The 230,686-nt window shown below is 69.5% G+C and carries 204 protein-coding genes, 4 tRNA genes, 11 pseudogenes and 1 riboswitch (1 of these 220 only partly in view); of the genes and pseudogenes, 62 read left to right on the top strand and 157 right to left on the bottom strand.

Annotation, left to right across the window (positions count from 1 at the left end; all coding sequences use genetic code 11):
* A protein-coding gene (locus E0500_RS13645; RefSeq protein ID WP_131568035.1) for a LamG-like jellyroll fold domain-containing protein crosses the window boundary here: on the bottom strand, positions 1-1,195 show its 5' portion. 2,477 nt of this gene lie to the left of the window's left edge; only the first 1,195 of its 3,672 coding nucleotides appear in the window; it begins with the start codon at positions 1,193-1,195; the stop codon falls past the left edge of the window.
* Positions 1,196-1,227: 32 nt separating this feature from the next.
* The gene (locus tag E0500_RS13640) at positions 1,228-2,697 is read right to left on the bottom strand and encodes a VCBS repeat-containing protein (RefSeq protein ID WP_309505049.1); all 1,470 of its coding nucleotides are present in this window, start codon (positions 2,695-2,697) and stop codon (positions 1,228-1,230) included.
* A gap of 468 nt (positions 2,698-3,165) precedes the next feature.
* Here E0500_RS13640 and E0500_RS13635 point away from each other — a divergent pair, with 468 nt between their 5' ends.
* Positions 3,166-4,020, top strand: a complete 855-nt coding sequence (locus E0500_RS13635) for an alpha/beta hydrolase (RefSeq protein WP_131568033.1) — start codon at positions 3,166-3,168, stop codon at positions 4,018-4,020.
* Positions 4,021-4,040: 20 nt separating this feature from the next.
* Positions 4,041-6,146 (top strand): glycosyltransferase family 4 protein, encoded by a 2,106-nt coding sequence (locus E0500_RS13630; protein ID WP_131568031.1) that lies wholly within the window; start codon positions 4,041-4,043, stop codon positions 6,144-6,146.
* A gap of 49 nt (positions 6,147-6,195) precedes the next feature.
* Here the strand turns inward: E0500_RS13630 and E0500_RS13625 are convergent, their stop codons facing one another.
* From E0500_RS13625 to E0500_RS13600, 6 genes and pseudogenes are all read right to left on the bottom strand, one after another.
* Positions 6,196-8,055 carry a serine/threonine-protein kinase gene (locus E0500_RS13625; protein ID WP_165935128.1) on the bottom strand — a complete coding sequence of 620 codons (1,860 nt, stop codon included), beginning with the start codon at positions 8,053-8,055 and terminating at the stop codon, positions 6,196-6,198.
* A gap of 94 nt (positions 8,056-8,149) precedes the next feature.
* Positions 8,150-9,601 (bottom strand): annotated as a pseudogene (locus E0500_RS13620) (serine/threonine-protein kinase); the annotation flags it as partial.
* A gap of 137 nt (positions 9,602-9,738) precedes the next feature.
* Positions 9,739-11,595, bottom strand: coding sequence for a serine/threonine-protein kinase (locus E0500_RS13615; RefSeq protein WP_131568027.1), 1,857 nt, complete (start codon positions 11,593-11,595; stop codon positions 9,739-9,741).
* A gap of 153 nt (positions 11,596-11,748) precedes the next feature.
* Complete coding sequence (locus E0500_RS13610; protein WP_131568025.1) at positions 11,749-14,529, bottom strand: protein kinase; 2,781 nt, start codon at positions 14,527-14,529, stop codon at positions 11,749-11,751.
* 274 nt (positions 14,530-14,803) lie between these two features.
* The gene (locus E0500_RS13605) at positions 14,804-17,071 is read right to left on the bottom strand and encodes a serine/threonine-protein kinase (RefSeq protein ID WP_131568037.1); all 2,268 of its coding nucleotides are present in this window, start codon (positions 17,069-17,071) and stop codon (positions 14,804-14,806) included.
* Positions 17,072-17,451: 380 nt separating this feature from the next.
* Positions 17,452-19,158, bottom strand: coding sequence for a glycerol-3-phosphate dehydrogenase/oxidase (locus E0500_RS13600; protein WP_131567109.1), 1,707 nt, complete (start codon positions 19,156-19,158; stop codon positions 17,452-17,454).
* 272 nt (positions 19,159-19,430) lie between these two features.
* Between E0500_RS13600 and E0500_RS13595 the strand changes: the two genes are divergently transcribed.
* A complete protein-coding gene (locus E0500_RS13595) occupies positions 19,431-20,651 on the top strand; it encodes a nucleotide sugar dehydrogenase (protein ID WP_131567112.1) in 1,221 nt (406 codons plus the stop codon).
* Positions 20,652-21,360: 709 nt separating this feature from the next.
* On the opposite strand, the gene E0500_RS13590 is transcribed toward E0500_RS13595, so the two are convergent.
* The 4 genes from E0500_RS13590 to E0500_RS13575 all read right to left on the bottom strand — a co-directional run bounded on the left by E0500_RS13590 (position 21,361) and on the right by E0500_RS13575 (position 25,877).
* Complete coding sequence (locus tag E0500_RS13590; RefSeq protein WP_131567115.1) at positions 21,361-22,485, bottom strand: GuaB3 family IMP dehydrogenase-related protein; 1,125 nt, start codon at positions 22,483-22,485, stop codon at positions 21,361-21,363.
* Between the two features lie 170 nt (positions 22,486-22,655).
* Complete coding sequence (guaB, locus tag E0500_RS13585; RefSeq protein ID WP_131567119.1) at positions 22,656-24,161, bottom strand: IMP dehydrogenase; 1,506 nt, start codon at positions 24,159-24,161, stop codon at positions 22,656-22,658.
* Between the two features lie 198 nt (positions 24,162-24,359).
* Positions 24,360-24,935, bottom strand: a complete 576-nt coding sequence (locus E0500_RS13580) for a sigma-70 family RNA polymerase sigma factor (protein ID WP_131567123.1) — start codon at positions 24,933-24,935, stop codon at positions 24,360-24,362.
* Positions 24,936-25,265: 330 nt separating this feature from the next.
* On the bottom strand, positions 25,266-25,877 hold the full coding sequence (locus E0500_RS13575; protein ID WP_003948568.1) for a response regulator transcription factor: 612 nt from the start codon (positions 25,875-25,877) through the stop codon (positions 25,266-25,268).
* Positions 25,878-26,279: 402 nt separating this feature from the next.
* Between E0500_RS13575 and E0500_RS13570 the strand changes: the two genes are divergently transcribed.
* Entirely contained in the window at positions 26,280-26,609 is a 330-nt protein-coding gene (locus E0500_RS13570) for a WhiB family transcriptional regulator (protein WP_131567125.1), read from the top strand.
* Between the two features lie 68 nt (positions 26,610-26,677).
* Here the strand turns inward: E0500_RS13570 and E0500_RS13565 are convergent, their stop codons facing one another.
* Complete coding sequence (locus E0500_RS13565) at positions 26,678-27,574, bottom strand: LysR family transcriptional regulator (RefSeq protein ID WP_131567129.1); 897 nt, start codon at positions 27,572-27,574, stop codon at positions 26,678-26,680.
* A 79-nt stretch (positions 27,575-27,653) separates the two neighbouring features.
* On the opposite strand from E0500_RS13565, the gene E0500_RS13560 reads away from it, so the two are divergent.
* The 3 genes from E0500_RS13560 (at position 27,654) to E0500_RS13550 (ending at position 29,991) form a co-directional block, all read left to right on the top strand.
* Positions 27,654-28,328, top strand: a complete 675-nt coding sequence (locus E0500_RS13560) for an MOSC domain-containing protein (RefSeq protein ID WP_131567132.1) — start codon at positions 27,654-27,656, stop codon at positions 28,326-28,328.
* Positions 28,329-28,437: 109 nt separating this feature from the next.
* Positions 28,438-29,208 (top strand): SDR family oxidoreductase, encoded by a 771-nt coding sequence (locus E0500_RS13555; protein ID WP_131567136.1) that lies wholly within the window; start codon positions 28,438-28,440, stop codon positions 29,206-29,208.
* 75 nt (positions 29,209-29,283) lie between these two features.
* Entirely contained in the window at positions 29,284-29,991 is a 708-nt protein-coding gene (locus E0500_RS13550; RefSeq protein WP_131567139.1) for an ester cyclase, read from the top strand.
* A 134-nt stretch (positions 29,992-30,125) separates the two neighbouring features.
* Here the strand turns inward: E0500_RS13550 and groL are convergent, their stop codons facing one another.
* From groL to E0500_RS13535, 3 genes are all read right to left on the bottom strand, one after another.
* Complete coding sequence (gene groL, locus E0500_RS13545; RefSeq protein WP_131567144.1) at positions 30,126-31,751, bottom strand: chaperonin GroEL; 1,626 nt, start codon at positions 31,749-31,751, stop codon at positions 30,126-30,128.
* Positions 31,752-31,888: 137 nt separating this feature from the next.
* The gene (gene groES, locus E0500_RS13540; protein ID WP_131567147.1) at positions 31,889-32,197 is read right to left on the bottom strand and encodes a co-chaperone GroES; all 309 of its coding nucleotides are present in this window, start codon (positions 32,195-32,197) and stop codon (positions 31,889-31,891) included.
* A gap of 347 nt (positions 32,198-32,544) precedes the next feature.
* Complete coding sequence (locus E0500_RS13535; RefSeq protein ID WP_131567150.1) at positions 32,545-33,537, bottom strand: polysaccharide deacetylase family protein; 993 nt, start codon at positions 33,535-33,537, stop codon at positions 32,545-32,547.
* Between the two features lie 90 nt (positions 33,538-33,627).
* Between E0500_RS13535 and E0500_RS13530 the strand changes: the two genes are divergently transcribed.
* Entirely contained in the window at positions 33,628-34,833 is a 1,206-nt protein-coding gene (locus E0500_RS13530; protein ID WP_309505048.1) for a class I SAM-dependent methyltransferase, read from the top strand.
* A gap of 119 nt (positions 34,834-34,952) precedes the next feature.
* On the top strand, positions 34,953-35,381 hold the full coding sequence (locus tag E0500_RS13525; RefSeq protein WP_131567156.1) for an MscL family protein: 429 nt from the start codon (positions 34,953-34,955) through the stop codon (positions 35,379-35,381).
* Here the strand turns inward: E0500_RS13525 and E0500_RS13520 are convergent.
* From E0500_RS13520 to E0500_RS13500, 5 genes and pseudogenes are all read right to left on the bottom strand, one after another.
* Positions 35,378-36,697 carry a DUF6596 domain-containing protein gene (locus tag E0500_RS13520; RefSeq protein WP_131567159.1) on the bottom strand — a complete coding sequence of 440 codons (1,320 nt, stop codon included), beginning with the start codon at positions 36,695-36,697 and terminating at the stop codon, positions 35,378-35,380. The genes E0500_RS13525 and E0500_RS13520 overlap by 4 nt on opposite strands.
* A gap of 51 nt (positions 36,698-36,748) precedes the next feature.
* Positions 36,749-37,105, bottom strand: a complete 357-nt coding sequence (locus E0500_RS13515) for a YciI family protein (protein ID WP_131567162.1) — start codon at positions 37,103-37,105, stop codon at positions 36,749-36,751.
* 116 nt (positions 37,106-37,221) lie between these two features.
* Complete coding sequence (locus E0500_RS13510) at positions 37,222-38,298, bottom strand: LCP family protein (protein ID WP_131567165.1); 1,077 nt, start codon at positions 38,296-38,298, stop codon at positions 37,222-37,224.
* Between the two features lie 93 nt (positions 38,299-38,391).
* A complete protein-coding gene (locus E0500_RS13505; protein ID WP_131567169.1) occupies positions 38,392-39,759 on the bottom strand; it encodes an endo-1,4-beta-xylanase in 1,368 nt (455 codons plus the stop codon).
* Between the two features lie 738 nt (positions 39,760-40,497).
* Positions 40,498-41,541, bottom strand: a pseudogene (locus E0500_RS13500) (LacI family DNA-binding transcriptional regulator); the annotation flags it as partial.
* 119 nt (positions 41,542-41,660) lie between these two features.
* Here E0500_RS13500 and E0500_RS13495 point away from each other — a divergent pair.
* From E0500_RS13495 to E0500_RS13480, 4 genes are read left to right on the top strand one after another with little or no spacing between them, the layout of a single operon-like run.
* On the top strand, positions 41,661-43,019 hold the full coding sequence (locus E0500_RS13495; protein WP_131562687.1) for an ABC transporter substrate-binding protein: 1,359 nt from the start codon (positions 41,661-41,663) through the stop codon (positions 43,017-43,019).
* Complete coding sequence (locus E0500_RS13490) at positions 43,016-43,921, top strand: carbohydrate ABC transporter permease (RefSeq protein ID WP_131562689.1); 906 nt, start codon at positions 43,016-43,018, stop codon at positions 43,919-43,921. The genes E0500_RS13495 and E0500_RS13490 overlap by 4 nt, the downstream gene beginning before the upstream one ends.
* A gap of 13 nt (positions 43,922-43,934) precedes the next feature.
* The gene (locus E0500_RS13485; RefSeq protein WP_399119108.1) at positions 43,935-44,837 is read left to right on the top strand and encodes a carbohydrate ABC transporter permease; all 903 of its coding nucleotides are present in this window, start codon (positions 43,935-43,937) and stop codon (positions 44,835-44,837) included.
* A 59-nt stretch (positions 44,838-44,896) separates the two neighbouring features.
* Complete coding sequence (locus tag E0500_RS13480) at positions 44,897-47,272, top strand: glycoside hydrolase family 3 N-terminal domain-containing protein (RefSeq protein WP_131562694.1); 2,376 nt, start codon at positions 44,897-44,899, stop codon at positions 47,270-47,272.
* A gap of 18 nt (positions 47,273-47,290) precedes the next feature.
* On the opposite strand, the gene E0500_RS13475 is transcribed toward E0500_RS13480, so the two are convergent.
* The 5 genes from E0500_RS13475 to tsaB form a co-directional block, all read right to left on the bottom strand.
* The gene (locus E0500_RS13475; RefSeq protein WP_131562696.1) at positions 47,291-49,111 is read right to left on the bottom strand and encodes a glycoside hydrolase family 15 protein; all 1,821 of its coding nucleotides are present in this window, start codon (positions 49,109-49,111) and stop codon (positions 47,291-47,293) included.
* A 189-nt stretch (positions 49,112-49,300) separates the two neighbouring features.
* Positions 49,301-49,552, bottom strand: coding sequence for a hypothetical protein (locus E0500_RS13470; RefSeq protein WP_131562698.1), 252 nt, complete (start codon positions 49,550-49,552; stop codon positions 49,301-49,303).
* Complete coding sequence (gene tsaD / locus E0500_RS13465; protein ID WP_399119105.1) at positions 49,549-50,673, bottom strand: tRNA (adenosine(37)-N6)-threonylcarbamoyltransferase complex transferase subunit TsaD; 1,125 nt, start codon at positions 50,671-50,673, stop codon at positions 49,549-49,551. Before tsaD ends, E0500_RS13470 begins: the two co-directional genes overlap by 4 nt.
* On the bottom strand, positions 50,666-51,232 hold the full coding sequence (locus tag E0500_RS13460; protein WP_131562764.1) for a GNAT family N-acetyltransferase: 567 nt from the start codon (positions 51,230-51,232) through the stop codon (positions 50,666-50,668). Before E0500_RS13460 ends, tsaD begins: the two co-directional genes overlap by 8 nt.
* Positions 51,233-51,258: 26 nt before the next feature.
* A complete protein-coding gene (gene tsaB, locus E0500_RS13455; protein WP_131562701.1) occupies positions 51,259-51,912 on the bottom strand; it encodes a tRNA (adenosine(37)-N6)-threonylcarbamoyltransferase complex dimerization subunit type 1 TsaB in 654 nt (217 codons plus the stop codon).
* 157 nt (positions 51,913-52,069) lie between these two features.
* On the opposite strand from tsaB, the gene E0500_RS13450 reads away from it, so the two are divergent.
* Positions 52,070-52,624 carry a hypothetical protein gene (locus E0500_RS13450; RefSeq protein ID WP_165934966.1) on the top strand — a complete coding sequence of 185 codons (555 nt, stop codon included), beginning with the start codon at positions 52,070-52,072 and terminating at the stop codon, positions 52,622-52,624.
* Between the two features lie 388 nt (positions 52,625-53,012).
* Here E0500_RS13450 and tsaE read toward each other — a convergent pair whose 3' ends face one another.
* From tsaE to E0500_RS13430, 4 genes are all read right to left on the bottom strand, one after another.
* The gene (gene tsaE, locus E0500_RS13445) at positions 53,013-53,558 is read right to left on the bottom strand and encodes a tRNA (adenosine(37)-N6)-threonylcarbamoyltransferase complex ATPase subunit type 1 TsaE (RefSeq protein ID WP_131562705.1); all 546 of its coding nucleotides are present in this window, start codon (positions 53,556-53,558) and stop codon (positions 53,013-53,015) included.
* Positions 53,524-54,765, bottom strand: coding sequence for an alpha/beta fold hydrolase (locus E0500_RS13440; protein ID WP_131562707.1), 1,242 nt, complete (start codon positions 54,763-54,765; stop codon positions 53,524-53,526). Before E0500_RS13440 ends, tsaE begins: the two co-directional genes overlap by 35 nt.
* A gap of 204 nt (positions 54,766-54,969) precedes the next feature.
* Positions 54,970-56,133, bottom strand: a complete 1,164-nt coding sequence (gene alr / locus E0500_RS13435; RefSeq protein WP_131562709.1) for an alanine racemase — start codon at positions 56,131-56,133, stop codon at positions 54,970-54,972.
* Positions 56,134-56,414: 281 nt separating this feature from the next.
* On the bottom strand, positions 56,415-56,813 hold the full coding sequence (locus E0500_RS13430; protein WP_131562711.1) for a hypothetical protein: 399 nt from the start codon (positions 56,811-56,813) through the stop codon (positions 56,415-56,417).
* A 149-nt stretch (positions 56,814-56,962) separates the two neighbouring features.
* Here E0500_RS13430 and glmS point away from each other — a divergent pair, with 149 nt between their 5' ends.
* Positions 56,963-58,810: a glutamine--fructose-6-phosphate transaminase (isomerizing) gene (gene glmS / locus E0500_RS13425; RefSeq protein WP_131562713.1), complete on the top strand. Its 1,848-nt coding sequence runs from the start codon at positions 56,963-56,965 to the stop codon at positions 58,808-58,810.
* Between the two features lie 117 nt (positions 58,811-58,927).
* On the opposite strand, the gene E0500_RS13420 is transcribed toward glmS, so the two are convergent.
* Positions 58,928-59,767, bottom strand: coding sequence for an oxidoreductase (locus tag E0500_RS13420; protein WP_131562715.1), 840 nt, complete (start codon positions 59,765-59,767; stop codon positions 58,928-58,930).
* Positions 59,768-59,857: 90 nt separating this feature from the next.
* Here E0500_RS13420 and E0500_RS13415 point away from each other — a divergent pair, with 90 nt between their 5' ends.
* Positions 59,858-60,433, top strand: coding sequence for a TetR/AcrR family transcriptional regulator (locus E0500_RS13415; RefSeq protein WP_131562717.1), 576 nt, complete (start codon positions 59,858-59,860; stop codon positions 60,431-60,433).
* Positions 60,434-60,636: 203 nt separating this feature from the next.
* Entirely contained in the window at positions 60,637-61,485 is an 849-nt protein-coding gene (locus tag E0500_RS13410) for a MerR family transcriptional regulator (protein ID WP_131562719.1), read from the top strand.
* Positions 61,486-61,509: 24 nt separating this feature from the next.
* Here the strand turns inward: E0500_RS13410 and E0500_RS13405 are convergent, their stop codons facing one another.
* Genes E0500_RS13405 through E0500_RS13395 form a run of 3 tightly spaced genes read right to left on the bottom strand, consistent with a single transcriptional unit; the run spans position 61,510 to position 62,901 of the window.
* Positions 61,510-61,806 (bottom strand): hypothetical protein, encoded by a 297-nt coding sequence (locus E0500_RS13405; RefSeq protein ID WP_131562721.1) that lies wholly within the window; start codon positions 61,804-61,806, stop codon positions 61,510-61,512.
* A gap of 37 nt (positions 61,807-61,843) precedes the next feature.
* Positions 61,844-62,056 (bottom strand): DUF397 domain-containing protein, encoded by a 213-nt coding sequence (locus tag E0500_RS13400; RefSeq protein ID WP_131562723.1) that lies wholly within the window; start codon positions 62,054-62,056, stop codon positions 61,844-61,846.
* A gap of 8 nt (positions 62,057-62,064) precedes the next feature.
* Positions 62,065-62,901 (bottom strand): helix-turn-helix transcriptional regulator, encoded by an 837-nt coding sequence (locus E0500_RS13395; protein ID WP_131562725.1) that lies wholly within the window; start codon positions 62,899-62,901, stop codon positions 62,065-62,067.
* Positions 62,902-63,137: 236 nt separating this feature from the next.
* Here E0500_RS13395 and E0500_RS13390 point away from each other — a divergent pair, with 236 nt between their 5' ends.
* Positions 63,138-63,611 (top strand): ATP-binding protein, encoded by a 474-nt coding sequence (locus E0500_RS13390; protein ID WP_258572764.1) that lies wholly within the window; start codon positions 63,138-63,140, stop codon positions 63,609-63,611.
* Between the two features lie 155 nt (positions 63,612-63,766).
* Complete coding sequence (gene wecB / locus E0500_RS13385; protein WP_309505047.1) at positions 63,767-65,095, top strand: non-hydrolyzing UDP-N-acetylglucosamine 2-epimerase; 1,329 nt, start codon at positions 63,767-63,769, stop codon at positions 65,093-65,095.
* Here the strand turns inward: wecB and wecC are convergent.
* Positions 64,997-66,175 (bottom strand): annotated as a pseudogene (gene wecC, locus E0500_RS13380) (UDP-N-acetyl-D-mannosamine dehydrogenase); the annotation flags it as partial. The gene wecB and the pseudogene wecC sit on opposite strands and share 99 nt — an antisense overlap.
* Before the next feature lie 337 nt (positions 66,176-66,512).
* Here wecC and E0500_RS45400 point away from each other — a divergent pair.
* From E0500_RS45400 to E0500_RS13365, 3 genes and pseudogenes are all read left to right on the top strand, one after another.
* Positions 66,513-66,602, top strand: a pseudogene (locus E0500_RS45400) (IS5/IS1182 family transposase); the annotation flags it as partial.
* 53 nt (positions 66,603-66,655) lie between these two features.
* Positions 66,656-67,129: a nuclear transport factor 2 family protein gene (locus E0500_RS13370; RefSeq protein WP_131562731.1), complete on the top strand. Its 474-nt coding sequence runs from the start codon at positions 66,656-66,658 to the stop codon at positions 67,127-67,129.
* 25 nt (positions 67,130-67,154) lie between these two features.
* The gene (locus E0500_RS13365) at positions 67,155-67,703 is read left to right on the top strand and encodes a TetR/AcrR family transcriptional regulator (protein WP_131562734.1); all 549 of its coding nucleotides are present in this window, start codon (positions 67,155-67,157) and stop codon (positions 67,701-67,703) included.
* Between the two features lie 301 nt (positions 67,704-68,004).
* Here the strand turns inward: E0500_RS13365 and E0500_RS13360 are convergent, their stop codons facing one another.
* Positions 68,005-69,693: a fibronectin type III domain-containing protein gene (locus E0500_RS13360; protein WP_131562736.1), complete on the bottom strand. Its 1,689-nt coding sequence runs from the start codon at positions 69,691-69,693 to the stop codon at positions 68,005-68,007.
* A 314-nt stretch (positions 69,694-70,007) separates the two neighbouring features.
* On the opposite strand from E0500_RS13360, the gene E0500_RS13355 reads away from it, so the two are divergent.
* Positions 70,008-71,084, top strand: a complete 1,077-nt coding sequence (locus tag E0500_RS13355; protein ID WP_131562738.1) for a glycerophosphodiester phosphodiesterase family protein — start codon at positions 70,008-70,010, stop codon at positions 71,082-71,084.
* A 184-nt stretch (positions 71,085-71,268) separates the two neighbouring features.
* Here the strand turns inward: E0500_RS13355 and E0500_RS13350 are convergent, their stop codons facing one another.
* Together E0500_RS13350 and E0500_RS44960 are read right to left on the bottom strand one after the other, a co-directional pair.
* The gene (locus tag E0500_RS13350; protein ID WP_309505046.1) at positions 71,269-71,709 is read right to left on the bottom strand and encodes a recombinase family protein; all 441 of its coding nucleotides are present in this window, start codon (positions 71,707-71,709) and stop codon (positions 71,269-71,271) included.
* Positions 71,637-71,876 carry a hypothetical protein gene (locus E0500_RS44960; protein ID WP_309505045.1) on the bottom strand — a complete coding sequence of 80 codons (240 nt, stop codon included), beginning with the start codon at positions 71,874-71,876 and terminating at the stop codon, positions 71,637-71,639. Before E0500_RS44960 ends, E0500_RS13350 begins: the two co-directional genes overlap by 73 nt.
* A 219-nt stretch (positions 71,877-72,095) precedes the next feature.
* On the opposite strand from E0500_RS44960, the gene E0500_RS44955 reads away from it, so the two are divergent.
* From E0500_RS44955 to E0500_RS13325, 5 genes are all read left to right on the top strand, one after another.
* Positions 72,096-72,638: a PadR family transcriptional regulator gene (locus tag E0500_RS44955; protein ID WP_131562740.1), complete on the top strand. Its 543-nt coding sequence runs from the start codon at positions 72,096-72,098 to the stop codon at positions 72,636-72,638.
* A complete protein-coding gene (locus E0500_RS13340) occupies positions 72,635-73,432 on the top strand; it encodes an ABC transporter ATP-binding protein (RefSeq protein ID WP_131562742.1) in 798 nt (265 codons plus the stop codon). The genes E0500_RS44955 and E0500_RS13340 overlap by 4 nt, the downstream gene beginning before the upstream one ends.
* 2 nt (positions 73,433-73,434) lie before the next feature.
* On the top strand, positions 73,435-75,213 hold the full coding sequence (locus E0500_RS13335; RefSeq protein WP_131562744.1) for an FtsX-like permease family protein: 1,779 nt from the start codon (positions 73,435-73,437) through the stop codon (positions 75,211-75,213).
* A 264-nt stretch (positions 75,214-75,477) separates the two neighbouring features.
* Positions 75,478-75,849 carry a holo-ACP synthase gene (locus tag E0500_RS13330; RefSeq protein ID WP_131562746.1) on the top strand — a complete coding sequence of 124 codons (372 nt, stop codon included), beginning with the start codon at positions 75,478-75,480 and terminating at the stop codon, positions 75,847-75,849.
* 157 nt (positions 75,850-76,006) lie between these two features.
* Entirely contained in the window at positions 76,007-77,437 is a 1,431-nt protein-coding gene (locus tag E0500_RS13325; protein WP_131562748.1) for an NAD(P)H-hydrate dehydratase, read from the top strand.
* Between the two features lie 37 nt (positions 77,438-77,474).
* Here E0500_RS13325 and E0500_RS13320 read toward each other — a convergent pair whose 3' ends face one another.
* Positions 77,475-77,753 (bottom strand): hypothetical protein, encoded by a 279-nt coding sequence (locus E0500_RS13320; RefSeq protein ID WP_131562750.1) that lies wholly within the window; start codon positions 77,751-77,753, stop codon positions 77,475-77,477.
* Positions 77,754-77,979: 226 nt separating this feature from the next.
* On the opposite strand from E0500_RS13320, the gene coaA reads away from it, so the two are divergent.
* Both coaA and E0500_RS13310 read left to right on the top strand, forming a co-directional pair.
* Positions 77,980-78,969 (top strand): type I pantothenate kinase, encoded by a 990-nt coding sequence (gene coaA / locus E0500_RS13315; protein WP_131562752.1) that lies wholly within the window; start codon positions 77,980-77,982, stop codon positions 78,967-78,969.
* A gap of 28 nt (positions 78,970-78,997) precedes the next feature.
* Positions 78,998-79,945, top strand: coding sequence for a DUF389 domain-containing protein (locus E0500_RS13310; RefSeq protein ID WP_131562754.1), 948 nt, complete (start codon positions 78,998-79,000; stop codon positions 79,943-79,945).
* Between the two features lie 126 nt (positions 79,946-80,071).
* Here E0500_RS13310 and glmM read toward each other — a convergent pair whose 3' ends face one another.
* The 4 genes from glmM to E0500_RS13290 form a co-directional block, all read right to left on the bottom strand.
* Positions 80,072-81,430, bottom strand: a complete 1,359-nt coding sequence (gene glmM / locus E0500_RS13305; protein ID WP_131562756.1) for a phosphoglucosamine mutase — start codon at positions 81,428-81,430, stop codon at positions 80,072-80,074.
* A gap of 313 nt (positions 81,431-81,743) precedes the next feature.
* Positions 81,744-82,265, bottom strand: a complete 522-nt coding sequence (rpsI, locus tag E0500_RS13300) for a 30S ribosomal protein S9 (protein WP_131562758.1) — start codon at positions 82,263-82,265, stop codon at positions 81,744-81,746.
* Positions 82,266-82,307: 42 nt separating this feature from the next.
* On the bottom strand, positions 82,308-82,751 hold the full coding sequence (gene rplM / locus E0500_RS13295; protein ID WP_131562760.1) for a 50S ribosomal protein L13: 444 nt from the start codon (positions 82,749-82,751) through the stop codon (positions 82,308-82,310).
* Between the two features lie 351 nt (positions 82,752-83,102).
* Positions 83,103-84,350: a glycosyltransferase 87 family protein gene (locus E0500_RS13290; protein ID WP_258573283.1), complete on the bottom strand. Its 1,248-nt coding sequence runs from the start codon at positions 84,348-84,350 to the stop codon at positions 83,103-83,105.
* Between the two features lie 161 nt (positions 84,351-84,511).
* Here E0500_RS13290 and E0500_RS13285 point away from each other — a divergent pair, with 161 nt between their 5' ends.
* Positions 84,512-85,390: a hypothetical protein gene (locus E0500_RS13285; RefSeq protein WP_131572299.1), complete on the top strand. Its 879-nt coding sequence runs from the start codon at positions 84,512-84,514 to the stop codon at positions 85,388-85,390.
* Positions 85,391-85,752: 362 nt separating this feature from the next.
* On the opposite strand, the pseudogene E0500_RS45395 reads toward E0500_RS13285, so the two are convergent.
* From E0500_RS45395 to E0500_RS13260, 6 genes and pseudogenes are all read right to left on the bottom strand, one after another.
* Positions 85,753-85,934: pseudogene (locus E0500_RS45395) on the bottom strand (hypothetical protein); the annotation flags it as partial.
* Positions 85,906-86,982, bottom strand: coding sequence for a C40 family peptidase (locus tag E0500_RS13280; protein WP_181586981.1), 1,077 nt, complete (start codon positions 86,980-86,982; stop codon positions 85,906-85,908). The gene E0500_RS13280 and the pseudogene E0500_RS45395, both read right to left, overlap by 29 nt.
* A gap of 19 nt (positions 86,983-87,001) precedes the next feature.
* On the bottom strand, positions 87,002-87,484 hold the full coding sequence (locus tag E0500_RS13275; protein WP_131564547.1) for a poly-gamma-glutamate biosynthesis protein PgsC/CapC: 483 nt from the start codon (positions 87,482-87,484) through the stop codon (positions 87,002-87,004).
* A gap of 84 nt (positions 87,485-87,568) precedes the next feature.
* Positions 87,569-89,110, bottom strand: a complete 1,542-nt coding sequence (gene pgsB, locus E0500_RS13270) for a poly-gamma-glutamate synthase PgsB (protein WP_309505044.1) — start codon at positions 89,108-89,110, stop codon at positions 87,569-87,571.
* A 7-nt stretch (positions 89,111-89,117) separates the two neighbouring features.
* Entirely contained in the window at positions 89,118-91,364 is a 2,247-nt protein-coding gene (locus E0500_RS13265) for a HAMP domain-containing protein (RefSeq protein ID WP_131564549.1), read from the bottom strand.
* A 234-nt stretch (positions 91,365-91,598) separates the two neighbouring features.
* Entirely contained in the window at positions 91,599-92,741 is a 1,143-nt protein-coding gene (locus E0500_RS13260) for a CapA family protein (RefSeq protein WP_309505043.1), read from the bottom strand.
* A gap of 227 nt (positions 92,742-92,968) precedes the next feature.
* On the opposite strand from E0500_RS13260, the gene E0500_RS13255 reads away from it, so the two are divergent.
* A complete protein-coding gene (locus E0500_RS13255; RefSeq protein WP_131564601.1) occupies positions 92,969-93,781 on the top strand; it encodes a hypothetical protein in 813 nt (270 codons plus the stop codon).
* A gap of 67 nt (positions 93,782-93,848) precedes the next feature.
* On the opposite strand, the gene truA is transcribed toward E0500_RS13255, so the two are convergent.
* The 31 genes from truA to rpsJ form a co-directional block, all read right to left on the bottom strand.
* A complete protein-coding gene (gene truA / locus E0500_RS13250) occupies positions 93,849-94,709 on the bottom strand; it encodes a tRNA pseudouridine(38-40) synthase TruA (RefSeq protein ID WP_131564552.1) in 861 nt (286 codons plus the stop codon).
* Between the two features lie 79 nt (positions 94,710-94,788).
* Positions 94,789-95,295 carry a 50S ribosomal protein L17 gene (gene rplQ, locus E0500_RS13245; protein ID WP_131564554.1) on the bottom strand — a complete coding sequence of 169 codons (507 nt, stop codon included), beginning with the start codon at positions 95,293-95,295 and terminating at the stop codon, positions 94,789-94,791.
* A gap of 180 nt (positions 95,296-95,475) precedes the next feature.
* Positions 95,476-96,498: a DNA-directed RNA polymerase subunit alpha gene (locus E0500_RS13240; protein WP_003966937.1), complete on the bottom strand. Its 1,023-nt coding sequence runs from the start codon at positions 96,496-96,498 to the stop codon at positions 95,476-95,478.
* A gap of 145 nt (positions 96,499-96,643) precedes the next feature.
* A complete protein-coding gene (gene rpsK / locus E0500_RS13235) occupies positions 96,644-97,048 on the bottom strand; it encodes a 30S ribosomal protein S11 (RefSeq protein ID WP_003956432.1) in 405 nt (134 codons plus the stop codon).
* Positions 97,049-97,114: 66 nt separating this feature from the next.
* Positions 97,115-97,495: a 30S ribosomal protein S13 gene (gene rpsM / locus E0500_RS13230; protein WP_131564556.1), complete on the bottom strand. Its 381-nt coding sequence runs from the start codon at positions 97,493-97,495 to the stop codon at positions 97,115-97,117.
* Positions 97,496-97,726: 231 nt separating this feature from the next.
* Complete coding sequence (rpmJ, locus tag E0500_RS13225; RefSeq protein ID WP_003998809.1) at positions 97,727-97,840, bottom strand: 50S ribosomal protein L36; 114 nt, start codon at positions 97,838-97,840, stop codon at positions 97,727-97,729.
* Between the two features lie 65 nt (positions 97,841-97,905).
* Positions 97,906-98,127, bottom strand: a complete 222-nt coding sequence (infA, locus tag E0500_RS13220; protein WP_003948620.1) for a translation initiation factor IF-1 — start codon at positions 98,125-98,127, stop codon at positions 97,906-97,908.
* Between the two features lie 194 nt (positions 98,128-98,321).
* Positions 98,322-99,158, bottom strand: a complete 837-nt coding sequence (gene map, locus E0500_RS13215; protein WP_131564558.1) for a type I methionyl aminopeptidase — start codon at positions 99,156-99,158, stop codon at positions 98,322-98,324.
* Positions 99,159-99,410: 252 nt separating this feature from the next.
* Positions 99,411-100,073, bottom strand: a complete 663-nt coding sequence (locus tag E0500_RS13210; protein ID WP_131564560.1) for an adenylate kinase — start codon at positions 100,071-100,073, stop codon at positions 99,411-99,413.
* Positions 100,073-101,386 carry a preprotein translocase subunit SecY gene (secY, locus tag E0500_RS13205; RefSeq protein WP_131564562.1) on the bottom strand — a complete coding sequence of 438 codons (1,314 nt, stop codon included), beginning with the start codon at positions 101,384-101,386 and terminating at the stop codon, positions 100,073-100,075. The genes E0500_RS13210 and secY overlap by 1 nt, the downstream gene beginning before the upstream one ends.
* Positions 101,387-101,620: 234 nt before the next feature.
* A complete protein-coding gene (gene rplO, locus E0500_RS13200; protein WP_131564564.1) occupies positions 101,621-102,076 on the bottom strand; it encodes a 50S ribosomal protein L15 in 456 nt (151 codons plus the stop codon).
* A 2-nt stretch (positions 102,077-102,078) separates the two neighbouring features.
* On the bottom strand, positions 102,079-102,261 hold the full coding sequence (rpmD, locus tag E0500_RS13195; protein ID WP_055553514.1) for a 50S ribosomal protein L30: 183 nt from the start codon (positions 102,259-102,261) through the stop codon (positions 102,079-102,081).
* Complete coding sequence (gene rpsE, locus E0500_RS13190; RefSeq protein WP_030860989.1) at positions 102,261-102,866, bottom strand: 30S ribosomal protein S5; 606 nt, start codon at positions 102,864-102,866, stop codon at positions 102,261-102,263. The genes rpmD and rpsE overlap by 1 nt, the downstream gene beginning before the upstream one ends.
* Before the next feature lie 35 nt (positions 102,867-102,901).
* Entirely contained in the window at positions 102,902-103,285 is a 384-nt protein-coding gene (gene rplR / locus E0500_RS13185; protein ID WP_131564566.1) for a 50S ribosomal protein L18, read from the bottom strand.
* A gap of 3 nt (positions 103,286-103,288) precedes the next feature.
* Positions 103,289-103,828 (bottom strand): 50S ribosomal protein L6, encoded by a 540-nt coding sequence (gene rplF, locus E0500_RS13180; protein ID WP_131564568.1) that lies wholly within the window; start codon positions 103,826-103,828, stop codon positions 103,289-103,291.
* Between the two features lie 24 nt (positions 103,829-103,852).
* The gene (gene rpsH / locus E0500_RS13175; RefSeq protein ID WP_131564570.1) at positions 103,853-104,251 is read right to left on the bottom strand and encodes a 30S ribosomal protein S8; all 399 of its coding nucleotides are present in this window, start codon (positions 104,249-104,251) and stop codon (positions 103,853-103,855) included.
* 211 nt (positions 104,252-104,462) lie between these two features.
* Complete coding sequence (locus E0500_RS13170) at positions 104,463-104,648, bottom strand: type Z 30S ribosomal protein S14 (RefSeq protein ID WP_003948630.1); 186 nt, start codon at positions 104,646-104,648, stop codon at positions 104,463-104,465.
* A gap of 5 nt (positions 104,649-104,653) precedes the next feature.
* Positions 104,654-105,211, bottom strand: coding sequence for a 50S ribosomal protein L5 (gene rplE / locus E0500_RS13165; protein ID WP_053661885.1), 558 nt, complete (start codon positions 105,209-105,211; stop codon positions 104,654-104,656).
* On the bottom strand, positions 105,211-105,534 hold the full coding sequence (rplX, locus tag E0500_RS13160) for a 50S ribosomal protein L24 (protein ID WP_131564574.1): 324 nt from the start codon (positions 105,532-105,534) through the stop codon (positions 105,211-105,213). Before rplX ends, rplE begins: the two co-directional genes overlap by 1 nt.
* A gap of 2 nt (positions 105,535-105,536) precedes the next feature.
* On the bottom strand, positions 105,537-105,905 hold the full coding sequence (gene rplN / locus E0500_RS13155; protein ID WP_003998823.1) for a 50S ribosomal protein L14: 369 nt from the start codon (positions 105,903-105,905) through the stop codon (positions 105,537-105,539).
* 268 nt (positions 105,906-106,173) lie between these two features.
* Positions 106,174-106,461, bottom strand: a complete 288-nt coding sequence (gene rpsQ / locus E0500_RS13150) for a 30S ribosomal protein S17 (protein WP_131564577.1) — start codon at positions 106,459-106,461, stop codon at positions 106,174-106,176.
* On the bottom strand, positions 106,461-106,685 hold the full coding sequence (gene rpmC / locus E0500_RS13145; protein ID WP_030174543.1) for a 50S ribosomal protein L29: 225 nt from the start codon (positions 106,683-106,685) through the stop codon (positions 106,461-106,463). Before rpmC ends, rpsQ begins: the two co-directional genes overlap by 1 nt.
* Positions 106,685-107,104, bottom strand: coding sequence for a 50S ribosomal protein L16 (rplP, locus tag E0500_RS13140; protein ID WP_131564579.1), 420 nt, complete (start codon positions 107,102-107,104; stop codon positions 106,685-106,687). The genes rpmC and rplP overlap by 1 nt, the downstream gene beginning before the upstream one ends.
* Positions 107,105-107,109: 5 nt before the next feature.
* Positions 107,110-107,949 carry a 30S ribosomal protein S3 gene (rpsC, locus tag E0500_RS13135; protein ID WP_131564581.1) on the bottom strand — a complete coding sequence of 280 codons (840 nt, stop codon included), beginning with the start codon at positions 107,947-107,949 and terminating at the stop codon, positions 107,110-107,112.
* Positions 107,949-108,296 carry a 50S ribosomal protein L22 gene (gene rplV / locus E0500_RS13130; protein WP_131564583.1) on the bottom strand — a complete coding sequence of 116 codons (348 nt, stop codon included), beginning with the start codon at positions 108,294-108,296 and terminating at the stop codon, positions 107,949-107,951. Before rplV ends, rpsC begins: the two co-directional genes overlap by 1 nt.
* A 43-nt stretch (positions 108,297-108,339) precedes the next feature.
* The gene (rpsS, locus tag E0500_RS13125; RefSeq protein WP_003992359.1) at positions 108,340-108,621 is read right to left on the bottom strand and encodes a 30S ribosomal protein S19; all 282 of its coding nucleotides are present in this window, start codon (positions 108,619-108,621) and stop codon (positions 108,340-108,342) included.
* A 12-nt stretch (positions 108,622-108,633) separates the two neighbouring features.
* On the bottom strand, positions 108,634-109,470 hold the full coding sequence (gene rplB / locus E0500_RS13120) for a 50S ribosomal protein L2 (protein WP_131564585.1): 837 nt from the start codon (positions 109,468-109,470) through the stop codon (positions 108,634-108,636).
* A 40-nt stretch (positions 109,471-109,510) separates the two neighbouring features.
* On the bottom strand, positions 109,511-109,930 hold the full coding sequence (gene rplW, locus E0500_RS13115; protein ID WP_131564587.1) for a 50S ribosomal protein L23: 420 nt from the start codon (positions 109,928-109,930) through the stop codon (positions 109,511-109,513).
* Entirely contained in the window at positions 109,930-110,589 is a 660-nt protein-coding gene (gene rplD, locus E0500_RS13110) for a 50S ribosomal protein L4 (protein WP_131564590.1), read from the bottom strand. Before rplD ends, rplW begins: the two co-directional genes overlap by 1 nt.
* A gap of 8 nt (positions 110,590-110,597) precedes the next feature.
* Positions 110,598-111,242: a 50S ribosomal protein L3 gene (rplC, locus tag E0500_RS13105; protein WP_046732368.1), complete on the bottom strand. Its 645-nt coding sequence runs from the start codon at positions 111,240-111,242 to the stop codon at positions 110,598-110,600.
* 16 nt (positions 111,243-111,258) lie between these two features.
* Positions 111,259-111,567: a 30S ribosomal protein S10 gene (rpsJ, locus tag E0500_RS13100; RefSeq protein WP_003948644.1), complete on the bottom strand. Its 309-nt coding sequence runs from the start codon at positions 111,565-111,567 to the stop codon at positions 111,259-111,261.
* Positions 111,568-112,181: 614 nt separating this feature from the next.
* On the opposite strand from rpsJ, the gene E0500_RS13095 reads away from it, so the two are divergent.
* On the top strand, positions 112,182-114,164 hold the full coding sequence (locus tag E0500_RS13095) for an ATP-binding protein (RefSeq protein ID WP_131564592.1): 1,983 nt from the start codon (positions 112,182-112,184) through the stop codon (positions 114,162-114,164).
* On the opposite strand, the gene E0500_RS13090 is transcribed toward E0500_RS13095, so the two are convergent.
* Positions 114,161-114,349, bottom strand: a complete 189-nt coding sequence (locus E0500_RS13090; RefSeq protein ID WP_131564594.1) for a DUF397 domain-containing protein — start codon at positions 114,347-114,349, stop codon at positions 114,161-114,163. The two genes, E0500_RS13095 and E0500_RS13090, sit on opposite strands and share 4 nt — an antisense overlap.
* Complete coding sequence (locus E0500_RS13085; protein ID WP_131564596.1) at positions 114,346-115,194, bottom strand: helix-turn-helix transcriptional regulator; 849 nt, start codon at positions 115,192-115,194, stop codon at positions 114,346-114,348. The genes E0500_RS13090 and E0500_RS13085 overlap by 4 nt, the downstream gene beginning before the upstream one ends.
* A 139-nt stretch (positions 115,195-115,333) precedes the next feature.
* On the opposite strand from E0500_RS13085, the gene E0500_RS13080 reads away from it, so the two are divergent.
* The 4 genes and pseudogenes from E0500_RS13080 to E0500_RS45390 all read left to right on the top strand — a co-directional run bounded on the left by E0500_RS13080 (position 115,334) and on the right by E0500_RS45390 (position 118,354).
* Complete coding sequence (locus E0500_RS13080; protein ID WP_131564598.1) at positions 115,334-115,825, top strand: ATP-binding protein; 492 nt, start codon at positions 115,334-115,336, stop codon at positions 115,823-115,825.
* 212 nt (positions 115,826-116,037) lie between these two features.
* Positions 116,038-116,933: pseudogene (locus E0500_RS13075) on the top strand (helix-turn-helix domain-containing protein).
* A 118-nt stretch (positions 116,934-117,051) separates the two neighbouring features.
* Positions 117,052-117,936, top strand: coding sequence for a hypothetical protein (locus tag E0500_RS13070; RefSeq protein ID WP_181586980.1), 885 nt, complete (start codon positions 117,052-117,054; stop codon positions 117,934-117,936).
* 7 nt (positions 117,937-117,943) lie between these two features.
* The gene (locus tag E0500_RS45390; RefSeq protein ID WP_399119080.1) at positions 117,944-118,354 is read left to right on the top strand and encodes a hypothetical protein; all 411 of its coding nucleotides are present in this window, start codon (positions 117,944-117,946) and stop codon (positions 118,352-118,354) included.
* Positions 118,355-118,441: 87 nt separating this feature from the next.
* Here the strand turns inward: E0500_RS45390 and E0500_RS13060 are convergent, their stop codons facing one another.
* The 15 genes from E0500_RS13060 to E0500_RS12990 all read right to left on the bottom strand — a co-directional run bounded on the left by E0500_RS13060 (position 118,442) and on the right by E0500_RS12990 (position 140,291).
* Positions 118,442-121,567, bottom strand: a complete 3,126-nt coding sequence (locus tag E0500_RS13060; RefSeq protein ID WP_131561450.1) for a glycosyl hydrolase 115 family protein — start codon at positions 121,565-121,567, stop codon at positions 118,442-118,444.
* A 193-nt stretch (positions 121,568-121,760) separates the two neighbouring features.
* Positions 121,761-122,954 carry an elongation factor Tu gene (tuf, locus tag E0500_RS13055; protein WP_093905285.1) on the bottom strand — a complete coding sequence of 398 codons (1,194 nt, stop codon included), beginning with the start codon at positions 122,952-122,954 and terminating at the stop codon, positions 121,761-121,763.
* A 155-nt stretch (positions 122,955-123,109) separates the two neighbouring features.
* Positions 123,110-125,236 carry an elongation factor G gene (gene fusA, locus E0500_RS13050; RefSeq protein ID WP_131561448.1) on the bottom strand — a complete coding sequence of 709 codons (2,127 nt, stop codon included), beginning with the start codon at positions 125,234-125,236 and terminating at the stop codon, positions 123,110-123,112.
* 39 nt (positions 125,237-125,275) lie between these two features.
* Positions 125,276-125,746 (bottom strand): 30S ribosomal protein S7, encoded by a 471-nt coding sequence (rpsG, locus tag E0500_RS13045; protein WP_131561446.1) that lies wholly within the window; start codon positions 125,744-125,746, stop codon positions 125,276-125,278.
* A gap of 2 nt (positions 125,747-125,748) precedes the next feature.
* Positions 125,749-126,120, bottom strand: a complete 372-nt coding sequence (gene rpsL, locus E0500_RS13040) for a 30S ribosomal protein S12 (protein ID WP_003948652.1) — start codon at positions 126,118-126,120, stop codon at positions 125,749-125,751.
* A 770-nt stretch (positions 126,121-126,890) separates the two neighbouring features.
* Positions 126,891-130,790 carry a DNA-directed RNA polymerase subunit beta' gene (locus E0500_RS13035; RefSeq protein WP_131561444.1) on the bottom strand — a complete coding sequence of 1,300 codons (3,900 nt, stop codon included), beginning with the start codon at positions 130,788-130,790 and terminating at the stop codon, positions 126,891-126,893.
* Positions 130,791-130,887: 97 nt separating this feature from the next.
* Positions 130,888-134,373 carry a DNA-directed RNA polymerase subunit beta gene (rpoB, locus tag E0500_RS13030; protein WP_131561442.1) on the bottom strand — a complete coding sequence of 1,162 codons (3,486 nt, stop codon included), beginning with the start codon at positions 134,371-134,373 and terminating at the stop codon, positions 130,888-130,890.
* A 598-nt stretch (positions 134,374-134,971) separates the two neighbouring features.
* Positions 134,972-135,355 (bottom strand): 50S ribosomal protein L7/L12, encoded by a 384-nt coding sequence (gene rplL / locus E0500_RS13025; protein ID WP_093499670.1) that lies wholly within the window; start codon positions 135,353-135,355, stop codon positions 134,972-134,974.
* A gap of 121 nt (positions 135,356-135,476) precedes the next feature.
* Positions 135,477-136,007, bottom strand: a complete 531-nt coding sequence (gene rplJ, locus E0500_RS13020; protein ID WP_131561440.1) for a 50S ribosomal protein L10 — start codon at positions 136,005-136,007, stop codon at positions 135,477-135,479.
* Between the two features lie 320 nt (positions 136,008-136,327).
* Positions 136,328-137,182 carry a DUF1396 domain-containing protein gene (locus E0500_RS13015; protein WP_165934917.1) on the bottom strand — a complete coding sequence of 285 codons (855 nt, stop codon included), beginning with the start codon at positions 137,180-137,182 and terminating at the stop codon, positions 136,328-136,330.
* A 274-nt stretch (positions 137,183-137,456) separates the two neighbouring features.
* The gene (rplA, locus tag E0500_RS13010; protein WP_131561436.1) at positions 137,457-138,182 is read right to left on the bottom strand and encodes a 50S ribosomal protein L1; all 726 of its coding nucleotides are present in this window, start codon (positions 138,180-138,182) and stop codon (positions 137,457-137,459) included.
* A gap of 103 nt (positions 138,183-138,285) precedes the next feature.
* Positions 138,286-138,720, bottom strand: a complete 435-nt coding sequence (rplK, locus tag E0500_RS13005; protein WP_019756559.1) for a 50S ribosomal protein L11 — start codon at positions 138,718-138,720, stop codon at positions 138,286-138,288.
* Between the two features lie 202 nt (positions 138,721-138,922).
* Complete coding sequence (nusG, locus tag E0500_RS13000; protein WP_131561434.1) at positions 138,923-139,747, bottom strand: transcription termination/antitermination protein NusG; 825 nt, start codon at positions 139,745-139,747, stop codon at positions 138,923-138,925.
* A gap of 77 nt (positions 139,748-139,824) precedes the next feature.
* Positions 139,825-140,109 (bottom strand): preprotein translocase subunit SecE, encoded by a 285-nt coding sequence (gene secE / locus E0500_RS12995; protein WP_131561432.1) that lies wholly within the window; start codon positions 140,107-140,109, stop codon positions 139,825-139,827.
* Positions 140,110-140,218: 109 nt separating this feature from the next.
* Positions 140,219-140,291, bottom strand: a tRNA-Trp gene (locus E0500_RS12990).
* A 348-nt stretch (positions 140,292-140,639) separates the two neighbouring features.
* On the opposite strand from E0500_RS12990, the gene E0500_RS12985 reads away from it, so the two are divergent.
* Together E0500_RS12985 and E0500_RS12980 are read left to right on the top strand one after the other, a co-directional pair.
* Complete coding sequence (locus E0500_RS12985; RefSeq protein WP_131561431.1) at positions 140,640-141,866, top strand: pyridoxal phosphate-dependent aminotransferase; 1,227 nt, start codon at positions 140,640-140,642, stop codon at positions 141,864-141,866.
* A 185-nt stretch (positions 141,867-142,051) separates the two neighbouring features.
* Entirely contained in the window at positions 142,052-143,083 is a 1,032-nt protein-coding gene (locus E0500_RS12980) for an adenosine deaminase (protein ID WP_131561429.1), read from the top strand.
* A gap of 7 nt (positions 143,084-143,090) precedes the next feature.
* Here E0500_RS12980 and E0500_RS12975 read toward each other — a convergent pair whose 3' ends face one another.
* Positions 143,091-143,702: a TetR/AcrR family transcriptional regulator gene (locus E0500_RS12975; RefSeq protein ID WP_131561427.1), complete on the bottom strand. Its 612-nt coding sequence runs from the start codon at positions 143,700-143,702 to the stop codon at positions 143,091-143,093.
* A 100-nt stretch (positions 143,703-143,802) separates the two neighbouring features.
* Here E0500_RS12975 and E0500_RS12970 point away from each other — a divergent pair, with 100 nt between their 5' ends.
* Positions 143,803-144,435 (top strand): NAD(P)-dependent oxidoreductase, encoded by a 633-nt coding sequence (locus E0500_RS12970; protein WP_131561425.1) that lies wholly within the window; start codon positions 143,803-143,805, stop codon positions 144,433-144,435.
* 82 nt (positions 144,436-144,517) lie between these two features.
* On the opposite strand, the gene E0500_RS12965 is transcribed toward E0500_RS12970, so the two are convergent.
* The 6 genes from E0500_RS12965 to E0500_RS12940 all read right to left on the bottom strand — a co-directional run bounded on the left by E0500_RS12965 (position 144,518) and on the right by E0500_RS12940 (position 147,230).
* Positions 144,518-145,573 carry a UDP-N-acetylmuramate dehydrogenase gene (locus E0500_RS12965; protein ID WP_131561423.1) on the bottom strand — a complete coding sequence of 352 codons (1,056 nt, stop codon included), beginning with the start codon at positions 145,571-145,573 and terminating at the stop codon, positions 144,518-144,520.
* A gap of 157 nt (positions 145,574-145,730) precedes the next feature.
* Positions 145,731-146,159, bottom strand: a complete 429-nt coding sequence (locus E0500_RS12960) for a MaoC family dehydratase (protein WP_131561421.1) — start codon at positions 146,157-146,159, stop codon at positions 145,731-145,733.
* Positions 146,160-146,163: 4 nt separating this feature from the next.
* Positions 146,164-146,637 (bottom strand): MaoC family dehydratase N-terminal domain-containing protein, encoded by a 474-nt coding sequence (locus E0500_RS12955; protein WP_131561420.1) that lies wholly within the window; start codon positions 146,635-146,637, stop codon positions 146,164-146,166.
* A gap of 147 nt (positions 146,638-146,784) precedes the next feature.
* A complete protein-coding gene (gene rpmG / locus E0500_RS12950) occupies positions 146,785-146,949 on the bottom strand; it encodes a 50S ribosomal protein L33 (RefSeq protein WP_003948671.1) in 165 nt (54 codons plus the stop codon).
* An 88-nt stretch (positions 146,950-147,037) separates the two neighbouring features.
* Positions 147,038-147,110: transfer RNA gene (locus tag E0500_RS12945), tRNA-Met, on the bottom strand.
* Between the two features lie 47 nt (positions 147,111-147,157).
* A tRNA-Thr gene (locus E0500_RS12940) sits at positions 147,158-147,230 on the bottom strand.
* 398 nt (positions 147,231-147,628) lie between these two features.
* Here E0500_RS12940 and E0500_RS12935 point away from each other — a divergent pair.
* Positions 147,629-148,948, top strand: coding sequence for an amidohydrolase family protein (locus E0500_RS12935; RefSeq protein ID WP_131561418.1), 1,320 nt, complete (start codon positions 147,629-147,631; stop codon positions 148,946-148,948).
* 100 nt (positions 148,949-149,048) lie between these two features.
* The gene (locus tag E0500_RS12930; RefSeq protein ID WP_131561416.1) at positions 149,049-149,705 is read left to right on the top strand and encodes an SDR family oxidoreductase; all 657 of its coding nucleotides are present in this window, start codon (positions 149,049-149,051) and stop codon (positions 149,703-149,705) included.
* A gap of 97 nt (positions 149,706-149,802) precedes the next feature.
* Here the strand turns inward: E0500_RS12930 and E0500_RS43800 are convergent, their stop codons facing one another.
* Both E0500_RS43800 and E0500_RS12925 read right to left on the bottom strand, forming a co-directional pair.
* On the bottom strand, positions 149,803-150,009 hold the full coding sequence (locus E0500_RS43800; RefSeq protein WP_131561414.1) for a hypothetical protein: 207 nt from the start codon (positions 150,007-150,009) through the stop codon (positions 149,803-149,805).
* Positions 150,010-150,199: 190 nt separating this feature from the next.
* Positions 150,200-150,281, bottom strand: a tRNA-Tyr gene (locus tag E0500_RS12925).
* 224 nt (positions 150,282-150,505) lie between these two features.
* Here E0500_RS12925 and E0500_RS12920 point away from each other — a divergent pair.
* Entirely contained in the window at positions 150,506-150,994 is a 489-nt protein-coding gene (locus tag E0500_RS12920; RefSeq protein WP_131561412.1) for a YajQ family cyclic di-GMP-binding protein, read from the top strand.
* A gap of 174 nt (positions 150,995-151,168) precedes the next feature.
* On the opposite strand, the gene E0500_RS12915 is transcribed toward E0500_RS12920, so the two are convergent.
* A complete protein-coding gene (locus tag E0500_RS12915) occupies positions 151,169-151,435 on the bottom strand; it encodes a GlsB/YeaQ/YmgE family stress response membrane protein (protein ID WP_131561411.1) in 267 nt (88 codons plus the stop codon).
* 228 nt (positions 151,436-151,663) lie between these two features.
* Here E0500_RS12915 and E0500_RS12910 point away from each other — a divergent pair, with 228 nt between their 5' ends.
* Positions 151,664-152,980 carry an APC family permease gene (locus E0500_RS12910; RefSeq protein WP_258572762.1) on the top strand — a complete coding sequence of 439 codons (1,317 nt, stop codon included), beginning with the start codon at positions 151,664-151,666 and terminating at the stop codon, positions 152,978-152,980.
* An 81-nt stretch (positions 152,981-153,061) separates the two neighbouring features.
* On the opposite strand, the gene E0500_RS12905 is transcribed toward E0500_RS12910, so the two are convergent.
* The gene (locus tag E0500_RS12905; RefSeq protein ID WP_131561409.1) at positions 153,062-153,628 is read right to left on the bottom strand and encodes an SMI1/KNR4 family protein; all 567 of its coding nucleotides are present in this window, start codon (positions 153,626-153,628) and stop codon (positions 153,062-153,064) included.
* A gap of 61 nt (positions 153,629-153,689) precedes the next feature.
* Positions 153,690-154,910 carry a barstar family protein gene (locus E0500_RS12900; RefSeq protein WP_309505042.1) on the bottom strand — a complete coding sequence of 407 codons (1,221 nt, stop codon included), beginning with the start codon at positions 154,908-154,910 and terminating at the stop codon, positions 153,690-153,692.
* 243 nt (positions 154,911-155,153) lie between these two features.
* Between E0500_RS12900 and E0500_RS12895 the strand changes: the two genes are divergently transcribed.
* Positions 155,154-155,555 (top strand): YccF domain-containing protein, encoded by a 402-nt coding sequence (locus E0500_RS12895; RefSeq protein WP_131561407.1) that lies wholly within the window; start codon positions 155,154-155,156, stop codon positions 155,553-155,555.
* A gap of 347 nt (positions 155,556-155,902) precedes the next feature.
* Here the strand turns inward: E0500_RS12895 and htpX are convergent, their stop codons facing one another.
* The 11 genes and pseudogenes from htpX to E0500_RS12840 all read right to left on the bottom strand — a co-directional run bounded on the left by htpX (position 155,903) and on the right by E0500_RS12840 (position 167,363).
* Positions 155,903-156,766 (bottom strand): zinc metalloprotease HtpX, encoded by an 864-nt coding sequence (gene htpX / locus E0500_RS12890; RefSeq protein WP_131561405.1) that lies wholly within the window; start codon positions 156,764-156,766, stop codon positions 155,903-155,905.
* A gap of 222 nt (positions 156,767-156,988) precedes the next feature.
* Entirely contained in the window at positions 156,989-158,500 is a 1,512-nt protein-coding gene (locus E0500_RS12885) for an NADH-quinone oxidoreductase subunit N (RefSeq protein ID WP_131561403.1), read from the bottom strand.
* On the bottom strand, positions 158,497-160,071 hold the full coding sequence (locus E0500_RS12880) for a NuoM family protein (RefSeq protein WP_131561401.1): 1,575 nt from the start codon (positions 160,069-160,071) through the stop codon (positions 158,497-158,499). The genes E0500_RS12885 and E0500_RS12880 overlap by 4 nt, the downstream gene beginning before the upstream one ends.
* 6 nt (positions 160,072-160,077) lie before the next feature.
* A complete protein-coding gene (locus E0500_RS12875) occupies positions 160,078-162,069 on the bottom strand; it encodes an NADH-quinone oxidoreductase subunit L (RefSeq protein WP_131561399.1) in 1,992 nt (663 codons plus the stop codon).
* Complete coding sequence (gene nuoK / locus E0500_RS12870; RefSeq protein ID WP_131561397.1) at positions 162,066-162,461, bottom strand: NADH-quinone oxidoreductase subunit NuoK; 396 nt, start codon at positions 162,459-162,461, stop codon at positions 162,066-162,068. The genes E0500_RS12875 and nuoK (E0500_RS12870) overlap by 4 nt, the downstream gene beginning before the upstream one ends.
* Positions 162,461-163,204, bottom strand: a complete 744-nt coding sequence (locus E0500_RS12865; RefSeq protein WP_131561452.1) for an NADH-quinone oxidoreductase subunit J — start codon at positions 163,202-163,204, stop codon at positions 162,461-162,463. The genes nuoK (E0500_RS12870) and E0500_RS12865 overlap by 1 nt, the downstream gene beginning before the upstream one ends.
* Before the next feature lie 68 nt (positions 163,205-163,272).
* Complete coding sequence (locus E0500_RS12860; protein ID WP_309505041.1) at positions 163,273-163,983, bottom strand: 4Fe-4S binding protein; 711 nt, start codon at positions 163,981-163,983, stop codon at positions 163,273-163,275.
* Position 163,984: 1 nt separating this feature from the next.
* On the bottom strand, positions 163,985-164,953 hold the full coding sequence (locus tag E0500_RS12855) for a complex I subunit 1 family protein (protein ID WP_131561395.1): 969 nt from the start codon (positions 164,951-164,953) through the stop codon (positions 163,985-163,987).
* Positions 164,950-166,207 (bottom strand): annotated as a pseudogene (locus E0500_RS12850) (NADH-quinone oxidoreductase subunit C). Before E0500_RS12850 ends, E0500_RS12855 begins: the two are co-directional and overlap by 4 nt.
* Positions 166,204-166,929, bottom strand: a complete 726-nt coding sequence (locus tag E0500_RS12845; RefSeq protein WP_258572761.1) for an NADH-quinone oxidoreductase subunit B — start codon at positions 166,927-166,929, stop codon at positions 166,204-166,206. Before E0500_RS12845 ends, E0500_RS12850 begins: the two are co-directional and overlap by 4 nt.
* Complete coding sequence (locus E0500_RS12840; RefSeq protein ID WP_399119067.1) at positions 166,920-167,363, bottom strand: NADH-quinone oxidoreductase subunit A; 444 nt, start codon at positions 167,361-167,363, stop codon at positions 166,920-166,922. The genes E0500_RS12845 and E0500_RS12840 overlap by 10 nt, the downstream gene beginning before the upstream one ends.
* Before the next feature lie 394 nt (positions 167,364-167,757).
* On the opposite strand from E0500_RS12840, the gene E0500_RS12835 reads away from it, so the two are divergent.
* The 5 genes from E0500_RS12835 to E0500_RS12815 all read left to right on the top strand — a co-directional run bounded on the left by E0500_RS12835 (position 167,758) and on the right by E0500_RS12815 (position 175,170).
* A complete protein-coding gene (locus E0500_RS12835; protein WP_399120193.1) occupies positions 167,758-169,050 on the top strand; it encodes a sensor histidine kinase in 1,293 nt (430 codons plus the stop codon).
* 232 nt (positions 169,051-169,282) lie between these two features.
* Positions 169,283-170,632 carry a sensor histidine kinase gene (locus tag E0500_RS12830; protein ID WP_131571906.1) on the top strand — a complete coding sequence of 450 codons (1,350 nt, stop codon included), beginning with the start codon at positions 169,283-169,285 and terminating at the stop codon, positions 170,630-170,632.
* Positions 170,633-171,233: 601 nt separating this feature from the next.
* Entirely contained in the window at positions 171,234-171,893 is a 660-nt protein-coding gene (locus E0500_RS12825; protein WP_309505219.1) for a response regulator transcription factor, read from the top strand.
* 276 nt (positions 171,894-172,169) lie between these two features.
* The gene (locus tag E0500_RS12820; protein WP_181586979.1) at positions 172,170-174,098 is read left to right on the top strand and encodes a 2-oxoacid:acceptor oxidoreductase subunit alpha; all 1,929 of its coding nucleotides are present in this window, start codon (positions 172,170-172,172) and stop codon (positions 174,096-174,098) included.
* A complete protein-coding gene (locus E0500_RS12815; protein ID WP_181586978.1) occupies positions 174,091-175,170 on the top strand; it encodes a 2-oxoacid:ferredoxin oxidoreductase subunit beta in 1,080 nt (359 codons plus the stop codon). Before E0500_RS12820 ends, E0500_RS12815 begins: the two co-directional genes overlap by 8 nt.
* Positions 175,171-175,228: 58 nt before the next feature.
* On the opposite strand, the gene E0500_RS12810 is transcribed toward E0500_RS12815, so the two are convergent.
* The 3 genes from E0500_RS12810 to E0500_RS12800 all read right to left on the bottom strand — a co-directional run bounded on the left by E0500_RS12810 (position 175,229) and on the right by E0500_RS12800 (position 177,033).
* Complete coding sequence (locus E0500_RS12810; RefSeq protein ID WP_131572262.1) at positions 175,229-175,486, bottom strand: hypothetical protein; 258 nt, start codon at positions 175,484-175,486, stop codon at positions 175,229-175,231.
* Positions 175,487-175,672: 186 nt separating this feature from the next.
* Complete coding sequence (locus E0500_RS12805) at positions 175,673-176,308, bottom strand: DUF6082 family protein (RefSeq protein WP_220140500.1); 636 nt, start codon at positions 176,306-176,308, stop codon at positions 175,673-175,675.
* Positions 176,309-176,631: 323 nt separating this feature from the next.
* Entirely contained in the window at positions 176,632-177,033 is a 402-nt protein-coding gene (locus tag E0500_RS12800) for a helix-turn-helix domain-containing protein (protein ID WP_131572263.1), read from the bottom strand.
* Between the two features lie 93 nt (positions 177,034-177,126).
* Here E0500_RS12800 and E0500_RS12795 point away from each other — a divergent pair, with 93 nt between their 5' ends.
* Both E0500_RS12795 and rarD read left to right on the top strand, forming a co-directional pair.
* A complete protein-coding gene (locus tag E0500_RS12795) occupies positions 177,127-177,981 on the top strand; it encodes an SDR family oxidoreductase (RefSeq protein WP_131572264.1) in 855 nt (284 codons plus the stop codon).
* Positions 177,982-178,175: 194 nt separating this feature from the next.
* Positions 178,176-179,249 carry an EamA family transporter RarD gene (gene rarD / locus E0500_RS12790; protein WP_309505040.1) on the top strand — a complete coding sequence of 358 codons (1,074 nt, stop codon included), beginning with the start codon at positions 178,176-178,178 and terminating at the stop codon, positions 179,247-179,249.
* A gap of 32 nt (positions 179,250-179,281) precedes the next feature.
* Here rarD and E0500_RS12785 read toward each other — a convergent pair.
* A pseudogene (locus E0500_RS12785) lies at positions 179,282-180,493 on the bottom strand (MFS transporter); the annotation flags it as partial.
* A 155-nt stretch (positions 180,494-180,648) separates the two neighbouring features.
* Between E0500_RS12785 and E0500_RS12780 the strand changes: the two are divergent.
* Together E0500_RS12780 and E0500_RS12775 are read left to right on the top strand one after the other, a co-directional pair.
* Positions 180,649-181,077, top strand: a pseudogene (locus E0500_RS12780) (winged helix-turn-helix transcriptional regulator); the annotation flags it as partial.
* 331 nt (positions 181,078-181,408) lie between these two features.
* Positions 181,409-182,356: a M28 family metallopeptidase gene (locus E0500_RS12775; protein ID WP_131570784.1), complete on the top strand. Its 948-nt coding sequence runs from the start codon at positions 181,409-181,411 to the stop codon at positions 182,354-182,356.
* Positions 182,357-182,607: 251 nt separating this feature from the next.
* Here E0500_RS12775 and E0500_RS43795 read toward each other — a convergent pair whose 3' ends face one another.
* Together E0500_RS43795 and E0500_RS43790 are read right to left on the bottom strand one after the other, a co-directional pair.
* Positions 182,608-183,123 carry a hypothetical protein gene (locus E0500_RS43795; RefSeq protein WP_258572760.1) on the bottom strand — a complete coding sequence of 172 codons (516 nt, stop codon included), beginning with the start codon at positions 183,121-183,123 and terminating at the stop codon, positions 182,608-182,610.
* A 26-nt stretch (positions 183,124-183,149) separates the two neighbouring features.
* Positions 183,150-183,635: a hypothetical protein gene (locus E0500_RS43790; RefSeq protein ID WP_258572759.1), complete on the bottom strand. Its 486-nt coding sequence runs from the start codon at positions 183,633-183,635 to the stop codon at positions 183,150-183,152.
* Between the two features lie 285 nt (positions 183,636-183,920).
* Here E0500_RS43790 and E0500_RS12765 point away from each other — a divergent pair, with 285 nt between their 5' ends.
* Positions 183,921-184,538, top strand: a complete 618-nt coding sequence (locus E0500_RS12765) for a DUF6668 family protein (protein ID WP_131570780.1) — start codon at positions 183,921-183,923, stop codon at positions 184,536-184,538.
* Positions 184,539-184,557: 19 nt separating this feature from the next.
* Here the strand turns inward: E0500_RS12765 and E0500_RS12760 are convergent, their stop codons facing one another.
* The 4 genes from E0500_RS12760 to E0500_RS12745 form a co-directional block, all read right to left on the bottom strand.
* The gene (locus E0500_RS12760) at positions 184,558-185,538 is read right to left on the bottom strand and encodes an ABC transporter permease (protein ID WP_399119062.1); all 981 of its coding nucleotides are present in this window, start codon (positions 185,536-185,538) and stop codon (positions 184,558-184,560) included.
* A gap of 64 nt (positions 185,539-185,602) precedes the next feature.
* The gene (locus E0500_RS12755) at positions 185,603-186,541 is read right to left on the bottom strand and encodes an ABC transporter ATP-binding protein (RefSeq protein WP_131570776.1); all 939 of its coding nucleotides are present in this window, start codon (positions 186,539-186,541) and stop codon (positions 185,603-185,605) included.
* Between the two features lie 68 nt (positions 186,542-186,609).
* Entirely contained in the window at positions 186,610-187,890 is a 1,281-nt protein-coding gene (locus E0500_RS12750) for a sigma-E factor regulatory protein RseB domain-containing protein (RefSeq protein WP_131570774.1), read from the bottom strand.
* Positions 187,891-188,506: 616 nt separating this feature from the next.
* Complete coding sequence (locus E0500_RS12745) at positions 188,507-189,517, bottom strand: polyprenyl synthetase family protein (protein WP_131571589.1); 1,011 nt, start codon at positions 189,515-189,517, stop codon at positions 188,507-188,509.
* A 931-nt stretch (positions 189,518-190,448) separates the two neighbouring features.
* Positions 190,449-190,645, top strand: a riboswitch (cyclic di-AMP (ydaO/yuaA leader).
* Positions 190,646-190,650: 5 nt separating this feature from the next.
* On the opposite strand from E0500_RS12745, the gene E0500_RS12740 reads away from it, so the two are divergent.
* Complete coding sequence (locus E0500_RS12740; RefSeq protein WP_131571592.1) at positions 190,651-191,508, top strand: LysM peptidoglycan-binding domain-containing protein; 858 nt, start codon at positions 190,651-190,653, stop codon at positions 191,506-191,508.
* Between the two features lie 12 nt (positions 191,509-191,520).
* Here the strand turns inward: E0500_RS12740 and E0500_RS12735 are convergent, their stop codons facing one another.
* The 3 genes from E0500_RS12735 to E0500_RS12725 form a co-directional block, all read right to left on the bottom strand.
* Positions 191,521-192,438 (bottom strand): HAD family hydrolase, encoded by a 918-nt coding sequence (locus tag E0500_RS12735; RefSeq protein WP_228023388.1) that lies wholly within the window; start codon positions 192,436-192,438, stop codon positions 191,521-191,523.
* 317 nt (positions 192,439-192,755) lie between these two features.
* Entirely contained in the window at positions 192,756-193,961 is a 1,206-nt protein-coding gene (locus tag E0500_RS12730; protein WP_131571595.1) for an FAD-dependent oxidoreductase, read from the bottom strand.
* A gap of 116 nt (positions 193,962-194,077) precedes the next feature.
* Positions 194,078-195,343, bottom strand: a complete 1,266-nt coding sequence (locus E0500_RS12725; RefSeq protein ID WP_131571598.1) for an ATP-grasp domain-containing protein — start codon at positions 195,341-195,343, stop codon at positions 194,078-194,080.
* Between the two features lie 261 nt (positions 195,344-195,604).
* On the opposite strand from E0500_RS12725, the pseudogene fahA reads away from it, so the two are divergent.
* A pseudogene (fahA, locus tag E0500_RS12720) lies at positions 195,605-196,818 on the top strand (fumarylacetoacetase).
* A 67-nt stretch (positions 196,819-196,885) separates the two neighbouring features.
* Here the strand turns inward: fahA and E0500_RS12715 are convergent.
* From E0500_RS12715 to E0500_RS12640, 16 genes are all read right to left on the bottom strand, one after another.
* Positions 196,886-197,362 (bottom strand): NUDIX domain-containing protein, encoded by a 477-nt coding sequence (locus E0500_RS12715; protein WP_131564979.1) that lies wholly within the window; start codon positions 197,360-197,362, stop codon positions 196,886-196,888.
* 10 nt (positions 197,363-197,372) lie between these two features.
* Complete coding sequence (gene recQ, locus E0500_RS12710; protein ID WP_131564981.1) at positions 197,373-199,421, bottom strand: DNA helicase RecQ; 2,049 nt, start codon at positions 199,419-199,421, stop codon at positions 197,373-197,375.
* 202 nt (positions 199,422-199,623) lie between these two features.
* Entirely contained in the window at positions 199,624-201,273 is a 1,650-nt protein-coding gene (gene nuoN, locus E0500_RS12705) for an NADH-quinone oxidoreductase subunit NuoN (RefSeq protein WP_131564984.1), read from the bottom strand.
* The gene (locus tag E0500_RS12700) at positions 201,270-202,841 is read right to left on the bottom strand and encodes an NADH-quinone oxidoreductase subunit M (protein ID WP_131564986.1); all 1,572 of its coding nucleotides are present in this window, start codon (positions 202,839-202,841) and stop codon (positions 201,270-201,272) included. The genes nuoN and E0500_RS12700 overlap by 4 nt, the downstream gene beginning before the upstream one ends.
* Before the next feature lie 5 nt (positions 202,842-202,846).
* The gene (nuoL, locus tag E0500_RS12695) at positions 202,847-204,742 is read right to left on the bottom strand and encodes an NADH-quinone oxidoreductase subunit L (protein ID WP_131564988.1); all 1,896 of its coding nucleotides are present in this window, start codon (positions 204,740-204,742) and stop codon (positions 202,847-202,849) included.
* Positions 204,743-204,757: 15 nt separating this feature from the next.
* The gene (gene nuoK / locus E0500_RS12690) at positions 204,758-205,057 is read right to left on the bottom strand and encodes an NADH-quinone oxidoreductase subunit NuoK (RefSeq protein WP_131564991.1); all 300 of its coding nucleotides are present in this window, start codon (positions 205,055-205,057) and stop codon (positions 204,758-204,760) included.
* Positions 205,054-205,887 carry an NADH-quinone oxidoreductase subunit J gene (locus tag E0500_RS12685; protein ID WP_131564994.1) on the bottom strand — a complete coding sequence of 278 codons (834 nt, stop codon included), beginning with the start codon at positions 205,885-205,887 and terminating at the stop codon, positions 205,054-205,056. Before E0500_RS12685 ends, nuoK (E0500_RS12690) begins: the two co-directional genes overlap by 4 nt.
* Complete coding sequence (gene nuoI, locus E0500_RS12680; protein ID WP_131564996.1) at positions 205,884-206,513, bottom strand: NADH-quinone oxidoreductase subunit NuoI; 630 nt, start codon at positions 206,511-206,513, stop codon at positions 205,884-205,886. The genes E0500_RS12685 and nuoI overlap by 4 nt, the downstream gene beginning before the upstream one ends.
* Entirely contained in the window at positions 206,506-207,867 is a 1,362-nt protein-coding gene (gene nuoH / locus E0500_RS12675; protein ID WP_131564998.1) for an NADH-quinone oxidoreductase subunit NuoH, read from the bottom strand. The genes nuoI and nuoH overlap by 8 nt, the downstream gene beginning before the upstream one ends.
* Complete coding sequence (locus E0500_RS12670) at positions 207,864-210,368, bottom strand: NADH-quinone oxidoreductase subunit G (protein ID WP_131565000.1); 2,505 nt, start codon at positions 210,366-210,368, stop codon at positions 207,864-207,866. The genes nuoH and E0500_RS12670 overlap by 4 nt, the downstream gene beginning before the upstream one ends.
* Entirely contained in the window at positions 210,365-211,717 is a 1,353-nt protein-coding gene (gene nuoF, locus E0500_RS12665; protein ID WP_181586977.1) for an NADH-quinone oxidoreductase subunit NuoF, read from the bottom strand. Before nuoF ends, E0500_RS12670 begins: the two co-directional genes overlap by 4 nt.
* Entirely contained in the window at positions 211,714-212,484 is a 771-nt protein-coding gene (gene nuoE, locus E0500_RS12660; RefSeq protein ID WP_131565025.1) for an NADH-quinone oxidoreductase subunit NuoE, read from the bottom strand. Before nuoE ends, nuoF begins: the two co-directional genes overlap by 4 nt.
* Positions 212,485-212,513: 29 nt before the next feature.
* Positions 212,514-213,845 carry an NADH-quinone oxidoreductase subunit D gene (locus E0500_RS12655; protein ID WP_131565004.1) on the bottom strand — a complete coding sequence of 444 codons (1,332 nt, stop codon included), beginning with the start codon at positions 213,843-213,845 and terminating at the stop codon, positions 212,514-212,516.
* Positions 213,842-214,591, bottom strand: a complete 750-nt coding sequence (locus tag E0500_RS12650; protein ID WP_131565006.1) for an NADH-quinone oxidoreductase subunit C — start codon at positions 214,589-214,591, stop codon at positions 213,842-213,844. The genes E0500_RS12655 and E0500_RS12650 overlap by 4 nt, the downstream gene beginning before the upstream one ends.
* Positions 214,588-215,142, bottom strand: a complete 555-nt coding sequence (locus tag E0500_RS12645) for an NADH-quinone oxidoreductase subunit B family protein (RefSeq protein WP_003998928.1) — start codon at positions 215,140-215,142, stop codon at positions 214,588-214,590. The genes E0500_RS12650 and E0500_RS12645 overlap by 4 nt, the downstream gene beginning before the upstream one ends.
* Positions 215,143-215,156: 14 nt before the next feature.
* On the bottom strand, positions 215,157-215,516 hold the full coding sequence (locus E0500_RS12640) for an NADH-quinone oxidoreductase subunit A (protein ID WP_007383963.1): 360 nt from the start codon (positions 215,514-215,516) through the stop codon (positions 215,157-215,159).
* 715 nt (positions 215,517-216,231) lie between these two features.
* Here E0500_RS12640 and E0500_RS12635 point away from each other — a divergent pair.
* Positions 216,232-217,068, top strand: a complete 837-nt coding sequence (locus E0500_RS12635) for a C40 family peptidase (RefSeq protein ID WP_131565009.1) — start codon at positions 216,232-216,234, stop codon at positions 217,066-217,068.
* 145 nt (positions 217,069-217,213) lie between these two features.
* Here the strand turns inward: E0500_RS12635 and E0500_RS12630 are convergent, their stop codons facing one another.
* A complete protein-coding gene (locus E0500_RS12630; protein ID WP_131565012.1) occupies positions 217,214-219,088 on the bottom strand; it encodes an FAD-dependent oxidoreductase in 1,875 nt (624 codons plus the stop codon).
* A 173-nt stretch (positions 219,089-219,261) separates the two neighbouring features.
* Positions 219,262-220,572 carry a geranylgeranyl reductase family protein gene (locus tag E0500_RS12625; RefSeq protein ID WP_131565014.1) on the bottom strand — a complete coding sequence of 437 codons (1,311 nt, stop codon included), beginning with the start codon at positions 220,570-220,572 and terminating at the stop codon, positions 219,262-219,264.
* Between the two features lie 168 nt (positions 220,573-220,740).
* On the opposite strand from E0500_RS12625, the gene E0500_RS12620 reads away from it, so the two are divergent.
* Positions 220,741-221,250 carry a GNAT family N-acetyltransferase gene (locus E0500_RS12620; RefSeq protein ID WP_131565016.1) on the top strand — a complete coding sequence of 170 codons (510 nt, stop codon included), beginning with the start codon at positions 220,741-220,743 and terminating at the stop codon, positions 221,248-221,250.
* A gap of 104 nt (positions 221,251-221,354) precedes the next feature.
* The gene (locus E0500_RS12615) at positions 221,355-221,687 is read left to right on the top strand and encodes a PASTA domain-containing protein (RefSeq protein ID WP_131565019.1); all 333 of its coding nucleotides are present in this window, start codon (positions 221,355-221,357) and stop codon (positions 221,685-221,687) included.
* A gap of 67 nt (positions 221,688-221,754) precedes the next feature.
* Here the strand turns inward: E0500_RS12615 and E0500_RS12610 are convergent, their stop codons facing one another.
* On the bottom strand, positions 221,755-222,450 hold the full coding sequence (locus E0500_RS12610) for a demethylmenaquinone methyltransferase (protein ID WP_131565021.1): 696 nt from the start codon (positions 222,448-222,450) through the stop codon (positions 221,755-221,757).
* Positions 222,451-222,855: 405 nt separating this feature from the next.
* On the opposite strand from E0500_RS12610, the gene E0500_RS12605 reads away from it, so the two are divergent.
* Entirely contained in the window at positions 222,856-223,905 is a 1,050-nt protein-coding gene (locus tag E0500_RS12605) for a chitinase (RefSeq protein ID WP_131565023.1), read from the top strand.
* A gap of 357 nt (positions 223,906-224,262) precedes the next feature.
* Here the strand turns inward: E0500_RS12605 and E0500_RS12600 are convergent, their stop codons facing one another.
* The 5 genes and pseudogenes from E0500_RS12600 to E0500_RS12580 all read right to left on the bottom strand — a co-directional run bounded on the left by E0500_RS12600 (position 224,263) and on the right by E0500_RS12580 (position 229,935).
* On the bottom strand, positions 224,263-224,712 hold the full coding sequence (locus E0500_RS12600) for an imidazolonepropionase-like domain-containing protein (protein ID WP_131572217.1): 450 nt from the start codon (positions 224,710-224,712) through the stop codon (positions 224,263-224,265).
* A 7-nt stretch (positions 224,713-224,719) separates the two neighbouring features.
* Entirely contained in the window at positions 224,720-225,934 is a 1,215-nt protein-coding gene (gene mqnC, locus E0500_RS12595) for a cyclic dehypoxanthinyl futalosine synthase (protein ID WP_131572218.1), read from the bottom strand.
* A gap of 174 nt (positions 225,935-226,108) precedes the next feature.
* Entirely contained in the window at positions 226,109-226,969 is an 861-nt protein-coding gene (locus E0500_RS12590) for an A24 family peptidase (RefSeq protein WP_131572219.1), read from the bottom strand.
* A gap of 36 nt (positions 226,970-227,005) precedes the next feature.
* Positions 227,006-228,834 (bottom strand): annotated as a pseudogene (locus E0500_RS12585) (serine/threonine-protein kinase).
* 252 nt (positions 228,835-229,086) lie between these two features.
* Positions 229,087-229,935, bottom strand: coding sequence for a menaquinone biosynthetic enzyme MqnA/MqnD family protein (locus tag E0500_RS12580; protein WP_131564358.1), 849 nt, complete (start codon positions 229,933-229,935; stop codon positions 229,087-229,089).
* 361 nt (positions 229,936-230,296) lie between these two features.
* On the opposite strand from E0500_RS12580, the gene E0500_RS12575 reads away from it, so the two are divergent.
* A complete protein-coding gene (locus E0500_RS12575) occupies positions 230,297-230,500 on the top strand; it encodes a cold-shock protein (protein ID WP_028805073.1) in 204 nt (67 codons plus the stop codon).
* Positions 230,501-230,686: the final 186 nt, after the last annotated feature.

Raw genomic sequence — 230,686 nt, 5'->3', positions numbered from 1 at the left:
CCATCGTGACGGCGAACTCGGCCTTCACGATCTTCTTGTCCTGGAAGGTGCCCGTCGGGATGGCGAAGAACTGCCGCTTCACGTCGTTGAGGGACGCGCACTGGTAGGACACATCCGCGGGACAGCGGCCGACGCCCTCGTGGTCGGAGAACTTCCAGAACTCGGCGGAGGGGTAGTACGAGGACACCATGGTCCAGGCGGAACGGTTCGCCGTCTTGGTCACCGGATCGATGTAGACCGGGTAGACGGTGTCCTTGCCCTTGAGCAGGCTGGCATCCGGCTTCAGCAACAACGTCCCGGCCGCTACGTCCACCCCGACATCCGCGACGCGGGCGCCGTCGGGCGGGGTCACCACCTCATCGGCAGATGTTGTCACTTCAGTGGTGTCCGGGGTTGCGGCAGCGGTCGGTGCGCTCGCGGCCCCCTCGGGAGTGGAAATCGCACCGCTGGAGTCCCACATCATGGGCTGGGCCGCCTCGAAGACCGCACCGCCCGTGGCCGCGTCGGCCGCGGTCAGTCCACCGTTCTCGGTCTTCTTGACCTTGATTCCCTGTGACTTGACCGGGAGGTCGAGCTGGGCGAGCTCGGGCTGTGCCGCAGCCTTGGCATCCTTGACGACCAGGACGTGTGCGAACCCGTCCGCGCTCGCCGTGACCTTGAGGTCCACCCCGCGCAGGACGTTGTTGTACAGCGCGGTCGAGCCCTCGATCTCGGGCTTGGGCAGCTTGTCCAGCCAGTCCAGGGACAGCGAGCGGCCGTCCTTCTCGATCTCGGCGAAGGTGGTGCTGCCGCCGTTGGAGAACGACATGGCGGCAAGGGCCGCCTTCGGCGCCCAACTGCCGTTCTTCTGCCTCACCAGCGTGGTGTCGATATCGGTCCACTCGCCATTCTTGCGGACTCGCACCGGCTGTACGTACTGCCTGGTGGTGAAGGTGCCGTCGGGGTTGGCGTGGGTGGTGGAACGCTCGTCGCGCAGGGAGAGGACCTCGACCTTCCTCCCGGACTCGACCGCCTTGGCCTGTGCGGCCTCCGTTCCGGCAGCGGTGGGGCGGTCGTCCGTCGCCGCGGCGGCCCGCTGGGGCGTGCCGTCGAGCGCGGGAGCGCCGCCGAGTACCGTCGCCAGCAGGGCCGTGAGGCCGGTGGCGACAGCGAGCGAGCGGCCCGAGCGGCGGCCTCTGGACGTACGAAGCTTCATCGCGGTGTGCTTCTTTCTTCCCGTGCCGCCGGTCACCCGACCACGCCGAACGAGACGCCGTCGCCGGGCAGTCCGCCCGCCCCCGGCTGGTACGTGGTGGCGCCCGTGCTGGTCGCCCCGTCGGCTTCCGTCCACGGCAGGACGTAGAGCACGCCCTTGGTGGTCCCGGACGCCTTGCTGTAGGGCACGCCAAGGTAGAGATTGCTGGCGCCCGAGGTCAGGGCAATGCCGGTGTAGTCGCGCGCGGTGGCGGTGCCCGGCAGGCCTGAGCCGCGGGTCAGGAGCCTGTCGTTCGCGCCGAGGGCGGCCATTGGCCGGAAGATCTGGACGGCGCCCGCGTCGGCGGCCGTGCCCACCTCCCTGCCGGGGATGCCGACGGCGAGACGTACGGTTTCGGCGGTAGTGACGACGCTGGTGTCGGTGTTGGCGATGGTCACCCGCTGTCCGAAGAAGTCACCGGCTGTCGCTTCTCCCTCCACGTCGACGACGTCGGCGTGTGCCACGGCCGTCTGCGTGTACGCACCTGAGGGCTGCATCAGCGCCACCGTGACGCTACCCGCGTCAACCGTGTCGCCGACGTCCCCTCCGGGAGTGCCGATGGCCAGCAGTGCGTCCGAGTTGTAGGTCTGGTCCGAGGGCCTGAAGTTCGTCATGGAGATGGACGTTCCGAAGCCGTCGTCCCTCTCCGCGGCTCCGGAGAGGATCCCGTCTCCCTGGTTCATGCCGGCCAGGGCCGTCGGCACGCCGCTGGTGATCGTGTGGTTGAAGACCGTGACCGCACCGGCGAACGTCTCCTCCTCGATCGCCTCGCCGGGCGCGCCGACGGCGAAGTACCGGTTCGTGCCCGCGAGGGAGTAGCCGAAGCGGTCGTGGGCCTCCACGACGCCCGGCACACCGGGATCGTCCTGGTTGACCGTGTACTTGGACGAACCCTGCATGTAATGGATGCAACCGGCGTCCGCGTAGTCCGTGCCGTCGACCGTGACGTTCTCGCCCGGCACACCGATCACGAGGTACGGCTCGCCACCGGCAGTGGCGCCGGCCTTGAGGGCGAAACCGAACCGGTCGTACGCCTCGGTCACCGTCGAGGAGTCGAACTGTGCCTGGGTGTAGCTCTCGATCGTCGAGCCCGCACCGATCCCGGTGGGTGTGCCGTGGATGACGTAGATCGCTCCGGCGTCGTGCAGGTCCTCGCCGTCCTTGGTGACGTCCTCGTACGGGGCGCCGACGACCAGGTCCGTGCAACCGTCCCCGTCCACGTCGAACGTGGCACGGGAGAATCCGAACTGATCGCCCCGCTCCGGCTGGGCGTTCATCCCACTGGTTGCCTGCGAGATCTCGAAGACGCCCTTGTCGCCACCGAGCACCACACGCACCAGGCCCGCGTTCTTGGCTCCGTTGACCGTGGCGTTCGGGTCGGCGATGACCGTGTCGACAATGCCGTCACCGTTGAAGTCCGTCGACGTTCCACCGGTGCAGGTGGCGGCGGCCACCTCGGTCACGCTGGAGGGCAACAGCCCTGATGACAGAACGACTGCCGCCAGTAAAGCAGCCCCCGCAGTGCTTGTGCGTATTCGCACAACCCACCCCTCATGTTCCGTTGTGTGACCACATCCACACCCCAGGTCACATGAGCAGCAACTTAAAGGCACTCTTTACTCTTACGTCAACCCTGCTTTTCCCATGGTTGGCGCACGGGATGGACGAAATTTACACAAGCCGCCCGCAGCCGCCGCCAATGTGACGGAAGCCAGATTCCACGCCAACTGCAAAACTGCGCTTGACTGGCGGTTACTCCGGGCAGTTACATTCCACCCTGCTCGCGCAAGCAGGCCGGGCGAGCCACAATTCACCTCGTGCGTGCTCTGTCCGAAAACCGGTGCACGCCACGCCAGTCGCCTGCCATCACTCCACTCGAAGGGCAGGTAGCCGTGCGTCGGCTCTGGGGTTGTCTTGTTCTGTGCGCGGCGATGGTCATCGCGTTCGTCACCGTTGACGCGCGTAGCAGCCGGGCTGCCGACCGCAGTGAGGCCACGTACTCCTACGGCTCCCACGAGCGACAGAAGCTCGACGCCTACTGGAACGCGTCCGGCACCGAGCAGCCCGGCATCGTCGTGCTGCACGGCGGCTACTGGTACGAGGACACGGGCTGGGCCACTTGGTCGCGTACGTTCGCGGAGTCGGGCTACGCGGTGTTCTCCGTCGACTACCGGCTGAACTTCGACGCGGCTTGGCCTGCCCAACGGACCGACGCGCTGTCAGCGCTGGACTGGATCAAGGAACATGCCGCCGACTTCGACCTCGATCCCGAGCGGATCGTGATCCTGGGCTCCTCTGCCGGTGGCCAGATCGCGACGGCCGTCGCGACATACGGCTCCGGCGCCGACCGCGTCAGGGGCGTCGTGGGACTGTCGCCCGTCGCCTCCCCATACCGCGCCTGGAACGACGGCAACCCCGCAGCCGCGAGCACCCAGCAGCGCAAGCTGCGTGACAACGCCTCCATCCTCGCCCGCTGCTATCCCGACCCAGCGGACACGGACACCTCCATGCACGCCAGTTGCTGGGACACCTGGAAGGACATGGTGGTCAAGAACCGCGCCTCGGGATCCAACGACGCCCCCATGTACCTGATCCACTCCGAGGGCGACTTCGTCCCGGTACAGCACTCGCTCGACCTCGAAGCCGACGAGGAGGTCGAGCACGACATGCCCTTGGACGGCGTAACCGTCGAGACGGTACCCGGATCAGCCCACGGGGGAGGGCTGTTGGACGAGACGGTCATGGCCGACAAGGTCATGGCCTGGATCGCCGGCAAGACGTCCTGAGCGGAGAGTCGACTCACTTCATGAAAATCAGCTTCCTGCTGCACAACGCCTACGCGATCGGCGGCACGGTCCGCTCCACCCTCAACCTGGCCGGGGCGCTGGCCGCCCGCCACGAGGTCGAGATCGTGTCGGTCTTCCGTACCGAGGAGAGACCGCTGCTCGGGGTGAGCGGCAAGGTCCGGGTGGTCCCGCTCGTCGACGAGCGCCCCGAAGCGCCGTCGTACGACGGTGAACACGAGCTCATGGCGCGCCCCTCCGTCGCTGTGCCGCCCACCGAGGTCCTCGCCCACCGCTACACGGCACTCACCGACCAACGCCTCCACGCCTTCCTCGACGGCACCGACGCCGACGTCGTCATCGCGACCCGCCCCGCACTCGTCGTCTTCCTCGCAGAACACGGAGCGCGCCGCTATGTGCGTATCGGGCAGGAGCATCTGTCGTACGACAACCACGTGCCCGGCGTCAGGACTGCGCAGAACGAGGCCATCCGCCACCTGGACGCGTTCGTCACCGTTTCCGCGCAGGACGCGGACGACCATCGCCGGCACCTGTCCGGGCTGAGGACACGGATCACCGACATCGCGAACGCGGCGCCCCGGCCGAAGGCCGAACCCTCCGACCTACAGGCTCCGTTGGTGATCGCCGCCGGGCGGCTGATGCCAGTCAAGCGCTACGACCTGCTCGTCGAGGCCTTCGCCAAGGTCGTGGCCGCACACCCCGAGTGGCGGCTGCGGATCTACGGTCAGGGACCCGAGCGCGCGAACCTGCGTGCCGCCATCGACAGGCTCGGCCTGAACGACCACGCGTTCCTCATGGGCCCGCACGCGACCATGGAGACCGAGTGGGCGAAGGCGTCCGTCGCCGCGGTCAGTTCCGAGTGGGAGTCCTTCGGCATGACGATCCTGGAGGCCATGCACGCCGGCGTCCCCGTGGTCGCCACCGACTGCCCACACGGTCCCGGCGAGATCATCACCGACGGCTCCGACGGACTGCTCGTGCCCTCAGGGGACCCGGACGCACTCGCCGCCGGGCTGCTGAAGCTGATCGAGGACCCGGACCAGATGCGGAGACTGGGTGCCGCCGCCCGGTCGAGCGTCCAGCGGTTCGCCCCGAGCGCCATCGCGTTGCAGTACGAGCAGCTGATCGGCGAGCTTCTGGAGGCTCGCACTCCTGTGACGCTGAAGATCACCCGACGGGCAAGGCGTGCCCTCGGCGCTCTGTTGCCACGCGCCTCCCGGGTTCCCCGTACCAACGAGACACCGGGTCCGGGTCCGAAAAATGCCACCTCCTCGTCGACCGGAGAACTCGCCAGGGACGCCAAGCCGCGTCCGCTGCGGCCGATGAGCGACTGCCGGGTGGACACCGAGGGAAGCGTACGGATCTCAGTGAGGGCGTCGGGCGTTTCCGGGGAAGGCCTCGCGCTCGTGCTGCGTCGCCGACACAACGACGACGAACTCAGGATTCCCCTGGAGCCGCCCAGCGACACGAAAGATACACGGACCGTCACTCTGACCCGTGATCGGCTCTCCTTGGCCGAAGGCCGCTGGGACCTGCACATCGAGCGGTCCCAAGACGGGATACGGCGCCGTCTCAAGGCCGGCCTCGTCGAGCAACGCGGTCTGTTGAGTGCGACACCCACAGCTGGGGAACCTGTCACGTGGTCGATTCCGTACACGACCAAGGACGGCTACCTCGCCCTGCGGACGTTTCACCGCGCAGCACATGGTGAGGTCACGGCCCTGCCCGCCGACGACGGTTCGCTGACAGTGGAGGCATTCGTTCACGGAGTCGTGCTCGGTGAGGGAGCGGCGCTGGTGGGCGTTTCACGCGGTGAGGGCACGGAGGGCTTCGAGACACCTGTGGCGGCCGTCGACGGGCCGCTGTTCCGCGCCCGGCTCATGTCCCTGCCCAGTCCCGCCGGTCCCGACAAGGCGTTGTGGGACCTGTTCCTCAGACCCGTCCAAGGCGCCGAACCCGTCCGCCTCGGACGGTTGCTCGGCGACATAGTGGACCGCAAGGAAACCGACAAGTACCCGGCCGTCACGATGACCACGTCAACCGGCGGATCAGTGGCAGCCCGCTTCTTCTTCACCGTCACGAACGACCTGGCCATCAGCGCTTCCTGATGGTCCATCGGTGGCCCACCGCACTCGGCCGAGGGCACCGATGTCCGCATCACGGCGTGGTGATGTCCAGGTTCGCGATCGCCGTCCTCGCCACCTCGCGGCCGCGGTCCGTGAAGTCGCCCTTGCCGGGGTAGCTGATGGTGAGCTTGTACATGTCCCCGTCCGTGGTGCGGTAGTAGAAGATCTTCAGCTCTCGGGGGCGGGGGTTCTGGGTGTCGGTGGTCGTGTACGCGATCGTGTTCTCGGCGGCCTGCTTGCCCTGGTACGTGACCTTGTCGTCCGTGGTTGTCTCCACACCCTCGGGCATGGACAGGTCGTAGCTGCCGTCGTCCTTGAACTTCTCGTCGTCGGCGTACATCTGGGCCGGCGCGGAGTTCTTGATCTGGTTCAGGGAGTCCTCGGACTTCCGGGCCACGTTCAGGCCGATCCAGATGCTGCCGCTGAAGTCGGAGTAGGTCAACCAGTTCTTGTCCCGGTCGTCGGCGTCGGGCCTGGTGACCTGGTAGTCCGCGGGCACCCCCAGCGTCACACCGAGCTTCGTGTGCGCCCGGGTCTTCCAGCCGTCCGGGAGCGGTCCCGCGAACGGGTCGGCGATCACCAGGTAGGCCGCCACCGCCACCGCGACGACCGCGGCGCCCAGGCCGAACAGGGCCTTGGGGCCGACGCGGACGCCCTTGCCGCTGGAGCCGGAGCCGGGTGCGGCTGCGGGGCCGGTGAGCTGTACGACCTGGGTGGGCTCCGGGGCCGGGGGCTTGACGGCCTCCTCCAGGAGGGCCCGGACCCGGTCGGCGGTCGGGCGGCGAGCCGAGTCCTTGTTGAGCAGGCCGTTGATGACCTCGGCCAGCGGACCCTGCGCCGAAGCGGGCGCGGCGGGCGTGGAGTTGAGGACGGACTGGAGGGTCGCGGGGGTGTTGGTGCGGCGGAAGGGCGAGACTCCCTCGGTGGCCGCGTAGAGGACGACACCGAGCGACCACAGGTCCGACGCCGGGCCCGGGCGCTGGCCCAGCACCCGCTCCGGCGCGATGTACTCGGGCGAGCCGACGAAGCCGCCGGTGTCGGTCAGGTTCGTCTCGCCCTCGATCTGGGCGATGCCGAAGTCGGTGAGGACGACACGGTCGTGACGGCCCAGGAGGACGTTGTCGGGCTTGACGTCGCGGTGCAGGATGCCCGCCGCGTGAGCTGCCTCCAGGGCGCCCAGCACCTCAAGGCCGATCTTCGCCGCGTCGCGCACCCCGAGGGTGCCCTCCTGGAGCGCGGCGCCCAGCGAACGCCCCTGGACCAGCTCCATCACGATCCACGGCCGGCCGTCCACGACCGCCACGTCGTGCACGTTGACGACCGCCGGATGGTCGAGCCGGGCCGCGGCGCGCGCCTCGCGGCGCATGCGCTCGAAAGCCTTGGAACGTTCGCGGTCGGGAAGATGGTCGGGGACGCGGGGCTCCTTGACAGCGACCTCGCGGTCCACCGTCTCGTCCTTGGCCCGCCAGACGGTGCCCATGCCGCCGTGGCCGAGCTTGGCGAGCAGCCGGTAGCGGCCGGCTATCAGACGTCCGGCGCCCGGGTCCTGCTGAGGCGGCAGGGGCGGCCGGGACTCCACCTGAGCGGGAGCGGTGGGCGGGGGTGTTGCGTGTGAGGGTGCCGCGCGCGGAGGCGTCGCGTGCGGGGGCGTCGCGTCTGGAGGCGTCGCGTGTGGGGCTGGTACGGGTGCATGCGGCGACGCGTGGGCGGGCGAACCGTCGGCGGGCGACGCGTGGGCGGGCGAACCGTCGGCGGGTGACGCGTGGGCGGGTGCGGCCCCCGTCGGCTGCGCGTACGGATTCCCCGGGTACGGCACTCCCGGCCGCGGCGGTTGCAGTCCGAAACTCGTCGACTCGTCGGACCCGTAAGGGGCTCCCCCGTTGCTGCTCATGGGTTCATCTCTATCGCGGCAGGCGCCCGGCATCCACCCTCGCCGCTTTCTGGTCACAGACCCGTGACGCGGGTTGCCGCTTATCTCCCTTTTATGGCACGGCGAGCGCGAACCCCCGCGGGTCCTCGGCGAGCCGGTAGCCCGAGGGTTCCGTGGGCGCGGTGGGCGCGGTGGGCGCCGTGGGCCCAGTGGCCGCGACGGCCGCGGTGGCCGCATGGGAGCGCGTCCCGGCGGAAGTGGACCCCGACGACGGCGGCGTGGCCCTGGCCGAGTGCGAAGGCGAGGGCGAGTCGGTGTCCGAGGGGGTCGCCTTGTCCGGGGGCGAGTCCGTGTCTGAAGGTGTAGCCGAGGGCGAGTCCGTGGCCGAGGGCGACGGCGGGCTCGACGACGGGTTCCCCGGCGTCCTGGGCGCCGAACTCGTCGGTGTGACGCCCCCGTCGCCGCCGTCCCGCATGAGCAGGGCCGCCGCCGACACTCCGGCACCCGCCATCGCTGCCACCAGCGCGGCCGCGATCAGCACGCCCCGGGTGGGCTGCCGTAGGGGACGCTCGGCCGCCCCACCGGGTACGCCGGGCTCGCCGGGCACGAGGTTGCGTAAGTGCGCGGGGGCGTCCTGCGGGGTGGCCCCCGAAGCATCCTGCGGGTCCGGGCGAGCGGAGCCCCGCCTCGCGTCCGGTCGTGCCGGCGTGCGCCCCACCCGTGCCGGGGGCGTACGGCCCGTCTCCAGATAGGCCCGCAGCAGCCGCTCGGCCTCCGTCGCGTCCAGCCGCCGGTCGGGGTCCCGTTCCAGCAGTCCGCGGACGACGGGCAGGAGCGGCCCGGCCTGCACGGGCGGACGTATCTCGTCGGTGACGACCGCGTGCAGAATCCCGCCCAACGAGTCGCGCCGGAACGGCGATTCACCGCTCAGCACGGCGCACAGCAACGCGCCCAGCGACCACAGGTCCGACTCCGGCCCGGTCCTGACCCCGGCCATCCGCTCGGGCGCGGTGTACTCGGGCGAGCCGACGAACGACCCGGTCTCGGTGAGCGTCGTCGCGCCCGCGATCTGGGCGGTGCCGAAGTCGGTGAGGACGACGCGGTCGGTGCCCGCCTCCATCAGGACGTTCGCGGGCTTGAGATCGCGGTGCAGCACCCCGGCGTCGTGGGCACGCCGCAGCGCGCCGAGCAGGTCGACGCCGATCCGGGCGGCCTCGCGCGCGTCCACCGGACCGTCGGCCGCGACGCGCTCGGCGAGCGAGCCGCCCTCGATCAGCTCCATGACGAGGTAGGGGCGTTCGTCGTGCTCGACGACATCGTGGACGACGATGATGTGCGGATGACTGAGCTGGGCCACCGCGCGGGCCTCGCGCAGGGTGCGCTCACGCTGCCGCCGTGACTCCTCGTCGTCGAGGGAGGGGTCGAGGACGAGTTCCTTGACCGCCACTCTGCGGCCGAGGAGTTGGTCGGTCGCCCGCCAGACGACACCCATGCCGCCCCGGCCGATCCTCGCCTCCAGGCGGTAACGGTCCGCTATGACACGGAAGTTGTCCCCCTCGGTCCCCATGCGCCCCATCATGCACCACACGGACGGAGCCCTTCCGGGACCGTGCGCCGGGGTGGCCGACAAGCGACGTACACACGGCGCGCGGGCAGCGGGTGACGGGCGGCGAGCGGCGAGTGACGCCAGGCCCTGTGAGCGGGCTACTGTCCCGGGGGCCGCCAACCGCGCAATATCGTGTCGAACTGCTTGCGCGCGGTGTCCCAGTCCTCCGCCGGCGCGGACACGTAGATGACGTACTCGACGCCGTCACGGGCGATGTACATCTCCTCGATGGCGCGGCGCGGCCCCGGCCATGGGGTGTCCTTCGCCAGCGCCGTCCACGTGTACTCCCACAGGGAACCCCTGCGGTCACGGTAGGTGTTGACCTCCAGCGTCAGCCGCTCGTAGTCGACCAGCCGCTGCGCGAGCTGCTGGTCCAGGTCGACCTGGTGCATGTACGGGTCGTCGAAGTCCGGTGAGTCGTCAACGGCGATGCGGATGAAGTGCTTGCCGCCGTCGGGGGTGTAGTCGGTCTGGTTGGCGTCGAAGACCTTGCGCTCCCACTTCTCGCTGGGCAGGGGAAGGCTGAATCCCACAGGGTCGGTGCGGCGCACCCAGCCGTCGGGGAGGTTGTCGGCCGTGCCGTCATCGGGACTCTGTGTCGCACCGTCGCTGTCGCTGGGGCCGGCGCTGGGGCCCGGGCTGGGCGTGTCGGACACCTCGTTCCGCGCAGTCCCCTCGTCCCACTGCTGCAGGACAACCGCGGTGCCCCCGCCGATGAGGGCGGCCAGAGCCACGACGAGGACGAAGGTACGGCCGCGCCTGCGCTTCGCGGGCCGGGCGACAGCCTGGTCCTGGGTGTGGGTCGGGTAGGCGCCTGCCACGGGGGTGTGGGACGCGGTGTAGTGGCTCGGCCCATGGGCCTCGGCACCATACGGGCCCGTTCCGGGGTGTGCCCCAGTGACCGGCGGCTGCGAGGCCGTGTGCCCCGGGACTGCGTGCCCTGAGGCTATGTGCCCCGGGGTGCTGTGCCCTGAGGCCGTGTGCCCATGCAGCTCATGGTGGTTCGGCTCATGGTGGTTCGGCTCATGGCGGTTTGCCTCATGGCCCTTCGTCCCGTGGCCATTCGTCTCACCCTCGTTCGTCCCATGGTGCGTGGCCACATGACTGGTGGTCGGCACGTACGCCTGCGCCCCACGCGGCCAACGCCCCTCCGCCGCCTCGGCGAGCATGTGCTCCGCATCCGCCAGGCCGGGCCGCTCGGCGGGATCCTTGCGCAGCAGCGCCGTGATCACGGGCCCGAGCGGACCCGCGTGGGCCGGCTCGGAGGGGTTCTCGTCGACCACGGCCTGCATGGTGGTGAGCGGAGTGGTGCGCCGGAACGGCGACTTCCCCTCCACCGCCGTGTACAGCGTGGCGCCCAGCGCCCACAGGTCCGAGGCGCGTCCGGGGTCCTGACCGCGGACCCGCTCGGGGGCGATGTAGTCGACGGAGCCGACGATCTCCCCGGTCTTCGTGAGGGTCGTGTCGCCCTCGACCTGAGCGATCCCGAAGTCGGTGAGCAGCACCCGCCCGTCCTCGGCGAGCAGCACGTTCCCGGGCTTCACATCGCGGTGCAGCACTCCGGCGTCATGTGCGGCGCTGAGGGCGCGCAGCACCCACAGCCCGATCCGGGCCGCCTCCTGCGGCTCTACACGGCCGCGTTCCTTGACCGCGTCGGCGAGGGAGACGCCCTCGACCAGCTCCATCACGATCCACGGCCGGTTGTCGTGGTCGAGCACGTCGTGCACGGTGACGACGGCCGAGTGGTTGATCCGGGCGGCCGCCCGTGCCTCGGCGTCGGTTCGGGCTAAGAGTCTGGCCCGGTCGCTGTCCGTGACGTACAGCGCCGCCGTCAACTCCTTGACCGCGACCTCCCGGTGCAGCAGTTCGTCCCGCGCGCGCCACACGCGGCCCATGCCGCCGCTGCCGATCGTGTCGACGAGCCGGTAGCGGCCCGCGAGGAGCAGGCCCTGCATCTGATTCACGTTGCCCCGCAATGGTCTTGACAACATCAGAGTAGAGATCGGCTCCCGCACAGGGAACGGACGGGGGGACACAGAGACAGCACTGTGACGGTTCTCGCTTGCCGTGACGTACGGGAACCGTTCCGGCGGACGGTTCCCTCACGCTCAGTCAGCCACCCGGTACGTCGACGATGCCTGCTCGAACAGGCGTGTGACCTCGTCGCGTTCGGCCTCCGGGCCACGCAACTGCACCACGTGGTACCGGCCGTTGATGAGGATCGCGAGGTTCCGTACGAAGATCTCGCTCCCGGTGGAGTCCTGCCAGGTGAACTGTCCCTCGGCCATGCGCCGCCCGCCGACCTCGATGAGCCGCATACCGCTGGAGGTCGCCCAGGTCGAGTCGCGGAACGGCTGGAGCTCGCGCTCGTCCTCCCGCTGATACGCCAGCGGATCGCTGCCGAACGTGCCGGCGCTGTCGCGGCCGGGGACGACGATGAGCTGGAAGCCGCCCTGTGCGTAGACGATCTGGCCGCGCCCGTTCTTGGGCGTGCGGTCCCAGCCGCGGGCGACGGCGACCTGGAAGCCCTCGGAGTCCTTGCGCAGGGTGAAGCCCTGCGCAACCTGCTGGCCGTTGCCCTGCTCCTCGGCCGAACCCGACGATCCGGAGGGGCTCTTGTCGTCGTCGGCGGGCGAGGTCTGGTCGGGCCGCGGCTCGCTGCTGGCCTCGGGAGCGGGGCTGACGTCCTCGGCCGCACCGGTCCGGCCGGTGTCGGGACCGCTGCCCGTGCCAACGGCGTCGCTGGAACCGGCCTTCGGCATGAACACCATGGCGTACGCGATCGCCGCGGCCAGCGCGAGCAGTATCACCAGGAGAAGGTTCCGCCCGAGACTGCGCGGCCTGGGCGACCTGGGCGGCCGGTCCTGCTTGGCACGCCGGTGGCGGGCGTGCGGGCCGGCCGCGGGCAGCCCGGCGCGGCGCCTGGGGACGAGCCAGCCCCGGCGCCGTACGATCGGCAGCCGGTTCGGTTCCGCGGGGGGTGCCGCTATCACGTGCGCACCGGCCTCGGGCTCCGGAGCCGACCGCACGAGCGAGCGCAGCCAGCCGCGCAGTTCCTCGAAGTCCAGCCGCTCGGTGGGGTCCTGGCGCAGCAGCGACTCGACGACCGGCCGCAGCGGCCCGCACTCCTCCGCGAACGCGGGCGGCTCCGAGCACACCAGCTGCACCAGTTCGGCGGTGTTCTCCTCCGGGTACGGCGCGTGCCCCTGCACGGCTCGGAACAGCAGCGCCCCGAGCGCCCACAGGTCGGTCGAGGGCCCGATCGGCGCCGCCAACTGCCAGTTCTCGTGCACCGGCCCGGCCTGTTCGGGCGCCCACCTCTCGGTGACGGGGCCCACGACCGCCATCCTCGCCTGCCGGGCCCGCTCGGCGGCCAGCGCGGTGGCGGGCCCACGCCGGGGAGCACCGGTGGGGACCGTCTGGCCCCACGGGCTGGGCACGCTGTCACCGTATGGGGCGGGTGCGGACGCGCTGTTGCCGTACGAGGGGCTCGCGGGCGCGCCCTTGCTGAGGGGGTCCGCGCCGTACGCGCCGCTGCCGGGCACGCCGTGCCCCTGGGTGCCGGCACCGAGGGCGCCACCGCCATAGGTGCCCGTACCGGGTCCACCGGGTCCACCGGGTCCGCCGTGCTCTGGTGCGCCGTTCCGCGTGCCGTGCGCCTCGCTCTCGCCGCCCCGGGCGCCGGTGTCGCCGCCGGGGAGGGCCGGCCGTCCCCGGCCATTGCCGTCGGCTGTGGGAGCGCCGGCGCGGGGCAGCGCTCCGTGCCAGGGGTTCGGCCGTGCCACGCCGTACGGGTCGGCGATCTGCCCGGGCGGTGTGTACGGCGCGCCCTGACCCGAGGCGGGCGTCACCTCGCCGTGAGCGGGCGCCGGTCGCTGCGCGGGCAACTCCACGCTCTGGCCGCCCTGCTGTTCCTCGTGCACGCGTGCCGCGGCCCGCGCACCGGCGCGGTAGGCCGCGATGGCCCCGGCCCGGGCCGCCCGGACGTCACCGCCCGCGTCGAGCACGCGCTGTCCGCCCGACGGGTCCGGGTCCGTGACCGGCCCGGCGCCTCCGGCCGCCCGCGCCTCGATGGCGGCACGCCGCGCGAGCTCGGGATCGGCGCCACCCGCCAGGGGCGCCCCGCCCTGGGGCCCCCTCAGCTCAACGGCACGCGATCCGCCGCCGTCCGGGCCACCGCGCCCACCGTCGGCAGAAGCAGCCGCGGAACCGGAGGCACCCGAAGGGCCCGATGCCCCCCGCGGTTCCCCGGGCGGGCTCTCGCCCCCGAACTCGCGCACCGGCACGGGGTCGTACCCGCACAGCGCCTCCTCGGCCGCTCCGGCCGCCAGCCCGGAGAGCACCACGCGCCCGTCGTCGCAGACGAGGACGGTTCGCGCGGTGATGTTCCGGTGCACCCAGCCATGGGCGTGCAGCGCGCGCAGGGCGGTGAGGACGTCGGCGGCGACCTCGGCCGCCCGGTACGGCGTCAGCGGCTGCTCGGCGAGCAGCGCGGCCAGCGGCCGTGCGCCCACCAGCTCACTCACTATCCACAGCGACCCGCTCTCGGCGAACACGTCGAAGACCTGGTCGAGCCGTGGGTGGTCGGGGATCTGCGCGGCGGCCTGCGCGGCCTCGATCGCCCGGCGCACGGCCGGGTCGGTGGGCCGACGCGTGGTCCGCGCGGCGGTCCGGCCTGCCCTGCCGTCGCGGGCGACGTACCCGTCGGGCAACCCGTCCGCGTCGAGCACCTCCGCCTCGACGATCTCGGGCAACGGCACCTGCCGTAGGAGGACTTCCTGCCCGCTGTATGTGTCGAACGCCCGGGTCTCGGCCAGTTCGTACTCGTCCGACGGCGGCAGCGGCAGGCGGTAACGGTCGGCGAGTACCCGTCCCGCATAGTCGTCCACGATGCCTCCCCCGGCCACATGGTCGGTCAAATCCGTTCGCCTCGCGCCCCGTTCCGTACTGGATGCGTACGGTCCGCAGCCATTCACGATACGTGCCGGAGGCAACCCGCATTGAGGGGATTCGAGATCTCACCCCTCCCAAGCCTTTCAAGAGGTCTCAGTACCCCCTCAGGGCCTCGCCTGATCCTCTCAGAGGACGCCGAGGGAACCTCTCAGGGCTTCGCCTGATCCCCCGGGAGGATCCCATCCGGTCGTCCGGGCCTCCGGCCGGACTTCAGGACTTCGGCTGGAACGTTTCCGTGAACGTCCGCCACGTGTCCTTGCGCAGCTCGCTGTCCCAGTCGGAAGCCTTGGCGGTGTACATCAGCGCGTACCCCTGCTGTGAGTTCACCACGAACCCCCGGTCGATCGACCGGTACTTCGTGCCGCTCTCCGTGTAGGTGAACTCCCAGTCGGCCGTCTTCCAGCCGCGGTAGTCCACCTCCTGTATTCCGACGCGGTCGTACTGCGAGCGCGTCATGTAGCGCTCCTGGTTCTCCCAGTCCGCCACCGGGTCGTCCTTGGGTGTGGTCGTCCAGGCGACCAGCAGCTTCTGCCCGTCGGGCCCGGCGAAACGGGCACCTGCGGCATCCGTCGACCGGTACTTCCACTCCTTCGGCAGCCCGATCGAGAACCCTTGCGAACCCTTGTACGTCGACTCCGCGATGCCGTCCGAACCCGACGCGTCCCCGCCGCTCCCGGAACCGCTCTCCGTGCTCGCCTCGCTGCTCGCCGACGCACCCGCTCCCGGGGCCGCCTCGGACTTCTCGGTCTTCTCCGTCTTCTCGGTCTCCGTACGGGCGCCCGAGTCGTCGTCCTTGCTGCTGCTCGCGCTCACGCCGCTGGACGCGGCCGCCTTGGTGTCACCGCCCTTGGAGTCCGACCCGCCGTCGTCGCCGAGGGTCAGCGCGAGCACGGTGCCGAGTACGGCCAGCACCACGACCACCGCGACGATGACCAGCGTCCGCCGGGGTACGACGTCGGTGATCGGCGCGCGGGGCACGGGCCGCGGCGGCAGGTCGGGCGGCGGCATCTCCGGCCACCCCGAAGTCCGGCCCCCGGCCACCGCGTTGACCGACTTGGTGGCGGCGACGTCCTCTGCTCCGGCCGGCCCGGCCGAGGCCTTGCCCCCGGACGCGGTGCCCCCGGAGCCACCGGCCTGCCCGGACAGCGCCCCGGACTTGTCTGAGGTCTTGTCGGAGGACTTGTCCGATACGCCCGTACCGGCGGCCGTCCCCTGCCCCGACCCAGCCCCGGCACCAACTCCGGAGCTCGCCCCGGGACCTGCGGTGGAGCCGGGTGCAGAGCTGCTCCCCGAGCCGGATTTGGATGGGGAAGCGGAAGCGGATGCGGATGCGGAAGCCGATGCGGAAGCGGAAGCGGATTCCGTCCCGGACGAAGCCGTCCCGGAGGCGCTCTCCTCACCTGCCTTGCCCCGCGTGCCTGCCGCCGCCGTGGCCGCCACGGCCCCCGACGCCGCCTTCCGCACGGAACGCAACGCCCCGCGCCAGCGCTCCGCCGGCTCCCCCTGCTTGGCATCCGCCCCGGAGCCGGCCGAACTCCCCTTCCCCGAGAGCTCCTCCGGCACCGGCGGCAAGGCCACGACCCGCGTCGCGTCCAACGGCTCCGGCTCGGCCTGCTTGGGGTCGGGCGCATGGATGACGTCGCTGAGCAGGGCCCGCGCCCCCGCGTCGTCGAGCCGCTGCTGGGGGTCCTTGGCGAGCAGTCCGAAGATCACGTCCTTCAGCGGTCCCGCGCACTTCGGCTCCGGGACCGGCTCGGTCATCACGGCGGTCAGCGTCGCGATGGCGGAGCCCTTGTCGTACGGTGGCACGCCCTCGACCGAGGCGTACAGCAGGCCGCCGAGGGACCACAGGTCCGCCGCGGGGCCGGGCTTGTGACCGCGCGCCCGCTCCGGCGAGATGTACGAGGGGGCGCCGACGAGCATGCCGGTCGAGGTGATGGACGGGTCGCCCTCGACCTGTGCGATGCCGAAGTCGGTGAGGACGACCCTGCCGTCCTCCTTGGAGATCAGCACGTTCGACGGCTTCACGTCACGGTGCAGGATTCCCTCTCGGTGGGCGGCGCGCAGCACATCGAGGACGGCGAGGCCCACCTCGGCGGCGCGCTTCGGCTCCAGGAGCCCGTCCTCGCGGATGACCTCGGCGAGCGACTTGCCCTCGATGAGCTCCATCACGATCCACGGCCGGTCGTCCTCGTCGACCACGTCGTAGACCGTCACCGCCCCGTTGTTGCGGATCCTGGCGATCGCCTTGGCCTCGCGCAACGTGCGCGTGATGAGGCGCCGCTTCTCGTCCTCGTCGATGCTCGACGGGAACCGCAACTCCTTCACGGCGACCGTACGGCCCAGCGTCTCGTCCTTGGCCCGCCACACCGTGCCCATGCCACCGCGGCCGAGGACCCCTCCCAGCCGGTAACGCCCGGCGAGGAGACGTCCGCTCTCGTCCCGACGGGATGCCCCGCCCCGCTCCGCCTCCGACATGCGTCCCCTCATGCAACCCGCCCTGACAGAGCCTCCATTGTCCCTCACCCGACAACCGCTCCACGCCCAGGGTGTCCCTTGCACGCCCGAAGACACGCCCTCGGCCGACCCCGGCCCGGGGAGCGCGCTACGGCACCGCACACCACCACAGCCGGGACAAGGACTTCACCACGGCGCCGCCTCGCGTCCACCGCAGCGACACCGACGGCCGTCGCACCGAACCCACCCCCCTCACCGCCGAGTTCTGCCCCGCATCTCGTAGAACGACCGGGTTCCGAACAGAGATCCCAGCTCACGACACCCGTTCGAGTGATACCAACGGATCCCCCGTCCCCCGTCCCCTACCCCCCGCCCCGTATCCCCTCATCCCCATCCCCTCACTACAGCGGCACGATGTCCGGCGCCCCCAGCCGTGCCGCGTCGGCGGTCAGGTCGTCCGGCTGGCGCTGCGACTCCCGCTCGGCCTCCACCCGCTTCCGGTAGTGCTCGATCTCACGCTCGACCTGGTCCTTGTCCCAGCCGAGCACGGGAGCCATCAGCTCCGCGGCCTCCCGCGCACTGCGCGTGCCGCGGTCGAACGTCTCGATCGAGATCCGCGTCCGCCGCGTGAGCACGTCGTCCAGGTGCCGTGCCCCCTCGTGCGAGGCCGCGTACACGACCTCGGCCCGCAGATAGTCCTCGGCCGCGTGCAGGGGCTCCCCCAGCGACGGATCGGTCCCGATCAGGTCGAGCAGTTCCTCCGCCATCGCCCCGTAGCGGTTCAACAGGTGCTCGACGCGTGCCACATGGAGTCCGGTGCGCGCCGCTGTCCGAGCCCGCGCGTTCCACAGCGCCCGATACCCCTCGGCCCCGAGCAGCGGTACGTCCTCGGTCACGCACTCGGCGACCCGCTGGTCGAGACCGTGCACCGCCGCGTCCACGGCGTCCTTGGCCATCACCCGGTAGGTCGTGTACTTTCCGCCCGCCACGACCACGAGCCCCGGCACCGGATGCGCCACGGTGTGCTCGCGCGACAGCTTGCTGGTGGCATCCGACTCGCCTGCGAGCAGTGGCCGCAGGCCCGCGTACACGCCCTGCACGTCGTCCCGGGTGAGGGGCACCGCCAGCACCGAGTTCACGTGCTCCAGGAGATAGTCGATGTCCGCGCTGGACGCGGCCGGGTGGGCCTTGTCGAGGTCCCAGTCGGTGTCCGTGGTGCCGACGATCCAGTGCCGCCCCCAGGGGATGACGAACAGCACGGACTTCTCGGTCCGCAGGATGAGCCCGGTCGTGGAGTGGATCCGGTCCTTCGGCACGACCAGGTGGATGCCCTTGGACGCCCGCACATGGAACTGGCCCCGCTCGCCCACCATCGCCTGGGTGTCGTCGGTCCACACACCGGTGGCGTTCACGACCTGCTTGGCGCGGACCTCGTACTCCCCGCCCGCTTCCACGTCCTGCACCCGGGCCCCGACGACGCGCTCGCCCTCGCGCAGGAAGCCGGTCACTCGCGCGCGGTTGGCGACCTTCGCGCCGTACGACGCCGCCGTGCGCACCAGAGTGGCCACGTAGCGGGCGTCGTCCATCTGGGCGTCGTAGTACTGGAGGGCCCCGACCAGGGCGTCCTTCTTCAAGCAGGGCGCGACGCGCAGGGCGTTGCGGCGCGTCAGGTGACGGTGCACGGGCAGGCCCCGGCTATGGCCGCGCGCCATCGACATGCCGTCGTAGAGTGCGACGCCCGATCCCGCGTACAGCCGCTCCCAGCCCTTGTGCTGCAGCGGGTAGAGGAACGGCACCGGCTTCACCAGGTGAGGTGCCAGCCGCTCCAGCAGCAGCCCGCGCTCCTTCAACGCCTCCCGTACGAGCGCGAAGTCGAGCATCTCCAGATAGCGCAGCCCGCCGTGGATCAGCTTGCTGGACCTGCTGGAGGTGCCCGACGCCCAGTCACGCGCTTCGACCAGTCCCGTGGACAGGCCGCGCGTCGCCGCGTCGAGCGCGGTGCCCGCACCGACCACGCCCGCGCCGACGACCAGCACGTCCAGCTCGCGCTCGGCCATTCCCGCCAGGGACTCGGCGCGCTGCGCCGGCCCCAGTGTCGCTGTCCTCACCGCTGCCTCCCGCTGTCTGTCGCGCTGGTCCCGCCTTCCCGGCAAGACCCGGCTCACATCCCCCATGCCCAGAATTCTGACCGCGTCGTCCGACTTCGGCCACCACCCGCCGTCCGCCTGTGGACAACTCTCGGGGACGCGCGGAGAAAGAGAGTCAGCCAATACCGCATAACGGTCATATTTACTCCTAGTCTGACATTGCGCTCGCCCATCCTGTCCACAGGGCTTGCGCGACTGTTCCGCTTCGGCTATCGCGAAGGACGGCCCACGCCATGCCCGCAGATCTCGCCGTCATCGGACTCGGTCAGCTCGGCCTGCCGCTGGCCCAGGCCGCCGTCGCCGCCGGCATCCCCACGCTCGGGTACAGGACCGCCCCCGATGCCGACTCCCAGAACGGCTCCCTCACCCCCGCCGAACTCCGCCGCATGCGCGCCCAGGGCTTCCGGCCCACCACCAGTCCCGCCGAACTCGGCCGCGTCCGTACGGCGGTCATCTGCGCCCCGACCCCGCACGGCGCCGACGGCACCCTCGACCTCACCCATGTCGCCGACGCCGCCCGCACCCTCGCCGAACGGCTGCGCCCGCACACCACGGTGATCCTGGAGTCCCCCGTGCACCCCGGCACCACGGAGCAGTTCCTGCGCCCGCTCCTCGAAGAGGGCTCCGGCCTGCGCGCGGGCCGCGACTTCCACCTCGCGTACTCACCGGGCCGCGCCGACCCCGGAAACCGCGACTTCGGCCCCGCCAACACCCCCAAGGTGATCGGCGGCCTCACCCCCGCCTGCACCGAGTCGGCCGCCGCCTTCTACGGGCGCCTCACCGACAAGGTGGTACGCGCGCGTGGACCCCGCGAAGCAGAGACCGTGCAGCTCCTGGAGACCAACTACCGGCACGTCAACATCGCCCTCGTCAACGAGATGGCCGTCCTCTGCCACGACCTGGGCGTCGACCTGTGGGACGTCATCCGGTGCGCCGAGACCAAGCCGTTCGGCTTCCAGGCCTTCCGTCCGGGCCCCGGCGTCGGCGGCCACGGCGTCCCCCAGGACCTGGCCGGCCACGCGCCCCGCTCCCTGCGCATGGTCGAACTGGCCCAGCGGGTCAACGACCGCATGCCCCAGTACGTCGTCCAGCGCGCCGCCACACTCCTCAACGAGCACGGCAAGTCCGCCCGCGGCGCCCGCGTGCTCCTCCTCGGCGTCACCTACAAGCCCGACGTGGCCGACCAACAGAGCACCCCCGCACGCGAGATCGCCCTGCGTCTGATGGAACTCGGCGCCGCCGTCAGCTACCACGACCCGTACGTCCCGTCCTGGAACGTCCTCGACCGCCCGGTCCCCCGCGCCGACTCCCTCTACGAGGCCGCCGCCGACGCCGACCTGACGATCCTGCTCCAGCAGCACCGGACGTACGACCTGCAGGGGTTGTCGGTGAAGGCGCAGTTGCTACTGGATACGCGGGGGGCTGCGCCTATGGGGGCGGCGCATCGGTTGTGACGGGGGGCGCGTGGGTGGCTGAGCCGCCGGGACTGATGGTGTGCGAGGCGGGTCCGCCGCTAGCGTACGGACAGGTGGAGCCCACCGCAGTCGGCTACTGCGGCAGGCTCTAGGACGGGTTCCGGGTATCCGCCCCTAGGTCTCGTAGGGACGGCTACTCGCCGTCCACGGATCCGCAAGATCCGCCCTGCAGTACGGTGCCGCCCGACGGCGGATCCGGTACCGTACAACAGGTGGAGCCCACCGCAGGGGGCACTGCGGCAGGCTCCCGGGCGATTCACAGAGTGTCCACCCCTAGTTTTCGTAGGGGTGGCCGCTCATCGCCCAAAAATTCGCAAGATCCACCTCCTACGGAACTTCACCAGCCGAAGCCTGAATCGGTCCCCGCAGGTGGGCTTGCGGTGGCGTCCCATGAGCGCCCCCTTCCACGATGCCGCCCATAGGCCCGGTAGGCGGTCCGTTGGAGTTCGGGCCGGGCCCCGAGGGCCGGGGTCCGGAACCGTGTTCCTTGGAAGGGGGCGCTCAGAAAACCGAGGCGCCGGACACGGACGTTACCGCTTCAGCACTGCCCTCCAGCGCGTATTCGCACCGAAGGCAACCGTGCGCCCCCGTACCGCAAAACACGCCCCACCAGCCCCACTTGGGCACACAAAAAGACCCGGTCACCCCCACGAGCAACCGGGCCCTTCGATGCCTACGGCCTGACGGCCTACCGCTTGTGCTGCGAGTCCGCCACCGTCACCTCGACCCGCTGGAACTCCTTCAGCTCGCTGTACCCGGTGGTGGCCATGGCCCGCCGCAGCGCCCCGAAGAAGTTCATCGAGCCGTCCGGAGTGTGGGACGGGCCCGTCAGGACCTCCTCTATGGTGCCGACCGTCCCCAGGTCGACCTTCTTGCCGCGCGGCAGCTCCTCGTTGACGGCCTCCATGCCCCAGTGGTGGCCCTTGCCCGGCGCGTCCGTGGCACGGGCCAGCGGCGAGCCCATCATCACCGCGTCGGCACCGCAGGCGATGGCCTTGGGCAGGTCGCCGGACCAGCCCACGCCGCCGTCGGCGATGACGTGCACGTACCGCCCGCCGGACTCGTCCATGTAGTCGCGCCGGGCGGCGGCCACATCCGCCACCGCCGTCGCCATGGGCACCTGGATGCCCAGCACGTTGCGCGTGGTGTGCGCGGCGCCGCCGCCGAAGCCGACGAGGACACCGGCCGCGCCCGTACGCATCAGGTGCAGGGCCGCGGTGTACGTGGCGCAGCCGCCCACGATCACCGGGACGTCCAGCTCGTAGATGAACTGCTTCAGGTTCAGCGGCTCGGCGGCGCCGGAGACGTGCTCCGCCGACACCGTCGTACCGCGGATGACGAAGATGTCGACGCCCGCGTCCACGACCGCCTTGGAGAACTGGGCGGTGCGCTGCGGAGAGAGCGCGGCGGCGGTGACCACACCGGAGTCGCGCACCTCCTTCAGGCGCTGCCCGATCAGCTCCTCCTTGATCGGAGCCGCGTAGATCTCCTGGAGGCGGCGGGTCGCGGTCTCCGCGTCCAGCCCGGCGATCTCGTCGAGCAGCGGCTGCGGGTCCTCGTACCGCGTCCAGAGGCCTTCGAGGTTCAGGACGCCGAGGCCGCCCAGCTCGCCGATGCGGATGGCGGTGGCCGGCGAGACGACCGAGTCCATGGGGGCGGCCAGGAAGGGCAGCTCGAAACGGTAGGCATCGATCTGCCAGGCGATCGAGACCTCCTTCGGGTCCCGGGTACGGCGGCTCGGGACGACGGCGATGTCGTCGAAGGCGTACGCCCGGCGGCCGCGCTTGCCGCGCCCGATCTCGATCTCAGTCACGTGAGTGGCCTTTCCCTTTGCGTTCCAGCGCCTCCAGTATCCCCGACACCCGTGACAAGGGCGGTCCCGGAGGTTCCGGGACCGCCCTCATCGAACCGTGGACGTGGGGCACGCGTACGCGTGGAGGCTGTTCTCCAGCTCCGGCCGTTCAGCCCGGCAGCTCCGGCTGTTCAGCCTCGGCTGGTGTAGTTCGGTGCCTCGACCGTCATCTGGATGTCGTGCGGGTGGCTCTCCTTGAGGCCCGCCGAGGTGATGCGCACGAAGCGGCCCTTGGACTCCATCTCGTCGATGGTGGCGGCGCCCACGTAGCCCATGGTCTGGCGCAGACCGCCCACGAGCTGGTGCAGAACGTTGGCCAGCGGGCCGCGGTAGGGCACCTGTCCCTCGATGCCCTCGGGCACCAGCTTGTCGTCGGTGGCCACCTCCGCCTGGAAGTAGCGGTCCTTCGAGTAGGACCTGCCCTGGCCCCGGGACTGCATGGCGCCGAGGGAGCCCATGCCGCGGTACGACTTGAACTGCTTGCCGTTGATGAAGAGCAGCTCACCGGGCGACTCCTCGCAGCCCGCTAGGAGGCTGCCGAGCATCACCGTGTCGGCGCCGGCGGCCAGCGCCTTGCCGATGTCGCCGGAGTACTGCAGGCCACCGTCACCGATCACCGGGACACCGGCGGCGCGGGCCGCGAGGGCCGCCTCGTAGATGGCCGTGACCTGCGGGACACCGATACCGGCGACGACTCGGGTGGTACAGATCGAACCGGGGCCCACGCCCACCTTGATGCCGTCCACACCGGCGTCGATCAGCGCCTGGGCTCCGTCGCGCGTGGCGACGTTGCCGCCGATCACGTCCACGCCCACGCTCGACTTGATCTTCGACATCCAGCTGAGCGCGTTGCTGTTGTGGCCGTGCGAGGTGTCGACGACCAGGAAGTCCACGCCGGCCGCGGCCAGTGCCTGGGCCCGCTCCAGTGCCTCGGGGCTGGCGCCGACGGCGGCACCCACGAGCAGACGGCCCTCGGAGTCCTTCGCGGCGTTCGGGTACTGCTCGGCCTTCACGAAGTCCTTGACGGTGATGAGGCCCTTCAGGACGCCCGCATCGTCGACCAGGGGAAGCTTCTCGATCTTGTGGCGGCGCAGCAGGTCCATGGCGTCGTTGCCGGAGATGCCGACCTTGCCGGTGACCAGCGGCATCGGCGTCATGACCTCGCGGACCTGGCGCGAACGGTCCGACTCGAAGGCCATGTCGCGGTTGGTGACGATGCCGAGCAGCTTGCCGCTGCCGTCGGTGACCGGGACACCGCTGATGCGGAACTTGGCACACAGGGCGTCGGCGTCGGCCAGCGTCGCGTCCGGGTTCACCGTGATCGGGTCGGTGACCATGCCGGACTCGGAGCGCTTCACCAGATCGACCTGGTTGACCTGGTCCTCGACGGAGAGGTTGCGGTGCAGCACACCGACGCCGCCCTGCCTGGCCATCGCGATCGCCATGCGGGACTCGGTCACCTTGTCCATCGCCGCCGAGAGGAGCGGGATGTTCACACGCACATTGCGCGACACACGGGACGAGGTGTCGACCGCGTTCGGGAGCACTTCGGATGCGCCCGGCAGCAGCAGCACGTCGTCGTAGGTCAGCCCGAGTGTCGCGAATTTCTCGGGCACTCCGTCGACGTTTGCAGTCATGACACCTTCCCCAAATGGCCTTGCTCGGTGCGGATGTCCATGCTAACGGGAAGCGGAGGTGCCTCATTCCATGGCGTAGCGCACCCTTTGGCTTCGTATGTTCGTACGGTTCGGGCATCACTCCCGTTCATCAGCGCACCGGATGCGGCCGGAAATGCACCTCCCGGAGGTCCGGGGCAGGCCCCCGGGGGAGCCCGCCTACTGCTCCGCCAGCGCCCGCAACCTGCTCAGTGCGCGGTGCTGTGCCACGCGTACGGCCCCTGGAGACATCCCCAGCATCTGGCCCGTCTCCTCAGCCGTGAGCCCCACCGCGATGCGCAGCAGGAGCAGCTCCCGCTGGTTCTCCGGAAGGTTGGCCAGGAGTTTCTTGGCCCACTCGGCGTCGCTGCTCAGCAGCGCACGCTCCTCCGGGCCCAGCGAGTCGTCCGGCCGCTCGGGCATCTCGTCCGAGGGAACCGCCGTGGAGCCCGGGTGGCGCATCGCGGCCCGCTGCAGATCGGCGACCTTGTGGGCGGCGATGGCGAAGACGAACGCCTCGAAGGGCCTTCCTGTGTCCTTGTAGCGCGGCAGCGCCAGGAGCACGGCGACGCAGACCTCCTGTGCCAGGTCCTCCACGAAGTGGCGAGCGTCACCCGGAAGCCGGGACAGCCGCGTACGGCAATAGCGCAGGGCGAGCGGGTGGACGTGGGCGAGCAGGTCGTGCGTGGCCTGCTGGTCTCCGTCGACAGCGCGATGAACGAGCGCGCCGATCACCGTCGTCTCGTCATCGCGCATCGGTCCATGGTGCCCTGAGGCCGTCCGCCCCGTGACACCGTGCGCCATGTTGTGCACCGAAGCGTTATGAGCAGGTGCGCCGGAACTCATCTCCTGCGCCCTCCCCTTCCGCTCGTCCGACTCGTCCCCGAGGAACTCCACACCTCAAGGATGCGGCATCCGCGGCGAAACAAGCAGCAGGCACCCGGCGGGCCGCTTTGCCACCCCCGGCCACCTCGCGATACGCACCCCCGTTGACCTGCCGGAAAGCGCTCCCGCCGACTTTTCGGGAACCGGCCCCGCCCACCCTGCGGCAGGCGGGGATTCCCGAGCCCCCGCTTCGGTTCACCTTTAACGGACCAGGCCCCACCGGAAGCCCAGTGCCACGGCGTGCGCCCGGTCGGAGGCGCCGAGCTTCTTGAACAGCCGCCGGGCATGTGTCTTGACGGTGTCCTCGGAGAGGAAGAGCTCCCGGCCGATCTCCGCGTTCGACCGGCCGTGGCTCATGCCCTCCAGGACCTGGATCTCGCGCGCGGTGAGCGTGGGGGCGGCCCCCATCTCGGCCGAACGCAGCCTGCGCGGGGCGAGCCGCCACGTCGGGTCGGCGAGCGCCTGCGTCACCGTGGCCCGCAACTCGGCGCGCGAGGCGTCCTTGTGCAGATAGCCCCGCGCCCCGGCGGCCACCGCGAGCGCCACTCCGTCGAGGTCCTCGGCGACGGTGAGCATGATGATGCGCGCACCGGGGTCGGCGGACAGCAGCCGCCGTACGGTCTCGACGCCGCCCAGACCGGGCATGCGTACGTCCATGAGAATCAGGTCCGAGCGGTCGGCGCCCCAGCGGCGGAGGACTTCCTCGCCGTTGGCCGCCGTCGTCACGCGCTCGACGCCGGGCACGGTCGCGACCGCGCGGCGGAGCGCCTCTCGGGCAAGCGGGGAGTCGTCGCAGACGAGGACGGATGTCATGGCCGCCCTCCGCAGCTGATGCGCGTCACCTTGAGCCTCCAGGCTGGTACGAATCGTCACCTGTGCGGTCGACACTCGCGAGCGGACTTGAGACGCCTGCCCGAGCGCTTGTTCCTTCAACCGCCTCCGCACTCTCAACGACGGTCACTCGAAAGAGTTACGGGGCACTGAGCCACCTTCGGCACTCTACGTGAGGGGACGGACACAGCGCAGACATGCGCAACGGACCCTCAACGTTTCATCACAACCATGCCCCATTTAGCCCCATTTCTTCCCTTTTTGCGGTGTTTGAGGCTAGATTCGCAATGGGTCATATTTTCATCTCCTTAGATCGCGGATGTACGGTCGAGTCACATCGTCGAGTCACATCTCAGCCCAGAACGGCAACAAGGGGACAACGCAATGGCAGATTTCTCCCGCCTTCCCGGGCCCAACGCGGATCTGTGGGACTGGCAGCTCCTTGCGGCGTGCCGCGGAGTCGACAGCTCGCTCTTCTTCCACCCGGAGGGTGAGCGTGGCGCGGCACGGAGCGCTCGCGAGAACTCGGCCAAAGAGGTCTGCATGAGGTGCCCGGTCCGCGCGGAGTGCGCGGCGCACGCGCTGCGGGTGCGCGAGCCGTACGGCGTGTGGGGCGGACTGACAGAGGACGAGCGCGAAGAGCTCATGGGCCGGGCGCGCAACCGGCTGGTGTCGGCATCGGCGACCGGAAGCGATGCCGCCTCGCACAACTGAAAGAACGTTTCCTCGATACCCAACACCGCACTGCACGCCGGGCACGCTTACGTGTGCCCGGTTTTTCGCTATCGGGCGGCCGCCTTGGCCAGCTGCTCCAGCGTCGCCGCGACCGCGGGCACCTTGGCCAGGTCCGGCAACGTGAGCGCCACGATCTCCCGGCGCACGGCGGGTTCCACCGAGACCGTCCGCACCCCCTTGGGCCGTACCGACTCGATGGCCAGCTCCGGCAGTACCGCGACGCCGAGCCCCGCCCCGACCAGGCCGACGACGGCCGGGTAGTCGTCGGTCGCGAAGTCGATCCGCGGTGTGAAGCCCGCTCCCTCACAGATCTCGACCAGGTGGCCGCGGCAACGCGGACAGCCCGCGATCCAGGGCTCCGCGGAGAGTGCCCCGATCTCCACGGATTCCGTACGGGCCAGCCGGTGCCCCTCCGGTACGAGCCCGACGAGCCGGTCGCTGAGCAGCGGGCGCACGACCAGGTCGTCCCACTCCTCGGGCCCGGCCGCGCCCTCGTACCGGAAGGCGAGCGCGATGTCGCAGTCCCCCTGGCGCAGCATCTCGACGGACGCCGGCGGCTCGGCTTCCTCCAGAAAGACGCGGGTCCCGGGGTGCGCGGCGCGCAGCGCGGCGAGCGCCGTGGGCACGAGGGTGGAACTGCCGCTGGGGAAGGACACGAGACGGACGCGTCCGGCCCTGAGGCCGGCGATGGCGGCCACCTCCTCCTCGGCGGCCGTGAGCCCCGCGAGGATCCCGGCGGCGTGCCGGACCAGCGCCTCGCCCGCCTGCGTCAGCCTCATCTCGCGACCGCTGCGGATGAGCAGCGGCGTACCCACCGAGGTCTCCAGGGCCTTCATCTGCTGGCTGACGGCGGGCTGGGTGCAGCCGAGCTCACGTCCCGCCGCCGAGAAGGAGCCGGTGGTGGCGACGGCACGCAGGACGCGGAGATGACGGGCCTCAATCACGCTTCGAGCATAAGTCAAGCTTGGACAGGGAGCCGGATATTGCGTCGACGCTTTGGCCGTGATCGCCTAGCGTGCCGCCATGAAGGTTCTTTCGCTGAACGTGGGGCGCCCCAGGACCGTGGATCACGCGGACCTTCGAGGGCACGTGACCGGCATCGACAAGCGACCGGTGGAGGGGCCGTTGCGGATCTCCGCGCCCGGTCCCAAGGGAGTGGGCGCCAGTGGGGTGGCCGGGGACGCCGTCTGCAACACGGAGCATCACGGCGGCGAGGACCAGGCGGTGTACGCGGTCGCGCGTGAGGACCTCGACGGCTGGGAGCAGGAGCTGGGCCGAGCCCTGCCCAACGGCGTGTTCGGCGAGAACCTCACCACCGAGGGCATCGACGTGTCCGGCGCCCGGATCGGGGAGCGCTGGCGGATCGGCGCCGACGTGATCCTGGAGGTCACCTCGGGCCGTATCCCCTGCCTCAACTTCCAGGTGCACCTCGGTGAGCAGGGCTGGGTCAAGCGCTTCACGCGGAAGGGCGCGCCCGGTGCGTACCTGCGGGTCGTCGAGACGGGCGAGATCCGGGCCGGCGACCCCGTCGAGATCGTCCACCGCCCGGACCACGAGGTGACGGTGGCCCTCCAGTTCCGGGCCGTGACGACCGAGCCGGCGCTGCTGCCACAGCTGCTGGCGGCGGGGGACGCGCTGCATCCGGAGGCACGGAAGCGGGCGGAGACGTACGTGGCGAAGCACAGCGGGGGCGTGTAGACGGCAGGGCACCCAGGGCGGGACCGTGTTCGGTGCTGGGCGCGGGAAGGACAGGTGAAGGCCTTTACGGGCGGCGGACTCGCACAGTCCGGTTCACTAACCTTGCGTCATGACAACGGCTCTGATTACGGGTTCGACCGCGGGTATCGGCGCCGCCTTCGCTCGGCGGCTGGCGGCTGACGGTCACAACCTCGTCCTGGTGGCGCGCGACACGAAGCGGCTGCGCGAGCAGGCGACCGAGTTGCACGACCGGCACGGCATCGAGGCGGAGGTGCTGACCGCCGACCTGTCGACGGACGACGGCATCGAGTCGGTGGAGCGGCGGCTGGCCGACCGCAGGAACCCTGTCGACCTGCTGATCAACAACGCGGGGTTCGGCACCAAGGGCCACTATCTCGACGTGCCGATGGCCGACGAGCTGACGATGCTCAAGGTGCACTGCGAGGCGGTTCTCCGGCTGACCTCCGCGGCGGCCGAGGGGATGCGGGAACGGGGCCGGGGCGGAGTCGTCAACGTGGCGTCGGTGGCCGCGTTCGTGCCGCGGGGCACGTACAGCGCGTCCAAGGCGTGGGTCGTGCAGTTCACGCAGGGCGCGGCGCGGGATCTGGCGGGCAGCGGGGTGCGGCTGATGGCGCTGGCCCCGGGCTTCGTGCGGACCGAGTTCCATGAGCGGGCCGGCCTGGGCACGGACAGCATCCCGGGCTGGATGTGGCTGGACGCCGACAAGCTGGTCACGGCGGCGCTGGCCGACCTGGCCCGCGGCAAGTCGCTGTCCATCCCGGACCCGCGGTACAAGGCGCTGATGGGCGTGGCGAAGGTACTGCCCCGGGGCCTGCTCGGTGGGATCACTGCGAAGGGGAACAAGTTCGGGCCCCAGTAGGGAATCCCGGCAGGCCGAACCCCGGTGGGAAAATGGGGGTGTCAGCCGGACCCAGGGGGGCTGGGAGGCGGTGTCATGACGTTCGTGCAGCTCATCGACTGCAAGACAACCCGGTTCGACGAGATGAACCGGCTGATGGACACATGGGTCGAGCAGACCAAAGGCAGGCGGACCGCCACGCACAACATCATCGGCAAGGACCGGTCCGACACGTCGCACCTGATCGAGATCGTGGAGTTCGGATCGTACGAGGAGGCGATGCGGAACTCGAAGCTCCCGGAGACCGGACGTATCTTCCGGGACATGGTCGCGCTCTGCGACGAGAGCCCCACGTTCACCGATCTGGACGTGGTGCGGGACGAGCAGCTGTACGCGGCCAACGTCCGCAGGCTCTTCGAGCTGGCGGCCACCGAGGGCGATCTGCCTCCGCTCAACGACGTGTACGCGGAGAGCTACCACGACCACGACCCGGCCAATGAGCAGGACAGCATCGGGCTGGACGCCATACGCAGGGACATACGGATGTGGCGCGGCGGCTTCGACTTCGCGTTCACGATCGAGGACCAGATCTCCCAGGGCGACCGGGTGTCGACGCGGTGGACCTGGAACGGGACCCACAAGGGTGAGTTCCTGGGGATCGCGGCCACGGGCAGGAAGGTCGGCATGACCGGGACCACGATCTTCCGCTTCCAGGAGGACGGGAAGATCGTCGAGGGCTGGTGGCAGTACGACCGGCTGGGGCTGATGGCTCAGCTCGGGGCGCTCGACGCGCTGGAGAGGTGAGGAGGCAGGCCGGTCCGGACGACGCCGGAAGCAGACACCGGACGGCGCCGTAAGCGGAACGGAAGCAGACCGGACAGGCGAAGGCCCGGCACCCCCGAAGGGGCGCCGGGCCTCACGGCGATATGCCGGGTGCGTCAGTGGGCGTGGCCGTGGCCGTGACCCGCGGCGGCCGGCTCCTCCTCTTCCTTCTTCTCGACGACCAGGGTCTCGGTCGTGAGGAGGAGGGAGGCGATGGAGGCGGCGTTCTCCAGGGCGGAGCGGGTGACCTTGACCGGGTCGATGACGCCGGCCTTGACCAGGTCGCCGTACTCGCCGGTGGCGGCGTTGTAGCCGTTGCCCTTTTCGAGCTCGGCGACCTTGGAGACGATGACGTAGCCCTCCAGGCCGGCGTTCTCGGCGATCCAGCGCAGCGGCTCGACGGCGGCCTTGCGGACGACGGCGACACCGGTGGCCTCGTCGCCGGTCTTGTCGAGGTTGCCCTCCAGGACCTTCACCGCGTGGACGAGCGCAGAGCCACCACCGGAGACGATGCCCTCCTCGACCGCGGCGCGGGTCGCGGAGATGGCGTCCTCCAGACGGTGCTTCTTCTCCTTCAGCTCCACCTCGGTGGCGGCGCCGACCTTGATCACGCACACGCCGCCGGCCAGCTTCGCGAGGCGCTCCTGGAGCTTCTCGCGGTCCCAGTCGGAGTCCGTGGTCTCGATCTCGGCCTTGATCTGGGCGACGCGGCCGGCGACGTCCCCGGCCTGGCCACCGCCGTCGACGATGGTGGTGTCGTCCTTGGTGATGGTCACACGGCGGGCGGTGCCGAGCACGTCCAGGCCGACCTGGTCGAGCTTGAGGCCGACCTCCTCGGCGATGACGGTGCCGCCGGTGAGGGTGGCCATGTCGCCGAGCATCGCCTTGCGGCGGTCACCGAAGCCGGGGGCCTTGACCGCGACCGCGTTGAAGGTGCCGCGGATCTTGTTGACGACGAGGGTGGAGAGGGCCTCGCCCTCGACGTCCTCGGCGATGATCAGCAGCGGCTTGGAGGAGCCCGCCTGGATGACCTTCTCCAGCAGCGGCAGCAGGTCCGCGATCGAGGAGATCTTGCCCTGGTGGATGAGGATGTACGGGTCCTCCAGGACGGCCTCCATGCGCTCCTGGTCCGTCACGAAGTACGGCGACAGGTAGCCCTTGTCGAAGGCCATGCCCTCGGTGAAGTCCAGCTCCAGACCGAAGGTGTTGGACTCCTCGACGGTGATGACACCGTCCTTGCCGACCTTGTCCATCGCCTCGGCGATGAGCTCGCCGACCTGCTGGTCCTGGGCGGACAGCGCGGCGACGGCGGCGATGTCGGACTTCTCTTCGATCGGGCGGGCCGAGGCGAGCAGGTCCTCGGAGACCGCGGCGACGGCGGCGTCGATGCCCTTCTTCAGGGCGGCCGGGGAGGCACCGGCGGCGACGTTCTTCAGGCCCTCGCGCACGAGCGCCTGGGCGAGCACGGTGGCGGTGGTCGTACCGTCACCCGCGATGTCGTTGGTCTTGGTCGCCACCTCCTTCACCAGCTGGGCGCCGAGGTTCTCGTACGGGTCCTCGACCTCGACCTCGCGGGCGATGGTCACACCGTCGTTGGTGATGGTGGGGGCGCCGAACTTCTTGTCGATGACGACATTGCGGCCCTTGGGGCCGATCGTCACCTTCACCGTGTCGGCGAGCTTGTTGACGCCGCGCTCAAGGGCGCGACGGGCGTCCTCGTCGAACTTCAGGATCTTCGCCATGGGAGCGTTGGCCCTCTCGGAAATCTAGAGGTGTGCTAGGTGTGCTAGCGGTGAATGAGCTGCGCCCCTGGCACCCGGCTGATCAACGGCGGGGCCAGGGGCGCAGCTGTAAAGCAGAACCGGTGGTTCCGGGTGAACTACTTCTCGATGATCGCGAGCACGTCGCGAGCCGAGAGGACGAGGTACTCCTCGCCGTTGTACTTCACCTCGGTGCCGCCGTACTTGCTGTAGAGCACCACGTCACCGACCTTGACGTCGAGCTCGACGCGCTTGGCGTCCTCGATGCGGCCCGGGCCCACGGCGAGGACGACGCCCTCCTGGGGCTTCTCCTTCGCGGTGTCCGGGATGACCAGGCCAGAGGCCGTGGTCTGCTCGGCGTCCAGCGGCTGGACCACAATGCGGTCCTCGAGCGGCTTGATGGCAACCTTGGAGCTGGCGGTCGTCACGATCCGACCTCCCCCTTCGGAGATCTCACGGGGTTAACTGTCTGAGGTGGCGACCAGGTCGATCCGTCGTCGCGGGTGCCGGACCTGCCCGTCGCGTTGTTGGCACTCTCCAGGGGGGAGTGCCAGACCTGAGACTATGACCGCGATTAGCACTCGGTCAAGCGGAGTGCCAATTGCCTGCGGCGCGGCGGGGTTTCCGTAGGCGCGCGCGTGGTCTCCGGCGCACCGGAGATGGGGGTGCCGACCCTGAGGGCTCCGCCTCCAGACCCCCGTTTCGGCCTGAACGGCCTCGCCCTCAAACGCCGGACGGGCCGGCTGGGCTTGGCGCCGGCCGCATGAACCGGCCCTCAGAGATAGTCCTCCAGGCGGGCCACGGCGTACCCCTGCTCGGTCACCCGCTTCATGAAGTCGCGGATCATGTCGGGCATCGTGCCCTTCCACTGCCCCTTCCCCCGGAAGTGACTGAGGACGATGTCGCCGGGGTGGAGGTTCCGGCCCGCCTCGCGGTAGGCCCAGCGGCCCGGGAAGACCTCCTCGTTCCACAGGAGGACGGCCTTGATGCCGCAGGCCTTGGCGGCGCGCAGGGTGTCGCGGTCGTAGCTGCCGTACGGCGGGCGGAAGAGGGCGGGCCGCTTCCCGAACTGCTTCTCCATGACGTCCTGCATTCCGCAGATCTCGCGCTTCTGCTCCGCGTAGGGGAGGCGCCGCAGATAGCGGTGGCGGAGGGTGTGGTTGTTCAGGCCGACGCCACGGTCCCGCACTTGCCGGAAGTAGCCGTAGTCGCTCCTCACCACATTGTCGGTGAGGAAGGCGGTGTACGGGATCTTCAGGTCGCTCGTCATCCGCAGGAACGCCGGGTCCTTCTCGGCGCCGTCGTCGATGGTGAGGAACACGACCTTCTCCCGGGTGGGGATGCCGGTGACGACGGGCGGCAGACCGTCTCGTTGGTGCCCGGCGACCTCGAACCCCTTGCGGGTCCGCAGGACCGGCTTCTTCGCCGGGGGCAGCGGCGGCGCCATGGGCACCCTGCCGAGCCCCCAGCGGTTCGTGGCGGCGACCTGGACGGTGTACGACCGGAGCAGCTTCGAGGCGTACGCATCGAGGGCGCGCGCGGGGGGCGCCTGGAGGGGGTCCTGTCTGCCGTGGTCCCGCTGCGCCCCCGCGCCCCGCTCGACCTCCGAGGACGTGTCACCCCGATCGGCCTCCGAAGACGTGTCGTGCCGATCGGCTGCGCCCCCGCACGCGGAGGACGCCAGGGCGGAGACGGCCAGGACGACCACGACCCCCCGGACCCCCGTCCACTTCGCACGCTTTTGATCATTTTGTCGTACGAGTCGCATGTTGCTGCATCCTCGCAGTCCATCCCCCACCGCCCGGCCCGACACCGCCACCGGCCGCGCACCATCCACCGACTGGCCGACAATGATCGGGTGAACGACCTCGCGCCCCTGGACTCCTTCGCCGCCCTCCTCACCCCCGAGGGCCTGGCCCTCCTCGACGAGGTGCGTGGCACCGACCCGGCGGCGGAGCTGGCCGTCGCGACCCGGCTGCGCCGCGACCACCCGGCCGGCCTCGTCTCGGCCGCCCTCACCCAGGCTCGGCTGCGGCAGCGGGCGGTGGCCAAGTTCGGGACGGCGGACGCGGAGCGGATGTTCTTCACGCCGAACGGCGTCGAACAGTCCACGCGCACGTCGGTGGCGACATACCGGGCGAACCGGTTCACGGCGCTGGGAGTGCGGTCCGTCGCCGACCTGTGCTGCGGCATCGGCGGCGACGCGATCGCGCTGGCCCGTGCCGGAATCCGCGTCCTGGCCGTCGACCGGGACCCACTGACGGCCGCCGCGGCCCGCGCGAACGCCGAGGCCCTCGGACTCGCCGACCTGATCGAGGTACGGGAGGCAGATGTGACGGAGGTGGACACGTCCCCCTACGACGCCGTGTTCGTCGACCCTGCGCGACGCGGAGGCCGTGGCCGGATCTTCGATCCCGAGGCCTACTCGCCTCCTCTCTCCTGGGCCGTGGACAACGCCCTCAAGGCACCGCACGCCGCACTGAAGATCGCCCCCGGTGTGCCGCACGAGGCCGTGCCGCCGCAGGCCGAGGCCGAGTGGATCTCCGACGTCGGGGACGTGAAGGAGGCGGTGCTGTGGTTCGGCACCGAGCCGGGCCTGGTGCGGGCCACCCTCCTCCCCGGCCCGCACACCCTGCTCGGCCGGGGCCTGCCCAATCCCCAGGTCCGTTCACTGGGCCGCTACCTGTACGAACCCGACGGCGCCGTCATCCGCGCCCACCTGGTCGCCGAGGCCGCCACGGACCTGGACGGCGGCCTGATCGACGAGACCATCGCCTACGTCACCGCCGACGAGCTGCGCCCCACCCCGTACGCCACCGCCTACGAGATCACCGGCCAACTCCCGTTCAATGTCAAGAAGCTGAAGGCCCTGCTCCGCGAGCGCGAGGTCGGCGTCCTGACCGTGAAGAAGCGCGGCTCGGCGGTCGATCCGGAGGAACTGCGCAGGAAGGTGCTGCCGAAGCCGCACGGGCGTAACGCGGCGACCGTCTTCCTCACCCGGGTCGCGGGAGCCCCGACGATGCTGCTCGGACACCCCGCACGGCCCGGCGAACCGGCCGCCTGACACGCCTTCCCCCACGAACGGCGGTGGCCGGAGTGCGATCCGCGTGGAGCACCACAAGACTGAACGCGACACCACAGACGCCACCGACGCCCAAGGCAGGACAGGAGGCGAGGACTCTCGTGTTTCGCGGCTTCAAGAACTTCCTCATGCGCGGCGATGTCATCGTCGTGGCCGTGGGTCTGGTCGTGGCGCTGGCGTTCAGCACGCTGATCAAGGCATTCACCGACTTCGTGATCAACCCCCTCGTCGCCAGGGCTCAGGGCGGCAAGTCACCCGGCCTGGGCTGGCAGCTCGGACAGCCGGGCAACACCGCCACCTATCTGAACCTCGGCTCGTTCATCGCCGCGCTGATCTACTTCATCATCTTCATGGCGGTCATCTACTTCCTGATCGTCGTTCCCTACAAGCACTACCAGGCCAAGCGCGGCGTGACGGTGTTCGGCGAACCCACACCCAGCAGGACGTGTCCGGCCTGTCTGCAGGACGACCTGCCCAAGGCGGCGACCAAGTGCCGCTACTGCGGCACCGACCTCACTCCCGCGCCCTAGCCGGGCCCGGTCGCCTCCGCCGCCCGCCGCAGCAGGAGTTCCCGCTCCCGCTCGTTGCGCGTCAGCTCCGCCGCCCGCTCGAACTCCGCCCGGGCCTCCTCCGTACGGCCGAGGCGGGCGAGGAGGTCACCGCGGACGCTGGGGAGCAGGTGATAGTCCCGTAGGGCCGGTTCGGCGGCGAGGTGGTCGACGATCTCCAGGGCCGGGCGCGGACCGTCGGCCATCGAGACGGCGACCGCCCGGTTCAGCTCGACGACCGGGGACGGGGTCCGGGCGGCCAGCAAGCCGTACAAAGCAGCGATGCGCGTCCAGTCGGTTTCCTCGTACGTGTAGGCCTGGGCGTGGCACGCCGCGATGGCGGCCTGGAGCGCGTACGGGCCGGAGGCACCCCCGGCGGCGGCACTGGCGCGGCCGAGCGCGGCGAAACCGCGGGCGATCAGCATCCTGTTCCAGCGGCGGCGGTCCTGGTCCTTCAGCAGCACCGGCTCACCGGACGGACCCGTACGCGCGGCCGCCCGCGCCTCCTGGAGCTCCAGCAGCGCCATCAGCCCGTGCACCTCGGGCTCCTTGGGCATCAGCTGGGCGAGCACCCGGGCGAGCCGGAGGGCGTCCTCGCACAGGGCGGGCCGCAGCCAGTCGTCGCCGGCGGTGGCCGCGTACCCCTCGTTGAAGATCAGGTAGATGACCTCCAGGACGGACCCGAGCCGGGCCTCCCGCTCGGGCCCGTACGGCACCTCGAAGGCGACCCCCTTGGCGGCCAGCGTCCGCTTGGCGCGCACGATGCGCTGGGCCATGGTCGCCTCGGGAACCAGGAACGCACGGGCGGTCTCGACCGTGGTCAGCCCTCCGAGGAGGCGGAGCGTGAGCGCGATCCGCGCCTCGGCGGACAGGACGGGGTGACAGGCGGTGAAGACGAGCCGGAGCAGATCGTCGTCGATGTCGTCGGGATCGGAGGGCTCGTCGAAGTGGTGCGCGCCGGTCAGGGACAGGTCCCGTCCGACCTCCTCCAGCTTCTGTGCGTACCGTTCCCGCCGCCGTACGAGATCGATGGCCCGGCGCTTGGCCGTCGTCGTCAGCCAGGCGCCCGGGTTGTCCGGCACCCCGTCCCTCGGCCACTGCTCCAGCGCCGCGACCAGCGCGTCCTGCGCCAGTTCCTCCGCGATGCCGACGTCCCCCACGATCCGGGCGACACGGGCGATGACGCGGGGCGACTCGATCCGGAAGACGGCCTCGATGGTGCGGGTGGCGGGCTCCGTCGGCTCCGGGGAGCCGACGGGCCCGGCGGGCCGCTGGGGCGGGGTGGGCTGCGGTGTCACAACCCACCATCAGACACCCGTACGGGCCGCCGGGCCAATGAACGGCCCCCGTCAGCCTCCCTGGATCTCCCGGACCTCGCAGGTCACCGTCCACTCGGGCCCGTGCACCCGCACGAACCGCTTGGTCCACTCAAGTGCCTCGGCCATGTCCTTGCACTGCATGACGGCGTACCCGCCGACGACCTCCTTGGTCTCGGTGAACGGCCCGTCGGTGACCGACACGTTCCCGCCCTCCCAGTGCACCCTCTTGCCCTGGACGGTCGGCATCAGCCCGGCGGTGTCGAGCATGACCCCGGCCTTCGTGATCGCGTCCAGCAGCTTCCCCATCCGCTCCATCATCTCGGGGCTGGGGCCCTCGGCGGGAGCGGTCGCCTCGTCGATCTTCACCAGCGACAGGTAGCGCGGCATCGTGACTCCTCAGGTGTGACGGCGGGACCTTTTCCCCGCCTCTCACCCTGAGCGTCGAACGACAGAAACCCGGATCGACACGCCCGCCAGAAAACTTCTCACGCACCGCGGAGGCCTCACCGCAGCGACGCCCACACCTCGCTCGCCTCCGGCTCGTCCGCCACCACGCGGTTGCGGTCCGACGGCGCCGGTACCACCGGCATCATCACCGTCGTGACATCGGCCGAGGTCAGGCCCCTCAGGCTCTGGCCAAGGCTCATCAGCCCGCCGAGGGAATCCAGCCCGGTGTCCGTCGTCAGACCGCCGGTGACCGCGTCGGCGACCTGGTAGAGCCTGGCAGGGCTGGTCAGCAGATTCGTCGAGGAGACCTGATCCAGCAGGGCCTTCACCAGCGTCTGCTGGAGGCCTATGCGGCCCAGGTCGCTGCCGTCGCCTATGCCGTGGCGGGTACGCGCGAGAGCGAGGGCCTGTTCGCCGTCCAGATGGTGGGTGCCGGCCTCCAGTTTCAGACGGCTGTCCTCGTCGTCGATGTCCTCGTCCGTCGTGACGGTCACCCCGCCCAGCGCGTCCACCAGCTTCGCGAAACCCGAGAAGTCGATCTCGACGTAGTGATCCATACGGACGCCGGTCAGCGACTCGACGGTCTTCACCGCACACACCGGACCGCCCACCGAGTACGCGCTGTTGAACATCGTGTTGTACGCGACCGAGGTGGAGCCGCCCGAGGGCAGGGGGCAGGACGGGCGCGTGACCAGTGTGTCGCGCGGGATGCTCACCACCGTCGCCTCACTGCGCCCCTCGTCGAGGTGGACGACCATCGCCGTGTCGGACCGGGCACCGCCACTGTCCCCGCCTCCGAGCTCGGCGTTCTCCTCGCCGCTACGGGAGTCGGAGCCGAGGACCAGGATGTTCAACGCCGTGCTGGGCAACGGTGAGGCGGCGGACGAGGGCGACGGGCTTGGCACCATCGCGGGCGGGCGGTCGTCGCCGAGCGCGCTCTCGATGTCGACGCTCTTGATGTTGTCGTTCAGATGCCAGTACGCCCAGCCCGCCGTGCCCACGCCCAGCGCGAACACCCCGGCGAGGGTGAGGCCGGCGGCCTTCAGCAGCCTCGGCCGCCGGCCCACTTGTCTGTCCGCCGCTCCGCCGTCATCCCCGCGTTCACCGCTTCGCACAGTCACACGCAGGAACATAAGTCCGAATTATTACGAGCGGAGACGTCCGACCGGCATTCTTCGGAAATTCTCAGACTCTTCGGCCGATGGTCAGCCGTGCGTGAGCGCACCTCACGCCAACGTCACCGTCGGCAGCGGGTTGCTCCCGTTCCAGTTCGCGTTGAAACCGAAGGTCACCGAACCGCCGCTCGGCACGCTCCCGTTCCACGAGACGTTCGTGCAACTCACCGCCGAGCCCGTCTGTGTGCACGTGGCGTTCCAGGCCTGGGTGATCTGCTGGCCCGCGCCGAACGTCCAGTTGGCCCTCCAGGACGAGAGGGACGCCCCCGAGCAGGCGATCGTCACCTGGCCCGTGAACCCGGTGTTCCACTGGCTGGTGACGCCGTACGTCGCCGTGCACGCGCCCGTCGGAGGCGGTGTCGTCGTGCCGCCGAGGGCCCTCACGATGCCTGAGTACGCCGGTTTCGGGGCGTAGTTCTCGTCGTACGGGGTCGCCGCGCCCTGGCCGGGGAAGGTGTCCGGGATCCACGAGTCGGAGTCCGTGAAGCCCCAGACGGTGACCCCGGTGCACCGGCTCACCGCGACACACGCCTTCACCACGGCCTCGTACTCGGTCCCCTGCTGCGCCAGCTTGGCCTCGGTGGCCGGGAGTTGCATACGGATGTCCAGCTCCGTGATGGCCACGTCCACGCCCAGGTCGGCGAAGCGCTGGATGTTCTGCTGGAGAGTCGAGGGGACCTGGCCGAGGATCAGATGGGCCTGGAGGCCGACGCCGTCGATCGGGACACCGCGCTCCTTCAACGACTTGACCAGGTTGTACAGCGCCGTGCTCTTCGCGTTGACGCCCTCGACGTTGTAGTCGTTGATGTAGAGCTTGGCGCTGGGGTCGGCCGCGCGGGCGGCGGTCAGGGCCTGGGCGATGTAGTCGGCGCCGAGGCCGTTGTACCAGAGGGTCTGACGGTAGGTGCCGTCCTCGTTGAACGGCTCGTTCACCACGTCCCAGGCGGCCAGCCGGCCCTTGTAGCGGCCGACCTCGGTGGCGATGTGGTCGTTCATCAGCTGGCTCAACTGGGCGGAGGTCCAGCTGCCGTTCGTCAGCCAGCTCGGGTTCTGGCTGTGCCAGACGAGGGTGTGGCCGCGCACCTGCTGCCCGTTGGCCTCCGCGAAGTTGACGATCTGGTCGGCCTCGGTCCAGTTGAAGTTGCCTCGGGTGGGCTCGACGGAGCCCCATTTCATGGCGTTGCCGGGGGTGAGGAAGTTGAACTCCTCCCCGGCGATCCGGCCGTAGGTGCCCGTGAGCTTGGAGCCGGTGACCGCCGTTCCGATGACCTTGCCCTTGGCGTCGGCGAGGTCGCGCAGCGGGGGGTCGGCGGCGTGGGCGGGGGCCGCGCCCAGCAGCGCGGTCAGCGCGGTCAGCGCTGCCGCGCCGGTGAGCAGGGTGGTGAGGCGGGAGCGTAACGGGGATCTGGAGGTTCTCATGACGGGTGCCTCCGAAAGTTTCGGCCGTTCAACCGATTGACTTCGGAGGAGTGTGGGGGTGGATGCCACACCCGTCAATAGGTTCACTTCGGGTGCGTTTCGTCTGCCGGGTTTGTGTTGGTGGGCGGCTGCGGGTCGTGTGTGGCTGGTCGCGCAGTTCCCCGCGCCCCTTAAAAGCACGGGCGCACCCGAGCCCGAGCCCGAGCCCTTGGCGCACCTCGACCGCACCGCCCACGCACCGTCAGCCACGCCCGCGCGCCGCCCGCACTCCGACCCCACGCACCACCTGCGCCCCACCCGCACCCGCAGCCACGCCCGCACCCGTCCCCGCACCGCCAGCCGTGCCCGTACCCCCGACGCGCCCGCCAGCCGTAACCGCACCCCCGACACCCTCGGCAGCCGCGTACGCGCGGCAGGGGGTGTGCCGGGAGGTGTCCGCCCGCAGCGGCCGGCGTCCGCCGCCGAGCACATACGACACCCCACAGACCCGCCGGACCGAGGACGGAGACCTCCCGGCGCGCCCCCGACCCACGACGAAACCACGGGCGCCCAGGCCACGACGACGGGAAGGCCGCCCATGAGCCTCAGGAACGCTCCCCGTAATGCGCACTGCCCGCTGCAGAGGCGCACCCGACCCGCGAACGAACAAGTAGGCGACGCAAACCCCCACGGCAGCGGAGCACTCCACGAAACCTCAGGCACCCTCCCCGGACGCACCCCTCCCCCGCCCCGGAGGGGCCCCGTGCTGCTCCGGACCACCAGGCTCGTCGCCAGCTCCACCCGTGTCGCCGCCGGCGACCCCTCCTCGCGCCCCAGGTCGAGCACCAGCCGCGTCGCCGCCTCGGCCATCTCCATCAGCGGCTGCCGTACGGTCGTCAGCGGCGGCCCCACCCAGCGGGCCACCGGCAGGTCGTCGAAGCCGACCACGCTCAGGTCCTCGGGAATCCGCAGCCCCAGCTCGCGCGCCGCCTCGTACAGGCCGAGCGCCTGGAGGTCGTTGCCCGCGAAGACGGCGGTGGGGCGGTCCGGCAGCCGGAGCAGTTCGAGCCCCAGTCGGTAGCCGGTCTCGTGGTGGAAGTCGCCGGCCTTGATCAGCTCCGGGTCCACCGGCAGCCCGGCCGTCTCCAGCGCCGCCCGGTAGCCGTCCACCCGCGCCCGGCTGCACATCATCCGCGAGGGCCCGCTGATCGCACCGATGCGTTCGTGCCCCAGCTCGACCAGATGCCGGGTCGCGGCCAGCCCGCCCTGCCAGTTCGTCGCACCGATCGAGGGCACGTCGTCGCCCGGGTCGCCCGCCGGGTCCATCACCACGAACGGGATGGACCGGCTGGTCAGCAGCGCGCGCTGAGACGCGTCGAGCCCGGAGAGAACCAGCACCACCCCGTGCGGGCGGCGAGCCGCGACCTGGTCGGCCCAGGTCCGGCCGGGCGTCAGCCGGCCCGCGCTCTCGGAGAGGACCACGCTCAGCCCGGCCTCCCGCGCCACCGTCTCGACACCCCGGATGACCTCCATCGCCCAGGCGCTCTCCAGCTCGTGGAAGACCACGTCGACGAGCGGCGAGCGGGTCGCCTCGGCTCGGCGCCGCCGGTAGCCGTACTCGCGCAGCAGCTCCTCGACGCGCGTGCGCGTCGCCGGGGCGACGTCGGCCCGGCCGTTGAGCACCTTCGAAACAGTCGGAGCCGAGACCCCCGCCTCACGGGCGATCTCGGCGAGCGTTGCCGTCTGCGTGGACTGCGTCCCCTGCGGTCTCGTCGGGGTTTCCTCGGGCTTCGGAGGTTTCATGGGCCGGATCGTATCCCTGCGCGACCCCTTGACGGACCCCTTCGGGCGCCCTACGTTCCCGGAACATTCGAAGTGCCATCCGAAACATTCGCGAAGGGTGAGCAAGGGTGAGTGCTGCAATGGAGTCGCACAGAGGTCGGTCCGGCGGCGGGAGCCCGGGCAGCCGTACGTTCAGCAGGCGCTGGGTGCTGGGGGCCGGTGCCACCACGTTGCTCACCACCGGGACCACCGGACTCACGGCCTGCGGCTCCGGCAGCGGCTCGGGCGGCGACAGCGGCACGATCACCGCCTTCGTGTACGGCGACGACGCGGTGAAGGTCCAGGAGGCGGGCGTGGCCCGCTTCAACAAGTCGGCCGCCGCGAAGAAGGCGGGAGGCAGGGTCAAGCTGGAGAAGGTCCCCGGCTCCGACTACTCCCCCAAGCTCCGCACGGCCATGGGCTCGCCGAGCGCCCCGGACGTCTTCTTCAACTGGGGCGGCGGCTCCATCAAGGCGTACGAGGAGGCGGGCAAGCTCGTCGACCTCACCGACATCATCAGCGACGACCCGGTCCTCAAGGACGGCTTCCTGCCCGCGGTGCTCACCGCCGGCGACCTCAAGGGCCGCCACTACGGCATACCGATGCGCGGCATGCAGCCCGTGATCCTCTTCTACAACAAGTCGGTCTTCGCCGAGCACAAGCTCCAGCCGCCCACCACCTGGGACCAGTTGCTCGACATCAACGCCAAGCTGAGAAAAGCAAAAATCACCCCCTTCGCACTCGGCGGCGCCGACATCTGGCCCGAGCTGATGTGGCTGGAGTACCTCGTCGACCGCATCGGCGGCCCCGAGGTCTTCAAGCGCATCCAGGACGGCGACGCCGAGGGCTGGGGCGACCCGGCGGTCCTCAAGGCCGCCGAGATGGTGAAGGAACTCGTCGACGACGGCGCCTTCGGCTCCAAGTTCACCTCGGTGTCGTACGTCAACGGCGGCGCCCCCGCGGTCTTCGCCAAGGGCAAGGCCGCCATGCACCTGATGGGCTCGTGGGAGTACTCGACGCAGCTCGGCAAGTTCCCGGACTTCGCCAGGAGCAACCTGGGCTGGGCCGCGTTCCCCAAGGTCGAGGACGGCACGGGCGACGTCCGCAACGTCGTCGGCAACCCCACCAACTACTGGTCCGTCAACGCCCGTACACGGAACAAGGACCTGGCCGTCGCGTTCCTCAAGGACTGCGCGTCCCAGGCGTACGCGAAGGACCTGATCGACCTCGGTGACGTCCCGACCACGTCGAACGCGGCCGAACTGCTCTCCTCCGCGCCCAACCCGGAGTACGCGAGGTTCCAGTACGACATGGTGGAGCAGGCCCCGGCCTTCACGCTCTCCTGGGACCAGGCGCTGGGCGACGCACTGGGCACGAAGATGCACACGGAGATCGGCAAGCTGTTCGCGGGGAAGTCGTCACCGAGCCAGTTCGTGACGGCCTGCAAGAGGCTGAAGTGAGCGCGACGCTCGACAAACGGCCGCCCGCCCCGGTAACCACCCAGACGAAGAGAACCAGTGCCGGCCGCCCCCACGCGGCCTGGGCGCTGCCCGCCGTAGCCTTCTTCACCTTCTTCGCGGTCGTCCCGATGGCCCTGGCCTTCTACCTCTCCTTCACCAGGTGGGACGGCCTCGGCGACCCACAGCCCGTCGGCCTGGACAACTGGCGGAAGCTGCTCGACGACCCACGGCTGACCCAGTCGCTGCGGCTGACCGTGCTGCTGACGTTCGCGAGCTGGGCGTTCCAGACGGTGGTGGCCCTGCTGCTGGGCGTCTGGGCGGCGGGCCGCCAGCGCAACCGGGCGGTCCTGTCCGCGATCTTCTTCGTGCCGTTCCTGCTGTCCTCCACCGCCATCGCGGTGCTCTTCTACGCCCTGCTCGACCCGAACTTCGGCATCATCCAGAGGGACGTCCTCGGCTCGTCCAGCGGGGCGTTCCTCGCGGTCGTGTTCGTCGGCGGCTGGCAGTTCATCCCGTTCCACACGCTGATCTACCAGGGCGGCGCCCGGCAGATCCCGCAGGTCCTGTACCAGGCGGCGGCCATCGACGGCGCGGGCCGCTACCGCCAGTTCTTCTCCATCACGCTGCCCCAGCTGCGGCACACCATCACGACGTCGACCGTGCTGATCGTCGTCGGCTCGCTCACGTACTTCGAGACGGTGCTGATCCTGACCAAGGGCGGCCCGGGCACGGACACGGCGATCCTGCCGTACCTGATGTACGAGGCGGGCTTCAAGTCGTACGACTTCGGCTACGCGAGCGCCATCGCGTCGTTCCTGGTGCTGGCCGCCACCGGCCTGTCGCTGCTGCTGGTCCGGATGACCGGCTTCGGCACCATGCGCAGCACACGCGAAGGGATGTGACGGGGTGTCACGGGTGTCACACGATACGTTGCCGCGTCCCGTGAGGACCCGCGAGCCCGGCCGGGAGCCACCCGCATCGGGCCGCCGCCGCAGGCACTGGACGAGGCGCGCGAACCCGGTCGCGGGCCTCGGCTCGGTCGTCTGGCTCGCGATCGTCGTCATCCCGGTCTACGCCATGCTGTCGGCCTCCCTCACCGGCCAGGACAAGGCCCTCACCGGCAACCCCCTGAAACCGCCGACGAGTCCGACCCTCGACAACTACAACACCGTCCTCCACACCGGGTTCGGGCATCTGCTCGGCAACACGGTGATCGTGGCCGTGGCGGTCGTGGGCATCGTCCTCGTGCTCTGTGTCCCCCTCGCCTACGTGGCCGTCCGCACCCGCGACCGCTGGTCGACCACGGCCTTCCGCCTGTTCCTGCTGGGCGTGGCGATCCCGGCCCAGGCGGTCGTGGTCCCCCTGTACCTCCTGATCGCCCAGCTCGACCTGTACGACACCCTCCTGGCGGTCATCCTGCCGACGGCGGCCTTCGCGATGCCGGTCTCGGTGCTGGTGCTGGTCGGCACGCTCCGGGACGTGTCGGAGGACCTGTACGAGGCGATGGCCCTGGACGGCGCGTCCCCGCTGCGGATGCTGTTCCAGCTGACGATCCCGCTCGCCAAGGGCGGTATCAGCACCGTGGTGATCTACGCGGCGCTCCAGGCCTGGAACGGCTTCCTCTTCCCGCTGATCTTCACCCAGTCGGACGGCCCACGCGTCCTCACCCTCGGGCTCTTCAACTACGTCAGCCAGTTCGGTGTCAACATCCCGGCGCTGCTGGCCTCTGTCGTGCTGTCCGGCATTCCGATCTTCACCGTCTATCTGGTGGCCCGCCGTGCTCTCGTGGGCGGCCTGATGGGCGTGGGCGGCAAGTGAACCCGCATCTCTCCGACAGCCTGGGACCTCTCCGACAGACCGACTCTGACAGGAGTTTCATGACCACCGCCTCATGGCGTGACCGCGCCCTCCCCGCCGCGGTCCGCGTCGACGACCTGCTCTCCCGTATGACCCTGGAGGAGAAGACCGCCCAGCTGTACGGCGTGTGGGTGGGCGCCGCCACGGACGGCGAGGGAGTCGCCCCCCACCAGGACGAGATGGCCGAGACCGTCGACTTCGACGAGGTGATCACCCGGGGCCTCGGCCAGCTCACCCGCTCCTTCGGCACGGCTCCCGTGGACCCGGCGCTGGGTGCGCAGGCGCTGGCCCGCGCCCAGCGCCGCATCGTCGCCGCGAACCGTTTCGGCGTCCCGGCCGTCGCCCACGAGGAGTGCCTGGCCGGCTTCACGACCTGGGGCGCCACCGCGTACCCGGTCCCGCTGGCCTGGGGCGCGACCTTCGACCCGGCGCTGGTCGAGGAGATGGCCCGGCGCATCGGCCGCGACCTGGCGTCGGTGGGCGTGCACCAGGGCCTCGCCCCGGTCCTGGACGTCGTACGGGACCTGCGCTGGGGCCGGGTCGAGGAGACCATCGGCGAGGACCCGTACCTGGTCGGCACGATCGGCACGGCGTACGTACGAGGTCTGGAGTCCGCGGGGATCGTCGCCACACTGAAGCACTTCGCGGGCTACTCGGCCTCCCTGGGCGCGCGCAACCAGGCGCCGGTACGGGCAGGGGTGCGGGAGTTCGCCGACGTGACGCTGCCCCCGTTCGAGATGGCGCTGCGGGAGGGCGGGGCGCGCTCGGTGATGGCCGCGTACAACGAGACGGACGGCGTCCCGGCGTCCGCGGACCCGTTCCTGCTGACCGAACTCCTGCGGGAGACCTGGGGCTTCACCGGAACGGTCGTCTCCGACTACTTCGGCATCGCTCTCCTCCAGACGCACCACCGGATCGCCGGAACCCGCGCGGAGGCGGCCCACGCCGCCCTGGCCGCGGGCCTCGACGTCGAACTCCCCACCCTGCGCTGCTACGGCGACCCGCTGGCGGAGGCCGTACGGGAGGGCACGGTCCCCGAGACCCTGGTGGACCGGGCGGCGCACCGGGTGCTGCTCCAGAAGTGCGAGCTGGGTCTGCTGGACGAGGACTGGGCCCCGGAGCCCACGACGCCCGTGGACCTGGACTCTCCGCGGAACCGTGACCTGGCCCGCCGTCTGGCCGAGGAGTCGGTGGTCCTCCTGGCCAACCCGGAGGGCCTGCTCCCTCTGGCCCCCGACACCCGGATCGCGCTGGTGGGCCCGCGGGCCGACGACCCCCTCGCCATGCTGGGCTGCTACTCCTTCCCGTCCCACGTGGGCACGCTGCATCCCGAGACCCCCTTGGGCATCGAGATCCCGACGCTCGTCGACGCCCTGCGCACGGAACTCCCCGACGCGAAGATCACGTACACACCCGGCTGCGACGTCTCCGGTGACGACACGGCCGGCTTCCCGGAGGCGGTGGCGCGAGCGGCGGAGGCGGACGTCTGCGTGGCGGTCCTCGGCGACATGGCGGGCCTCTTCGGGCGGGGCACGTCGGGCGAGGGCTGCGACGCGGAGGACCTGCGGCTTCCCGGCGTCCAGGGCGCGCTGCTGGACGCCCTGGCCGCGACGGGCACGCCGGTGGTGCTGGTCCTGCTCACGGGCCGCCCGTACGCCCTGGGCCGCTGGGAGGGCCGGCTGGCGGCCGCGGTCCAGGCGTTCTTCCCGGGGGAGGAGGGCGGCCCGGCGGTGGCAGCAGCACTGTCGGGCCGCGTCGACCCGTCGGGCCGCCTCCCCGTGAGCGTGCCGCGCCGCCCCGGAGGCCAGCCGTGGACGTATCTGCAGCCCCCGCTCGGCCTGGCGAGCGACGCCAGCAGCCTGGATCCGACACCGCTGTACCCCTTCGGGCACGGCTGCTCGTACACGTCGTTCGCGTGGGAGAGCCCCGAAGACGCCGAAGAGGCCGAGAACCCCGAGGACACTGCGGACACCGCCGCGGACACCGAGGACACCGCGGGCGGCCCGCAGCCGGAGATCGACACGGACGGCACGTACGACGTGTCGGTCACCGTCCGCAACACGGGCGACCGTGCGGGCGCCGAGGTCGTCCAGCTCTATCTGCACGACCCGGTGGCCCGCGTGACCCGCCCGGACGTCCGCCTGATCGGCTACCAGCGCGTGGAGCTGGCACCGGGCGAGGCGCGTCGGGTGACGTTCCGCTTCCACGCCGACCTGTCCTCGTTCACCGACCGCTCCGGCCGCCGCGTGGTCGAGCCCGGCGCCCTGGAACTGCGGTTGGCGGCGTCGAGCGCCGACGTGCGCCACACGGCACGCCTGACCCTGACGGGACCGGAGCGCGTCCTGGGCCCGGACCGGCGGCTGCTCTGCGAGACGACGGTGTCCGTGCCGGAGTGAGGGCTCAGCCCAGGGCGCTCAGCCGAGGGCGCGGTCGAGGTTGAAGGCCGCGCTGATCAGCGCCAGGTGGGTGAAGGCCTGCGGGAAGTTGCCCTGCTGTTCGCCGGTGCGGCTGATCTCCTCGGCGTACAGACCGAGGTGGTTGGCGTAGGTGAGCATCTTCTCGAAGGCGAGCCGGGCCTCGTCGATCCGTCCGGCCCTGGTCATTGCCTCGACGTACCAGAAGGAGCAGATGGAGAACGTGCCCTCCTCGCCGTAGAGGCCGTCGGGGCTGGCCTCCGGGTCGTAGCGGTAGACGAGGGAGTCGGACACCAGTTCCCGGGTGAGCGCGTCGAGCGTGGAGAGCCACTTGGGGTCGGTGGGCGAGATGAGCTTGGCCAGGGGCATCATCAGGACGGCGGCGTCGAGGACGTCGCCGTCCTCGTACTGCACGAACGCGCCGCGGTCGGCGGACCAGCCGTGGGTCATGATCCGGCGGTAGATCGTGTCGCGGGCCTGGCGCCAGCGGATGATGTCGGCGGGCAGACCCCGCCGGTTGGCCATGCGGATGGCGCGTTCGACGGCCACCCAGCACATCAGCCGGGAGTACAGGAACTGCTTGCGCCCGCCGCGGGTCTCCCAGATGCCCTCGTCGGGCTGGTCCCAGTGCTCGCACACCCAGTCGACGAGGTCGCAGACGTCGTCCCACTGGTCGCTGGAGATGGGCTGGGCCCACTTGTCGTAGAGGTAGATCGAGTCGATCAGGGCACCGTAGATGTCCAGCTGGAGCTGGCCGGCGGCGGCGTTGCCGACCCGGACCGGTGCCGAGCCCCGGTGGCCGTCCAGGTGGTCCAGCACGCGCTCGGGCACGTCCGTGCGGCCGTCGATGCCGTACAGGATCTGCAACGGGCCGGACGGGCCGCCGTCCCCCGAGCTGATGTGCCGGACCAGGAACCCCATGAACGCCTCGGCCTCGTCGGAGAAGCCCAGCCGCAGCAGGGCGTACACGCAGAAGGCGGCGTCGCGGACCCACACGTACCGGTAGTCCCAGTTCCGCTCGCCGCCGAGCTGCTCGGGCACGCTGGTGGTCGGCGCGGCCACGATGGCGCCGGTCGGGGCGTAGGTGAGGAGCTTCAGCGTGAGCGCGGAGCGGTGCACCATCTCCCGCCAGCGGCCGCGGTAGCGGGAGGAGGACAGCCAGCGCCGCCAGTACGCCACCGTCTCCCCGAACTCGCGCTCGGCCTCGAAGCGGGCACACCCGCGCGGCGCCACGGCACCGCCGACCTGGTCGAGCGCGAACACGGCGACCTCGCCCTCGGCGAGCTTGAACGTGGCGCGGGCGTCGGAGCCGTCGTGTTCCAGGGGCACGGTGGAGGTCAGGGCGAGCGCCAGCCCGGCGGACTCGAAGACCGCCACGTCGCCGAGGTTCCGCAGCGTGTGCGGGTCGGCCCCGTAGTTGAACCGCGGCGCCACGAGCACCCGGAACGGGACGGTGCCGCGCACGCACAGCACCCGCCGGATCAGCCGGTGCCGTCCGGCCTCGCCTCCAGTGCCCGTCTCCTCGCCCCGTATCGGCATGAAGTCCTGGACCTCCCCCACACCCTCCTCGGTGAAGAAGCGGGTGATCAGCACATTGGTGTCGGGGAAGTAGAACTGCTTGGTCCGCGCGGGCACGCTCGCCGCCAGCTCGAAGCAGCCGCCCCGCTCCGCGTCCAGGAGGGAGGCGAACACGCTCGGCGCGTCGAAGCGGGGGCAGCAGTACCAGTCGATCGTGCCGTTGCTGCCCACGAGGGCCACGGTCCGCAGATCGCCGATCAGCCCGTGCTCTGCGATGGGCAGGTATCCGCTGGTCTCCGCCATGACACACCTCACCGGGACGCGGCCCGCGTCGGCAGGCCGACGCTTCCCAGGCTACGACCACGCCGCCCGACCGGCCCGTCCATGTCGACGACAGGACGCCGAGCAAACGCCGAGCAGACGCCGATCAGACGCCGATCAGACGCCGACGACGGGACTCCGGCGACAGAGCCCAGGGCCCAGGGGATGGCCCTAGCCCAGCGACTCGAACCGCCACCGGTGCACTGCCCGCATCACCAACTCCCCGCCCGGCTCCGGCAGCTCGGGCAGTTCGGCGTCGTACGCAGCGTCCCACCAGGTGATGACGAGCACCCGGTCCTCAGGTGCGCGGAACGTCTCGCGGCGCAGGGGGGAGGACGGCAGTTCCTGCGCGCGGGCCCAGGCGAGAAGCTCATCGCCTCGGCCCGCCACCGCCCGGGCCTCCCACATCAGGGCGACGGTCACGAGTAGAGGTTCTCCTTGCTCACCTCGTGGACGTGGTCGTGGTCGTGGGCATGCGTGTGCGCGATGCCCGGCACATGCGGGTCCGTCACGGGGAGCGACGAGTCCGCCGACAGGTCCCAGTCCGAGGCGGCGCGCCCCCGGGCCACCATCTCGGCGCCCAGTGACGCCACCATCGCCCCGTTGTCCGTGCACAACTTGGGCCGGGGAACCCTCAGTCGGATACCGGCCGCTTCGCAGCGTTCCTGGGCGAGGGCGCGCAGGCGGGAGTTCGCCGCGACGCCGCCGCCGATCATGAGGTGGTCGACGCCCTCGTCACGGCAGGCCCGTACGGCCTTGCGGGTCAGGACGTCCACCACGGCCTCCTGGAAGGACGCCGCCACGTCGCGCACCGGGACCTCCTCCCCCGCCGCGCGCTTGGCCTCGATCCAGCGGGCCACGGCCGTCTTCAGCCCGGAGAAGGAGAAGTCGTACACCGGGTCGCGGGGCCCGGTCAGCCCGCGCGGGAACGCGATGGCGCCCGGGTCGCCCTCGCGTGCGTACCGGTCGATGACCGGCCCGCCCGGGAAGCCCAGGTCGAGTACGCGGGCGATCTTGTCGAAGGCCTCGCCCGCCGCGTCGTCGATGGTCGAGCCCATGGGCCGTACGTCGGAGGTGATGTCGGTGGACAGCAGCAGGGAGGAGTGCCCGCCGCTCACCAGCAGCGCCATCGTCGGCTCGGGCAGCGCGCCGTGCTCCAGCTGGTCCACGCAGATGTGGGACGCCAGGTGGTTGACGCCGTACAGCGGCTTGCCCAGCGCGTACGCGTACGCCTTCGCCGCCGAGACGCCCACCAGGAGGGCACCGGCCAGGCCCGGACCGGCGGTGACCGCGATGCCGTCCAGGTCGCGCGCGCTGACCCCCGCCTCCTTCAGCGCACGGTCGATGGTCGGCACCATCGCCTCCAGGTGCGCGCGGGAGGCGACCTCGGGCACCACACCGCCGAAGCGGGCGTGCTCGTCGACGCTGGACGCGATCGCGTCCGCGAGCAGGGTGGTGCCGCGGACGATGCCGACACCGGTCTCGTCGCAGGAGGTCTCGATGCCGAGGACGAGTGGTTCGTCGGCCATTGATCCGTCAGCCATTGATCTCGGTTCCTTGTACGCCGTTCACGGATGGTGCACCCGCGGCCGGGCCGCTCTCGGGTGCGGTGCTGAGCCTCATCACCAGGGCGTCCACGTTGCCCGGCTGGTAGTAGCCGCGCCGGAACCCGATGGTCTGGAAGCCGAAGCGCTCATACAGTTTCTGGGCGCGGACGTTGTCGACGCGGCATTCGAGCATGACCTCGGCGCAGTCGAACGACGTGGCGGCCCGCAGCAGCTCGGCCATCAGCCGCGCACCGAGCCCGGTGCCCCACTGGTCACGGGCGACGGCGATGGTCTGCACATCGGCCACCGCGCCGGAGTCGCTGTCCGAGCGGCTGTCCGAGCCGCTGTCAGAGCCGCTCTCGGACGCGGTCCCGGCGGCCGCGAGACCCGCGTACCCCACGAGGCGGTCCCCCTGGACGGCCACGACATACCGCCGGGTCGCCTGCGGCCCTCTGGCGTGGGCCAGCTCGGACCAGAACATGCCCCGCGACCAGGCGTCCTCGGGAAACAGGGCCTTCTCCAGCTCCAGTACGGGATCTATGTCCCACCAGCGCATCTCGCGCAGCACCGAGGTCTCCTGGGTCACTTGGGGGTGACGACCTTGTAGTTCTTGGGCACCTGCGCGTCGGGCCGGCGCAGGTAGAGGGGCCGGGGCGGAGGCAGTTCCTCGCCCGCGGCCAGCTTCCCGGCGGCCAGCGAGGCCAGCGCGGCGGCCGACACGTGCTCGGGCTCGTGCGCCTTGGGGAAGGTGTCCGGGTAGAGCAGCGCACCGGCGCCCACCGCCGGGAGTCCGGCCACGGCGTCGGTGATCTCGGCGGGCCGGTCGACGGCCGGATCGGTCACCCGCGTACGGGAGTCCGCGTACCGCGCCCAGTACACCTCCTTGCGGCGGGCGTCCGTGGCGACGACGAACGGCACGTCGAGGTCGGACGCGTACGCGAGCCCGTCGAGCGTGCACAGTCCGTGGACGGGGACGCCGAGGGCGAGCCCGAAGGTGTCGGCGGTCATGAGGCCGACGCGCAGCCCGGTGTACGGGCCGGGGCCGATGCCGACGACGATGCCGGTGACGGCGTCGAGGCGCGTGCCCGCCTCGGCGAGGACCCGGTCGACGGCGGGCAGCAGCAGCTCCCCGTGCCGGCGCGCGTCCACCTGACTCGACGAGGCGACGACGTCCGTCCCGTCGTGCAGCGCGACGGTCACGGCGGGGGTGGCGGTATCCAGAGCGAGCAAGAGCACGCAAACAGCCTACGGCGCCCGAGCCGCGCTGACGGCCGCCCCGGACAGCCGCCCCTCTCCTGCTACCGTCACAACGAAGAATTGCTCGAACGACGTACAAGACATCAGCGGTAACTGAACATCAGCCGTACTGAGGTACGAGAGGTGGGCGCAGAAGGTGGCCAGTAGCAGCTCGGGATTCGTGGCCGGGCTCACCGTGGCGGCCCTCGCCGCAGTCGGTTTCCTCGCCTACCAGGCGTCGGCGAACGTGCCGGACGACCTGGGCAAGCCGTCCGCCACCGAGTCCCCGGCGGCCGTGAAGTCGAAGACACCTTCGGACAAGAAGGCCCCGACACCCGTGCCCGACGACTCGGGCTCCGGCCAACGTGTCGTGTACTCGCTCTCCGACGACCGCGTCTGGCTGGTCGGCGCGAACGACAAGGTGACCCGCACCTTCAAGGTCACCCCCAGCACGGTGGACCCGGACCCCGACTCCTACCGGGTCACCTCGCGCACGAACTCCACCACCGGCTCCGACGGCACCGCCATCGAGCACGTCGTCCGCTTCACCACCGCCGAAGGCGTCGTCATCGGCTTCAGCGCCGCGGTCGACGGCTCCACCCCCGAGCCCGACCCCGCCACCAAGACGGGCGGCATCCGCGAGTCCCGAGCGGACGGCAACGCGATGTGGCAGTTCGCAACGATCGGCCGAACGGTCGTGGTGGTCGAGTAGGGCGCGGGGAACTGCGCGACAAGCCACAACGCACCGTCAGCGGACAACGACCAGCAGACCCCCCCACGCGATTCCCGCGAAACGCCTACGCGGCCTCGGGGCGCCGTACGTCCTCACCCTCCGCCGGAGGCACAGGCTCGGGCGCCGACGGAGTCGACACCACCCGAGCCGCCGCACAGGAATCCAACAGCTCCCGCATGGAAACCCCGGGCACCCCGGCCACCCGCTCAGCCCGCGGCAGCGTCTCGTCTCGTTCTGAAGCCTGCATGGGACGCCTCCTGGAACCTGGGGGCGAAGAAAGTTAGGTACACCTAACTACGGACCATTACCATGTGACCACGCAAGAGGCACCCCACGCAACATCTTGCCGACGCGTTGTCGGAAACGTTCACGCCGAGAGCACACTCAGATCCACGGCCGCCCACCGCTCCCCGACCCCGCGGAGCGTGACGTGACGGACCTCGTCCGCCGTGTCCCCCACGGCCCGGTGGATGAGGACGTGCAGCCGATCCTCCGTCAGCTCCTCGACCTTGCCCTCGCCCCACTCCACGACGACCACCGAGTCGGACAGCGACACGTCGAGATCGAGGTCCTCCATCTCGTCGAGCCCGCCGCCCAGGCGGTACGCGTCGACGTGCACGAGCGGCGGCCCGTCCCCCAGCGAGGGGTGCACGCGCGCGATGACGAAGGTCGGGGACGTGACCGCGCCCCGCACGCCCAGCCCCTCGCCGAGCCCCCGGGTCAGGGTCGTCTTGCCCGCGCCGAGTTCCCCGGTGAGCATCACGAGGTCGCCGGCGCGCAGCAGCTTGGCGAGGTGGCGGCCCAGCTCCCGCATCTGCTCGGGCGCGCTGACGGTGAGCTCTACGGACACGGACACGGACGCGGGGGAAGCCCGGTGCTCACCCGGGCTGTGCGGTGCTGCTGGTGCTTCCATAACGGCCAACGGTAGCCCCTGCCGGGACGGCACCCGCGCGCGTGAGGAGGTCGGCGAGGCGGTCCATGACCACCTCGGGGTGCTCCAGCATCACCAGGTGACCGGCGTCCGGCACGAGCACGAGTTCCGCGTCCGGCAGGAGGTCCGCGATGGCCTCGCTGTGCTCGCTCGGCGTGACGAGGTCCTTGATGCCGGCCAGTACGAGCACGGGCAGCTCGGCGAAGTGCACCAGCGCCTCGGTCTTGTCGTGCTCGGTGAAGGCGGGGTAGAACTCGGCGACCACGTCGATGGGTGTGCCCTCGATCATGCGCTCGGCGAACCGCGCGACCGCCGGGTCGATGTCCCGGGTCGCGAACGAGTACCGCTTGATGATCCCGGCGAACAGGTCGGCGGTGGCCCGCCGTCCCCTCTCCACCAGCTCGGCCTGCTGCCCGAGCGCCCGCAGCACACTGGGCAGGACACGGCGTATGGCGTTGACGCCCGCGACGGGCAGCCCGAAGTTGACCTCGCCCAGCCGCCCCGACGACGTGCCGATGAGGGCCGCGCCGACGACGCGGTCGCGGATCAGTTCGGGGTAGTGGGCGGCCAGCGCCATCATCGTCATGCCGCCCATGGAGTGCCCGACGAGCACGATCGGCCCCTTGGGCGCGGCCGCGTCGATGACCGCCTTGAGGTCGCGGCCGAGCTGGTCGATGGTGACCGGCACCCGGCCCTCCACCTGTGCCGGGTTCCGCCCGGAGCGTCCATGGCTGCGCTGGTCCCAGTGCACGGTCCGTACGACACCGCGCAGCGCGGCCCGCTGGAAGTGCCAGGAGTCCTGGTTGAGGCAGTAGCCGTGGCAGAACACGACGGTGACCGGGGCCGGGGCCCTGCGTCCGAAGAGGCGGCGCTTGCGCGGACCGAGACCGGCTTCGGGCTCGATGTCGTCCACCTCGTAGTACAGCTCGGTGCCGTCGTCCGCGTACGCCTTGCCGGGCGTGCCGCGCAGCGATCCGTACGGTCCCGTCGAGTCGAGGGCGAGCCGGGCCTTCTTGCGCATGCCGCGGCCCACGGTGAGCCGCTCTATGGCGACACCGGCGGCGGCGCCCGCGGCGACCACGCCTATCGCCGCGCCCGCGATGCCGGCCTTGCGCCAGTTCCCGGCGGAGGCGGCGGCCGAGGCCGCGTTCGCGACGGCCTCCATGGCCTTCGCGCTGCTCTCGCTCACGTCCCGCTCCTCCTCGCCGGGGTCCGCGGCCTTGGCCTGGCCTGACGGACGCGTGCTCGTTCTGTCCTGTAGTCGGGTGGTACCGGCACAGGTCTGCCGTGCCGCACGCCTCTTCGCGTCTGCGCGGCTACCCGCCTTGTGCGTCGTTCACCAGAAACGGTCACCGTTCACCGAAAACGGTCGCCGATCTCCGGAAACGGTCGCCTAAGACGCGTCGTCGTTCACATAGACGCGCGGAACGCGCGTTCCGATCCGGGTGACGATTTCATACGCGATGGTTCCGGCCGCCTGCGCCCAGTCCTCGGCGGTCGGCTCGCCCCGGTCGCCCGGTCCGAAAAGCACCGCTTCCGTACCGGCGGGCGGTTCGTCCCCGCCGAGGTCGACCACGAACTGGTCCATCGCGATCCGCCCGGCGACCGTGCGCCACTTCCCGCCGACGAGCACCGGGCCGGAGCCGGAGGCATGCCGCGGGATGCCGTCCGCGTAGCCGACGGGCACCAGGCCGAGGGTCGTGGCGCCCGGGGTGACGTACTGGTGGCCGTAGGAGACGCCGTGCCCGCCGGGAGCGTGCTTCACCAGGGCGAGGGACGCGCTCAGCGTCATCACCGGCCGCAGTCCGAAGTCGGCGGGGGTACCGACCTGGGGGCTGGGCGAGATCCCGTAGACCGCGACTCCGGTCCGTACGAGGTCGAAGTGGGCCTCGGGGAGGGTGAGGGTGGCGGGCGAGTTGGCGATGTGCCGTACCTCGGGGCGGGCGCCCTGCCGCTCGGCGTACGCGACCATCTCGCGGAAGCGGGTGAGCTGGGCCGCGATGGAGGGGTGGCCGGGCTCGTCGGCGCACGCGAAATGGGACCACAGTCCGGTGACCGTGAGCAGTCCGTCGGCCTCGGCGCGCAGGGCGCCCGCGACGAGGTCCGGCCAGTCGTCCGGCTGGCAGCCGCTCCGCCCGAGCCCGGTGTCCGCCTTGAGGTGCACGCGCGCCCGTACCCCGGCCGCTGCCGCCGCCTCGGTGACCTCCCGCAGCGCCCACAGTCCGCTGACGGAGACGTCCAGGTCGGCCTCGATGGCCTCCCGCCAGGGACCGCCGGGGGTCCACAGCCAGCACATGATGCGCCCCGGCAGCCCGGCCGCGCGGAGAGTCAGGGCCTCCTCGGGCGTGGCCGTACCCAGCCAGCCGGCCCCCGCCGCGACGGCCGCCCGGGCGCACCGCACGGCCCCGTGGCCGTATGCGTCGGACTTCACCACGGCCATCAGGACCGCGCCCGGCGCGTGCGCGCGCAGCGCCCGCACGTTGTCCCGCAGTGCGGCGAGATCGATCTCGGCGCGGGCACGCAGGGGCGCGGTCGGCGGCAGTACTGTCTCAGTCATCGCGCCCAGTGTCTCAGAGGGACGACAGCGGCCCGCTGGGGAGCGCGCGCGGAGGCGCTACGACCGTTCCGGGCTCGCCCGCCACCCCCGTCGCGCCCGTCACCCCTGGCACCTTCTTCACCCCCGTCACCTTCCTCACTGCCGTCACCCCCGTCACCCCTGAACCGCGCCGGCGTGGGCAGGTCGTGACCCATGTCCCGCAACGGCCCGCGGCCGCCGGGTCGCGTGGCTCGGAAGACCACGGACCCGGCGGCCGCCTCGATGATGCGGTACGTACGCGATCAGTCCGCCGGCCCGGCAGCCATGCCCTGCGAACCCATCCCGCTCTCCGACGTGTTCGACTCCTGCGCCCCGGAGGACGGCGCCTGGCCGAGCATGTCGGACTGCGAGGACTGGTCGGACTGGCCGGAGTCCGAGGACTGACCCGAGTCCGCGGACTGGCCGGAGTCCGAGCCCTGGCCCGAGTCCGAGCCCTGGTCGGAGCCCGAGCCCTGGTCGGAGCCCGAGGACATGCCGGGGACGCTGTCGGCGACGGGTCCCGGCGCGGGCGGCGCGGGGTCTGCCGCGGCAGCGGCCGCGTTCATCGGGAGGACGGCCAGCAGGGCGAGGACTACGGCGGCACCGCCGATCGCCGTGCGGCGGGCGGAGACGCGCGTTCCGGTCATTCGTGTTCTGGTCATGCGACCAGCGAACGCGTCACGGATGGGCCGTTGGGTGCGCCGCGCGCGTGAGGTCACCCGATTTGAGGCTTACCTGCACTACATCGTCACGTAAAGTCACATCAAACACACACAAATTTCCCGAACTCGGGCACCTTGAAGGGTCTGGTATGTGCGGAATCGTGGGATATGTGGGCGCACGGCCCGCACTCGACGTGGTCCTCGCCGGCCTGAAGCGGCTGGAGTACCGGGGGTACGACTCGGCGGGTGTGGCGGTCCTGGCCGACGGGGGCCTCGCCACCGCCAGGAAGGCCGGGAAGCTGCTCAACCTGGAGAAGGAGCTGGCCGAGCACCCCCTGTCGACCGGCCCCACGGGCATCGGCCACACCCGCTGGGCGACCCACGGCGCCCCCACGGACACCAACGCCCACCCGCACCTCGACAACGCGGGCCGCGTGGCCGTCGTGCACAACGGCATCATCGAGAACTTCGCCTGCCTGCGGGCCGAACTGGCCGAGCGCGGGCACGAGCTGTCCTCCGAGACGGACACCGAGGTGGTGGCACACCTGCTGGCCGAGGAGTTCTCCTCCTGCGCGGACCTCGCGGAGGCGATGCGGCTGGTGTGCCGCCGGCTGGAGGGCGCGTTCACGCTCGTCGCGGTGCACGCGGACGAGCCGGACGTGGTGGTCGGTGCACGCCGTAACTCGCCGCTCGTGGTGGGCGTCGGAGACGGCGAGGCCTTTCTCGCCTCGGACGTCGCCGCGTTCATCGCCCACACGCGGTCGGCGATCGAGCTGGGCCAGGACCAGGTGGTGGAGCTGCGCCGGGGCGGTGTCCTGGTCACGGGCTTCGACGGCCGCCCGGCGGACGTGCGCTCGTACCACGTCGACTGGGACGCGTCGGCGGCGGAAAAGGGGGGTTACGACTACTTCATGCTCAAGGAGATCGCCGAGCAGCCCAAGGCGGTCGCCGACACGCTGCTGGGCCGCATCGACGCGTCCGGCTCGCTGACCCTGGACGAGGTCCGGATCAGCGCCCCCGAGCTGCTCGAGATGGACAAGGTGGTCATCGTCGCCTGCGGTACGGCGTTCCACGCGGGCCTCATCGCCAAGTACGCCATCGAGCACTGGACCCGCATCCCGTGCGAGGTCGAGCTGGCGAGCGAGTTCCGCTACCGCGACCCGATCCTCGACCCGCGCACGCTGGTCATCGCCATCTCCCAGTCCGGCGAGACCATGGACACGCTGATGGCGCTGCGGCACGCCCGCGAGCAGGGCTCCAAGGTGCTCGCGATCTGCAACACCAACGGCTCGACGATTCCGCGCGAGTCGGACGCGGTGCTGTACACGCACGCGGGCCCGGAGGTCGCGGTCGCGTCCACGAAGGCGTTCCTGACCCAGCTGGTCGCCTGCTACCTCGTGGCGCTCTACCTGGGCCAGGTGCGCGGCACGAAGTGGGGCGACGAGATCCAGGCGGTCGTCCGGGAACTCTCCCGCAGCTCCCAGGACGTCGAGCGGGTCCTCGACACCATGGAGCCGGTACGGGCGTTGGCACGCTCACTCGCCCACAAGGGCACGGTGCTCTTCCTGGGCCGGCACGTGGGCTACCCGGTGGCCCTTGAGGGCGCCCTGAAACTGAAGGAACTCGCGTACATGCACGCGGAGGGCTTCGCAGCGGGCGAGCTGAAGCACGGCCCGATCGCCCTGATCGAGGAGGACCTCCCGGTGGTGGTGGTCGTACCGTCACCTCGCGGCCGTTCCGTCCTCCACGACAAGATCGTGTCCAACATCCAGGAGATCCGCGCGAGGGGCGCACGAACGATCGTGATCGCGGAGGAGGGCGACGAGACGGTCGTCCCGTACGCGGACCACTTGATCCGCATCCCCGCCACACCGACACTCCTCCAACCCCTGGTGGCGACGGTCCCGTTGCAGGTGTTCGCATGCGAGCTGGCGACGGCCCAGGGGAACGAGGTGGATCAGCCTCGGAACCTGGCGAAGTCGGTGACGGTGGAGTGAGCCTGGTTCTTCAGGGCTTCTATGAAGGTGGTGAGGGCTCCGGCCGGGAAGCTGAGAGGGCCTGGCCGGGGCGACAGCGGCTCGGGCTGCTGACGCGGTGACGCCTTCGCGGACCCTTCACCGGGGGAGGCCGACCGCCCGGGAGATGACGGTGTCGAAGGCGCGGTCGGGAAGGATCCGGCGCAGGGCGATGAGGGGTCGGGCGCCGAAGCCGGTGGCGTAGCGGGTCCTGGGGCGGCGGGCGGTGACGGCCTTGCCGATGGCGTCGGCGATGACGGTGGGCGGAGAGTTGCCCTTCGCGTTGGCCTCGGAGCGCAGGGAAGAGGCCACCGCGGCGGCCTGGGCGGCATAGGGGCCGGTACCGGAGGACTTCTCCAGCTTGTCGGCGGCGATGCCGCCCCATTCGGTGGCGATGCCGCCGGGTTCGATGACGACGACGTCGATGCCGAAGGGTTTGGCCTCAAGGCGCAGGGAGTCACTGAGGGCTTCGAGGGCGAACTTGGTTCCGTGGTACCAGCCGCCGAGCGGGGTGTAGACCTTGCCGCCCATCGAGGTGATGTTGACGACGGTGCCGCTGTGCTGGGCGCGCATATGAGGCAGGACGAGCTGGGTCAGACGCAGGGCGCCGAAGACGTTGACCTCGAACTGGTAGCGGGCCTCGTCCAGGGGGACGTCTTCGAGGGCGCCGTAGGAGCCGTAACCGGCGTTGTTGACCAGGACGTCGATGCGGCCGGTCTCGGCGGTGATCTTCTCGACGCCGGAGCGCAGGGAGTCGTCGTCGGTGACGTCCATCTCCAGAGGGCGGATGCCGTGGTCGGCGAGCTTCTGGAGGCGGTCGGTACGGCGGGCAGCGCCGTAGACGGTGTAGCCGAGTTCCTGGAGCTTGAGGGCGGTGGCTTCGCCGATGCCGGAGGAGGCACCGGTGACAAGGGCGGTCTTGGCGGGCGTGGCGGGCATGGCGGTTCCTCACAACTAAGATGAACTACGGTTCACATCTATTCTGAACCACAGTTCACTTTGATGCAAAGGGAAGGGCAGGCGAGCTCGATGTCCCAGGCCCGGGCGCCACGCGCCGACGCGGTCCGCAACCGCAAGAAGATCCTCACCGCCGCGGGCGAGCAGATCACCGCACACGGCCCCGACGTCGGAATGGACGAGATCGCCACCGCGGCAGGCGTAGCCGTGGGAACCCTGTACCGGCACTTCCCCACCAAGACGGACCTGGTCGCGGCCGTCGTCGCCGAGTACGTCGCCCGCGTCGCCGACGATGCCGAGGCCGCGCTCGCACGCGTCACCGGAGGCACCCGCGCCGCGGACGAGCTGACCGAGTTCCTCGGCCGCGTGGTCGAGGCATCCGCGGCCGACCGTGCCGTCAAGGCCGCCGCCCAGGCCCTCGGTGCGGAGCCGGTCGACCGTGCCACCGAGGACCGCGCAGGCGCAGCCGTCACCGCCCTCATCCGCGCCGGCCAGGCCGACGGCGACATTCACCCCGACGTCACCGTCAACGACATCTACCTGCTGTTCTCCACCGCCCCCACCGACCAGCCTCCCGCCGCCCGCAACCGCTGGCTCACCCTCGTCACACCGGGACTGACCACCACCCGGCCGCCGACATCCAGTTGAGGCCGCTCATCCTCAGGCGGCTCAAGGGCGGCCGGCGGTGCTGTCGTCGTTTCTCAGGAACAGAGCCATACGCAGTCGTTGCCGTCGGAGTAGGAAGCACCCGATGCAGCCGCGCCGATGAAGCCCCGAGTTTTCGCTGCCCCCCGGCCGCTCAGTAGCTTCTTGACCCTCACACCGTGTCAGGCGGTCAGCTCGGAGACATCATGTTCACCATCGGAGACTTCGCCCGGCACGGCCGCGTCTCGGTCCGCATGCTGCGTCACTACGACGCGACCGGACTGCTGCGCCCGGCTCACGTCGACCCCGCCAGCGGCTATCGCCACTACACCGCCACCCAGCTCGCCCGCCTCAACAGGATCATCGCGCTCAAGGACCTCGGATTCACTCTCCAGCAGGTCCAGGACATCGTGGACGAGAAGGTCAGCCTCGATGAACTGCGCGGCATGCTGCGGCTGCGGCGGGCCGAACTGGAGACCGCGATGGCTGCCGCCGGAGCACGGCTGGTCCAGGTTGAGGCGAGGCTCCGAGCGATCGAGAGTGAGGGGCACATGCCCACGAACGACGTTGTCATCAAGAGCGTCCCTTCCGTCCGTGTGGCGGAACTGACCGCGACCGCCGCGAGTTACGAGCCCGAGGACATCAGCCCGGTCATCGGGCCGCTCTACGACGAGCTGTTCCGGTGCCTGGGCTCGGCGGGTATCACCCCCACGGGCCCCGGCGTCGCGTACTACGAGGACGCCCCGGAGGGCGGCGGCAGGATCATCGTCCACGCCGCCGTCCAGGTCTCTGCCCCTCTCCAGGACGGCGCCTTCCGAATCCTCGACCTGCCGTCCCTCGACGAGGCGGCGACCATCGTGCACCGCGGTTCGATGGACACCGTGCTCCCCACCGCCCAGGCCCTGGCCCGCTGGATCGACGCCAACGGCTACCGGTCGACCGGATACCCCCGCGAGATCAACCTGGAGTGTCCCGAAAATCGTGACGACTGGGTGACGGAGCTGCAGGCACCGGTGACCCGGGCTGGATCAGTCGCGCCCCAGCCTGGCCGCTGATCACGTTCCGGCAGCGGGGGACCACTACGGTCTCCCGCTGCCCGACTTCAGTCTTGAGAGCTTCTTGTAGCAGGTCAGGGCGGCGAGACCGAGACGGGCGAGGAAGGGTGAGCCGGTTCGCTCGTATCGGACGGTGCGGCGGCGGTAGCCGAACAGCCAGGCGATCGACCGCTCGATCTTCCAGCGGTGCCGGCCGAGCCGTTCGCCCGATTTAATCCCCGGGCGTGCGATGCGCGGGATGAGCCCTCGGTCGCGCAGCCAGGTGAGGTGGCCTGCGGAGCGATTGGCAGATTTGGGACAGCTCTGACGGTGTCGAACCACGGCCTTACCGGGGTTGCCCGTGGCCGAGATCTGCCAATCACTCGGGCAGGCCGCCACTCAACCTCCCAGTCCCAGAACCAGCTCTCAGGGCGTCGACGAAAGTGGTGAAGGCCCCAGGGCGGAACATGAGGGTGGCTCGGGCGGGGGCCTTGGAGTCGCGGATGGCTATGTGGGTGGGCAAGTTCGCAATCTCCACGCAGGCGTTGCCGTCGTCAGGGCCTGAGTAGGACGACTTCCGCCAGTTGTCCATGGTGTGCCTCACAGTTCTTTCGCCAGCCGGTAGATGAAGTCACGCGACCGCACGGAGTCAAGTGATACGGCTTCCACTTTACGGAAACGCGTTCGAAAGGCGCTGTGCTGTGCTTCGGAGTCGATGAAGGCCAAGCCGTGGGGCACGTCGCGCACGACGGTGTCCAGTTTGGGGAGAGGGCCACCGACGTACGTCATGGTGCTGGCTGCCCTACCGAAACCGTCCAAGTCGAACGGGATGACGCGCACGGTGATGTTGTCGGCTGCGGAGAGCTCCACGAGTTTGGTGAGTTGAGCCCGTGCGGCGGCCCGGTCGCTGACCCTGATACGTAGGGCGCACTCGTGGATCACCAACTCGTACGGAATGGTGATCTGCTGGCGCCGCATTCGGTGGCGCAGACGCAACTCCAGTTCATCGTGGGTGAGTTCGGGAACCCTGGAGGAAAAGACACCACGGGCGTAGTCCTCCGTCTGCAGCAGGCCCGGTACGTACAGGATCGCAACCTCGTGCAGGAAAGTGGCATGGTGCTCCAGTTCCGCGAGGTCCAGGAATGACGTGGGCAGCAGGCCCCGGTAATCCTCCCACCAGCCGCGCGTTCGGTCCGCGGCCACGGCGACCAGCGCGTCGATGAATTCCTCATCCGTACATGCGTAATGGGACGCGAGTCGGCGCAGTCGCTGCTCGCTCACACCCGCGACCCCGGATTCGATTTGGCTGATCTGGACTCGATTCACTCCAAGCAGCGCTGCTGCCTCGATGGTGGTGAGCCCTGCCGCCTCACGGAGCCTGCGCAACTCACCTGCTAGGCGCATCTGACGCGCAGTCGGTTCGCGCCTCAGGACCATCAGTTGCTCCTTGGTTCAACACGTCTGCCAGTGCGGCTCGTTCGGGGTCAGATTACGGGATCGGCTTGCTCCGCATTACATGTAAGCCCTACCTTCAGTGACGCGACGCACACGCTGCGGAGTTTCCGGGGCGCCGGAAGCGCACCACTCCGTCCTGCCATGACGGCTGCGGCAATGCCACCGCCCGCGAACGCCCACAGATCTCCGAACCCCTCGCCCTGAACCGGAGTTGACGCATGCTCGAAAACGCCGAAACCGAACCGTGGGAGTACTCCCTCCACATGCCGAACGACCCCCGCGCCGTCCCCGTCAGCCGCCGCACCCTCCGCCTGATCCTCACCATGCACGGCCTGATCCGCCTCGCCGACACCGCCGAACTGCTCGCGTCCGAGCTGGTCTCCAACGCCGTACGCCACACCAAGGGATGCGCCGCCCTGCACGTGCGCTGTTTGGCCGACATGCTGAGGATCGGTGTGTGGGACGCCGACCCCGAACCGCCCGGACTGCCGTGTTCACTGGACCAGTTGGGCGAGTCGGAAGACGGGCGAGGGCTGGCCCTCGTCCAGGCCTGCGCCGACCTGTGGGGCTGGCAGCCGCTGGCCCGACACGGCAGCCCAGGCAAGTACGTATGGTGTGACCTCGCCGCCACCCAAGCCCCAGCGCGGGTCACACCAACTCGGCAAGAGGCTCGACCGTCCGCCACTGCTTGACGTGTCGGTCACGTCCACGGACGCGGCGTACGAGAACCGCCCTCGGCGCCGACTACCGATTCGCTGGTGCCCGACGAGCGCTTCTTAAGCTCCAGGGAACCCCGGCCACCAGTGGTCGGTGCGAACGCAGTGCGGCGCCGCGGAAGGAGACTCGGGTGAAGCGACTGATGGTCGTCTACGGGACCAGACCGGAGGCCATCAAGATGGCTCCCGTCATCGAGGCGCTCGGCCGGTCTCCGATGTTCCGGCCGACGGTGACGGTGACCGCCCAGCACCGCGGACTGCTCGACCAGGTGCACGCGTTGTTCGGCATCCGTGCAGACCACGACCTGGACATCCTCACCCACCGCCAGTCCCTGGCCGACATCACCGGGCGCATCCTCGACCGGCTGTGTCCGCTGCTGCGGCACGAGCGCCCGGACGCGGTGCTGGTCCAAGGCGACACCACGACCGCCTTCGCGGGGGCCCTCGCCGCCTTCTACAGCCATATCCCCGTGGTCCATCTGGAGGCCGGCCTGCGCACCGACGACCGGTACGCGCCCTTCCCCGAGGAGATCAACCGCCGGCTCACCACCCAGTTGGCATCCCTGCACCTCGCGCCCACCCGTCACGCCCGGAACAACCTGCTCCGGGACGGTGTCGCACCGTCGGCCGTCGTGGTCACCGGGAACACCGTCATCGACGCACTGCGCTGGGCGGTCGGACGCACGGCGGACCACGGTTACGGGGACCCGGCGCTGGCCGACCTCGACGACACCACCCGCCGGGTCCTGCTGGTGACGTCCCACCGCCGGGAGGCGTGGGGAAGCGCCATGGAGTCCATCGGCGGCGCCCTCGCCGACCTCGCCCGGAGCGAGCCCTCCGTGCTCATCGTGGCGCCGCTGCACCCCAACCCGGTGATACGGGCCGCGATACCGCCCCAGGTGGCGCACCTGGAAAACGTAAGGCTGACGGAACCTCTCGACTACGGCGCCTTCGCCCGCCTGATGGACCGCGCGCACCTCATACTCACCGACAGCGGCGGTATCCAGGAGGAAGGCCCGGGCCTGGGCAAGCCGGTGCTGGTCCTGCGGGACACCACGGAGCGCCCGGAGGCCCTGCGGGCGGGCACCTCCCGGCTGGTGGGCACCGACCGCGAGCGCATCGTGAAGGAGGTCCGGCGGCTCCTGCACGACCGGTCGGCGTACGCCGCGATGGCGAGAGCGGTCAACCCGTACGGGGACGGGCGCGCGGCGGACCGTACCGTACGGGCGATCGGCCACTGGATGGGGTTGTGCGCCAGGCCGTCGGAATTCGCCGCCGACGACGACGGCGACGGCGCGTCAGCGCCAGAGGCCGCGGGTGTCGAACACGGCCTTGCCGCGCAGCGCGGTCCGCTTGACGCCGCGGAAGGCGTCGTGGTCCACGAGCAGGACGACGACGTCGGCGTCCCGCACGGCGGTGGTGACGTCGACGAGTTCGACCGCGCTTGTGCGTGCCAGTGACTCGGGCAGTTGGCGGATGTGTGGCTCCGCCACCAGCAGTCGGCCGGCCTGACGCTCGGCCAGCTGCGTGACGATGTGCAGGGCAGGGCTCTCCCTCAGGTCGTCGATGTTCGCCTTGAAGGCGAGCCCCAGGCAGGCGATCACCGGCTCCTTGAACCGCCCGGCCGTGCGCACGACCTCGTCGAGCACATAGTCGGGCCGGGTGTCGTTGACCTCGCGGGCGAGGCGTATGAGCCGGGCCTGCCGAGGAGCGGCGGAGACGATAAACCAAGGATCCACGGCGATGCAGTGCCCGCCAACGCCTGGTCCGGGCCGCAGGATGTCGACGCGGGGGTGCCGGTTGGCCAGGTCGATGACGTCCTCGACATCGCTGCCGAGCTGGTCGCAGATCGTGGACAGCTCGTTGGCGAAGGCGATGTTGACGTCCCGGAAAGCGTTCTCGCTGAGCTTGGCCAGCTCCGCCGTCGTCGCGTCTGTGAGCAGGCACTCCCCTTCGGTGAACACCTCGTAGAGCTCCCGTGCCCGCTGGGCGCAGCCCACACCGACGCCTCCGACGACCCGGTCGTTGGTCACGATCTCGATCATCGTCCGACCCGGCAGAACCCGCTCGGGACAGTGGGCGACCCGCACGTCCGGCACGTCCGCCGTCGCGTGCGGGAACCTCAGGTCGGGCCGGTGCTCGCCGAGCCACCGGGACAGCTCCACGGTCGTGCCGGGCGGCGAGGTGGACTCCAGGACGACGAGGTCACCCGCCTTGAGTACTCCGGCCACCGAGGCGGCAGCGGCACGCACGTGGGACAGGTCCGCGGTGCGGTCCTCCCGGAGCGGCGTGGGCACGGCGATGACGAACGCGTCGGCGGCCTCGGGCACCCCGGCCGCCCGCAATCGGCCCATCGCCACGGCCTCGCTCACCGCCACGGCCAAGTCGGGCTCGACGAAGGGGACACGGCCGGCGTTGACGACGTCGACGGTGACGGCGTTGACGTCGACGCCGATGACGTTGATCCCGTTGGTCGCGAAGGCGGCGGCAGTGGGGAGGCCGATGTAGCCGAGGCCTATGACACAGACGGTGGAGAACACGAGGGAATGCCTTTCCGGAACGCACCACGGTTCGTCGGGCTCACGGCGCTTGGAGAGAAAATAGAGGGCGTCCCGAGCTCACATGGCCATGCTCAAGGCCGAATTGGCCGACCCTGTCGCCGCGCTCGCCAAGCTGGACGGTCCGTGCGACACAGGCCCGTGAGCCGGTGCCGGGCGGTCCCCGCAGATGTCGATAACGACCTGCGCGCTGATGCGGATGTCGGCTGGAGCAGTTGAGGAGTCCAGCAGACCAGCCCACTGGTGAGTAGCTGCGTCAGAACCGGTGATCCGTAACGCTGCGTGACGCTGCGTGACGGGCGCCGACAGCACCGGGCGCCGCCCGCCGCCGAGGGGGCGTTTTCTGGACGCCATCCTCTACGTGAACCGGACTGGGATCCCCTGGCGTCACCTCCCGCTCGACTACCCGCAACAGCGGTCGGCGCGGTAGGTTATCGGTCGACCACTAACGTAGGAGTGAAGATGACAGTCAAGGAAGACGACGCCGCCCGCCGCGCCGCTGCCCAGCACACCCTGGCCGAGCACCTGCGCCTCACTGCCGCAGGACGCGTCGACGAATGGGTGGAACTGTTCGCCCCGGACGCGACGCTCGAGTTCCCGTACGCGCCCGCCGGCGTGCCCCAGCGGGTATCGGGGCGAGACGCACTGGTCGCGCACATGAGCAACTTTCCCGAGACCTTCGACGTCGAGTTCGTCGACCTGGTCTTCCACGACACCGTCGACCCGAGTCTGGTGATCGCCGAATTCCGCTCGAAGGGCACTGCGCTGCCGACCGGCAAGCCGTACGAGCAGACGTGCATCTCCGTCGTCCGGACCGATGACGACGCGCGCATCACCCACTACCTGGACTACTGGAACCCGCTGGTGGCGATCGAGGCACTCACACCCAACGACGTGCCGTCCGACCCCGACCTGAGCGTGACTTTTGGAAGCTGAAAGGAGCCGTGTTTGACTGACGCCCATGCCTGCCCCCGGCACCAGCACGAAGAGCGACGAACGACGTCGGACCATCATGGCCGCCGCGGTCGAATGCTTCGCGCAAAAAGGTTTCTACGGTACGACGACGCACGAGATCGCAGAGTGGGTCGGCATCTCTCAGCCGTATCTCTATCGCCTGTACCCGAACAAGGAAGCGCTGTTCGCGGCGGTGGTCGACCACGTGTCCGTCATCATGACCGAAACGCTGGTCGCTCACTCGCCGGCGTCGGGCGGGGCCGGGCTCGCGCCCGAGGCGGCGTTGGATGCGGCACGCGGCGCCTACGCCGCGCTCGTCGCGGACCGGAACATCCTGCGTTTCCTCATGCACGCGAACTGTGCCGCCGGTGAGCCGCTAGTGGAGCAGGCCGTGCGCCGGTGCTACGCCAAGCAGGTTGACACCGTTCGGCAGCTGCTGGGCGACGACGACGCCGTGCGGCGCTGGTTCGGCGCCGGAATGCTCGACAACGTGGTCGCCGTGCTGGGTCTGGCCGACATCGATGAGCCGTGGGCGCACGTCCTCACCGCTCGATGACCCGACACCGGCAGTTCGGCGACGACGGCCCCGAGTCTTCCTCGTAGGCCGGCTCGGCCGGTGGGACTCGGCTTCCAGAGTCCACCTCACACCATCAACATCACCAGAAGCCCAGCCAACATGGCCAATTCCGGCCGCTATCTTCCGATGTGGCGGCCCGAAGCGGCAGTAGTCGCCGGGCTGACGCGCACTCCCCAGGCCCTCGACTTCGCTCGGGCAGGGGGACCCCGTCACGAAAGGGGCCCGGAGCCCCTTGGGCTGTAACCGCCCAACCGCCTTCTTCCGGGCCCCTCCCGTGCACTCAGGGCGCCAGGGACACCCAGTCGGCGCCGGGTGCGGACTCGGTGCCGTCCGCGTACAGGGCGGTCACCCAGTAGTAGTGGGTGGTGCCCTTGGCGGCGCCGGTGTCCTCGTAGGAGGTCCCCGTCGTGGCCGCCAGCTTCTCGTACGCCTTGGCGTCCGGGTTCCAGCGGTAGACCTGGTAGCCGGTGGCGTCGGTCACCGGAGACCAGGACAGCTCGACGCCCGCCTCACTGGAAGTCGCCGTCAACCCGACCGGCGAGCCCTCCGGCGTCGCCACGCTCGGTGTCAGGTCGAGCTCGGTGGCGGTCACGATCTGGGCCTCGCCGGTCCACTGGAAGGAGGAGTTCCCGGCGTCGTCGATGGCGTCGACGATGAAGCAGGACTCCTCGCCGTCCGGGACGGTGACGTAGGCGTACGAGGTGGTGTCGGCCGACACGTGATAGCCCGGGTAGAGGGAGCACACCTGCTCCTCTTCGTCCCCCCACAGCTCGCCCCGCCGGACCGCGTAACTCGCCAGGTCGGGGGTCGGGTTGGCGTCCCAGCGCACCTCGAAACCGTACTCGGTCGGAGTGACGGTCACCCCGGTGACGGCGGACGGCGGGGTGAGGTCCCGGCGCTTGCCGCTCACGGCGGCGGACCGCGCGGACTCGTTGCCCGCGGCGTCCAGAGCGGTCACCCGGTAGTAGTAGGTGGCGTCCTCGGCGGCCGAGGTGTCCGCGTACGAGACCTGGTCGGTACTGCCGACGCGCGTGTAGGTCCCGTCAGCGCCGGCCGCCCGGTACACCCGGTACGACGCCGCTCCCTCTACCGCCTTCCACCGGATCCGCAGATCCGTCGGTTCGGAGGCGGTACTCAGGCCGGTCGGTACGGCCGGTGCGGTGCGGTCGACGGTGGTGACCAGCTGATCGGCGGTGCCCGTCGACTCGTTGCCGGCCTTGTCGTAGGCGCGGATCTCGTAGTAGTACGCCGCGCCGGTCACCGGCAGAGTCGCGTCCGTGTACGACGTGGCGGTGGTGGTCGCCAGCCTCGTCCAGGCGGTGCTGCCCTTCGAGCGGCGGTAGACCCGGTAACCCGCGAGGTCCATCTCCTTGTTCTTGGACCAGCTGAGCTTGGCCTTCCCCGTCACCGTGTCGTACGACACGGCGGTTCCGGTCGGGGTGAGCGGCTTGACCTTGTCGACGGTCGCGGAAGTGCGAGGGGCGTAGGCGAACTTGACGTTCGCGGTCCCGGTCCAGTTGACGTAGTCGACGCGGAGGGTGTGTTTGCCGGAGGGGATGGTCAGGTTGACCGTCGTGGAGACCGTCGACGAGACGTTCTTCCACAGGTCGATCTTGCGGGTGCCGTCGAGGTAGACGCGGATGCCGTCCTGGGTCGACGCGGTGAGGGCGAAGGGGCCGCCGGAGCCGAAGTCGCGGGTCACCGTCCAGCGGACGGAGAAGTTGTTGGTCGGCAGGCCCGAAGCGGGGGCGCCCGTGCCCCAGTTCTGGCTGATCGTGGAGTCGCAGTCCGTCTTCTTCGGTGTGCCCGAGAAGGTGGTGTTCGCGAAGAACTCCCGCTTGTAGACGGGGGAAGTGCAGCTGACGGCCGCTGAGGCGGGCGCGGCGAGGGCGGTGAGCAGGCCGCCCGTGGTGGCGAGCACGACGGCCGTGGCGGCCGCGGAGGTCGTGCGTCGTCTGGCTGGGTTCATTCGGTCCTCTGATGGAGTCAGAACGCGGAAGACAGCGTTCGTGATCACGATAAGCGGAGGCCGGGAAGAGGTTCATGACGAGGCCATAACGCAGCGGTCAAGAACCGTCACGGGTCGACAGACTCCACGACTTCAAGCCGAGCGACCCCTCTGCAGCTCAGACAGCGAACCGGTACGTGTCAGCCCTTCGTCGACGCCCGGGTGGCCATCATTCTCCGGGAGTTCGCGGCGCTTTAACGGGTGGGCACCGCGCGGGCTGCGCCTGAGGATTAGCCTCGCGTGGTCGAGTTTCATATGAGATAAATGAGGTACAAATGTCTCTCCGGCATGCACTTGCTGTACTGGCTGTCGTGCCCGCGCTCGCCTTCCCCGCGACCGCCCAGGCGGCCACCGCCCCTCAGCCCGAAGAAGTCCTGCCCCAGAAGACCCACTTCGACCTGCAGGCCCACCGCGGCGGCCTGGGCCTGACCACCGAGGAGTCCCTGGAGGGCTTCGGCAAAGCACTGCGTCTCGGGGTGAGCACCCTGGAGCTGGACACCCAGATCACCAAGGACCAGAAGGTCGTCGTCACCCACGACAGGCAGGTCAGCGCCAACAAGTGCAAGGACACCGCCCCGCTGACGCCGGGTGACCCGATGTACCCGTACGTCGGCAAGTACATCAAGGACCTGACGCTGGCCCAGATCAAGACCATGGACTGCGGATATCAGCAGCTGCCCGGCTACCCCGAGCAGGAGCAGATCAAGGGCTTCCGCATGGTGGAGCTCAAGGACGTCCTCGGCCTGGTCAAGAGCTACAAGGCCAACCAGGTCAAGCTGAACATCGAGACCAAGGTCGAGGCGGGCGCGCCCGAGCAGACCGCGCCGCGCGAGCTGTTCGTGCGCCGCGTCTACGAGGAGATCCACCGCTCGGGCATCGAGAAGCAGGTCACCATCCAGTCCTTCGACTGGGGTGCGCTGAAGGAGATGCACAAGCTCGCGCCGTCCTACCCGCTGGTGGCGCTCACGAACTACGACTTCCTCCAGGTCGGCAAGCCGGGCGCCTCCCCGTGGCTCGGTGGCATCGACGCCGACGACTACGACGGCGACTTCGTCAGGGCCGCCGCCACCATTCCCGGCGTCACCGCGCTCTCTCCCAACTACGGCTTCCCGCAGAACGGCACGATCGCGGACCCGAACTTCCGCTTCTACCCCGACGCGAAGATGGTCTCCGAGGCCCACAAGCGCGGACTGAAGGTCATCCCGTGGACCTGTGACGACCCCGCCACCATCGAGGCGCTGATGGACATGGGCATCGACGGCATCATCACCGACTACCCGAACCGCGTGCGGGACATCATGACCGAGCGCGGCATGCGCCTGCCCAAGGCGTACCCCGCGCCGCGCCACTGACGAGCTGCGCCACTGACGAGATGCGTCACTGACAAGCCGCGTCACCGACAAGCCGCGTCACTGACGACCCGGCAACGCCTCCGTAACCAGTGCGTCCTTGGAGCCCAGTGTCCCAGGGACGCACACGGGTGTGAGTAGTCGAGATACAGAATGTGCCGCTGGGATTGATCTTGCTCGGGTCCGCCTACTTCGCGGGCGCTTCGAGCTGACGGGAAACGGTGCCTGCGCACAGCTCGCGCAGGTCCTGGATGTGGTTGTAAAGGGTGCCCGCGGAGACGCCGAGCAGTTTGGCGATCGAGGTGATGGAGCGGCCCGGGTCGGGCAGCAGGTCGCGGGCTGTGCGGATGATCTCCTCGCCGGCGACGTGGGGGCGTCCGCCGACCCGGCCGCCGAGGGTGGTGGTGTCCAGGTTCTCGTGCAGCGAGGTAAAGCCGATGCCGCGCTCACGCAGCTGGGCGACCATGTCGATGAGGTCCTGGAGGCTGCGGCCGTAGCGGTCGAGCGAGGGGACGACAAGCGTGTCGCCCGAGTCGAGGAAGGCGTGGCACGCCTTCAGCTCGGGACGAGGCGCATCCTTGCCGGACTTCTTGTCCGCGAAGCCCTTCCGGCACTCGGCACCCGGCACCCGGCACCCAGCACCCAGCACTCGGCGGCGGTGAGCGCGTCGAGCTGCCGCTCCAGCTTCTGCCCGCCGGTCGACACCGGGGCGTATCCGATTTTGATCTCGGTGCGCGCGAGCGTCTCTGCGACGAGCACGTCCGCGTCGTCCGCTGGCTCCTGAGTGGTCGTCATGGCGCCGGAGCATGTCAGAAGACGGCGGTCCGGGGTTCTTGAACGACCCAGGTTTTTGAAGGGTTTGTTGAAGGCTCTGAGGAGGGGGCGGGCTGCCCTTCGGGAGGGATCTTCAGAGAACGAAGGGTTCTTGAAGACGGGAGCGCGGCCTATGGGGGCAGTTTGACTCCGCTTTTAGTTAACCGCTATCCATTGAGGTGTTGCAGAGGAGGGTGGTCCGTGCAGGACGTGGTGCTGGCGCTGCTGGTCAAGGGGCCGTCGCACGGCTACGACTTGCGCGGGCGGCTGCTTGCCGCGCTCGGGCCACTCGGCGAGACGCTCAACGTGGGGCAGGTGTACGTAGCGCTCACTCGGCTCGAGAAGACGGGTCTGGTCGTACAGGAACGCGAGGACGCGTCGGCGCGGGGTCCGCGGCGCAAGGTGTATGCGCTGACGGGGGGCGGACGGGAGCGGGTGGCCGGGTGGCTGGCCGAGCCCGCTGGGCCCCGGGCGGACGTGGCGGAGTTCCATCTGAAGCTGGTGGCCGCCGCCGAGTCGGGCATGGCAGAGCCACTCGCGCTCGTCGAGGCCCGGCGCCGCGAGCTGAGGCGCAGCCTCGCCGAGGCTCAGCACGCCGTCCTCATTCACGACACGGACTCGGAGGCCGGGCTGCTCCTGGAGGGCGTAGCGCTCCGATTGCAGGCCGATCTGCGCTGGTTGGAGGCGTGCGAGCGGACCTGGTCCGCCCGCGCCCCGTACGGGGAAGGCGGAGAAAACGGATGACGACACGAGGCGGCCGGTGGGGCGGAGGGCTGTCCCGGCGCGGAGACACCGGGCACGAAACCGCCGCAGGTCCGGTGCTGCGCGCCGTTGGCCTGTCGCGGCTCTACGGGCAGGGCGAGAGCACGGTTCTGGCCGTCGACGGGGTCGACCTCGACATACCCTCCGGGCAGACGCTGGCCGTGACCGGTCCCAGCGGCTGCGGCAAGTCGACGCTGTTGCATCTGCTGGGCGGCCTCGACCGGCCCGACGAGGGTGAGGTGTGGCTCGGCGGGCAGCGCATCGACCTGCTCAGCGAACGCGCGCTCGCCCGGCTGCGGCGCCGCGCCGTCGGCTTCGTGCACCAGGACTTCCACCTGATGGACGAGCTGACCGCGGCCGAGAACGTCGAGCTGCCCGCGCTGCTCGCCGGAGACTCGCCGCGCAGCGCCCGCCGTCGCGCCGCCGCCCTTCTCGACCGTGTCGGGCTCGCGGACCGGGACCGGCACCTGCCGTCCCAGCTGTCCGGCGGGCAGCGGCAGCGCGTCGCCATCGCCCGCGCCCTGGTCAACGAGCCGCTTGTGGTCCTCGCCGACGAGCCCACCGGGAACCTCGACACCGCCGCGACCCACGACGTCCTCCGCCTCTTCGCCGACCTGCGGGCCACCGGACAGACCCTCGTACTCGTCACCCATGACGAACGCGTCGCCGCCACCGCGGACCGGGTCGTCTCCCTCCGCGACGGGGCGTCGGCCGAGGACACCCCCCTGGCTGCGGGTGGCTCGCAACTCGGCGCGCTCCTCGGCTGGGAGGGGTGACCATGGGCCGTCTGCTGCTGATCTGGCGGCTCATCGCACGGGACATGCGGCGCCGCCCGGGCGAGGCCGTCATGTTCCTGGTCGCCATCACCGCCGCCACCGCGTCGCTGACCCTGGGAATGGCTACTGACAACGCCGTGGCCAGCGGGTACATGAAGACCCGCGAGGCCACCGCAGGACCCGACATCACGGCCATCACCACCGCCACGGACCCCTCCGCCCTGGCCGGGCGCATCGCGGACGCCCCCGGTGTGGACACGCTCGCCGACCCGGTCCCCGGGTTCTCCACCGCGGTCCGCGCCAACGGGCAGACAGAGAACACCGCGGTCGAGGGGCGCGAGCGCACCGCGTCTGCCGTGGACCGGCCGCTCGTGACCTCCGGCACGTGGGTGCGCAGTGGCGGCGCGGTGGTCGAACGCGGCTTCGCCCAAGCGCTCGGTGTACGTGTCGGTGACCGTGTCACCATCGGTGGGCGCGACTACCCGGTGCTCGGTACGGCCATCAGCGCGGCCACCGCGGTGTATCCGTGGGGCAATTGGGCCGAGGGCCCGGGGCCTTCCGACGGTGGAGGCCGAATCTGGCTCACCACCGACGACGCCCGCGCGGCAGCCGGCGACGAGTCCCTCCTGTACCTGCTCAACGTCAAGCTGTCCGACCCCGACGCGGCAAGGAGCTGGTCGGACACCGTCTTCACCGACGACCTCAGGGGCCAGGACTGGGTCAACACCCATCCCTGGCAGACCTTCGTCGAAGGGGACACACGACTGCTGAGTTTCGCCCGGCCCGCCCTGGTCATCGGCGGGGGTCTGCTCGCCGCGGCCGCGCTCGTCACCCTCGCGTCGCTCGCCGCCGTGCGCGCCCCGCGGGACCACCGGCGCGCGGGTCTTTTCAAGGCGGTCGGTGCCACGCCCCGCACCGTGGCCGCAATGCTGCTCGCGCAGTATCTGCTCCTCACTGTGGTGGCCGCCGCGGTCGGGGTCACCGTGGGATGTCTGACCGCGCCCGCGCTGGCCGACCCCAGCGCCGGGCTGCTCAACACGGCCGGCCCGCCGACCACCGGCATCGTCGTGGCCGCGACCGTGCTCGCCGTGATGGTGGCCCTGATCGGCACGCTCGGCCCTGTCCTGCGCACCGTGCGCTCCAGCACAGTCGACACCCTGGCCGATCCGGCACACCTGATCGCGCACCGTCCTCGGCTGACGGCCATGACGGCTTATCTGCCCACGCCGCTCCTGATCGGCGTCCGGCTGATCGCCCGTCGTCCCGGCCGCGCGGCCCTGAGCGCCGTCGGCACGGCCGCCACCACCGTCATGGTGACCGCGGTCCTCACCTTCCAGGTGTCGCTCGAAGCGGACACCGCCCAGGGAACGTCCACCGTTCAGGAGATCCGCAACGCCGTGACAGGCCAGGTGATGCTCGGTGTCACGGTCGCCCTCTTGGCGCTGTCCGTGTTCAACACCGTCTTCGTCAGCTGGAGCACCGCGGTGCAGGCCAGGCGCGCCCTGGCCGTCACCCGCACCCTCGGCGCCACCCCCGGCCAGGTCATCGCGGCGCTCTGCACCGCGCAACTGCTGCCCGCCGCGGGCGCGATCACGGTGGGGACCCCGATCGGGATCGGCCTGTTCGCGCTGTTCAGCACGGTCGTGGTGACACCCCCGGGCAGCTGGCTCGCGGCCGCAGCCCCGGCCGTACTCCTTGCCGTAGCGGCGCTGACCGCCCTGCCCGCCTGGCTCCACACCCGCAGCCCCGCCGGGCGCGTCCTCAACGCCGAACCCGTCTGAGGCGGTCTTCCCTGCCGGGGTCACCGATCAGTCCTCGTCCTCACCTCGTCTTCATCGTCGTTGACGGCGTCCGGGTCACGGAAGGCACCAGCTCGGCGTCGACCCTGCGAGTCAGGAGCGGCCGGTCCTTGACCCGACGGCGACTTTCTGTGCCTCAACTACCCACACTCAACACACGGTCGCTCAGGGTCCGTAAGGCGGTGCCGGGTGGCCGACGCCTGCGTCAGTGACGGCCCCGTACGGGCGGCCCGTAAGGTGCAGGGCATGAGCATCATCGGGGTCGGCATCGACGTAGCCGAGATCGACCGCTTCCGTGTCTCCCTGCAGCGCACGCCGGGGCTGGCCGAACGCCTCTTCGTGGACGGCGAGTTGTTCCTCCCGAGCGGCGAACGCCGGGGTGTCGCCTCCCTGGCGGCCCGCTTCGCCGCGAAGGAGGCGCTGGCCAAGGCTCTGGGCGCCCCGCCGGGCCTGCACTGGACGGACGCCGAGGTCTACGTCGAGGACAGCGGGCAGCCCCGCCTGCGCGTCCAGGGCACGGTGGCCGCCCGCGCCGCCCAACTCGGCGTCACCTCCTGGCATGTCTCGCTGAGCCATGACGCGGGGGTGGCGTCGGCGGTGGTGGTGGCGGAGGGGTAGCCACGCGGATGGCGCCCCAGGATGGGTAGCCCTGGATGGGGCCCCAAGGATGGGTAGCCCCTGGGCAGCCCCTCGGTGGCCCTCTGGATGGGTGGCCCGCCGACGCCTCGGGGTGCCGCGGGGTGCCGTTCAGCGACCGTACGGGAGACTCGACAGCATGCGTAGTGCGTACCGCGTGGAAACCGTCCGAACCGCCGAGCGCGAGCTCATGGCCCGGCTCCCCGACGGCGCCCTCATGCAGCGCGCCGCCGCCGGCCTGGCCGCGGCCTGCGCGGACCTGCTCGGCCGGGTGTACGGCAGCCGTGTCGTCCTCCTGATCGGCAGCGGCGACAACGGCGGCGACGCCCTGTACGCGGGCGCCCGCCTGGCGAAGCGCGGTGCGGGCGTCACGGCCGTACTGCTCAACCCCGACCGCACCCACCCCGGCGGCCTCAGGGCCCTGCGCCGGGCGGGCGGCACCGTGATCCCGCCCCACCGGGCGGACCACGCCCTCCAACGCGCCCACGTAGTCGTCGACGGCATCGTCGGTATCGGCGGCAAGGGCGGCCTCCGCCCCGACGCCGCACCGCTGGCCGAGCTCGCGGCGGCGTCCGGTGCCGCCGTGGTCGCCGTGGACCTGCCGTCCGGTATCGAGGCCGACACGGGCGAGGTGCGCGGTGCGGCCGTCCGCGCCGACCTGACGGTCACGTTCGGGACGCACAAGCCGGGCCTGCTCGTCGACCCGGCGCGCGAGTACGCCGGTTCCGTACGTCTCGTCGACATCGGGCTCACCCTCGCCGCCGACCCGGACGTGGAGGCGTTGCAGCACGCGGACGTGGCGGCCCTCCTGCCCCACCCCGCCGCCGAGAGCGACAAGTACCGGCGGGGTGTGGTGGGTATCGCCGCCGGTTCCACGCGCTATCCCGGCGCGGCCGTCCTCGCCGTCTCGGGCGCCCTGCGCGGCGGCGCGGGAGCCGTCCGGTACGTCGGTCCGGCCGGGGACGCCGTGATCGCCCGCTTCCCGGAGACCCTCGTGTCGGACCGGGGGCCGAAGCACGCGGGCCGGGTGCAGGCCTGGGTCGTGGGGCCGGGCGCCGGGGACGACGCGGAGCCGGTGGCCGAGGTCCTCGCCGCCGACGTGCCCGTACTCCTCGACGCGGACGGCCTCCGCCTCGCCGACCGGGACGCCGTACGCGCCCGCACCGCACCCACCCTCATGACCCCGCACGCCGGAGAGGCCGCCGCGCTGCTCGGCACCTCGCGCGAGGAGGTCGAGGGGGCGCGCCTGACCGCCGTACGGGATCTCGCGCGCAGCTATGAGGCGACCGTGCTCCTCAAGGGCTCCACCACGCTCGTCGCCGGCCCCGACGGCGGCACGGTCCGGGTGAACCCCACCGGAACCGCCTGGCTGGCCACCGCCGGCAGCGGCGACGTCCTCTCCGGTCTCTCCGGCTCCCTGCTGGCGGCCGGTCTGTCCGCCCTGGACGCGGGGAGCGTCGCGGCGTACCTCCACGGCCTGGCGGGCCGCTATGCCGCGGACGGCGCCCCCGCGGGCGCGCACGACGTGGCCGAGGCGATCCCGGCGGCATGGCGGGACATCCGCACCTGAGAGGTCGCGGAGACCTCAGGGAGACGTCAGGGAGACCTCAGTGGCCCTGCTCGATCCGGTCGATCGCCTCCTGGACCATCCCGAGGTATTCGACCTCCTCGCACCGGGGCTTGCTTCCCATCCGGTACATGTCGATGCAGTCGTAGAGGTACTCCCCGAGGTCCTCGTCCGGCAGATCGGCCGCCAGTTCGCTGTGCACACGTCCGGCGAAGTCCGGTTCGACGCGCGTAGAGCCGCGGCGTACGACATCCCGAATACGTGTGACATCACGAATACGTGCGACGTCCCGGATCCGAACGGCATCACGAAGACGCATGGCATGACCACCTCAAGCCGGCACTCCGGGAGACGGCTCGCCCCCGGCAGCCGGGACGCTATCCCCTCCCCCACCTCCGGTCCATACCTTCGACACAAGTCATACACAGCGCAAGTCATACAGCTCATACAGCGCTCAAGTCATACAGGGCGCAAGTCGTACGCATCGCCCGCCGACGTGACGGACCCCACCCGCCACCCCGTTCGTACTCCGTTAACAATGGACTGTGATCTCTCCGGTCTCCTCGTTGCCGCGGAGCGCCCACCGGCCCAGGCCGGAGGCGACTCCCTACGTCGACCTCACCCGTTCCGAGTGGAGCGCGCTGCGTGACAAGACGCCGCTGCCCCTGACCGCCGAGGAGGTCGAGAAGCTGCGCGGCCTGGGCGATGTCATCGACCTCGACGAGGTGCGGGACATCTACCTCCCGCTCTCCCGGCTCCTCAACCTCTACGTCGGCGCCACCAACGGCCTGCGCGGTGCGCTGAACACCTTCCTCGGCGAGCAGGGCTCCCAGTCCGGCACCCCGTTCGTCATAGGTGTCGCGGGCTCCGTCGCCGTCGGCAAGTCCACGGTCGCCCGCCTGCTGAAGGCCCTGCTGGCCCGCTGGCCCGAGCACCCGCGCGTGGAACTGGTCACGACGGACGGTTTCCTGCTCCCGATGAAGGACCTCCAGGAGCGGGGCCTGATGTCGCGGAAGGGTTTCCCCGACTCGTACGACCGCCGCGCGCTCACCCGCTTCGTCGCCGACATCAAGGCGGGCAAGGACGAGGTGACGGCACCCGTCTACTCCCACCTGATCTACGACATCGTCCCCGGCCAGAAGCTCACGGTCCGCCGCCCGGACATCCTCATCGTGGAGGGCCTGAACGTCCTCCAGCCCGCCCTCCCCGGCAAGGACGGCCTCACCCGCGTCGGCCTCGCCGACTACTTCGACTTCAGCGTGTACGTCGACGCCCGCACCGAGGACATCGAACGCTGGTACCTGAGCCGCTTCCGCAAGCTGCGCGAGACGGCCTTCCAGAACCCGTCCTCCTACTTCCGCAAGTACACCCAGGTGTCGGAGGAGGAGGCCCTGGACTACGCCCGCACGACCTGGCGGACCATCAACCGGCCCAACCTGGTCCAGAACGTGGCCCCGACCCGCGGCCGCGCCACCCTGGTCCTGCGCAAGGGCCCGGACCACAAGGTGCAGCGCCTCAGTCTCCGTAAACTCTGACCTCACCTGCGGCCGTTACCCTGCCCGCATGCTGCATCTGCGCCTGATCACACCGTCCGACATGACCGACGGCGTGGTGCGCCTCATCGAGCGGACGGTCGGTACGACGCACCTCGTCGTGCTGCCCGGCGCCGCCCGGAACCCCGCCGGTGACGTGGTGCTGTGCGACGTGGCGCGCGAGGCGGGTGACGAACTCATCGGCTCGCTGCGGGCGTTGGGCCTCGACACGACGGGGTCCATCGCCGTCGAGAACATCGACCTGTCGCTCTCCAAGCGTGCCGAGAAGGCCGAGGACGAGGCGCCGGGCGAGGGCGCGGACGCGGTGCTGTGGGAGCACCTGGCGGACGCGACGCACGAGGAGTCGACGCTGTCGATCACGTACGTCGCCTTCATCACCCTGGCCACGATGATCGCGGCCTGCGGTGTGGTGCTCGACAACGCGGTCCTGATCGTGGGCGCGATGGCGGTGGGCCCGGAGTTCGGCCCGCTGGCGGGCTTCTCCACCGCCCTCGTGCAACGCCACCCGCGTCTCGCCCTCCGCTCGGTCATCGCACTGCTGGTGGGCTTCGCGGTGGCGATGGCGGTGACGGTCGGCTTCAGCCTCTTCATGGACGCGGTCGGCCTGTTCAGCGAGGAGCAGCTGAAGGCGGAACGGCCCAACACGGGCTTCGTCTACGCCCCCGACGCGTTCTCCTTCGTCGTGGCGGTCCTCGCCGGCATCGCCGGCACCCTCTCGCTGACCTCGGCCAAGTCGGGCGCCCTGGTGGGAGTGGCCATCTCGGTGACGACGGTCCCGGCCGCGGCGAACGCGGCCGTGGCCCTGAGCTACGGCGACACCGCCCAGACCTGGGGTTCCACGGAGCAACTGCTCCTGAACCTCCTGGGCATCGTCCTCGCCGGCACCCTCACGCTCCTGGCCCAGAAGTGGCTGTGGTCGAAGCAGCGGGAACGCACGGCGGCGAGGAGCACCTTGTAGGGGGCGCGGGCCCCGTCAGGGGCACGGGGCCGCGGTCGATACGCGGCTCCGCCGCGTGGGCGCGACAAGCCACGACGAACCCGCAGCCCGCAACGGCCAGTTCCCGCACCCCCGTACCCGGAACAGCTAACCGAGCGCGGACTTCACCGCATCAGCAAGCCGCCCGGCAACCGACCGCGCCTGGTCGATGTCCGCAGCCTCCACCATCACCCTCACCAAGGGCTCCGTCCCCGAAGGCCGCAGCAACACCCGCCCCGTGGACCCGAGTTCACGCTCCGCATCGGCGACGGCGCCCGCCAGCTCCGCGGACGTACGGACCCGGGACTTGTCGACGTCCCGCACATTGATCAGCACCTGCGGCAACCGCTCCATGACGGACGCGAGGTCCTTGAGCGTACGGCCGCTCTGGGCGACCCGGGCGGCCAGCAACAGCCCGGTCAGCGTGCCGTCCCCGGTCGTCGCGTGGTCGAGGATGATCACGTGCCCGGACTGCTCGCCACCGAGGGCGTACCCGTGCTCCTTCATCTCCTCCAGCACATAACGGTCGCCGACCGCGGTCTGGACGAGTTTCAGCCCCTCACGCTCCAGCGCGAGCTTGAAGCCGAGGTTGGACATGACGGTGGCCACCACGGTGTCGGCCCGCAGAACGGACCGTTCCCGCATCGCCAGCGCGAGCACGGCGAGGATCTGGTCGCCGTCGATCTCGTTGCCCTCGTGGTCCACGGCGAGGCAGCGGTCGGCGTCACCGTCGTGCGCGATGCCGAGGTCCGCGCCGTGCTCGACGACGGCGGCCTTCAGCGGGTCGAGGTGCGTGGAGCCGCACCCGTCGTTGATGTTGAGCCCGTCGGGCTCGGTGCCGATGGTGACGACCTCGGCTCCGGCGCGGGTGAAGGCCTCGGGCGAGACGCGGGCGGCGGCCCCGTGCGCCTCGTCCAGCACGATCTTCAGCCCGTCGAGCGGGTGGGGCAGGACACCGAGGAGATGCCCGACGTACTGGTCGAGCCCCTCGTCGTACGACGTCACCCGCCCGACACCCGCACCGGTGGGCCGGTCCCAGGGCGCCCCGGTCCGGTGCTCCTCGTAGACACCCTCGATCCTGTCCTCCAGATCGTCGGCGAGCTTGTGGCCGCCGCGGGCGAAGAACTTGATCCCGTTGTCGGGCATGGCGTTGTGGCTGGCGGAGAGCATCACGCCGAGGTCGGCACCGAGCGAGCCGGTGAGATACGCGACGGCCGGGGTGGGCAGCACACCGACGCACAGGACGTCCACGCCCGCGCTGGCGAGGCCGGCGACCACGGCGGCCTCCAGGAACTCCCCGGACGCTCGCGGGTCACGCCCGACGACCGCCAGCGGCTTGTGGCCCTCGAACGTGCCCGCCTCGGCGAGTACGTGGGCCGCCGCGACGGAGAGGCCGAGAGCCATCTCGGCCGTCAGATCCGCGTTGGCGACGCCGCGCACGCCGTCGGTGCCGAAGAGTCGTCCCACTGTGTGTCCTCCGAATGTACTGAGTATGTACGGCTCATGCCGAGTGTCCAGGCTCGGCCGGGGTCACGTATATCCCCTGGCTCCCTTGGCATCCCGGGTTCCCGTGAAATCGACCGTCGCCCGCACTACACGGTTGCCCTGTGTCCGGCCACCTTCCCTGGAGTCCCTGCCCTGTCCACCCGTGTAGCCGTGCGGAGTACGGCGTGCGGCGTCGCGCATAAGCCTGCGATAAAGCATCGTCCCCCGGAAACGAACCGCCCCGACGGCACAGAACGTGCCGCCGGGGCGATGCGTGCGGTACAGCGAGCGACGATTAGCGCTTGCTGTACTGCGGGGCCTTGCGGGCCTTCTTCAGACCGGCCTTCTTGCGCTCGACCGCGCGGTCGTCGCGGCGGAGGAAGCCGGCCTTCTTGAGCGCGCCGCGGTTGTTGTCGACGTCGGCCTCGTTCAGGGCGCGGGCGACACCGAGACGGAGCGCACCGGCCTGGCCGGAGACGCCGCCACCCGCGATGCGGGCGATGACGTCGTAGCGGCCCTCGAGCTCAAGCACCTTGAAGGGCTCGTTGACTTCCTGCTGGTGCACCTTGTTGGGGAAGTAGTCCTCAAGGGTGCGCCCGTTGATCTTCCACTTGCCGGAGCCCGGAACGATCCGGACACGGGCGATGGCGTTCTTGCGACGGCCCAGGCCGGCGGCCGGCTGGGGCTCGCCGAAGGCGGAGGCGAGGGACTCGGAGGTGTACTCGCCCTCCACCGGAACCTCGGACTCGGTGGTGTAGCTGTCAATGTCGACGAGCTCAGTCTCTTCGACCGGCTGCTCAGCGGTGGTCTCGGCCACGATTCTCCTCAGATTCTCTTCAGGCTTAGGGGATGGCCGGACTTACTGCGCGACCTGGGTGATCTCGAACGGCACCGGCTGCTGGGCAGCGTGCGGGTGCTGGTCGCCCGAGTAGACCTTCAGCTTGGAGAGCATCTGACGGCCGAGGCTGTTCTTCGGGAGCATGCCCTTGACGGCCTTCTCGACGGCCTTCTCGGGGCTCTTCGCCAGCAGCTCGTCGTAGCGGACGGAGCGCAGACCACCCGGGTAGCCGGAGTGGCGGTACGCCATCTTCTGGGTCCGCTTGTTGCCGGACAGGTGCACCTTGTCGGCGTTGATGATGATGACGAAGTCACCAGTGTCGACGTGGGGCGCGTAGATGGGCTTGTGCTTGCCGCGCAGGAGAGTGGCCGCGGTGGTGGCCAGACGACCCAGGACGACGTCCTGGGCGTCGATGACGTGCCACTGACGCGTCACATCGCCGGGCTTGGGGCTGTACGTACGCACGGTTCGTAGCCTTCGCTTCTTCAGTGAGGTTCCTGACAAGGTCACCGAAGACGATCACGACAGCCATGACCGCACTGCGGTGACGCAAGCCGCGTGCTGGTCGCTGGTCATCGGCCCGGTGGACCGGTGTAAGGGCCCCTCACGTGAGAATGAGCAAGCCAATACACATAACGAACATGCAGAATAGCCGGGCCTGCGGGGACGGGTCAAAACGGGGCCCGGACCACTGCCGCTGGGCTCCGCCTCCTTTCCCCTGGCTACGGGGCCGGACCGCCGCCGCTGGGCTCCGCCGCTTCCCCGAGCTCGCGTGCCACGCCCGATCCCTGGGGCCGGCGCCTCCCGGCCCCACCTCTAAACCCTGGGGTCCAGGGGCGCAGCCCCGGAACCTGAGGGTCCAGGGGGCGCAGCCCCCTGGGCAGGGTCGAAGGGGCGGAGCCCCTGGGGATGGGACCGAGGAGGGGACTCAGGCGGGGAATGGGCAGGGGCGGCTGGGGCGAGCTCCTCCGCGGGCGGCCGATGCCAGGCCAGCGTCAATGCCAACGCACAGAGCGTCACCGCGTCCTTGAACGCCCGCCTTGTCGGCAGCTCCAGATACGGCCACGTGAACCCGGGCACCTGTGGAACGAGCGCGAGCCAGAACCACGGACTCCGCGCCACCGAACCGGGCAGCGCCGCACTCGCGAGCAACAGCGGAAGCACGACCACCAGGTAGTGATCGAACGACGGCCGTGACACCAGGAACACCGACAGCATCAGCAGGCACGCCGTCTCCGTCAGCCGCAGCGGCCCGCCGCCCCCGCGGCGCCATCGACCGTACGCACACCACAGCCCCACCCCGGCCGCCCCCACGGCCACCGCACTCGCCACCGGCTGGGGCACCCCGAGCCTCGGCAGCACCGCCCCCAACGACGCCTCGTACAGCCGTACGAAATCCTCGTGCCCGCTCAGCAGGGACGGCAGGGTCCGGGTGAAGAACTCCGCCGGGTCCTGCATCAGCAGCGCCGACCCGCCGGAGGCCACCACCGGCACAAGAACCATCAGCCCCAGTCCACGCCACCGCCGCGCGAACACGAACAGCAGCACCATCGGCGCGAGCAGCGGCTTCAGCGCGACGGCCGCGCCGAGCACCGCCCCCGCCGTACCCCATCTCCCCCGTGACATCAGCAACAGCGCCAGCGGCAGCGCGGCGGCCGCCGTGGCGGTCCAGTTCCCCAGCCTCACGAGATGCCCGAACGGCGCGAACCCCACGGCCAGCCCGACCAGCCCCAGCACCGCGAACCGGCTCCGCCACGGCACCCCGTGCAGCCGCAGCGCGCACGCCCACCCCGCCACGAGGAGCCCGGTCGTCACCGCCGGCACCAGCACCCGCAGCACGGCCGGCGGCACGAGCACCTGGGGCGCCGCCGCCACCATGGCACTGGGAAAGTAGAAGAAACGCTGGTCGGCGTAGGGCGACCCACCGTTCCAGAACGCTCGCGCCGCCCGTACGACGATGGCGTTGTCCATGCCCCCCGCCGCGGACACCTGCGCCACGCTCACGACCAGCGCGCACAGCACCGCTCCCAGTGCCGCCCACGCCTGCCAGGACGCCCGGCCCAGCGCCCACCCCGACCACCACAACCGCCCGCGCTGCCGCCGTTGGGGCCGACCGGAGCGACCAGAAATGTCCTCTACGTCCACGTTCATTCAGGTCACGCTAGGGGCTCAAGTGCCCCAAGCCCCTGAACAGCACACCCCAACCCCCGTCTAAAATGCGGTCCATGAGTTTTGGGCAAGGGGAGCCTCAGTGGGATCCGTGGAAGTCGGGTTCTCAGCAGCCGCAGTGGTCGGACCAGGGGGGCGGGACGCCCGACTGGGCGGCACTCGCGGAGCAGTCCGAGACGCGTAACAAGCGGCGCCGCGTGCTGTTCATAGCCGGCGGCGCCCTGGCCACGGTCGCCATCGGCGCCGCCGTCGCCGTGGCCGTCGTCTCCGCGGACGGCGACGCCGAGGCCTCGAACAACCCCGCCAACGACCTGCCGTCCAGCGCGTCCATCCCGAGCGCGAGCGACGCGGCCGAGCCGTCCTTCGAGCCGACGTCGGCCCCGCCCCCGCTCGACCCCAAGGACTTCATCTCCAGTGCGAAGAAGGACACGGCCCCGCTCAGCGCGGAGAGCCTGTTCCCGGGGTCGCAGCTGACGATGGGCGAGTCCGTCTACAAGAAGGGCGCCACGGCCTCCACCGCCGACTGCGCCTCGGTGGCCCAGGGCTCCCTCGACAAGGTCCTCACGAACAACGACTGCACCCGCGTCATGCGCGTCACCTACACCAAGGACGGCGTCGCGGTCACGGTCGGCGTCGCCCTCTTCGACACCGAGGCCCAGGCGATCAAGGCCAAGAAGGACGCCGACGCGAAGAGCATCGTCAAATCGCTCCCCGGCGACGGAGTGGCCGAGTTCTGCCGTACGGCGATCTGCCGCTCCACGACCAACTCGTACGGCCGCTACGCGTACTTCACCCTCGCCGGCTTCACCAACGGCAAGGACGTCACGGAGAAGGACTCCGCGGTCTTCTCCACGGGCGACGACCTGGCCGAGTTCACCTTCCGCCAGATCCGCCGCCGCGGCGAGGCCCAGGCCTCAGCCGCCGCGAACGAGTAACCGAACGCATGAGGGCAAGTCAAGGCACACCAGGCCCGCCCGGCGCTTGAGGACAAGGCGGTTCAGGCCAACACACCCCGCGCCCACCCGCAAAATCCCGCCCATCCCAGCCACCGCCACCCGTCTGTCCGGCGCTTGAGGACAAGGCGGTACAGGCGCACGCGCCCACACCCACACAAACCGGCCCACCCCAGCCACCGCCCCCAGCCCATCCGGAGCTTGAGGACACGGCCGTACAGGCAGACGCGCCCGCGCCCACACCGGCCACCGCCCCCAGCCCGTCCGGCGCCTGAGGACAAGGCCGTACAGGCCGACACACCCCACCCACCCGCACAAACCCACCCACCCCAGCCACCCACCCCCAGCCCGTCCGGCGTTTGAGGACGAGGCCGTTCAGGCCGATGCGGGGGTCTGGGGGCGGCAGCCCCCAGGGAAGGGATGGGACGGGTAGGGGCGGCGGGGGCGAGAAAACCCTCCGGGAACCCCCGCGGCACCCACCCCCACACCCCCACCCCTCACAACCGCTTGGCGCTCCGCAACGTCTTCGCGTAGTACCCGTTGCCGTCCAGCCGCGACACGCCCCCCACGTCACCGATCGTCGGCCCGTTGACCTCCTCACGGCTGGACACGAAGATCAGGTGCCCCTCGGTGTCATAGCCGAGAACCATCCCGACGTGGTCCAACCGCTCCCCGGTCCGCGCGTCGAGCTTGAAGAAGACGAGGTCCCCGGGCTGAAGCTGGTCGATCCCGGTCGGCCGGTCCTTCGGCGTGATACCGGCCAGCGGCAGCACGTCGACGCCCTCCTTCGAGCGGGCCATGCCGTTGGCGGTGCGCGGCAGCCCGTCTCCCGACTTGTCCGAGGACATCAACGGGTAGCGGGTCCGGTAGCCCAGCACCATGCGCATGAACCCCGAGCAGTCGAGGGACCTGGCTCGCATCGACTCCGGCTGCCCGGTCACACCGTCCCGGAAGGGGTACGGCACACCGAGGTAGTCGTAGAAGTCGGACTGCTCCAGGCGCAGGTCGTTGCCCTCGGATCCGTTGGGGTTCAGAGGCCCGAAGCTGGCGTCACCGGCGTAGACGACGCCCTGCGCGTCCTTCTTGTCCTTGGCGCCCGCCACGTACTGGAACGCGATGGCGAAGATGTCGTCCTTCTTGCTGCCCTCGTTCTCGGTGTACCAGTCCTTGAACCACTTCTCCTTCTCCGCGCCCTTCTTCCACGGCTCGGGCATCAGCCGCACCCAGTCCGTCGTCGAGACCTTGGAGCTGGTGGAGGAGGGTTCCGCGAAGGTACGGGACGGCCCGGTCAGCGTCGCGGTACGCGCCCCGTCGGTGAGCACCGCCTTGACCTGGCCGTCGCCCCCGCGCAGCACGGAGCGGGCCGGGTTCTCCAGCCGGGACCAGGTTTCCTCGCCCTTGTCCGCGCTCTTCGACCCGCCGCCGGAGCCGTCCAGCACGCCGACGTTGGTGATCTCCGTGACGCCCTGCTCGTCCTGCTTGCGGAGCTCCACGGTGAGGTAGCCGGACGTCCCCACGAGGGCCAGCACCACCAGACCGGAAAGGACCGGACGCGATTTCTTCTTCCCTGCCATGCGTTCTCTCCCCGTACCTTCAGACGGTGGGCATGATGCCGAGCAGCAGCCCGGCGGCGACGACGATGTAGGCCATGAGCGAGACGGTGCCGGTGGCCAGCAGCGTGGCCCCCTTGGGCTGGCGCACCATCTGGTAGGCGATCAGACCGGGGACGATGAAGCCGAGGGTCTGGTTGCCGTACAGCAGCGGGAACTCGATCGAGAGCAGGATCATCACCGTGGCCTGGAGCAGCACGCCCAGCAGGACCACCGCGGCGAAGAGCCGCTTGCCGTAGAGGATCACCAGTCGCTGCATGACCTTGGTGCCCCCGTAGGTGAGGGCGGTGACGCCGACCACCATGGCCGCCCGCTGGAGGTCCTCGATGAGAGTGAGGGCGATCCAGCCGGGCGTGATCATTCCGCCGGGGGACAGGTTGGTGGTCAGGTAGCACAGCAGCGAGAAGAACAGGCCGATGGCGATGCCCAGGGCGGCCATCTCGGGGGTCAGGGCGGCGGTGGTCAACGGGGTCTCCGGGCACGGGTGCGGGTCGTGGTGCGGGGTGGTCGGCGGCGTGCGGGTGCGGGGTGTCGTCCCCGTCCGCGGAGGTCAGGAGTGCGGATACTGCCCACCGGTCCCACTGCCGTCGGCCGTCGGATACGGGTGGCTGCCGTGGGAGTCGTCGCCGTAACCCCAGGTCTCCCGGGCGGGTGCGGCGTACTGTCCCTGCTCCTGGGCGTACGGCCCCCCGGGGTGACCGGAGTGGGCGTACTGCCCCTGCTGGTGGCCCTGCTGGTATCCCTGCTGCTGGGCCGGGATGCGGATCACCGGGATCTCCTGGGTCTGCGAGGCCTGGTAGCGCTCCTCGTAGGCCATGGGGTACGAGGCGTACGGGTCCAGGCGGGCCGGCGGGGGCGGCAGCACGGGGTCCGCGGGCAGGTCCGCGTCCTCGGGGGCGGAGTCGTCCGCCGGGAGTTCGGCCAGGTATTCGAGGAGTTCCTCGCCCTGGCCGTGGATGTTGCCGATGGCGACAAGGGACGAGTAGGACGCGTCGGCGGCCATGCGCCCCAGCAGGGTGGGCATGAACTCCTCGGCCGAGCGCCGCTCACCGCCGAGGTCGATCGCGCGGTCGCGCCACTCGGCCGGGATGGCGTCGATGGCGCTCTTGGCGGGGTGGCCGATGACGAACACGTTGTCCGGCTGGAGGTCGGGGATGATCTCGCCCATCTGGCCGTTGCGCTCGACGCGGTCGGGGCGGCAGTTGATCACGACGTTCAGCGGCCGGTGGATGGCGCCGAGGTCGAGCAGCTGGTTGATGTTCATCAGCGTCGACTCGGGGTCGTTGGCCGCGAAGACGTTGGCGAAGGCGAGCCGCTTGCCCTCGGGCGTGCGGTAGCGCTCCACGGAGAGGACACCGGGGTCCGGCGGAGCGTCGTACATGCCCTGGAGGGCGACCTGCCGTTCCACGCCGAGCAGTTCGGCGACGACCAGCGCGATCGCGACGTTCTCCTTGAAGGTGAACCAGCTGAAGCCCCGCAGCTCCTCGTCGGTGACCGTCTCCGGGTCTGCGTAGATGAGCTCGCAGTTACGGGCGTCGGCCTCCTCCTGGAGGATGTGGAAGCGCTCCTTCTCCGCGGTGACGCAGATGCCGTCCTCGGGCATCGAGCGGCACAGCGAACGGGCCACGTCGTCCAGGGTGGGCCCCATCTCGGCGAGGTGGTCCTCGCGGACGTTGCACAGCACGCCGATCGTGGAGCGGATCAGCTTGCTCTGGTTGACCTCCTGCAGCGCCGGCATGACGGCCATGCACTCGATGACGAGGGCGTCGGGACGGTACGTGGCGGCCCGGCGGACGATGCCGATCTGCTCCACCACGTTGGCGATCCCGAACTTCCGGTAGACCGGCTCCTCGGTGGCGTCGGGGTGGATGAACCGCGCGGCCGTGCCCGTCGTCTTGGCCACGGTCACCAGGTCCCCGCCCCGCAGGGCGCCGGCGCACAGCCGGGTGATGGAGGACTTGCCGCGGATGCCGTTGACGAGCACCCGCGAGGGGATGCTGTGCAGGCTGGCGTAGTGCCGGCGCTGCTCCACGACGCCCGCCACGAACAGCGCGACACCGCCTATGAGCAGCACGAAGTAGAGATAGAGCACAGCTGGGTCACCTTCCCCGGACGACGGGCTGTGGCTCCGCGAGCCGGCGCGCCTGGTTCTGCTTACGGACCTGCAGTTGCTGACGGATCAGTTCGAGGCTGCGCACGACGGCACCGACCTCGTCCTGGTAGCGGGGGTACTGCACGGTCTTGAGGTCGCCGTCCGCCAGTTTCTCGGCGCCGGTGGCGAGGGCCCGCAGTGGCCGGGCCACGACCAGGAACACCCAGCCCAGGCAGACGACGATCAGGGCCAGACCGAGCAGCCCGGCGAGCACGCTGCGGTCCTCCAGCTGGTAGGCGGCGATCTGGAAGTCCTTGGCGTTTTGCCAGCTGACCGCGGTCCAGCCGAGGTCCGCCGCCACGCCGCCGCCGGAGAAGGGGGCCGCCGCGGCGACGGTGACCCCACTCCCCTCACGGAACAGCAGGCCGTTCTCCACGGGACCGGCGCCGACCGGGACGCTGCCGGCCCGGACGACGTCGGCGAGCGCGTCGCGCGGCAGTTTCTCGAAGGCCAGGAAGCCGTCGCTGGCGGCGATGGTCTGCGCCTTGGAGTCCACCACGCGGACCTCGCCGAGGCCGGGCCGCTTGAGCAGCGAGTTGAGGAACTCGACCCTGACCTCGCCGACGACGGTCTCCCCCTTACGGTCCGGAACGGGGGCCCCGACCTGGATGACCGGCTTCTTCCCGCCCTTGCCCGCGACCCGGACCGGCGGAAGGTCCGCCTCGCCGCTCCACTGGGCGCTCGGCTCCTCCCCCGCGCGGGCCAGGACGTCGCCGTCCGCGGAGAGCAGGTACAGCGACTGGTAGCGGGTGTGCTCGCGCAGGCCGGCCTCCAGCACCTTGGTGGTGGCGCCGCTGTCGTCCCCGCTGATCAGCCGGGAGGTGGAGACCATGTCCGCCTGGGCCTCGTTGAGCGCCCGGCGCACGCGGTCGGCGACCAGGTCGGTGCGGTCGCGCTGGTCGCTGACCATGGAGGCCGGGACGCTGACCGAGTCGTCCGTGCGGTTCAGCAGGAGACCGACCGGCACGCACCACAGCAGCAGCACGACGGCCGTCAGCGCGAGCGGGCCACGGACCCCGAGCCGTGTCTTCACCGGCCGGCGCTCGGACGCGTCGGCCGCGCCGCCGAGCTGTACGCGCAGGTGCTCCAGGGCGCGGCCGATGCGCGCGGCCTCACCCCAGCGGGGCACGGCCACCGGCCGGGTCAGGTCACCGCGGGCGAGTCGGCGCGATTCCAGGAACAGTCGCAGCAGCGGACGCTGCACGGTCACCAGGAGCACGGTCGCCGCGAACAGACCGAGCACCACCAGCGCGCCGGCCGCCAGCAGCCCGTACAGCTCCCGGCCCGGGGCGGCGGTCTGCTGCTGGACCACGGGGAGCATGGCCACCACGGTGAGCCCGAGCCCCGCGCCCACGCTCTGCTTCTCCTCGGGATCGGAGGAGGCGAGGGAGGCGTACCCGGCGGTGGCGATACGGCCGTTGTAGGACTCGCCGACGAGGCTTCCGCTGACGCCGGGGTAGCCGCGGGAACCGGGTTCCCTGGCACTGACGGGATTCTGCTCGGTCTCGTCGGCGGCCCGGCCGGAGAGCTTGCTCATCTGCTTCTGGAGGAAGGACAGTTCCTTGCGCTCCTGGTCCGAGTTGAGCGCCTCGGACTGCTCGAAGCCGGCCGTGGCGAGGACCTCACCGCCGGTGGCGACGACCGCCATGGAGCGGAACTGCCCCAGGTTGATGGCGGGCACGGACAGGCTGTTGGAGGCGATCAGCAGCTGCTGCTGCGGCCGGTCCTTGAAGCCGAGGACGGCCATGGTCATCAGCCGTACGTCACCGGTCTCCAGCCGCACCATACGGGGCTTGAGCGCCTTGCCACCGGTGAGGACGTCCCTGTCCAGCCAGCCGAGAGGGATCGTTTCTCCTCTGGCTGCCAGGACCTTGCCGGTCTCCAGGTCCAGGACCGTGGTGCCGGTCCACTTCTGGTACGTCTTGCCGAGGTCGGACAGGACGCGCTCCGGCTCCACCGGTGAGCCCTCGTTCAGCGCGGCCGCGGTGCGGTTCAGGTCGGCGACCCGCTCGTCGATCGAGGCCCGAAGGGCGATGGCGCCGTCCTCCGCGAAGTGCTGCTGCGCGGACAGCACGGCCTCCGGAACGACCTTCTCGCCGGCGGGGCCGAGCACCTTGGCGGTGAGTCCGGCGAGGGCGAGCACCAGCACGCAGAGCAGCGCGATGGGCGGACGGATACCGCCCAGAAGCGGCATGTCCGCTCGTCTTCGGCTTCGTCGCCGCCCGCCCTTCACAGGGCCCGCGGCACGAGTGGATGTCACCGGTGGTCTCCTCCGACCTCTACGGATGACGGCGCCTGCCGGAAACACCGCCGAAACGCGGGGCATGACACATCCGTCACTAAATCCGTCACTTAAAAGACTGTTAAGGAGCGCCGAGGTTGTGTCTCACGCCCCGGAACGCGCTGTGGCACTGGTCACGCCATGGCGCTAGTCACGCTCCAACGTGAGCTCCTTCAGACCGTCCCCGCCGGGGGCCCCGCGGTTGTACAGAAAGCCCCGGGTACGGTCCTCCGCCAGCCGGTAGCGGGCGAGCCGCTCCTCGGAGACGTCCGAGTCCTTCAGGGCCTGGCGCACGTCCACCACCCGGTGGTCCTCGACCGCGCCGGCGGGTGCCTTCTCACCGGCCTCCAGCTCCGGCGGGATGTCCACCAGCGTCGTGGCGTAGCGGGCCGAGACGTCCCACTTCCCGTCGGTCGTCTCGCGGAACTCGAACCAGCCGATCGCGCCCTCCTCGGTGAGCCCGGTGGGCGAGGAGTGGCGGGCGACCTGGTTGCCGAGACTGTAGGCGACCCAGGTGCCGTTCACCTTCTGGATCGGCTGCACCACGTGGGAGTGGTGCCCGATCACGAGGTCGATCCCCGTGTCCTCGGTGATCCGTTCCACGAGCCGGAGCTGCGGGATGCTCGGTTCGTTGTAGTGCTCCAGCCCCCAGTGGAGCGAGAGGATCACCACCTCGGCGCCCTTCTTCCGGGCCCGCGACTCGGCGTTCTTGATCGCGTCGAAGCCGATCCGGTTGAACGCCCACTTCTCCTTCTCGGGCGTCGGGTTGAGGAACGACTCCCAGGAAAACGCGAGGTGGGCGACCTTCACGCCGTTGACGTCACGTATGTTGATCTGTTCTGCTTCGTCGGGCGTGCGCGACGAGCCGGTGTGTCCGAGGCCCACCTTGTCCATGGCGTTCAGCGTGCGCCGCACGGCCTTCAGGCCGTGGTCGTAGGTGTGATTGGAGGCCGTCGAGCAGGTGTCGTAACCCACACCCTTGAGGGCCGTCAGGATCTGCGGCGGAACAAGGAATTCCGGGTAGCCCTCGAAGGGCCCCTTGGGCTTTCCGACCGGCGTCTCCATATGGCAGATGGCCAGGTCGGCCTTGCTGATGATCGGTTTCACACCGGCGAGCATCGGGCCGAAGTCCAGCCCGGCCTCCCCCTTGCCGGTCTTCTTGGCATCCTTGGCGGCCTGCTCGACCAGCTCGGGGTGGATGAGCACGTCACCGGCGGCAGCGACGGTGAACGAGCGCCCGTCCGGCTTCACCTTCGCCGCCGGGGTACCAGAACTGCACGCGGTGGTCACGGCGACGACCGTCGCCAGGGCGGCAACAGAACGACCGATCCGGAGAGGATTACGAAGTGTCACCGCGCCATATTCACACGGGCCTCACAAGCGTCAGTCCTGTTGCTGTCACAAGACAATCACATTTCGTCCGCATACTGGTACAAGTCGGACTCGTTCTCGCATTGTTCGGCTGCCAGTCACCAACAGGGCAGGGAGCGGAAGAATCCGCTCCACGTTTGAGGGAATTGGCGGACCTCCGCAGCCGGATCCTCGCCTACACGGCGGAGTTCGAGCCGGACGGCGACTACACCCCGCCGAGCGACACCCAGCGCGAGAAACTGTCCGAGGGCGTGGGGAATCTCCTGGACGGGAACGCCGCGCGGGCCGAACAGCTGCTCTCCCCCATCGGCCTCAAGGTCACCCGCCTCACCGACACCGAGTCCGGACGCCGCTACGACGAGATCGCGGCCCGCAGGCCGGGCGAGGCCCAGCACTGGGGACGCCTGTACCTGAACGCCGACGCCGGCCTCCACTGGAACGCCCAGATCCCCCACCCGATGAGCGACCGGGACACCGAACTCCTCGGAGTACGGCTGCTGGAGGACAACCCCGGCGGCTCACTCGTCCTGGCCGGCGCCCACCGCCGCGCCGGCCGAGGCGACGCCGCCGATGTCGCCCACAGCGAGGACAGCGCCTTCCACACCATCGTCGTGGAGCTCCAGAAGCGCGACGTACCCGGCGTCCAGCTGCACGGCTTCACCGACGGCCCGGACCGCCCCTACGAGGCCGTCGTCTCCACCGGCGCCGCCCAGAGCGCGCACACCGAGACCTCCGCCATGGCCGACTCCATGGAGGCCGACGGGCTGCGCGTGTGCCGCGGCTGGCAGGACCGGTGCCCCCTCGAAGGCGTCACGAACGTCCAGGGCAAGGCCGCGCAACGGCAGCACGCGAAGTTCGTCCACGTGGAACTCGCCCCCGACGCCCGGGGTGACGGCCCGGACGCCGACGAGGCCGAGAAGGCACTGTCCGGCCTGGTCACGTCCTGGGCGCACGACTGAGGCGCACGACTGAGGCGGGCGCACCCGGCACAACGGACCACTCAACGCACCGGAGCTCATCGAGCCTTCAGCAGCAACCGGCCGCCCCGGGCAGCGTCCTCCTGTTCCGCGCCTCCTTGTTGCGCGCGGCCAGCAACTCGTCGGCGGGGTACCCGACTTCCTCCAGGGTCAGCCCGTGCGGCCGTACGACATGCACGGCGGAGTCCCGCACTCCGGCGGCCAGCACCTTGCCCGGCCAGTCCGGTGCCCGATGTCCGTCCCCCACGAACAACAGGGCACCGATGAGCGACCGCACCATGTTGTGACAGAAGGCGTCGGCACGCACGGTGGCGGTGACGATGCCGTCCTCCCCCCGCACAAGGCTCAGCTCCCGCAGCGTACGAATGGTCGTGGCGCCCTCACGCTTCTTGCAGTAGGCGGCGAAGTCGTGCTCGCCGAGAAGCCGCTCGGCGGCTTCGTTCATGGCGTCGACGTCGAGGGGCCAGTCGTGCCACAGCACATGGCTGCGCAGCAGCGGGTCGACACCGCCGGGATTGTCGGTGACCCGGTACGCGTACCGCCGCCAGACGGCCGAGAACCGCGCGTTGAACCCCGCGGGCGCCTCCCTGAGCGCCCACACCCGCACATCCTTGGGCAGCCTCCCGGCCAGCCGCTTGAGCAGCTTCCCGTGGTGCTCGCCCCACACGTCCCTGGGCAGATCCACATGCGCGACCTGCCCCCGCGCATGCACCCCGGCATCGGTCCGCCCGGCTACGGTCAGCTCGTACGGGGCCCCCTTCGAACGCGTCACCGTCCGCAGGGCGTCCTCGATCTCCGCCTGCACGGTCCGCCGCCCTCCGGCCTGCTTGGCCCAGCCGGAGAACTCGGTGCCGTCGTAGGAGAGATCAAGCCGTACGCGCACGTGTCCGGGCTGTACTTCGTCACTCACAGGTAGATCCTCTCAGGACCGGCGAACGCGAAAGCGGGCCCGCCCCAACGGACGGACCCGCTCCGAAGCGAGGTCAACCTCAGGCGTCCTTGGACTCCTCAGCGGGAGCCTCAGCCTCGTCGGCCTTGGCCACGTCGACCTTGGCGTCCTCGGCCTTGGTCTCCTCGGCCTCCTTGACCGCACGCTTGGTGGCGGCCTCGGCCTCGCCCGTCGCCTCCTGCGCAACCGTCAGCGCCTCGACCAGCTCGATGACGGCCATGGGCGCGTTGTCGCCACGGCGGTTACCGATCTTGGTGATACGGGTGTAACCACCCGGACGGTTCTCGTACCGCGGGCCGATCTCGGTGAAGAGCGTGTGCACGATGCTCTTGTCCGTGATCACCTGGAGCACCTGACGGCGGTTGTGAAGGTCGCCCTTCTTCGCCTTGGTCACCAGACGCTCGGCGTACGGCCGCAGACGGCGGGCCTTCGCCTCGGTGGTGGTGATACGGCCGTGCTCGAACAGCGCCTTCGCCAGGTTCGCGAGGAGCAGCTTCTCGTGCGCGGCACTGCCGCCCAGACGGGCACCCTTGGTGGGCTTCGGCATGGTTCTTCTCCTGTGTGTCTGCCCCGGCCGTGTCAGGTACCGGGGTCAGTATCCGAGCGGGCGGTTGCCCGTCGGAGATCCGAGCAAGCCCCGAAGGGGCTGCTCGGAAGGGGCGCGGGGAACTGCGCGACAAGCCACAGTCCACCCGCACCCAAAATCGAATCCGTCGGTCCCGAGCTCTTAGTACTGCTCGGTCTCGACGAACCCGGCATCCGCGTCGTCGTCCGCGCCGAACGCGTCCGCCGCAGCGGTGGGGTCGAATCCGGGCGGGCTGTCCTTCAGGGCCAGGCCCATACCGGCCAGCTTCGCCTTGACCTCGTCGATCGACTTCGCACCGAAGTTACGAATGTCGAGCAGGTCGGCCTCGGAGCGGGCGACGAGCTCACCCACGGAGTGGATGCCCTCACGCTTGAGGCAGTTGTACGACCGAACGGTGAGCTCCAGCTCCTCGATCGGCAGCGCCAGATCCGCGGCGAGAGCGGCGTCCGTCGGCGACGGACCCATGTCGATGCCCTCGGCGTCGATGTTCAGCTCGCGGGCGAGACCGAACAGCTCGACCAGGGTCTTACCGGCGGAAGCCATGGCGTCACGCGGACGCATGGCCTGCTTGGTCTCGACGTCGACGATCAGCTTGTCGAAGTCGGTGCGCTGCTCGACACGCGTGGCCTCGACCTTGTACGTGACCTTCAGCACCGGCGAGTAGATCGAGTCGACCGGGATACGGCCGATCTCCTGGCCGACCTGCTTGTTCTGCACGGCGGAGACGTAGCCGCGACCGCGCTCCACGGTCAGCTCCATCTCCAGCTTGCCCTTGCCGTTGAGCGTGGCGAGGACGAGGTCGGGGTTGTGCACCTCGACACCGGCCGGGGGCGCGATGTCGGCGGCGGTGACCAGACCCGGGCCCTGCTTGCGCAGGTACATCACGACGGGCTCGTCGTGCTCCGAGGAGACGACCAGCTGCTTGATGTTGAGGATCAGGTCGGTGACGTCCTCCTTGACGCCCGGCACGGTGGTGAACTCGTGCAGGACACCGTCGATCCGGATGCTGGTGACAGCCGCACCGGGGATCGACGACAGGAGCGTACGACGCAGGGAGTTGCCGAGGGTGTAGCCGAAGCCCGGCTCCAGCGGCTCGATCACGAACCGGGAGCGGAACTCGTCGACGACCTCTTCGGTCAACGAGGGACGCTGAGCGATCAGCATGTGTGGATCAGATCCTTCAGTCGTGGGCGCCCGCTATATGACGCCCGACGGAACCGCCCCTGCCATAGAGGGCGGGTACTGCAAGGGTACGGGCGATACGACCCCAAAGGGTCGTACCGCCCGGAAACCGCGAAAGCGCGAGGCGTCAGACGCGACGACGCTTCGGCGGACGGCAGCCGTTGTGCGGGGTGGGGGTGACGTCCTGGATGGAGCCGACCTCGAGACCGGTCGCCTGCAGCGAACGGATGGCCGTCTCACGACCCGAACCCGGGCCCTTCACGAAGACGTCGACCTTGCGCATGCCGTGCTCCTGCGCGCGACGGGCGGCCGACTCGGCAGCCATCTGCGCGGCGAAGGGGGTCGACTTGCGCGAGCCCTTGAAGCCGACGTGGCCGGCGGAGGCCCAGGAGATCACGTTGCCGGACGGGTCCGTGATCGAAACGATGGTGTTGTTGAACGTGCTCTTGATGTGCGCGTGGCCGTGAGCGACGTTCTTCTTTTCCTTGCGGCGCACCTTCTTGGCAGCGCCCTGACGACCCTTGGGGGGCATCTATAACTCCTACGGGAGGTGGTCGGTCCTACAGCGAAGACCGCTGGACGGCGAGTCCGCTGCGGACTACTTCTTGCCCGGCTTCTTCTTGCCGGCGATGGCGCGACGCGGGCCCTTGCGAGTGCGGGCGTTGGTGCTGGTGCGCTGACCGCGGACGGGCAGACCACGGCGGTGGCGCAGACCCTGGTAGCAGCCGATCTCGACCTTGCGGCGGATGTCGGCCTGGATCTCGCGACGGAGGTCACCCTCGGTCTTGATGTGGTTGTCCACGTACTCGCGGATCTTGACGAGCTCTTCCTCGGTCAGATCGCGAACACGGGTGTTCGGGTTGACGCCGGTCTCGGCCAGCGTCTGCTGCGACAGGGTCCGGCCGATGCCGAACACGTAGGTGAGGGCGACCTCCACGCGCTTGTCGCGCGGGATGTCAACACCGGAAACGCGTGCCATTCAATGGCTCCAGTTGATACTCGGAGGTCTTCCACAGAGCCGCTTCCCAGCCGCCGGCCTCTTCACGCTGTTCAAAGGATGCAGCCGAAGATTAGGTACGAACTGGGTCCCCGGCCTCCGAACCGGGGGTGTCAGGCACCGTCTGGCGCCTGGGCCCTGCGTATGAACAAATTCAGCTCGCGTCGCGCGAATCCCTGCGATATCTGTGCAGAGGGAGCGATCGATCGTGCGTCAGCCCTGGCGCTGCTTGTGGCGCGGGTTCTCGCAGATGACCATGACCCGACCGTGACGGCGGATCACCCTGCACTTGTCGCAGATCTTCTTGACGCTCGGCTTGACCTTCATGGGATGTGAGGTTCTCCGGGTCAGTTGCCGGCGGACCCGCGGGAAACACGGGACCTGGGCAAGATCTACTTGTACCGGTAGACGATCCGGCCACGCGTCAGGTCGTACGGAGACAGCTCCACCACGACCCGGTCGTCAGGGAGGATGCGGATGTAGTGCATGCGCATCTTGCCGCTGATGTGTGCCAGGACCTGGTGGCCGTTCTGGAGCTCGACCTTGAACATGGCGTTCGGCAGAGACTCGACGACAGTGCCCTCGATCTCGATGGCACCTTGCTTCTTGGCCACGCTTCGCCCTTCGAATCGACTACCTAGGTCGGCCCCGGGCGACCGCATGCGGGCATACGGGAACACGAGAGCCGACGAGTCAGTCTACTTCAGCCCTCCCGGAAACACGAATCGAGAAGGCTGCCCACGAAGCGAGATCGTTATGCCGGGGTGCCGGGAGAGTGCGGGGAGTGCGGCCGCGGGCCGTCGCTCCGTTACGCCAGCGGATCGGGCGCTGCGGTGACCCCGTACTCCGCCAGCTTCGCCTTCCCCCCGTCGGGCGACGTGAGCACCAGCGGGCCCGCCTCCGTCAGCGCCACCGAGTGTTCCCAGTGCGACGACCACGTACCGTCCGTCGTGATGACGGTCCAGTCGTCTTCCAGCACCTTGGTCCTCGGCGTCCCCAGCGACACCATGGGCTCGATCGCCAGGCAGAACCCGGGCACCAGCTTCGGCCCCTTGCCCCGCCGCCGGTCGACGTAGTTCAGCAGGTGCGGGTCCATGTGCATCTCGGTGCCGATGCCGTGCCCGCCGTAGTCCTCGACGATCCCGTACTTGCCGCCGCCCGGCTTCGGCTGGCGCCGGATGTACGTCTCGATCGCCCTGGAGACGTCCACGAGCCGGTGCCCCTGCTTCATCGCCGCGATGCCGGCCCACATCGACTCCTCGGTCACCCGGGAGAGCTCGATGAGCTCCGGAGCGTGACCGGAGCCCACGAAGGCGGTGAACGCCGCGTCCCCGTGCCAGCCGTCGATGATCGCGCCCGCGTCGATCGAGATGATGTCGCCGTCCTTGAGGACGACCTCGTCGCTCGGGATGCCGTGGACGACGACCTCGTTCACGGAGGTGCAGATGGTCGCAGGGAAGCCGCCGTAGCCCAGGAAGTTCGGCTTGGCCCCGTGCTCGGCGATCACCTTGCGGGCCACGTCGTCGAGGTCCTTGGTGGTGGCACCCGGCACGGCCGCCTCACGGGTGGCCGCATGGATGGCGGCGACGACCAGCCCAGCCTCGCGCATCTTGGCGACCTGCTCGGGGGTCTTGATCTGCACCATGGGGGCTACGGCCTTTCTGGACCGGAGAAAAGACGGACCCTTCAACAATACGGGTGGCCGGCGGTACCGCTTTCAGCCCAGTCAGGCAGCACCAGCCCGTCCGGCGCTTGAGGACGAGGGCGTTCAGGCCGACAGCGAGGGTCCGGGGGCGCCGCCCCCGGAGACGGCACCACAGAGAGGGCACCACCCACCCCCGCACACTTCGGCCGCGGCACCCCCGGAGGGACACCGCGGCCGAAGAAACCAGCTCGACTACTTGTCGTCGTCCTCGCGCTTCAAGGCTTCCATCGCGCGCTCGGTGACCTCTTCCACCTTGCCGAGCGCGGAGATCGTCACCACCAGGCCCTGGGCCTTGTAGTAGTCGATGATCGGCTCGGTCTGCGTGTGGTAGACCTCCAGCCGCTTGCGCACGGTCTCCTCGGAGTCGTCGTCGCGCTGGTACAGCTCGCCGCCGCACACATCGCAGACGCCCTCCGCCTTCGGCGCCTTGTACGACACGTGGAAGACGTGCGACGAGTCGTTCCGGCAGATGCGGCGGCCGGCGATCCGCTTGACGACCTCGTCCTCGGGGACCTCCAGGTCCAGCACCGCGTCCAGCTTCATGCGCTCGGCGGTGAGCATCTCGTCCAGCGCCTCGGCCTGCGAGACGTTCCGCGGGAAGCCGTCGAGCAGGAAGCCGCTCGCGGCGTCCGGCTGCTCCATGCGGTCCTTGGCCATCGCGATGGTGACCTCGTCCGGCACCAGCTCGCCCTTGTCCATGAAGGACTTCGCGAGTTTGCCGAGCTCCGTCTGCTGGCTGATGTTCGCACGGAAGAGGTCGCCCGTGGAGATGTGCGGGATCGACAGGTTCTTGGCAAGGAACGCGGCCTGCGTTCCCTTGCCGGCACCGGGCGGCCCGACGAGGACGATTCGCATCAGCGGAGGAACCCTTCGTAATTGCGCTGCTGAAGCTGGCTCTCGATCTGCTTCACCGTCTCCAGACCCACACCCACGATGATCAGGATGCTGGTTCCGCCGAACGGGAAGTTCTGGTTTGCCCCGAAACCAGCCAACGCCATCGTTGGGACGAGAGCGATAAGCCCCAGATACAGCGAGCCCGGCCAAGTGATCCGGTTGAGCACGTACGAGAGATACTCAGCGGTTGGCCGACCAGCCCGGATGCCCGGGATGAAGCCACCATACTTCTTCATGTTGTCCGCGACTTCCTCGGGGTTGAACGAGATGGCCACGTAGAAGAAGGCGAAGAAAACGATGAGGAAGAAGTAGAGGGTGATGTGCGCGGGCGCCGCCGTGTCCGCCAGATTCTGCTGGATCCACGTCGCCCAGCCCGCCTGGGAATTCGAGAACTGGACGATCAGTGCGGGAATGTAGAGCAGCGACGAGGCGAAGATGACGGGGATCACACCCGCCTGGTTCACCTTCAGCGGGATGTACGTCGAGGTGCCGCCGTAGGAACGGCGGCCGATCATGCGTTTCGCGTACTGCACCGGGATACGGCGCTGGGCCTGCTCGACGAAGACCACGAGCGCGACCATGACCAGGCCGACCGCGATGACGGTGCCGAACTCGATCCAGCCGTCCGCCAGGTTGCCCTGCTTCTTGATCGCCCACAGCGCGGACGGGAAGGTGGCGGCGATCGAGATGAACATCAGGATCGACATGCCGTTGCCGATGCCGCGGTCGGTGATGAGCTCACCGAGCCACATGACGACGGCCGTACCGGCGGTCATCACGATCACCATCGTGATCGTGGAGAAGATCGAGCGGTCCGGGACGATGGAGCTCGCCATGGTGCAGTTCGAGAACAACGAGCCGCTGCGGGCGGTGGCCACCAGACCCGTGCCCTGGAGAATCGCCAGGGCGACCGTGAGGTAGCGCGTGTACTGTGTGATCTTCGCCGTGCCGGCCTGGCCCTCCTTCTTGAGGGCTTCGAGGCGCGGGATCACGACGGTCAGCAGCTGCAGAATGATGCTCGCCGTGATGTACGGCATGATGCCGAGCGCGAAGACCGTGATCTGGAGCAGCGCGCCACCACTGAACATGTTGACCAGACCGAACAGGCCTTGGTTCTGGTTCGCCTGGTCGATACAGAACTGGACGGCTGTGTAGTCGACGCCCGGGATCGGGACGTGCGTACCGATCCGGTAGATCACGATGATGCCGAGCGTGAAGAGCAGCTTCTTGCGCAGGTCGGGCGTCCTGAACGCCCGGGCGAACGCGGTGAGCACGGTGCCTCCTGCGACCCCCGCGCTACTGCGTCAAGGGTGACGGTCTTGAGGTTCGACGAATATGTAACGGCCAACTGCCGCTCAGGGTGCCCCACGTGGCGCACTCTGTGAAAGATGGCAGTGCAGGCCACCTTACCGGCGAGACTGCCCCCTCGGAACGACCAACCGGGGATACCCCTTTTGTGGGGCATCCCCGGTGGGATCGTTCAGGTCATCAAGACGCCTGCCGTGATGTCAGACGAGCTCGGTGACGGTACCGCCGGCGGCGGTGATCTTCTCCTTGGCGGAGCCGGAGACGGCGTCGACCGTCACCTGCAGCGCCACGGAGATCTCGCCCTGGCCGAGGACCTTGACGAGGCTGTTCTTGCGGACGGCACCCTTGGCGACCAGGTCGGCAACGGTGACCTCCCCACCCTCGGGGTAGAGGGCGGAGAGCTTGTCCAGGTTCACGACCTGGTACTCCGTCTTGAACGGGTTCTTGAAGCCCTTCAGCTTCGGGAGGCGCATGTGGAGCGGCATCTGGCCACCCTCGAAGCGCTCCGGAACCTGGTAACGGGCCTTCGTACCCTTGGTACCACGACCGGCCGTCTTACCCTTCGACGCCTCACCACGACCGACACGGGTCTTGGCGGTCTTGGCGCCCGGGGCGGGACGGAGGTTGTGGATCTTGAGCGGGTTCTGCTCCGCCATGATCAGTCGACCTCCTCGACCGTCACGAGGTGGCGGACGGTGTGCACCATGCCGCGGAACTCGGGGCGGTCCTCCTTGACGACCTGCGTGTTGATGCCCTTGAGGCCAAGGGAGCGCAGGGTGTCACGGTGGTTCTGCTTGCTGCCGATGTACGACTTCGTCTGCGTGACCTTGAGGCGAGCCATCACACACCCGCCCCGGCACGCGCACGCAGCAGGGCCGCGGGGGCGACGTCCTCGAGCGGCAGACCACGGCGGGCCGCGATCTCCTCGGGACGCTGCAGACCCTTCAGGGCCGCCACGGTCGCGTGCACGATGTTGATCGCGTTGTCGGAGCCGAGCGACTTCGACAGAACGTCGTGGATACCGGCGCACTCCAGCACGGCACGCACCGGACCACCGGCGATAACACCGGTACCGGGGGACGCGGGCTTGAGCAGCACGACGCCGGCAGCCTTCTCACCCTGGATCGGGTGCGGGATGGTGCCCTGGATCCGGGGGACCTTGAAGAAGTGCTTCTTGGCCTCCTCAACGCCCTTGGCGATGGCGGCCGGCACCTCCTTGGCCTTGCCGTAACCGACACCCACGGTGCCGTCACCGTCGCCCACCACGACCAGCGCGGTGAAGCTGAAGCGACGACCACCCTTCACAACCTTGGCGACGCGGTTGATCGCGACTACGCGCTCAACGTACGCGGTCTTCTCGGCGGCAGCTGCGCCGCCGTCACGGCCCTTCCGGTCCCGCCGCTCGCCGCCACCGGCACCGCCACCGCGGCGCTGGGGTCCAGCCATTGGATTACCTCTCTCTTTCCGCTAGCTACAGCGGCTCAGAACTTGAGCCCGGCTTCGCGGGCGGCGTCCGCCAGGGCGGCGATGCGCCCGGCGTACTGGTTGCCACCACGGTCGAACACGACGGCCTCGACACCGGCGGCCTTGGCACGCTCGGCGACCAGGGCGCCGACCTGCTTGGCCTGCGCGGACTTGTCGCCCTCGCCACCGCGGACCGACGAGTCCAGGGTGGACGCCGACGCCAGGGTGTGGCCCTTCAGGTCGTCGATCACCTGCGCCACGATGTGGCGGTTGGAACGGGTCACGACCAGACGGGGGCGCTCCGCCGTACCGTTGATCCGCTTGCGGATCCGGATGTGACGGCGCTTGATCGCGGCGCGCTTGTAGGCGTCGCCCTTGAGGATCTTCTGCCCGTATGCCATGGCTTACTTACCCGCCTTTCCGACCTTGCGGCGGATGACTTCGCCCTCGTACTTGACGCCCTTGGCCTTGTACGGGTCGGGCTTGCGCAGCTTGCGGATGTTGGCCGCGACCTCGCCGACCTTCTGCTTGTCGATGCCCTCGACCGAGAACCGGGTGGGGGCCTCCACCTTGAAGGTGATGCCCTCGGGGGCCTCGACGGTGATCGGGTGGCTGTAACCGAGGGCGAACTCCAGGTTCGAACCCTTCGCGGTCACGCGGTAACCGACACCGCTGATCTCGAGCTTCTTCACGTAACCCTGGGTCACGCCGGTGATCATGTTCGCCACCAGCGTGCGGGACAGGCCGTGCAGGGCCTTGTTCTGACGCTCGTCGTTGGGGCGGGTCACCTGCAGGGTGCCGTCCTCGCCCTTGGCGATGTCGATCGGCGCCGCAACGGTGTGGGTCAGCGTGCCCTTGGGGCCCTTGACCGCGACCGTACGGCCGTCGATGGTGACGTCCACGCCGGCGGGAACCGCGATGGGGAGCTTGCCGATGCGCGACATAGCTGTTTCCTCCGTTCCCTTCTGCTACCAGACGTAGGCGAGGACTTCCCCACCCACGCCCTTCTTGCCGGCCTGCTTGTCAGTGAGGAGCCCGTGGGACGTGGAGATGATCGCCACGCCGAGGCCGCCGAGCACCTTCGGCAGGTTGGTGGACTTCGCGTACACCCGGAGACCGGGCTTGGAGATGCGCTTGATGCCCGCGATGGAGCGCTCACGGTTGGGGCCGAACTTCAGCTCCAGGACGAGGCTCTTGCCGACCTCGGCGTCCTCGACCTTCCAGCCCGTGATGAAGCCCTCCTGCTGGAGGATCTCCGCGATGTGAGACTTGATCTTCGACGCCGGCATCGTCACGGAGTCGTGGTACGCCGAGTTCGCGTTTCGCAGACGCGTAAGCATGTCTGCGATCGGATCAGTCATGGTCATGAATTGGCCTTCGGCCTCTCTCGCCGGGGTTTCCTGGTGTGCCATCCCTCTCCCCGATCCGAGACGGGGCGGGTGCGGCACGGTGGACCTACGGCGTAGTAAGTCGTATGGGCGTCAGGCGCCCAACCCTCCAAGCCTATGCCATGGAGAGGTGGGCCCCTGACAGTGCCCGTTACTTACCGAGAGCTTCCGGAATCCCTGATTACAGGGATTACCAGGAGCTCTTGGTCACGCCCGGCAGCTCGCCACGGTGAGCCATCTCACGAAGGCACACGCGGCACAGGCCGAACTTGCGGTACACGGAGTGGGGACGGCCGCAGCGCTGGCAGCGCGTGTAGCCACGCACGCCGAACTTGGGCTTGCGAGCAGCCTTCGCGATCAGAGCCTTCTTCGCCATCTCGCTCACGCCTCCTTGAAGGGGAAGCCGAGGTGACGAAGGAGCGCGCGGCCCTCAGCGTCGTTGGTCGCCGTGGTGACCACGGTGATGTCCATACCCCGGACGCGGTCGATCTTGTCCTGGTCGATCTCGTGGAACATGACCTGCTCCGTGAGACCGAAGGTGTAGTTGCCACGGCCGTCGAACTGCTTGGGGGACAGACCGCGGAAGTCGCGGATGCGCGGGAGCGCGAGCGACAGGGTGCGGTCCAGGAACTCCCACATGCGGTCGCCACGGAGCGTGACGTGGGCACCGATCGGCTGGCCCTCACGCAGCTTGAACTGCGCGATGGACTTGCGGGCCTTGGTGACGGCCGGCTTCTGACCGGTGATCGTGGTGAGGTCGCGGATGGCGCCCTCGATCAGCTTCGAGTCACGGGCGGCGTCGCCGACACCCATGTTGACCACGATCTTCACGAGACCGGGAACCTGCATGACGTTCTCGTACTTGAACTCGTCACGCAGCTTGCCCGCGATCTCCTCGCGGTACTTCGTCTTCAGACGCGGAGTGGTGGTGGTAGCCATCAGATGTCCTCACCCGTCCGCTTGGCAACGCGGATCTTGTTGCCCTCGTCGTCGAAGCGGTAACCGACACGCGTGACGACCTTGTTGCCGTCCTTCTCAACGACCAGCTGGACGTTGGAGACGTGGATCGACGCCTCGGTCGTGACGATGCCACCGGCCTGCGAACCCTTGGCGGTCGGGCCGGCCTTGGTGTGCTTCTTGACCCGGTTGACACCCTCGACCAGAACACGGTCCTCGCGGGGGTAGGCCGCGATGACCTTGCCCTGCTTGCCCTTGTCCTTGCCGGTGATGACCTGGACCAGGTCGCCCTTCTTGATCTTCATGCTTACAGCACCTCCGGAGCCAGCGAGATGATCTTCATGAACTTCTTCTCGCGCAGCTCACGCCCGACCGGGCCGAAGATGCGGGTGCCGCGAGGGTCGCCGTCGTTCTTCAGAATGACGGCGGCGTTCTCGTCGAAGCGGATGTACGAGCCGTCCGGACGGCGGCGCTCCTTGACGGTGCGAACGATGACCGCCTTGACGACGTCACCCTTCTTCACGTTGCCACCGGGGATCGCGTCCTTGACGGTGGCGACGATGACGTCACCGATGCCCGCGTAGCGGCGACCGGAGCCACCGAGCACACGGATGCAAAGGATTTCCTTCGCTCCCGTGTTGTCGGCGACACGCAGTCGCGACTCCTGCTGGATCACGTCTATCTCCTGATCGTCTGCCGGTTCCCGCAGCGACCTTTTCGGGTCAGACCTGCGAGCCTGGCGGAACTGTCCTGCGAGTTGTTCCCGCAGGAATTACTTGGGCCTCTACAGGCGGAAACCCGCGCCGGGAGCCGGGGCAGTGCCCCGGCGGGGCCGGTCACAGGGCGGCCGGGGTTCCGCGAGTCGCCTCGCGAAGCTCCGCGCCGGACCTGCGCCCGGACCCCTGGCTCACGGCGGGGGCAGCAGGGGCTTCAGCCCCCGCTTGTTACTTCGCCTTCTCGAGGATCTCGACGACGCGCCAGCGCTTCGTCGCGGACAGCGGCCGGGTCTCCATGAGGAGGACGCGGTCGCCGACACCCGCGGCGTTCTGCTCGTCGTGGGCCTTGAGCTTGTTCGTACGGCGGATGACCTTGCCGTACAGGGCGTGCTTCACCCGGTCCTCAACGGCGACGACGACGGTCTTGTCCATCTTGTCGCTGACGACCAGACCCTCACGGGTCTTGCGGAATCCGCGCGCCTCAGTCTTCTCTGCAGTCACATTGCTCTCGCTCATCAGGCGCTCTCCACCGTTTCGATGCCCAGCTCACGCTCGCGCATCAGGGTGTAGATCCGCGCGATGTCCTTGCGGACCGCCTTCAGACGGCCATGGTTCTCGAGCTGACCCGTCGCCGCCTGGAAGCGGAGGTTGAACAGCTCTTCCTTGGCCTCGCGAAGCTTCCCGAGAAGCTCCTCGTTGCCCAGCTCGCGCAGCTCGGACGCCTTGGTACCGGCCGACATCACGCTTCACCTGCCTCGCGCTTGACGATCTTGCACTTCATCGGCAGCTTGTGAGCCGCACGGGTCAGGGCCTCGCGCGCGATCTTCTCGTTGGGGTACGACAGCTCGAACATCACGCGTCCGGGCTTGACGTTGGCGATCCACCACTCCGGAGAACCCTTACCGGAACCCATGCGGGTCTCGGCGGGCTTCTTGGTGAGGGGACGGTCCGGGTAGATGTTGATCCAGACCTTGCCGCCACGCTTGATGTGGCGGGTCATGGCGATACGAGCGGCCTCGATCTGACGGTTCGTCACGTACGCCGGGGTCAGCGCCTGGATACCGTACTCGCCGAACGCAACCTGCGTGCCACCCTTGGCAGCGCCGCTGCGCTTGGGGTGGTGCTGCTTGCGGTGCTTGACCCTACGGGGGATCAGCATGTCGGTCAGGCCTCCGTTCCGCCAGAAGAAGAGGGCGCTGCCTCAGCCGGAGCGGCGGCAGCGGGAGCCTCGGCCTTGGGGGCCTCGGCGCCGGCAGCCTGCTGCGGCTTGCGACCGCGCCGCTCGCCACCGCGGCCACCGCGGGCCGGGCGGTCGGCACCGCCACGCGCCGGGCGGTTACCCGCACGGGCGGCAGCGTTCTCGGCGCGGACCTCGGCGATGTTCTTGACGTCGCCCTTGTAGATCCAGACCTTCACACCGATGCGGCCGAAGGTCGTCTTGGCCTCGAAGAAGCCGTAGTCCACGTTCGCGCGGAGCGTGTGCAGGGGCACGCGGCCCTCGCGGTAGAACTCCGAGCGGGACATCTCGGCGCCGCCGAGGCGGCCACCGCACTGGATCTTGATGCCCTTGGCGCCGGCCTTCATGGCGGACTGCATGCTCTTGCGCATGGCCCGACGGAAGGAGACGCGGGAGGAGAGCTGCTCGGCGACGGCCTGGGCAACCAGCTGAGCGTCGGTCTCGGGGTTCTTGACCTCGAGGATGTTCAGCTGGACCTGCTTGCCCGTGAGCTTCTCGAGGTCGCCGCGGATGCGGTCGGCCTCGGCGCCACGGCGGCCGATGACGATGCCCGGACGCGCGGTGTGGATGTCCACGCGGACGCGGTCACGGGTGCGCTCGATCTCCACCTTGGAGATACCGGCGCGCTCCATGCCGGACGTCATCATCCGACGGATGGCGACGTCTTCCTTGACGTAGTCCTTGTACAGCTTGTCGGCGTACCAACGCGACTTGAAGTCGGTCGTGACACCGAGCCGGAACCCATGCGGGTTTACCTTCTGGCCCATTACCGGGTTCCTTCCTTGCTGCTGACGACCACGGTGATGTGGCTGGTCCGCTTGCGGATCCGGTAGGCACGGCCCTGGGCACGCGGACGGAACCGCTTCAGGGTCGGGCCTTCGTCGACGTACGCCTCGCTGATGAACAGCGAGGTGGCGTCCGTGTGGTCGTAGTTGTGCGCGGCGTTGGCGATGGCGCTGTCGAGCACCTTGCCGACCGGCACGGAGGCTGCCTGCGGAGCGAATCGCAGAACAGCCTGGGCCTCCGTGGCGTCCATGCCACGGATGAGGTCCACCACACGGCGGGCCTTCATGGGCGTGACGCGGATGTACCGCGCCTGGGCCCTGGCGTCCATGGTTGTCCCTTCAGTTTCTTACGTGTCTGAATGCGATCCGCTACTAGCGGCGCTTCGACTTCCGGTCGTCCTTGACGTGGCCCCGGAAGGTGCGCGTCGGCGAGAACTCGCCGAGCTTGTGGCCGACCATCGACTCGGTGACGAACACCGGGATGTGGGTCTTGCCGTTGTGCACCGCGAGCGTGTGGCCGAGCATGGCCGGCACGATCATGGAGCGACGGGACCAGGTCTTGATGACGTTCTTGGTGCCGGCTTCGTTCTGGGCGTCCACCTTCTTGATCAGGTGGTCGTCGACGAAGGGCCCCTTCTTGAGACTGCGCGGCATCTAAACCCGCTCCTAGCGCTTCTTGTTCGTCTTGCGGCGGCGGACGATGTACTTGTTCGACGCCTTCTTGGGCGAACGAGTACGACCTTCCTTCTGACCCCAGGGGCTGACCGGGTGGCGACCACCGGAGGTCTTGCCCTCACCACCACCGTGGGGGTGGTCAACCGGGTTCATCGCCACACCGCGAACGGTCGGGCGGACGCCCAGCCAGCGCTTACGGCCGGCCTTGCCCCAGTTGATGTTGCTCTGCTCGGCGTTGCCGACCTCGCCGACGGTGGCGCGGCAGCGCACGTCGACCAGGCGGATCTCACCGGACGGCATGCGGAGGTGGGCCATCTGGCCCTCCTTCGCGAGCAGCTGCACGGAGGCACCGGCGGAGCGGGCGAACTTGGCGCCCCCACCCGGACGAAGCTCCACGGAGTGGATCGTCGTACCGACCGGGATGTTGCGGAGCGCCAGGTTGTTGCCGGGCTTGATGTCGGCGCCGGGGCCGTTCTCGATCCGGTCGCCCTGTCCGAGGCCCTTGGGGGCCAGGATGTAGCGCTTCTCGCCGTCCGCGTAGTGCAGGAGCGCGATGCGCGCGGTGCGGTTGGGGTCGTATTCGATGTGCGCGACCTTCGCCGGCACGCCGTCCTTGTCGTGACGACGGAAGTCGATCACGCGGTAGGCGCGCTTGTGGCCACCACCCTGGTGGCGGACGGTCACACGACCCGAGTTGTTACGGCCGCCCTTGCTGTGCAGGGGGCGGACCAGCGACTTCTCCGGCGTGGACCGCGTGACCTCGACGAAGTCGGCGACGCTGGAGCCGCGACGGCCCGGCGTAGTCGGCTTGTACTTGCGGATTCCCATTTCTCAGTCCTCGTCCGATATCGGACGATCCGGACCTCCGTCAGGAGGTCGGACCGCCGAAGATGTCGATACGGTCGCCCTCGGCAAGGGTCACGATCGCGCGCTTGGTGGACGCGCGCTGGCCGAAGCCGGTGCGGGTCCGCTTGCGCTTGCCCTGGCGGTTGATCGTGTTGACCCCGGTGACCTTGACCTGGAAGACCGCCTGGACGGCCTGCTTGATCTGGGTCTTGTTGGCGTTCGGGTCGACGATGAACGTGTACTTGTTCTCGTCGAGGAGCGCGTAGCTCTTCTCCGACACGACCGGCTTCAGCAGGACGTCACGGGGGTCCGTGTACGCCTTGCTGGGCGCGGTGACGACGGTGTTCTTGCCCTCGGTGGCGTGGCGCTTCGCCTTGGCGACGCGCGCGGCCTTGGCGGCCTTGGCGGCCTTCGAGGCGATGGAGGGGTGACGGGTAGCCATCAGGCCTCGCTCCCTTCGGTGTCGTTGGCCTTCTGCGGGCCGGCGACGAAGGACTCGAGAGCGGCCTGGGTGAAGACCACGTCGTCCGAGACGATCACGTCGTACGTGTTCAGCTGGCCCGGCTCCAGGATGTGGACCTGGGGCAGGTTGCGGGCGGACAGCCACGCGGCCTCGTCGGCGCGCTCGACGATCAGGAGCAGGTTCTTGCGCTCCGAGATCTTGCCGAACAGGCTCTTGGCGGCCTTCGTGGAGGGGGTCTCGCCCTCGATCACGCCGGTGACGACGTGAATGCGGTTGGCGCGGGCCCGGTCGGTGAGGGCGTGGCGCAGGGCCGCGGCCTTCATCTTCTTCGGGGTCCGCTGCGAGTAGTCACGCGGCTGCGGGCCGTGGACGACGCCACCACCGGCGAACTGCGGCGCGCGGGTCGAGCCCTGACGGGCGCGGCCGGTGCCCTTCTGGCGGTACGGCTTCTTGCCGCCACCACGGACCTCGCCACGGGTCTTGGTCTTGTGCGTGCCCTGACGGGCAGCGGCGTTCTGCGCGACGACGACCTGGTGGATCAGCGGAATGCTGACCTTCTCCACACCGAAGATCTCCGCGGGGAGCTCGACGGTACCGGCCTTCTCGCCGGCAGGCGAAAGGATGTCAACAGTGCTCATCGGTTACCTCAGGCCCCCTTGGCCGCGGTGCGGACCAGGACGAGGCCGCCGTTCGGACCGGGAACCGCGCCCTTGATGAGCAGCAGACCCTTCTCCGCGTCAACGGCGTGGACGGTCAGGTTCTGGGTGGTGACCCGCTCGTTGCCCATGCGACCCGCCATGCGGAGGCCCTTGAACACACGGCCCGGGGTGGCGCAGCCACCGATGGAACCGGGAGAGCGGTGCTTGCGCTGGGTGCCGTGTCCGGCGCCGAGGCCCTTGAAGTTGTGACGCTTCATGACACCGGCGAAGCCCTTGCCCTTGCTCTTGCCGGTGACGTCGACCTTCACGCCGGCCTCGAAGACCTCGGCGGTGACTTCCTGACCGAGGGTGTACTCGGCGGCGTCGGCCGTACGGATCTCGACAAGGTGGCGACGGGGGGTGACGTCGGCCTTCGCGAAGTGGCCCTTGAGGGGCTTGTTCACCTTGCGCGGGTCGATCTCGCCGAAGGCGATCTGGACCGACTCGTAGCCGTCGACGTCGTTGGTACGAACCTGGGTCACGACGTTGGGGCCGGCCTTGACGACGGTGACCGGAACAACACGGTTGTTCTCGTCCCACACCTGCGTCATGCCGAGCTTCTCGCCCAGGATGCCCTTGATCTGCTTAGCCATTCTCAGCCCACCAGCCTCAGAGCTTGATCTCGATGTCGACACCGGCCGGGAGGTCGAGTCGCATCAGAGAGTCAACGGTCTTGGGGGTCGGGTCAAGAATGTCGATCAGGCGCTTGTGCGTGCGCATCTCGAAGTGCTCGCGCGAGTCCTTGTACTTGTGCGGCGACTTGATGACGCAGTACACGTTCTTCTCAGTGGGCAGCGGCACCGGGCCCGCGACCGACGCACCAGTACGGGTCACCGTCTCGACGATCTTCTTCGCCGAGGAGTCGATGACCTCGTGGTCGTAGGCCTTGAGCCGGATGCGGATCTTCTGTCCCGCCATGGCTACTTCGTAGTCCTGTCTCTCTTTACGCTCCGGAACCCGGTGTTCCCTTGACTTCCTCCGACCCACGCGGTCGGGTGTGTCGCGCTCCCGCCGACACAGATGTCCCTTGTTCGAGCATCCCTGCCGGGGTGGCGCGGCCCTACCAGAACCGCGGACCGGAGACTGAGCAGCGTGTTTCCGCCACCGAAGGCCCACCGGGTGCCTGGCCGGTGCCGCGCTCACACTTCCCGGAAGATTCCCGTACGTCCGCCTCAGCGCTGCCTCACGGCAGTTGGGGCGACGAGTACTGTGGGACTCGCTTCCGGTCCTCCCGGCGGGAGGCGCGCAGCATCAACACTCGACCGAGCAACCCCGCTAGTCTGCCATACGGGGCGCGGCGCTGGCCAATCGGGGCGTAGAGGGTACCCGGAGGGTGACGCGGGTCAAACCTGGGGGCGTCTGTGCGGGTGTATGGACTGCGCGGCGCGCGGCGCACCCGGCCGATTGATCATCCTGGCGAGTGATTGCCCGGCGGTTCCGTACGTGCGGCAAGGCGGGGAAACACAGACTGGCCCTCCCATACGCGGATCGCAATAGCTGTATGGGGATCGCACAGCGAGAAAGGCCACGTCATGGTGAAGGTGCGGCTGGAGACCAGCAGGGAGCACATCACGGAGCTGGCCCGGTTACGGGACCCCGTCGGCGCCGTCGAGGAGCTGATCTGGAACGCCCTCGACGCCGACGCCGAGCGTGTCGTGGTCACACTGGAGCGCAACGACCTCGGTGGCGTGGACCGGGTCCGCGTCCAGGACGACGGAAGCGGTATGTCAGCCGAACACTGCGAGGAGTATTTCCGTCCCATCGGCTCCTCGTGGAAGAAGCGCGCCAAGGGCACCCCGGAACGGGGCCGCGTCCTGCACGGCAAGAACGGACGGGGCCGGGTGCGTGCCTTCGCTCTGGGCACCCAGGTGCGATGGACCAGTGTGACCGAGGCCGCGGGAGGCCGGCAGCAGCTGGTGATCGAGGCGGACCGGCACTCCATGGACGAGTTCGACATCGGCGATCCGGAGCCCACGGCCGACCCCGCCGGCACGCTCTTCGAGGCGTTCGGCGGCGAGGAGCTGGATGTGCTGGGTGAGTGCCGTGCCAGGTCGTCGCTTACCGCGGCCTTCGCCACATACCTGGAAAGATATCCGGACGTGCGCATCGAGTACGACGGCCAGGAGCTCGACCCCGCGGCGGAACAACTGCACGTACGCGACTATGTGCTGCCCTCTCCCCCCGGCTGGACCGGCGAAGCCGCCCGCTTGAAGATCGTCGAATGGCGCAGGCCTGTCCCCCGCGCCCTCTTCCTCTGCGACGGCGAGGGCATGTCCCGCGCACAGCTGAAGCCGGGCATCCAGGCTCCTGGCTTTGAGTTCACCGCGCATCTGAGCTGGGCGGGTTTCGATGATGTCGATTCCGAGGAGCTTGCTTTCACGGACTGGGCGCCGGACGGGCCGCCGGCCGAGATGCTAGCGGCGGCTCGCAGCCAGCTCCGGTCCCATTTCCGCACCCGTGTGGACGAACGACGGCGAGAGCAGGTCACCGAGTGGCAGCAGGAGGGCATCTACCCGTACGCGGGTGACCCGGCCGACGAAAAGGAGCGTGCCGAACGCGAGACGTTCGACGCGGTGGCCACGACAGTGTTCCGGCACCTTCCCAAGTCCCCAGGCACCCGCCGAACCACCTTCGCGCTCCTTCGATCCGTTCTGGCGCACGAGCCCTCAGACGTGCTGCGCATCGCCGACGAGTTGTTCACGCTCTCCAAGCAGGAGCGCGAGGAGCTGAACCGGCTTCTGAAACGCACCACGCTCTCAGCGTTGATCAAGGCGTCGACAGCGGCAGCAGACCGTATCGACTTCCTCACCGCTTTGGAGCACCTCGTCTTCGCACCGAAGACCAGGCAACGGGTCACGGAGCGGGACGAGTTGCACCGCATCCTGGAAGACCAGTGCTGGGTGTTCGGCGAGGAGTACGCGCTCCACGTCAGCGACCGCAGCCTCAACGCGGTGCTCACGCAGCACTGCCGCCTGCTCGGACGTGACACGCCCACGCCGGAACCCGTTCTCCGCGAGGACGGGCGACGCGGCAGGGTCGACCTGATGCTCTCCCGGGCTGCCCGACACAGGAAGGGTGAGCGGCACCATCTGGTCGTCGAGCTGAAGCGCCCCGGCATCGTCCTCGGTATGGCGGAGTTCGGCCAGATCAGCAGCTACGCGGAAGCCGTCATGTCCGACGACCGCTTCCGGGACCCTGCCGTGACATGGGACTTCTGGCTCGTCGGCAATGCCATGGACAAGGCTCTCCAGCAGATGGCCCACCAGGTGGACCGAGTTCCGGGGTGCGCGGTGTCCACGCCGCGCTTCCGGATCATGGTGAAGACCTGGGGCGAGATCATCGAGGACTGCCAGGAACGGCTCCGCTTCCACAGCGCGCAGCTGGAGTACCAGTCCTCCACCGAACACGCCATGGACTACCTCGTCCGCAACCACGGCGACGCGGTGGCGGGGCTCGTCGCCGACGGCACGATCCCCTCCGCGCGGCGCGGCAACGAGGCGAGCGTGACGCCTTAGCCGCGAGCGGCGTACGACACGAAGTCGGCCCAGACACCGGGGGCGAAGGCGAGGCGGGGGCCCTCGGTGTTCTTGGAGTCGCGGATGTGGATGGTGGTGGGGGTGTTGGCTATTTCGACGCAGTCGCCTGCCTCGCCGCTGCTGCTGTAGCTGCTCTTGAACCAGTGGAGTTCCGAGGCGTTCATAGTCTCCCCAGCGCGTGCTCGATGAAGGCCAGCGACTCCCTCGGAGTGAGAGCCTGGGCGCGGATCATGCCATACCGCAGCTCAAGGATACGAAGCTCCCGGAGGTTGGAGACCGGGCGCCCGTTGAACGCGCCTTCGGAACGCCCGACCGCCGTGCCGTCGGCGAACTTCAGCACCTCGATCAGGCCCTGCGTTCCGGCGTGCTCCTCGCGGTCGGTCGGCATGACCTGAAGCGTGACGTTGCGCAACCGCGCCACCTCCAGGAGGTGTTCGAGCTGCCCACGCAGCACCATTTTCCCACCGAGAGGGCGTTCCAGCGTCACCTGTTCCTGCACAAAGCTGAGCGTCGGCGCGGGCTCCCGCTCGAAGACCGACTTCCGGGCCATGCGAGCGGCGGTCTCCCGCTCCACCACGTCCGACGAGTACGCGGGCTGCCTCATCTCGAACAGCGCCCGCGCGTACTCCGGCGTCTGCAACAGGCCATGGATGTTGTGGTTGCTGTAAAGCAGCACCTCAACCGCCCGGTCCTCCAACGCCTTCAGCTCCCGCACCTTCTTCGGATACCGAGCCTTCTCCATGTCCTCCTTGAACGCCTTGAGATGCCCTCCCGCGTTCAGGAGCTCATCCGCTCGGTCCAGAAACTCCGGCCGGGGAATCCGCGCCCCGCGCTCGATCTTGCGGACCATGTCCTCGCCGTACCCGAGGGCATCGCCGAGATCGGACGCCCGCAATCCGGCGGCCTCCCGGCAGAACTTCACCAGGCGCCCCACTGCCTCCACCAACGGCGCGCTCTCGTCCCCCGGTTCGAGGTCCCAACCCGCCTCGTCCACACCTTCGTTACTCATAGCCACCCACCTCCAACGCGCAGCCGCACCCGTACGGCACCGGGACAGCCAAGACAGAACAGGACAACGGCGAGACAGTAACCGTACGTACACGCCCAATTACGGTTCAACGTAAGCAGATTCCGCCACGCTGAGTGACGTGATTCAGGAAACCCCCCACTCCGCGCCCCAACTCGACGACCTCACCCGCAACTTCAGCGTGCTGCTGTCCTCCACACCACGCGGTGCCCGCCTGGCCCGACTGCTCGCCACCGAGCAACTCCGGGCGTGGGGGCTCCCGTTGCACCCGGCGGACCTCGTGGTGGCCGAGCTCGCGGCCAACGCCGCCACTCATGGCCGGGTTCCCGGCCGCGACTTCCGGCTCACGCTCTACGTCGTCGGCGACGCCCTGCGCGTCGAGGTCACCGACACCCGGGGCGGCCGTCTGCCGCAGCTCGGGGCGGCTGGGCCGGACGCCGAGTCCGGCCGAGGGCTGCTCCTCGTCGAGACCTTGGCCGACCGCTGGGGCACCGCGGAGGGACCGTACCCGCGCAAGACGGTCTGGGCGGAAGTCGCCCTGCCACCGGCACCGAAGCCCGCCCGCGTGTGCTCCGGTACCGTGCGCGGTCTTTCCCAAGAAACATCAGGGTGAAAGAACCCTCACCAAGCCCCACCCCTCCCGCCCACGGCACACCATCACCCGCGCGGGTGAAGATGCCCAACTCGACTGGATTCGGGAGCCATTGCCTGCCTTACGCTCAGCGCGGCACCACACACCACACAACCGCAGACATGCGACGGCCCCCGCCGGGACGGCAATCCCAGTGCGAGGGCCTGACCACCGAGGAAGACAAGGACTTCCCGATGGATACGCAGAACCCTAGCGCGCCCTCGCGCGCCCAGTCCCGTGTTGCGGGCAACAACCACCCGCACCGGCACCCCCATCGCGGCCATCCCGGCTCCGGCGGCCTGGAACACGACCACACCCGCCACACCACCCGCTTCACGGTGATCGGCAACCACCTGGTCCAGCACCCGGAGCTCTCGCTCCTCGCGATCGGGCTGGGCGCACACATCCAGTCGCTGCCCCCTGGCGCCCGCGTCGACATCAAGACCCTCGCCGCCCGCTTCCCCGAGGGCCCGACCCGTATCGCGGCCGCCCTGCGCGAGCTGGAGGCCCACGGCTACCTGCGCCGCGAACGCCAACGCATCCCCGGCGGCCGCATCGTCACCCGCACGATCTCCTGCAACCAGCCCGGGCGTCATGCCGAGCCCGAGCCGGTACGGCAGCACCAGCGCTCCACCCCCACCCCGACGAAGCGCACACCCCGCAAGCCCCTCCCCGCCGTACCGCAGCCGACCTTCCCCTCCCGCACCCTGCTCCAGACGGCCACGGACCTCCTCGCCGAACTCCGCCGCCGCAACCCCCGCCTGCTCCTCTCGGCCTGCGATACCAGCCACCTCGCCCCCGGTGTCGCCGCCTGGCTCGAACGCGACGTCACCCCCGCCGCCGTACGCCAGGCCCTGACCACCGACCTCCCGCCCGAAGGCCTGCGCCGCCCGGCCGCCTTCCTGGCCCATCGCCTCACCGCACAGCTGCCACCCCCACCCCCGTTCGGCGCCCCCGCTCCGCCACCAGCCGTCCTGCACCCCTCCGCAACTGCGACGGCTGCGATCGCGCCTTCCGCGCCCCCGAACCCGGCTGCTGCCGCGACTGCCGCGCGAGGCCGACTCACGGCCGCACTCACCCCTCCGGGTAAACATCACCAACTGAGCTGCTATCGGGCCGTGTTGCGCCCCTAGGCTCACCCATAGAGCGACTTTGGCATGTGCCAGAGGCAATCCCCATCCCGCATTACCTCACCAACAGGAACCCGTATGGTCAGCTCGCCCCACGAGGCGATGCACCGCATCTTCCAGGAGCACCCGGACCTCTTCTCCCGGCTCTCCGACGTGCTCGGCGTCAACATCCCCCAGCCCACCTCGTTCACCGTCCTGCCCAATGACCTCACCGAGACCCGCCCGCTCGAACGCCGACTCGACACGCTGCTGCGGCTGGAGACGGAGGACGACGAGCCGTTTCTCCTCGCCATCGAGGCCCAGGGCAAGAAGGACCCGAACAAGCACGCGAGCTGGGCGTACTACGCGTCGTACTTGCTGAACAAGTACCGGCTGCAGCCGTTGCTGCTGGTCGTCTGCCAGGACCACGCCACTGCCGAATGGGCTGCGCGCGAGGTCAGCTTCGGCCCGCGTCAGTGGCCCTTGCTCACCCTGCGCCCAATGGTCGCGGGACCGCACAACATGCCGGTGATCACCAACCCGGCCGAGGTCCGCAAAGACCTCGCGCTCGCGACACTGTCAGCGATCACCCACGCCACGAATCCGAAAGCCGAGGTCATACTCAAAGCAATGACCAACGTGCTGCGGGACACCCCCGCGGCCCTCGCCAACCCGATCATCGAACTCATTGCCCAAGGCCTGGGCAAGCACCCAGCCGCAGAAATCTGGAGGAAACTGGTGGCCGTGGACCTCTCTTTCTACAAGTCGCCCCTCTCCGAGGAAATCCGCGACGAAGGCCGAGCCGAGGGCGAGACGCGACGTGCCGCCCAGGACATCCTGGACGTCTTTGAGGTACGCGGCATCGACGTCCCCGAAGCTGTCCGCGAACGCATCACCAACTGCGACGATCCCGAGACGCTGCGCCACTGGCACCGGCGGGCCATCATCGCCCCCTCCGCCGACGAGATCTTCACGGATGAGTAGCCCCGGCATGTCGGGGCAGAGCCCCGGGAAAGACGTGGTCGGCCATGGCGCGGCACCGCTCCCGCAGTTCTTTGTGGAGACCTCCGGGGTCCGCATGGCGGTCTCCGGCGTGGACATCCTGACCGAACTCATCGCAAAGGGCATGGCCTGCAATCCGGCCGCCCTGGAAACCTGGAGGGACCTGGTGCGCAAGGACCTTTCGTTCTTCTCCTCGCCGATCTCGGAAGAGATCCGGGAGGAAGGCCGCGCCCAGGGCCGCGCGGAGGACATCCTGCTCGTCCTGGAACAGCGCGGCCTCGACGTTCCCGACCAGGCCCGTGAACGCATCACCGAATGCGGAGACACGCAGATCATGCGCCACTGGCTCGCCCGCGCGGTCACCGCTCCGACGGCCGAAGAGATCTTCGAAGCCGCGTAGGGCAGCCGAGAGAAGGGGCCCGCGTCCAGGCCGCGCCACAGTGCCCGCCCCGCGTGCCTCATGTGCGGGCCCCTTCTCACAAGTGGATCAGCGGATGTGATGGCTCTCCAGCGGCCCCAGATACGTCGGCGTCAGCCCGCCCGTGTCGATCACCAACCGTTGCAGCACCACCGTCGGATCGACCATCCAGAATTTCAGGCGGTGCACACCGGCCCGCCCGATCGTGTGCCTCGTCGCCGTCACGTTCACGTTGTCCGACGTGCCCCACGCCCACTGCTTGTTCATCAGCCCGTCGTCGGCACCCGTGACCGCGTTGATGTCGACGATCTGCGGCTCCCCGTCGTCGAAGGACACCCCATACCGCAGGCCGCCCGTCACAAGCGCAGGGTTCCGAGGGGAGAGGTACGACCAGACCGTCGCCTCACCCACCGACAGCAGCGTCACCTCGTACTCCAGACGTGGTGACGCCGACCGGCCCGGCGTCTGGCGCGCCGCCGTGACCGGCCACGGGGTCATCCCGGCCCCCGTACGCCCGATCCGGTCGACGCGCTGCCAGCGCACACCGCTCCCCCCGACCGCCCGCACACAGTGCTCCGCGTCAACCGCCACGTACCCGCCCGCCTCGACGAAGCCCCGCAGCCCCCGAGGCGACGGCTTCTCGGCCACGACCCCCACCGTCACCGAGGCCCCGGCGCCACGCACCACCACCGAACCCTCCGTACGGCCCTCCGGCACCCGCGCCCAGTCCACCTCCAGCACCACCCGCACCTGCTGCTCGACCCGGCCGCGCGTGCGGTCGGCCCGCAGCCACGGCACCGTCGGCTCGATCCGGTACTCGAAGGGCGTACGACCCCGGTTGAACACCTCGATGTACTGGTCGGGGCGGGTCTGGTAGGGGCTGAACACCGGAAGCACGGCCGCGCCCGACGCACCTCCGGGCCACCACTCCCCCGAGTCCAGCGAACCGTCGACCGCCACGCCCAGCTCGGCGCCGGACGGCACCTCGATCCGCTTCACCTTGGGGAAGATCTCGTCCGGCAGCGCGACGTTGTCCTTCTCCGGCTGCTGCCAGCCCGCGTTCGGTCCGTACCGCTCCACGTCCCCGTAGCCGATGTGCGGCTGCGTCTGGAAGCCGTCCCATTTGCCGCCCGCCACCTGGGTGTTGAAGCGGCGGGCCAGGGCGAAGTCACGCTCCAGGCCGGCCTCCGCCTCCGTCGCCCGGTCGTTCGTGGCGGCCCGGCCCTGGGCCGCGTACAGCAGGTTCGTGAACTCCGCCTCCCGTAGCGCGTACACGTTCGCGGTCGCCTGCACCTGGTAGCCGACCAGCTCGAACCACGCGTCCTGCACCCTCGCCGGAAGCCGGCGCTCGATCCGGTCCGCCGTCCTCGCCAGCTTCCGCCACTCCTCCGTGACGCGCTCCAGCTCACGGTGACCGAAGTAGAAGGGCGTCTCCTGGTCGTCGTACACGACCGCCGACTCGTCCTCGGTCGGGTCCTTCGCCGGGTTCAGCGTGATCCGGCGGTTCAGCAGCTCCGGCTTGCGGCGGACCTGGAGCTGTCCGTACTCGGCGAGGACGGCGGCGACGGCCTCCGCCTCCGCCGGCCCGAAGTTCTGCCGCGCATAGCGCAGCTCCCACTCCTCAAGGTCCTCCAGCCCCCAACGCCCAGGGTTCCAGGCGTAGTTCAGGAAGAACTCGGTCGGCAGCTCGTTGCCCTTCAGATCGCCCACGTTCGTCACCCACAGCCCGTGGTTGCCGTACGCGTGCGCCTGGTGGAGCTGGTCCCAGAGGTTGGCGAGGTTGGCCGTGTCGACCCACTTGTAGTTGCGGCCCACGCCGACGTAGTCGAAGTGGTAGTACAGGCCGTAGCCGCCGGCTCGCGGCTCCCCCGGGTCCGGGTGCTTGCGGATGTTGCCCCAGTTGTCGTCCGTCAGGACCACCGTCACGTCGTCGGGCGCGCGCAGTCCGCGGTCCCAGTAGCGCTGGACCTCCTTGTAGAGCGTCCACACCTGTGGGGTCTCCTCGGCAGGGCGACCGGTGACCTCCTCGATGATCTCCCGCTGAGTCGCGATGATCTCCTGCATGAGCTCGATGCCGTCGCCGTCCGGGAGACTGGTGTCCCCGTTCCCCCGCATCCCGAGCGTGACCACGCCCTCGAAGTCCTGCTCGACCATGCGCCGGATGCCGTCACGCCAGTACGCCTTGATGGCTTGGGAGTTGCGGCGGTACGACCACTCGCCCGTGCCGCCGTACGGGTCGCTCCCCGGCTTCACGACGGCGCCCGAGGAATCCCGCACCGCGGGGACCGCGTGCCGGTTCCACTCCTCGATGCCCCGCATCATGGGCGCCTCGTGAGACGTGCCCATGACAATCCCGTATTCCTTCGCCCGCGCGTGGTTCTCCGGATCGTCCTCGGCGAAGGCCCTCCCCCACACCGCGGGCCAGAGGTAGTTCCCCTTCAGCCGCAGCAGCACCTCGAAGACCTTGGCCCAGAAGTCCGCGTTGAAGCCCCCGGGGTGGCCGGGCGCCTTCCCCGGACCGAAGTACCTCGGCGCCCACGTCCCCAGCGCCGGGTTCTCGTCGTTGATGAACACACCCCGGTACTTCACGGCCGGCGTGCCCTGACTGAACCGTCCCGGCAGGACGTACACCTCGTCCCGGTGGACCGGCGGTACGTCGTCCCACCAGTACCAGGGCGAGACCCCGATGCCGTACGAGACGTCGTACACCCCGAAGATCGTGCCGCGCGGATCGCTGCCCGCGATGACAAGTGCGCGCTCAACCCCGGGCATCGGGTGCTCGACGACAGCCTGCAGCGAGGTCTCCCACTTGCCCCGCACACCGGTCACGTCCAGCTTTCCAGTGGTGATCAACCCGTCGATGAGAGGACTGCGGCCGATCGTCCCGACCAGAACCGCCTCGCGCGCGATCGAGCCGCCGGGCCGTACGCCCGTCACCCGCTCGATGTCATCGCGAAGGTCTCCCGCGACCCGTACGACTCCGGGGTGGTCCTCGGGGCTGACGACGACCGGGGCGCCGACGAGCGAGAAGGCGCCCGTCTTCGGCGAGAAGGAGATGTACGCTCCCGGATCCGCCAGTTGCGGAGCGTCCCCCTCCGCCCAGGCGACCCCTGACAACGAGGGCAGCGTCGCCAGCCCCGCCCCCGCACCTGCCCCCGCTCCGAGAACGGCTCTACGGCTGACGCCTCCAGACATGCCTCACCCCTCGGTCGGTATGTGCTCAGCGGCATGACAAATGGTGAGGGGAGTGCACGGTGGGAACAACGGGCCGAACGCGCCGAATACTTTCGTAACAGCGAAAAGGCCCGACAGCGAAAAGGCCCGTACGACCGAAGTCGTACGGGCCTATTCAGGCATTTCAGGTCAACCGACCGTCAAGCAAGCGAGCTTACTTGTTGATCTTGGTGACCTGGCCGGCGCCCACGGTCCGGCCACCCTCACGGATGGCGAACTTGAGGCCCTCCTCCATGGCGACGGGCTGGATGAGCTCCACCTTCATCTCGGTGTTGTCACCCGGCATGACCATCTCGGTGCCCTCGGGGAGGGTCACGACGCCGGTCACGTCCGTCGTACGGAAGTAGAACTGCGGGCGGTAGTTGTTGAAGAACGGCGTGTGGCGGCCACCCTCGTCCTTGGACAGGATGTAGGCCTGCGCCTCGAACTCGGTGTGCGGGGTGACCGAGCCCGGCTTGATGATGACCTGGCCGCGCTCGACGTCCTCGCGCTTGATGCCGCGGAGCAGCAGACCGACGTTCTCACCGGCCTGGCCCTCGTCGAGCAGCTTGCGGAACATCTCGATGCCGGTGACCGTGGTGGTGGTCTTCTCCTGCTTGATGCCCACGATGTCGACGGTCTCGTTGACCTTCAGGACACCACGCTCGATACGGCCGGTGACGACCGTACCGCGACCGGTGATCGTGAAGACGTCCTCGATCGGCATCAGGAACGGCTTGTCGACGTCACGCTCGGGCTGCGGGATGTTCTCGTCGACGGCCTTCATCAGGTCGAGGACGGACTGGCCCCACTCCTTGTCGCCCTCAAGGGCCTTGAGCGCCGAGACCTTGACGACCGGCAGGTCGTCGCCCGGGAACTCGTACTCGGAGAGCAGCTCGCGGACCTCGAGCTCGACGAGCTCCAGGATCTCCTCGTCGTCCACCATGTCGGCCTTGTTCAGGGCGACGACGATGTACGGAACGCCGACCTGGCGGGCCAGGAGCACGTGCTCCTTGGTCTGCGGCATCGGGCCGTCGGTGGCGGCGACCACGAGGATGGCGCCGTCCATCTGGGCAGCACCGGTGATCATGTTCTTGATGTAGTCCGCGTGACCGGGGCAGTCGACGTGGGCGTAGTGACGGGTCTCCGTCTGGTACTCGACGTGCGCGATGGAGATGGTGATACCGCGCTGGCGCTCTTCGGGAGCCTTGTCGATCTGGTCGAAGGCCGAGGCCTCGTTCAGGTCCGGGTACGCGTCGTGCAGCACCTTGGTAATGGCGGCCGTGAGGGTCGTCTTACCGTGGTCGATGTGACCGATGGTGCCGATGTTGACGTGCGGCTTAGTCCGCTCGAACTTCGCCTTCGCCACTGGGGTCCTCCTGTGGAGTGGTTCTGGTACGCCTTACTCATCGGCGCCAGGTGATCTTTGCTGGAAAGCCCGGGCCCCGGGGCACTCCCCCACGAATGCGGGTGAATGCCCCTCAAGGCTCCGGAGTCAAGCCTACGGCGTGTGAACGGGGTGCGTTACTCGCCCTTGGCCTTCGCGATGATCTCCTCGGCGACGTTCCGCGGAACCTCGGCGTAGGAGTCGAACTGCATCGAGTAGCTCGCGCGACCCGACGTCTTGCTGCGGAGGTCGCCGACGTAGCCGAACATCTCCGACAGCGGAACCAGGCCCTTCACGACGCGGGCACCGGCACGCTCCTCCATGGCCTGGATCTGGCCACGACGGGAGTTGATGTCGCCGATGACCTCGCCCATGTAGTCCTCGGGCGTGGTGACCTCAACGGCCATCATCGGCTCCAGCAGCACGGGGCTGGCCTTGCGCGCGGCCTCCTTGAAGGCCTGAGAACCGGCGATCTTGAACGCCAGCTCGGAGGAGTCGACCTCGTGGTAGCCACCGTCGATCAGCGTGACGCGCACGCCGGTCATCTCGTAGCCCGCGAGGATGCCGAACTGCATGGCCTCCTGCGCACCGGCGTCGACCGAAGGGATGTACTCCTTCGGGATACGACCACCGGTCACCTTGTTCACGAACTCGTACGAGGCGTCGCCGCCCTCGATCGGCTCGATCGCGATCTGCACCTTGGCGAACTGGCCGGTACCACCAGTCTGCTTCTTGTGCGTGTAGTCGACGCGCTCGACGGCCTTGCGGATCGTCTCGCGGTACGCGACCTGCGGCTTGCCGACGTTGGCCTCGACCTTGAACTCACGGCGCATACGGTCGACCAGCACCTCAAGGTGCAGTTCGCCCATACCACCGATGATGGTCTGGCCGGTCTCCTCGTCGGAGTGAACCTGGAAGGAGGGGTCCTCCTCCGCGAGACGCTGGATGGCGACACCCAGCTTCTCCTGGTCACCCTTGGACTTGGGCTCGATGGCGACCTGGATCACCGGCGCCGGGAAGTCCATGGACTCCAGGATGACCGGGCTCTTGTCGTCGCTCAGCGTCTCACCGGTGGTGGTCTGCTTCAGGCCCATGACGGCGACGATGTCGCCGGCGCCCACCGAGTCGATCTCCTCACGCTTGTTGGCGTGCATGCGGTAGATCTTGCCGATGCGCTCCTTCTTGCCCTTGACGGAGTTCAGCACGGCGGTGCCGGACTCCAGGCGGCCCGAGTAGACCCGGACGAAGGTGAGCTTGCCGAGGTGCGGGTCGCTCATGATCTTGAACGCCAGCGCGGACAGCGGCTCGTCGTCGGACGGCTTGCGCTTGACGACCAGCTCGGGGTCCTTCACGTCGTGGCCCTCGATGGCCTCGACGTCGAGCGGGGTCGGCAGGTAGCGCACGACCGCGTCGAGCAGGGGCTGGACGCCCTTGTTCTTGAACGCGGTGCCACAGAACACCGGGGTGACCGTGGTGTCGCTGGACTTGCCGGACGCGATGGTGATGCGACGGATCGCGGCGTACAGCTGCTCCTCGGTGGGCTCCTGGCCCTCCAGGTACAGCTCCATGATCTCTTCGTCGTTCTCGGCGACGCCCTCGATCAGCTTGCCGCGGTACTCCTCGGCAGCCTCGGTGTGCGTGGCCGGGATGTCGACGACGTCGTACATCTCGCCCTTGGCGGCCTCGGCGGACCACACGAGCGCCTTCATGCGGACCAGGTCCACGACGCCCTTGAAGTCGGCCTCGGCACCGATCGGAAGCTGCATGACCAGCGGCTGCGCACCAAGGCGGTCCGAGATCATGTCGACGCAGCGGTGGAACTCGGCACCGGTGCGGTCCAGCTTGTTCACGAAGCAGATGCGCGGCACGCCGTAACGGTCGGCCTGACGCCACACAGTCTCGGACTGCGGCTCGACACCGGCGACACCGTCGAACACCGTGACGGCACCGTCGAGGACGCGCAGCGAGCGCTCCACCTCGACCGTGAAGTCGACGTGACCCGGGGTGTCGATGATGTTGATCGTGTAGTCGTTGTCCTCGAGCGGCCAGTGACAGGTGGTGGCAGCAGAGGTGATCGTGATGCCACGCTCCTGCTCCTGCTCCATCCAGTCCATGGTGGCAGCGCCGTCGTGGACTTCACCGATCTTGTAGCTGACGCCGGTGTAGAAGAGGATCCGCTCGGTAGTGGTCGTCTTGCCCGCGTCGATGTGGGCCATGATCCCGATGTTGCGGACCCTGGCCAGGTCAAGTGAAGTGGTAGCCATAAGGCTTCAGTCTTCTCTCGCTTCTCGATGGGGTAGCGACTACCAGCGGTAGTGCGCGAAGGCCTTGTTGGACTCGGCCATCTTGTGGGTGTCCTCGCGCTTCTTCACGGCCGCACCGAGGCCGTTCGAGGCGTCGAGGAGCTCGTTGAGGAGACGCTCGGTCATGGTCTTCTCGCGACGGGCGCGGGAGTAACCGACGAGCCAGCGCAGCGCCAGGGTGTTGGCACGGCCGGGCTTGACCTCGACCGGGACCTGGTAGGTGGCGCCACCGACACGGCGGGACTTGACCTCAAGGGTCGGCTTGATGTTCTCAAGAGCGCGCTTGAGCGTGATGACCGGGTCGTTGCCGGTCTTCTCGCGCAGGCCCTCCATGGCGCCGTAGACGATGCGCTCGGCGGTGGAGCGCTTGCCGTTCAGCAGCACCTTGTTGATCAGGGAGGTCACCACAGGGGAGCCGTAAACCGGGTCGATGATGACCGGGCGCTTCGGGGCGGGGCCCTTACGAGGCATTCTTACTTCTCCTTCTTGGCGCCGTAACGGCTGCGGGCCTGCTTGCGGTTCTTGACACCCTGGGTGTCGAGCGAACCGCGGATGATCTTGTAGCGAACACCCGGCAGGTCCTTCACACGGCCACCGCGCACGAGCACGATGGAGTGCTCCTGCAGGTTGTGACCCTCACCCGGAATGTAGGCGGTGACCTCGATCCCGCTGGTCAGACGCACACGCGCGACCTTACGCAGGGCCGAGTTCGGCTTCTTCGGGGTGGTCGTGAACACACGCGTGCAGACGCCCCGGCGCTGAGGAGAACCCTCAAGTGCGGGCGTCTTGTTCTTCTCGACCTTGTCCTGCCGGCCCTTGCGGACCAGCTGCTGGATCGTAGGCACTACTTCTCCGGTTTCTGTGTGCCGAAAGGTACAGCTAACCTGGAACGTCGCCGACCCACGCGGTCGGGTGTGTCGAATCCCGCAGACTCCCGCCGCAAGGCGAAAAGGGCGCAGATTACGGTGGCCGATGACGGCTCGCCATGCGGTTGATGGCACGCACGAGAGCCAGGGCACACCCCAGGCACAAGGTCTGAGCGTACCTACCTCATTCGCTGCGGTCAAAACAAATGGGCGCCGCCCGCATCACTATGCGGAACATGTCAAGACCCCATGCCGCATCTGATCTTCGAATCCACTGCCGACGATCTTCTGTTACGGGGGTTCGCGCAGGTGGGCCGGGGGACACCGGCCCCGCCGCGATGGGGATCGCGACGATGAGCGCCCACCCCACGCCCCATCCGCGACCGGCAGCCCGTGCGAGGACCAACTCCGCATGATCCGGGCCCGGATGGACCATGGCCAGCCTACTCCTCAGGCATCGCGGGCCAACGAACGATGACATCTGGCCCACGAGCCGCATCGAGCACCTGGGGTCCCGTGCACGGACCTGGATCGGACACGTGCGCCGGGCTGAGGTCGTGGCCCCGTGCCGTACGCGCTCGCCCCCGTCGGGCGCCGCTCCGAGCCGCTGGCCGACGAACACGCGGGCGCGCCGACCGACCCACGGCGGTGTGCAGTTCGTCGAGGAGAGCCCCGCTGACAGCCCCCGCACACGCCGAAGGGCGGCCACCCCACAGGGTGACCGCCCTTCAGTGCTTCAGACGTACGCCTTACTGGTTGTACGGACCGTAGTCGTAGTCCTCCAGCGGCACGGCCTGGCCGGAGCCCGTGCCGAACGGCGAGTAGTCGATGTCGTCGTAGCCCACGGCCGAGTACATCGCGGCCTTGGCCTCCTCGGTCGGCTCGACCCGGATGTTGCGGTAGCGGGACAGACCCGTACCGGCCGGGATGAGCTTACCGATGATGACGTTCTCCTTGAGGCCGATCAGGGAGTCGGACTTGGCGTTGATCGCCGCGTCCGTGAGGACCCTGGTCGTCTCCTGGAAGGACGCCGCCGACAGCCACGACTCGGTCGCCAGCGAGGCCTTGGTGATACCCATCAGCTGCGGACGGCCGGAGGCCGGGTGGCCGCCTTCCTGGACCACACGACGGTTCTCGGTCTCGAACTTCGAGCGCTCCACGAGCTCGCCGGGCAGCAGCTCGGCGTCGCCGGACTCGATGATCGTCACACGGCGCAGCATCTGCCGGATGATGATCTCGATGTGCTTGTCGTGGATCGACACGCCCTGCGAGTTGTAGACCTTCTGGACCTCGCCGACCAGGTGGACCTGGACGGCACGCTGACCCAGGATGCGCAGCACGTCGTGCGGGTTGGTGGCACCCACGGTGAGCTGCTGGCCCACCTCGACATGGTCGCCCTCACGGACCAGGACCTTGGCACGCTTCGAGATCGGGAACGCCGTCTCGTCGCTGCCGTCGTCCGGGGTGACGACGAGCTTCTTGGTCTTCTCGGTCTCCTCGATCCGCACGCGGCCGGAGGCCTCGGAGATCGGGGCGACACCCTTCGGGGTACGGGCCTCGAAGAGCTCGACGACACGGGGCAGACCCTGGGTGATGTCGTCACCGGCCACACCACCGGTGTGGAAGGTACGCATCGTCAGCTGGGTACCGGGCTCACCGATGGACTGGGCGGCGATGATGCCGACCGCCTCACCGATGTCGACCAGCTTGCCGGTGGCCAGCGAGCGGCCGTAGCACATGGCGCAGGTGCCGACGGCGGACTCGCAGGTCAGGATCGAACGGGTCTTGACCTGCTCGATCCCGTGGTGCACCAGCTGGTCGATGAGCACGTCGCCGAGGTCCACGTTGGCCGGTGCGATCACCTTGCCGTCGATGACGACGTCCTCGGCGAGCATGCGGGCGTAGACGCTGGTCTCGACGTCACCGGTCTTGCGCAGCGTGCCGTCGGCACCGCGCTCGGCGATCTTCAGCTTCAGACCGCGCTCGGTGCCGCAGTCCTCCTCGCGGATGATGACGTCCTGCGAGACGTCGACCAGACGACGGGTGAGGTAACCCGAGTCGGCGGTACGCAGAGCGGTGTCCGCCAGACCCTTACGGGCACCGTGCGTGGAGATGAAGTACTCCAGCACGGACAGACCCTCACGGAACGACGCCTTGATGGGCCGCGGGATGGTCTCGTTCTTGGCGTTCGACACCAGACCGCGCATACCGGCGATCTGGCGCATCTGCATCATGTTTCCTCGGGCACCCGAGTTCACCATCATGAAGATGGGGTTGGTCTTCGGGAAGTTCTCGTTCATGGCCTCGGCGACCTCGTTGGTCGCGTTGGTCCAGATCCCGATGAGCTCCTGGGTGCGCTCGTCCTTGGTGATCAGACCGCGCTCGTACTGCTTCTGGATCTTCTCGTCCGCGGCCTCCCACTTGGCGACGATCTCCTTCTTCGCCTCGGGGACGACGACGTCGGAGATGGCCACGGTGACACCGGAACGGGTCGCCCAGAAGAAGCCGGCCGCCTTCAGGTTGTCGAGCGTCGCCGCCACGATGACCTTGGGGTAGCGCTCGGCGAGGTCGTTGACGATCTCGGAGAGCTGCTTCTTGCCGACCTCGTAGTCGACGAACGGGTAGTCCTCGGGCAGCAGCTCGTTGAAGAGCGCGCGGCCCAGCGTGGTGTTCAGCCGGAAGCTGTCACCCTGCTGCCACTCCGGCTCGCCCTCCTCCTGAACCGGCGGGGTCCAGCCACGCGGCGGGATGGTGCCCACCGGGAAGCGGATGTCCACGCGCGACTGCAGCGAGAGCTCGCCGGCGTCGAACGCCATGATCGCCTCGGCCACGGACGAGAACGAACGCTCCTCGCCCTTGACCTCCCGCATCTCACCGTCGGTGGTGAGGAAGAACAGACCGAGGACCATGTCCTGGGTCGGCATCGTCACCGGACGGCCGTCGGCGGGCTTGAGGATGTTGTTCGAGGACAGCATCAGGATGCGGGCCTCGGCCTGCGCCTCCGCGGACAGCGGCAGGTGCACGGCCATCTGGTCACCGTCGAAGTCCGCGTTGAACGCGGTGCAGACGAGCGGGTGGATCTGGATGGCCTTGCCCTCGACCAGCTGCGGCTCGAAGGCCTGGATGCCGAGGCGGTGCAGCGTGGGCGCACGGTTCAGCAGAACCGGGTGCTCCGCGATGACCTCTTCCAGCACGTCGTACACGACCGTACGGCCGCGCTCGACCATGCGCTTGGCGCTCTTGATGTTCTGCGCGTGGTTCAGGTCCACCAGGCGCTTCATCACGAACGGCTTGAAGAGCTCCAGCGCCATCGCCTTCGGCAGACCGCACTGGTGCAGCTTCAGCTGCGGACCGACGACGATCACGGAACGGGCCGAGTAGTCGACGCGCTTGCCGAGCAGGTTCTGACGGAAACGACCCTGCTTGCCCTTCAGCATGTCGCTGAGGGACTTCAGCGGACGGTTACCGGGACCGGTGACCGGACGGCCGCGGCGGCCGTTGTCGAAGAGGGCGTCAACAGCCTCCTGAAGCATGCGCTTCTCGTTGTTGACGATGATCTCCGGGGCACCGAGGTCCAGGAGCCTCTTCAGACGGTTGTTGCGGTTGATGACACGGCGGTACAGGTCGTTCAGGTCGGAGGTCGCGAAGCGGCCACCGTCCAGCTGCACCATCGGACGCAGGTCCGGCGGGATGACCGGCACGCAGTCGAGCACCATGCCCTTGGGGCTGTTGCTGGTCTGCAGGAACGCGGAGACGACCTTCAGGCGCTTGAGCGCACGGGTCTTCTTCTGGCCCTTGCCGGTACGGATGATCTCGCGGAGGCGCTCGGCCTCCTCGTCCAGGTCGAAGGACTCCAGGCGCTTCTGCAGCGCCGCGGCACCCATCGAACCGTCGAAGTACGTGCCGAAGCGGTCACGCAGCTCGCGGTAGAGGAGCTCGTCGCCCTCCAGGTCCTGGACCTTGAGGTTCTTGAACCGGGTCCAGACCTCGTCGAGGCGGTCGATCTCGCGCTGCGCACGGTCGCGCAGCTGCTTCATCTCACGCTCGGCGCCCTCGCGCACCTTGCGGCGCACGTCGGCCTTTGCGCCCTCGGCCTCCAGCTCGGCCAGGTCGGTCTCGAGCTTCTTGGCGCGGGCCTCCAGGTCGGCGTCCCGGCGGTTCTCGATCTGCTGCCGCTCGACGGAGACGTGCGCCTCCAGGGAGGGCAGGTCGCGCGTACGGCGCTCCTCGTCGACGTACGTGATCATGTACGCCGCGAAGTAGATGACCTTCTCCAGGTCCTTCGGAGCGAGGTCGAGCAGGTAGCCGAGGCGCGAGGGAACGCCCTTGAAGTACCAGATGTGCGTGACGGGAGCGGCCAGCTCGATGTGGCCCATCCGCTCACGGCGCACCTTGGCGCGAGTCACCTCGACGCCGCAGCGCTCACAGATGATGCCCTTGAAGCGGACGCGCTTGTACTTGCCGCAGTAGCACTCCCAGTCCCGGGTGGGGCCGAAGATCTTCTCGCAGAAGAGTCCGTCCTTTTCGGGCTTGAGGGTGCGGTAGTTGATGGTCTCGGGCTTCTTGACCTCGCCGTGGCTCCACTGACGGATGTCGTCAGCGGTGGCCAGGCCGATCCGGAGCTCGTCGAAGAAGTTGACGTCGAGCACTATGCGTCAATCCCTCTCAGGGTTGTAAGTCTTGGGGTCTGAAACGGGGGTCCCGGGGCCGGCGGACCCTGATCGCTCAAGGTCCGCCGAACTCCCGTCAGACCTCTTCGACGCTGCTCGGCTCGCGCCGGGACAGGTCGATGCCGAGCTCCTCCGCAGCGCGGAAGACGTCCTCGTCGGTGTCACGCATCTCGATGGACATACCGTCGCTGGACAGCACCTCCACGTTCAGGCAAAGGGACTGCATCTCCTTGATGAGCACCTTGAAGGACTCGGGGATGCCGGGCTCGGGGATGTTCTCGCCCTTGACGATGGCCTCGTAGACCTTCACGCGGCCGGTGACGTCGTCGGACTTGATGGTCAGCAGCTCCTGGAGGGCGTACGCGGCGCCATAGGCCTCCAGCGCCCACACCTCCATCTCGCCGAACCGCTGGCCACCGAACTGGGCCTTACCACCCAGCGGCTGCTGGGTGATCATCGAGTACGGGCCGGTCGAGCGGGCGTGCAGCTTGTCGTCGACCAGGTGGTGCAGCTTGAGGATGTACATGTAGCCGACCGAGATCGGCTCCGGGAACGGCTCGCCGGAGCGGCCGTCGAACAGCGGCGCCTTGCCGGACGGGAGCACCATGCGCTCGCCGTCGCGGTTCGGGATCGTGTGGTTCAGCAGACCCGCGAGCTCGTCCTCGCGCGCACCGTCGAAGACGGGGGTCGCGACGTTCGTGCCCGGGTCGACCCGGTCGGCCTCGATGGCCTGCAGGCGCTGCGCCCAGTCGTCCGCGAGGCCGGAGACGTCCCAGCCGCGGCTGGCGAGCCAGCCGAGGTGGATCTCCAGGACCTGTCCCGGGTTCATTCGGGACGGGACGCCCAGCGGGTTGAGGATGATGTCGACCGGGGTGCCGTCCTCCAGGAACGGCATGTCCTCGATCGGCAGGATCTTGGAGATGACACCCTTGTTGCCGTGACGGCCGGCGAGCTTGTCACCATCGGTGATCTTGCGCTTCTGCGCCACGTACACGCGCACCAGCTGGTTCACACCGGGGGGAAGCTCGTCGCCCTCCTCGCGGTCGAAGACGCGGACGCCGATGACCTTGCCGGTCTCGCCGTGCGGCACCTTCAGCGAGGTGTCACGGACCTCACGGGCCTTCTCACCGAAGATCGCGCGCAGCAGGCGCTCCTCCGGCGTCAGCTCGGTCTCACCCTTCGGGGTCACCTTGCCGACGAGGATGTCACCGGCGATGACCTCGGCACCGATGCGGATGATGCCGCGCTCGTCGAGGTCGGCGAGGACCTCCTCGGAGACGTTCGGGATGTCCCGGGTGATCTCCTCGGGGCCGAGCTTGGTGTCACGGGCGTCGACCTCGTGCTCCTCGATGTGGATCGAGGAGAGGACGTCGTCCTGCACGAGGCGCTGCGACAGGATGATCGCGTCCTCGTAGTTGTGACCCTCCCACGGCATGAACGCGACGAGCAGGTTCTTGCCGAGCGCCATCTCGCCGTTCTGGGTGGCCGGGCCGTCGGCGAGGACCTGGCCCTCGATGACGCGGTCGCCCTCGTTGACGATGACCTTCTGGTTGACCGAGGTGCCCTGGTTGGAGCGGGCGAACTTGGCCAGGCGGTACGTGATGTACGTGCCGTCGTCGTTGGCCGTGGTGATGTAGTCCGCGGAGACCTCCTGGACCACACCCGCCTTCTCGGCCTTGACCACGTCGCCGGCGTCGACGGCGGAGCGGTACTCCATGCCGGTGCCGACGAGCGGGGACTCGGACTTGATCAGCGGCACGGCCTGACGCATCATGTTCGCGCCCATGAGGGCACGGTTGGCGTCGTCGTGCTCGAGGAAGGGGATCATGGCGGTCGCGACCGACACCATCTGGCGCGGCGAGACGTCCATGTAGTCGACGTCCTCGGGGCTGACGTAGTCGACCTCACCGCCACGGCGGCGCACCAGGACGCGCGCCTCGGCGAAGCGGAGCTCGTCCGTCAGCGTGGCGTTGGCCTGCGCGATGACGTACCGGTCCTCTTCGTCGGCCGTGAGGTAGTCGACCTCGTCGGTGACCTGACCGTTGTTGACCTTGCGGTACGGGGTCTCGACGAAACCGAACGCGTTGACCCGGCCGTACGAGGCCAGCGAGCCGATCAGACCGATGTTCGGGCCTTCAGGGGTCTCGATCGGGCACATGCGGCCGTAGTGCGACGGGTGCACGTCACGGACCTCGAAGCCGGCCCGCTCACGGGAGAGACCACCCGGACCAAGGGCCGACAGACGGCGCTTGTGGGTGAGACCCGACAGCGGGTTGTTCTGGTCCATGAACTGCGACAGCTGGCTGGTGCCGAAGAACTCCTTGATGGAGGCGACGACCGGCCGGATGTTGATCAGCGTCTGCGGCGTGATCGCCTCGACGTCCTGCGTGGTCATGCGCTCGCGGACGACACGCTCCATACGCGCCAGACCCGTACGGACCTGGTTCTGGATGAGCTCGCCGACGTTGCGCAGACGACGGTTGCCGAAGTGGTCGATGTCGTCGGTCTCGACGACGATCTGCGTGCCGTTGTCGCCGACCGTCTCGATCTCGCCCGCGTGCAGCTTCACCAGGTACTTGATCGTCGAGATGACGTCCTCGACGGTCAGGACGCCCGCGTCGAGCGGAGCGTCCGCACCCAGCTTCTTGTTGACCTTGTAGCGGCCGACCTTGGCGAGGTCGTAGCGCTTGGGGTTGAAGTACAGGTTCTCCAGCAGCGTCTGCGCGGCCTCACGCGTGGGGGGCTCGCCCGGACGCAGCTTGCGGTAGATGTCGAGCAGCGCGTCGTCCTGGCCCTGGGTGTGGTCCTTCTCCAGGGTGGCGCGCATGGACTCGTACTCGCCGAACTCCTCGAGGATCTGCTCGGTGGTCCAGCCGAGCGCCTTGAGGAGGACGGTCACGGACTGCTTGCGCTTGCGGTCGATGCGGACACCGACCATGTCGCGCTTGTCGATCTCCATCTCCAGCCAGGCACCCCGGGACGGGATGATCTTGGCGGAGAAGATGTCCTTGTCGGACGTCTTGTCGATCGAGGAGTCGAAGTAGACACCGGGCGAACGGACCAGCTGCGACACCACGACACGCTCGGTGCCGTTGATGACGAACGTGCCCTTGTTCGTCATGAGCGGGAAGTCGCCCATGAAGACGGTCTGGGACTTGATCTCGCCGGTCTCATTGTTGGTGAACTCGGCCGTGACGAAGAGGGGCGCGGCGTAGGTGAAGTCGCGCTCCTTGCACTCGTCGATGGAGTTCTTCGGCGGCTCGAAGCGGTGGTCGCGGAACGTCAGCGACATCGACCCGGAGAAGTCCTCGATCGGGGAGATCTCCTCGAAGATCTCCTCCAGACCGGACTTGGTGGGGACGTCCTGACCGGACTCCAGAGCCTCCTCGACCCGACTCTGCCAGGCGGTGTTGCCGAGCAGCCAGTCGAAGCTCTCGGTCTGCAGCGCGAGCAGGTTGGGAACCTCGAGAGGCTCCTTGATCTTTGCAAAGGAGATGCGCAGCGGGGCGGTGCTGGCGCCGTTGTTCATATTCGCGTTCGAGGCAGTGCGCGAGGCGGCCAAGAGGGGGTCCTTCCGAGGGCTCGGACTCACTACGCGCGTACCGGCCCCCTCGACCACACACAGAGAAGGAAAGTCCCAGGTCAGGGACGCTTCAATCGTCGGTGCTCGGGCGAGGGCAGGTTCCTGGTGACGGGCAGGAAACAGCTAACAGGCAGCGCAAAGGGTCAGTGTAGCCACTTGGCCCACTGATGTCCAGTGCGGGTTTGCGGACCTTCGAAAACCCTCGTTGTTCGTCAACACCTGCGACAAGCCACGCCCTCGATGCACATCGATACTTCCCTCTTCGTCGTCGATCCATGCCTCGGATGCGGATCGTTGTGACGACGCGTCCTGAGAATTGCGCGCTGCGTGCAGTTCGTCAAGGCCCCCTAGCCCGAACCGCGTGCCGCGATCGTCACTCGCAGCGGGTCACCGGGGTGCCCGGAGGCACAACGAAGATCACCATACTCGTCGGAACCCACAGTGCAAGGCAGCCGTCCGACAACGTCCGGAACGCCGAAGGGCGACCACCCACTTGGGTGATCGCCCTTCAGTGCATCCGCGTTACAGCTCCCGGAGGAACTGCGCGGCGTCAGGATCCGTACGGACCCTTGAGGCCTTACTTGACCTCGACGGAGGCGCCGGCGCCCTTGAGGGACTCGGCGGCCTTCTCGGCGGCGTCCTTGGCGACCTTCTCGAGGACGGGCTTCGGGGCGCCGTCCACCAGGTCCTTGGCCTCCTTCAGGCCGAGCGAGGTCAGCTCACGCACGACCTTGATGACCTGGATCTTCTTGTCGCCGGCACCGGTGAGGATGACGTCGAACTCGTCCTTCTCCTCCTCGACCGGGGCGGCGGCGGCCGGACCGGCCGGACCCGCGACGGCGACCGCGGCGGCGGCGGTGACGTCGAACTTCTCCTCGAACGCCTTCACGAACTCGGAGAGCTGGATGAGGGTCATGCCCTCGAACTCGGCGAGCAGTTCGTCCTGGGTGAGAGCCACGATGGCTTTCCTTCCACTAATTCGGCTGGTGCCGGATGTACATGTCTGGCGGGCGTACGTTCGGCCCGCTACGACCGTTGCCTTCGGCGGGCTGCCTCAGGCGGCGGTCATTTCGCGAGCCGAATTACTCGGCACCGCCCTGCTCGTCCTGCTTGGCACGAAGCGCGTCCACGGTGCGGACGAGCTTCGACGGGAGCGCCTGGAAGACCTGAGCAGCCTGCGTCTGCTTGCCCTTCAGGGCGCCCGCCAGCTTGGCGAGCAGAACCTCGCGGGACTCGAGGTCCGCAAGCTTCTTGATCTCGTCGGCGGACAGCGCCTTGCCGTCAAGGACACCGCCCTTGATGACGAGGTTCGGGTTGTCCTTGGCGAAGTCACGAAGACCCTTGGCCGACTCCACCGGGTCACCGGTGACGAAGGCGACCGCCGTCGGACCGTTGAACAGGTCGTCGAGCGTGTTGATCCCGGCCGCGTTGGCCGCGATCTTGGTCAGCGTGTTCTTCACCACGGCGTACTCGGAGTTCTCACCGAGCGAACGGCGCAGCGTCTTGAGCTGGGCCACGGTGAGACCCCGGTACTCGGTCAGCACAGCGGCGTTCGAGCTGCGGAACTTGTCCGTGAGCTCGGCTACCGCGGCAGCCTTGTCGGGCGTCGGCATAGAGCGTCGGCCTCCTTCCGGGTGATGAGGACCGCTCGGAAGGGGCCGGCATAAACGAAACGCCCCGGCGCAGGCGCACGGGGCGTAGCTCGACCGGACGAATTCCATCTGGAAACGGAACCGGTCCAGGAGCACTTCCACAGTCACCTGCGCGGGTCGTCCGCAGTTCAAGCGGATCCTTCGGCCGCCGGGCCCTCCGAGGAGTGCCACGGCAACGACCAGCGGTCTTTGGCTTCTGGGTGAGCGTAGATGACACGGGGCGTGTCAAGCAAATCCGTTCGGCCGCGCCCCTGTGGACGGGGCGCGGCCGTGGGCGGACGTCAGCCCTGCTGGGCCGCCTCCATCATCTCGGCGAGGTCCATCGTGTCCTTGGCCGGCGGGGCCTCCACGGTCACCGGCTTGTTGTAGTCGAGGAACGTGATGGTCATGTCGAGCGGGCCCTTGTCGGCGTCGCCCTTCATGCGGAACTGCTTGGTGTGGTCCTCGTCGTCGATCCACATGTCCATCGTGAGGCTGTCGATGCCCATGTCCTCGTACTGCTTGATGGCCTTCTCACGCTGCTCGCGGGTGGCCTTGTCCTCGTCCTTGAGGGACGCGCGGAACTGGTCGAGGGTGACCGTGCCCTTGTAGTGGGTGGTCTCGACGCCGTCGACGGTCTCGGTGCCGACCTCCTTCACGTCCTTGGAGCCGGTGAGGAGGGTGGACTCCTGGGCCGGGTTCTTGTCGGCCTGGGCGCCCAGCGACTCGCCGCCCAGGGCGTCGGCGTCCTTCCCGAGCGCCTCCATGTCGAACTTGATCCAGCGCTTTCCGTCCATCTCCTTGGCGGCCTCGGCGCCTCCGTCGATGAACATGGCCTTGTCGACGAGCCTGATCTCGACCTCGTTGGCCTCGCTCTGGTCGAGCGCCGTCATCTTCATGCTCATGGCAATCGTGGGCTTCATGCGCATCTGCGCCTCGCCCTTGATGCGCCCCTCCTCCGGGACCTCGCCGGTCATCCGGTAGCTCAGAGACGTGATGTCGTCCGTGTTCTTCGCCGCCTTCGCCACGGCCGCCGCGGGCGTCATCTTCGGAGACTCCTCCTTCGCGGAGTCGCTCCCGGTCTCCTTCCCACAGGCGACCGCTCCACCGCTGAGCAGCAGGGCGGCGAGCGCCGCGCCCGTCACCTTCTGACGCATGGATCCGTACACAGAAATCCCCATGAGTCCCCCCAAGGAACGCTTGATCGATTCATAGCAAGACCGAGAGCGTATACCAGGCGGATACCTGTGTCCCCCGGACTTTCTCCCCACTCGGTGTGGCCCGCCTCACGCGCCCGGCAGGGGCGCTGGGCTACGTCATGGTGCGATGCGGTCGCCACCGTGAAAAGGGACGAGCCCCGCACCTCGAAAGGTTGCGGGGCTCGCTGACCGGAACGCCTGCGCGAACCGACTACCGAAAGGAGCGTAGGGCTCAGACGGCGGCCGGATCCTCCTCGGTGAGGAGGTTACGGGTGCGGTTGGGGTCGACCGGGACGCCGGGGCCGATCGTGGTGGTGATGGCGGCCTTCTTGATGTAGCGGCCCTTGGCGGCGGACGGCTTCAGACGGAGGATCTCCTCCAGCGCCGCGCCGTAGTTCTCCACCAGCTTGCTGTCGTCGAACGACGTCTTGCCGATGATGAAGTGCAGGTTCGAGTGCTTGTCGACGCGGAACTCGATCTTGCCGCCCTTGATGTCATTGACGGCCTTGGTGACGTCCGGGGTCACGGTGCCGGTCTTGGGGTTCGGCATGAGACCACGGGGACCGAGCACGCGGCCGAGGCGGCCGACCTTGCCCATGAGGTCCGGGGTGGCGACGACGGCGTCGAAGTCCAGACGGCCCTTCGACACCTCGTCGATCAGCTCGTCGGAGCCGACGATGTCGGCGCCCGCGGCGCGTGCGGCCTCGGCACGGTCACCGGTCGCGAAGACCAGGACCCGGGCGGTCTTACCGGTGCCGTGCGGGAGGTTCACGGTGCCACGGACCATCTGGTCGGCCTTGCGCGGGTCGACACCCAGGCGGAAGGCGACCTCGACGGTGCCGTCGAACTTGGTCGTGGACGTCTCCTTGGCGAGGCGGACGGCTTCGAGCGGGGCGTACAGCTTGTCCCGGTCGATCTTGGCGTCCGCAGCGCGGAGAGCCTTGCTGCGCTTGCTCACAACTGCTCCTGTGTGTTCTGAAAGGAGTCGTGGTACGGGCCGAGCAGGCCCTGCCACGTGCGGCTGCCTCTTCGGCAGCTGCATGGTTCTACGAAGGTGGGGTTCAGCCCTCGACCGTGACGCCCATGGAACGCGCGGTACCGGCGATGATCTTCGCGGCGGCGTCCAGGTCGTTGGCGTTGAGGTCGGGCAGCTTGGTCTGGGCGATCTCGCGGACCTGCGCCTCGGTGATCTTGGCGACCTTGGTCTTGTGCGGCTCGCCGGAGCCCTTCTCCACGCCCGCGGCCTTGAGGATCATCTTGGCGGCCGGCGGCGTCTTGGTGATGAAGGTGAAGGAGCGGTCCTCGTAGACCGTGATCTCCACCGGGATGACCCAACCGCGCTGCGACTCGGTCGCGGCGTTGTAGGCCTTGCAGAACTCCATGATGTTGACGCCGTGCTGACCCAGCGCCGGACCGACCGGCGGAGCCGGGTTCGCGGCACCGGCCTGGATCTGGAGCTTGATGAGCCCCGTGACCTTCTTCTTCTTGGGAGGCATTGCTCTCCGGGTCCTTTCGATTCGAGTGCGCCTCCGCCCGGGTCGCGTCCCGGATGAAGGCATACCGCGCAACGATAACGGGTATGGATGCGCGGCCAAAAACCGCGCAGGTCAGACCGGCTACGAGAGCCTGCCTGACCTGCGCGGAAGCGATAAGTCCAGAAGTCCGGGAGTTCCGGCCGTGGAACCAGTTCTTGTGGAACTAGTTCTTCTGGATCTGGTCGAAGCTGAGCTCGACCGGCGTCTCGCGGCCGAAGATCTCGACAAGACCCTTGACCTTCTTCGAGTCGGGGTTGATCTCGTTGATCGTCGCCTGGAGCGTGGCGAACGGGCCGTCGGTGACGGTGACCGAGTCGCCGACCTCGAAGTCCAGCACCTGAACCTCGACCTTGCGGGCCGGAGCCGGCTTGCCCTCGGCCTCGGCGGCCTCACGGGCGGCCTTCTCCTCGGCCTCCGGGGCGAGCATCTTGACGATCTCGTCGAGCGTCAGCGGATACGGGTCGTAGGCGTTACCCACGAAGCCGGTGACGCCGGGCGTGTTGCGGACGACGCCCCAGGACTCGTTCGTCAGGTCCATGCGCACCAGGACGTAGCCGGGGAGCTTGTTCTGACGGATGGTCTTACGGTCGCCGTTCTTGATCTGGACGACCTCCTCCTGCGGCACCTCGGCCTGGAAGATGTAGTCCTCGACGTTCAGCGAGACGGCGCGCTGCTCCAGGTTGGTCTTCACGCGGTTCTCGTAGCCGGCGTACGTGTGGATGACGTACCACTCGCCGGGCAGCGTCCGCAGTTCCTCGCGCAGCGCGGTGACGGGGTCGACGGGCTCGGCCTCCTCCGCGGGGGCCTCACTCTCGTCCTCGTCCTCGGCATGCACGGCGGCTTCCTCGGCCGGCTTTCCCGCCTTGGCTTCGGCAGCCTCGTCCTCGTCGACCTCGTCCGCTCCCTTGACGATGTCGAGCTCGTCGTCCACGGACTCGACACCTTCCCCACGAGGCTCGATGGCGTCGTTCACGTTCGGGTCAGACACGGTGGCTGCTTCTTCCTGGATTCATGGCGGTGGAACACGCGAAAGGGGCGCCTGGTACGGCGCCCTTCGCTTTCGGCTCAGCCGAAGACGTACTTGGCGGCCTTGTCGAGTCCGAAGTCAATCACAGTCACCAGACCGATCATGATGACGACGAAGACGATCACCACGGTCGTATACGTCGTCAGCTGAGAGCGGGTCGGCCAGACGACCTTGCGGAGCTCCGCAACGATCTGGCGGTAGAACAGGGCCAGGCGCTTGAAGGGGCCCTTCTTGGCGCGCTTGCCGCCCTTACGGGTCTTCTTCGACTCCGGCGCCTCATCCTGGGCATCAGGCATGTCGATGGAGCCCACGGCGTCCGTCACTCGTCCTCACCTGATTCCGGGTCGTGGCCGTGCCGCGCCCGGTCTGAGCCGCACGGCGGTGCAGTGCTGTACGTACATGCGCACACTTCCTGGCGTAAGGAGTGTGTTGCAGGGCCGGAGGGACTTGAACCCCCAACCGCTGGTTTTGGAGACCAGTGCTCTACCAATTGAGCTACGACCCTTTGGTTCCCCCCAAACGTACCGCATCCGCCCGAGTGCTCGGTGTGCACCGGGTGAGCGCGGCCCGCAGAGGCCAACGAGGAGAGAGTGTACGTGCTCCCGGGCCGGTCGTCGAACGGAAAGTGCCTGTGGATGCTTTCCCGGCGGAAGATCGGCGGCGGATCGCCCGGATAACGACCGTGCCGCCACCCACCTCCGGACGGTTGTTCCCATCCCGTCGGCCAGTCGGTTGCGGCCTGCCACGGCACCGAGGTCGCATCCGCTCAGGCAAGTGCCTTGGAGGCAAGCCGAGTCGGCCAGCAAGTGAAACCGGCGTGCCGCGGGCGTTTCGTGTCTGAAACGATGGGGTCATGAGCGCTGCTACCCCTCCCACCGAGCGCCGGGTCTCCGCCCGAGTCGGCGCGATCTCCGAGTCCGCCACCCTCGCCGTGGACGCCAAGGCCAAGGCCCTCAAGGCCGCCGGGCGTCCGGTGATCGGCTTCGGCGCCGGCGAGCCCGACTTCCCGACCCCGGACTACATCGTCGAGGCGGCCGTCGAGGCCTGCAAGAACCCGAAGTACCACCGCTACACGCCTGCGGGCGGTCTGCCCGAGCTGAAGGCCGCGATCGCCGCGAAGACGCTGCGGGACTCGGGTTACGAGGTCGACGCCTCCCAGATCCTGGTCACCAACGGCGGCAAGCAGGCCATCTACGAGGCCTTCGCCGCGATCCTCGACCCGGGCGACGAGGTCATCGTCCCGGCGCCGTACTGGACGACGTACCCGGAGTCGATCCGCCTCGCGGGCGGTGTCCCGGTCGAGGTCGTCGCGGACGAGACCACGGGCTACCGGGTCTCGGTCGAGCAGTTGGAGGCCGCCCGCACGGAGAAGACCAAGGTCGTCCTCTTCGTGTCGCCGTCCAACCCGACCGGCTCCGTGTACAGCGAGGCCGAGACCGAGGCGATCGGCCGCTGGGCCGTCGAGCACGGCCTGTGGGTGCTCACGGACGAGATCTACGAGCACCTGGTCTACGGCGACGCGCGCTCCGTGTCCCTCCCCGCGATCCTGCCGGAGCTGCGTGACAAGTGCATCGTGGTCAACGGCGTCGCCAAGACATACGCCATGACCGGCTGGCGCGTGGGCTGGGTCATCGGCCCGAAGGACGTCGTCAAGGCCGCGACCAACCTCCAGTCGCACGCCACGTCCAACGTCTCGAACGTCGCCCAGGTGGCCGCGATCGCCGCCGTCTCGGGCGACCTGACGGCCGTCGCCAAGATGCGCGAGGCCTTCGACCGCCGCCGCCGGACCATCGTGCGGATGCTCAACGAGATCGACGGCGTGCTCTGCCCGGAGCCCGAGGGTGCCTTCTACGCGTACCCCTCCGTGAAGGGCCTCATCGGCAAGGAGATCCGCGGCAGGCGTCCGCAGAACAGCGTCGAGCTGGCCGCGCTCATCCTGGAGGAGGCCGAGGTCGCGGTCGTCCCGGGCGAGGCGTTCGGCACGCCGGGGTACCTGCGGCTGTCGTACGCGCTCGGTGACGAGGATCTCGTCGAGGGCGTGAGCCGCATCCAGAAGCTGCTGGCCGAGGCGACGGACTGACGTTTTCGTCGGTCCTGGGGACGTCGTTTTTGTTTTCGCGCTCCACGCGCGCGTGCCGCCTTCTTGAGCACCCCCTCACGTGAGGGGGTGCTCAAGAAGGCGGCTTTGTCGTCTTTGCGTGCGAGCAAGACCACGATCGGGGAAAGCGCTACCAATGCAGCGGCGGCGTACGGCACGATCCTTGAATGGAGCACGTACGTGATGTCTCTGAGCTGCCCAAGGCTCATCTGCACCTGCACTTCACCGGGTCGATGCGGCCCGGAACCGTCCTGGAACTCGCCGACAAGTACGGCGTGCGGCTGCCCGAGGCCCTGACCGGAGCACTGACCACCGGGGAGCCGCCGAAACTGCGGGCGACGGACGAGCGGGGCTGGTTCCGCTTCCAGCGGCTGTACGACGCGGCGCGGTCCTGCCTCAGAGAGCCCGAGGACATCCAGCGGCTGGTGCGCGAGGCCGCCGAGGAGGACATCAGGGACGGCTCCGGCTGGCTGGAGATCCAGGTCGACCCCACGTCGTACGCGCCCCGGCTGGGCGGGCTCATCCCGGCTCTGGAGGTCATCCTGGACGCGGTGGACACGACCGTGCGCGAGACGGGTCTCGGGATGCGTGTCCTCGTCGCCGCGAACCGTATGAAGCACCCGCTGGACGCGCGCACGCTGGCGCGGCTGGCTGTGCGGTACGCGGACCGCGGCATCGTCGGTTTCGGTCTCTCCAACGACGAGCGGCGGGGCATGGCGCGGGACTTCGACCGGGCGTTCGCGATCGCGCGGGACGGCGGGCTGCTGTCGGCACCGCACGGCGGTGAGCTGACCGGCCCGTCGTCGGTCCGGGACTGCCTGGACGATCTGCACGCCTCACGGATCGGGCACGGGGTGCGCGCGGCGGAGGACCCGCGGCTGCTGAGGCGGCTCGCAGAGAGGGGGGTCACCTGTGAGGTGTGCCCGGCCTCGAACGTCGCGCTCGGCGTCTACGAGAAGCCCGAGGACGTCCCCTTGAGGAAGCTGTTCGAGGCCGGGGTCCCGATGGCGCTCGGCGCGGACGACCCCCTGTTGTTCGGTTCGCGCCTCGCGGCCCAGTACGAGATCGCCCGCCGTCACCACGGTTTCACGGACGCCGAACTGGCCGAGCTGGCCCGCCAGTCGGTACGGGGCTCTGCGGCTCCGGACGACGTGAAGGCGAAGTTGCTGTCGGGGGTCGACGACTGGCTGGCCGCGTAAGTCCGGCTCAGCGGGGTCCGTCGGCGACCGAGACGCCGCGCAGGAGGGTGCGGGCCAGGGCGGGCGCGAAGGTGTCCAGGGGCGGGGGTGCGCCCTCCTCCGTGGCGTCGTAGGCGAACGCGCGCTGGGCGCAGGCGCCGAGGAGGAGCGAGGCGGCCGCGAAGGTGTCGGCGTCCGGGTGGATGCGGCCCGCGCGCTGTTCGGCGCGCAGGTACGCGTCCAGGCCCTGGATCGGCATGTGCGGACCCACTCCCATCTTCCGCATGGACTCCTCGTGCCGGCGCTTGAGCTGGGTCTCGGCGTACAGGGAGGCGGCGATCGGGAAGCTCTGCTCGTAGAAGAGAGCCGCCTGGCGGACGATCTCCGTGAGGTTCTCCTCGACGGTCCACTGCTCCGGCTCGGCGGTGAGCCTGTCAAGGAGTGGCCCGAGTCCGGGCAGCCGCTCCTGGAGCACACTGATGAAGAGCTCCTCCTTGCTCGCGAAGTACTTGTAGAGCGCGGCCTCCGAGCAGCCGGCAGCCCTGGCGATCTCCTTGGTGGTGGTCCGTGCGAGGCCCACGGTGAGCATCAGTTCGTGGGCGGCGTCGAGGATGCGGATCCGGGCGGGTTTCTGCTGCACGGCGCTCCCTGTGCGATACGTACTACGGAGGACTTGACGGGTGGGTGAGTGCTTACCCACCCTAGGGGTGAGTGAACACTTACCCACCTTGGGAGGGCACATGAAGCTCACCGTGTTCGGCGCGACGGGCGGCGTCGGTCAGGAGGTGGTCCGCCAGGCACTCTCCGCGGGCCACCAGGTCACAGCGGTGGTACGGGACCCGGCGCGGCTCACCGTGACGGGTTCCGGGCTGGAGGTGGTCCGCGCGGACCTCACGGCTGCGGAGACGTTGCGCCCCGTGGTGGCGGGCAGGGACGCGGTGCTGTCCGGTCTCGGCGCCCGGTCGCGGAAGGACGCGGGGGTTGCGTCCCGGCTGACGCGTACCGTCCTGGAGGCCATGGACGCCGAGGGCGTACGCCGGATCGTGGTGGTGAGCGCGTTCCCGCTCGCCGAGCCGTCGCCGGGCGCCCCGTTCATCGACCGTGCCGCGCGCTCGGTGCTGTGGACGATCCTGAAGGATGTCTACGAGGACCTGCGGGAGACGGAGGGCGAGCTGTCCCGCAGTGCCGCGGACTGGACGGTGGTACGCCCGCCCCGGCTGACGAACGGCCCTCTGACCGGCACCTACCGCACGGTCATCGGCGGCAACCCGCCCAAGGGCCGGACCCTCTCCCGCGCGGACGTGGCCCACGCGATGCTGACGGCGACCGCCGACCCGGCGACGGTGAAGGAGCCGGTCGGGGTGGCCTACTAGGGGCGGGGCTGGACTTCTACGGGCCGTTCCCGGCTCTAATGGACCGTTGCACCCCGGCCGCCGGCCCTCCGCGGGCCCTCCCTCAGAGGCTGACGCCCACCGTCACGGGCTCGTTGACCAGGGTGATCCCGAAGGCGTCCCGGACGCCGGCGACGACCTCCCGGGCAAGGGCGAGCAGGTCCTCGGTGGTGGCACTGCCGCGGTTGGTGAGGGCCAGCGTGTGCTTGGTGGAGATACGGGCGGGGCCGGTGCCGTACCCCTTGGTGAAGCCCGCCTTGTCGATCAGCCAGGCCGCGGAGGTCTTGGTGTGGCCGTCGCCCGCGGGATAGGCCGGCGGGACGACGCCGTCGCCCAGACGCTCCCGTACGCGCGCGTGGAACGCGGCGAAGTTCTCTTCCGTGAGGATCGGGTTGGTGAAGAACGACCCGGCCGACCAGGTGTCGTGGTCCTCGGGGTCGAGCACCATGCCCTTCCCCGAGCGCAGCTTCAGCACCGCCTCGCGGGCGGCGGCGAGGGGCACGCGGTCACCGGGTCCGACGCCGAGGACCCGGGCGGCCTCGGCGTACTTGATCGGCGCCGACAGCCCGTCCGCGTCCTCCAGTCCGAAACGGACGCGCAGCACGACGTACCGCTCGGGGTCGGCCTTGAAGCGGCTGTGCCGGTACGTGAAGGCGCAGGCGGCGTTCGGGAGGGTGACCGTCTCGCGGGTGACGCGGTCGTAGGCGACCACCTCGGTGATGGTGGAGGCGACCTCCTGGCCGTACGCGCCGACGTTCTGGATCGGCGTCGCGCCCGCCGAGCCGGGGATTCCGGCGAGGCACTCGATGCCCGCGAGTCCGGCCTCGACGGTGCGGGCGACGGCGTCGGTCCACACCTCGCCGGCGGACAGCTCCAGCCGTGTGCCATCGAGCGTGACGCCCTTGGTCGCGATGACGAGCGCGGTTCCCGCGAAGCCTTTGTCGCCGATGACCAGGTTGGATCCGCCGCCGATGAGCAGAAGTGGCGTACCGGAGTCGTCGGCCTCGCGGACGGCGGCGATCACTTCGGCGTCGGTCGTCGCGGTGATCAGCCGGTCCGCGGGACCGCCGAGCCGGAAGGTGGTCAGCGGGGCGAGCGGGGCGTCGTGGAGTTCCTGCACGCGCACAAGGGTACGAGACGGCGCTGGGGCGCCTCCGCGCGCGTATGCACCATCGGGCGTCGCTTCGGCGCGTGTCCCAGGGAGTACGAGTAAGGGGTGCCCATCCAGGTGGGCACCCCTTACTCGTAGAGGCACAGCACTCGTCGAGTGCACGGCTCTAGGCGAGCCGTACGACCGCGCGTGACATGCCGAGCACCTTCTGGCCGTCGCTGGTGACGGTCAGGTCGACGCGAACGGTGTCGTCGTCGAGCTTGGCCGCGACCTTGCCGCTGACCTCGATGGTCGCCCCCTCGTCGTCGTTCGGGACGACGACGGGCCGGGTGAAGCGGACCCCGTACTCCACGACGGCGCCCGGGTCGCCCGCCCAGTCGGTGACCACACGGATCGCCTCGGCCATGGTGAACATGCCGTGCGCGATGACGTCCGGCAGCCCGACCTCCTTGGCGAACTTCTCGTTCCAGTGGATGGGGTTGAAGTCCCCGGAGGCGCCCGCGTACTGCACGAGCGTGGCGCGGGTGACCGGGAAGGTCCGGGCGGGCAGTTCCGTGCCGACCTCGACGTCCGCGTACTGGATCTGTGCCGTCATCGGCTCACGCCTGCCCTTCTGCCGCGTCCTCGGCGTCCGCCGCGCGGGCGACGAGCTTGGTCCAGGCGGTCACCACGTGCTCGCCCGCCTCGTCGTGGACCTCGCCCCGGATGTCCAGGAAGTCGTTGCCGGCCATGGACTTGATCTTCTCGATGGTCGAGGTGACGGTGAGCCGGTCGCCCGCGCACACAGGACGCGTGTACACGAACTTCTGGTCGCCGTGCACGACGCGGCTGTAGTCCAGCCCCAGCTGCGGGTCCTGGATGACCTGTCCCGCGGCCTTGAAGGTGATCGCGAACACGAAGGTCGGCGGAGCGATCACATCGGCGTGGCCGAGCGCCTTGGCGGCGTGCGGGTCCGTGTACGCCGGGTTGGTGTCCCCGACGGCCTCCGCGAACTCGCGGATCTTCTCCCGGCCGACCTCATAGGGATCGGTGGGCGGATAGGTCCGCCCCACGAAGGACTGGTCGAGCGCCATGGGCTCGGCACCTCCTGATGTGTGCTGTGGTTGACCAGTGAACGACGGCTCTCTAGTGCCCTGCTTGATAACGAGCGTTCGCCGCAGTGGCCGAAACGACGCGAGGCCGCCCCCCGTTACGGGGACGGCCTCGTGTACGAGCCTCTTTTATCGCGTTTCGCGGTGCGCGGTGTGCGCGTTGCAACGCGGGCAGTGCTTCTTCATCTCAAGACGGTCCGGGTTGTTACGCCGGTTCTTCTTGGTGATGTAGTTCCGCTCCTTGCACTCCACGCAGGCCAGCGTGATCTTCGGGCGGACGTCGGTGGCAGCCACGTGAGTGCTCCTTGACGAACGGATGGAATGAATTAACGCAAGAAGAGTAGCCGATCGAAGGACCGACCCCGCAATCGGCTACTGTCTGTAGCGGTGACCGGACTTGAACCGGTGACACAGCGATTATGAGCCGCTTGCTCTACCGACTGAGCTACACCGCTGAGATGCGATCGAGCCCCCGCCTCGCGGCGGGAACCTCTCACACCAGAGCCCCAATACGGAATCGAACCGTAGACCTTCTCCTTACCATGGAGACGCTCTGCCGACTGAGCTATTGGGGCGAGCGATGAAGACATTACACGCCTCACCACCGATCGCCCAAATCCGTTTCGAGGCCCCCGCCCCGGCCTGTTCCCGGACGCTTCACCGCCCACTGTCACCCCACGTGTCACGGCCGTGGGGCTGTCCGGAGCCGCCGCCCGTATGGCCCTCGGACCGGGCGGACCAGGCCGTCGGCCACACCGTCGGCCACACCGTGGGACTTTCGCGGACCACACCCGCCGGCACAAACAGGCCGCGCCCGGAATGTGTGCACTGACCACACCGGGAAACGAGCGCGGACCACACCGGTACGACTATTGCGCTCCTCCCTGAAGCCGGCGGTCTGCCGCCCTAGGCTCGACTCACTCTGCGTGATCAGGCGTGACGTCCTCGCGCAGCCGCCCACCCCAGGAGTGCGATGCCCGACAGTCAGCCGCAGCCCTCCCCTTCGTCGTCGAGCTCCTCATCCGGCTCCTCATCCGGCTCCCCGTCGGGCTCTTCGTCGAGCTCCTCGCCGGGCCAGCCCGAGGGAACCGCCCTCCTGTTGTGCGGAGCGCGGCTCACCGACGGCCGGACCGTGGACGTACGGCTGAGCGGCGGGCGGATCGAGGCGGTGGGCACGGCGGGAAGCCTGACGGACGGAGGCAATGGCGGCCCGGGGGCGCACGCCGCCCGCGTGGACCTCTGCGGCTATCTGCTGCTGCCGGCTCCGGCCGAGCCGCACGCACACGGCGACACGGCACTGTCGGCCGACGTCGACGGGCCGGTCTCGTACGACACCGAGGACGTCCAGCGTCGGGCCACCGAGGCGGCCCTGCTGCAGCTCGGGTACGGGGCGACTGCGCTGCGCTCACACGTCCACGTCGGCGACGTACAGGGGCTGGGCGCGCTGGGGGCGATGCTCCAGGCGGGGCGGTCGCTGCGGGGACTGGTCGAACTGACGACGGTGGCGATGCCGCGGCTGCTGACCGGGGTCGCCGGGGCCGACGGGCTCGCGATACTGCGGGACGCGGTGAAAATGGGCGCCTCCGTAGTGGGCGGTCGTCCAGATCTGGACCCGGATCCCACGGGGTACGTGGAGGCGGTCCTGGAGATCGCCTCCGAGCACGGCTGCCCGGTCGACCTGCACGTCGACGGCTCCGATCCCGCGCGGCTCGGCCGGCTGGCGGCGATGGCGGGCGGCCTGCGGCCCGGCGTGACCCTCGGTCCCTGCGGCGGCCTCGGGCGCCTGCCCGCCGAGGCGGCAGCACGGGCGGCGGACCAGCTCGCGGCGGCCGGGATCAGCGTGGTGTGCCTCCCGCAGGGCGGCTGCGGGGGCGCGGACGACCGGGGCACGGCTCCCGTACGGCTGCTGCGCGCGGCCGGTGTACGGGTCGCGGCGGGCAGCGGGTCCCTGCGTGACGTGTCGAACCCGGTGGGGCGCGGCGATCCACTGGAAGCGGCGTATCTGCTGGCCTCGCGCCACGGTCTGCGGGCCGAGGACGCGTACGACACGGTGAGCACGTCGGCCCGGACGGTCCTCGGGCTCCCCGAGGTGCGGGTGGAGGCGGGTTTCCCCTCCGAACTCCTCGCCGTACGGGGCGACCGGCTCGCGGGGGCGCTCTCACTGGCGTACAGCCGGATCGTGGTGCACCGGGGGCGTGTGGTGGCGCGGACGAGCGCGGTCCGCGAGTACTGCAACTCGGCGGCGGCCGCGGCACTGGACCTGCCCAGGCAAGGTCGGGGCGAGCCCTCGTAGGACCTTTGAGGACCGGCCTGTGCGGGAAGTCCCCTGAGCAGTCGGAGCCGTTCCAGGAGCCATGCGGCGGATGGGTCCGGTCGGGCGTACGGTCGAAGACATGCGCATTGTCATCGCTGGAGGTCATGGACAGATCGCGCTACGGCTGGAGCGGCTGCTCGCCGGGCGCGGCGACGAGGTCGCGGGCATCATCCGCCGCCGCGAACAGGGCGAGGACCTGCGGACGGTCGGTGCCGAGCCGGTGCTGTGCGATCTGGAGTCGGCCACGGTCGAACAGGTCGCCGCGCATCTGCAGGGCGCGGACGCGGCGGTCTTCGCGGCGGGTGCGGGTCCGGGCAGCGGGGCGGCCCGCAAGGACACAGTGGACCGCGGCGCGGCGGTGCTGTTCGCGGACGCCGCGGTACGGACGGGCGTGCGCCGCTACATCGTGGTGTCGTCGATGGGTGCCGACGCGAATCACCCCGGCGGCGAGGTCTTCGACGCGTACCTGCGGGCCAAGGGCAAGGCCGACGAGTACGTCCGGGGCCAGAGCGCCCTGGACTGGACGATCCTGCGCCCCGGAGCACTGACGAACGACGCGGGTTCGGGCCTCGTCCGCCTGGAGGCCTCCACCGGCCGCGGCTCCATTACGCGCGACGACGTGGCCGCCGTGCTCGCGGAACTGGTGGACACGTCGGCGACAGCCGGCCTGACCCTCGAACTGATCAGCGGCTCGACACCGGTGTCGGTGGCGGTGAAGTCGGTGGCGGGCAACTGAGGGGCAGATGCGGGAAGGGGAGGGAAGGGGAGGGAAGGGGAGCCCTCGGGCAGCCTCGGACCGTGCCCGACCAAGCCTGACCGGGCCTCAGAAGGCCTCAGAACAGCGGCAGTTGGCCAGGGAATTCGGGAACCACATACCCGTCAAGGGTCGGCTGAGCCGCCCCCACCTCCGCGGACCTGCGCGACCCGGGACACGACACCAGCCCGCCGTTCGCCCCCGGCGGATCATGCCGCGCGAACCGCCCGGCGACCACGGCGATCTCGCGACGACACTCGGGGCACCTTCTGCGACGCGACGACATGCTCTTAGTGTGCCTGGCGGACACGGGAAACCCTCAGCTGCAGGGAGCCGACGCGAACCGGTGCGAACCGCCCGTGCGAGACATCCGCTCGGCCCTACGCGCACGGACTCGGCCCCACGCACAGGAAAACGAAACAAAAAGACCCCTTCCGCGCTGCGTCTCCGCAGTCCGGAAGGGGTCTTCCCCAGTGTGGCGGCGCCAGGATTCGAACCTGGGAAGGCTGAGCCGGCAGATTTACAGTCTGCTCCCTTTGGCCGCTCGGGCACACCGCCGGGGTTGTCGCCATTTGATCCACCTTTCGGCGGCGCTCCTTGGCAACGACGTAAACGATACCTGATGCTCGGGGGTGCTTCGCCACCCGATTGATCTGCGCTCCGAGGGGGCGAGGTGGCTAGGCTTATGCGGATGCGGCCCGGGATCGATGCCGGGCTCGGCGATCGCCCCACGCAGGCCGATTCGCATCCGATTCGCACCCTGATACAAGGAGCCACAGGACATGGCCGACTCCAGTTTCGACATCGTCTCGAAGGTCGAGCGGCAGGAGGTCGACAACGCCCTCAACCAGGCCGCCAAGGAGATCTCGCAGCGCTACGACTTCAAGGGCGTGGGTGCCTCGATCTCGTGGTCCGGCGACAAGATCCTCATGGAGGCGAACTCCGAGGACCGGGTGAAGGCGGTCCTCGACGTCTTCCAGTCCAAGCTGATCAAGCGCGGCATCTCTCTGAAGGCGCTGGACGCGGGCGAGCCTCAGTTGTCCGGCAAGGAGTACAAGATCTTCGCGTCGATCGAGGAGGGCATCACCCAGGAGAACGCCAAGAAGGTGGCGAAGATCATCCGCGACGAGGGCCCCAAGGGCGTGAAGGCCCAGGTGCAGGGTGACGAGCTCCGGGTCAGCTCCAAGAGCCGCGACGACCTCCAGGCCGTGATCGCCCTCCTGAAGGGCCAGGACTTCGAGTTCGCGCTGCAGTTCGTGAACTACCGGTAATTCACTCGGAGTCTCTGGTGAGCAACTGGGGTCTGCAGAGCAGGTGTTGGTGGTTCGCGCTGCCGCAGAGCCGCTCTGGGTGGCCGGCTCGCCCGTGTCGGACACGATGAGGGCCGGTCCGCTGACGCCGGACCGGCCCTCTCGCCTGCTGGCTGCGGGCTCGGGGTCGTCTGATCAGCGGCGCGAGTGGCCGAAGAGTATGCGGTAGGCGATCAGCAGCACGAGGGAGCCGCCGATGGCCGCGGCCCAGGTGGCGCCGTCGTAGAAGTTCTCGTTGATGGGGTGGTCCATCCAACGGGCCGATATCCAGCCGCCGATGAACGCGCCCGCGATGCCGATGAGGGTCGTGCCGATGAAGCCGCCCGGGTCACGCCCCGGCAGCAGGAACTTGGCGATGGCTCCGGCCAACAGCCCCAGAATGATCCAGCTGATGATGCCCATGCCGTGAACCTGCCCTTCCGTTCTGTGCCTGCGCTGTGCTCCTGCTCCGACCGGGCTGTTTTCACACGTGTCGCATCTGTCACTCGCGTTGGCCCGGTCGTAGGTGCCTGGTGCTGGTGGCGCTTCTTCGCCGCGTGTGTCCCGGTGTGACGGTCTCTTGGTGTCCTGTTGTGGTGGAGGACGTCTCGGCGGTGCCTGCCGGTTGCACTGGTCAGTAGGGTGCGGGCCATGGCGCAGTCGGGTTCGGACACCAGCCTGCGGCGGACGCTGGGGGTTGGCGACGCCGTGGTCATCGGCCTGGGATCGATGGTCGGGGCGGGTATCTTCGCCGCCCTGGGCCCGGCGGCGGCCGCGGCCGGGTCGGGGCTCCTCCTGGGTCTCGGGGTGGCCGCCGTGGTCGCCTACTGCAACGCCATGTCGTCGGCACGGCTGGCGGCGGTCTACCCCGCCTCTGGCGGCACGTACGTGTACGGGCGGGAGCGGCTCGGGGACTTCTGGGGGTATCTGGCGGGCTGGTCGTTCGTCGTCGGCAAGACCGCCTCGTGCGCGGCGATGGCGCTCACCGTGGGCTCGTACGTGTGGCCGGGTCAGGCGCACGCCGTGGCCGTCGCAGCCGTGGTGGCGCTGACCGCGGTGAACTACGGCGGCGTCCAGAAGTCCGCCTGGCTGACGCGGGTGATCGTGGCGGTGGTGCTGGCGGTCCTCGCTTCCGTGGTGGCCGTGTGTCTCGGGTCCGGGGAGTCCGATGCCGGTCGGCTGGACATCGGGCTCTCGGCGGGCGCCGGTGGGGTGCTTCAGGCAGCCGGCCTGCTGTTCTTCGCGTTCGCCGGGTACGCCCGGATCGCGACGCTCGGCGAGGAGGTACGGGATCCGGCGCGCACCATCCCGCGTGCGATCCCGCTGGCGCTGGGCATCGCCCTCGTGGTGTACGCGGCCGTGGCTGTCGCCGTCCTCTCCGTGCTGGGGTCCGGTGGGCTCGGGAACGCCTCGGCACCGCTGGCCGACGCGGTCCGGGCCGCCGGGGTCCCGGGGCTCGTTCCCGTGGTACGGGTCGGTGCCGCCGTGGCCGCGCTGGGGTCGCTGCTGGCGCTCATCCTGGGGGTCTCCCGGACGACGCTCGCCATGGCCCGCGACCGGCATCTGCCCGGCGCCCTGGCCGCCGTGCATCCTCGCTTCCAGGTGCCGCACCGGGCGGAACTGGCCGTCGGCGCGGTGGTCGCCGTCCTGGCCGCCACCACCGACGTACGGGGCGCGATCGGTTTCTCCTCCTTCGGTGTGCTCGCGTACTACGCCGTCGCCAACGCGTCGGCCTGGACGCTGAGTCCGGCCCCGATGGCGCGGGTCGTGCCTGTGGTCGGGCTCGTCGGCTGCGTCACGCTCGCGTTCGCGCTGCCCGGGGTGTCGGTGGCCGTGGGTGCAGCCGTCCTGGGCGTGGGGGCGGCCGCGTATGCCGTACGGCGGTGGTGGGGCTCTCAGGGCGGGCAGGACAGGCGGAGCAGGGCTGCGGGGAGCAGGACTGCGGGGAGCAGGACTGCGGGGAGCTGACGGCCGAGGCGGCTCCGCAGAGCGGGCGACACGACACGGTGTCCACGCGGAGTGCGGTGCCGTTGAGAGGAAACCGCGCGGTCACGACGCCTGCGCAGCCTCCGTGCGTATCCGGAACTCGGTCCAAGGGGTCAGGTCCATCCCGTCGTTGGACTCCTCGTACCAGCCTGTGCCGTCGAGCCAGGCGTGCAGCCACTCCGTGAGGGTGGGCCTGTCCACGTACCAGGCGTGGTCAGCCTCGTCGGCGTTCGGCTCGTAGAGCAGCACCGCGCCCTCGGGGGTGCGGCAGTCCACGCACGCGTACATTCCGCAGCCCCAGTGGGATATCGGCAGTACTTCCGCGGGCCAGGGCCACTCGGGGTCCTTGCGGCCGCTCTTGCGGTTGGCGAGGTACTGCGTGACGGCGGCGGGCTCGCCGGCGGGCGGGCTGTCGAGCAGGGGCAACAGGCCGTACTCCGGGCCGAATCCACCGTCGCCTATGCGCAGGTAGAGCGCGGCGAGCAGCGGCGGCAGGGCGAAGCCCAGGGCGGACTCGGCGCGGGTGACTGCCGCCTCCTCCACGGGCGCGGGCAGCGAAGGCCAGCCCCAAGGACGGGTGGTGCGGGCCTTGGCCACCACCCTGTCCAGCAACTGCTCGAACTCGGTCATGGGTTCATGATGCAGGTCGGCACTGACACTCGGGCGGGGCTGTGGATAACTGAGCGGGCGCTCAGGCGAGGTGGATGTCAATGCGCTTCTTGGCAAACAGGGCGAGGACTTCCTCGAAGGTCAGCGGACGGTAATCGGCCCGCGGGGTGACACCGAGGCATGCTCGGGCGACGTGGGCGTGGTGCCAGACGAGAGTGAAGGGCCTGGCGGCTCCCCAGCGGCCCGCGAGGCAGTCGTTCAACGCGGCGTAATTCCTGCCGAAGTACCCGCCCGGTCCGTTCACCGCCTCCCCCATCGCACAGAGGAAACCGGGCTCGTCGGTGACATGGCGGCCGTCCAGGTGATGGGTGCCGCCCGACGGCTCGTCCGGCCGTCCCCGGTCATGGTGCGCCAGGGCGGTGCCGAGCCAGAACTCGCGCTCCTCGCTGCTGCAGGCCGCCCAGAGGTTGGGCTCGGTCGGCCGTCCCCGGTCCCATATCTCCCAGACCTCCTCCGCGGCAGTCGGCGGTCGTTCCGACCAAGGTTCGAGGGTGAGGTCGACCAGGCCTCGCCCGCGGGCGGAGGGAATCCACGCCGTCAGTTCGCCCTCGACGGCGGACTGAATCGTGCGGCCGTGCGCGTCGAGCCTCAGGAGCTTGGCGTGGCCCAGGTCCTCTTCCCCGGAGTTCAGCGCGTGCAGCAGGGCCCCTCGTGGTGAACAGCCGAGCAACCGCACCGGCGGTTCCAGTGGTTCGGGATGCTCCTCGCGGATGTGCGCCAAGTCCTTGCACGTGCCGCGCCGTTCGCGCTCCGCGCCCAGCAGCCGGAAACCGGGAGACAGAGAAGGACGCTGCGGATAGCCGGACGTGTTGTGGACGGACGCGGCACCCTCGACGGTGATGTCCCGCAGCGCCAGGTCGCGCGCGCACGGGCCGTCGCCGAGCACTCTCACGTCCTCCAGGTACCACTCGTGGACCCGCTCGCCCTTCGCGTCGAGGATCTCCAGCACGAGGAAGCCCAGTGGCGCCGACCCCTCGGCACGCGCGTGCGTGACGGCTGCTTCCAGGTCGCCCTCCGGTGTGCAGCCGAGCAGCTCATACGTGCCCCGCTCAGGCGGGCGCGGGTCGGCGAACAGGTCCTCGGCGTCGTCGCACAGCGCCCACGTCTCCTCGTAGTCCTCCTCGCAGTTGAACTCCGCTTCCTGGTCGTACGACAGCAGGACATACGCCGGCCGATCCGCTCCCGTCTCCCTCACCTCCGCGCCGCTCCACCAGCGCTGCGTGAACGGCTGGCTCGTGCGCACGATCTCACGCCCCAGGGGAAGCAACGAGACTGGGAACGCTTGCGGTTGGTGATGCCCCGGAGCATGCCGGTGATCGTGACGCACTGGTCCGTCACGACGCGGAGTGCGGCGATGCCGAACGGGATCGTCTCCGAACGTTCCCGATCATGCGACAAGGTTGTCGCGGTTCCGCCTGAGCGTGTGACCAGCTGATACTTGTCGTAGCAGGCAGTGCCGACGAAGCGACCTGAAAGGGTGTCGATCATGAAGCTGTTCAACCTGCTGTTGAACATCCTGTGGCTGATCTTTTGCGGGATCTGGATGGCCATCGGCTACACGCTCGCCGCGCTGGTGTGCTTCATCCTGATCATCACCATCCCGTTCGGCATCGCGTCGCTGCGTATCGCGGGCTTCGTCCTGTGGCCGTTCGGCCGAACCACGGTAGAGCGGCCCGATGCCGGTGCACCGTCGTTCATCGGCAACGTGATCTGGGTGGTCTTCGCGGGGTGGTGGCTGGCGCTCGGGCATCTGATCACGAGCATCCCGCTGTTCCTGTCGATCATCGGGATCCCGTTCGGGTGGGCCAACCTGAAGCTCATCCCGGTCTCGCTCATGCCGCTGGGGCGTGAGGTGGTATCGACCGATCAGGCGTTCGGCGGACGCTGACGACATGGCCGGGCTGATCATCGCTTGGTCGACGTGGGAGGGATCCGGCCGGCCCGTCAGGTGACTCGTCCTGCAGGACGCGCCGGTCGCCCGTCCCCGGCAGCCGAACACTCGACCGGGCCGGACGGCGACCTGACCCTCGGCTGGGAGGCGGTGCCGGCCGTCAGGCGGCAGGTCGACCAGCCCGATCCCAGTTCTTGTTGGCGGAGGACAGCGTCCGTTCTGCCCACCAACCATGAGCGCGCGTACAGGCTGAGGAGAGGAGGCGGGCGGGGAACAGACCCAAGCCCGGTCACGACGCGCCGGATGACGTTGACGATGTCTTACTGGTGGCGACCTGCCATGTCCTACTGGTGGCGACCCGCCATCTGCTCCAGACGGGCGATGCGCTCCGCCATCGGCGGGTGGGTCGAGAACATCTTGGACAGCCCCTGGCCTGGGCGAAAGGGGTTCGCGATCATCATGTGACTCGCGGTCTCGATGCGCGGCTCCGGGGGCAGCGGAAGCTGCTTGGTGCCTGTTTCGAGCTTGCGCAGGGCGCTTGCGAGCGCCAGGGGGTCGCCGGTCAGCTGGGCGCCGGACGCGTCCGCCTCGTACTCGCGGGAGCGGCTGATGGCGAGTTGGATCAGGGACGCGGCGAGCGGGCCCAGGATCAGGATCAGGATCATGCCGAGGATGCCCGGGCCATCGTCGTCGTCGGAGCGGCCGATGGGGATCAGCCAGGCGAAGTTGACCAGGAACATGATCACCGAGGCAAGGGCGCCCGCCACCGAGGAGATCAGGATGTCGCGGTTGTAGACGTGGCTCAGCTCGTGCCCGATGACACCGCGCAACTCGCGCTCGTCCAGGAGGCGCAGGATGCCGTCGGTGCAGCACACGGCCGCGTTGCGCGGGTTGCGCCCCGTCGCGAACGCGTTGGGCGCGTCCGTCGGGGAGATGTACAGGCGGGGCATGGGCTGGCGGGCCTGGGTGGAGAGTTCGCGGACCATGCGGTAGAGGGCGGGGGCCTCGAACTCGCTCACCGGGCGTGCGCGCATCGCGCGTAGAGCCAGCTTGTCGCTGTTCCAGTACGCGTACGCGTTCGTGCCGATGGCGACGACGAGCGCAACGATGAGGCCCGTACGGCCGAAGAAGCTGCCGATGAGGATGATGAGTGCGGACAGCCCCCCGAGGAGTACGGCGGTCCTGAGCCCGTTGTGCCGGCGGTGCACGGTACGCCCTCCAGGTCGTGCGGCAGGGGAACCCTTGCTTGCGGATGCTGTTGACTCCACCTCTCAGTGGACCCTCCCGTACTGGTCAACGCCAGGCGAGGAGCGCTGGTTCCCTTGGGCGCGCTGGGGCGCCTTCGACCGCACGGGTGAGGGGCACGGCGCCAGTCCCACGCGCGCGTGGGGCTTGGGGTACCCCCCGCGCGCGTGGTTGGCGTACTGGAGTCAGAAGAGGCCCGTGTCGGAGAAGCGCAGGACCAACTGGGGCGCTCCGGACAGAGCGATTCCGAGCACTCCGGTCAGGGCGATGGCGGCCGTCAGCGGGGCCGGTACACGGTGCTTCTCGGGCTCCCCCTCGGGGGCACGGAACAGCAGGGCCGTCCACTGGAGGTAGTAGAAGAGGGCGATCACGACATTGACGGCCATGATCACGGCGAGCCAGCCGAGGCCCGCGTCGACGGCCGCGGAGAAGACGGTGACCTTGGCGAAGAGGCCGATGATGCCCGGCGGGAGTCCGGCGAGGCAGAGCAGGAAGAAGCCGAGGAGCAGGGCGGTGAGGGGGCTGGCCGCGTACAGGCCTCGGTAGTCGCTGATGCGGTTCAGTGGCCGCGTACGGGCCACGAGCGCCGCCACGGCGAAGGCACCGAGGTTCACCGCCGCGTACATCAGGGCGTACGCGACGGTGGAGCCGATCGCCTTCTCGGCGTCGTCGGAGTACGCGGCCGCCGCTATGGGCACCAGGAGGTAGCCCGCCTGGCCGACGGAGGACCAGGCGAGGAGCCGGACCGCGCTGTACGCGCGCGTGGCCTGCTGCCGGAGGGCGCCGACGTTGCCGATGGTCATGGTGAGGGCGGCCAGCACGGCGAGGGCGGGGCCCCAGATGTCGGCGTACGACGGGAGGGCGACAACAGTGACAAGGATCAGCCCGGAGAAACCCACTGCCTTGCCGACGACCGACAGGTAGGCGGCCACGGGGAGCGGTGCTCCCACGTAGGTTTCGGGCACCCAGAAATGGAACGGTACCGCGGCCGTCTTGAAGGCGAAGCCGATGAGAGTGAGGACGACCCCTGCCTGGGCGAGCGTGTGGAACTGGCCGTCGACCTGTCGGATGTTGTCGGCGATCTCGGTGAGGTACAGGGTGCCCGTGGAGGCGTACACGAAGCTGATGCCCATCAGGCTCACAGCGGTCGCCGTGACCGAGGACAGGAAGAACTTCAGGGCGGCTTCGGAGGACCGCTTGTCGCCGTGCCGGATGCCGACGAGGGCGAAGGCGGGCAGGGAGGCCACTTCCAGGGCGACGATGAGGGTCGCCAGGTCGCGTGATGCGGGCAGGAGAGCGGCGCCCGCGGCGGACGACAGCAGCAGGAACCAGAACTCCCCTTCGGGGAGTTCCTTCTTGGCGTCCTTCAGGGCCGTCATCGACAGCAGGGCGGCGAGGAGGGCGCCGCCGAGCACGAGGAACTGGATGACGAGCGCGAACCGGTCCGCCGTGTAGCTGCAGACGTTCGGGTCGCCGGTCAGGCAGAAGGTCGAGCGGTCGCCGTCCAGGAGGGGCAGCAGCGCGAGGGTGGACGCGGTGAGGCCGGCGACCGACACCCAGCCGAGCAGGGCCTTTTTGCGGTCGTCCACGAAGAGGTCGGCGACGAGTACGACGAGTCCGACGACCGCCGTGACGGTGGGCGGCGCGATCGCGACCCAGTCGACGGACTGGACCACGGACTGGGCCAGGGAGCTCATCGGGTGCCTCCTGCGAGGAGCTGCTGCACGGCCGGGTCGGTCAGGCCGAGGAGTGCCGCGGGCCAGAGGCCGGCGAGGACGGTGAGGGCGACGAGCGGCGTCCAGGCGGCGAACTCGTAGGCCTGGACGTCGTTCAGCTTCGGGCTCTCCTGCGGGACGGCGCCCATGCAGACGCGGCGTACGACGACGAGCAGGTACGCGGCGGTGAGCAGTGTGCCGAACGCGGCGATCGCCATGAACGTGAGGAAGGCGGGGCGGCTGAGGCCGTCGGCGGGCTTGAACGCGCCGAACAGCGCCAGCATCTCGCCCCAGAATCCGGCGAGGCCCGGCAGTCCGAGTGAGGCGACGGCACCGAAGGCGAGCAGGCCGCCGAGGCGCGGCGCCTTGCCGTAGAGGGCGGCGCCGGTCTCCCGGGCGAGGGCGTCGAGGTCGGTGGTGCCCGTACGGTCCTTGAGCGCGCCGACCAGGAAGAAGAGCAGGCCGGTGATGAGGCCGTGGGCGATGTTCGCGAACAGTGCGCCGTTCACGCCGGTCGGGGTCATCGTCGCGATGCCGAGGAGTACGAAGCCCATGTGGCCGACGGAGGAGTACGCGATGAGGCGCTTGAGGTCGCCCTTGGCTCCCTGCTTGGCGAGGGCGAGGCAGGCCAGCGAACCGTAGATGATGCCGACGACCGCGAAGGCCGCGAGGTACGGCGCGAAGGTCGTGAGGCCCTCGGGCGTGACCGGCAGCAGGATCCGCACGAACCCGTACGTCCCCATCTTCAGCAGCACGCCGGCCAGCAGGACCGAGCCGACGGTCGGCGCCGCGGTGTGGGCGTCCGGCAGCCAGCTGTGCAGCGGCCACATCGGCGTCTTGACCGCGAGCCCGATTCCCACCGCCAGAACGGCGATGACCTGCACGGATGTGGTGAGCGACCGGTGATTGTCAGTGGCGAGTGCCACCATGTCGAATGTGCCCGCCTTGATTCCGATCAGGAGCAGGCCCAGCAGCATGACGACGGAGCCGAGCAGTGTGTAGAGGATGAACTTCCAGGCGGCCCGGGTCCGTTCCTCACCGCCCCAGCGGGCGATGAGGAAGTACATCGGGATGAGCACCATCTCGAACGCGAGGAAGAAGAGCAGCAGGTCGAGGACGGCGAAGGTCGCGAGGGTGCCGGACTCCAGGACGAGCAGCAGGGCGACGAATGCCTTCGGGGATGGGCCCGCAGGCATCTTGAAGTAGGAGTACAGCGCGCAGAGGAAGGTCAGCAGCGCGGTCAGGACCAGAAGGGGAAGGGAGATGCCGTCGATGCCGAGGTGGATGCGTACGTCGAGTGCGGGGATCCAGCTGATGTCCGTGCTGGCCTGCATCTTCGACGGATGGTCGTGGTCGAAGCCGAGTGCGAGGACGATCGCGGCGATGAGGACCGCACCGGTCACGGTCACGCCGTGGCGGAGCACGGCCTGCTCGGGTGACTTCCCCTTCAGTCCGGGCGGGGCCGGCAGGAGAGCGGCGACGGCGCCGAGAAGCGGACCGACGACGACGAACGCCAGAAGGAACTGCATCACGGACTCGTTGATATCGATCACGCCTGCTCACGCTCCCGTGGCGACGAGGACGACGGCGACCGTGAGGACGACGGTGCCGGCGAGCAGCGCGCTCACATAGGTCTGCACATTGCCGGTCTGGGCGCGCCGCACGGCCGCGCCGAGCAGGCGGGGTACGGCGCCGGCGCCGTGTACGTAGGTCTCGACGACCTCGCGGTCGAGGAACCGGACGAGGCTCGCTCCGGCCTGTACCGGTCGGACGAAGAGCATCGTGTACACGGTGTCGAGGTGGAAGCCGACGGCCGCGTGCCGGTGCAGTGGGCCGAGCAGCAGGCGGCCCGGGTCGGCCGGGTCGGGTGCGGCGGCCACGTCTCCGTAGGCGGGCGCGTGGCTCGCGATGGCCTCGGCCTCGACGTGGGCGGCGTCGCCCTCGGGGTGGGCGGCGACCGCGCCCATGGGGACACGCGCCGCGAGCGCGGTGGTGTGCTTCCAGGCGCCGTAGGTCACCAGCCCGCCGACCAGGGCGAGGCCCGTGCCGAGCACGGACGTCGTGAGGGTCGGGGTCAGGTCGCGTCCGTCGAACCAGTCGGACAGTGGACCGGCGGCCAGGCCGAAGGCGAGGGACGGGACAGCTAGGAGCCACAGCACGGCGTTCATGGCCAGCGGCTGCTTGCCGTGGTCGGGGGCCTCGGCGCCCCGGCCGTGGAAGGCGCGCAGCCACAGGCGCATGGCGTACGCGCCGGTGAGCAGGGCCGTGAGGAGGCCGGTGACGAGGACGATCCAGCCCGCGGCACCAGGGATGCCCTCGGCGTGGCCGGTGGCGACGTGCTCGGCTGCGCCGAGGACGGCTTCCTTGGTGAAGAAGCCGCTGAAGGGCGGGATCGCGGCGAGGGCGAGAAGCGCCACGGTCATCGTCCAGTAGGCGTCGGGGACGCGGTCGCGCAGGCCCTTCATTCGGGACGTGGCGGCCAGCGAGTTGGTGCCGGCGGCGTGGATGATCACGCCGGCCGCGAGGAACAGCAGCGCCTTGAAGGCGCCGTGGGACAGGAGGTGGAAGACGGCGGCACCGCGGTCGCCGACGGCGAGGGCGCCGGTCATGTAGCCGAGCTGGCCGATCGTCGAGTACGCGAGGACGCGCTTGATGTCGTCCTGGGCGAGCGCGGCGAGGCCGGAGCCGAGCATCGTGACCGCGGCCATGACGGCCATGACGAGCAGGGCCGCCGAGGATGCGGCGAAGACCGGGAGGAGCCGGGCGATGAAGTAGACACCGGCGGCGACCATCGTCGCGGCGTGGATCAGCGCGGAGACGGGCGTGGGGCCCGCCATCGCGTCGGGGAGCCAGATGTGGAGCGGGAACTGCGCCGACTTGCCCGCCACACCGGCCAGGAGCAGCAGGGCGATGAGCGTCGGGTGGTCGAGTCCGCCGCTCGCGACCGCGCCCAGGACGGTCGTGATGCGGAAGGACCCGGCGTCCATGGCGAGCGCGAAGATGCCGATGAGGAAGGGGACATCGCCGAGCTTGGTGACCAGGAAGGCCTTGATGGAGGCAGCGCGGGCCTCCGGGGTCTCCCAGTAGTGGCCGACGAGGAAGTAGGAGCAGATGCCCATGATCTCCCAGCCGACCAGCAGCACCATCAGGTCGCCGGAGTAGACGACGAGCAGCATCGCGGAGGTGAACAGGGAGACGAGAGCGGCGTACGAGGGGTAGCGCGGGTCGTCGCGCAGGTAGCCCGTCGAGTAGATCTGCACACAGGTCGCGACCAGGCCGACCAGGACGGCGACGAGGGCGGCGAAGCCGTCGATGTGCAGGGCGAGTTCGATGGGCACCGAGCCGGTGGGCGTGAGTTCGGTGGCTGCGTCGATGCTCCGGCCGCCGCCTTGGCGTACGGCGACCAGCACGGCGAGCGCGAAGGCCGTGAGGGTGGGCAGCACGGCGAGGGGGCGGACGAAGCCGGGGGCGGTGCGGCCCAGGAGCAGGCCGGCCGCGGCGCCGAGGAAGGGAAGGAGGGGGACGAGGACGGCGAGGGTGGTCGTGGTCACGCGGTGGCCTCAGCCTTCTGGGCCGCGGGGGCTTCGCTGTCGGGGCCGTCGGTGCCGCGGCCGTCGGTTTCGTGGCCCTCGGCGGTGTCGCGGAGCTTGTCGATGTCCGAGGTGCCGCGGTTGCGGTACACGGCGAGCACGATCGCCAGACCGATGCCGATTTCGGCGGCGGCGATGGCGATGGTGAACAGGGTCAGGGCCTGGCCGGAGTGCAGGGTCTCCTCGGCGGCCCTGCTGAGCCAGACGTCGAAGGCGACGAGGTTGAGGTTGACGGCGTTGAGCATCAGCTCGACCGACATGAGGACCAGGATGGCGTTGCGGCGGGCGAGGACGCCGTACAGGCCCGTGCAGAAGAGGAGGGCGGAGAGCACGGCGGGATAGGCGAGGTGCATCAGCGGGCCCCTTCCTTGTCTGGGTCTGCCGTGCCGCTGACTGCGGTGCCTTTGGCTGCCGTGCCACTGGCTGCGGTGCTGCTGACTGCCGTGCCACTGGCTGGGCCGCCACTGGCTGGCGTCTCGTTGTCTGCCGGCTCGTTGGCTGCCGACGTGATCACAGCGGGTGGGTTCGCCTTCGCCTTGCGGGAGAGGACGATCGCGCCGACGAGGGCGGCGAGGAGGAGGACGGAGAGGGCCTCGAAGGGGAGGACCCAGTTCTGGAAGAGGGCCTTGCCGGTGACCTCAGTGGAGCCGGCGGCGGCACCGTCCAGGTCGATCCAGGTCGTGCGGAAGGCGTCGACGACGACCCAGACCAGAGCGGCGGCCGAGGCGACGGCCACGGTGAGGGCGACCCAGCGGTTGCCGGAGTCGGCGTCCGGGGAGCGGCCGATGGGGGCCCTGGTGAGCATCAGACCGAACAGGAGGAGGACCACGACGGAACCGACGTAGATGAGGACCTGCACCCAGGCGATGAACTCGGCTGTGAGCAGGAGGTACTCGACGGCGAGGCCGCCGAGCGCGACCACCAGCCACAGGGCGGCGTGCACCAGCTGCCGGGTGGTGACGCTGACGATCGCGGCGCCGAGGGTGACCAGGCCGACGAGGAGGAAGGCGATCTCGACACCGGTCGGGGAGAGGAAGCCGTGAGTGCCGGCGGCGGTGGTCGCGGCACCGGCAGCGGTGGTCGCGGTGTGCGCCACCGTGGCACCGGCCGCCGTGGTCGCGGTGTGCGCCACCGTGGCTGTGGCTGCGGCCGCTGCTGCGAGGCTCACGACTCTCCTTCCTTCGGCTTCCGGGTGGTGTCGGGCTCGGGTCCGGCCTCGGTCCCTGTGTGGGGTTGGGCACTGGATCGGAACTCGCTTGCGGGACCGGTCCGAGGCTCGGCTGCGGGCTCGGGGCGGGTGCGTCGGCGAGGCTCGGCTGCGGACTCGGCCCGGGCTTCGGGCTCCGTCTGGGCTGCCGTGGCCAGTTTCTCCGCGGACTTGCGGGCTGCCGCGATCTCCTTCGGCTCCTCCGCGCCGGGGTCGAGGGCGGGTGGGGCCGGGACGGTCCACATCCACTCGCGGAGCTTGTCGCGTTCGTGGGTGAGGTTGCGGACGTCGGTCTCGGCGTACTCGAACTCGGGGGACCAGAAGAGGGCGTCGAAGGGGCAGACCTCGATGCAGATACCGCAGTACATGCAGAGGGAGAAGTCGATGGCGAAGCGGTCGAGGACGTTGCGGCTGCGCTCGCGGCCGCCCGGGGTGGCAGGCGGGACCGTCTCCTTGTGGGAGTCGATGTAGATGCACCAGTCCGGGCACTCACGGGCGCACAGCATGCAGACCGTGCAGTTCTCCTCGAACAGTCCGATCACACCGCGGGTGCGGGGCGGGAGTTCGGGCTGGGCGTCGGGGTACTGCTCGGTGACGGTCTTCCTCGTCATCGTGCGGAGGGTGACGGCCAGGCCCTTGGCCAGGCCGGAGCCGGGGATGGGGGCCACGTTAGGAGTTCACCACCTTGACGACGCCGGTGAGGGCGATCTGGGCGAGGGCGAGCGGGACGAGGAGGGTCCAGGAGAGCTTCTGGAGCTGGTCCTCGCGGAGACGGGGGTAGGTGACGCGCAGCCAGATGACGACGAAGGCGAGGATCGCGGTCTTCAGGAGGGTCCAGACCCAGCCGAGGCCGTCGGCGCCCCAGGGGCCGTGCCATCCGCCCAGGAAGAGGACGGTGGTCAGGCCGCACAGGACGACGATTCCGGCGTACTCGGCGAGGAGGAAGAGGGCGAAGCGGAGGCCGGTGTACTCGGTGTACGCGCCGAAGATGATCTCCGAGTCGGCGACGGGCATGTCGAACGGGGGCCGCTGCAGTTCGGCCAGGCCGGCGACGAAGAAGACGATCGCGCCGACGATCTGCCAGGGCAGCCACCACCACTCGAAGGCGTCGACGATGCCCGGGAGGGAGACGGTGCCGGCCGCCATCGCGACGGAGGCGGCGGCGAGCAGCATCGGGAGTTCGTAGGCGAGGAGCTGGGCGGCGGTGCGGAGGCCGCCGAGGAGGGAGAACTTGTTGGCGGAGGCCCAGCCGGCCATGAGTGAGCCGAGGACGCCGACGCCCATGACGGCGAGGACGAAGAAGACGCCCGCGTCGATGTCCTCGCCGACCGCGCCCTCGCCCGGGCCGATGGGGATGGCGAGGAGGACGAGCAGATACGGGAGGAGGGCGACGGCCGGGGCGAGCTGGAAGATACGGCGGTCCGCGCCCGCCGGGACGATGTCTTCCTTCTGGGCGAACTTGACGCCGTCAGCGACGAGTTGGGCCCAGCCGTGGAAGCCGCCGGCGTACATGGGGCCGAGACGGCCCTGCATGTGGGCCATCACCTTGTGTTCCGTCTGGCCGATGATCAGCGGGAAGGTGAGGAAGACGACGAAGACGACGAGGAGTCGCAGGGCGACGTCGAGCGCGTCGTTCACTGCGTGCCTCCTGCGGGGTCGTCGGGGGTCTGGGTTGAGTCGGGGTTCGAGTCCAGGGGCGGGGTAGCCGAGTCCGGGGTCGAGGTTGAGTTCGGGTCCGGCTTTGGCGTCGGCTCCGGGTCCGCGTTCGGCTCCGGCTCCGGGATGGGCTCGGGTTCGTCGAAGGTCGGGCGGGCGTGGTGCCAGGGGGCGTCCGTGCTGCGGGGGTGGGTGCCTTAGGGCTGGGGCTCTCCGGGTGGGGCTCGGTCGGGGGCGTCGGTTCCGTGGACCTCGCGGAGGGCTCCGCCTCCGTGGACTCGGTGACCTCCGAGCGCCGGCTCGCGGAACCCTCGCTCGCGCTCCGTGAACGCCGTGTCGGGGTTGTGCCGGAGGGGCGCCCGGCCTGGCTCACCGAACCCTGGGCGGCGCTACGGGTACGACGCGGGGTCGCCGGCGCTGTACCCGTACCCGTGTCCCTCTCCGTACCCGTTCCCGTATCCGTGCCCCGCTCCGTACCCGTGCCCCGCTCCGTACTCGTGCCCCGCTCCGTACTCGTTCCCGTCTCCGTACCGGCGCCTGCCGTCGCCTGGCTGGCCGAGCCCTCGCTTGCCGAGCGGGTGCGGCGGACGGGGCGGTCGCCTGCGGCTCGGGTGGGCCGTTCTCCGGCGGCGCGGGAGGGGCGGTCGCGGGTGGGGCGGGTCGGGGCCGGGGGAGCTGGCCCTTCAGGGGTCCCCACTCGTTGGGGTCGGGGACGCCCGGCGGGAGCATCTGGCGGCGCTTGGGGCCGCCGTGGTCCGACTCGCCCGGCTCCTTGGCGCCCGGCCAGGCCTTGGCCACGCGCGCGGCCAGGACGAAGTCCTTGCGCAGAGGGTGTCCCTCGAAACCCTCGGGCAGCAGGAGCGGGTCGAGGCCCGGGTGCCCCTCGAAGGTGACGCCGAACATCTCGTGGGTCTCGCGCTCGTGCCAGGCCGTGCCCGCGTACACACCGGTGGCGGTCGGCAGGGCGGGGGCCTCGTGCGGGACCGTGGTGCGGAGAAGGAGGCGGCGGACCGGGGACAGGGCGACGACGTGGGCGGCGACACGGAAGCCCGTGCCGGGTTCGTCGACGGCGCTCAGCCAGTCGAAGTACGTGCAGCCCAGCGCGGAGTGGGCCGTACGGAGGGCCTGGGTCCAGGATGCGGACGGGACGTCCACGGTGAGGACACCGTACGATTCCTCGGCCGTGGCCTCGGGGCCGAAGAGTTCCTCGACGGGCGCGGGGAGCCAGCCGGTCACCGGTCCCCCTTCCCGGCTCCGGTACCGCGGGCGCCCACCGCAGCCGGCGGTGCCACGAGCCCGCTTTGCAGTGCGGCCGTCGACGGGCGCGCCGCATGGCCGTACCGCTCTCCCAGCGACTCGCGCGCGATCTTCTCCTGGAGCTTCAGGATGCCCTGGAGCAGGGCCTCCGGGCGGGGCGGGCAGCCGGGGACGTAGACGTCGACGGGGATGATCTGGTCGACGCCCTTGGTGACGGAGTACGAGTCCCAGTAGGGGCCGCCGCAGTTGCTGCACGCGCCGAACGAGATGACGTACTTCGGCTCCGGCATCTGCTCGTACAGGCGCTTCACGGCCGGGGCCATCTTGTCCGTGACCGTGCCGGAGACGACCATCAGGTCGGCCTGGCGCGGGCCGGGTGCGAACGGGATCACGCCGAGACGGATGAAGTCGTGGCGGGCCATCGACGCGGCGATGAACTCGATCGCGCAGCAGGCGAGGCCGAAGTTGAACACCCAGAGCGAGTAACGGCGGCCCCAGTTCAGGATCACCTTCATCGGCTCCGGGGCGAGACGCGCGAGCGCGCCGAGACGCTTCGGTTCCGGCAGGAGAACGGGCTCCGACGGGAGAACGGGCTCCGACTGGCCGGGCTCCAAGGGAACGGACTCCGGACGAACTAGCTCCGGACCAACAGGCTCCGGACCAACAGGCTCTGGCGAAGTCACTTCTGGCGTCACGTCCATGCCAGGACGCCCTTCTTGTATGCGTAGAGCAGGCCGACGGTCAGGAAGCCCAGGAAGATGAACATCTCCACGAGCGTCGTCGCGCCGTAGCCGGGGGCGGCGAAGACCGTCGCCCAGGGGAACAGGAAGATCGAGTCGACGGCGAAGATCACGTACAGGAAGGCGTACACGTAGTAGCGGACCTGGGTGTGCGCCCAGCCCTCGCCGACGGGGTCGACTCCGCACTCGTAAGTGAGGAGTTTCTCGGGGGTGGGAACGACGGGGCGCAGCAGGCGGCCCGCGCCGAACGCGACGGCGACGAACAGCACGCCGATGGCGGCGAGCAGTCCGACGACCGAGTAGGACTGGAAGTAGTCCGACGCGGCCACGGTCGCGGTCACGGTTCCGCGTTCCGCGACAGTCGCGGCAGTCGTGACAGCCGTCGGTTCCGGCACGTCCGTCCCCTCACTCCCTGAGTTCGCCCCTGGTGGACTTCGACCTGTCAGTCCTGGCCCGTCGGTCCAGACCTGTCAGTCCTGGCCCGTCGGTCCAGACCTGTCAGTCCTGGCCCGTGGGTCCTGACTGCCAGTCCTGACTGCCAGTCCTGACTGCCAGTCCTGACCTGCCGGTCCTGGCTTGCCGGCCGTCGTGCACGCTGTCGTTCGCTGATCTGTACGCACGGGAGTCTAGGCCCTGCTAAAGAAACGGTAAGCAGCCCGTCTCAGCTTGAACGGTAACGCGCAGCGGCTCGACTCGGAGAGGCTGCCCGGGCTGCCGGGGATGGTGGGGTTTTCCCCAGGATGGCCGGGCGGCCCTCCTCATGGCGCGTGCGGGGGCCGGCCGGGCAGTCTGGGCGGCATGACCGCTCGTATCCCCGTCGGCTCCGACCAGCCGCACCGTTCACGGGACAGACAGAACCCGTTGGTCTCACCTTCCGGACGGCCGCTGCCGACCGGCCGGACACCGTCCGATCCGCTACCGCCCGCGCGGTTCGCGTTCGACGGGCAGACGTGGAGGGAGATCGCGCACCTCCTGGCCAATATGCCGGTGGCGTTGTTCGGGTTCGTCTACGTCGTGACCGTGCTGTTCACCTCGGTCTCTCTGACGGTGACGGTGATCGGCTTCCCGTTGCTCTCGGCCGCGCTGCTGGGCGCCCGGCAGCTGGGGAAGCTGGAGCGGGCGCGAGCCCGGGCGCTGCTGCGGGTGCGGGTGGACGAGCCGAGTCCGCTGCCGATGCGCGGGAACGGCGGGTTCTTCTCGCAGGTGTGGCTGAGCGTGAAGGACCCGGTGGGCTGGCGCACGATGCTGTACGAGTTCATGCGGCTGCCCTGGGGGATCGTGACCTTCGCCGTCACGCTCGCCTCGCTGTTCGTGCTGTGGCCGGTGCTGCCGTACATCGCGCGTGCGCTGACGAACGCGGACCGGGCGATGGTGCGCGGGCTGCTCTCCCCCTCCGAGGAACTGGAGCGTCGTATCGCGGAGCTGGAGTCGGACAGGGGAGTCGTGGTCGACACGGCGGCGGCCGACCTGCGCCGCATCGAGCGCGATCTCCACGACGGGGCGCAGGCGCGACTGGTGAACCTCGCGATGGGGCTCGGCCTCGCCAAGGAGAAGCTCCTGGAGGGCCAGAACGACGAGCACGTGGCGGCGATGGTCGAGGAGGCACACGGTGAGGTGAAGCTGGCGCTCCAGGAGCTGCGGGACCTGGCGCGGGGGATCCATCCGGCGGTGCTGACGGACCGGGGACTGGACGCGGCCCTGTCCGCGGTGGCCTCACGCTGTACGGCGCCGGTGAAGGTGACCGTGGATCTGGAGACCCGGCCGGCCGCCGCGATCGAGGGCATCGCCTACTTCACCGTCTCCGAGCTCCTGCAGAACATCAGCAAACACAGTGGGGCCCGGTCCGCGGCCGTGGACGTGTGGCGCGCGGACGAACGGCTGCTCGTCCAGGTCTGGGACGACGGCCGCGGCGGCGCCAGCCTCGACGGCGGTACGGGGATGGCGGGACTCGCGGAGCGGTTGGGCGCGGTGGACGGGCTGTTCGTGATCGAGTCGCCGGTCGGGGGGCCCACGACGGTGACGGCGGAGCTGCCGTGGCGGGACCGGGGGGACGAGGTGGCGCGCGGGGCGCGCAGGAGGTGAGGGCGCCCGCAGGGGCTGTCTTGTGCGCTTAAGGGGCTCGGAGGGACGCGGTGCTCCCCGGAGGAACGAGGCGGGCCCCGAACCGGAGGGACGAGGTGGCCCCGGAGGGACGAGGTGGGGAAAACCCCCGACTCAAGAGGCCGACGGCCTTCATGGTCCGTTCGGTTCGGTGCGAGCACTGTGGAACCACGACATCGGAAGTGCGGAATCCGAAGAGAAACGGACGGCGACCATGGCCACGGAGTACGGACACGGGTACGGGAGCTGGGGTGACTCCGAGGCGGTCGGGAAGCGGCGGCACCGGCTCCCGGCGGGGCTGCGGGCACCGTTCGAGGCGCGCAGCTGGCGGGAGTTCGCGTACGTGCTGCTGAGCCTGCCGATCGGCATCCTGATGTTCGTGTACGCCGTGACGATGGTGTCGCTCGGGGCGGGGCTGCTGATCACGTTCCTCGGCGTACCGGTGCCGGCCGCCGCGCTGGCGGGCCTGAGGGGGCTCGGAGCGATGGAGCGTGCGCGGGCGCGTGGTTTGCTCGGGGTGGAGGTGGCGGCGCCCGAGCCGTTGCGGATGAAGCGGTCCGGGGCCATGGCGTGGATGGGCGCCGTGTTCAAGAGCGGCGCGTCGTGGCGGCACCTGCTGTATGCGGTGGTGCAGTTCCCGTGGGCGGTGTTCTCGTTCGTGGTGGCGGTCAACCTGTGGGCCATCGGGTGGGGGTTGCTCACGTATCCGCTCTGGTTCTGGGTCTTCCCCATGTGGGCGGGGCAGGACGGGATCCAGCTGTACGGCGACGAGTCGCACCAGGTGTACCTGGACAACCCGTTCGAGATCACGGTGACCGCGCTGGTCGGGCTGCTGTTCACGTTGGCCACGCCGTGGATCGTGCGGGCGCTGACGATGGTGGACGGGCTGATGGTGCAGGGGCTGCTGGGGCCGTCCCGGCTGGCGACGCGGGTGGTGGAGCTGGAGTCGGACCGGGGGATCGTGGTCGACGCGGCGGCGGCCGACCTGCGCCGCATCGAGCGCGATCTGCACGACGGGGCACAGGCGCGGCTGGTGGCGCTGGCGATGGATCTGGGGCTCGCGAAGGAGAAGCTGGCGGAGGATCCGCAGGCTGCGGCGCGCATGGTGGACGAGGCGCACGGTGAGGTGAAGACGGCGTTGCAGGAACTGCGGGACCTGGCGCGGGGGATCCATCCGGCGGTGCTGACGGACCGGGGGCTGGACGCGGCGTTGTCGGCGGTTGCGTCCCGGTGCGCGGTGCCGGTGCAGGTGGAGGTGGATCTGCCGGCGGCTCGGCCGGCGCCCGCGATCGAAGGGATCGCGTACTTCACGGTGTCCGAGCTGCTGCAGAACGTGAGCAAGCACTCGGGGGCCACTCGGGCGACGGTGGATGTGTGGAAGGTGGACGGCCGGCTGATGCTCCAGGTGGTGGACAACGGGGTCGGTGGGGCTGATGTGACTGGCGGGTCGGGGCTGGCGGGGCTCGCGGAGCGGTTGGGCGCCGTGGACGGGATTCTGGTGGTGGATTCGCCGGTGGCGGGTCCTACGCGGGTCACGGCGGAGCTGCCTTGGCGACGGGCGTAGCGCGTACCAGCGGCGGCGGGCGTCGCACGTAGCAGCGGCGGCGGGCGTCGCACGTAGCAGCGGCCGCGTGCGTCGCGCCTAGCGGTGGCCGCGTGCGCCGCGCTGCGGCGGGTTCTGGTGGGCTGAGGGCGCCCTCTGTTCGTGCGGTTTGCACGGGCGGGGGCGCCTTGCTGCGTCTTCCCGCCGTGGTGGCTTGGGCGCCCAGCGTTTGTTCGTGGGTCGGGTGCGCGCCGGGAGGTCTCCGTCCTCGGTCCGGCGGGTCTGTGGGGTGTCGTATGTTCTCGGCGGCGGACGCCGGCCGCTGCGGGCGGACACCTCCCGGCGCACCCCCTTACGTCCGTACGCGGCCGCGCGGCACGTCGTGGTGCGGGTGCGTACGCGGCCGTGCGGCGCGTCGTAGTGCGAGTGCGAGTGGGGCCGAACCGCCGGAGGCACCCCCTGGGAACGGGGTGAGTCTGTCCACAGGCCCGGTGAGGGCGGGCGGATCGCGGGATACTGATGTGTCGAGGGGCGGCGGGAGGTCGGGTCGCCGGAGGGCCGTCCGATACGCGGGGCGGCCGGACACACAGGGTTCGGGGGGCCGAAGATCGTGGAGGACAGGGTGCGGGTGGTCATCGCCGAGGATTCGGTGCTGCTCAGAGAGGGGCTGACTCGGCTGCTGACCGACCGTGGGCACGAGGTCGTCGCGGGCGTCGGGGACGGGGACGCTCTGATCAAGACCATCACGGAGCTGGCGGCGCAGGGTGAGCTGCCGGACGTGGTGGTGGCGGACGTGCGGATGCCTCCGACGCATACGGATGAGGGTGTGCGGGCGGCCGTGCAGCTGAGGCGAGAGCATCCGGAGCTCGGCGTGCTCGTGCTGTCGCAGTACGTGGAGGAGCAGTACGCCACCGAACTGCTCGCCGGTTCCAGTCACGGTGTCGGCTATCTGCTGAAGGACCGGGTGGCTGAAGTGCGTGAGTTCGTGGACGCGGTGGTGCGGGTGGCCCAGGGGGGTACGGCGCTGGACCCGGAGGTCGTCGCGCAGTTGCTGGGGCGCAGCCGTAAGCAGGACGTGCTCGCGGGCCTCACCCCGAGGGAGCGGGAGGTCCTAGGACTGATGGCCGAGGGGCGGACCAACTCGGCGATCGCGCGGCAACTCGTGGTGAGTGACGGTGCCGTGGAGAAGCACGTCAGCAATATTTTCCTGAAGCTCGGGTTGTCCCCCAGCGACGGGGATCACCGGCGTGTTCTGGCGGTGCTGACCTATCTGAACTCATGACGGGATGACACCGTGTCAGATATCAGATGTCGGACACGGGATGGGTTCACTGCCCATGGACCTTTGGGCCGAGAACCGAAGGACGAGTACGGAGCGTCTCCCCAGGAAACACCGGGGGCGGGTAAATCATGACAAGTCAGGGTGCCCAACCGTCTCATTTGTGCGTCCGCCATGCGAACGCCCCAGGGAAGGCCACCCTTACCGACGTAGGGTTGGTCTTGGGAAGGCCGGCGGGACGGCCGCCCCAGACAGCCGCCTCAAGGGAGGTCCAGTTCAGTGACCAGCCAGGTCAGCAGCCCAGCGGAGTCGGCCGACGAGGCCGTCGTGGGAGAGCAGCGCAATCCGACGGGCGTGAAGGATGTCCGTCGGGTGGATCGGGTGATCATCCGTTTCGCGGGGGACTCGGGTGACGGCATGCAGCTCACCGGTGACCGCTTCACCTCGGAAACCGCCTCGTTCGGCAACGACCTGTCCACCCTGCCGAACTTCCCCGCCGAAATCCGCGCCCCCGCAGGAACCCTGCCAGGCGTCTCCTCCTTCCAGCTCCACTTCGCCGACCACGACATCCTCACCCCCGGCGACGCCCCCAACGTCCTCGTCGCCATGAACCCCGCCGCCCTCAAAGCCAACATCAACGACCTCCCCCGCGGCGCCGAGATCATCGTCAACACCGACGAATTCACCAAACGCGCCCTGCAGAAGGTCGGATACGCCGCCTCCCCCCTGGAGGACGGCTCGCTGGACGGCTACCGCCTCCACCCCGTGCCCCTGACCACGCTCACGGTCGAGGCCCTGAAGGAGTTCGACCTCACCCGCAAGGAGGCCGAGCGCAGCAAGAACATGTTCGCCCTCGGTCTGCTGTCGTGGATGTACCACCGGCCCACCGAGGGCACCGAGAAGTTCCTGAAGTCGAAGTTCGCCAAGAAGCCCGACATCGCGGCAGCGAACATCGCCGCCTTCCGCGCGGGCTGGAACTTCGGCGAAACCACCGAGGACTTCGCCGTCTCCTACGAGGTCGCCCCCGCCACCACCGCCTTCCCCGCCGGCACCTACCGCAACATCTCCGGCAACCTCGCCCTCGCCTACGGCCTCGTCGCCGCCTCACAACAAGCCGACCTGCCGCTCTTCCTCGGCTCCTACCCCATCACCCCCGCCTCGGACATCCTGCACGAGCTCAGCAGGCACAAGAACTTCGGTGTCCGCACCTTCCAGGCCGAGGACGAGATCGCCGGCATCGGCGCGGCGCTGGGCGCGGCGTTCGGCGGCTCCCTGGGAGTGACCACCACCTCCGGACCCGGCGTCGCCCTGAAGTCCGAGACCATCGGCCTCGCGGTCTCACTGGAACTGCCGCTGCTGGTCATCGACATCCAGCGCGGCGGACCCTCCACCGGCCTGCCCACCAAGACCGAACAGGCCGACCTGCTCCAGGCGATGTACGGGCGCAACGGCGAAGCCCCCGTCCCCGTCATCGCGCCCCGCACGCCCGCCGACTGCTTCGACGCGGCCCTGGAAGCAGCCCGCATCGCCCTGACCTACCGCACACCGGTGATGCTGCTCTCCGACGGCTACCTCGCCAACGGCTCCGAGCCCTGGCGCATCCCCGAGCTGGACGAACTCCCGGACCTGACCGTGCAGTTCGCGCAGGGCCCCAACCACACGATGCCCGATGGCACCGAAGTGTTCTGGCCCTACAAACGCGACCCCCACACCCTCGCCCGCCCCTGGGCCATCCCCGGCACCCCCGGCCTGGAACACCGCATCGGCGGCATCGAGAAACAGGACGGCACCGGCAACATCTCCTACGACCCCGCCAACCACGACCACATGGTCCGCACCCGACAGGCCAAGATCGACGGCATCACCGTCCCCGACCTCGACGTCGACGACCCCCACGGCGCGAACACCCTCGTACTGGGCTGGGGATCGACCTACGGACCCATCACCGCCGCCGTCCGACGCCTGCGCACCACCGGCGAAACCATCGCCCAGGCCCACCTGCGCCACCTCAACCCCTTCCCGAAGAACCTGGGAGAGGTACTCGCACGATACGAGCGCATCGTCGTACCCGAGATGAACCTCGGTCAGCTCGCCACCCTCATCCGGGCGAAATATCTGGTCGACGCCCGCTCGTACAACCAGGTGAACGGAATGCCGTTCAAGGCGGAGCAGCTCGCCACGGCTCTCAAGGAGGCCATCGATGGCTGAGACGACCACGGAAGGCACAGGCACGATCGAGGCGCTCTCCCTCGTGCCCAAAGCCGAGGCCAAGCAGTCCATGAAGGACTTCAAGTCCGATCAGGAAGTGCGCTGGTGCCCCGGCTGCGGTGACTACGCGATCCTCGCCGCCGTCCAGGGCTTCATGCCCGAACTCGGCCTCGCCAAGGAGAACATCGTCTTCGTCTCCGGCATCGGCTGCTCCTCCCGCTTCCCGTACTACATGAACACCTACGGGATGCACTCCATCCACGGCCGCGCCCCCGCGATCGCGACGGGCCTGGCCACCAGCCGGCGCGACCTGTCGGTGTGGGTGGTCACCGGTGACGGTGACGCGCTGTCGATCGGCGGCAACCACCTCATCCACGCCCTCCGCCGCAACGTCAACCTCAAAATCCTGCTCTTCAACAACCGCATCTACGGCCTCACCAAAGGCCAGTACAGCCCGACATCCGAGGTCGGCAAGATCACCAAATCGACGCCGATGGGGTCCCTGGACGCACCCTTCAACCCGGTGTCGCTGGCGATCGGCGCGGAGGCGTCCTTCGTGGCCCGCACCGTCGACTCCGACCGCAAACACCTCACCCAGGTGCTGCGCCAGGCAGCGGCCCACCCGGGCACGGCACTGGTGGAGATCTACCAGAACTGCAACATCTTCAACGACGGCGCCTTCGACGCCATCAAGGACAAACAACAGGCCGAAGAAGCCGTCATCCGCCTCGAACACGGCCAGCCCATCCGCTTCGGCACCGACCTCGCCAAGGGCGTTGTACGCGACCAGGCCACAGGTGATCTGAGCGTCGTCACCGTGACTCCCGACAACGAGGCACACATCCTCATCCACGACGCACACGCCACCTCCCCCACCACCGCCTTCGCCCTCTCCCGCCTGGCGGACCCCGACACCCTGCACCACACCCCCATCGGCGTCCTCCGCTCCGTCGACCGGCCCGTCTACGACCACCAGATGTCCGAACAACTGGACACCGCGATCGAACAGAACGGCAAGGGCGACCTCACAGCACTGCTGACCGGCGGGGACACCTGGACGGTCGTCGGCTGACCATCAGTACCCGTCTTCGAGGGCCTGGGACGCTGTTCGCCCCCAGGCCCTCCGTGCGTCATGCGTCGGGGATGTCCCGCTTCGCGCGGATGAGGGTCTCGCGCGTGATGACGACGATGCGCTCGTAGTCGGCTCTGGCCGCGTCCGAGGGGAGGTGGGGGTCGAGGGCGGCGGTGGCTTCGGTTCCGATGACGGCGAAGTTGCCGTCGGTGAGTTCAAAAAGGTCTGGGCAGGACTCGCCGGTCAGGCTCCCCCGCTGTCGGGGCGAGTCACCGAGTCGGCGGGTGATGCGGGCGGACGAGAGCTCATTGCGCAAAGGTGCGGTCCCCTCTCGCTCGGGGCGGTGGAGCCCCGGGTTTGGGGGTGGCGCCCCATAACGACTGACGCACCCCCGGGGTCACGGTGACCCCGGAAAAATTCATGACCCGACTCGTTCCTCCCCAACCCTACGAGCCTCCACAACCGCTCCGGGCAAACGGCGTAGCGAAGCATCGAAGCAGGCTCAGTACTCGCTCTCGTCCTGGGGCTCGGGCGCATGACCAGGCGCGTTCCCGGGCATGGGCGCGGGATCGGGCGCGGGGCCGACCACCCACCACTCGTCCGGGTCGTCGGCCAGTTCTTCCATGATGGTGTCGACGGCTCTGCCGACCCGGGCCTCCAGGGACTCCTCGGGGAGGCTCCTGCGGTGCTCGACCGTGCGCTCCCAGTACTCCGCGAAGACCTCGTTGCGGGACAGCATGCGCAGGTGTCCGAGCAGTTCGTTCCAGTCGACGTAGCCGATGCGATGGGCGAGCAGGATCGTGCCGTACTCGCGGTTGGCGAACATCATCTGACGGCGTTTGAGGTCGGAGATCCCGTTCAGGGTGGACAGGGCGGCGGCGAGCGAGGGGTCGTCGATCGCGCGGTCCAGTTGTTCCGTGACGAGGCGGTGCTGCTGGATCAGGTTCGTGCGGTGGATCTCCTGCGCCATGTGCTCGATGCCCTCGGCGATGAACGTCAGCTTGGCGAGGAGTTCCAGCGTGAGCTCCTCCTGACGCCGGCGGCGGTTGCCGCGCGCCGTGAACGGCGCCCGCATCAGACCGAGAGCCGCCACCACCGCGGACCCGATCCGTCGCGCAGCCGGAGTCAGTGTGGCCATGTCAAGCGTCTCCCCGTACGGTAGCCGTACTGCCCGGCCGGTGGCTTTGGCGGGCCGGCGCACGGTGGGCGAAACCACCCCTCCCACAGCCTGCCCGGCGGTTCCAGCGGACGTGAGAGGCAAGAGGGGGGCGCACGGGTGGATATGGCTTGTACATCGACCGGCAGCCTGACCCGTGTGTGCCCCGTGGGCGCCGTCCGCCCCCGCTTGCCCCGGGGCCGGGACAGACGGGCGGGTCGCCGTGAGATGCCTCACTCAGAGGCACTCATACACAGAGACCTCGCTCAGAGGACCGCGCTCGGAGCCGCGCTAAGAGGCCGCGCTCAGGCCCGCCCCTTCGCCGTGTCGTACGCATCCCGAGCCTCCTCCACCTCGCCCATCCGCTCGTGCGTCCACATGGCCAGCGAGCGGACCTGCTCTGCGGCCTCGCGGCCCAGGTCGGTCAGGGAATAGTCGACCCTCGGCGGGATCACCGGCTTGGCGTCGCGGTGGACCAGGCCGTCGCGTTCAAGGGTCTGGAGCGTCTGCGTCAGCATCTTCTCGCTGACCCTCCCGATCGCCCGGCGGAGCTCGCTGAAGCGGTACGGCCGGTCCAGGAGTTCGATCAGGACCAGGACGCCCCAGCGGCTGGTGATGTGTTCCAGGACGAGGCGGTACGGGCACATCGCCTCGCCCACGTCGTACTTGCCGACGGGCGGATTCGTCGTGACAGCACTTACGGACATGCCAGTACCTTACTTCAAAGTGGGTACTTTCGAGGAGTTAGTGCACCTCCTAGGGTTAGCGACAGAGCCACCCCACCTAGGAGTTGTCTGATCATGAGCATCGTCGTCACCGGAGCCGCCGGGAACCTCGGCCGTTTCGTCATCGAGGGCCTGCTGGAGAAGGTCCCGGCCGAGCAGATCACCGCCGTCGTGCGCAGCGAGGAGAAGGGCGCCGATTTCGCGGCCCGCGGAGTGCGGATCGCCGTCGCCGACTACAACACCCCCGAAACCTTCGACGGCCTCTTCTCCGCCGGTGACAAGGTGCTCCTCATCTCCGGCAGCGAGGTCGGCAAGGACCGCGTCGGCCAGCACAAGGTCGTCATCGACGCCGCCAAGGCCGCCGGCGTCGCGCTCCTCGCGTACACCAGCGCCCCGGGCGCCCTGAAGGCCGCCCTCGCCGACGACCACCGCGGCACCGAGCAGGCGCTCCTGGAGTCGGGTCTGCCGTACGTACTGCTGCGCAACGGCTGGTACAGCGAGGTCTACACCGAGCAGCTCGCCACGGTGCTGGAGCACGGCGCCGTCGTCCAGGCCGCGGGCGAGGGCCGGGTCGCCTCCGCCTCGCGCGCCGACTACGCGGCCGCCGCCGTGGCCGTACTCACCGGCGAGGGGCACGAGAACAAGACGTACGAGCTGAGCGGCGACACCGCGTACAGCTTCGCCGAGTACGCGGCCGAGATCGCCAAGCAGTCCGGCAAGGACGTCGTCTACAACTCGGTACCCGCCGACGTCTACGCGGGCATCCTGACCGGCGCCGGGCTGCCCGAGCCGTTCGCCCAGATCCTGGTCGGCGTCGACGCCTCTGTGGAGAAGGGCGAGCTGGCGGGCACCAGTGGTGACCTGTCCCGCCTGACCGGCCGGCCCACCACGCCGATCGCCGACTCGATCGCGGTCGCGCTGAAGGCCTGAGGCCCGCCCGGCCCTGCCCCGCCCGGCCCTGCCCCGCCCGGCCCTGCCCTGCCCTGCCCCTGAGCGTCTCCTTCGGGACTCCCGGACCCCCGTCCGTCATGACCGTATAGCGATACGGGCATGACAGGCGGGGGCGGTCGGCGTTACCTTCGTCGGGGCTGCGCTGATGCGGCCCTTCGAGTGAGGAGGGGCCGTTGACCGGGCAGTCGAGGCGCGAGCATCGAATAGGGCTGCTGAACGGGTTCGCCGCATACGGCATGTGGGGGGTCGTCCCCCTCTTCTGGCCCCTGCTGAAGCCCGCCGGGGCGATCGAGATCCTCGCCCACCGGATGGCCTGGTGCCTGGTCCTCGTCGGTGCCGCGCTGCTGGTGCTGCGGCGCTGGTCCTGGGCCGGTGAGCTGCTGCGCCAGCCGCGCAGGCTGGGGCTCGTCGCCGTGGCCGCGGCGGTCATCACCGTCAACTGGGGCGTCTACATCTGGGCCGTGAACGCCGGCCAGGTGGTCGAGGCGTCCCTCGGTTACTTCATCAACCCGCTGGTGACCATCGCTCTCGGCGTCCTCCTGCTGAAGGAGCGGCTGCGGCCGGTGCAGTGGGTGGCGGTCGGAGTCGGCTTCGCCGCCGTCCTCGTGCTCACGGTCGGGTACGGCCGGCCGCCGTGGGTCTCCCTCTGCCTGGCCTTCTCCTTCGCCACGTACGGCCTGGTGAAGAAGAAGGTCAACCTCGGCGGCATCGAGTCGCTGGCGGCCGAGACCGCGATCCAGTTCCTGCCCGCGCTGGGCTATCTGCTGTGGCTGGGATCCCAGGGCGACTCCACGTTCGGGGCCTATGGCGTGGGCCACGCCACGCTGCTGGCCGCGACCGGGGTCGTCACCGCGCTGCCGCTGGTCTGCTTCGGCGCTGCCGCGATCCGGGTGCCGCTGTCCACGCTGGGGCTCCTGCAGTACCTGGCGCCCGTGTTCCAGTTCCTGCTCGGCATCCTCTACTTCCGCGAGGCCATGCCGCCCGAGCGCTGGGCGGGCTTCGCGCTGGTGTGGCTGGCGCTGTCGCTGCTGACCTGGGACGCGCTGCGCACCGCGCGCCGGGCGGCCCGCACGCTCAGGAGCGAGATCAGCGCCCCGAGCACCACCATGACGACGGGGACCGTCAGCGCGGCGCGGAACGCCGAGAGCTCCGCCGCCGCCTCGGCCACCGTCGGCGAGCCCGTGCCGGGTGCCGTGCCCGATCCCATATCCGGGCCCGCATCCCGTCCGGCGGACGCCAAGCCGTAGACAGCCGTCACCGCCGAGATCCCGATCGCCGAGCCGAACTGCGTCGACGTGTGCAGCAACCCGCTCGCCAGCCCCTGTTCCTCCGCGGGCACACCGTCCGTCGCCGCAATGGTCAGCGGCCCGTAGGCCAGTGCGAAGGCGACACCGCCGAGGACCAGGGTCGGGAACATCGCCGCGTACGACCAGTCCATGCCGACCGGGAGGAAGAGCCCGTACGCCACGATCGCCAGCGCGAAGCCGCCGAGGATCACCCGCGCGTTGCCGTACCGGGCGACCAGGCGCGGGGTCAGCGTGGGCGCGAGGACGGCGTCACAGCCCAGCACGACGAGCGCGATCGACGTCTGGAGCGAGGACCAGCCGCGCAGTTCCTGGAGGTACAGGGTCAGCACGAACTGGAAGCCGAAGAAGGCTCCGACGAAGAGCAGCGCGCCGAGGTCGGCCCGGACGACCGATCCGGTACGGAGGATGCCGAGCCGGACGAGCGGGTTCGCGGCCCGGCGCTCGACGGCCACGAAGACGGCGGCCAGCAGTACCGCCGCGACCGCCACTCCCGCCGTGAGCGGCCAGTCGTCCAGCCCGTGTTCGAGGCGGATGACGGCGTAGGCGGCGAGCAGCATGGCCGCGGCGGCCGTCACCGCGCCGAGGAGGTCGAAGCCCGCGGTGCGTCCCCGAGCGTCCGGAGTCCGCTCGCCCTTCGGGACCAGCCGGAGCGCCGCCGCCAGGATCGCGGCCGCGAGCAGCACCGGGGCGAAGAACACCCAGCGCCAGCCGAGCTCCGTGAGCAGGCCGCCGACGACGAGGCCCAGGGAGAAGCCGCCGGCTGCCGTGCCCGCGAAGACCAGCAGGGCCTTGTTGCGCTGGGGCCCCTCCTCGTACGACGTCGTGATGAGGGACAGTGCCGCCGGAGTCATGAACGCGGCCGCGACGCCCGTCACGAAGCGGGCGACGATCAGGGTCCAGCCGTCGGTCGCGAAGCCGCCGAGGCCGGAGAAGACGAGGAAGACGGCAAGCCAGCCGAGGAACATCCGGCGCCGTCCGAGCAGGTCGGCGGCACGTCCGCCGAGGAGGGTGAAGCCCGCGTAGCCCAGCACGTAGGCGCTCATCACCCAGGCCGCCGTGTGGGTGGGCAGGTCGAGATCGGCCCTGATGGACGGGACGGCGACCGCCAGCATGGCGATGTCGATGCCCTCCAGGAAGATCGTCCCGCACAGGACGAGGAGGAGTGCGCGGGCACGGAGGTCCATGCGGGGACTCCTGCCGGTGTCCCTGCGGGCATCGGGGGAGGCGTCCGGGCGTTCGGGCATGGCTGGTCCAACTCCTTGGCGACAGGGGACGGTTACGGATCTGGGGGTCGGTTCCCTCTTGTAACCAGCCCCAGCCTGCGCCACCATCGGCAGACGTGGAAGTAGGCACTTCGAAGTCACCGAGTAATCCCGCAGGCACCGTGGACCACGGGGACCCGGATCCCTTCCAGTGGGACACCCGGGAGGACTGCCAGGTACGGCAGATCCTCGATCGCGTCGCCGACAAGTGGTCGTTGCTCGTCATCGCCCTGCTGGACGGGCGGTGCTGGCGGTTCACCGAGCTGCGGCGCGAGATCGACGGGATCAGCCAGCGCATGCTGACGGTCACGCTGCGGCAACTGGAGCGGGACGGGCTGGTGAAGCGGACGGTCCATCCGGTGGTGCCGCCGCGTGTGGACTACGAACTCACCCCACTGGGCCGGACGTTGCACACCACCATCCGTTCCCTCGTGATGTGGACGGAGGAGCACCAGGGCGAGATCGCGGCGGCCCGGGAGGCGTACGACGCAGCTCGGGAGGCGGAAGCGGCGGAGCGGGAAGCGGAAGCGACGGCACGGGAGGCGGAGGCGACGGCGCGGAAGCCTGAGGCGGCGGCCCGGGAAGCGGAAGCTCCGACCCAGGAGTCGGAAGCGGCGCGGTGAGCACGGTGAGCACGGTGAGCGCGGAGGTTCGGTAACCGGATGAAAGTCTCCTCGTCGACCGGTATACGAACACCCCTGACTGAATAGCACTCTTGACGCTCAGTCAGTCACAGCAGCACCATCCGAGGCACCCATTCACTGTGGATTCACCATGGGTCCGCCATGAACCCCGTGGCGGCCCTTGAATCCCTACGGAATTCGGAGCCCCCCACTCATGAAGCTCTCCGTTCCCGGGCGTGCCGCGGCCGCTGCCGTCGTCGCGGCCGTCACGCTGCTCACCACCGGGTCGATAGCCGGGGCGGCACCCGCCCCCGAGGCGGCCGCCGCCGCACCCGACCTGCCCGTGGCCAACGTCAAGGCCCATCTCACGCAGTTCCAGTCCATCGCCACCGCGAACGGCGGCAACAGAGCGCACGGGCGCCCCGGCTTCAAGGCGTCCCTCGACTACGTCAAGGCCAAGCTGGACGCGGTCGGGTTCACCACCACCGTCCAGCAGTTCACCTCCGGTGGTCTCACCGGCTACAACCTGATCGCCGACTGGCCGGGCGGCGACGCCGACCAGGTGATCATGGCGGGATCGCACCTGGACGGCGTCACCTCGGGCCCCGGCATCAACGACAACGGCTCGGGCTCGGCAGCCGTCCTGGAGGCGGCGCTCACCGTCGCGCGCACCAACTACCAGCCCTCGAAGCACCTCCGGTTCGCCTGGTGGGGCGCGGAGGAGCGTGGCCTGGTCGGCTCGAACTACTACGTCAGCAACCTCTCCTCCGCGAACCGCGACCGCATCAGCGGCTACCTGAACTTCGACATGATCGGTTCGCCGAACCCCGGCTACTTCGTGTACGACGACGACCCGACGATCGAGCAGACGTTCAAGGACTACTTCGCGGGCATCGGCGTCGCCACGGAGATCGAGACCGAGGGCGACGGCCGCTCCGACCACGCCCCCTTCAAGAGCGCGGGCGTCCCCGTCGGCGGCCTGTTCACGGGCGCGAGCCGCACCAAGACCGCCGCGCAGGTCACCAAGTGGGGCGGTACGGCCGGGCAGTCCTTCGACCGCTGCTACCACTCCTCGTGCGACACGACGTCCAACATCAACGACACGGCGCTGGACCGGAACGGGGACGCCCTGGCGTATGCGGTGTGGGAGCTGTCGTCATAGCCGGCTGACCTGACTGACCGGGCTGACCGGGCCGACCTGACTGACCGAGCTGACCGAGCTGGTCCAGCTGACCCGGCCGCGCGTGGAAGCGGTCCTCTTGTGTGGAAGCGGTCCTCTTGTGGTGAGGGCCTGAACGGTGTCTGTACGTCCCGGGGCCGGTCCGTCAGCGGTCTGTGCCGGCCCCGGGACGGTCTCGGCACGGGCCCGGGGCCGCCCCGGGACAGGTCGGGACGGGCCCGGGGCGGGCTCGGTCAGCGCCCCGTGTCGGTGGCCGGCCCCGGGGCCGGGCTCGCCTCGGCGCGGGCCGCGAGACGGCCCATGCGGGTGCGCGCCGACTCAAGTTGTTCGATGTCGTCGGCGGCGGGGCCGGCCTCGGCCGTGAGCTCGGTCCATACGTCGATCAGATCGCGGCCCAGGCGCAGGCCCTGGTGCGGGTCGCGCACGGCGCGCCAGGCGGCGGCCGCGCTCTGGACGTCGCCGTACGCGGCGCGGGCGTCGTTCCGGCGGTGGCGGAGCCTGGCGAGGTCCAGGGAGAGCTGGAAGGACCCGAGCATGTCCCCGGCCAAGTAGGCGATGTACGCGGACAGTTCGCGCAGCCACTGGACCTCCGGGTGCTCCGGGCCCAGGGTCGCGGAGGCCTGGGCGGTGGTGAGCCCGGCCAGTTCGGCGGCCTCGTCGATCCGGCCCGACTGCACGGCCTCGTTGATCCGTCCGATGGGCTCCGCGAAGAGCGAGGGCTCTGCCTCGTCGGCCTCCGGGGCACCCATCACGACCTCGGCGATCGCGAACTCCCTTACGGGCGCGGGCCTGGGCGCGGCATCGTCGTCCTCGGGAGCGGTGCGGGGAGTGGGGTCAGGCTCCTTGGGGGTGCGAACGTGAGGGGCGGGCCGAACTCTCCGGTCGGAGGAGCGACCGTACCGACGGGAGCGGCCGGGGCCTCCGGCGTCGGCCGCCCCTCCCTCACCGGCTCGTCCACGAAGCAGCTGGAGCCGTCCACGGAGATCTGGAGGGGAACGGCGTAGCCGATGCGCTCGTCGTGGACGGTGGCGAGGACGGAGTGGCCCGCCGCTCGGGCGATGCGGTGGAGGTAGTCGAGGACGGTGTTCTGGAGGGGCTCGCCGGAGTGGGCCGCCACCGGCACTCCGCCCACAGAGGCACCTTCACCGGACGCCGGCACCCGCACGTCGATCGGGAGCATCCCGGACCGCTGCTCCGGAAACTCCGACGGCTTGAGTTCCCGGTCGAGTTCCCGCTTCTGTTCGCGGCTGAGTCGAGACATGGTTCCTCACTCGGGTCAGAAGAAGGACATCAGGAGAACGGACATCAGAAGCAGGGATATCAGCAGGAGAGACATCAGAGGGAGCGACCGGCATCAGGCTGAGCCGCACCCTCAGAAGCCACGAAAGTCGCAGCCCCGCCCCTACGAGTCTCTCCGATCGCCCCCACCGACCGCGTCACCGCCGCGTCACAGGCTCGTCCCAGGAACGGACACCCCGCTTCCGGTACCGCCCGTGCAACCACGAAGATCGGTAACAGACGAGGAGGAGAGGACGAGGAGAGGGCAATGCAGGGGCAGCGAGAACAGCGGGCACCGAGCGGGCCGGAGATCTGGGTACGCGGTCCGGTCGCCGCGCCGGAGCAGCGGCAGCCGGAGCCAGAACCTGAGCCGGAACCGGAGTCGAACGCCCAACTCCCTGCGCATCCCGAGCACTTCATCACTGGTGCTCAGGAATTCGCCACGAATCCACAGCGGTTCACCGCGAGTCCCCGGCGGTTCGCCTGGGTCGCCACGCACGGCGGGGCGGGCACCACCACGCTCGCGACCGTGTTCGGCGGCCATGACACCGGGCGGGCCTGGCCCCGCCCCGAGCACGGCGAACCCGAGTCGATTCTGCTGGTCGCGCGGACGCATGCCACAGGGCTCGAGGCCATCTCGTACACCCTGGACACCTTCCGGCGCGGTGACGCACCGCCGGGGCTCGACCTCAACGCCGTCGTCCTGGTCGCCGACGCGCCCGGCCGCCTGCCCCGCCAACTGGCCCAGCACGTCAAGCTGATCAGCTCCGTCATCGACGTCTACCACGTCCCCTGGATGCCCGCCTGGCGCATCGGCGACCTCACCGTGCCACTGCCACGGGAGAGCGCGGACCTGGCCCGCCTCACCGCGGGAACCGCGCACTGACCGCCTCCCGGCGGAGCGCTTACGCGGTGATGTCCTTCGCCGTGAACCGCGCCCACGCCGCCGATCCGAACACGGCCGCGTACAGGCACTGCAGGCCCAGGTTGCGCTGCACGTCGTCCCAGTAGACCGGGTCCCGCATCAGGTCGGCGAACGACAGCCAGTAGTGGGAGAAGAAGTACGGCTGGAGGGCGTGGAGCTGCGGGATCTGGTCGAGGATCTGGACGGTGATCAGCAGGCCGACCGTCGTGGCCATCGCCGCGATGCCGCTGTTCGTCAGGGTCGACACGAACAGGCCCAGGGCGGCCACGCCGATCAGGGACGCGGCCACCACCAGGGCGATGAGCAGGGCCCGGCCCAGCCCCTCGGCGAAGCTGATGCGCGTGCCCGAGATGGTCGTCAGCTCGCCGAGCGGGAAGAGCAGGGCGCCCACCGCGAGCGCCGACGCCGTCACCACCAGCGTGGCGACGAGGCAGAACGTCATCGTCGTCGCGTACTTGGTGATGAGGAGCCGGGTGCGGCCCGCGGGTGCGACGAGCAGATAGCGCAGCGTCCCCGCGTTGGCCTCACCCGCGATGGCGTCCCCGGCGATCACTCCGATCGCCATCGGGAGGAAGAAGGGGAGGGTCGCGGCCAGCGCCGTGAACACCAGGAACAGGCCGTTGTTGGTGATCTGGGTGATGAAGGCCGGGCCCCCGCCGCCCCCGCCACCGACCGACGAGCCGTCGCTGGTCTCGATCTTCACGGCGATGCCCACCAGGACGGGGACGCCCGCGAGTACGGCGAGCAGCGCGATCGTGCGCCAGCGGCGGAAGGTGGTGACGAGCTCACTGCGGAAGAGCCCGAACGTCCACAGCGGACCCGGCCTGCGCAGGCCCGTCCCCCGCACGGGGTCGGCCTGCGCCGGATCAGACCCCGTCGGCGCAGACCCCGCCGCCCGCGTCGGCCCAGACCCCGTCAGCCCAGGCCCAATCGGCTCAGGGCCCGTCAGCCCAGGCCCCATCGGCTCAGGGCCCGTCGACTCAGGGCCCGTCGACTCAGGGCCCGTCGGCTCAGGGCCCGTCAGTTCAGCCTGCGACATCGAAGCCCTCCCCTGTCAGCGCCACGAACGCATCCTCCAGCGAGGCCCGTTCGACGACGAAACCGCGTACGCGGACCCCTGCCGTCACCAGCGCCGCGTTCACCTCGGCGAGGTCACGGTCCGGGGGCTCGGCCGTCACCCGCTCCTCCGTCACCACGACATCGCCGACGCCCTGCTCCTTGAGCACCCGGGCCGCGTCCCCGGCGTCCGGTGTGGTCACGACGAGCCGCCCACGCGCCCCGGCCGCCAGGTCGGCCACCGCGCCCTGGGTGATCAGCCGCCCCTGGGCCATCACGGCGGCATGCGTGCACACCTGCTCGATCTCGTCGAGGAGGTGGGAGGAGAGGAAGACGGTGGTGCCGTCGGACGCCAGCTCCCGTACCAGGGAGCGGATCTCCCGCATGCCCTGCGGGTCGAGCCCGTTCGTCGGCTCGTCGAGGACGAGCAGCCTGCGCGGCTGGAGCAGAGCCGACGCCAGCCCCAGCCGCTGCTTCATGCCCAGCGAGTACGCCTTCGCCTTCTTGCCCGCGGCCGCCGCCAGCCCCACGCGGTCCAGCGCGGCCGCGACCCGCGTACGCCGGGTACGCGGGTCGGCGGTGGGATCGGCGGCGTCGTACCGCAGCAGGTTGTCCCGCCCGGTGAGGAAGCCGTACAGGGCGGGCCCCTCGATGAGGGCGCCGACCTGCGGCAGTACGGTGCGGGCGGCGCCCGGCATGGGCCGGCCGAGCAGCCGGGCGGTGCCCGATGTCGGCTCGATCAGGCCCATCAGCATGCGGATGGTGGTGGTCTTGCCGGAGCCGTTGGGCCCGAGGAAGCCGAAGACGCTGCCGCTGGGAACCGTGAGTTCCAGGTGGTCCACGGCCACCTGACCGCCGCGGAAGGTCTTGGTCAGACCCTCGGTGTGAATGGCTGCTGCGTCGGTCATGGCTCCCCTCGGGTACGGCCGGCGGGCCGGTGCGGCGCGGGTGCCGCCCCGGCCCGCCGGCCAGGTTCTCACTTCGCCGCGTTGGCCGCCTTCACCAGCGCGTCCTTGGTGACCGCTCCGGCGTACGCCTTGCCGTCATCCGTGATCAGGACGTTGATCAGCCGGGTCTTGAAGACCGTACCGGAGCCGAACTTGCCGCTGACCTGGTCGCCGAGGGAGTTCAGGAACCCGTCGACGTCGCTGTTGCCGGTGTTGCCGTTGGCCCCCGCCGGTACGCCCTTGCCGCCCATGTCGAACTCGGCGATGGAGCTCCAGCCCTCGCCGATGGTCTTCAGGCCGCCGCCCTCCAGCTCCTTGCCGAGGTCCTCACCGGACCGTGCCGGCTTCTCCTGCTTCTCGTGCTTGCCCTGGTCCTTGAGCTCGTCCCCTTCGGTGACCTTCGCGCCCTTGGGCGGCGTGAAGTCGAAGGTGGAGGCGCTCGGCTTGGCGAAGTCGACCTGGGTGAAGCCCGCGTCGACGACGGCCGCGCCCCCGCTCGCCGGGGTGAGCGTGAACTTCAGCGGCAGCCCGGTCTTCGCGTCCACCGCGATGGAGATGGCGCCGACCGTGGAGCCGGACCCCTTCGGCTTGATGAGCAGCTTGTACGCGTCCCGGCCTGCGACCTGGGCGCTGCCGTCGACGGTCACGGACGTGGTGTCGTCGACCGCCTTCAGGGCCTCCTCCGCCAGCTTCTGGGGCGTGGCCGGAACGTCCTCGGGCAGGCCCTTGTCGGACTTCTGGTCCTGCTTCTGGTCCTTCTTGTGCTCCTTGCCGTCCGCGGCCCCGGTCGTGTGGAACACCTCGTTCGACTTGCTGTCGTACGCCCACACGTCGTCGCCGTTGCGGATGACGCTGTACTCGGAGGTCTTGTCCAGCAGCGACAGCTTCTGCTTGTCCGGGCCGTCGGCCGCGACGCGCACCGTGTGCGTGCCGGTGGCGAGTTCGAGCAGCTTGGAGGAGGGCTCGGCGGTCGAGCCGCCGTCACCGCCGGAAGGCTTCCCGGCCGCGCCCGCTCCGAGGCTGCTCTCCAGCCCGCCCAGGTCCGGCAGCCCCAGATCGGTGCTGATCTTCACGGTGCCGGACACCTGCTGTACGTCCGACGCGGCGATCTTCTCGATGAGTTCCTGCGCGCTGATCTTCGGCAGGTCGGGGTCACCCGAGCCGGCGAACGCCGGGACGAGCCCGATCGTCGCGGCCGCCACCCCCACCACCGTGACCGGGACGACGTACCGCGCCGCCTTGCGGCGCCCGGCGCGCACGTCCTCGGCCTCGTCGGCCTTCGCGCTGTCGTCGGTTTCGTACGGTGCCATGTCTGCCTTACCTCCGTAGTAGGCGGCGGCCTGCTCCTCGTCCTGCGCGCCGAGTCGTGCGCGCTGCGACGTCCTCACACTCGTCGTCGTCCACCCCGAGCCGCCATTCTCACCCGAATCGGTGAGGAGTGGTGCCTTCCATCTGACCAAATCGGCAATCCAGAAGCGTCAGACCCCGGAATCAACTCCGTGTACTGCTGTGGGATGACACGGAGAGGCGCTGTCTCCCCCTACCCGTAGGGGTCGAAGGGGAGTACGCCGCCCGGCTGGTACCCGTTCAGCCGGGCTTCACCGCGCGGCAGCCGGGGGATCGCGGCGGTGCGGGGGCGAGAGGGTGACGCGCGTCACGCGACTTCTGGATCATGGTGGGGGTGAGGCGGTCAGGCCGATGTCTGGGGGCTGGGGGTCCCAGGAGGCCGTGGGCCGGGAGGCTGGCGGGCCGAAGGGCCGGAGGCCGAGGGCTGGGAAGGCCGGAGGGCCAGGGGCCGGGAGGGCCAGGGGGTCCGGGAGGGCCAGGGGCCGGGAGGGCCAGGGGGTCCGGGAGGGCCAGGGGGTCCGGGAGGGCCAGGGGGTCCGGGGGCGGAGCCCCCGGGACGGGCACCCCGGCTCCGCGTGCCTAACCCGCCCGATGCACCACCGCATCGCACAGCTCGACCAGCGCCGCCTTCGCGTCGCACTCCCGCAGCGGGGCCAGCGTCGCCCGAGCCTCCTCCGCGTACCGCACGGCGTCCCGCCTCGCGGTCTCCAGCGCGGGGTGCTCCCGCAGCCGGGTCAGCGCCTCGGCGTGCCGCGCGTCATCGCTCAGGTCGGAGTCGAGCAGCTCGCACAGCGCGGCGTCCTCGGCGAGCCCGAGCCGCTCGGCCCGCTCCCGCAACCGCAGCACCGGCATCGTGGGGATGCCCTCACGCAGATCGGCGCCCGGCGTCTTGCCGGACTCGTCCGAGTCGGAGGCGATGTCCAGCACGTCGTCGGCCAGCTGGAACGCCACGCCCAGCCGCTCCCCGTACTGCGTCAGCACGTCCACGACCGTCTCGTCGGCGCCGGACATCAACGCACCGAACCGCCCGGACACGGCCACCAGCGACCCCGTCTTGCCGCCGAGGACGTCGAGGTAGTGCGCGATCGGGTCGCGCCCGTCCCGCGGCCCGGCGGTCTCCAGGATCTGCCCGGTGACCAGCCGTTCGAAGGCCTCGGCCTGGATGCGGACCGCCTCGGGCCCGAGGTCGGCCAGGATGTGCGAGGCACGCGCGAACAGGAAGTCGCCGGTCAGTACCGCGACGGAGTTCCCCCAGCGGGCGTTCGCGCTGGGCACGCTGCGGCGTACGTCGGCCTCGTCCATCACGTCGTCGTGGTACAGCGTGGCCAGGTGCGTCAGCTCGACCACCACGGCCGACGGGACGACCCCCGGGGCGTACGGGTCCCCGAACTGCGCGGCGAGCATCACGAGCAATGGCCGGAAACGCTTGCCACCCGCCCGCAGCAGATGCTGCGCGGCCTCCTGGATGAAGGGGACCTCGCTCTTGGTGGCTTCGAGCAACCCTTCCTCGACAGCCGCCAATCCCGCCTGGACATCGGCTTCCAGAGCCTGGTCCCGCACGCTCACCCCGAACGGCCCGACGACGGTCACGAGGGGTCTCCTGTCTGCTGATGTCTACTGACAGTCACACGGTCGGTCTCATGGTCGATGAACAGTTTGTCGATCTGTCGCTGCCATCACTCGTGTCAGCGTATCCGGTCACCATTCGATCACCACGGGCACCCACCGGCCCCCTGGCGGGACTTCGCTCGACCGAGAGGCGCCCCCGTCATCCGAGTCACTCCGGATTACATCCGGTATGCCCGCGATCAAGGGATGCATACCGATTCGACCCGAATCCCGAGTCGACGCCGCCACCCGAGGCCACCGAAAGCACCGGGACCGGCGAGACCTCCGAGATCACTCCGATGGGCCCGTCGGACTCGATCACCCGCACCCCCACACCGTCACCTCGACACGCGCGCCGACAGCCGGCACCGCTCTCACGCCGGAGCCACTCGAGGGCGGTCGACACGGCCCGCCCGCCGGGCGACCGCTACGGCAACGAGGCCCACCGCACGCAAGGTTCCGGCCACAGGCCCGAGGCCGGCCCCCACCTCCGCGCGACCTCCCCACTCTCCGCGCACTCCACGCCCGAAACACGGAGTTGACCCGCGGGTTCCCGAACACCGGGCGCACGGCTCGTACTTCACGCCCGCTACGGAACGGCAGGCCTCGAACAAGGGGCTGAAGCAGCACCCCGAACGACGAGCCAACCAACAGCCAACTTGTCCGAATTACCGCATTATCGGCGCTTCACCCGGTCCGTTCCGTGAATTGAGTCACGTGGACCCAGAATGCCCCCTCACCCCCACTCGCTCGACTCCTCCTTTGCAGAAAGCAAGTTGAGCGTTATCTTCCGGAAATTTCGAAGGCATCTCCCCCACAAATAGCTGATCAAGGGCGCTTTCAACACGCTTCCGGCCTTGTTCTCGACATGTGCTCTCGCATACGTTCACGGTCAATCCGGACGGAACGCCGAATCCTGCCACCGCCCGGATCCCCACTGACCAACCACTCACGAAGGCAGGAGCGGGGGACCCACGAAGATCGCCGGTCCTCACGAGAGACCGGCTCGGGGTGAAGCCGCGCACGGCACGCACGACGCGTCGCCATGCCTGGCCGGGCACCTTTCCGCCCGAACCCGACAGCTCACCTCGCAGGCGCCGGAGAGGAACAGCGTCATGGCCTCACGAGGCAAGCACCGTCGCCGCCGAACCAACAAGCTCACCCGAGGAGCCGTCATCGCCGGAACCGGCACCGCGGCCCTCGCCCTTCCCTTCCTGAGCGCGACCACCGCGAGCGCCGCGCAGCCGGCCAAGGCTCCCGCCGCCGCCCAGGCCGCCCCGCAGGCCGCGCCCCGGTCCGCGCAGTCCGCAGCCCAGGCCACGTCCCTCACGTATACCGTGACCAAGGGCGACACGCTCTTCCGCATCGCGGACAAGCACGAGGCCCAGGGCGGCTGGCGGAAGATCTACAAGGACAACCGCAAGGCCATCGGCGACAACCCGGACCTGATCCACCCGGGCCTCGGCCTGAAGCTCAAGACGACCAAGGCGAGCGCGGACAGCACGGTCAGCGCGGACAGCACGCAGAGCTCGCAGAGCACGGAGAGCAAGCCCAGCGAGCCGAGCACGACGGCCGACAACACGTCCACGACCGCCGCCGAGCAGTCCTCCGGGTCCGCCAACGACCCCACCCCGGCCTCCGACACGACGTACACGAACGACCTCGACGGGTGGATCCGCCAGGCGCTGGACGTCATGGCCAAGAACGGGATACCCGGGTCGTACGACGGCATCCACCGCAACATCATGCGCGAGTCGTCCGGCAACCCCCAGGCCATCAACAACTGGGACTCCAACGCCGCGAAGGGCACCCCCTCCAAGGGTCTCCTCCAGGTCATCGACCCGACCTTCGCCGCGTACCACGTGGCCGGCACGTCGGACGACCCGTACGACCCGGTCGCGAACATCGTGGCGGCCTGCAACTACGCCGCCGACCGCTACGGCTCGATCGACAACGTCAACGGACCGTACTGATCCGCCAGGCACCTACCGGCCGGGCCGAGCGGGCGATGAGCTCCGCCGGCCCGGCCCGCCCGGCGCCGGTACGGACACGGTTCCGGGCGTGGTTCCGGGCGCCGGATGCGCCGCGGCCCCGCCGCGCGGAAACAGCCGCTCCAGCACCACCGCGATGCCGTCCTCCTCGTTGGACAACGTCACCTCGTCGGCGACGGCCTTGAGTTCGGGGTGGGCGTTGGCCATGGCGACCCCGTGCGCGGCCCAGTCGAACATGGGGATGTCGTTCGGCATGTCCCCGAAAGCGATGGTGTCGGCCGGTCCCAGCCCGAGGTGCCGGGCGGCCAGGGCGAGGCCGGTCGCCTTGGTGATCCCGCATGGCTGGAGTTCGACGGTGCCGGGCCCCGACATGGTGACCGTCGCGAGGGAACCGACCGCTCCGCGGGCCACCGCCGCCAACTCGTCGTCGGACAGGGACGAATGACGCAGCAGCACCTTGCTGATGGGCTCGCACCACAGGTCGTCGCGCCGCTGGACCCGTACGGCGGGAAGAGTCGGATGCGGCATCAGATAGCCCGGCTCGATGAGGGTGAGCCCGTCCACACCGTCCTGGTCGACGGCCGCGTACACCTGCCCGACCTCGGCCTCGATCTTGCCGAGCGCGGTCGCGGCCAGCTCCCGGTCCAGGGTCACCGACCACAGCAGCCGGTCCGCGCCGGCGTCGTACAACTGCGCGCCCTGCCCGCACACCGCGAGCCCCTCGCTCCCGAGGTCCTCCAGCAGGGGGCGCACGCGGGGCGCGGGGCGTCCCGTCACCACCAGGTGCCGCGCGCCCCCGGCCACGGCTCGGGCCAGCGCCGCGCGCGACCTGTCGGAGAGCGTGTCGTCGCCGCGGAGCAGCGTTCCGTCCAGGTCGGTGGCGATCAGAGCGTATGCGGTGCGCGGGTTCATGATCAGAGAATACGGACCGCCGAGGCCCCCCTGTCCGGCGTGAACCGGACGACGTACGTTGACCGTTCGGACATCAGGGGGTCCCGCTCCGCCCGCACGGCGTCGCATGGCACGGGCCCGGGCCCGACGCCCCACCGATCGACGCGCCTCCCGCCGACGGCGTCACCCGAAAGTGACGAACGGGACGCCAGATCCGTGCCGCTCCGTCTCTCTCCCCTCAACAGACTCGCCGCTCCGTCTCTCTCCCCTCGGCAGGCCCGCCGCTCCGCCCGTCTCTCTCCCTCCGGCAGGTCCGCGCCCCACGGCGATCCGTCCCCTCACCCGTGGGCGGCCGCCAGATGCCTGGCCAGCCGGGGCGACGCGAACTCCGTCCCGCACACGAACCGCATCACCGGCCCGTACGACGCCGCCGACGGCAGCCCCGTGAAGTACAGCCCCGGCACGGACGCCCGGTATCCGGCGCCCAGCTTCGGCGTCCCCTGGCTCACCACCAGCTCCGTACGCAGCTCGTGCGCGAGGAAGTCCATCGCGGCGATGTCCACGCGATAGCCGGTCGCCGCGATCACATGGTCGGCCGACAGCTCCTCCGTACGGCCCCCGTGCGTGCGGACCGCCAGCAGCGGGCGCCCGCCGATGACACCGGCACGGACGACCCCCGAGATCTCGCGCACGCCCACCGTGCCCTCGAAGCGCTCGCGCAGCCACCACGCGCCCAGCGGTCCGAGGACGCGGCGGACCAGGTAGTGGCGGGCCTCGGCGGGGAGGTAACGGTAGGGGTGCGGGTAGTAGCTGAGGGCCCACAGCGACCAGGCACGCCCGAAGGGCGACTCCGGGCGGAGCCTGGGCTGGTCCCAGGGCGGTGCCCCGAACGCCACCTTGCCGTGTCCGCGTGAGACCACCCGTACGCGCGCCCCGGCCTCCGCGGCCAGCGCCGCCGTCTCCAGGGCGGACTGTCCCGCGCCGACGACGAGGAGTTCCTTGCCGGCGAACCGGCTCAGGTCGTGGTGCTGCGCGCTGTGCGAAACGGGTCCCGTGGGGCTGGGCCCGTCGGTGGCCGCTCCCCTGAGCTCGGGCGGGAGATGGGCGAGACCGGAGAGCCCGGTCGCCACGACGACGGCCCGCGCCGTGAACGCCTCACCGGAGTCCAGCTTGAGTTCGAAGCCCCTGCCGTCCCCGCGCCGGTCCACGGACACGACGCGCACCCGCTCCAGATCGGGCACCAGATTCTGCTGGAACCACTCCCCGTAGGCGACGAAGGTCTCGACCGGGATGATGTCCTCGTCCGTGACCAGTCGCGGAATGTCCGCCGCGTCGCAGTAGTCGACGAGGGTGTGCCCGCGCTGCGGCGCGTCGATGTTCGAGGCGGCGGGCGTCGACTTGAGCAGCATGCCCGCGGGCATGTGGTCCCGCCAGCTCACCATGGGTTCGCCGAAGACGCGTACGGGAACGCCACGCGCCCGTAGATGCGCGGCGGTGGACAGACCGAACGGCCCGGCGCCGATCACTGCAACCGGATGAATCACGAAGTCCCTCCCCAGGACGCGTTGTGCCTACTTCGTGGTCGAACTGGTCGAGCTGGTCGAACCGGCCAACTGACGGAACTGGTCAACTGACGGATCCGGTCAACGGACGGAACTGGTCAACTGACGGAACCGTTCGGACGGGCCCAACCGGTCGCCCCGCCCCGGCGATTGGTCCGCCACAGTTGATAGAGGTGCTTCGCGCCCGGCCGCACGAAGCGCGCGAGCATCGTGAAGAAGGGCCGCAGGTCGTCACCCGCGAGCCACGCCAGCTCCGTACCACTCGCGCGTGCGGGCGCGTGCGGGGTCGTGTAGCCGCTGCGCCGGTAGGCGATCAGGGCCGGCAGATCGATGTTCTCCACGACGTACCGATGGCCGGCGCGCTGCTCCCCCTCCGGAACCGGCCGCCCGGTCAGATCGAGATGCATGGCGCGGACGACGTCGATCCCGGCCTCGGTCTCGAACAACCGGAACTGCGCGCCCATCCGCGGGTTGAAGTCCAGCAGCTTGTACTGACCGTCCCTCCGGTCGAACCGCAGATCGAGGTCGACGACCCCGCTGAAGCCGATCTCCTTGATGAAACGTGCGGCGAGGTCCGCGAGTTCCGGATTGTCCACGACGTACGCGTTGGCCGTCATGCCCGCGTGGGGCGGCCACGAGCGCACCTTCACGCCGGTGAACATCGCGAGCGGCGTCGACTGGGCGTCGAAGTACGCGTGCACGATCCAGTCCTCGGCGTCCTCCCGTGGCAGGTACTCCTGGAGGATCACGCCGGGCCGTTCCCCCCACTCCTTGGCGAGCCGCAGCAGCCCCTCCCGGCTGCCGATCCGCGTGGTGCCGTTCACGGCGGGCCGGGCCCTGCGCACGAAGGCCTCCCGGTTCTTCGCCACCACCGGGAAGCGGGCCGTCCCGGCGAAGCGCTCGATCTCGTCGTACGACTGCGGGAAGACGGCCATGGGGCTCGCGATCCCGTGTTTCACACACAGGTCGTGCAGACCCTGCTTGCTGGCGAGGCGACGCGGCAGTCCGCTGTCCACCCGCGGGAACAGGAATCTGCCGGCGAGCGCCGCCTGGTGCTCGGCGATGAGCACGGCGGCCTCCTCGTCCGTCGGGATGAGCAGGGCCGGCCGCCCGATCCGCCGTCCGATCCGCAGCAGCCCCTCCACCAACCGTTCCGGAGCCTCGGTCCCGGTGGTCGGCCACACGAACGCCCGGTGCAGATACCGTGAGACGGCGGCGGGCGTGTAACGGTCCTCGGTGATCGCGTACATCGGCACACCGAGCCGGCCGAGACTGCGGATGGCACCGACGCCACCGTGATGCAGCGGGTAGTCGCCGAATTTCACGATCAGTCCGGGCACGCCCCGGTCGACACCGAACGGCACGCGCCGGGCATTCCTGGCCACGGGTCCCCCCACGTGTCCCCCCTTACGGACCCGGACCCACCCCGCCCGCGTCCCCTGAGGAAGCTAAGCCGGAATTTCTGGTTCCGACCGCTCCGTATCCGGACATTACTAACTCTTTAGGCATTGGCGACCACTGACCGCTCAGGTCACTCCCCCGTAACGTGTGCCGCAACGACAACGGCCGCACGACGGCCGCGTACAACGGCTGGACGTAGCGCACGGAAAGCGAGGCACACCCGCATGCCCCCCTTCGACGTCCCCGAGGGCGACCCCTTCGGCCCGCACAACCTTCCGTACGGCGTTTTCTCCCGGCCCGGCTCCGAGACCCGGACCGTCGGTGTCCGCCTGGGCGACCACGTCCTCGACGCGGGAGCCGCGGCACTGGCCCTTTCCTCCCCTTACGCCGCCGTCCTCTCCCGCCCCACCCTCAACCCGCTCCTCGCGGCGGGCCGCACCACGTGGTCGGACGTCCGCCGAGCCCTCACCGCCTGGCTGACGGTCCCGTCCCACCAGCAGACGATCGCCCCTTACCTCCACCCCCTCGCCTCCGTCACCCTCCACCTCCCCTTCGAGGTCGCGGACTACGTCGACTTCTACGCCTCCGAGAACCACGCCCGGAACGTCGGCCAGATCTTCCGCCCCGACGCCGCGGACTCGCTGACCCCCAACTGGAAGCACATGCCGATCGGTTACCACGGCCGGTCCGGCACCGTCGTCGTCTCGGGCACCGAGGTGGTGCGCCCCGCGGGCCAGCGGAAGCCCCCACCGACCTCGCCCCCGCCTTCGGCCCCTCCACCCGCCTGGACATCGAGGCCGAGGTCGGCTTCGTGGTGGGAACGCCCTCCCCCATGGGCACCCCGGTCCCCCTGTCCTCCTTCCGGGACCACGTCTTCGGCCTGTGCCTCCTGAACGACTGGTCGGCGCGGGACGTCCAGGCCTGGGAGTACGTGCCCCTCGGGCCGTTCCTCGGCAAGTCCTTCGCCACGTCCGTCTCGGCCTGGATCACCCCGCTCGACGCCCTGGAGGAGGCCCGCGTGGCTCCTCCCGAGCGCACACACGACCTGCTGCCCTACCTGGACGACACGGCCGAGGATCCCGCCGGCTACGACCTCCGCATCTCCGTGGCGATCAACGGCCACGTCGTCTCCGAGCCGCCCTTCTCGACCATGTACTGGACCGCCGCGCAGCAGTTGGCCCATATGACGGTGAACGGCGCCTCCCTGCGCACGGGCGACCTGTACGGCTCCGGAACGGTCAGCGGCCCCTCGGAACGCGAGCGCGGCTCCCTCCTGGAACTCACCTGGAACGGCCGCGACCCCCTCGACCTCCCCGACGGCAAGCGCACCTTCCTGGAGGACGGCGACGAGGTCACCCTCACGGCCTGGGCCCCGGGCCCCCATGGCACGCGCGTGGGACTGGGCGAGGTGAGGGGCCGGGTCGTGGCCGGTCGGTAGTGTCACGTGCTCTGTGACCGCCGGCTCGCCTCGACCCGGGGGCGCCGGAATACGGCGCCCCCGCGCTTCATATCTCCGGCAGAATCCGCTCGAAGAACTCCCGGTCCTCCACGAAGGTCGGGTCCAGTGCCAGGAACTCCTCCACAGTGACCCACCGCGCGTCACTCACCTCGCCGGGTTGCATGACGACCTCCCCCTCTCCCTCCGCCCCTCCCACGTCCGCTGTCCACCAGTGCAGCCGGAACTGCCGGTCGTCCGTCTCCGACTCCCACACCTTCGCCAGCGGGGACACCTTCAGTCCCACCTCTTCGCGGACCTCCCGGACCAGTGCCTCCGCCTGGCTCTCCCCTGGCTCGACCTTCCCGCTGAGGGGCGCCCAGTAGCCCGACCGCCAGGCCTCCGGGCCGCGCTCTATCACGAGCACGCGATCGCCGCGGCGCAGCACCGCGACGACGGCGTCCCGCTGCCCCGGCTCGTCCGGCTGCCCCGACTGGTCCGGCTGCTCCGACTGCTCCGACCGTGCCGGCTCGTCCCACTGGTCCATCGCGCGTCTCCTACGCCCAGTCGTCCGGCCCGGGGTCCGGCTCCGCGTCCGGCCAGTCGAAGGGGTCGTCGTCGGCGTCCGCGTCCACGTCGCCCGCCCCGCGCGCCGAGGCCTTCGAGCCCTCGGAGGCCACGGGCTCGTCCGGAGCCCCGCCCAGGGCGGCGAGCACCGCCAGCACCCCCTCCCCGTACGTCGCCAGCTTCTTCTCCCCGACCCCGCTGATGCCACCCAGCTGGTCCACTGACGTCGGCCGCACCGTGGCGATCTCGCGGAGCGTGGCGTCGTGGAAGATGACGTACGCTGGGACGCCCTGCTCGCGCGCCTGCTCGGCACGCCAGGCGCGCAGCGCCTCGAAGACCGGCAGCAGTTCCTCGGGCAGCTCCGCCACCGCGGCCTTCGCCTTGCGGTCGCCCCGGCCGGACGACGAGCCCCCCGAGGCAGCCCCCGAGGCCACCGGCTTCTTCGGCTCCTTCCGCAGCGGCACCTCCCGCTCCCGCCGCAGCACCGACCCGCTGTCGTCGGTCAGCACCAGCGTCCCGTACTCGCCCTCCACCGCGAGCAGCCCCTGCGCGAGCAACTGCCGTACGACCCCCCGCCATTCGCCCTCACTCAGCTCCTCGCCGATCCCGAAGACGGACAGCTGGTCGTGGTCGAACTGGATGACCTTGCCGGTCCGCTTCCCCAGCAGGATGTCGATGATCTGCACGGCTCCGAACTTCTGCCCGCGTTCCCGCTGCAACCGCACCACCGTGGACAGCAGCTTCTGCGCGGCGACGGTGCCGTCCCAGGTCTCCGGAGGGGTCAGGCACGTGTCGCAGTTGCCGCAGCCTCCAGGCACCGGCTCCTGCCCGAAGTAGGCGAGCAGCTGCCCCCGCCGGCACTGGACCGTCTCGCACAGCGCCAGCATGGAGTCCAGGTGGGCGGCTGCCCGGCGGCGGAAGGCCTCGTCGCCCTCACCGGTCTGGATCAGCTTCCGCTGCTGGACGACGTCCTGGAGCCCGTACGCCATCCACGCCGTGGACGGCGACCCGTCACGGCCCGCACGGCCCGTCTCCTGGTAGTACCCCTCCACCGACTTCGGCAGATCGAGGTGCGCGACGAACCGTACGTCCGGCTTGTCGATGCCCATGCCGAAGGCGATGGTCGCCACGACGACCAGGCCCTCCTCACGCAGGAACCGTGCCTGGTGGGCGGCGCGCGTGCCGGCGTCCAGACCGGCGTGGTACGGCACGGCCTCGACGCCGTTCCGGCTGAGGAACTCGGCTGTCTTCTCCACCGAGTTCCGCGACAGGCAGTACACGATCCCCGCGTCGCCCGCGTGCTCCTGCTTGAGGAAGGACAGCAGCTGCTTCTTGGGGTCGGCCTTGGGGATGATCCGGTACTGGATGTTGGGCCGGTCGAAGCTGGCCTCGAAGTGGCGGGCCCTCGGCATGACCAGGCGCTCGGTGATCTCCCGGTGCGTGGCGCGCGTGGCCGTCGCGGTCAGCGCGATACGGGGGACGTCCGGCCAGCGCTCGCCCAGCAGCGACAGTGCCAGGTAGTCGGGCCGGAAGTCGTGGCCCCACTGCGACACGCAGTGCGCCTCGTCGATCGCGAACACCGAGATCTTGCCTCGCGACAGCAGGTCCAGAGACGTTTCGAGCCGCAGTCGCTCCGGCGCCAGATACAGCAGGTCCAGCTCGCCGGCCAGGAACTCCGCCTCGACCACGCGCCGCTCGTCGAAGTCCTGCGTGGAGTTGATGAACCCGGCGCGCACGCCCAGCGCCCGCAGCGCGTCCACCTGGTCCTGCATCAGCGCGATCAGCGGGGAGACGACCACGCCCGTGCCCGGTCTGACCAGCGCCGGAATCTGGTAGCAGAGTGACTTGCCGCCGCCGGTCGGCATCAGCACGACGGCGTCGCCGCCCGCCACCACGTGCTCGATGATCGCTTCCTGCTCACCGCGGAAGGCCTCGTACCCGAAGACCCGGTCCAGCACGGCCAGCGCCTCGCTGTCTGCCGAGCGCGCTGCCCCTGCGACCGCCCCGTCCACTTCCGCCATCACACCAGTCCCGCCCATCCCACTTGTCACCCGTCCCCCGTGCGTCGTCCGTGTTTCCCCCGCCCTTGCCACGATAGGGGCCCGCACCGACAGCCTCAGAGTTATCCACAGGCTGCACCCCTGGTATCCGGCCTCCTCCGCCCGCATCCGTGACAGACGACGGGACCCGGCCCCCTGAGGAGACCGGGTCCCACGCGTGTCCGCACCGCTCAGCGGAGCGTCACCGCACGAACACTCCCGCCTGTCCCGCCAGGTCCAGGAAGTACTGCGGCGCCACACCGAGCACGAGCGTGACCGCCACGCCCACCCCGATCGCCGTCATGGTCAGCGGTGACGGCACGGCGACCGTCGGCCCCTCGGGGCGCGGCTGGCTGAAGAACATGAGCACGATCACGCGGATGTAGAAGAACGCCGCGATGGCCGACGAGATCACACCGATCACGACGATCGCTCCCGCCCCGCTCTCGGCCGCCGCCTTGAACACGGCGAACTTCCCGGCGAACCCGGAGGTCAGCGGGATACCCGCGAAGGCCAGCAGGAACACCGCGAACACGGCCGCCACCAGCGGGGACCTGCGTCCGAGCCCGGCCCACTTGGACAGGTGGGTGGCCTCGCCGCCCGCGTCCCGTACGAGGGTGACCACCGCGAAGGCGCCGATCGTCACGAACGAGTACGCGCCCAGGTAGAACAGCACCGACGAGACGCCGTCCGGTGAGGTCGCGATGACACCCGCGAGGATGAATCCCGCGTGCGCGATCGACGAGTACGCCAGCAGCCGCTTGATGTCGGTCTGGGTGATCGCGACGATGGCGCCGCCCAGCATGGTGACGATCGCGACGGCCCACATGACCGGCCGCCAGTCCCAGCGCAGGCCGGGCAGGACGACGTACAGGAGCCTGAGCAGCGCCCCGAAGGCCGCCACCTTCGTCGCCGCCGCCATGAAGCCGGTGACCGGCGTCGGCGCGCCCTGGTAGACATCCGGAGTCCACATGTGGAACGGCACCGCGCCCACCTTGAACAGCAGGCCCATGACCAGCATCGCGCCGCCGACGAGCAGCAGCGCGTCGTTGCCCATGGTGTTGGCGAGCGCCGGGCTGACGTTCTGGACGGTGCCGTCGACGACCTGGGCGATCGTCGCATAGGACACCGAGCCCGCGTACCCGTACAGCAGCGCGATGCCGAAGAGCGTGAACGCGGAGGCGAAGGCGCCCAGCAGGAAGTACTTGACCGCGGCCTCCTGCGAGATGAGCCGCTTGCGGCGGGCCACGGCGCACAGCAGGTACAGCGGCAGCGAGAAGACCTCGAGGGCGATGAACAGGGTCAGCAGGTCGTTCGCCGCAGGGAAGATCAGCATGCCGCCGATCGCGAAGAGCAGCAGCGGGAACACCTCGGTGGTGGTGAACCCGGCCTTCACCGCGGCTTTCTCGCTGTCGCTGCCCGGCACGGACGCGGCCTGCGCGGCGAACGAGTCGACGCGTTTGCCGTGCGCCGCCGGGTCCAGCCGCCGCTCGGCGAAGGTGAACACGCCGAGCAGTCCGGCCAGCAGGATCGTGCCCTGAAGGAACAGGGCAGGTCCGTCGACGGCGATGGCGCCCATCGCCGCGATGCCGGCCTTCGTGGTGCCGTATCCGCCCGCCGCGAGCCCGACGACCGCCGCGAAGGAGGCGGCGAGTGCGACGATGGCCACGAACACCTGGACGTAGTACCGGGACCTGCGTGGCACGAAGGCCTCGATCAGCACCCCGAGGATCGCCGCCCCGATGACGATCAGGGTGGGCGACAACTGCCCGTACTCGATCTTCGGCGCCTGGATCTTCTCGATCGGATCGGCTGCCATTGTCCACAGGCTGTGGACGGCTGGTGCGCTCACTTGGCCGCCTCCACCTCGGGCTGGGGGTCCTTCTTATGGACGTCGGACATGGTCTGCTTCACCGCCGGGTTGACGATGTCGGTGACCGGCTTCGGGTAGACGCCCAGGAAGATCAGCAACACGACCAGCGGGGCGACCACCACGAGTTCCCGCACCCTGAGGTCGGGCATGTGTTTGACCTCGGCCTTCACCGGGCCCGTCATCGTCCTCTGGTAGAGGACGAGGGTGTAGAGGGCGGCGAGGACGATGCCGAAGGTGGCGATGATCCCGATCACCGGATAGCGCGAGAACGTGCCGACCAGGACCAGGAACTCACTGACGAACGGGGCGAGCCCGGGCAGGGAGAGGGTCGCGAGGCCGCCGATCAGGAACGTGCCGGCGAGCACCGGGGCGACCTTCTGCACGCCCCCGTAGTCGGCGATGAGCCGCGACCCGCGCCGCGAGATCAGGAAGCCCGCCACGAGCATCAGCGCGGCGGTCGAGATCCCGTGGTTGACCATGTAGAGCGTGGCGCCCGACTGGCCCTGGCTGGTCATCGCGAAGATGCCCATGATGATGAAGCCGAAGTGCGAGATCGACGCGTACGCGACCAGGCGCTTGATGTCGCGCTGGCCGACGGCGAGCAGCGCACCGTAGATGATGCTGATGAGGGCGAGGACGAGGATCGCGGGCGTCGCCCACTTGCTCGCCTCCGGGAACAGCTGCAGGCAGAAGCGCAGCATCGCGAACGTGCCCACCTTGTCGACGACCGCCGTGATCAGGACGGCGACCGGGGCAGTGGCCTCGCCCATCGCGTTCGGCAGCCAGGTGTGCAGCGGCCACAGGGGCGCCTTCACCGCGAACGCGAAGAAGAAGCCGAGGAACAGCCACCGCTCCGTGCTGGTCGCCATGTGCAGCGAACCGTTGGCGCGGGCCTCGGCGATCTCCGTGAGCGAGAAGTTCCCGGCGACCACGTACAGGCCGATGACCGCGGCCAGCATGATGAGGCCGCCGGCCAGGTTGTAGAGGAGGAACTTCACGGCCGCGTACGACCGTTGCGTCGCGGCCGTCTCCTCTCCGTGCTCATGGGCACGGTCCCCGAAGCCACCGATGAGGAAGTACATCGGGATGAGCATGGCTTCGAAGAAGATGTAGAAGAGGAAGACGTCGGTGGCCTCGAAGGAGATGATCACCATCGCCTCGACGGCCAGGATCAGGGCGAAGAAGCCCTGCGTCGGCCGCCACCGCTTGCTGCCCGTCTCCAGCGGGTCGGCGTCGTGCCAGCCCGCCAGGATGATGAACGGGATCAGCACGGCCGTGAGCGCGATCAGCGCCACCGCGATGCCGTCCACGCCCAGCTCGTACCGCACCCCGAACTCCGGGATCCAGGCGTGGGATTCGGTGAGTTGGTAGCGGGCGCCGCCCGGGTCGAAACGCACGAGCACGGTCACGGCGAGCGCGAGCGTGCCCAGCGAGACGATCAGCGCCAGCCATTTGGCGGCGGTGCGCTTGGCGGCCGGTACGGCGGCCGTGGCGATCGCCCCTAGGGCCGGGAGCACCGCCGTCGCTGTCAGCAGAGGAAAGGACATCGGTATCAGACCGCCCTCATCAGCAGGGTCGCGGCGATGAGGACCGCCGCACCGCCGAACATCGAGACCGCGTACGACCGCGCGAAGCCGTTCTGCAGCTTGCGCAGCCGTCCGGAGAGGCCGCCCATCGTGGCTGCCGTGCCGTTGACGACGCCGTCGACCAGCGTGTGGTCGACGTACACCAGGGAGCGCGTGAGGTGTTCGCCGCCGCGGACCAGGACGACATGGTTGAAGTCGTCCTGGAGGAGGTCGCGCCGGGCGGCCCGGGTGAGCAGCGATCCGCGCGGGGCGACGACCGGGACGGGGCGACGACCGTACTGGGCGTAGGCGAAGCCGACGCCGACGACCATCACGGCCACCGTGGAGAGCGTGACCGTCAGCGCGCTGACCGGCGGGTGGCCGTGCTCGAAGCCGGTGACCGGCTCCAGCCACTTCACGAACCGCTCGCCGATGCCGAAGAACGCGCCCGCGAAGACGGAGCCGACGGCCAGCACGATCATGGGGATCGTCATGACCTTGGGCGACTCGTGCGGGTGCGGCTCGTTGCCGTGCTCGTCGGGCTGCCAGCGCTTCTCGCCGAAGAACGTCATCAGCATCACCCGCGTCATGTAGAACGCCGTGATGGCCGCGCCCAGCAGGGCCGCGCCGCCGAGGATCCAGCCCTCGGCGCCGCCCTTGGCGAACGCCGCCTCGATGATCTTGTCCTTGGAGAAGAAGCCGGACAGACCGGGGAAGCCGATGATCGCGAGGTAGCCGAGGCCGAACGTCACGAAGGTGATGGGCATGTACTTCCGCAGGCCGCCGTACTTCCTCATGTCGACCTCGTCGTTCATGCCGTGCATGACCGATCCGGCGCCGAGGAACAGCCCGGCCTTGAAGAAGCCATGCGTCACCAGGTGCATGATCGCGAAGGCGTAGCCGATGGGGCCGAGGCCCGCGGCCAGCACCATGTAGCCGATCTGCGACATGGTCGACCCGGCGAGGGCCTTCTTGATGTCGTCCTTCGCACAACCGACGATCGCACCGAAGAGGAGCGTGACCGCGCCGACCACGGTGACGGCCAGCTGAGCGTCGGGCGCCGCGTTGAAGATGTCCCCGGAGCGGACGATCAGGTAGACGCCCGCGGTCACCATGGTCGCGGCGTGGATGAGGGCCGAGACCGGGGTCGGGCCCTCCATCGCGTCCCCGAGCCAGGACTGCAGCGGCACCTGGGCGGACTTGCCGCAGGCGGCGAGCAGCAGCATCAGGCCGATGGCGGTGAGTTTGCCCTCGCCGGCGTCACCGGTGGACTGAAGGACCGGCCCGAAGGCGAAGGTCCCGAAGGTGGTGAACATCAGCATGATGGCGATGGAAAGCCCCATGTCGCCGACGCGGTTGACCAGGAAGGCCTTCTTCGCGGCGGTCGCGGCGCTGGGCTTGTGCTGCCAGAAGCCGATCAGCAGGTACGAGGCGAGACCGACGCCCTCCCAGCCGACGTACAGCAGCAGGTAGTTGTCGGCGACGACGAGCAGCAGCATCGCCGCGAGGAACAGGTTCAGATAGCCGAAGAAGCGGCGTCGGCGCTCGTCGTGCTCCATGTACCCGATCGAGTACACATGGATGAGGGAGCCGACTCCGGTGATGAGCAGGACGAACGTCATCGACAGCTGGTCGAGCTGGAAGGAGACGTTCGCCTGGAAACCCTCGACCGGGATCCAGCTGAACAGGTGCTGCATCAGCGTTCGGTCTTCGGGGCTCTTGCCCAGCATGTCGGCGAAGAGGACGACGCCGAGCGCGAAGGAGGCGGCCGCGAGAGCCGTGCCGATCCAGTGGCCGACGGCGTCGAGGCGCCGGCCGCCGCACAAGAGGACGGCCGCTCCGAGCAGGGGCGCCGCCACCAGCAGCGCAATCAGGTTCTCCACGATTCTTCCGACCCCTTACAGCTTCATCAGGCTGGCGTCGTCGACCGAGGCCGAGTGGCGGGCACGGAACACCGACACGATGATCGCGAGTCCGACCACGACCTCCGCCGCGGCGACCACCATCGTGAAGAAGGCGATGATCTGGCCGTCGAGGTTGCCGTGCATCCGGGCGAAGGCGACGAACGCGAGGTTGCAGGCGTTGAGCATCAGCTCCACGCACATGAACACCACGATCGCGTTCCGCCTGATGAGCACGCCGGTGGCGCCGATCGTGAACAACAGGGCCGCGAGATACAGGTAGTTGACGGGATTCACTTCGAGGCCTCCCCGCTGTTCGAGCCTCCGCTGTTCGAGCGCTCCAGCCGGTCCTCGGCGCGCTGCTCCAGTGCCTTGAGGTCACTGAGCGCCTCGGTCGACACGTCACGGACCTGGCCGCGGTCCCGCAGCGTCTTGCTGACGGTGAGCTCGGACGGGGTGCCGTCCGGGAGGAGACCCGCGATGTCCACCGCGTTGTGCCGTGCGTACACACCGGGCGCCGGCAGCGGCGGTACGTGCTTGCCCTCGCGGACGCGCTGCTCGGCCAGCTCGCGCTGGGTCTTGGCGCGCTCGGTGCGCTCGCGGTGGGTGAGCACCATGGCGCCCACCGTGGCCGTGATGAGCAGGGCGCCGGTGAGCTCGAAGGCGAACACGTACTTCGTGAAGATGAGGGCGGCGAGGCCCTCCACGTTGCCGTTCGCGTTCGCCCGGCCCAGGCCGTTGAACTGCTTCAGCGAGGCGTTGCCGATGCCCCCGATCAGCAGGACGCCGAAGCCGAGGCCACAGAGAAGAGCCAGCCAGCGCTGGCCCTTGATGGTCTCTTTCAAGGAGTCCGCCGCCGTGACGCCGACAAGCATCACCACGAACAGGAACAGCATCATGATCGCGCCGGTGTAGACGACGATCTGCACGACGCCCAGGAAGTAGGCGCCGTTGGCGAGGTAGAACACCGCCAGGACGATCATGGTGCCGGCGAGGCAGAGCGCACTGTGCACGGCCTTCTTCATGAAGACGGTGCACAGGGCGCCGATCACGGCGATCGTGCCGAGCACCCAGAACTGGAATGCCTCACCGGTGGAGGTGGTGTAGGCGGCGAGCTGTGCGGTCATGCGTCAGCCCCCTGTTCCTCGGCCGCGCCCGAAGGGCCTGCCGATTGATGCTGTTCGCCCTTGGAGACGGCGGCCTGAGGCTCCGTCCCGGGCGCGGCCTCGGTGACGAGTCCCCGGTAGTAGTCCTGCTCGTCCATGCCGGGGTAGATCGCGTGCGGCGTGTCGACCATGCCCTCTTCGAGGCCGGCGAGCAGCTGCTCCTTGGTGTAGATGAGGTTGGCGCGGCTGGAGTCGGCCAGCTCGAACTCGTTGGTCATCGTCAGCGCGCGCGTGGGGCACGCCTCGATGCACAGGCCGCACAGGATGCAGCGGGCGTAGTTGATCTGGTAGACGCGGCCGTACCGCTCGCCCGGCGAGTAGCGCTCCTCGTCCGTGTTGTCCGCGCCCTCCACGTAGATCGCGTCGGCGGGACAGGCCCAGGCGCACAGCTCGCAGCCGATGCACTTCTCCAGGCCGTCCGGATGGCGGTTGAGCTGGTGCCGGCCGTGGAACCGCGGTGCGGTGGTCTTCTGCTGCTCCGGGTACTGCTCGGTCAGCCGCTTCTTGAACATGGCCTTGAAGGTCACGCCGAAGCCGGCGACGGGGTTCTGGAAACCCGGCTTGGTCTCCTTCGGCTCGTCAGCCATCGGACGCCTCCCTTCCACTCGAAGATCCGTCACTGTCAGTATCGGACCCGCCACTGACAATCAGCTCCCGCTCACGGCGCGGGCGCCTGCGCGGCACCGGTGGCAGGGTCTGTCCGGGCAGGGGCGGTACGGGGAATCCGCCGGCCATGGGGTCGAACGCGGCGGGTTCGGCGGGCTTGTCCTGCGCCTCCTGACGGTTGCGGAACATGTCCGCGACGAACGAGAGCAACAGCAGGGCGAGGACGGCTCCGCCGACGTACAGCGCGATCTCGGAGAATGCGTAGTTCTCGTTGCGCAGGGTCCGCACGGTCGCGACCAGCATCAGCCAGACCACGGAGACCGGGATGAGGACCTTCCAGCCCAGCTTCATCAGCTGGTCGTAGCGGACGCGCGGGAGCGTGCCGCGCAGCCAGATGAAGAAGAACAGCAGCAGCTGCACCTTCACCACGAACCAGAGCATGGGCCACCAGCCGTGGTTGGCGCCCTCCCAGAAGGTGCTGATCGGCCACGGTGCCCGCCAGCCGCCGAGGAAGAGCGTCACGGACACGGCCGAGACGGTCACCATGTTCACGTACTCGGCGAGCATGAACATCGCGAACTTGATGGACGAGTACTCGGTGTTGAAGCCGCCGACCAGGTCGCCCTCGGACTCCGGCATGTCGAAGGGGGCGCGGTTGGTCTCGCCGACCATGGTCACGATGTAGATCAGGAACGAGACCGGCAGCAGGACGACGAACCAGCGGTCCTGCTGGGCCTCGACGATCGCCGACGTCGACATCGACCCCGAGTAGAGGAACACGGAGGCGAAGGCGGCGCCCATGGCGATCTCGTACGAGATCATCTGCGCGCACGAGCGCAGGCCGCCGAGCAGGGGGTACGTGGATCCGGAGCTCCAGCCCGCCAGCACGATCCCGTAGATGCCCACCGAGGCGACCGCGAGGATGTAGAGCATCGCGATCGGCAGGTCCGTGAGCTGCATCGTGGTGCGCTGGCCGAAGATCGAGACCTCGTTGCCGGCCGGCCCGAAGGGGATCACCGCGATCGCCATGAAGGCCGGGATGGCCGCGACGATCGGCGCGAGGACGTACACCACCTTGTCCGCGCGTTTGACGATGACGTCTTCCTTGAGCATCAGCTTGATGCCGTCGGCGAGCGACTGGAGCATGCCCCAGGGGCCGTGCCGGTTGGGGCCGATGCGCAGCTGCATCCAGGCGACGACCTTGCGCTCCCACACGATGGAGAAGAGCACGGTCACCATCAGGAAGGCGAAGCAGAACACCGCCTTGATGACGACCAGCCACCACGGGTCGCGGCCGAACATGGAGAGGTCCTCCGCGGCGAGGTACGCCGTCACGCCTCCACCTCCTTCGAGTCCTCGGGGGCGAGGGTCGCCGGGCCGATGCGGACGAGTGCGCCGGGCAGCGCCCCGGTGTCGGAGGCGACGCCTGTTCCGGCGGAGTTCAGCGGGAGCCAGACCACGCGGTCGGGCATCTCGGTGATCTGCAGCGGGAGTTCCACGGCCCCGGCGGGGCCGCTGATCGCAAGGAGGTCACCGTCCTTGACGCCCGCCTCGGCGGCCGTGGCGGCCGACACGCGCGCGCGTGCGGCGTGCCGCGTTCCGGCGAGTGCCTCGTCGCCGTCCTGGAGGCGGCCCTGGTCGAGCAGCAGCCGGTGCCCGGCCAGGACGGCCTCTCCGGCGGCCGGCCGCGGCAGCTGGCCTCCGATCGCCAGCGGGTCGCTCGCCTGCGGCCCGTCCCACGCGCCGAGGCGGTCGATCTCCGCGCGCGTGGTGCGCAGATCGGGCAGACCGAGGTGGACGTCCATGGCGTCGGCCAGCATCTGGAGCACACGCCCGTCGCTGGGCGCCAGGCGGCGGGTCATCTGGTCGGGCTTGAGGGCGGCCTCGAAGGGGCGTACCCGGCCCTCCCAGTTGACGAAGCTGCCCGCCTTCTCGGCGACGGCGGCGACGGGGAAGACCACGTCCGCGCGCTCGGTGACCTCGCTGGGCCGCAGTTCCAGCGACACCAGGAAGCCGACCGAGGCAAGCGCCTCACGCGCGCGTGCCGGGTCGGGAAGGTCGGCGACCTCCACGCCCGCCACCACGAGCGCGCCCAGCTCGCCGCTCGCTGCGGCCTCGACGATCTGGCCGGTGTCGCGGCCGTGGCGAAGCGGGAGTTCGGCGACGCCCCAGGCGGAGGCGACCTCGACCCGCGCGCGTGAGTCGGTGGCCGGGCGCCCGCCCGGCAGCAGCGACGGCACCGCGCCCGCCTCGATCGCGCCGCGCTCCCCGGCCCGGCGCGGAATCCACACCAGCCCGGCTCCGGTCGCGGTCGCGGCCCGTACGGCGGCGGTGAGCCCGCCGGCCACCGCGGCAAGCCGCTCACCGACGACGATCACCGCGCCCTCGGTGCGCAGCGCCTCGGCGGCCTTCGCCCCGTCCTCCTCCAGGCCGACCCGGCCCGCGAGGGCGTCCAGCCACTCGGTCTCGGTGCCGGGCGCGGCCGGCAGCAGCGTGCCGCCGGCCTTCTCCAGGCCCCGGGTCCCGTACGTGGCCAGCGAGAACACCTTCTGTCCGTGCCCCCGCCAGGCCTTGCGCAGCCGCAGGAAGACGCCGGGTGCCTCCTCCTCGGCCTCGAACCCGACGAGCAGCACCGCGGGCGCCTTCTCCAGCGAGGCGTACGTGACGCCCGTACCGTCGAGGTCGTGTCCGCGTCCCGCCACCCGGGCGGCCAGGAAGTCGGCCTCCTCGCCGCTGTGCACGCGCGCGCGGAAGTCGATGTCGTTCGTGTCGAGCGCCACGCGCGCGAACTTGCTGTACGCGTACGCGTCCTCGACGGTCAGACGGCCGCCGGTCAGGACACCGGCACGGCCGCGCGCGGCCGACAGCCCCTGGGCCGCGGCCGCGAGGGCCTCCGGCCAGGAAGCGGGCTCCAGCTCACCCGACTCGCCGCGCACGAGCGGCGTCGTCAGCCGGTCCGGCCGCTGCGCGTACCGGAACGCGAACCGCCCCTTGTCGCAGATCCATTCCTCGTTGACCTCGGGGTCCTGTGCGGCGAGCCGCCGCATGATCTTGCCGCGCCGGTGGTCCGTACGCGTCGCGCAGCCGCCGGAGCAGTGCTCGCACATGGACGGCGAGGAGACCAGGTCGAAGGGGCGGGAGCGGAAGCGGTACGCCGCCGAGGTCAGCGCGCCCACCGGGCAGATCTGGATGGTGTTCCCGGAGAAGTACGACTCGAAGGGGTCGCCCTCACCGGTACCGACCTGCTGGAGCGCGCCCCGCTCGAGCAGCTCGATCATCGGGTCGCCCGCGATCTGGTTGGAGAACCGGGTGCAGCGGGCGCACAGCACGCACCGCTCACGGTCGAGCAGCACCTGTGTGGAGATCGGCACGGGCTTCTCGAAGGTGCGCTTCTTTCCTTCGAAGCGGGACTCGGCGTGGCCGTGCGACATGGCCTGGTTCTGCAGGGGGCATTCACCGCCCTTGTCGCAGACCGGGCAGTCCAGCGGGTGGTTGATGAGCAGGAGCTCCATCACACCCTTCTGGGCCTTCTCCGCGGCGGGCGAGGTGAGGTGGGTCTTGACGACCATCCCGTCGGTGCAGGTGATCGTGCAGGACGCCATGGGCTTGCGCTGGCCCTCGACCTCGACGATGCACTGGCGGCAGGCGCCGGCCGGGTCGAGGAGAGGGTGGTCGCAGAACCGTGGGATCTCGATGCCGAGTTGCTCGGCGGCCCGGATGACCAGGGTGCCCTTGGGCACGCTGATCTCGACGCCGTCGATCGTCAGCGAGACGAGGTCCTCCGGCGGGACCGCCGCTTCTCCGCCCCCGGACGGAGCGCTGGTGGTCACCGTCATGCGTTCACCTCCGTGCGCTTGTCGGCCCAGGCCGTGGACTTGGCCGGGTCGAAGGGGCAGCCCCGGCCCGTGATGTGCTCCTCGTACTCCTCGCGGAAGTACTTGAGGGAGGAGAAGATCGGCGAGGCGGCGCCGTCGCCGAGGGCGCAGAAGGACTTGCCGTTGATGTTGTCGGCGATGTCGTTCAGCTTGTCGAGGTCGGACATGACGCCCTTGCCGGCCTCGATGTCGCGCAGCAACTGCACGAGCCAGTAGGTCCCTTCACGGCAGGGTGTGCACTTGCCGCAGGACTCGTGGGCGTAGAACTCGGTCCAGCGGGTGACGGCCCGTACGACGCAGGTGGTCTCGTCGAAGCACTGCAGGGCCTTGGTGCCGAGCATGGACCCGGCGGCGCCTACGCCCTCGTAGTCGAGGGGCACATCGAGGTGCTCGTCGGTGAACATCGGCGTGGAGGAGCCGCCCGGCGTCCAGAACTTCAGCCGGTGCCCGGGCCGCATGCCGCCGCTCATGTCGAGGAGCTGGCGGAGCGTGATGCCGAGCGGGGCCTCGTACTGACCGGGGCGCGCGACGTGGCCGCTGAGCGAGTAGAGCGTGAAGCCAGGTGACTTCTCGCTGCCCATCGACCTGAACCAGTCCTTGCCGTTTTTCAGAATCGCGGGAACCGAGGCGATCGACTCGACGTTGTTCACAACAGTCGGGCACGCATAGAGGCCCGCGACAGCAGGAAAGGGGGGACGGAGCCGCGGTTGACCACGGCGGCCTTCGAGCGAGTCCAGCAGTGCGGTCTCCTCACCGCAGATGTACGCGCCCGCGCCCGCGTGCACGGTGATGTCGAGGTCGAGTCCGCTGCCCAGGATGTTCTCGCCGAGGTAGCCCGCCGCGTAGGCCTCTCGCACGGCCTCGTGCAACCGCCGCAGAACGGGGACGACTTCACCACGCAGATAGATGAAGGCATGCGACGACCTGATGGCATAACACGCGATGACCATGCCCTCGATGAGGCTATGCGGGTTCGCGAAGAGGAGCGGAATGTCCTTGCACGTTCCGGGCTCCGATTCGTCGGCGTTGACAACTAGATAGTGCGGTTTTCCATCACCCTGCGGAATGAACTGCCATTTCATTCCCGTCGGGAATCCCGCGCCTCCGCGCCCGCGCAGACCGGAGTCCTTGACGTACGCGATCACGTCGTCCGGTGACATGGCGAGCGCCTTGCGGAGCCCCTCGTACCCTTCGTGCCTTCGGTAGACATCCAGCGTCCAGGACTTGTCCTCGTCCCAGAAGGACGACAGCACGGGTGCGAGCAGCTTCTCCGGGCTGTGGTCCTTGATCTCGGCTGCCAACGTCATCACTCCCCCTCCTCGGCGTCAGGACCCGCCGGGCGGGCGGGGTCGGTGGCCGATGTGTCCTGCGGCTCGTCGTGGGGTCCGCCGTCCCGCGGATGCACCACGCGCGCGCCGGCCTCGCCCTTGGCCAGGCGGAGGCCGATCAGGGAGGCGGGTCCCGCGCTGCCGCTCGCCTCGACGGCTCCGTCCCGTTCGTCGGGGAACCCCGCCAGGATCCGGGCGGTCTCCTTGAACGTGCACAGGGGGGCGCCTCGGGTCGGCTCGACCTGCGCTCCCGCACGCAGGTCGTCGACGAGCTGCCTCGCGCTGTCCACGGTCTGGTTGTCGAAGAACTCCCAGTTGACCATCACGACCGGCGCGAAGTCGCAGGCCGCGTTGCACTCGATGTGCTCCAGGGTGACCTTGCCGTCGTCGGTGGTCTCGCCGTTGCCGACGCCCAGGTGGTCCTGGAGCGCCTCGAAGATGGCGTCGCCGCCCATCACCGCGCACAGGGTGTTGGTGCAGACGCCCACCTGGTAGTCACCGGAGGGCTTGCGCCGGTACATGGTGTAGAAGGTGGCGACCGCGGTGACCTCGGCCGTGGTCAGGCCGAGCACCTCGGCGCAGAACTGCATGCCGGTGCGGGTGACGTGGCCCTCCTCCGCCTGCACGAGGTGCAGCAACGGCAGCAGGGCCGAGCGGGAGTCCGGGTAGCGGGCGACGACCTCCGCCGCGTCCCGCTCCAGCCGGGCCCGAACGTCGTCCGGGTAGTCGGGCGGGGGCAGTTGGGGCATGCCCAGGCTGACGCCCTCGGGGGTGGTGGTCACCGGTCGACGCCTCCCATCACGGGGTCGATGGACGCGACGGCGACGATGACGTCGGCGACCTGGCCGCCCTCGCACATCGCCGCCATGGCCTGCAGGTTGGTGAAGGACGGGTCCCTGAAGTGGACCCGGAAGGGGCGGGTGCCTCCGTCGGACACGACGTGCACCCCGAGCTCGCCCTTGGGTGACTCGACCGCCGTGTACGCCTGTCCCGGCGGGACGCGGAAGCCCTCGGTCACCAGCTTGAAGTGGTGGATCAGGGCCTCCATGGAGGTGCCCATGATCTTCTTGATGTGGTCCAGGGAGTTGCCCAGTCCGTCCGGTCCCAGGGCGAGCTGGGCGGGCCACGCGATCTTCTTGTCGTCGACCATGACCGGGCCGGGCTCCAGCCGGTCGAGGCACTGCTCGACGATCCTGAGCGACTGGCGCATCTCCTCCAGGCGGATCAGGAAGCGCCCGTAGGAGTCGCAGCTGTCGGCGGTCGGGACGTCGAAGTCGTACGTCTCGTAGCCGCAGTACGGCTGCGCCTTGCGCAGGTCGTGCGGCAGGCCCGCCGAGCGGAGGATCGGGCCGGTGGCGCCGAGGGCCATGCAGCCGGCCAGGTCGAGGTAGCCGACGTCCTGCATGCGGGCCTTGAAGATGGGGTTCCCGGTGGCGAGCTTGTCGTACTCGGGAAGGTTCCTCTTCATCTTCTTCACGAACTCGCGGATCTGGTCCACCGCGCCCGGCGGCAGGTCCTGGGCGAGTCCTCCGGGCCGGATGTACGCGTGGTTCATCCGCAGGCCGGTGATCAGCTCGTAGATGTCGAGGATCAGTTCACGGTCCCGGAACCCGTAGATCATGATCGTGGTGGCGCCCAGCTCCATACCGCCGGTGGCGATGCACACCAGGTGGGAGGAGAGGCGGTTCAGCTCCATGAGGAGCACGCGGATGATCGTGGCGCGGTCCGGGACCTGGTCCTCGATGCCGAGGAGCTTCTCGACGGCGAGGCAGTACGCCGTCTCGTTGAAGAACGGCGTGAGGTAGTCCATGCGGGTCACGAAGGTCGTGCCCTGGGTCCAGGTCCGGTACTCGAGGTTCTTCTCGATACCGGTGTGGAGGTAGCCGATGCCGCAGCGGGCCTCGGTGACGGTCTCGCCCTCGATCTCCAGGATGAGCCGGAGCACGCCGTGGGTGGACGGGTGCTGCGGGCCCATGTTGACGATCAGGCGTTCGTCGTCGGCCTTGGCCGCGGTCTCGACGACCTCGTCCCAGTCGCCGCCGGTGACCGTGTAGACGGTGCCTTCGGTGGTCTCGCGCGCCGAAGCGGCAGATGCGTGCGAGGTGCTCATGAGTACGACCTCCGCTGGTCCGGAGCCGGGATCTGGGCGCCCTTGTACTCGACGGGGATGCCGCCGAGGGGGTAGTCCTTGCGCTGCGGGAAGCCCTGCCAGTCGTCCGGCATCATGATCCGCGTCAGCGCCGGGTGACCGTCGAAGACGATGCCGAAGAAGTCGTACGTCTCGCGCTCGTGCCAGTCGTTCGTCGGGTAGACGGAGACGAGCGACGGGATGTGCGGGTCGGCGTCGGGGGCGGAGACTTCCAGGCGGATCAGCCGGTTGTGGGTGATCGAGCGCAGGTGGTAGACGGCGTGCAGCTCGCGGCCCTTGTCGCCCGGGTAGTGGACGCCGCTGACGCCGGTGCACAGCTCGAAGCGGAGCGCCGGGTCGTCGCGGAGGGTCTGGGCGACGCGGAGCAGGTACTCGCGTTCGACGTGGAACGTGAGCTCGTCGCGGTCGACGACGGTCTTGTCGATGACGTTCTCGGGGACGAGTCCCTGTTCCTCCAGGGCGCCCTCGAGTTCGTCGGCGACCTCGTCGAACCAGCCGCCGTAGGGGCGGGTGGCCGGGCCGGGCAGCCGGATGGAGCGGACCAGGCCGCCGTAGCCGGAGGTGTCGCCGCCGTTGTCGGCGCCGAACATGCCGCGCTGGACGCGGATCTCCTCGCCGCCCTCGCCGCGCTGGCCGGGGAGGTTGGAGGCGCCGAGGTCCTTCTCGGGGTTGACCCCGTTCGTGCCCTTGCCGTTCGCGTCGCTCATCGCAGCAGCCCCTTCATCTCGATGGTGGGGAGCGCCTTGAGCGCGGCCTCCTCGGCCTCGCGGGCCGCCTCCTCGGCGTTCACACCGAGCTTGGAGGTCTGGATCTTCTGGTGGAGCTTGAGGATCGCGTCCATCAGCATCTCGGGCCGTGGCGGACAGCCCGGGAGATAGATGTCGACCGGGACGATGTGGTCGACGCCCTGGACGATGGCGTAGTTGTTGAACATGCCGCCCGAGGACGCGCAGACCCCCATGGAGATCACCCACTTGGGGTTCGGCATCTGGTCATAGACCTGCCGCAGCACCGGCGCCATCTTCTGGCTGACCCGTCCGGCGACGATCATGAGGTCCGCCTGGCGGGGTGAGCCGCGGAAGACCTCCATGCCGAATCGGGCCAGGTCGTAGCGTCCCGCGCCCGTGGTCATCATCTCGATGGCGCAGCAGGCGAGGCCGAAGGTGGCGGGGAAGACGGACGCCTTGCGCACCCAGCCCGCGGCCTGCTCGACGGTGGTCAGCAGGAAGCCGCTCGGCAGCTTTTCTTCGAGTCCCATGATTGAAAGGCCCCTCAGTCCCATTCCAGGCCGCCGCGCCGCCATACGTACGCGTAGGCGACGAAGACGGTGAGCACGAAGAGCAGCATCTCCACGAGCCCGAAAACACCCAGGGCGTCGAAGGTGACGGCCCACGGGTAGAGGAAGACGATCTCGATGTCGAAGACGATGAAGAGCATCGCCGTCAGGTAGTACTTGATGGGGAAACGCCCGCCGCCGGCCGGCGTGGGGGTCGGCTCGATACCGCACTCGTAGGCCTCAAGCTTCGCCCGGTTGTAACGCTTCGGACCGATCAGCGTGGCCATGACCACGGAGAAGATCGCAAAGCCTGCCCCGAGGGCTCCCAGTACGAGGATGGGCGCATACGCGTTCACCGCTCCTCGCTCCTCTCAGTCGGCACTGACTGCTGGCGGTTGCGTTGGACCCACCACCTGCCTCACCAGTCCCACGAGCCCCGCTCGTCCCGGCGAAGATCGCGAACATGTGAAGCAGGTCACAAGCCCAACTGCCCCGCATCCTATGCCCGCCGGTCTGTGATCTGCGACACGGGGGTAAGCAAGGACTTTGTGATCTTCACCACCTGACGAACGATCATGAAGTCGGATGAGCAGTGATCTTCACACCCGAAGCGTCAGAGCGATCACCAGAAGTGACATTTTCGATCGTAACCCCTGGTCACGCGGTGCGTCTCCATATCAAGATGCTTCCGTTGCATGCAAATTGGCCCTGGACATCGGGGCTTGATAGAGGGGCGCGTTCACATCCACGGGAGAGGCAGCGACGAATGTGGACGCGTGCACGCATTCACGAGCTCCCGCGACCCGAATTCACCTGCGCGTGGCACGGCCGTCACGATCACCACTCCGTGACCTGCGTCACACTCGCGAGGCACACCAAGGAACCGGGCTTGGCCACCCGCCGCAACCAGTGGTAGGCGGAGAGCAATTCGGACGTATCGACGAAAGCCCGTGATCACAGGCTTGAGTGATGGTGTCCGCATTGCCCGTTACGGCATCAATAAGGAGCGACCCACCCCCGGATTTGGGGGCAGATTGAACAACTGTGGCGGACCACACGTTCCTTGTAGGTATGGAGGAGCCCCTGGTACCGCTTGTACCCATGTCCCACACCGCTCACATACGCAGCCACCGGAAGCCCCGCAGCAACGCCTCGACGATGGCGATGCGTGCCGGGGTCGCCGGCGGCATTCTCGGCAGCGTGGCAGTGGCCGGTGCGTCCGCGTCGGCGTACGCCGCGGAGCCCGTGACCCAGACGATCGAACTGCCCACGCTCACGGCCGACGTGGCCTCCCAGGTCGCGCAGTCCGCGGACGCCATGCAGCAGACCGCCGCGAACTACGAGCTGCAGGCCGAGCGTGACGCTGCCACCGCCAAGGCCGCCGAGCAGGCCGCGGCGGACCTCAAGGAAGCGAAGGCGGAGGCCAAGAAGAAGGCCGAGGCCGAGCGGCGGGCAGCCGCCGAGCGCGCTGCCACGCGCGCCGCCGAGCGGGCCACCCTGACCTCGAAGGCGAGCTCGGCCTCGACGTCGACCTCGGCGTCCGCCCCGGCCAGCGGCAGTGTCGCGACGGTCGTCAGCTTCCTCAAGGCGCAGCTGGGCGACGCCTACGTCCTGGGTGCCTCGGGCCCCAACGCGTGGGACTGCTCCTCGCTCATGCAGGCCGCCTACAAGCAGGTCGGCGTGGACCTCCCCCGGGTCTCGCAGGACCAGTCGACGGTCGGCACCGACGTCTCGCTGTCCAACCTTCAGGTCGGCGACATCCTGTACTGGGGTGCGAAGGGCTCGGCGTACCACGTGGGCACCTACATCGGGAACGGCCAGTACCTCGACGCGGCCAACCCCTCCAAGGGCGTCGTGATCCAGGACCTGTCCGGCTACCCGGCGACGGGTGCGGTGCGGGTTCTCTGACCCGCCCGCTGTCCGAGTACCTCGTACGGAGTGAGGGCTGCCGCTGCCGCCTCGGGGCGGTGGTCCTCGCGCTGTGCGAGTCGTGCCGCGGGGAGGCACTCCGCAGGAAGTCATGCCGCGGGGAGTCATGCCGCGACACCGCCCCTCAGCCCAGGTCGAACGTGTTCGGCAGGCCGAGCCGGTGGCGCAGTTCGTCGACGCGCTTGAGGGGTTCCATCTCCGGGGGCCGGTAGAGCTCCCAGATCTCACACCGCTCGGCGTCCGAACGGTCCACGTCCAGCAGCGCGTTGACGGCCCGGCGCGCCGACTCGTTGGCGCCCTCCATGGTGGCCAGGTCGACATCGGTGCGGACGTAGTCGCCGGCGAGGAAGAAGTTCGGTACGGCTGTACGCGCCGTGGGCCGGTTGTAGAGCGTTCCCGTCGGGTGGATGAGGAGTTGCTCCCGGTTCTGCGGGTCGGGGCCGCCGAGGCCGGTCACCGCGGGGTCCATGAACCAGCCGAGGCGGTCGTCGTCGGTGAGCGTGGTCTTGCCGGAGTCGTTCAGGGCGTCCTTCAGCTGTGCCCAGCACTCGGCGACCACTTCCTCCCTCGTGCACTCCCGGGCCGTCTTGCCGTAGAGAATCCCCGGCTTGTCCCACTCCGAGATGATCACGGAGAGACAGTCGCGGGCGCGCCCGTCGCCGTAGTCCGCCGGAAAGTCCCGTACGTCCCAGAACTGGGCCTGCCCGATGCCGGTGACCGACCAGGGTGAGTCGAGGCAGTTGATGTGGCCGTGGACGACCGGGGTGGGGGTGCGCAGATAGAACATCACGCCGACCATCCAGTCCGCCTGAAGCGCGTCGCACCGGGCGAGCTGCGGGTCGGCGGCGCGCAGGGCCGGGCCCCAGGTGGTGCGGGCGTGCTCGACGGGCAGGGCGGAGACGTAGTGGTCGGCCGTGGTGGTGCGTTCGGTGCCCCTGTCCCGGTCCAGGACGCGTACGCCGGTGACGCGGCCGTCGGAGTACAGCACCTCCCGCACCTGGGTGCTCATGACGAACTCGACGCCCAGGGAGCGCAGATGGCCGGCCCAGGGATCGATCCAGGCTTCGCTGGTGGGGGCGTTGAGGACACGGTCGATGTCGGCGTCGCCGTCCATGCCGCGGCCGAGCAGGCCCCACAGCAGCAGTGCCTCGATGATGACGCGGCCGACCGTACGGGTGGAGGCGACCTCGGCGCGGGTGGCGACGAGGTTGCGGGTCTGGCCGATGCCGAGGACGGTCCGGTACTCCTCGCTCATCTGTCCCGCGCGGATGAACTCCCACCAGCTGGTCTTCTCCCACTCGCCCTCGCGGCGGGCGTCACAGCTGGTGAGATGGACGAGGAGACGGTTCGCGAAGTACGCGGCCTCGTGGGCGGGCAGGCGGGTGCCCAGGTCGAGGACCGACAGGATCTGGTCGCGTATCCAGGACACGGTGATGTCGCCGGGCGCGGGCGGGGTGGTGGCGCGGCGCAGCGGGAAGTGCAGGTCGGGGCGGCCATCGGCGCGGGGGAAGAGTGCCTCGGTGCCGCTGCGGAGGTTGCCGCGGACGCCGTCGGCGTTGCCGGGGACGGGGATGCGGCGCATGGTGTCCGGCAGGTTCCGGTAGAAGCCGGGGAAGAAGCGGAACCCGTGTTCGCCGGGAAGGGGCCTGCGGCCGCCCTCGCCGGTGCCCGGCACGTCCATCGAGCGGGCCTTGCCGCCGAGGACGTCGTAGTACTCGTAGACGGTGACGGCGTAGCCGCGTTCGGCGAGTTCCTGGGCGGCGCTGAGGCCGGAGACCCCGCCGCCGAGGACGGCGACGTGTTTGCCGGCGGCGCGCTCGGCGGGAGCGGCGGCCGCCGGTCCGGCCTGCCACAAGGCGAGGGCGCCTGTGGCAGTGCCGGCGGTGGCAGCGCCGACAGTGACCGTGCCGACGGTGGCCGCGGCTCCGGCGCCTGCGAGGAAGCGTCTACGAGTGGGAGCGGGGGGCTCCGGTGGTTGGTCCGTGCGCTCTGTTGTCATGCATACGGAAGGTAGGGAGCCGCCCGATGGAACGGAAGGTCACCGCCGGGTCACCCACAGCATCCTCACACCGCCCGGACCAACCGACCCACGACGGCCATCGGGCGAGCACCCTCCGGCCGTGCGAAGGGCCCCGGTGAGTGGGTCGGAGCCCTCGCACGCCGTCGCCGCGCTCAGGCCTTCGGGGCCACCTTGCTCAGGCCGTTGATGATGCGGTCCATCGCGTCGCCGCCCGTCGGGTCGGTGAGGTTGGCCAGGAGCTTCAGGGTGAACTTCATCAGCAGGGGGTGGGTGAGGCCGCGTTCGGTCGCCAGCTTCATGACCTTCGGGTTGCCGATGAGCTTCACGAAGGCGCGGCCGAGCGTGTAGTAGCCGCCGTAGGTGTCCTTCAGGATGCGGGGGTAGCTCCGCAGGGCGAGTTCGCGCTGGCCGGGGGTCGACCGGGCGTGGGCCTGGACAATGACGTCCGCGGCGATCTGGCCGGACTCCATGGCGTAGGCGATGCCCTCACCGTTGAAGGGGTTGACGAGGCCGCCCGCGTCGCCGACCAGCAGCAGGCCCTTGGTGTAGTGGGGCTGGCGGTTGAAGGCCATCGGAAGGGCGGCACCGCGGATCGGGCCGGTCATGTTGTCCGGGGTGTAGCCCCACTCCTCGGGCATCGAGGCGCACCAGGCCTTGAGAACCTCGCGCCAGTCCAGTTCCTTGAAGGAGGACGAGGTGTTCAGGACGCCCAGACCGACGTTCGACGTGCCGTCACCCATGCCGAAGATCCAGCCGTAGCCGGGGAGCAGACGGTCCTCTCCGGGACCGCGGCGGTCCCACAGCTCCAGCCAGGACTCCAGGTAGTCGTCGTCGTGGCGCGGCGAGGTGAAGTACGTGCGGACCGCGACGCCCATGGGGCGGTCCTCACGGCGGTGCAGGCCCATCGCGAGGGACAGGCGGGTGGAGTTGCCGTCCGCCGCCACGACCAGCGGCGCGTGGAACGTGACGTCCCGCTTCTCCTTCGAACCCGACTCGGCGTCGCCGAGCTTGGCGTGTACGCCCTTGATGCGGCCGGTGCGGTCGTCGATGATCGGGGCGCCGACGTTGCAGCGCTCGTACAGTCGCGCGCCCGCCTTCTGGGCCTGCCGGGCCAGTTGCTCGTCGAAGTCGTCGCGCTTGCGGACCAGTCCGTAGTTCGGGTACGCGGCGAGATCCGGCCAGTCGAGCTGGAGGCGGACGCCGCCGCCGATGATGCGCAGCCCCTTGTTGCGGAGCCAGCCGGCCTCCTCGGAGATGTCGATGCCCATCGACACCAACTGCTTCGTCGCGCGGGGCGTCAGACCGTCGCCGCACACCTTCTCGCGCGGGAAGGCGGTCTTCTCCAGCAGCAGGACGTCCAGTCCGGCCTTGGCGAGGTGGTACGCGGTGGTGGAACCGGCTGGTCCGGCCCCGACGACGATCACATCGGCGGTGTGTTCGGTAAGGGGCTGGGGCTCGGTCACGGCGGGTTCTCCCCGAGTCTCGAAATCAGCGTGCGCAGTCCGAGACCGCGACGACTCGGAACGAGACCGAGACCGGGACCGCGAAGACTCGAAAACAGCGTGCTGACGGGCACTGGACATGGGCAGTCTATTCAGCGGTACCGATCACCTGGCTGAAGGGCTGCCCCTGTGAACAGAGCTCTCCCCGACGTACGGTTGCGTGTCCCCACCGACGAGGACGCCATCGCCTGGCACCGGGCCTTCGACAACCCCGAGGTCATGGAGTTCCACGGGGGCAGGTCCGCCGAGGTGTCCTTCTACGAGGAGTTCACCGCCCGCCAGCGCCGCCACGACGCCGAGCACGGCTTCTGCTTCTGGACCATGCTCGACGCGGACGACCAGGTCATCGGCTTCACGGGCGCCCAGCCGTGGCCGCATGAGAGCTTCGGCCCGGTGGGCGAGATCGAGATCGGCTGGCGGCTGGCACGATCCCACTGGGGCAAGGGATACGTCACCGCGGCGGCCCGGGAGACCCTCGACCGCGTGCGCCGGGCGGGCGTCCCGACCGTCGTCGCCATGGTCCTCGCCGAGAACAAGCGCTCAATCGCCGTGACCCAGCGCCTGGGCATGGAGCTGGAAGAGCTCTTCACGACGCCCACCACGAAGGCCCTCGGACACCAATACCGACTCAACCTGTAACCCTATGTAGTCAATAGCTACAGATTTGGTTACAGATAGACACCGACGGCTTCCGACGGACACCCCTCGCGGTTACCCTGCCAGTACCGCTGGGGGTGACATCTGTGCGCATAACACCCAAGACACCTGAAGTGCGCGTGCCGCGGCTCGTCGGTCTGATGGCCGTGGACGCGCGTGAGACGGCCCAGGCACGTGGTGTGCTGCTCGCCGCGCCCGATCGCCCCGAATTCCATCTCGCCGTCGTCGACTACGTCGTACGGCAGTATCCGCAGCCCGGGACGGAGGTTCCTCGCGGGGCCGTGGTCACCGTGTGGTTCGACTTCGGTGAGGGTGAGGGGGGCGGGGGCGTGCGGGAACCCCGGCGGAGTGGGCCGCCTCCCGGTGGCCTGCAGCGGGAGCTGGACGCACCGGGGGATCCGTTCCCGGTGCTGCGGTAGTGCCGGCGCTCCGGTAGTGCGGCTGCTCCGGTAGTGCGGCTGCTCCGATAGTGCCGCGCGGACGCGGTCACGCCTGCTTGAAGCCCCTGTGCAACGCCACGACCCCACCGGTCAGGTTCCGCCACGCCACCTTCCCCCAGCCCGCCTTCCCCAGGCGCCCGGCCAGCGCCTGCTGGTCCGGCCACGCGCGGATGGACTCGGCGAGGTACACGTACGCGTCGGGGCTGGACGACACCGCCCGCGCCGCCGGAGGGAGCGCGCGCATCAGGTACTCGGTGTAGACGGTGCGGAACGGCGCCCACGTGGGGTGCGAGAACTCGCAGATCACCACCCGGCCGCCAGGCCTGGTCACCCGGTACATCTCGCGCAGCGCGGCATCCGTGTCCTGGACGTTCCGCAGCCCGAACGAGATCGTCACCGCGTCGAAGGTGTCGTCCTTGAAGGGGAGTTTCGTCGCGTCGCCCGCCGTGAACGGCAGCCAGGAGTGCCGCTGCTTGCCGACGCGGAGCATCCCGAGCGAGAAGTCGCACGGCACGACGTAGGCACCCGTCCGCGCGAACGGCAGCGACGAGGTGGCGGTGCCGGCGGCGAGGTCCAGGACCTTCTGCGCGGGCCGCGCGTCGACGGCCTTGGCGACCTCCTTGCGCCACAGCCGGGCCTGCCCGAGGGACAGCACGTCGTTGGTCAGGTCGTACCGTTCCGCCACGTCGTCGAACATCGAGGCGACTTCGTGCGGCTGCTTGTCCAGGGATGCGCGGGTCACAGGGCCATTCTGGCAGCACGGGCCGGACGCACCCGCGCCCGGCCCACCCCGCGCGCCCAGGCCCACCCCGCGCGCCCCGGCGCAATACCCCGGGATATCAGGCAGGCTTTATGTGCCCAATTCCCGGCCTCCCTTGTGAGGCACCCCATGAAAACGCCTTTAACTGTGCCTTTCCTTGGAGAATCCCAGAACATCTGTGTGCGGGTGGAGAGATGCTTATGACCCGTACCTCCCGGTTTCTGAGCCGGGCTTGTCCGCTTGCTCCCGACTTTCCCGTGAACCTCCCGCACTTCGATGATCTTTATGAGGCACGGCCACGTGTGATTCATTTCCAACATGGAAACGCGCTTTGTTTCCGCGATGAGACAGACATCACGAACGAGATTCAGGGCGGGTCATATGCCGATGCGGAGTTTCCTGAAACCTGTTGCCGGACTGTTCTGCCTGGTGGCACTGGCGTGTGCGGGCTGCTCCTCGGGTTCGGGTTCAGGTTCGGGTGACGGCGACAACGGTGGCAGGTCCACGGCACAGGCCCAGCCGCCGAAACCGAGCAGTACCGGCCCTGCCGGGGAGTCGACGACGGGGTACGCGCCCTATGTGAGCGCCACGACCGCGTCCGGGCTGGACTCGGCGGGGTCGGCGTCGGCGTACAACCTGGCGTTCGTGCTCGCGGACGGCAGTGACTGCACGCCGATGTGGGACGGCTCGAAGGCGATCGGCGACTCCGCGGTCAAGGCCCGCATCACGGCGCTGACGGGCTCGGGGGCGACCGTACGGGTGTCCTTCGGCGGGGCGGCGGGGACGGAGCTGGCCCAGTCCTGCGACAGCGCGTCGGAGTTGGCGGAGGCGTACGGGGAGGCGCTCGACGCGGCCGGGGCGCGCGAGGCCGACTTCGACATCGAGGGGGACGCGCTGAAGGACTCCGACTCGGTGGACCTGCGCTCCAAGGCGATAGCCCTGCTCCAGAAGGACCGCCAGGACCTGTCCGTGTCCTTCACCCTGCCCGTCATGCCCTCCGGTCTCGGCGACGACGGCGTGGCGCTGCTGGAGTCGGCGAACGACAACTCCGTTCAGGTCTCCACGGTCAACATCATGACCATGAACTACGGCAGTTCGTACGACGGTGACATGGGCGACTACGCGGAGCAGTCCGCCGAGGCGACGCACGACCAGCTCGCCGACATCTTCGATCTTTCGGACTCCGCGGCGTGGCGGGGTATGGCGCTCACGTCGATGATCGGGCAGAACGATGTCGACGAGGAGACGTTCACGGTCGATGACGGGGCTCAGGTGCGGGAGTTCGCCGAGGAGAAGGGCATCGGCTGGGTGTCCATGTGGGCCGCCTTCCGCGATCGGCAGTGCGGGCGCGATGACTCGTCGTCGGGTGCCGCGCGCAACGACTGCAGCGGTGTCGAGCAGGAGGAGGGGGCGTTCGCGGAGGTGCTCTCGGGCTGAGGCCCTTGTCCCGCCCCCGCCGCCCCTACCCATTCCCGTCCCTTACCTGGTGGCTGCCGCCCCAGACCCCCGCATCGGCCGCAATCCAGCCCCGGCCGCACATTCCAGCCCCTCCGGCGTTTGAGGAGCGGGGGTACGGGGGCTGGCCCCCGAAACGGGGTCCGGGGCGGAGCTCCGAAGAGGGACCTGGGGAACCCCGAAAGATGCGGCCGGGGCGCAGCCCCAAACCCCGGGGTCCAGGGGCGCAGCCCCTTGGCGGGGGCTGAGGGGCGAAGCCCCTGGGATGGGACGGGAAGGGGCGGCGGGGGCGAGGAACGTCGTCGGACGACAGCGGGCGCCAGCGGACGTCAACGGACATCAGCGACGTCGGTGTACCAAGCGGCCCGCGCACACCGTCGCAACACACGCCCCCGTCCCGTCGAGCACCGCGAGATCCGCACGGCCACCCCGCACGATGACCGCCGGACGGACACCAGACAGCACCACCACATCGTTCCGCTCGGCCGCAGCCCGCAGTTCGGCCGCGCCGGCGTACTCGGCCAGCACCGCGACCGCGCCCGACTTGAGCACCAGGTGAACGCGTTCACGCGGCGTAGGGGCGTCCGGAAGCGGGCCCTCATGGACGCGGGCGGGCCCCAGGACGCCGGGCCAGTGGCGTACGCGGGCACCCGGGAACCGCTCCTGAACCTCCGCCAGCGTCCCCACGGCGGCGACCCGGTCGCCCTCCACGGCGACGGCACCGTCCCTGACCGGCTGGGGGTCGTCCCAGGCGCACCGCACCTCGTCCGCGGCGTGAATCGTCAGCACACGTACCTCAGTTGGACGCCAGCAGCTTCAGCTCGGGGTGGGCCGTGCCGCCCTCGATCGCCGTCGACGAGATGTGCGAGGCCACCCGCTCGTCGACGGGGTCGTTCGCCGGGTCGTCGTGGACGACGATGTGCTCGTACGTGGTGGTGCGCTGGGCGGGGACCCGGCCGGCCTTGCGGATCAGGTCGATGATCTCCTGCCGGTTGGAGCGGTGCTTGGCGCCGGCCGACGACACCACGTTCTCCTCCAGCATGATCGAGCCGAGGTCGTCCGCACCGTAGTGGAGCGACAGCTGGCCGATCTCCTTGCCCGTCGTCAGCCAGGAGCCCTGGATGTGGGCGATGTTGTCCATGAAGAGCCGTGCGATGGCGATCATCCGCAGGTACTCGAAGAGCGTGGCCTGCGTACGGCCCTTGAGGTGGTTGTTCTCCGGCTGGTACGTGTACGGGATGAAGGCCCGGAAACCGCCCGTCCGGTCCTGTACGTCACGGATCATCCGCAGGTGCTCGATACGCTCGGCGTTCGTCTCGCCGGTGCCCATGAGCATCGTCGACGTGGACTCCACACCCAGGTTGTGCGCGGTCTCCATGATCTCCAGCCAGCGCTCGCCGCTCTCCTTCAGCGGGGCGATGGCCTTGCGGGGCCGGGCGGGCAGCAACTCGGCGCCCGCGCCCGCGAAGGAGTCCAGACCGGCCGCGTGGATGCGCTGGATGGCCTCCTCCACGCTCACCTTCGAGATGCGGGCCATGTGCTCGACCTCGGACGCGCCGAGGGAGTGGATGACCAGCTGCGGGAACTCCTTCTTGATGGCGGCGAAGTGCTTCTCGTAGTACTCGACGCCGTAGTCCGGGTGGTGCCCGCCCTGGAACATGATCTGGGTGCCGCCGAGTTCGACGGTCTCGGCGCAGCGGCGCAGGATGTCGTCCAGGTCCCGGGTCCAGCCCTTGGCCGTGTCCTTCGGCGCCGCGTAGAACGCGCAGAACTTGCACGCCGTCACGCAGACATTTGTGTAGTTGATGTTCCGCTCGATGATGTACGTCGCGATGTGCTCGACGCCCGCGTACCTCCGTCGCCGTACGGCGTCCGCGGCGGCGCCCAGCGCGTGCAGCGGCGCGTCGCGGTAGAGGACGAGCGCCTCCTCGGGAGTGATCCGCCCACCCGCGGCGGCACGGTCAAGGACGGCTGTGACATCAATCGACGTGAGGTCGGCGTTCTCGGTCACCGGGCGTCCCTTTCGTAAAGCTTCGCAAGGGTGTGGACGGACCGAACCAGCCTACGCCAGGGGCCACGACCGCCCGACGCCAGGCCGTGGACGGCTGCGGAACGGCTACGGACGGCCGTGGACGCTGCGGACGGCCGTGGGGACGGCTGCGGACGCCCCGCGCCGAACCGCCCGTCAGGCCGCGTACGCCTCCAGCAGCACCCCCGCGAACGCCCCCGCGATCATGTACGGGCCCAGCGCGACCGGCGCCCTGCGCTCGGCGCGCCGTAGCAGGACGAGTGCTGTCACGTGCACGCTCCCGAAGACGGACCCGGCGAACGTGCCCAGGAACAGCGCCCCCCACCCGTACCAGCCGAGCACCGCCCCGAGCCCGAGCGCCAGCTTCACATCGCCGAAGCCGAGGGCGATCGGTCTGATGAGGAAGAAGAGGAAGTAGAACCCGCCGAGCGCGAGGGCCCCGAACAGCGCCGTACGCCATTCCCCCGCGTGTTCCGGCAGCAGCGCCGCCGCCCCCAGCAGCACGAGCGCCGTGCCGGCGAGCGGCAGCGTCAGCGGGTCCGGCAGCCGCTGCACGCGCAGGTCCACCAGAGTGAGCAGCACGCCCACCGGCGCGAGCAGCAGCCAGACGGCCAGCTCGGGCCGCGTACCGGTGGCCAGCGCGAGGGCCACGCACACGAGGGCGGTCACCAGCGCGACGACGGGCGTGCTCGGGCCGTACGACGCGCCTGACGCACCTGACACGCCTGTCGCGCCTGACGCGCCTGTGTCAGCGCTCCCCGCGTGCCCCACACTCCCCGTACTCCCCGTACTCCCCGCGTCGGCGGGAACGGCCGCCCCGCAGGACCCGCACGCCCCGCACCGGGCCCGCCCGAGCCAGCCGCGCGCCAGGCCCCTGATCGGGTGCCCGGCCGGGCAGGCGTCCCGCCACGCCTCCTCCGGCTCGACCGACAGCCGGTACGCGGCCCGCGGCACCAGCACACCGACGGCCGCACCCCATACGGCAGCGGCGACGGCCGCCCAGAGGTCGAGATCCACGCGGCCAGCCTAATTCCTTCTCAGCAGGGCTACTTGCTACTTGACCTTCGCCATCCGGGCCGTGGGGTCTCCGGCGTCCGCGTTGTCCGACTCGTACTGGAGCTCTCCCCCGACCGGGGTGAGGCGCACCTCGTGCTCGCCCGTCGTGCATACGCCGGGGTTGTCCTCGTCGGCGATGCTGGTGGCGGTGATCTGCTTCTTCGTGACCTTCTTCAGCACGAGCACGTCGTCACAGACACCGCCGATGGGGTCGGTGGAGCGGAAGGTGCCCAGCTTCTTACCCACAGCGGCCTGTTGAAGGGTCACGCGGAACGTGCCCGCGGGCAGCTTCCCGCTCAGGGCGTAGGCGTCGCCCTCCCACGTCCCGAGGTACTTCTCCGGAACCGCTCCTTCTCCCGCCCCGTCCTCGGAGCCGTCCCCGGGGTTGCCCGGGAGTTCCTCGGAGGCGCTCGGGGTCGCCGCCGGCGAACTCGCCTGGTCGCCGCCGCTCGCGGTGTCGGTACCGCCGCTGTCACCGTCCAGAAACCCGAGCGCGGACACCATCCCCACCGCGACCGCGGCGAACGCACCCGCGACCGCGAGGGCGACCGTGCAACTCACCTTCCGGCCCCGCCCGTTCGCACCGGGCGCGGAGGTCGCGGCCACGCTGACCGACACCCTGCCCGGGGCCGCCGCCGCAGCCGCGTCCCCGAGTCTCGGCTCGGGTACGGCGGCGACCGGGTCCGACGGCATGACGGGCGGCGGCCCGAACACCCCGAAGGCGGCAGGGGGAACTTGGGCACCGTCCGCAGCGGTCCCACCCGCCGCACCGGTCGCACCCGCCGTGGAGTGCGCCGCGCCGGGAGCCGTCGTCGGATGACCGCCCGCCCCTGGGCCGCTCCCGGACCGCCACCCGACCCCACCGACCCCACCGACCCCACCGAAGGGTTGCTGAACCCCACCGGCCCGGACGCCGGCCCCTCCGTCGCCTCCAGGTTCAGCAGCTGTACGGCGCTCCGGCTGACCTGTTCCACCAGCGGACCCGGCAGCCAGCCCGCGGCCACGAGCCGGGCCGCGCCCTCGGGCGCCAGGGCGCGGGCCACCTCCTCCAGGCTCGGGCGGCCGGACGGCTCCTTCGTCAGGCAGTGCTGCACCAGCTCCCGCAACTCGCCCTCCAGGGAGCCGAGTTCCGGCTCCTCGTGGACGACCTTGTAGAGCAGTGCCGCCGACGAGTCCCCGGGGAAGGGTGACTCACCCGTCGCCGCGTACCCCAGGACCGCGCCCAGCGAGAAGACGTCCGCCGCGCCCGTGACCCCCTTGCCGAGGATCTGCTCGGGCGACATGTAGCCGGGCGAGCCGATCGAGACGCCGGTGGACGTGAGGGACGCCGTGCCGTCCGTGGCGCGGGCGATACCGAAGTCGATGAGGAGCGGGCCGTCCACGGTCAGCAGCACGTTGGACGGCTTCACGTCCCGGTGGACCAGCCCCAGGGCGTGCACTGCGGTCAGTGCCTCCGCGAGGCCCGCGCCCAGGACACGTACGGAGTGGGCCGGGAGCGGCCCGGCGTCGGCGACGGCGCCCGCCAGCGAGGGACCGGCCGCGTACGCCGTCGCCACCCACGGAACCGGGGCCTCCGGGTCCGCGTCCAGGACGGGAGCCGTCCATGCGCCGCCCACCCGGCGCGCGGCGTCCACCTCGCGGCGGAACCGCGCCCGGAACTCCTCGTCCAGTGCGAAGTGCGGGTGGACGATCTTGACGGCGACGGTACGGCCGCCCGCACTGCGGCCCAGGTAGACGCGGCCCATCCCGCCCGAGCCGAGCCGGCCCAGCAGCCGGTACGGCCCCACTGCCGTGGGTTCACCGGCCTCCAACGGCTGCGGTTGCATGGTGTCCGCCCCTCCCCCGTCCGTACTCCCCGTACTCCACGTGCTCCCGGTTGCCCAGCAGCCAGTGTGACGCGCCCCTTGGCAGCGCGGGCGCCCCCAGGCGCCGGCGACGCACCGCGGACATCCACGCGCCACCCGGCCGGCCGCCCTCACTCCCTTACGCGCCATTACGGCAATTACCCCAAGGCACCCACCCCGAATTCGCGAAGAATTCAGTTGCCCTTAGAGCAGGACTCCATTATCAGGACTCCGTTATGGCGTCAATAGTTGTACTCGCACATCCGACGGGAACCCCGTCGTCGGGCCCACCCGCCTCGCGAACTCGCTCACCGCTTCCAGTTGCGGGCCGCCGAAACGGAAGTCGAGAGTGGTGAAGTACCTCTCCAGGACCTCCTCGTCGAAGGCTTCCCAGCGGGCCGCCTGTTCCGCGACCTTTCCGACCTCGTCGAGGGAGAGGTCACGGGACGCGAGGAACGCCTCGTGCACTTTACGGGTGACGTCGGGCTCGCGCTCCAGGTAATCGCGCCGGGCCGCCCAGACCGCGAAGACGAACGGCAGGCCCGTCCACTCCTTCCACAGGGAGCCCAGGTCGTGCACGTCGAGCCCGAACTTCGGCCCCTCGTGCAGGTTGGCCCGCAGCGCCGCGTCGCCGATGAGCACGGCGGCCTCGGCCTCCTGCATCATCAGGGGGAGGTCGGGCGGGCAGACGTAGTAGGACGGGCGGACGCCCACCTGTTCGGCGAGCAGCAGCTGCGCGAGCCGTACGGACGTGCGCGAGGTCGAGCCGAGCGCGACACGGGCGCCGTCCAGCTGGTCCAGGGGCACCTGGGAGACGATCACGCAGGACATCACCGGGCCGTCGCAGCCGACCGCGATGTCGGGGAACGCGACCAGGTCGTCCGTGTGCTTGAGGAACTCGACGAGCGTGATGGGCCCGATGTCGAGATCGCCCTGCACCAGCTTCTCGCTGAGCTTCTCCGGGGTGTCCTTGGTGAGCTCGAAGTCGAGGAGCGTTCCGGTCCGCGCGAGCCCCCAGTACAGGGGCAGGCAGTTCAGGAACTGGATGTGGCCGACGCGCGGCCGGGTGCGAGAATTGTCCACATCGCGAGGCTAGCCCTCATGGGGTACCGTGCACCCTCCAGGGTGGCTCCCCGGCGCGGCACAAGCCCCCCGAAAGGCCCCCGATTCGGGTCACACGGGTCCCCCTCGCCACACGCGCACCGTCAACCCCACTTTCGCGGGCGTTCAAACATTCGGGTGACGTGATCTTGCCCTCTATTGCTTTCGGCTGCCTGCGTGCTAGGCTCGCCGCAAGTTGCAGTTTGGTTTCCTTGCAGTACAGAGCCTGCGGAGCATGTGACCGCGGGCTCTCGTCGTTTTCAGACGTATGCAGTTGTGCAGAACTAGTTTTCACACTTGCAGGTTCTGGAGCAGGGCAACCCTTTGGGCCCAAGGAGGGCTTATGGCTACCGGAACCGTGAAGTGGTTCAACGCCGAAAAGGGCTTTGGCTTCATCGCCCAGGAAGGCGGAGGCCCCGACGTCTTCGTTCACTACTCGGCGATCAACGCGAGCGGTTTCCGCTCCCTTGAGGAGAACCAGTCGGTCTCCTTCGACGTGACCCAGGGCCCGAAGGGCCCGCAGGCGGAGAACGTCACCCCCATCTGAGCCTCCAGCTTCACCAGCCCTGCGGCATCAGCCCAGAGCTGTGAGCCCGGAGCTCTGATCCGGACCTGATAGCAGTACCCAAGGAGCCCCGCGCCATCCGGCAGCGGGGCTCCTGCCTTTTCCCCACGAGCGGGGGGCAGCAGTGCTCCGGGGTCGGGGAGGGTCCGTACTCGGAGCTGATCCGGT

Origin of the sequence: Streptomyces sp. KM273126 (genome assembly GCF_004337435.2) — a bacterium.
GTDB lineage: Bacteria > Actinomycetota > Actinomycetes > Streptomycetales > Streptomycetaceae > Streptomyces > Streptomyces acidicola.
This window is presented reverse-complemented; position numbering and strand designations above follow the sequence as displayed.

Coding starts and splice junctions, on each gene's coding strand:
- E0500_RS13635 (WP_131568033.1), top strand. CDS start 3,166: ATGGTCATCGCGTTCGTCACCGTTGACGCGCGTAGCAGCCGGGCTGCC.
- E0500_RS13630 (WP_131568031.1), top strand. CDS start 4,041: ATGAAAATCAGCTTCCTGCTGCACAACGCCTACGCGATCGGCGGCACG.
- E0500_RS13625 (WP_165935128.1), bottom strand. CDS start 8,055: ATGAGCAGCAACGGGGGAGCCCCTTACGGGTCCGACGAGTCGACGAGT.
- E0500_RS13615 (WP_131568027.1), bottom strand. CDS start 11,595: ATGCAGGGCCTGCTCCTCGCGGGCCGCTACCGGCTCGTCGACACGATC.
- E0500_RS13605 (WP_131568037.1), bottom strand. CDS start 17,071: ATGTCGGAGGCGGAGCGGGGCGGGGCATCCCGTCGGGACGAGAGCGGA.
- E0500_RS13595 (WP_131567112.1), top strand. CDS start 19,431: ATGCCCGCAGATCTCGCCGTCATCGGACTCGGTCAGCTCGGCCTGCCG.
- guaB (WP_131567119.1), bottom strand. CDS start 24,161: ATGACTGCAAACGTCGACGGAGTGCCCGAGAAATTCGCGACACTCGGG.
- E0500_RS13580 (WP_131567123.1), bottom strand. CDS start 24,935: ATGCGCGATGACGAGACGACGGTGATCGGCGCGCTCGTTCATCGCGCT.
- E0500_RS13575 (WP_003948568.1), bottom strand. CDS start 25,877: ATGACATCCGTCCTCGTCTGCGACGACTCCCCGCTTGCCCGAGAGGCG.
- E0500_RS13570 (WP_131567125.1), top strand. CDS start 26,280: ATGGCAGATTTCTCCCGCCTTCCCGGGCCCAACGCGGATCTGTGGGAC.
- E0500_RS13560 (WP_131567132.1), top strand. CDS start 27,654: ATGAAGGTTCTTTCGCTGAACGTGGGGCGCCCCAGGACCGTGGATCAC.
- E0500_RS13555 (WP_131567136.1), top strand. CDS start 28,438: ATGACAACGGCTCTGATTACGGGTTCGACCGCGGGTATCGGCGCCGCC.
- E0500_RS13550 (WP_131567139.1), top strand. CDS start 29,284: ATGACGTTCGTGCAGCTCATCGACTGCAAGACAACCCGGTTCGACGAG.
- groL (WP_131567144.1), bottom strand. CDS start 31,751: ATGGCGAAGATCCTGAAGTTCGACGAGGACGCCCGTCGCGCCCTTGAG.
- E0500_RS13535 (WP_131567150.1), bottom strand. CDS start 33,537: ATGCGACTCGTACGACAAAATGATCAAAAGCGTGCGAAGTGGACGGGG.
- E0500_RS13515 (WP_131567162.1), bottom strand. CDS start 37,105: ATGCCGCGCTACCTGTCGCTGGTGAAGATCGACGAGGCGACCGCTCCC.
- E0500_RS13510 (WP_131567165.1), bottom strand. CDS start 38,298: ATGTTCCTGCGTGTGACTGTGCGAAGCGGTGAACGCGGGGATGACGGC.
- E0500_RS13505 (WP_131567169.1), bottom strand. CDS start 39,759: ATGAGAACCTCCAGATCCCCGTTACGCTCCCGCCTCACCACCCTGCTC.
- E0500_RS13495 (WP_131562687.1), top strand. CDS start 41,661: ATGGAGTCGCACAGAGGTCGGTCCGGCGGCGGGAGCCCGGGCAGCCGT.
- E0500_RS13480 (WP_131562694.1), top strand. CDS start 44,897: ATGACCACCGCCTCATGGCGTGACCGCGCCCTCCCCGCCGCGGTCCGC.
- E0500_RS13475 (WP_131562696.1), bottom strand. CDS start 49,111: ATGGCGGAGACCAGCGGATACCTGCCCATCGCAGAGCACGGGCTGATC.
- tsaD (WP_399119105.1), bottom strand. CDS start 50,673: ATGGCTGACGGATCAATGGCCGACGAACCACTCGTCCTCGGCATCGAG.
- E0500_RS13460 (WP_131562764.1), bottom strand. CDS start 51,232: ATGCGCTGGTGGGACATAGATCCCGTACTGGAGCTGGAGAAGGCCCTG.
- tsaE (WP_131562705.1), bottom strand. CDS start 53,558: ATGGAAGCACCAGCAGCACCGCACAGCCCGGGTGAGCACCGGGCTTCC.
- alr (WP_131562709.1), bottom strand. CDS start 56,133: ATGACTGAGACAGTACTGCCGCCGACCGCGCCCCTGCGTGCCCGCGCC.
- E0500_RS13430 (WP_131562711.1), bottom strand. CDS start 56,813: ATGACCAGAACACGAATGACCGGAACGCGCGTCTCCGCCCGCCGCACG.
- glmS (WP_131562713.1), top strand. CDS start 56,963: ATGTGCGGAATCGTGGGATATGTGGGCGCACGGCCCGCACTCGACGTG.
- E0500_RS13420 (WP_131562715.1), bottom strand. CDS start 59,767: ATGCCCGCCACGCCCGCCAAGACCGCCCTTGTCACCGGTGCCTCCTCC.
- E0500_RS13415 (WP_131562717.1), top strand. CDS start 59,858: ATGTCCCAGGCCCGGGCGCCACGCGCCGACGCGGTCCGCAACCGCAAG.
- E0500_RS13410 (WP_131562719.1), top strand. CDS start 60,637: ATGTTCACCATCGGAGACTTCGCCCGGCACGGCCGCGTCTCGGTCCGC.
- E0500_RS13400 (WP_131562723.1), bottom strand. CDS start 62,056: ATGGACAACTGGCGGAAGTCGTCCTACTCAGGCCCTGACGACGGCAAC.
- E0500_RS13395 (WP_131562725.1), bottom strand. CDS start 62,901: ATGGTCCTGAGGCGCGAACCGACTGCGCGTCAGATGCGCCTAGCAGGT.
- E0500_RS13390 (WP_258572764.1), top strand. CDS start 63,138: ATGCTCGAAAACGCCGAAACCGAACCGTGGGAGTACTCCCTCCACATG.
- E0500_RS13370 (WP_131562731.1), top strand. CDS start 66,656: ATGACAGTCAAGGAAGACGACGCCGCCCGCCGCGCCGCTGCCCAGCAC.
- E0500_RS13365 (WP_131562734.1), top strand. CDS start 67,155: ATGCCTGCCCCCGGCACCAGCACGAAGAGCGACGAACGACGTCGGACC.
- E0500_RS13360 (WP_131562736.1), bottom strand. CDS start 69,693: ATGAACCCAGCCAGACGACGCACGACCTCCGCGGCCGCCACGGCCGTC.
- E0500_RS13355 (WP_131562738.1), top strand. CDS start 70,008: ATGTCTCTCCGGCATGCACTTGCTGTACTGGCTGTCGTGCCCGCGCTC.
- E0500_RS44960 (WP_309505045.1), bottom strand. CDS start 71,876: ATGACGACCACTCAGGAGCCAGCGGACGACGCGGACGTGCTCGTCGCA.
- E0500_RS13340 (WP_131562742.1), top strand. CDS start 72,635: ATGACGACACGAGGCGGCCGGTGGGGCGGAGGGCTGTCCCGGCGCGGA.
- E0500_RS13335 (WP_131562744.1), top strand. CDS start 73,435: ATGGGCCGTCTGCTGCTGATCTGGCGGCTCATCGCACGGGACATGCGG.
- E0500_RS13330 (WP_131562746.1), top strand. CDS start 75,478: ATGAGCATCATCGGGGTCGGCATCGACGTAGCCGAGATCGACCGCTTC.
- E0500_RS13325 (WP_131562748.1), top strand. CDS start 76,007: ATGCGTAGTGCGTACCGCGTGGAAACCGTCCGAACCGCCGAGCGCGAG.
- E0500_RS13320 (WP_131562750.1), bottom strand. CDS start 77,753: ATGCGTCTTCGTGATGCCGTTCGGATCCGGGACGTCGCACGTATTCGT.
- E0500_RS13310 (WP_131562754.1), top strand. CDS start 78,998: ATGCTGCATCTGCGCCTGATCACACCGTCCGACATGACCGACGGCGTG.
- E0500_RS13285 (WP_131572299.1), top strand. CDS start 84,512: ATGAGTTTTGGGCAAGGGGAGCCTCAGTGGGATCCGTGGAAGTCGGGT.
- E0500_RS13280 (WP_181586981.1), bottom strand. CDS start 86,982: ATGGCAGGGAAGAAGAAATCGCGTCCGGTCCTTTCCGGTCTGGTGGTG.
- E0500_RS13265 (WP_131564549.1), bottom strand. CDS start 91,364: ATGCCGCTTCTGGGCGGTATCCGTCCGCCCATCGCGCTGCTCTGCGTG.
- rplQ (WP_131564554.1), bottom strand. CDS start 95,295: ATGCCGAAGCCCACCAAGGGTGCCCGTCTGGGCGGCAGTGCCGCGCAC.
- E0500_RS13240 (WP_003966937.1), bottom strand. CDS start 96,498: ATGCTGATCGCTCAGCGTCCCTCGTTGACCGAAGAGGTCGTCGACGAG.
- rpsK (WP_003956432.1), bottom strand. CDS start 97,048: ATGCCCCCCAAGGGTCGTCAGGGCGCTGCCAAGAAGGTGCGCCGCAAG.
- rpsM (WP_131564556.1), bottom strand. CDS start 97,495: ATGGCACGCGTTTCCGGTGTTGACATCCCGCGCGACAAGCGCGTGGAG.
- rpmJ (WP_003998809.1), bottom strand. CDS start 97,840: ATGAAGGTCAAGCCGAGCGTCAAGAAGATCTGCGACAAGTGCAGGGTG.
- map (WP_131564558.1), bottom strand. CDS start 99,158: ATGGTGCAGATCAAGACCCCCGAGCAGGTCGCCAAGATGCGCGAGGCT.
- E0500_RS13210 (WP_131564560.1), bottom strand. CDS start 100,073: ATGCGAATCGTCCTCGTCGGGCCGCCCGGTGCCGGCAAGGGAACGCAG.
- rplO (WP_131564564.1), bottom strand. CDS start 102,076: ATGGCGGAGCAGAACCCGCTCAAGATCCACAACCTCCGTCCCGCCCCG.
- rpmD (WP_055553514.1), bottom strand. CDS start 102,261: ATGGCTCGCCTCAAGGTCACGCAGACGAAGTCGTACATCGGCAGCAAG.
- rpsE (WP_030860989.1), bottom strand. CDS start 102,866: ATGGCTGGACCCCAGCGCCGCGGTGGCGGTGCCGGTGGCGGCGAGCGG.
- rplR (WP_131564566.1), bottom strand. CDS start 103,285: ATGGCATACGGGCAGAAGATCCTCAAGGGCGACGCCTACAAGCGCGCC.
- rplF (WP_131564568.1), bottom strand. CDS start 103,828: ATGTCGCGCATCGGCAAGCTCCCCATCGCGGTTCCCGCCGGCGTGGAC.
- rpsH (WP_131564570.1), bottom strand. CDS start 104,251: ATGACCATGACTGATCCGATCGCAGACATGCTTACGCGTCTGCGAAAC.
- E0500_RS13170 (WP_003948630.1), bottom strand. CDS start 104,648: ATGGCGAAGAAGGCTCTGATCGCGAAGGCTGCTCGCAAGCCCAAGTTC.
- rplE (WP_053661885.1), bottom strand. CDS start 105,211: ATGGCTACCACCACCACTCCGCGTCTGAAGACGAAGTACCGCGAGGAG.
- rplX (WP_131564574.1), bottom strand. CDS start 105,534: ATGAAGATCAAGAAGGGCGACCTGGTCCAGGTCATCACCGGCAAGGAC.
- rpsQ (WP_131564577.1), bottom strand. CDS start 106,461: ATGAGCGAGAGCAATGTGACTGCAGAGAAGACTGAGGCGCGCGGATTC.
- rpmC (WP_030174543.1), bottom strand. CDS start 106,685: ATGTCGGCCGGTACCAAGGCGTCCGAGCTGCGCGAGCTGGGCAACGAG.
- rplP (WP_131564579.1), bottom strand. CDS start 107,104: ATGCTGATCCCCCGTAGGGTCAAGCACCGCAAGCAGCACCACCCCAAG.
- rpsC (WP_131564581.1), bottom strand. CDS start 107,949: ATGGGCCAGAAGGTAAACCCGCATGGGTTCCGGCTCGGTGTCACGACC.
- rplV (WP_131564583.1), bottom strand. CDS start 108,296: ATGGACGCCAGGGCCCAGGCGCGGTACATCCGCGTCACGCCCATGAAG.
- rpsS (WP_003992359.1), bottom strand. CDS start 108,621: ATGCCGCGCAGTCTCAAGAAGGGGCCCTTCGTCGACGACCACCTGATC.
- rplB (WP_131564585.1), bottom strand. CDS start 109,470: ATGGGAATCCGCAAGTACAAGCCGACTACGCCGGGCCGTCGCGGCTCC.
- rplW (WP_131564587.1), bottom strand. CDS start 109,930: ATGGCTACCCGTCACCCCTCCATCGCCTCGAAGGCCGCCAAGGCCGCC.
- rplD (WP_131564590.1), bottom strand. CDS start 110,589: ATGAGCACTGTTGACATCCTTTCGCCTGCCGGCGAGAAGGCCGGTACC.
- rplC (WP_046732368.1), bottom strand. CDS start 111,242: ATGGCTAAGCAGATCAAGGGCATCCTGGGCGAGAAGCTCGGCATGACG.
- rpsJ (WP_003948644.1), bottom strand. CDS start 111,567: ATGGCGGGACAGAAGATCCGCATCCGGCTCAAGGCCTACGACCACGAG.
- E0500_RS13095 (WP_131564592.1), top strand. CDS start 112,182: ATGGTGAAGGTGCGGCTGGAGACCAGCAGGGAGCACATCACGGAGCTG.
- E0500_RS13090 (WP_131564594.1), bottom strand. CDS start 114,349: ATGAACGCCTCGGAACTCCACTGGTTCAAGAGCAGCTACAGCAGCAGC.
- E0500_RS13085 (WP_131564596.1), bottom strand. CDS start 115,194: ATGAGTAACGAAGGTGTGGACGAGGCGGGTTGGGACCTCGAACCGGGG.
- E0500_RS13070 (WP_181586980.1), top strand. CDS start 117,052: ATGGTCAGCTCGCCCCACGAGGCGATGCACCGCATCTTCCAGGAGCAC.
- E0500_RS45390 (WP_399119080.1), top strand. CDS start 117,944: ATGTCGGGGCAGAGCCCCGGGAAAGACGTGGTCGGCCATGGCGCGGCA.
- E0500_RS13060 (WP_131561450.1), bottom strand. CDS start 121,567: ATGTCTGGAGGCGTCAGCCGTAGAGCCGTTCTCGGAGCGGGGGCAGGT.
- fusA (WP_131561448.1), bottom strand. CDS start 125,236: ATGGCTACCACTTCACTTGACCTGGCCAGGGTCCGCAACATCGGGATC.
- rpsG (WP_131561446.1), bottom strand. CDS start 125,746: ATGCCTCGTAAGGGCCCCGCCCCGAAGCGCCCGGTCATCATCGACCCG.
- rplJ (WP_131561440.1), bottom strand. CDS start 136,007: ATGCCGACGCCCGACAAGGCTGCCGCGGTAGCCGAGCTCACGGACAAG.
- E0500_RS13015 (WP_165934917.1), bottom strand. CDS start 137,182: ATGCGTCAGAAGGTGACGGGCGCGGCGCTCGCCGCCCTGCTGCTCAGC.
- rplK (WP_019756559.1), bottom strand. CDS start 138,720: ATGCCTCCCAAGAAGAAGAAGGTCACGGGGCTCATCAAGCTCCAGATC.
- E0500_RS12985 (WP_131561431.1), top strand. CDS start 140,640: ATGAGCGCTGCTACCCCTCCCACCGAGCGCCGGGTCTCCGCCCGAGTC.
- E0500_RS12980 (WP_131561429.1), top strand. CDS start 142,052: ATGGAGCACGTACGTGATGTCTCTGAGCTGCCCAAGGCTCATCTGCAC.
- E0500_RS12970 (WP_131561425.1), top strand. CDS start 143,803: ATGAAGCTCACCGTGTTCGGCGCGACGGGCGGCGTCGGTCAGGAGGTG.
- E0500_RS12960 (WP_131561421.1), bottom strand. CDS start 146,159: ATGACGGCACAGATCCAGTACGCGGACGTCGAGGTCGGCACGGAACTG.
- E0500_RS12955 (WP_131561420.1), bottom strand. CDS start 146,637: ATGGCGCTCGACCAGTCCTTCGTGGGGCGGACCTATCCGCCCACCGAT.
- E0500_RS12935 (WP_131561418.1), top strand. CDS start 147,629: ATGCCCGACAGTCAGCCGCAGCCCTCCCCTTCGTCGTCGAGCTCCTCA.
- E0500_RS12930 (WP_131561416.1), top strand. CDS start 149,049: ATGCGCATTGTCATCGCTGGAGGTCATGGACAGATCGCGCTACGGCTG.
- E0500_RS43800 (WP_131561414.1), bottom strand. CDS start 150,009: ATGTCGTCGCGTCGCAGAAGGTGCCCCGAGTGTCGTCGCGAGATCGCC.
- E0500_RS12920 (WP_131561412.1), top strand. CDS start 150,506: ATGGCCGACTCCAGTTTCGACATCGTCTCGAAGGTCGAGCGGCAGGAG.
- E0500_RS12915 (WP_131561411.1), bottom strand. CDS start 151,435: ATGGGCATCATCAGCTGGATCATTCTGGGGCTGTTGGCCGGAGCCATC.
- E0500_RS12910 (WP_258572762.1), top strand. CDS start 151,664: ATGGCGCAGTCGGGTTCGGACACCAGCCTGCGGCGGACGCTGGGGGTT.
- E0500_RS12905 (WP_131561409.1), bottom strand. CDS start 153,628: ATGACCGAGTTCGAGCAGTTGCTGGACAGGGTGGTGGCCAAGGCCCGC.
- E0500_RS12895 (WP_131561407.1), top strand. CDS start 155,154: ATGAAGCTGTTCAACCTGCTGTTGAACATCCTGTGGCTGATCTTTTGC.
- E0500_RS12885 (WP_131561403.1), bottom strand. CDS start 158,500: ATGAGCTCCCTGGCCCAGTCCGTGGTCCAGTCCGTCGACTGGGTCGCG.
- nuoK (WP_131561397.1), bottom strand. CDS start 162,461: ATGCACCTCGCCTATCCCGCCGTGCTCTCCGCCCTCCTCTTCTGCACG.
- E0500_RS12845 (WP_258572761.1), bottom strand. CDS start 166,929: ATGGACGTGACGCCAGAAGTGACTTCGCCAGAGCCTGTTGGTCCGGAG.
- E0500_RS12830 (WP_131571906.1), top strand. CDS start 169,283: ATGGCCACGGAGTACGGACACGGGTACGGGAGCTGGGGTGACTCCGAG.
- E0500_RS12815 (WP_181586978.1), top strand. CDS start 174,091: ATGGCTGAGACGACCACGGAAGGCACAGGCACGATCGAGGCGCTCTCC.
- E0500_RS12805 (WP_220140500.1), bottom strand. CDS start 176,308: ATGGCCACACTGACTCCGGCTGCGCGACGGATCGGGTCCGCGGTGGTG.
- E0500_RS12800 (WP_131572263.1), bottom strand. CDS start 177,033: ATGTCCGTAAGTGCTGTCACGACGAATCCGCCCGTCGGCAAGTACGAC.
- E0500_RS12795 (WP_131572264.1), top strand. CDS start 177,127: ATGAGCATCGTCGTCACCGGAGCCGCCGGGAACCTCGGCCGTTTCGTC.
- E0500_RS12775 (WP_131570784.1), top strand. CDS start 181,409: ATGAAGCTCTCCGTTCCCGGGCGTGCCGCGGCCGCTGCCGTCGTCGCG.
- E0500_RS43795 (WP_258572760.1), bottom strand. CDS start 183,123: ATGGGTGCCCCGGAGGCCGACGAGGCAGAGCCCTCGCTCTTCGCGGAG.
- E0500_RS43790 (WP_258572759.1), bottom strand. CDS start 183,635: ATGTCTCGACTCAGCCGCGAACAGAAGCGGGAACTCGACCGGGAACTC.
- E0500_RS12765 (WP_131570780.1), top strand. CDS start 183,921: ATGCAGGGGCAGCGAGAACAGCGGGCACCGAGCGGGCCGGAGATCTGG.
- E0500_RS12760 (WP_399119062.1), bottom strand. CDS start 185,538: ATGGGGCCTGGGCTGACGGGCCCTGAGCCGATTGGGCCTGGGCTGACG.
- E0500_RS12755 (WP_131570776.1), bottom strand. CDS start 186,541: ATGACCGACGCAGCAGCCATTCACACCGAGGGTCTGACCAAGACCTTC.
- E0500_RS12750 (WP_131570774.1), bottom strand. CDS start 187,890: ATGGCACCGTACGAAACCGACGACAGCGCGAAGGCCGACGAGGCCGAG.
- E0500_RS12740 (WP_131571592.1), top strand. CDS start 190,651: ATGGCCTCACGAGGCAAGCACCGTCGCCGCCGAACCAACAAGCTCACC.
- E0500_RS12735 (WP_228023388.1), bottom strand. CDS start 192,438: ATGAACCCGCGCACCGCATACGCTCTGATCGCCACCGACCTGGACGGA.
- E0500_RS12715 (WP_131564979.1), bottom strand. CDS start 197,362: ATGGACCAGTGGGACGAGCCGGCACGGTCGGAGCAGTCGGAGCAGCCG.
- recQ (WP_131564981.1), bottom strand. CDS start 199,421: ATGGGCGGGACTGGTGTGATGGCGGAAGTGGACGGGGCGGTCGCAGGG.
- E0500_RS12700 (WP_131564986.1), bottom strand. CDS start 202,841: ATGTCCTTTCCTCTGCTGACAGCGACGGCGGTGCTCCCGGCCCTAGGG.
- E0500_RS12685 (WP_131564994.1), bottom strand. CDS start 205,887: ATGACCGCACAGCTCGCCGCCTACACCACCTCCACCGGTGAGGCATTC.
- nuoI (WP_131564996.1), bottom strand. CDS start 206,513: ATGGCTGACGAGCCGAAGGAGACCAAGCCGGGTTTCCAGAACCCCGTC.
- E0500_RS12670 (WP_131565000.1), bottom strand. CDS start 210,368: ATGACGGTGACCACCAGCGCTCCGTCCGGGGGCGGAGAAGCGGCGGTC.
- nuoE (WP_131565025.1), bottom strand. CDS start 212,484: ATGCCCCAACTGCCCCCGCCCGACTACCCGGACGACGTTCGGGCCCGG.
- E0500_RS12655 (WP_131565004.1), bottom strand. CDS start 213,845: ATGAGCACCTCGCACGCATCTGCCGCTTCGGCGCGCGAGACCACCGAA.
- E0500_RS12650 (WP_131565006.1), bottom strand. CDS start 214,591: ATGAGCGACGCGAACGGCAAGGGCACGAACGGGGTCAACCCCGAGAAG.
- E0500_RS12645 (WP_003998928.1), bottom strand. CDS start 215,142: ATGGGACTCGAAGAAAAGCTGCCGAGCGGCTTCCTGCTGACCACCGTC.
- E0500_RS12635 (WP_131565009.1), top strand. CDS start 216,232: ATGGAGGAGCCCCTGGTACCGCTTGTACCCATGTCCCACACCGCTCAC.
- E0500_RS12630 (WP_131565012.1), bottom strand. CDS start 219,088: ATGACAACAGAGCGCACGGACCAACCACCGGAGCCCCCCGCTCCCACT.
- E0500_RS12605 (WP_131565023.1), top strand. CDS start 222,856: ATGCGGAGTTTCCTGAAACCTGTTGCCGGACTGTTCTGCCTGGTGGCA.
- E0500_RS12575 (WP_028805073.1), top strand. CDS start 230,297: ATGGCTACCGGAACCGTGAAGTGGTTCAACGCCGAAAAGGGCTTTGGC.